The 227,331-nt window shown below is 68.7% G+C and carries 210 protein-coding genes and 1 tRNA gene (1 of these 211 only partly in view); 101 read left to right on the top strand and 110 right to left on the bottom strand.

Features of this window, described 5'->3' with window-relative positions; all coding sequences use genetic code 11:
- Both WFH44_RS01055 and WFH44_RS01050 read right to left on the bottom strand, forming a co-directional pair.
- On the bottom strand, nt 1–1,460 hold the 5' portion of the coding sequence (locus WFH44_RS01055) for a glycosyltransferase (RefSeq protein ID WP_442892859.1). 2,179 nt of this gene lie to the left of the window's left edge; 1,460 of the gene's 3,639 nt are visible here — the first part of the coding sequence; the start codon lies at nt 1,458–1,460; the stop codon falls past the left edge of the window.
- The gene (locus WFH44_RS01050) at nt 1,460–2,008 is read right to left on the bottom strand and encodes a WhiB family transcriptional regulator (protein WP_336711047.1); all 549 of its coding nucleotides are present in this window, start codon (nt 2,006–2,008) and stop codon (nt 1,460–1,462) included. The genes WFH44_RS01055 and WFH44_RS01050 overlap by 1 nt, the downstream gene beginning before the upstream one ends.
- A 303-nt stretch (nt 2,009–2,311) precedes the next feature.
- Here WFH44_RS01050 and WFH44_RS01045 point away from each other — a divergent pair, with 303 nt between their 5' ends.
- Entirely contained in the window at nt 2,312–3,013 is a 702-nt protein-coding gene (locus WFH44_RS01045; RefSeq protein ID WP_336711045.1) for a TIGR03089 family protein, read from the top strand.
- Between the two features lie 33 nt (nt 3,014–3,046).
- On the opposite strand, the gene WFH44_RS01040 is transcribed toward WFH44_RS01045, so the two are convergent.
- Nucleotides 3,047–3,631 carry a GtrA family protein gene (locus WFH44_RS01040; RefSeq protein ID WP_336711042.1) on the bottom strand — a complete coding sequence of 195 codons (585 nt, stop codon included), beginning with the start codon at nt 3,629–3,631 and terminating at the stop codon, nt 3,047–3,049.
- Nucleotides 3,632–3,792: 161 nt separating this feature from the next.
- On the opposite strand from WFH44_RS01040, the gene WFH44_RS01035 reads away from it, so the two are divergent.
- From WFH44_RS01035 to WFH44_RS01015, 5 genes are all read left to right on the top strand, one after another.
- Nucleotides 3,793–4,962 carry a 5-(carboxyamino)imidazole ribonucleotide synthase gene (locus WFH44_RS01035; protein WP_336711040.1) on the top strand — a complete coding sequence of 390 codons (1,170 nt, stop codon included), beginning with the start codon at nt 3,793–3,795 and terminating at the stop codon, nt 4,960–4,962.
- Nucleotides 4,962–5,474: a 5-(carboxyamino)imidazole ribonucleotide mutase gene (gene purE, locus WFH44_RS01030; protein WP_336711038.1), complete on the top strand. Its 513-nt coding sequence runs from the start codon at nt 4,962–4,964 to the stop codon at nt 5,472–5,474. The genes WFH44_RS01035 and purE overlap by 1 nt, the downstream gene beginning before the upstream one ends.
- Nucleotides 5,471–7,108, top strand: coding sequence for an LCP family protein (locus tag WFH44_RS01025; protein ID WP_442892845.1), 1,638 nt, complete (start codon nt 5,471–5,473; stop codon nt 7,106–7,108). The genes purE and WFH44_RS01025 overlap by 4 nt, the downstream gene beginning before the upstream one ends.
- Before the next feature lie 96 nt (nt 7,109–7,204).
- A complete protein-coding gene (gene manA / locus WFH44_RS01020; protein ID WP_336711036.1) occupies nt 7,205–8,485 on the top strand; it encodes a mannose-6-phosphate isomerase, class I in 1,281 nt (426 codons plus the stop codon).
- A complete protein-coding gene (locus WFH44_RS01015) occupies nt 8,482–9,534 on the top strand; it encodes a lipid II:glycine glycyltransferase FemX (RefSeq protein ID WP_336711034.1) in 1,053 nt (350 codons plus the stop codon). Before manA ends, WFH44_RS01015 begins: the two co-directional genes overlap by 4 nt.
- A gap of 576 nt (nt 9,535–10,110) precedes the next feature.
- On the opposite strand, the gene glpX is transcribed toward WFH44_RS01015, so the two are convergent.
- Nucleotides 10,111–11,148, bottom strand: coding sequence for a class II fructose-bisphosphatase (glpX, locus tag WFH44_RS01010; protein ID WP_264793810.1), 1,038 nt, complete (start codon nt 11,146–11,148; stop codon nt 10,111–10,113).
- A 154-nt stretch (nt 11,149–11,302) separates the two neighbouring features.
- Between glpX and WFH44_RS01005 the strand changes: the two genes are divergently transcribed.
- The 10 genes from WFH44_RS01005 to WFH44_RS00960 all read left to right on the top strand — a co-directional run bounded on the left by WFH44_RS01005 (nt 11,303) and on the right by WFH44_RS00960 (nt 26,426).
- On the top strand, nt 11,303–11,908 hold the full coding sequence (locus tag WFH44_RS01005) for a DUF4245 domain-containing protein (protein ID WP_336711032.1): 606 nt from the start codon (nt 11,303–11,305) through the stop codon (nt 11,906–11,908).
- A 10-nt stretch (nt 11,909–11,918) separates the two neighbouring features.
- Nucleotides 11,919–12,533 carry a carbonic anhydrase gene (locus WFH44_RS01000; RefSeq protein WP_336711031.1) on the top strand — a complete coding sequence of 205 codons (615 nt, stop codon included), beginning with the start codon at nt 11,919–11,921 and terminating at the stop codon, nt 12,531–12,533.
- Nucleotides 12,534–12,614: 81 nt separating this feature from the next.
- Nucleotides 12,615–14,048, top strand: a complete 1,434-nt coding sequence (locus WFH44_RS00995) for a class II fumarate hydratase (protein ID WP_336711030.1) — start codon at nt 12,615–12,617, stop codon at nt 14,046–14,048.
- A gap of 110 nt (nt 14,049–14,158) precedes the next feature.
- Nucleotides 14,159–14,818: a TetR/AcrR family transcriptional regulator gene (locus WFH44_RS00990; protein ID WP_336711028.1), complete on the top strand. Its 660-nt coding sequence runs from the start codon at nt 14,159–14,161 to the stop codon at nt 14,816–14,818.
- Nucleotides 14,815–16,488: an MDR family MFS transporter gene (locus WFH44_RS00985; protein WP_336711026.1), complete on the top strand. Its 1,674-nt coding sequence runs from the start codon at nt 14,815–14,817 to the stop codon at nt 16,486–16,488. The genes WFH44_RS00990 and WFH44_RS00985 overlap by 4 nt, the downstream gene beginning before the upstream one ends.
- 373 nt (nt 16,489–16,861) lie before the next feature.
- A complete protein-coding gene (locus WFH44_RS00980; RefSeq protein WP_336711024.1) occupies nt 16,862–18,871 on the top strand; it encodes an Hsp70 family protein in 2,010 nt (669 codons plus the stop codon).
- Nucleotides 18,872–18,876: 5 nt separating this feature from the next.
- Nucleotides 18,877–21,516 (top strand): LuxR C-terminal-related transcriptional regulator, encoded by a 2,640-nt coding sequence (locus tag WFH44_RS00975; protein ID WP_336711022.1) that lies wholly within the window; start codon nt 18,877–18,879, stop codon nt 21,514–21,516.
- A 167-nt stretch (nt 21,517–21,683) separates the two neighbouring features.
- Entirely contained in the window at nt 21,684–22,922 is a 1,239-nt protein-coding gene (locus WFH44_RS00970) for an IniB N-terminal domain-containing protein (protein WP_336711019.1), read from the top strand.
- 103 nt (nt 22,923–23,025) lie between these two features.
- Complete coding sequence (locus WFH44_RS00965; RefSeq protein WP_336711016.1) at nt 23,026–24,855, top strand: dynamin family protein; 1,830 nt, start codon at nt 23,026–23,028, stop codon at nt 24,853–24,855.
- Nucleotides 24,855–26,426: a dynamin family protein gene (locus WFH44_RS00960; protein WP_442892858.1), complete on the top strand. Its 1,572-nt coding sequence runs from the start codon at nt 24,855–24,857 to the stop codon at nt 26,424–26,426. Before WFH44_RS00965 ends, WFH44_RS00960 begins: the two co-directional genes overlap by 1 nt.
- A 33-nt stretch (nt 26,427–26,459) precedes the next feature.
- Here the strand turns inward: WFH44_RS00960 and WFH44_RS00955 are convergent, their stop codons facing one another.
- From WFH44_RS00955 to WFH44_RS00945, 3 genes are read right to left on the bottom strand one after another with little or no spacing between them, the layout of a single operon-like run.
- A complete protein-coding gene (locus WFH44_RS00955) occupies nt 26,460–27,071 on the bottom strand; it encodes a hypothetical protein (RefSeq protein ID WP_336711011.1) in 612 nt (203 codons plus the stop codon).
- A gap of 48 nt (nt 27,072–27,119) precedes the next feature.
- Nucleotides 27,120–27,590 carry an NUDIX hydrolase gene (locus WFH44_RS00950; protein ID WP_336711008.1) on the bottom strand — a complete coding sequence of 157 codons (471 nt, stop codon included), beginning with the start codon at nt 27,588–27,590 and terminating at the stop codon, nt 27,120–27,122.
- A 45-nt stretch (nt 27,591–27,635) separates the two neighbouring features.
- Nucleotides 27,636–28,148, bottom strand: a complete 513-nt coding sequence (locus WFH44_RS00945) for a prepilin peptidase (RefSeq protein ID WP_336711006.1) — start codon at nt 28,146–28,148, stop codon at nt 27,636–27,638.
- 58 nt (nt 28,149–28,206) lie between these two features.
- Here WFH44_RS00945 and WFH44_RS00940 point away from each other — a divergent pair, with 58 nt between their 5' ends.
- From WFH44_RS00940 to WFH44_RS00920, 5 genes are all read left to right on the top strand, one after another.
- Complete coding sequence (locus tag WFH44_RS00940; RefSeq protein WP_336711785.1) at nt 28,207–28,971, top strand: hypothetical protein; 765 nt, start codon at nt 28,207–28,209, stop codon at nt 28,969–28,971.
- Nucleotides 28,972–29,389: 418 nt separating this feature from the next.
- On the top strand, nt 29,390–30,331 hold the full coding sequence (locus WFH44_RS00935; protein ID WP_336711001.1) for an AfsR/SARP family transcriptional regulator: 942 nt from the start codon (nt 29,390–29,392) through the stop codon (nt 30,329–30,331).
- Between the two features lie 181 nt (nt 30,332–30,512).
- A complete protein-coding gene (locus WFH44_RS00930) occupies nt 30,513–31,178 on the top strand; it encodes a response regulator transcription factor (protein ID WP_336710999.1) in 666 nt (221 codons plus the stop codon).
- Entirely contained in the window at nt 31,171–32,613 is a 1,443-nt protein-coding gene (locus WFH44_RS00925) for a sensor histidine kinase (RefSeq protein ID WP_336710997.1), read from the top strand. The genes WFH44_RS00930 and WFH44_RS00925 overlap by 8 nt, the downstream gene beginning before the upstream one ends.
- Nucleotides 32,614–32,625: 12 nt before the next feature.
- Entirely contained in the window at nt 32,626–33,282 is a 657-nt protein-coding gene (locus tag WFH44_RS00920) for a GNAT family N-acetyltransferase (RefSeq protein WP_336710994.1), read from the top strand.
- On the opposite strand, the gene WFH44_RS00915 is transcribed toward WFH44_RS00920, so the two are convergent.
- Nucleotides 33,279–34,772 (bottom strand): PhoH family protein, encoded by a 1,494-nt coding sequence (locus WFH44_RS00915; protein ID WP_336710991.1) that lies wholly within the window; start codon nt 34,770–34,772, stop codon nt 33,279–33,281. The two genes, WFH44_RS00920 and WFH44_RS00915, sit on opposite strands and share 4 nt — an antisense overlap.
- Before the next feature lie 330 nt (nt 34,773–35,102).
- Nucleotides 35,103–35,864, bottom strand: a complete 762-nt coding sequence (locus WFH44_RS00910) for an isoprenyl transferase (protein WP_336710989.1) — start codon at nt 35,862–35,864, stop codon at nt 35,103–35,105.
- Between the two features lie 183 nt (nt 35,865–36,047).
- Between WFH44_RS00910 and trhA the strand changes: the two genes are divergently transcribed.
- On the top strand, nt 36,048–36,782 hold the full coding sequence (gene trhA, locus WFH44_RS00905) for a PAQR family membrane homeostasis protein TrhA (protein ID WP_336710988.1): 735 nt from the start codon (nt 36,048–36,050) through the stop codon (nt 36,780–36,782).
- A gap of 368 nt (nt 36,783–37,150) precedes the next feature.
- Nucleotides 37,151–39,280 carry an HNH endonuclease signature motif containing protein gene (locus WFH44_RS00900; RefSeq protein ID WP_336710985.1) on the top strand — a complete coding sequence of 710 codons (2,130 nt, stop codon included), beginning with the start codon at nt 37,151–37,153 and terminating at the stop codon, nt 39,278–39,280.
- Between the two features lie 144 nt (nt 39,281–39,424).
- Here WFH44_RS00900 and WFH44_RS00895 read toward each other — a convergent pair whose 3' ends face one another.
- From WFH44_RS00895 to mca, 3 genes are all read right to left on the bottom strand, one after another.
- Nucleotides 39,425–41,632, bottom strand: a complete 2,208-nt coding sequence (locus tag WFH44_RS00895) for a thioredoxin domain-containing protein (RefSeq protein WP_336710983.1) — start codon at nt 41,630–41,632, stop codon at nt 39,425–39,427.
- Between the two features lie 2 nt (nt 41,633–41,634).
- Nucleotides 41,635–42,060 (bottom strand): hypothetical protein, encoded by a 426-nt coding sequence (locus WFH44_RS00890; RefSeq protein WP_336710982.1) that lies wholly within the window; start codon nt 42,058–42,060, stop codon nt 41,635–41,637.
- A gap of 66 nt (nt 42,061–42,126) precedes the next feature.
- Nucleotides 42,127–43,020 (bottom strand): mycothiol conjugate amidase Mca, encoded by an 894-nt coding sequence (gene mca, locus WFH44_RS00885; RefSeq protein ID WP_336711783.1) that lies wholly within the window; start codon nt 43,018–43,020, stop codon nt 42,127–42,129.
- Nucleotides 43,021–43,110: 90 nt separating this feature from the next.
- Here mca and WFH44_RS00880 point away from each other — a divergent pair, with 90 nt between their 5' ends.
- Both WFH44_RS00880 and greA read left to right on the top strand, forming a co-directional pair.
- Nucleotides 43,111–43,563, top strand: coding sequence for a DUF4307 domain-containing protein (locus WFH44_RS00880; protein ID WP_336710981.1), 453 nt, complete (start codon nt 43,111–43,113; stop codon nt 43,561–43,563).
- Between the two features lie 344 nt (nt 43,564–43,907).
- Nucleotides 43,908–44,399 (top strand): transcription elongation factor GreA, encoded by a 492-nt coding sequence (greA, locus tag WFH44_RS00875; protein ID WP_336710978.1) that lies wholly within the window; start codon nt 43,908–43,910, stop codon nt 44,397–44,399.
- A 134-nt stretch (nt 44,400–44,533) separates the two neighbouring features.
- On the opposite strand, the gene WFH44_RS00870 is transcribed toward greA, so the two are convergent.
- Genes WFH44_RS00870 through WFH44_RS00855 form a run of 4 tightly spaced genes read right to left on the bottom strand, consistent with a single transcriptional unit; the run spans nt 44,534 to nt 48,617 of the window.
- Nucleotides 44,534–45,127, bottom strand: a complete 594-nt coding sequence (locus WFH44_RS00870) for a rhomboid family intramembrane serine protease (RefSeq protein ID WP_336710976.1) — start codon at nt 45,125–45,127, stop codon at nt 44,534–44,536.
- Nucleotides 45,128–45,153: 26 nt separating this feature from the next.
- Nucleotides 45,154–46,392 (bottom strand): threonine ammonia-lyase, encoded by a 1,239-nt coding sequence (ilvA, locus tag WFH44_RS00865; protein WP_336710973.1) that lies wholly within the window; start codon nt 46,390–46,392, stop codon nt 45,154–45,156.
- Nucleotides 46,389–47,663 carry an AI-2E family transporter gene (locus WFH44_RS00860; RefSeq protein ID WP_336710972.1) on the bottom strand — a complete coding sequence of 425 codons (1,275 nt, stop codon included), beginning with the start codon at nt 47,661–47,663 and terminating at the stop codon, nt 46,389–46,391. The genes ilvA and WFH44_RS00860 overlap by 4 nt, the downstream gene beginning before the upstream one ends.
- A gap of 21 nt (nt 47,664–47,684) precedes the next feature.
- A complete protein-coding gene (locus tag WFH44_RS00855; protein ID WP_336710968.1) occupies nt 47,685–48,617 on the bottom strand; it encodes an aldose 1-epimerase family protein in 933 nt (310 codons plus the stop codon).
- Nucleotides 48,618–48,654: 37 nt separating this feature from the next.
- Here WFH44_RS00855 and galT point away from each other — a divergent pair, with 37 nt between their 5' ends.
- Nucleotides 48,655–49,773: a galactose-1-phosphate uridylyltransferase gene (galT, locus tag WFH44_RS00850; RefSeq protein WP_336710966.1), complete on the top strand. Its 1,119-nt coding sequence runs from the start codon at nt 48,655–48,657 to the stop codon at nt 49,771–49,773.
- Nucleotides 49,770–50,957 carry a galactokinase gene (galK, locus tag WFH44_RS00845; protein ID WP_336710964.1) on the top strand — a complete coding sequence of 396 codons (1,188 nt, stop codon included), beginning with the start codon at nt 49,770–49,772 and terminating at the stop codon, nt 50,955–50,957. The genes galT and galK overlap by 4 nt, the downstream gene beginning before the upstream one ends.
- 114 nt (nt 50,958–51,071) lie before the next feature.
- On the opposite strand, the gene WFH44_RS00840 is transcribed toward galK, so the two are convergent.
- On the bottom strand, nt 51,072–51,914 hold the full coding sequence (locus WFH44_RS00840) for a Bax inhibitor-1/YccA family protein (protein ID WP_336710962.1): 843 nt from the start codon (nt 51,912–51,914) through the stop codon (nt 51,072–51,074).
- A 115-nt stretch (nt 51,915–52,029) separates the two neighbouring features.
- On the opposite strand from WFH44_RS00840, the gene WFH44_RS00835 reads away from it, so the two are divergent.
- The 5 genes from WFH44_RS00835 (at nt 52,030) to WFH44_RS00815 (ending at nt 56,737) form a co-directional block, all read left to right on the top strand.
- Nucleotides 52,030–52,389: a GroES family chaperonin gene (locus WFH44_RS00835; protein ID WP_336710961.1), complete on the top strand. Its 360-nt coding sequence runs from the start codon at nt 52,030–52,032 to the stop codon at nt 52,387–52,389.
- A 239-nt stretch (nt 52,390–52,628) separates the two neighbouring features.
- Complete coding sequence (locus WFH44_RS00830; RefSeq protein WP_336710958.1) at nt 52,629–53,948, top strand: branched-chain amino acid ABC transporter permease; 1,320 nt, start codon at nt 52,629–52,631, stop codon at nt 53,946–53,948.
- Between the two features lie 10 nt (nt 53,949–53,958).
- Nucleotides 53,959–54,939, top strand: a complete 981-nt coding sequence (locus tag WFH44_RS00825; protein ID WP_336710956.1) for a branched-chain amino acid ABC transporter permease — start codon at nt 53,959–53,961, stop codon at nt 54,937–54,939.
- Nucleotides 54,940–54,941: 2 nt separating this feature from the next.
- Nucleotides 54,942–55,991, top strand: coding sequence for an ABC transporter ATP-binding protein (locus WFH44_RS00820; RefSeq protein ID WP_336711781.1), 1,050 nt, complete (start codon nt 54,942–54,944; stop codon nt 55,989–55,991).
- The gene (locus WFH44_RS00815; RefSeq protein ID WP_336710954.1) at nt 55,988–56,737 is read left to right on the top strand and encodes an ABC transporter ATP-binding protein; all 750 of its coding nucleotides are present in this window, start codon (nt 55,988–55,990) and stop codon (nt 56,735–56,737) included. Before WFH44_RS00820 ends, WFH44_RS00815 begins: the two co-directional genes overlap by 4 nt.
- Before the next feature lie 173 nt (nt 56,738–56,910).
- On the opposite strand, the gene WFH44_RS00810 is transcribed toward WFH44_RS00815, so the two are convergent.
- The 20 genes from WFH44_RS00810 to WFH44_RS00715 form a co-directional block, all read right to left on the bottom strand.
- A complete protein-coding gene (locus tag WFH44_RS00810) occupies nt 56,911–58,284 on the bottom strand; it encodes an ABC transporter substrate-binding protein (RefSeq protein WP_336710952.1) in 1,374 nt (457 codons plus the stop codon).
- Between the two features lie 188 nt (nt 58,285–58,472).
- Nucleotides 58,473–58,548, bottom strand: a tRNA-Leu gene (locus WFH44_RS00805).
- A 73-nt stretch (nt 58,549–58,621) separates the two neighbouring features.
- Entirely contained in the window at nt 58,622–59,170 is a 549-nt protein-coding gene (locus WFH44_RS00800; RefSeq protein ID WP_336710950.1) for a GNAT family N-acetyltransferase, read from the bottom strand.
- A gap of 135 nt (nt 59,171–59,305) precedes the next feature.
- Nucleotides 59,306–60,757 carry an NAD(P)/FAD-dependent oxidoreductase gene (locus WFH44_RS00795; RefSeq protein ID WP_336710947.1) on the bottom strand — a complete coding sequence of 484 codons (1,452 nt, stop codon included), beginning with the start codon at nt 60,755–60,757 and terminating at the stop codon, nt 59,306–59,308.
- Between the two features lie 101 nt (nt 60,758–60,858).
- Nucleotides 60,859–62,181, bottom strand: a complete 1,323-nt coding sequence (locus WFH44_RS00790) for a S8 family serine peptidase (protein ID WP_336711779.1) — start codon at nt 62,179–62,181, stop codon at nt 60,859–60,861.
- 120 nt (nt 62,182–62,301) lie between these two features.
- Nucleotides 62,302–63,258: a Ppx/GppA phosphatase family protein gene (locus WFH44_RS00785; RefSeq protein WP_336710945.1), complete on the bottom strand. Its 957-nt coding sequence runs from the start codon at nt 63,256–63,258 to the stop codon at nt 62,302–62,304.
- Nucleotides 63,255–63,929, bottom strand: a complete 675-nt coding sequence (locus tag WFH44_RS00780) for a DUF501 domain-containing protein (RefSeq protein WP_336710943.1) — start codon at nt 63,927–63,929, stop codon at nt 63,255–63,257. The genes WFH44_RS00785 and WFH44_RS00780 overlap by 4 nt, the downstream gene beginning before the upstream one ends.
- 76 nt (nt 63,930–64,005) lie before the next feature.
- Nucleotides 64,006–64,752: an FtsB family cell division protein gene (locus tag WFH44_RS00775; protein ID WP_336710941.1), complete on the bottom strand. Its 747-nt coding sequence runs from the start codon at nt 64,750–64,752 to the stop codon at nt 64,006–64,008.
- Nucleotides 64,753–64,829: 77 nt separating this feature from the next.
- Nucleotides 64,830–66,110, bottom strand: coding sequence for a phosphopyruvate hydratase (eno, locus tag WFH44_RS00770; RefSeq protein WP_336710939.1), 1,281 nt, complete (start codon nt 66,108–66,110; stop codon nt 64,830–64,832).
- A 112-nt stretch (nt 66,111–66,222) separates the two neighbouring features.
- The gene (locus WFH44_RS00765) at nt 66,223–66,921 is read right to left on the bottom strand and encodes a MazG nucleotide pyrophosphohydrolase domain-containing protein (RefSeq protein ID WP_336710936.1); all 699 of its coding nucleotides are present in this window, start codon (nt 66,919–66,921) and stop codon (nt 66,223–66,225) included.
- An 8-nt stretch (nt 66,922–66,929) separates the two neighbouring features.
- Entirely contained in the window at nt 66,930–68,081 is a 1,152-nt protein-coding gene (locus WFH44_RS00760) for an adenosine deaminase (RefSeq protein ID WP_336710934.1), read from the bottom strand.
- A 53-nt stretch (nt 68,082–68,134) separates the two neighbouring features.
- Complete coding sequence (locus WFH44_RS00755) at nt 68,135–68,839, bottom strand: DedA family protein (RefSeq protein ID WP_336710932.1); 705 nt, start codon at nt 68,837–68,839, stop codon at nt 68,135–68,137.
- A 98-nt stretch (nt 68,840–68,937) separates the two neighbouring features.
- Nucleotides 68,938–70,224, bottom strand: a complete 1,287-nt coding sequence (locus WFH44_RS00750) for a thymidine phosphorylase (protein ID WP_336710931.1) — start codon at nt 70,222–70,224, stop codon at nt 68,938–68,940.
- Nucleotides 70,225–70,240: 16 nt separating this feature from the next.
- Complete coding sequence (locus WFH44_RS00745; protein WP_336710929.1) at nt 70,241–70,660, bottom strand: cytidine deaminase; 420 nt, start codon at nt 70,658–70,660, stop codon at nt 70,241–70,243.
- 13 nt (nt 70,661–70,673) lie between these two features.
- Nucleotides 70,674–71,963, bottom strand: coding sequence for an ABC transporter permease (locus WFH44_RS00740; protein WP_336710928.1), 1,290 nt, complete (start codon nt 71,961–71,963; stop codon nt 70,674–70,676).
- Nucleotides 71,960–73,318 (bottom strand): ABC transporter permease, encoded by a 1,359-nt coding sequence (locus tag WFH44_RS00735; RefSeq protein ID WP_336710927.1) that lies wholly within the window; start codon nt 73,316–73,318, stop codon nt 71,960–71,962. Before WFH44_RS00735 ends, WFH44_RS00740 begins: the two co-directional genes overlap by 4 nt.
- Nucleotides 73,315–74,871 (bottom strand): ABC transporter ATP-binding protein, encoded by a 1,557-nt coding sequence (locus tag WFH44_RS00730; RefSeq protein WP_336710925.1) that lies wholly within the window; start codon nt 74,869–74,871, stop codon nt 73,315–73,317. Before WFH44_RS00730 ends, WFH44_RS00735 begins: the two co-directional genes overlap by 4 nt.
- 157 nt (nt 74,872–75,028) lie before the next feature.
- Nucleotides 75,029–76,126 carry a BMP family lipoprotein gene (locus WFH44_RS00725; protein ID WP_336710923.1) on the bottom strand — a complete coding sequence of 366 codons (1,098 nt, stop codon included), beginning with the start codon at nt 76,124–76,126 and terminating at the stop codon, nt 75,029–75,031.
- A 171-nt stretch (nt 76,127–76,297) separates the two neighbouring features.
- Nucleotides 76,298–77,473 carry an amidohydrolase gene (locus WFH44_RS00720; RefSeq protein ID WP_336711777.1) on the bottom strand — a complete coding sequence of 392 codons (1,176 nt, stop codon included), beginning with the start codon at nt 77,471–77,473 and terminating at the stop codon, nt 76,298–76,300.
- 119 nt (nt 77,474–77,592) lie between these two features.
- Complete coding sequence (locus WFH44_RS00715; protein ID WP_336710921.1) at nt 77,593–78,738, bottom strand: mannose-1-phosphate guanylyltransferase; 1,146 nt, start codon at nt 78,736–78,738, stop codon at nt 77,593–77,595.
- A gap of 329 nt (nt 78,739–79,067) precedes the next feature.
- Between WFH44_RS00715 and sdhC the strand changes: the two genes are divergently transcribed.
- From sdhC to WFH44_RS00690, 5 genes are all read left to right on the top strand, one after another.
- Nucleotides 79,068–79,451 (top strand): succinate dehydrogenase, cytochrome b556 subunit, encoded by a 384-nt coding sequence (gene sdhC / locus WFH44_RS00710; protein WP_336710920.1) that lies wholly within the window; start codon nt 79,068–79,070, stop codon nt 79,449–79,451.
- 2 nt (nt 79,452–79,453) lie between these two features.
- Entirely contained in the window at nt 79,454–79,924 is a 471-nt protein-coding gene (locus WFH44_RS00705; protein ID WP_264793861.1) for a succinate dehydrogenase hydrophobic membrane anchor subunit, read from the top strand.
- 78 nt (nt 79,925–80,002) lie between these two features.
- Entirely contained in the window at nt 80,003–81,790 is a 1,788-nt protein-coding gene (gene sdhA, locus WFH44_RS00700; protein WP_336710919.1) for a succinate dehydrogenase flavoprotein subunit, read from the top strand.
- Complete coding sequence (locus tag WFH44_RS00695) at nt 81,790–82,578, top strand: succinate dehydrogenase iron-sulfur subunit (protein ID WP_336710918.1); 789 nt, start codon at nt 81,790–81,792, stop codon at nt 82,576–82,578. Before sdhA ends, WFH44_RS00695 begins: the two co-directional genes overlap by 1 nt.
- A 113-nt stretch (nt 82,579–82,691) precedes the next feature.
- Nucleotides 82,692–83,459 carry an alpha/beta hydrolase family protein gene (locus WFH44_RS00690; RefSeq protein WP_336710917.1) on the top strand — a complete coding sequence of 256 codons (768 nt, stop codon included), beginning with the start codon at nt 82,692–82,694 and terminating at the stop codon, nt 83,457–83,459.
- Between the two features lie 6 nt (nt 83,460–83,465).
- Here WFH44_RS00690 and WFH44_RS00685 read toward each other — a convergent pair whose 3' ends face one another.
- The 5 genes from WFH44_RS00685 to WFH44_RS00665 form a co-directional block, all read right to left on the bottom strand.
- Nucleotides 83,466–84,584, bottom strand: a complete 1,119-nt coding sequence (locus tag WFH44_RS00685) for a YihY/virulence factor BrkB family protein (RefSeq protein WP_336710916.1) — start codon at nt 84,582–84,584, stop codon at nt 83,466–83,468.
- The gene (locus tag WFH44_RS00680; protein ID WP_336710915.1) at nt 84,562–85,176 is read right to left on the bottom strand and encodes a 2'-5' RNA ligase family protein; all 615 of its coding nucleotides are present in this window, start codon (nt 85,174–85,176) and stop codon (nt 84,562–84,564) included. The genes WFH44_RS00685 and WFH44_RS00680 overlap by 23 nt, the downstream gene beginning before the upstream one ends.
- A 2-nt stretch (nt 85,177–85,178) precedes the next feature.
- Entirely contained in the window at nt 85,179–86,267 is a 1,089-nt protein-coding gene (trpS, locus tag WFH44_RS00675) for a tryptophan--tRNA ligase (RefSeq protein ID WP_336710913.1), read from the bottom strand.
- Nucleotides 86,268–86,274: 7 nt separating this feature from the next.
- Nucleotides 86,275–87,108: an exodeoxyribonuclease III gene (locus tag WFH44_RS00670; protein ID WP_336711775.1), complete on the bottom strand. Its 834-nt coding sequence runs from the start codon at nt 87,106–87,108 to the stop codon at nt 86,275–86,277.
- A gap of 74 nt (nt 87,109–87,182) precedes the next feature.
- On the bottom strand, nt 87,183–87,710 hold the full coding sequence (locus WFH44_RS00665) for a hypothetical protein (protein WP_336710911.1): 528 nt from the start codon (nt 87,708–87,710) through the stop codon (nt 87,183–87,185).
- A gap of 541 nt (nt 87,711–88,251) precedes the next feature.
- Here WFH44_RS00665 and WFH44_RS00660 point away from each other — a divergent pair.
- Entirely contained in the window at nt 88,252–88,851 is a 600-nt protein-coding gene (locus WFH44_RS00660) for a hypothetical protein (RefSeq protein WP_336710909.1), read from the top strand.
- A gap of 436 nt (nt 88,852–89,287) precedes the next feature.
- On the opposite strand, the gene WFH44_RS00655 is transcribed toward WFH44_RS00660, so the two are convergent.
- The 3 genes from WFH44_RS00655 to WFH44_RS00645 are packed head-to-tail and all read right to left on the bottom strand — an operon-like array spanning nt 89,288 to nt 91,984.
- The gene (locus WFH44_RS00655; protein WP_336710907.1) at nt 89,288–90,145 is read right to left on the bottom strand and encodes an ABC transporter permease; all 858 of its coding nucleotides are present in this window, start codon (nt 90,143–90,145) and stop codon (nt 89,288–89,290) included.
- Nucleotides 90,142–91,038 (bottom strand): ABC transporter permease, encoded by an 897-nt coding sequence (locus tag WFH44_RS00650; protein WP_336710905.1) that lies wholly within the window; start codon nt 91,036–91,038, stop codon nt 90,142–90,144. The genes WFH44_RS00655 and WFH44_RS00650 overlap by 4 nt, the downstream gene beginning before the upstream one ends.
- The gene (locus WFH44_RS00645; protein ID WP_336710904.1) at nt 91,031–91,984 is read right to left on the bottom strand and encodes an ABC transporter ATP-binding protein; all 954 of its coding nucleotides are present in this window, start codon (nt 91,982–91,984) and stop codon (nt 91,031–91,033) included. Before WFH44_RS00645 ends, WFH44_RS00650 begins: the two co-directional genes overlap by 8 nt.
- 139 nt (nt 91,985–92,123) lie before the next feature.
- Here WFH44_RS00645 and WFH44_RS00640 point away from each other — a divergent pair, with 139 nt between their 5' ends.
- Genes WFH44_RS00640 through WFH44_RS00600 form a run of 9 tightly spaced genes read left to right on the top strand, consistent with a single transcriptional unit; the run spans nt 92,124 to nt 101,574 of the window.
- Nucleotides 92,124–93,002: an FAD binding domain-containing protein gene (locus tag WFH44_RS00640; RefSeq protein ID WP_336710902.1), complete on the top strand. Its 879-nt coding sequence runs from the start codon at nt 92,124–92,126 to the stop codon at nt 93,000–93,002.
- A 3-nt stretch (nt 93,003–93,005) separates the two neighbouring features.
- Complete coding sequence (locus WFH44_RS00635) at nt 93,006–93,518, top strand: (2Fe-2S)-binding protein (protein ID WP_442892844.1); 513 nt, start codon at nt 93,006–93,008, stop codon at nt 93,516–93,518.
- On the top strand, nt 93,515–95,908 hold the full coding sequence (locus WFH44_RS00630) for an aerobic carbon-monoxide dehydrogenase large subunit (RefSeq protein WP_336710898.1): 2,394 nt from the start codon (nt 93,515–93,517) through the stop codon (nt 95,906–95,908). The genes WFH44_RS00635 and WFH44_RS00630 overlap by 4 nt, the downstream gene beginning before the upstream one ends.
- Nucleotide 95,909: 1 nt before the next feature.
- A complete protein-coding gene (locus WFH44_RS00625; RefSeq protein ID WP_336710896.1) occupies nt 95,910–96,821 on the top strand; it encodes an XdhC family protein in 912 nt (303 codons plus the stop codon).
- Nucleotides 96,805–97,410 (top strand): nucleotidyltransferase family protein, encoded by a 606-nt coding sequence (locus tag WFH44_RS00620; protein ID WP_336710894.1) that lies wholly within the window; start codon nt 96,805–96,807, stop codon nt 97,408–97,410. Before WFH44_RS00625 ends, WFH44_RS00620 begins: the two co-directional genes overlap by 17 nt.
- Entirely contained in the window at nt 97,407–98,330 is a 924-nt protein-coding gene (locus tag WFH44_RS00615) for an AAA family ATPase (RefSeq protein WP_336710892.1), read from the top strand. The genes WFH44_RS00620 and WFH44_RS00615 overlap by 4 nt, the downstream gene beginning before the upstream one ends.
- Nucleotides 98,323–99,567: a vWA domain-containing protein gene (locus WFH44_RS00610; protein ID WP_336710889.1), complete on the top strand. Its 1,245-nt coding sequence runs from the start codon at nt 98,323–98,325 to the stop codon at nt 99,565–99,567. The genes WFH44_RS00615 and WFH44_RS00610 overlap by 8 nt, the downstream gene beginning before the upstream one ends.
- Nucleotides 99,567–100,403, top strand: a complete 837-nt coding sequence (locus WFH44_RS00605; RefSeq protein ID WP_336710887.1) for an SRPBCC family protein — start codon at nt 99,567–99,569, stop codon at nt 100,401–100,403. Before WFH44_RS00610 ends, WFH44_RS00605 begins: the two co-directional genes overlap by 1 nt.
- Nucleotides 100,396–101,574 carry an XdhC/CoxI family protein gene (locus WFH44_RS00600; RefSeq protein WP_336710886.1) on the top strand — a complete coding sequence of 393 codons (1,179 nt, stop codon included), beginning with the start codon at nt 100,396–100,398 and terminating at the stop codon, nt 101,572–101,574. Before WFH44_RS00605 ends, WFH44_RS00600 begins: the two co-directional genes overlap by 8 nt.
- Here the strand turns inward: WFH44_RS00600 and WFH44_RS00595 are convergent.
- Nucleotides 101,571–102,506, bottom strand: coding sequence for a LysR family transcriptional regulator (locus WFH44_RS00595; RefSeq protein WP_336710885.1), 936 nt, complete (start codon nt 102,504–102,506; stop codon nt 101,571–101,573). The two genes, WFH44_RS00600 and WFH44_RS00595, sit on opposite strands and share 4 nt — an antisense overlap.
- 244 nt (nt 102,507–102,750) lie before the next feature.
- On the opposite strand from WFH44_RS00595, the gene WFH44_RS00590 reads away from it, so the two are divergent.
- Genes WFH44_RS00590 through WFH44_RS00580 form a run of 3 tightly spaced genes read left to right on the top strand, consistent with a single transcriptional unit; the run spans nt 102,751 to nt 105,598 of the window.
- On the top strand, nt 102,751–103,950 hold the full coding sequence (locus tag WFH44_RS00590) for a cytochrome P450 (RefSeq protein ID WP_336710883.1): 1,200 nt from the start codon (nt 102,751–102,753) through the stop codon (nt 103,948–103,950).
- A 29-nt stretch (nt 103,951–103,979) separates the two neighbouring features.
- Nucleotides 103,980–104,306 (top strand): 2Fe-2S iron-sulfur cluster-binding protein, encoded by a 327-nt coding sequence (locus WFH44_RS00585; protein ID WP_336710881.1) that lies wholly within the window; start codon nt 103,980–103,982, stop codon nt 104,304–104,306.
- A 35-nt stretch (nt 104,307–104,341) separates the two neighbouring features.
- Entirely contained in the window at nt 104,342–105,598 is a 1,257-nt protein-coding gene (locus WFH44_RS00580; RefSeq protein WP_336710880.1) for an NAD(P)/FAD-dependent oxidoreductase, read from the top strand.
- Here WFH44_RS00580 and WFH44_RS00575 read toward each other — a convergent pair.
- On the bottom strand, nt 105,568–106,512 hold the full coding sequence (locus WFH44_RS00575; RefSeq protein ID WP_336710879.1) for a LysR family transcriptional regulator: 945 nt from the start codon (nt 106,510–106,512) through the stop codon (nt 105,568–105,570). The two genes, WFH44_RS00580 and WFH44_RS00575, sit on opposite strands and share 31 nt — an antisense overlap.
- A gap of 127 nt (nt 106,513–106,639) precedes the next feature.
- Here WFH44_RS00575 and WFH44_RS00570 point away from each other — a divergent pair, with 127 nt between their 5' ends.
- Nucleotides 106,640–108,034, top strand: a complete 1,395-nt coding sequence (locus WFH44_RS00570) for an MFS transporter (RefSeq protein WP_336710877.1) — start codon at nt 106,640–106,642, stop codon at nt 108,032–108,034.
- Between the two features lie 111 nt (nt 108,035–108,145).
- Here the strand turns inward: WFH44_RS00570 and WFH44_RS00565 are convergent, their stop codons facing one another.
- The 7 genes from WFH44_RS00565 to WFH44_RS00535 all read right to left on the bottom strand — a co-directional run bounded on the left by WFH44_RS00565 (nt 108,146) and on the right by WFH44_RS00535 (nt 114,929).
- A complete protein-coding gene (locus WFH44_RS00565) occupies nt 108,146–110,245 on the bottom strand; it encodes an amylo-alpha-1,6-glucosidase (protein ID WP_336710875.1) in 2,100 nt (699 codons plus the stop codon).
- Entirely contained in the window at nt 110,245–110,640 is a 396-nt protein-coding gene (locus WFH44_RS00560) for an SCP2 sterol-binding domain-containing protein (RefSeq protein WP_336710874.1), read from the bottom strand. Before WFH44_RS00560 ends, WFH44_RS00565 begins: the two co-directional genes overlap by 1 nt.
- Before the next feature lie 214 nt (nt 110,641–110,854).
- Nucleotides 110,855–111,757, bottom strand: coding sequence for a bifunctional methylenetetrahydrofolate dehydrogenase/methenyltetrahydrofolate cyclohydrolase (locus WFH44_RS00555; protein WP_336710873.1), 903 nt, complete (start codon nt 111,755–111,757; stop codon nt 110,855–110,857).
- Nucleotides 111,757–113,040: a serine hydroxymethyltransferase gene (glyA, locus tag WFH44_RS00550; protein ID WP_336710871.1), complete on the bottom strand. Its 1,284-nt coding sequence runs from the start codon at nt 113,038–113,040 to the stop codon at nt 111,757–111,759. The genes WFH44_RS00555 and glyA overlap by 1 nt, the downstream gene beginning before the upstream one ends.
- A 214-nt stretch (nt 113,041–113,254) precedes the next feature.
- Nucleotides 113,255–114,232: an NAD(P)-dependent alcohol dehydrogenase gene (locus tag WFH44_RS00545; RefSeq protein ID WP_336710869.1), complete on the bottom strand. Its 978-nt coding sequence runs from the start codon at nt 114,230–114,232 to the stop codon at nt 113,255–113,257.
- An 11-nt stretch (nt 114,233–114,243) separates the two neighbouring features.
- Nucleotides 114,244–114,462, bottom strand: coding sequence for a helix-turn-helix transcriptional regulator (locus tag WFH44_RS00540; RefSeq protein ID WP_336710868.1), 219 nt, complete (start codon nt 114,460–114,462; stop codon nt 114,244–114,246).
- Nucleotides 114,456–114,929 carry a hypothetical protein gene (locus tag WFH44_RS00535; RefSeq protein WP_336710867.1) on the bottom strand — a complete coding sequence of 158 codons (474 nt, stop codon included), beginning with the start codon at nt 114,927–114,929 and terminating at the stop codon, nt 114,456–114,458. Before WFH44_RS00535 ends, WFH44_RS00540 begins: the two co-directional genes overlap by 7 nt.
- Before the next feature lie 116 nt (nt 114,930–115,045).
- Between WFH44_RS00535 and WFH44_RS00530 the strand changes: the two genes are divergently transcribed.
- From WFH44_RS00530 to WFH44_RS00515, 4 genes are all read left to right on the top strand, one after another.
- Nucleotides 115,046–116,197: an FAD-dependent oxidoreductase gene (locus tag WFH44_RS00530; RefSeq protein WP_336710864.1), complete on the top strand. Its 1,152-nt coding sequence runs from the start codon at nt 115,046–115,048 to the stop codon at nt 116,195–116,197.
- Entirely contained in the window at nt 116,194–117,060 is an 867-nt protein-coding gene (purU, locus tag WFH44_RS00525; RefSeq protein WP_336710863.1) for a formyltetrahydrofolate deformylase, read from the top strand. Before WFH44_RS00530 ends, purU begins: the two co-directional genes overlap by 4 nt.
- An 86-nt stretch (nt 117,061–117,146) precedes the next feature.
- The gene (locus WFH44_RS00520; protein WP_336710862.1) at nt 117,147–117,716 is read left to right on the top strand and encodes a class I SAM-dependent methyltransferase; all 570 of its coding nucleotides are present in this window, start codon (nt 117,147–117,149) and stop codon (nt 117,714–117,716) included.
- A 35-nt stretch (nt 117,717–117,751) separates the two neighbouring features.
- Nucleotides 117,752–118,270: a gamma carbonic anhydrase family protein gene (locus WFH44_RS00515; RefSeq protein WP_336710860.1), complete on the top strand. Its 519-nt coding sequence runs from the start codon at nt 117,752–117,754 to the stop codon at nt 118,268–118,270.
- Nucleotides 118,271–118,371: 101 nt separating this feature from the next.
- Here the strand turns inward: WFH44_RS00515 and WFH44_RS00510 are convergent, their stop codons facing one another.
- Nucleotides 118,372–118,971 carry a hypothetical protein gene (locus WFH44_RS00510; RefSeq protein ID WP_336710859.1) on the bottom strand — a complete coding sequence of 200 codons (600 nt, stop codon included), beginning with the start codon at nt 118,969–118,971 and terminating at the stop codon, nt 118,372–118,374.
- Nucleotides 118,972–119,097: 126 nt separating this feature from the next.
- On the opposite strand from WFH44_RS00510, the gene WFH44_RS00505 reads away from it, so the two are divergent.
- The 3 genes from WFH44_RS00505 to WFH44_RS00495 all read left to right on the top strand — a co-directional run bounded on the left by WFH44_RS00505 (nt 119,098) and on the right by WFH44_RS00495 (nt 122,521).
- Nucleotides 119,098–120,189 (top strand): Gfo/Idh/MocA family protein, encoded by a 1,092-nt coding sequence (locus tag WFH44_RS00505; protein ID WP_442892843.1) that lies wholly within the window; start codon nt 119,098–119,100, stop codon nt 120,187–120,189.
- Between the two features lie 188 nt (nt 120,190–120,377).
- Complete coding sequence (locus tag WFH44_RS00500) at nt 120,378–121,832, top strand: ABC transporter permease (protein ID WP_336710858.1); 1,455 nt, start codon at nt 120,378–120,380, stop codon at nt 121,830–121,832.
- Nucleotides 121,833–121,834: 2 nt separating this feature from the next.
- The gene (locus WFH44_RS00495; RefSeq protein WP_336710856.1) at nt 121,835–122,521 is read left to right on the top strand and encodes an ABC transporter ATP-binding protein; all 687 of its coding nucleotides are present in this window, start codon (nt 121,835–121,837) and stop codon (nt 122,519–122,521) included.
- 101 nt (nt 122,522–122,622) lie between these two features.
- On the opposite strand, the gene WFH44_RS00490 is transcribed toward WFH44_RS00495, so the two are convergent.
- Nucleotides 122,623–123,843 carry a hypothetical protein gene (locus WFH44_RS00490; RefSeq protein ID WP_336710855.1) on the bottom strand — a complete coding sequence of 407 codons (1,221 nt, stop codon included), beginning with the start codon at nt 123,841–123,843 and terminating at the stop codon, nt 122,623–122,625.
- A gap of 23 nt (nt 123,844–123,866) precedes the next feature.
- Nucleotides 123,867–125,006, bottom strand: coding sequence for a hypothetical protein (locus tag WFH44_RS00485; RefSeq protein WP_336710853.1), 1,140 nt, complete (start codon nt 125,004–125,006; stop codon nt 123,867–123,869).
- Nucleotides 125,007–125,225: 219 nt separating this feature from the next.
- Here WFH44_RS00485 and WFH44_RS00480 point away from each other — a divergent pair, with 219 nt between their 5' ends.
- Both WFH44_RS00480 and WFH44_RS00475 read left to right on the top strand, forming a co-directional pair.
- Entirely contained in the window at nt 125,226–125,681 is a 456-nt protein-coding gene (locus tag WFH44_RS00480) for an Hsp20/alpha crystallin family protein (protein ID WP_336710851.1), read from the top strand.
- Nucleotides 125,682–125,815: 134 nt separating this feature from the next.
- A complete protein-coding gene (locus tag WFH44_RS00475; RefSeq protein ID WP_336710850.1) occupies nt 125,816–127,297 on the top strand; it encodes a glutamate--cysteine ligase in 1,482 nt (493 codons plus the stop codon).
- A 73-nt stretch (nt 127,298–127,370) separates the two neighbouring features.
- Here the strand turns inward: WFH44_RS00475 and WFH44_RS00470 are convergent, their stop codons facing one another.
- From WFH44_RS00470 to WFH44_RS00455, 4 genes are all read right to left on the bottom strand, one after another.
- Entirely contained in the window at nt 127,371–128,363 is a 993-nt protein-coding gene (locus tag WFH44_RS00470) for a bile acid:sodium symporter family protein (RefSeq protein WP_336710849.1), read from the bottom strand.
- Nucleotides 128,364–128,505: 142 nt separating this feature from the next.
- Nucleotides 128,506–130,725, bottom strand: coding sequence for an NADP-dependent isocitrate dehydrogenase (locus WFH44_RS00465; protein ID WP_336710848.1), 2,220 nt, complete (start codon nt 130,723–130,725; stop codon nt 128,506–128,508).
- 79 nt (nt 130,726–130,804) lie between these two features.
- Nucleotides 130,805–132,472 carry a bifunctional phosphoribosylaminoimidazolecarboxamide formyltransferase/IMP cyclohydrolase gene (purH, locus tag WFH44_RS00460; RefSeq protein WP_336710846.1) on the bottom strand — a complete coding sequence of 556 codons (1,668 nt, stop codon included), beginning with the start codon at nt 132,470–132,472 and terminating at the stop codon, nt 130,805–130,807.
- Between the two features lie 107 nt (nt 132,473–132,579).
- Nucleotides 132,580–132,969 (bottom strand): hypothetical protein, encoded by a 390-nt coding sequence (locus WFH44_RS00455; protein WP_336710844.1) that lies wholly within the window; start codon nt 132,967–132,969, stop codon nt 132,580–132,582.
- 164 nt (nt 132,970–133,133) lie between these two features.
- On the opposite strand from WFH44_RS00455, the gene WFH44_RS00450 reads away from it, so the two are divergent.
- Nucleotides 133,134–134,486 carry an MFS transporter gene (locus tag WFH44_RS00450; RefSeq protein ID WP_336710843.1) on the top strand — a complete coding sequence of 451 codons (1,353 nt, stop codon included), beginning with the start codon at nt 133,134–133,136 and terminating at the stop codon, nt 134,484–134,486.
- Here WFH44_RS00450 and WFH44_RS00445 read toward each other — a convergent pair whose 3' ends face one another.
- The 3 genes from WFH44_RS00445 to purN all read right to left on the bottom strand — a co-directional run bounded on the left by WFH44_RS00445 (nt 134,487) and on the right by purN (nt 136,781).
- Complete coding sequence (locus WFH44_RS00445) at nt 134,487–135,419, bottom strand: PKD domain-containing protein (RefSeq protein ID WP_336710841.1); 933 nt, start codon at nt 135,417–135,419, stop codon at nt 134,487–134,489. It abuts the gene before it with no gap.
- Nucleotides 135,420–135,422: 3 nt separating this feature from the next.
- Nucleotides 135,423–136,076, bottom strand: a complete 654-nt coding sequence (locus WFH44_RS00440) for a DUF6318 family protein (protein ID WP_336710840.1) — start codon at nt 136,074–136,076, stop codon at nt 135,423–135,425.
- Nucleotides 136,077–136,211: 135 nt separating this feature from the next.
- Nucleotides 136,212–136,781: a phosphoribosylglycinamide formyltransferase gene (purN, locus tag WFH44_RS00435; RefSeq protein ID WP_336710838.1), complete on the bottom strand. Its 570-nt coding sequence runs from the start codon at nt 136,779–136,781 to the stop codon at nt 136,212–136,214.
- Between the two features lie 41 nt (nt 136,782–136,822).
- On the opposite strand from purN, the gene WFH44_RS00430 reads away from it, so the two are divergent.
- Nucleotides 136,823–137,239 (top strand): hypothetical protein, encoded by a 417-nt coding sequence (locus WFH44_RS00430; protein WP_336710836.1) that lies wholly within the window; start codon nt 136,823–136,825, stop codon nt 137,237–137,239.
- A 6-nt stretch (nt 137,240–137,245) separates the two neighbouring features.
- Here the strand turns inward: WFH44_RS00430 and WFH44_RS00425 are convergent, their stop codons facing one another.
- The 5 genes from WFH44_RS00425 to WFH44_RS00405 all read right to left on the bottom strand — a co-directional run bounded on the left by WFH44_RS00425 (nt 137,246) and on the right by WFH44_RS00405 (nt 142,588).
- Nucleotides 137,246–138,556, bottom strand: a complete 1,311-nt coding sequence (locus tag WFH44_RS00425) for a cell division protein PerM (protein WP_336710835.1) — start codon at nt 138,554–138,556, stop codon at nt 137,246–137,248.
- A 73-nt stretch (nt 138,557–138,629) separates the two neighbouring features.
- Nucleotides 138,630–139,808 carry a zinc-dependent alcohol dehydrogenase gene (locus WFH44_RS00420; RefSeq protein ID WP_336710834.1) on the bottom strand — a complete coding sequence of 393 codons (1,179 nt, stop codon included), beginning with the start codon at nt 139,806–139,808 and terminating at the stop codon, nt 138,630–138,632.
- Between the two features lie 138 nt (nt 139,809–139,946).
- Nucleotides 139,947–141,296 (bottom strand): FAD-binding oxidoreductase, encoded by a 1,350-nt coding sequence (locus tag WFH44_RS00415; RefSeq protein WP_336710833.1) that lies wholly within the window; start codon nt 141,294–141,296, stop codon nt 139,947–139,949.
- A 294-nt stretch (nt 141,297–141,590) separates the two neighbouring features.
- Entirely contained in the window at nt 141,591–141,722 is a 132-nt protein-coding gene (locus WFH44_RS00410) for a hypothetical protein (protein ID WP_336710832.1), read from the bottom strand.
- Between the two features lie 113 nt (nt 141,723–141,835).
- A complete protein-coding gene (locus WFH44_RS00405) occupies nt 141,836–142,588 on the bottom strand; it encodes a sulfite exporter TauE/SafE family protein (RefSeq protein ID WP_336710831.1) in 753 nt (250 codons plus the stop codon).
- A 173-nt stretch (nt 142,589–142,761) separates the two neighbouring features.
- Here WFH44_RS00405 and WFH44_RS00400 point away from each other — a divergent pair, with 173 nt between their 5' ends.
- Nucleotides 142,762–143,922 (top strand): glycosyltransferase family 4 protein, encoded by a 1,161-nt coding sequence (locus WFH44_RS00400; RefSeq protein WP_336710829.1) that lies wholly within the window; start codon nt 142,762–142,764, stop codon nt 143,920–143,922.
- Nucleotides 143,923–144,057: 135 nt separating this feature from the next.
- Here WFH44_RS00400 and WFH44_RS00395 read toward each other — a convergent pair whose 3' ends face one another.
- Together WFH44_RS00395 and hpaH are read right to left on the bottom strand one after the other, a co-directional pair.
- Nucleotides 144,058–144,876, bottom strand: coding sequence for an aldolase/citrate lyase family protein (locus tag WFH44_RS00395; protein WP_336710827.1), 819 nt, complete (start codon nt 144,874–144,876; stop codon nt 144,058–144,060).
- The gene (hpaH, locus tag WFH44_RS00390) at nt 144,861–145,646 is read right to left on the bottom strand and encodes a 2-oxo-hept-4-ene-1,7-dioate hydratase (RefSeq protein WP_336710826.1); all 786 of its coding nucleotides are present in this window, start codon (nt 145,644–145,646) and stop codon (nt 144,861–144,863) included. The genes WFH44_RS00395 and hpaH overlap by 16 nt, the downstream gene beginning before the upstream one ends.
- A gap of 325 nt (nt 145,647–145,971) precedes the next feature.
- Between hpaH and WFH44_RS00385 the strand changes: the two genes are divergently transcribed.
- From WFH44_RS00385 to WFH44_RS00360, 6 genes are read left to right on the top strand one after another with little or no spacing between them, the layout of a single operon-like run.
- Nucleotides 145,972–147,630: an ABC transporter substrate-binding protein gene (locus WFH44_RS00385; protein ID WP_336710824.1), complete on the top strand. Its 1,659-nt coding sequence runs from the start codon at nt 145,972–145,974 to the stop codon at nt 147,628–147,630.
- Nucleotides 147,615–148,559, top strand: a complete 945-nt coding sequence (locus WFH44_RS00380; RefSeq protein WP_336710822.1) for an ABC transporter permease — start codon at nt 147,615–147,617, stop codon at nt 148,557–148,559. The genes WFH44_RS00385 and WFH44_RS00380 overlap by 16 nt, the downstream gene beginning before the upstream one ends.
- Entirely contained in the window at nt 148,556–149,413 is an 858-nt protein-coding gene (locus tag WFH44_RS00375) for an ABC transporter permease (RefSeq protein WP_336710820.1), read from the top strand. The genes WFH44_RS00380 and WFH44_RS00375 overlap by 4 nt, the downstream gene beginning before the upstream one ends.
- A complete protein-coding gene (locus tag WFH44_RS00370; protein ID WP_336710818.1) occupies nt 149,410–151,155 on the top strand; it encodes an ABC transporter ATP-binding protein in 1,746 nt (581 codons plus the stop codon). Before WFH44_RS00375 ends, WFH44_RS00370 begins: the two co-directional genes overlap by 4 nt.
- 59 nt (nt 151,156–151,214) lie before the next feature.
- Nucleotides 151,215–152,843 carry a stealth family protein gene (locus tag WFH44_RS00365; RefSeq protein ID WP_336710816.1) on the top strand — a complete coding sequence of 543 codons (1,629 nt, stop codon included), beginning with the start codon at nt 151,215–151,217 and terminating at the stop codon, nt 152,841–152,843.
- Between the two features lie 50 nt (nt 152,844–152,893).
- Nucleotides 152,894–153,253 (top strand): hypothetical protein, encoded by a 360-nt coding sequence (locus WFH44_RS00360; RefSeq protein ID WP_336710814.1) that lies wholly within the window; start codon nt 152,894–152,896, stop codon nt 153,251–153,253.
- 39 nt (nt 153,254–153,292) lie between these two features.
- Here the strand turns inward: WFH44_RS00360 and WFH44_RS00355 are convergent, their stop codons facing one another.
- The gene (locus WFH44_RS00355; RefSeq protein ID WP_336711770.1) at nt 153,293–154,198 is read right to left on the bottom strand and encodes a phosphodiesterase; all 906 of its coding nucleotides are present in this window, start codon (nt 154,196–154,198) and stop codon (nt 153,293–153,295) included.
- A gap of 181 nt (nt 154,199–154,379) precedes the next feature.
- Here WFH44_RS00355 and WFH44_RS00350 point away from each other — a divergent pair, with 181 nt between their 5' ends.
- Together WFH44_RS00350 and WFH44_RS00345 are read left to right on the top strand one after the other, a co-directional pair.
- Nucleotides 154,380–154,805 (top strand): hypothetical protein, encoded by a 426-nt coding sequence (locus tag WFH44_RS00350; protein WP_336710813.1) that lies wholly within the window; start codon nt 154,380–154,382, stop codon nt 154,803–154,805.
- 79 nt (nt 154,806–154,884) lie between these two features.
- A complete protein-coding gene (locus WFH44_RS00345; protein WP_336710812.1) occupies nt 154,885–155,520 on the top strand; it encodes a GNAT family N-acetyltransferase in 636 nt (211 codons plus the stop codon).
- A gap of 51 nt (nt 155,521–155,571) precedes the next feature.
- On the opposite strand, the gene WFH44_RS00340 is transcribed toward WFH44_RS00345, so the two are convergent.
- A complete protein-coding gene (locus WFH44_RS00340) occupies nt 155,572–157,266 on the bottom strand; it encodes an ABC transporter ATP-binding protein (RefSeq protein WP_336710811.1) in 1,695 nt (564 codons plus the stop codon).
- An 11-nt stretch (nt 157,267–157,277) separates the two neighbouring features.
- Entirely contained in the window at nt 157,278–158,369 is a 1,092-nt protein-coding gene (locus tag WFH44_RS00335; RefSeq protein ID WP_336710810.1) for a DUF1611 domain-containing protein, read from the bottom strand.
- A gap of 200 nt (nt 158,370–158,569) precedes the next feature.
- Here WFH44_RS00335 and WFH44_RS00330 point away from each other — a divergent pair, with 200 nt between their 5' ends.
- Both WFH44_RS00330 and WFH44_RS00325 read left to right on the top strand, forming a co-directional pair.
- Nucleotides 158,570–159,118, top strand: coding sequence for a histidine phosphatase family protein (locus tag WFH44_RS00330; protein WP_336710808.1), 549 nt, complete (start codon nt 158,570–158,572; stop codon nt 159,116–159,118).
- Nucleotides 159,119–159,246: 128 nt separating this feature from the next.
- A complete protein-coding gene (locus WFH44_RS00325) occupies nt 159,247–159,597 on the top strand; it encodes a hypothetical protein (protein WP_336710806.1) in 351 nt (116 codons plus the stop codon).
- Between the two features lie 62 nt (nt 159,598–159,659).
- On the opposite strand, the gene WFH44_RS00320 is transcribed toward WFH44_RS00325, so the two are convergent.
- Nucleotides 159,660–160,112, bottom strand: coding sequence for a hypothetical protein (locus WFH44_RS00320; protein ID WP_336710804.1), 453 nt, complete (start codon nt 160,110–160,112; stop codon nt 159,660–159,662).
- 232 nt (nt 160,113–160,344) lie between these two features.
- Between WFH44_RS00320 and WFH44_RS00315 the strand changes: the two genes are divergently transcribed.
- Both WFH44_RS00315 and WFH44_RS00310 read left to right on the top strand, forming a co-directional pair.
- Nucleotides 160,345–160,842: a MarR family winged helix-turn-helix transcriptional regulator gene (locus WFH44_RS00315; protein WP_336710803.1), complete on the top strand. Its 498-nt coding sequence runs from the start codon at nt 160,345–160,347 to the stop codon at nt 160,840–160,842.
- Between the two features lie 15 nt (nt 160,843–160,857).
- The gene (locus WFH44_RS00310; protein ID WP_336710802.1) at nt 160,858–161,694 is read left to right on the top strand and encodes a hypothetical protein; all 837 of its coding nucleotides are present in this window, start codon (nt 160,858–160,860) and stop codon (nt 161,692–161,694) included.
- 111 nt (nt 161,695–161,805) lie between these two features.
- On the opposite strand, the gene WFH44_RS00305 is transcribed toward WFH44_RS00310, so the two are convergent.
- Both WFH44_RS00305 and WFH44_RS00300 read right to left on the bottom strand, forming a co-directional pair.
- Nucleotides 161,806–162,708, bottom strand: coding sequence for a macrolide 2'-phosphotransferase (locus tag WFH44_RS00305; RefSeq protein ID WP_336710800.1), 903 nt, complete (start codon nt 162,706–162,708; stop codon nt 161,806–161,808).
- Nucleotides 162,709–162,763: 55 nt separating this feature from the next.
- A complete protein-coding gene (locus tag WFH44_RS00300; RefSeq protein ID WP_336710799.1) occupies nt 162,764–164,155 on the bottom strand; it encodes a flavin monoamine oxidase family protein in 1,392 nt (463 codons plus the stop codon).
- Between the two features lie 161 nt (nt 164,156–164,316).
- Between WFH44_RS00300 and WFH44_RS00295 the strand changes: the two genes are divergently transcribed.
- Nucleotides 164,317–164,994: a TetR/AcrR family transcriptional regulator gene (locus WFH44_RS00295; protein WP_336710797.1), complete on the top strand. Its 678-nt coding sequence runs from the start codon at nt 164,317–164,319 to the stop codon at nt 164,992–164,994.
- 33 nt (nt 164,995–165,027) lie between these two features.
- On the opposite strand, the gene WFH44_RS00290 is transcribed toward WFH44_RS00295, so the two are convergent.
- Genes WFH44_RS00290 through WFH44_RS00275 form a run of 4 tightly spaced genes read right to left on the bottom strand, consistent with a single transcriptional unit; the run spans nt 165,028 to nt 169,208 of the window.
- On the bottom strand, nt 165,028–165,825 hold the full coding sequence (locus WFH44_RS00290) for an ABC transporter permease (protein ID WP_336710795.1): 798 nt from the start codon (nt 165,823–165,825) through the stop codon (nt 165,028–165,030).
- Nucleotides 165,826–165,844: 19 nt separating this feature from the next.
- Complete coding sequence (locus WFH44_RS00285; RefSeq protein WP_336710794.1) at nt 165,845–166,819, bottom strand: ABC transporter permease; 975 nt, start codon at nt 166,817–166,819, stop codon at nt 165,845–165,847.
- Nucleotides 166,816–167,994 carry an ABC transporter ATP-binding protein gene (locus WFH44_RS00280; RefSeq protein WP_336710792.1) on the bottom strand — a complete coding sequence of 393 codons (1,179 nt, stop codon included), beginning with the start codon at nt 167,992–167,994 and terminating at the stop codon, nt 166,816–166,818. Before WFH44_RS00280 ends, WFH44_RS00285 begins: the two co-directional genes overlap by 4 nt.
- Nucleotides 167,994–169,208: a polyamine ABC transporter substrate-binding protein gene (locus tag WFH44_RS00275; protein WP_336710790.1), complete on the bottom strand. Its 1,215-nt coding sequence runs from the start codon at nt 169,206–169,208 to the stop codon at nt 167,994–167,996. The genes WFH44_RS00280 and WFH44_RS00275 overlap by 1 nt, the downstream gene beginning before the upstream one ends.
- Nucleotides 169,209–169,429: 221 nt before the next feature.
- Here WFH44_RS00275 and WFH44_RS00270 point away from each other — a divergent pair, with 221 nt between their 5' ends.
- Entirely contained in the window at nt 169,430–169,915 is a 486-nt protein-coding gene (locus WFH44_RS00270) for an Lrp/AsnC family transcriptional regulator (protein ID WP_336710788.1), read from the top strand.
- Nucleotides 169,912–171,315 (top strand): aspartate aminotransferase family protein, encoded by a 1,404-nt coding sequence (locus tag WFH44_RS00265; protein WP_336710787.1) that lies wholly within the window; start codon nt 169,912–169,914, stop codon nt 171,313–171,315. The genes WFH44_RS00270 and WFH44_RS00265 overlap by 4 nt, the downstream gene beginning before the upstream one ends.
- A 118-nt stretch (nt 171,316–171,433) precedes the next feature.
- Here WFH44_RS00265 and qcrA read toward each other — a convergent pair whose 3' ends face one another.
- Entirely contained in the window at nt 171,434–172,495 is a 1,062-nt protein-coding gene (gene qcrA / locus WFH44_RS00260) for a cytochrome bc1 complex Rieske iron-sulfur subunit (RefSeq protein ID WP_336710785.1), read from the bottom strand.
- 293 nt (nt 172,496–172,788) lie between these two features.
- Between qcrA and WFH44_RS00255 the strand changes: the two genes are divergently transcribed.
- Entirely contained in the window at nt 172,789–173,430 is a 642-nt protein-coding gene (locus WFH44_RS00255) for a hypothetical protein (protein WP_336710783.1), read from the top strand.
- Entirely contained in the window at nt 173,427–175,859 is a 2,433-nt protein-coding gene (locus tag WFH44_RS00250) for a multicopper oxidase domain-containing protein (RefSeq protein WP_336710782.1), read from the top strand. Before WFH44_RS00255 ends, WFH44_RS00250 begins: the two co-directional genes overlap by 4 nt.
- An 84-nt stretch (nt 175,860–175,943) precedes the next feature.
- Here WFH44_RS00250 and WFH44_RS00245 read toward each other — a convergent pair whose 3' ends face one another.
- Nucleotides 175,944–177,473, bottom strand: coding sequence for an ATP-binding protein (locus tag WFH44_RS00245; protein WP_336710780.1), 1,530 nt, complete (start codon nt 177,471–177,473; stop codon nt 175,944–175,946).
- A gap of 35 nt (nt 177,474–177,508) precedes the next feature.
- Nucleotides 177,509–179,119, bottom strand: coding sequence for a PucR family transcriptional regulator (locus WFH44_RS00240; protein WP_336710779.1), 1,611 nt, complete (start codon nt 179,117–179,119; stop codon nt 177,509–177,511).
- Between the two features lie 131 nt (nt 179,120–179,250).
- Here WFH44_RS00240 and WFH44_RS00235 point away from each other — a divergent pair, with 131 nt between their 5' ends.
- Both WFH44_RS00235 and WFH44_RS00230 read left to right on the top strand, forming a co-directional pair.
- The gene (locus tag WFH44_RS00235; protein ID WP_336710777.1) at nt 179,251–180,741 is read left to right on the top strand and encodes a CoA-acylating methylmalonate-semialdehyde dehydrogenase; all 1,491 of its coding nucleotides are present in this window, start codon (nt 179,251–179,253) and stop codon (nt 180,739–180,741) included.
- Between the two features lie 55 nt (nt 180,742–180,796).
- Nucleotides 180,797–182,176: an aspartate aminotransferase family protein gene (locus tag WFH44_RS00230; protein ID WP_336710776.1), complete on the top strand. Its 1,380-nt coding sequence runs from the start codon at nt 180,797–180,799 to the stop codon at nt 182,174–182,176.
- Between the two features lie 65 nt (nt 182,177–182,241).
- Here WFH44_RS00230 and WFH44_RS00225 read toward each other — a convergent pair whose 3' ends face one another.
- Together WFH44_RS00225 and WFH44_RS00220 are read right to left on the bottom strand one after the other, a co-directional pair.
- The gene (locus WFH44_RS00225) at nt 182,242–182,916 is read right to left on the bottom strand and encodes a TetR/AcrR family transcriptional regulator C-terminal domain-containing protein (protein WP_336710775.1); all 675 of its coding nucleotides are present in this window, start codon (nt 182,914–182,916) and stop codon (nt 182,242–182,244) included.
- Nucleotides 182,917–182,944: 28 nt separating this feature from the next.
- Entirely contained in the window at nt 182,945–184,150 is a 1,206-nt protein-coding gene (locus WFH44_RS00220) for an MFS transporter (RefSeq protein WP_336710774.1), read from the bottom strand.
- A 198-nt stretch (nt 184,151–184,348) separates the two neighbouring features.
- Between WFH44_RS00220 and WFH44_RS00215 the strand changes: the two genes are divergently transcribed.
- From WFH44_RS00215 to WFH44_RS00205, 3 genes are read left to right on the top strand one after another with little or no spacing between them, the layout of a single operon-like run.
- Nucleotides 184,349–186,067: an amidohydrolase gene (locus WFH44_RS00215; protein WP_336710772.1), complete on the top strand. Its 1,719-nt coding sequence runs from the start codon at nt 184,349–184,351 to the stop codon at nt 186,065–186,067.
- Nucleotides 186,064–187,521: an NAD(P)/FAD-dependent oxidoreductase gene (locus WFH44_RS00210; protein WP_336710771.1), complete on the top strand. Its 1,458-nt coding sequence runs from the start codon at nt 186,064–186,066 to the stop codon at nt 187,519–187,521. Before WFH44_RS00215 ends, WFH44_RS00210 begins: the two co-directional genes overlap by 4 nt.
- A gap of 45 nt (nt 187,522–187,566) precedes the next feature.
- Entirely contained in the window at nt 187,567–189,045 is a 1,479-nt protein-coding gene (locus tag WFH44_RS00205; RefSeq protein WP_336710770.1) for a gamma-aminobutyraldehyde dehydrogenase, read from the top strand.
- Nucleotides 189,046–189,051: 6 nt separating this feature from the next.
- Here WFH44_RS00205 and WFH44_RS00200 read toward each other — a convergent pair whose 3' ends face one another.
- Nucleotides 189,052–190,113 carry a 2,3-butanediol dehydrogenase gene (locus WFH44_RS00200; RefSeq protein ID WP_336710768.1) on the bottom strand — a complete coding sequence of 354 codons (1,062 nt, stop codon included), beginning with the start codon at nt 190,111–190,113 and terminating at the stop codon, nt 189,052–189,054.
- A gap of 200 nt (nt 190,114–190,313) precedes the next feature.
- Here WFH44_RS00200 and WFH44_RS00195 point away from each other — a divergent pair, with 200 nt between their 5' ends.
- From WFH44_RS00195 to WFH44_RS00185, 3 genes are read left to right on the top strand one after another with little or no spacing between them, the layout of a single operon-like run.
- Nucleotides 190,314–191,312, top strand: a complete 999-nt coding sequence (locus WFH44_RS00195; protein ID WP_336710767.1) for a nitrilase-related carbon-nitrogen hydrolase — start codon at nt 190,314–190,316, stop codon at nt 191,310–191,312.
- A complete protein-coding gene (locus WFH44_RS00190) occupies nt 191,312–192,358 on the top strand; it encodes an agmatine deiminase family protein (protein WP_336710766.1) in 1,047 nt (348 codons plus the stop codon). Before WFH44_RS00195 ends, WFH44_RS00190 begins: the two co-directional genes overlap by 1 nt.
- Nucleotides 192,355–193,890 (top strand): APC family permease, encoded by a 1,536-nt coding sequence (locus WFH44_RS00185; RefSeq protein WP_336710764.1) that lies wholly within the window; start codon nt 192,355–192,357, stop codon nt 193,888–193,890. The genes WFH44_RS00190 and WFH44_RS00185 overlap by 4 nt, the downstream gene beginning before the upstream one ends.
- A gap of 108 nt (nt 193,891–193,998) precedes the next feature.
- Here WFH44_RS00185 and WFH44_RS00180 read toward each other — a convergent pair whose 3' ends face one another.
- The 5 genes from WFH44_RS00180 to WFH44_RS00160 all read right to left on the bottom strand — a co-directional run bounded on the left by WFH44_RS00180 (nt 193,999) and on the right by WFH44_RS00160 (nt 198,876).
- Nucleotides 193,999–195,417, bottom strand: coding sequence for a 2-hydroxycarboxylate transporter family protein (locus tag WFH44_RS00180; RefSeq protein WP_336710763.1), 1,419 nt, complete (start codon nt 195,415–195,417; stop codon nt 193,999–194,001).
- 71 nt (nt 195,418–195,488) lie between these two features.
- Complete coding sequence (locus WFH44_RS00175) at nt 195,489–196,367, bottom strand: hydroxymethylglutaryl-CoA lyase (RefSeq protein ID WP_336710761.1); 879 nt, start codon at nt 196,365–196,367, stop codon at nt 195,489–195,491.
- Entirely contained in the window at nt 196,364–197,599 is a 1,236-nt protein-coding gene (locus WFH44_RS00170; protein ID WP_336710759.1) for a CaiB/BaiF CoA transferase family protein, read from the bottom strand. The genes WFH44_RS00175 and WFH44_RS00170 overlap by 4 nt, the downstream gene beginning before the upstream one ends.
- 170 nt (nt 197,600–197,769) lie before the next feature.
- Nucleotides 197,770–198,429, bottom strand: coding sequence for an IclR family transcriptional regulator (locus tag WFH44_RS00165; RefSeq protein WP_336710758.1), 660 nt, complete (start codon nt 198,427–198,429; stop codon nt 197,770–197,772).
- Nucleotides 198,430–198,480: 51 nt separating this feature from the next.
- Complete coding sequence (locus tag WFH44_RS00160; RefSeq protein WP_336710757.1) at nt 198,481–198,876, bottom strand: TraR/DksA family transcriptional regulator; 396 nt, start codon at nt 198,874–198,876, stop codon at nt 198,481–198,483.
- A gap of 100 nt (nt 198,877–198,976) precedes the next feature.
- Between WFH44_RS00160 and WFH44_RS00155 the strand changes: the two genes are divergently transcribed.
- Nucleotides 198,977–200,533, top strand: coding sequence for an FAD-dependent monooxygenase (locus WFH44_RS00155; protein ID WP_336710755.1), 1,557 nt, complete (start codon nt 198,977–198,979; stop codon nt 200,531–200,533).
- Between the two features lie 6 nt (nt 200,534–200,539).
- Here WFH44_RS00155 and WFH44_RS00150 read toward each other — a convergent pair whose 3' ends face one another.
- From WFH44_RS00150 to WFH44_RS00115, 8 genes are all read right to left on the bottom strand, one after another.
- A complete protein-coding gene (locus WFH44_RS00150) occupies nt 200,540–201,040 on the bottom strand; it encodes a carboxymuconolactone decarboxylase family protein (RefSeq protein WP_336710753.1) in 501 nt (166 codons plus the stop codon).
- A complete protein-coding gene (locus WFH44_RS00145; protein ID WP_336710751.1) occupies nt 201,037–201,417 on the bottom strand; it encodes a GNAT family N-acetyltransferase in 381 nt (126 codons plus the stop codon). Before WFH44_RS00145 ends, WFH44_RS00150 begins: the two co-directional genes overlap by 4 nt.
- Nucleotides 201,418–201,442: 25 nt before the next feature.
- Entirely contained in the window at nt 201,443–202,447 is a 1,005-nt protein-coding gene (locus WFH44_RS00140; protein WP_336710749.1) for a pirin family protein, read from the bottom strand.
- A 196-nt stretch (nt 202,448–202,643) separates the two neighbouring features.
- On the bottom strand, nt 202,644–203,648 hold the full coding sequence (locus WFH44_RS00135; RefSeq protein WP_336710747.1) for a universal stress protein: 1,005 nt from the start codon (nt 203,646–203,648) through the stop codon (nt 202,644–202,646).
- A gap of 132 nt (nt 203,649–203,780) precedes the next feature.
- Nucleotides 203,781–206,114: a L,D-transpeptidase family protein gene (locus WFH44_RS00130; RefSeq protein WP_336710745.1), complete on the bottom strand. Its 2,334-nt coding sequence runs from the start codon at nt 206,112–206,114 to the stop codon at nt 203,781–203,783.
- A 331-nt stretch (nt 206,115–206,445) separates the two neighbouring features.
- Nucleotides 206,446–207,249, bottom strand: a complete 804-nt coding sequence (locus WFH44_RS00125; protein WP_336710743.1) for a CPBP family glutamic-type intramembrane protease — start codon at nt 207,247–207,249, stop codon at nt 206,446–206,448.
- A 127-nt stretch (nt 207,250–207,376) separates the two neighbouring features.
- A complete protein-coding gene (locus WFH44_RS00120) occupies nt 207,377–207,775 on the bottom strand; it encodes a hypothetical protein (RefSeq protein ID WP_336710740.1) in 399 nt (132 codons plus the stop codon).
- Between the two features lie 78 nt (nt 207,776–207,853).
- On the bottom strand, nt 207,854–208,630 hold the full coding sequence (locus WFH44_RS00115) for a hypothetical protein (RefSeq protein WP_336710738.1): 777 nt from the start codon (nt 208,628–208,630) through the stop codon (nt 207,854–207,856).
- A 161-nt stretch (nt 208,631–208,791) separates the two neighbouring features.
- On the opposite strand from WFH44_RS00115, the gene WFH44_RS00110 reads away from it, so the two are divergent.
- Nucleotides 208,792–209,469 (top strand): HAD family hydrolase, encoded by a 678-nt coding sequence (locus tag WFH44_RS00110; protein WP_336710736.1) that lies wholly within the window; start codon nt 208,792–208,794, stop codon nt 209,467–209,469.
- Here WFH44_RS00110 and WFH44_RS00105 read toward each other — a convergent pair.
- Nucleotides 209,466–210,176: a TetR/AcrR family transcriptional regulator gene (locus WFH44_RS00105; protein WP_336710734.1), complete on the bottom strand. Its 711-nt coding sequence runs from the start codon at nt 210,174–210,176 to the stop codon at nt 209,466–209,468. The two genes, WFH44_RS00110 and WFH44_RS00105, sit on opposite strands and share 4 nt — an antisense overlap.
- Nucleotides 210,177–210,313: 137 nt before the next feature.
- On the opposite strand from WFH44_RS00105, the gene WFH44_RS00100 reads away from it, so the two are divergent.
- Nucleotides 210,314–211,261 carry an NAD-dependent epimerase/dehydratase family protein gene (locus tag WFH44_RS00100; RefSeq protein WP_336710732.1) on the top strand — a complete coding sequence of 316 codons (948 nt, stop codon included), beginning with the start codon at nt 210,314–210,316 and terminating at the stop codon, nt 211,259–211,261.
- 665 nt (nt 211,262–211,926) lie between these two features.
- Nucleotides 211,927–213,573, top strand: coding sequence for a GAF domain-containing sensor histidine kinase (locus WFH44_RS00095; protein WP_336710730.1), 1,647 nt, complete (start codon nt 211,927–211,929; stop codon nt 213,571–213,573).
- Here WFH44_RS00095 and WFH44_RS00090 read toward each other — a convergent pair.
- A complete protein-coding gene (locus WFH44_RS00090) occupies nt 213,570–214,271 on the bottom strand; it encodes a response regulator transcription factor (protein ID WP_336710728.1) in 702 nt (233 codons plus the stop codon). The genes WFH44_RS00095 and WFH44_RS00090 overlap by 4 nt on opposite strands.
- A gap of 266 nt (nt 214,272–214,537) precedes the next feature.
- Here WFH44_RS00090 and WFH44_RS00085 point away from each other — a divergent pair, with 266 nt between their 5' ends.
- Complete coding sequence (locus tag WFH44_RS00085) at nt 214,538–214,822, top strand: DUF3040 domain-containing protein (RefSeq protein ID WP_336710726.1); 285 nt, start codon at nt 214,538–214,540, stop codon at nt 214,820–214,822.
- Between the two features lie 144 nt (nt 214,823–214,966).
- On the opposite strand, the gene WFH44_RS00080 is transcribed toward WFH44_RS00085, so the two are convergent.
- The 3 genes from WFH44_RS00080 to WFH44_RS00070 all read right to left on the bottom strand — a co-directional run bounded on the left by WFH44_RS00080 (nt 214,967) and on the right by WFH44_RS00070 (nt 216,261).
- A complete protein-coding gene (locus WFH44_RS00080; RefSeq protein WP_336711768.1) occupies nt 214,967–215,254 on the bottom strand; it encodes a DUF1540 domain-containing protein in 288 nt (95 codons plus the stop codon).
- Between the two features lie 183 nt (nt 215,255–215,437).
- A complete protein-coding gene (locus tag WFH44_RS00075; protein ID WP_336710724.1) occupies nt 215,438–215,875 on the bottom strand; it encodes an Hsp20/alpha crystallin family protein in 438 nt (145 codons plus the stop codon).
- A gap of 137 nt (nt 215,876–216,012) precedes the next feature.
- Nucleotides 216,013–216,261, bottom strand: coding sequence for a hypothetical protein (locus WFH44_RS00070; RefSeq protein WP_336710722.1), 249 nt, complete (start codon nt 216,259–216,261; stop codon nt 216,013–216,015).
- A gap of 195 nt (nt 216,262–216,456) precedes the next feature.
- On the opposite strand from WFH44_RS00070, the gene gluQRS reads away from it, so the two are divergent.
- The gene (gene gluQRS, locus WFH44_RS00065) at nt 216,457–217,374 is read left to right on the top strand and encodes a tRNA glutamyl-Q(34) synthetase GluQRS (RefSeq protein WP_336710720.1); all 918 of its coding nucleotides are present in this window, start codon (nt 216,457–216,459) and stop codon (nt 217,372–217,374) included.
- A 66-nt stretch (nt 217,375–217,440) separates the two neighbouring features.
- On the opposite strand, the gene WFH44_RS00060 is transcribed toward gluQRS, so the two are convergent.
- Nucleotides 217,441–218,649 (bottom strand): globin domain-containing protein, encoded by a 1,209-nt coding sequence (locus tag WFH44_RS00060; RefSeq protein WP_336710718.1) that lies wholly within the window; start codon nt 218,647–218,649, stop codon nt 217,441–217,443.
- A gap of 197 nt (nt 218,650–218,846) precedes the next feature.
- Here WFH44_RS00060 and WFH44_RS00055 point away from each other — a divergent pair, with 197 nt between their 5' ends.
- The 4 genes from WFH44_RS00055 to WFH44_RS00040 all read left to right on the top strand — a co-directional run bounded on the left by WFH44_RS00055 (nt 218,847) and on the right by WFH44_RS00040 (nt 220,674).
- On the top strand, nt 218,847–219,200 hold the full coding sequence (locus WFH44_RS00055; RefSeq protein ID WP_336710716.1) for an ArsR/SmtB family transcription factor: 354 nt from the start codon (nt 218,847–218,849) through the stop codon (nt 219,198–219,200).
- A gap of 2 nt (nt 219,201–219,202) precedes the next feature.
- Nucleotides 219,203–219,688 carry an SRPBCC family protein gene (locus WFH44_RS00050; RefSeq protein ID WP_336710715.1) on the top strand — a complete coding sequence of 162 codons (486 nt, stop codon included), beginning with the start codon at nt 219,203–219,205 and terminating at the stop codon, nt 219,686–219,688.
- A 69-nt stretch (nt 219,689–219,757) separates the two neighbouring features.
- Nucleotides 219,758–220,237: an SRPBCC family protein gene (locus WFH44_RS00045; RefSeq protein WP_336710713.1), complete on the top strand. Its 480-nt coding sequence runs from the start codon at nt 219,758–219,760 to the stop codon at nt 220,235–220,237.
- 20 nt (nt 220,238–220,257) lie between these two features.
- Entirely contained in the window at nt 220,258–220,674 is a 417-nt protein-coding gene (locus tag WFH44_RS00040) for a VOC family protein (RefSeq protein WP_336710711.1), read from the top strand.
- Nucleotides 220,675–220,755: 81 nt separating this feature from the next.
- Here WFH44_RS00040 and WFH44_RS00035 read toward each other — a convergent pair whose 3' ends face one another.
- The 4 genes from WFH44_RS00035 to WFH44_RS00020 all read right to left on the bottom strand — a co-directional run bounded on the left by WFH44_RS00035 (nt 220,756) and on the right by WFH44_RS00020 (nt 225,076).
- Entirely contained in the window at nt 220,756–221,550 is a 795-nt protein-coding gene (locus tag WFH44_RS00035) for an SRPBCC family protein (protein WP_336710709.1), read from the bottom strand.
- A 143-nt stretch (nt 221,551–221,693) separates the two neighbouring features.
- Nucleotides 221,694–223,301: a 4-hydroxyphenylacetate 3-hydroxylase family protein gene (locus tag WFH44_RS00030; RefSeq protein ID WP_336710707.1), complete on the bottom strand. Its 1,608-nt coding sequence runs from the start codon at nt 223,299–223,301 to the stop codon at nt 221,694–221,696.
- Between the two features lie 72 nt (nt 223,302–223,373).
- Entirely contained in the window at nt 223,374–223,985 is a 612-nt protein-coding gene (locus tag WFH44_RS00025) for a flavin reductase family protein (RefSeq protein ID WP_336710705.1), read from the bottom strand.
- Between the two features lie 128 nt (nt 223,986–224,113).
- Nucleotides 224,114–225,076: an AraC family transcriptional regulator gene (locus tag WFH44_RS00020; protein ID WP_336710703.1), complete on the bottom strand. Its 963-nt coding sequence runs from the start codon at nt 225,074–225,076 to the stop codon at nt 224,114–224,116.
- A 136-nt stretch (nt 225,077–225,212) separates the two neighbouring features.
- Here WFH44_RS00020 and WFH44_RS00015 point away from each other — a divergent pair, with 136 nt between their 5' ends.
- The 3 genes from WFH44_RS00015 to WFH44_RS00005 form a co-directional block, all read left to right on the top strand.
- Nucleotides 225,213–225,650: a pyridoxamine 5'-phosphate oxidase family protein gene (locus tag WFH44_RS00015; protein WP_336710701.1), complete on the top strand. Its 438-nt coding sequence runs from the start codon at nt 225,213–225,215 to the stop codon at nt 225,648–225,650.
- Between the two features lie 25 nt (nt 225,651–225,675).
- Nucleotides 225,676–226,203: a pyridoxamine 5'-phosphate oxidase family protein gene (locus tag WFH44_RS00010; protein WP_336710699.1), complete on the top strand. Its 528-nt coding sequence runs from the start codon at nt 225,676–225,678 to the stop codon at nt 226,201–226,203.
- Between the two features lie 219 nt (nt 226,204–226,422).
- The coding region (locus tag WFH44_RS00005; RefSeq protein WP_336710697.1) for a thiamine pyrophosphate-binding protein at nt 226,423–227,331 on the top strand (909 nt) is incomplete at its 3' end.

Below are 227,331 nucleotides of genomic sequence, written 5' to 3'. Positions count from 1 at the left end.
CCGGCCAGCGGCATCGCCAGCAGGACCAGCGCCAGGACGGCGGCCGAACCGTTGCCCAGCCCGAGCAGGGCAAGCAGCCACAGCACATAGCCGAACGGGTCGCCGTGGCCGGGAAGGCCCGACCCCAGGCTGATCCACCACGTCGAGGCGTTGTTCCAGATCTCGCCCAGGTCCGCGGAGACGGGCCGCAGGGCGCCGCCGGCAAGCGCGGGCGCGCCGAGGAAACCGAACATGCCAATGACGGACACCAGGGCCAGGACCAAGGCGGCAACGACGGCGCCGGTGCCCACCCAGGAGCGCAGCGGGGCGGCGAGGGCGGCGAAATCGTCCGAGCCACCGGTCGGCTCGTGGCTCCCGGCGGAGTCCGTGCCGGTGCCGTCCCCCACCACGTGCTCGGCGCTGAGGGATTCCATCAGCGAGCGGCGGTAGGCGAAGACGTCCTGCCGCCGGACCATCAGCGGGCGGACGATGTTGCGCGAGGTTGTGCGCGTGCGTGCGGCCTGCTTGCGGGACTGGAGGAAGTCCATCGGGCGGAACAGCGCCTGGACGGTCGCAATCAGCTGCCGCAGGCCGTGCCCGGGATCCTTGGCCACGGTGCTGGCGACGAAGCTGAAGAGCCCGCCCAGCAGGCTGCCGGCCCACAGGAAGGGCAGCTTCCACAGCGGAGCGTGCTTCAGGCGCAGATGGACCTGGGCGCGGCGGGCAGCCGTGGCGGATGAATGGTGGTTGGTGCGGGCCGCCGTGGCGTGCCGGACAATCGCCGTCGGCACGATCACTACCCGGTGTCCGGCGAGCCTGTTGCGCCAGCAGAGGTCCACGTCGTCGCCGATCCCGGGGAGTCCCGGGTCGAAGCCGTCCAGCTGGTCGAACACGTCGCGGCGGATGAGCATGCCTGCGGAATTCACGGCGAAGAAGTCGCTGCGGCCGTCGTACTGGCCCTGGTCCAGCTCGTCCAGGTCGATCATAGTGAGCCGCTCGGCGCCGCGGCTGATGGTCAAGCCGGCATCGATCAGCTTGCGCGGGTTGTCCCAGTCCACCTGCTTGCAGCCGGCGATGGTCACCGATGGCGCGGTTTCGACGGCGAGCAGGAGCTCTTCCAGGGCCTGGGGTTCAGGGGCGGAATCGTCGTGCAGCAGCCACAGCCACTCCTGCACCCTGCCGCCCGGGCCTGCCTCGCCGTCCGCCGTATCCGCCTGCTCAAAGGGATGCTTGCCCAGTTCGTCCACCGCAACGCGGACCGCGGCGCCAAAACCGTTCCGGTCCGGCGCCGTCGCAACCGGGCTGCCCTCCGGCAGGGTCGAGCGCAGCACGTAGCCGGACGCATCGGTCGAACCGGCGTCCACGCCTATATGAAAGTCGGCCCTGCGGGTCTGTGCGTCGAGGGCCTTGAGGGTGCGGGGCAGGTAGCCGGCGCCGTTATGGGCTACGACGACGGCCGTTACGCGAACTTGCTGGTGAATCAGACTGCTCTCTTCCGTAAGCGGCGGCGCTCGCGCTCCGAAAGCCCGCCCCAGATCCCGAACCGTTCGTCGTGTTCCAGTGCATACTCCAGGCACTGCGCCCGCACGGTGCAGGAACCGCATACCTTTTTGGCGTCCCGGGTGGAACCGCCCTTTTCGGGGAAGAAGGCCTCCGGGTCGGTCTGGGCGCACAGGGCGTCCGCCTGCCAGGCAAGCTCCCCGTCGTCCGCCGGATCCAGGCCGGGCAGGCCGATCCAGACGGCCTGCTCCTTGCGCTCCGGCGCCTCGCGCAGCCGGCGGCCCGGTTCCTGCAGCCCCTCGGCTTCCTCCGGGGCATCGCCCGCGCCGGCGTCCAGCGCCTCGTGCGCGGCCAGGAAGGCAGTCGCCGCATCGTCCAGGGACGGCCTGCTCGCCTCCCGGTAGCGGTCCGCGGCGGACGGGTCGGCCGGATCGACATACCAGTCAGCGGGCACGCCGCGGGAACCGTAGCTGACTGAAGCCTGCGCTTCCAAGTCTTCACGGTATTGAATTCGCTCTGCCTGCCCCATGAGCCCTCCCGGTTCTGATGTACCAGCCTGATGCCAAGATGCGCTTCTGCGCGTTCGCAGACGCCGCGGCCGTTGCTGTTCCACCCATAATTACATTGGTGTAATACGGCTAAGTCAAGCGAGGGCGGGAATCTTAGCCATATGCCATCGCAATTTGCGTGTACGCCACGCCCGGGCACGTGGGATGCTTTGTGGCATCGGGCCTCATCGGAGCCCCTGCGACCCTTTGACGATAGCTTTAACCGCAAACAGCTGCCACCGCCTGTGTCTTTCTGCACAGGCCGATATTCCACAGGAGAAACCGTGAGCCAAGCCCGCACCATCGACCAGCTGCTTGCCCTGCTGCGTCCGGACTCCTCCCCCGCACTCGTCTGGTACGGCCCGGACGGCGAACGCGTGGAGCTCTCCGGTCGCGTGCTGGACAACTGGGTGGCGAAGACGGCCAACCTGCTGGCCGAGGAACTGGATGCCGAACCGGGCGCGGTGGTCAGGCTGGCCATGGCACCGCACTGGCGGTCGGTCGTCTGGGCCCTGGCCGGCTGGCAGGTGGGCGCGACGGTGGATGTGGCCTCCGGAGGCAACGCCGGTGCGGAAGGTGCGGACGTCGTCGTCAGTTCCGATCCCGCAGCGCTGGGTGAGGGTCCCGCCTACCAGGTGGCCGTGGCCGAGGGCGCCCTGGCGCTCGGCTGGCCCGGCGAGCTGCCGGACGGGGTGCTGGACTACGCGGCCGAGGTGCGCTCGTATGCGGATGTGTACCTGGGCGTCGGGTCCGCGGATCAGCATGCCGCGGCGCTAAAGCACGACGGCGGGGAGGTCACCTTTGCGCAGTTGCTGCAGCTCGAACCCGCGGCGCGCAACATCCTGGTGCCGGCGACGGCGGACTGGGCGGACGTGCTCCGGACGGCGGTGGCAACCTGGCTCGGCGGCGGCACCATGGTGTTGGTGCACCCCGCGGCGCACAGCCCCCACATCGTGGAGAACGAGCGGATCAGCGAACAGCTGTAGCCTGCCGCCGGCGGTCCGTGTCTGCGGTGCCGTTCAGCGCTCCGGCGTGCTGCCGGCTTCGGGACGCTTCGGGGCCGGCTGCGCCCCGTGGCTGCTGTGCTGGCCGTGCGGGGCCTCTGCGGGCTCCTCCGCGTGGTCGAAGATTTCGTGGTCATGCGCGAATTCCGGCTCGGAGTCCAGCTCCGCATTGAAGACGAGGAAGCGGTAGGCGAAAAAGCGCACGACCGTGGCCAGCACGGTGCCGAAGACGCCGGCCGCCAGCAGCTCGGTCCGCCCGTCGATCTCCAGCAGGTATTTGGCGACCCAGACGCAGCCCGCCGAAATCAGCATGCCGATGACATTGATCACCACGAACATGACGAGTTCCCGCACCGGATTGGGCTGCCGCCGGTCCCGGAAGGTCCAGTAGCGGTTAGCCAGCCAGGAGAACAGGGTGGCCACGGAGGCAGAGACCAGCCGCGCCTTGACCTCGCTCTGGGACATCGGGCCATTGATCAGCCACCAGTACAGCCCGTTGTCGATAACGAAGGCGACGCCGCCTACCGTGCCGAATTTCGCGACTTCGCGCCAGAAGAGCGAGACGAGGCCCCGGACGCGTTCTGCCATCGTTCTGTGCATAAGCTGCGCTTCGATTCCTCTCATGGATGCGGGCGACACGGGCGGACGCCAACGGCCCATTGTAGGACCGCCGGCTGGATGATTCCTAAGTGCGGCCTGCGCCGAGCGGGTAGCGCTGCGCTTGCCAGCCGGTGCTCAGGCGGGTTCGGTACGCTTACTGAGTGACTTTCCCCGTAATCGGCGTGGTTGGCGGAGGCCAGCTCGCGCGCATGATGGCGCCCTGCGCAATTGCCCTTAACTTCGAACTCCGCGTCCTGGCCGAGGCCGAAGACGTCTCGGCGGTCGCCGCCGTCGCCAATGCCCCGGTCGGCGACTACAAGGACCTGGACACCCTGCGGCGCTTCGCGCAGGGCCTGGACGTGATGACGTTCGACCACGAACATGTCCCCACCGCCCATTTGCAGACCCTGATCGCCGAAGGCGTGAACGTTCAGCCCCATCCCGATGCCCTCATCCACGCCCAGGACAAGCTCGTGATGCGCTCCGTGGTGGAGAAGCTGGGACTGCCCAATCCCGCCTGGGCCGCGGTGTCCACCGTGGAAGAGCTGGTGGAATTCGGCGACAAGACCGGCTGGCCCGTGGTGCTGAAGACCCCGCGCGGCGGCTACGACGGCAAGGGGGTCCGCATCATCGACGGCCCCGAAGTCGCTGCCGAGGCCGCCGACTGGTTCACGGGCACTCCGCTGCTGGCCGAAGACAAGGTGGACTTCAGCCGTGAACTGTCGGCGCTGGTCGCCCGGACACCCTCCGGCGAAGCCAAGGCCTGGCCCGTGGTCCATACCATTCAGGTGGACGGCGTCTGCGACGAGGTCATCGCGCCCGCGCCCGAGCTTCCCGCGGAGGTGGCCGAGGCCGCCAGCCAGGCCGCGCTGCGGCTCGCGGAAGAACTCGGCGTCACCGGGGTCATGGCCGCCGAGCTCTTCGAAACCCCCGGCCAGGGCGCCGGCTTCGTCATCAATGAGCTGGCCATGCGCCCGCACAACACCGGCCACTGGACCATGGACGGCTGCGTGACCAGCCAGTTCGAGCAGCACCTGCGCGCCGTCCTCGACCTCCCCCTCGGAGGCACCGAACCGCTCGGGGACGTCGTCGTCATGAAGAATTATTTGGGCGGTGCGAATACCGATCTGTTCGGCGCATATCCGCAGGCCCTGGCCGCGGAACCGGACGTCAAGGTACACGGTTACGGCAAGTCCGTGCGTGCGGGACGGAAGATCGGACATGTTAACGTGGTGGGCCGAAAGGCATCGGACGTCGACGAGCTGCGCCGCAAGGCATCGCGCGTGGCTGCCATCATCCGCGACGGGGAAGACCCGCAGGAAGGTAACTAATGAGCGAAACCCCACTTGTCGGCGTCGTTATGGGCTCCGATTCGGATTGGCCGGTGATGCAGGCAGCTGCCGACGCACTGGCGGAATTCGGTGTCCCCTACGAAGCCGACGTGGTCTCCGCGCACCGCATGCCCGAGGACATGATCAGTTACGGCAAGCAGGCGCAGGACCGGGGGCTTCGCGCCATCATCGCCGGGGCCGGCGGGGCCGCACACCTGCCGGGCATGCTGGCGTCCGTCACGGCGCTGCCCGTGATCGGGGTGCCGGTTCCGCTGAAGACCCTGGACGGAATGGATTCCCTGTTGTCGATCGTGCAGATGCCGGCGGGCGTGCCCGTGGCCACGGTCTCGATCGGCGGCGCACGCAATGCCGGGCTGCTCGCGGTGCGCATGCTCGCCGCCGGCACGGACGATTTGGCCGCGCGGTTGCGTCCCCAGCTCGCGGAGTTCGCCACCCAGCTGCGGCAGAGCGCCTATGACAAGGGCGCGGCGCTGCGGTCCAAGTTGTCATGAGCATGGAGAACGACACCGGGCACCGCCACAACGCCTACGGATCCACCGACCCGGTCCGCTACCCGCAGAGCGCCGCGGCGCCGGTCCGGACCAAGCGGGCTTTCGTCCTGCTGCTGCTGACCGTTTTCATCCCCGGCAGCGCCCAGCTCGTCGCCGGCAGCCGCAGCCTCGGCCGCAAGGCGCTGGCGGTCACGCTCAGTGTCTGGGCGCTGCTCATCGCCGCAGGCATCATCGCCCTGGTCAACTGGCCCTTCCTCGTCACCCTCGTCACCCACCGGTGGACCTCGCTGGTCCTCGTCGGCGTGCTGGCCGTGCTGGCCGTGTTCTGGGCCCTACTGTTCCTGGACACGCTGCGCATCATCCGCCCGAAGCTGTTGGCGCCGGGGATGCGGCCGATCATCGCCGTCAGCCTCGTGGTGCTGATGGGACTGACCGCCGGCTCGCTGGGCTACTCGGCCTACCTGCTCAATGTCAGCCGCAACACGATCGGCAGCATCTTCGAGTCCCGGCCCGCGTTCGATCCGGTGGACGGGCGCTACAACTTCCTCCTGATGGGCGGGGACGCCGGCGCCGGCCGCACCGGGCTGCGTCCTGACAGCATCCAGGTCGTGAGTGTGGACGCCAAGACCGGCCAGACGGTCATGTTCGGCGTCCCCCGCAACCTGCAGAATGCCCCGTTCCCCGACGATTCGCCGCTGAAGCAGGTCTACCCCAACGGCTTCGACTGCGGCGACGAATGCATTATCAACGCCCTCTACGAGGATGTCGTCCAGAACCACGCCGACCTCTACCCCGGCGCCAAGGACCCCGGTGCCGAGGGCATGAAGGACGCGGTCAGCGGCGTACTCGGCATCGAAATCCAAGCGTATGCGCTGGTAGACATGGGCGGCTTCGAGCAGCTGGTGAACGCCATGGGCGGCATCACCATCGACGCCGGCAACTGGGTTCCGATCTCCAACCGGTCCATCCCGGGCACCAACCAGCACTATCCACCGAAGGGCTGGATCGCTCCCGGCGTCCAGAAACTCGACGGCTACCATGCCCTCTGGTACGGGCGGTCGCGTGAATTCGCCACCGACTATGACCGCGTCCAGCGCCAGCAGTGCGTGATGCAGGCGATGGTCAAGCAGCTCGATCCGGGCACCGTCCTGACCCGCTTCCAGCAGCTTGCGGCCGCGGGCGAGCAGGTCGTGGAGACCGATATCCCGGGCGAGCAGCTGGGCAGTTTCGTCTCACTGGCGATGAAGGCCAAGGGCGAGAAGATCGAGAGGCTGACCGTCGGCCCGCCGGACTTCGGCACCGCCGCCGACAACTTCGTCACCTACCCCGATTTCGACAAGGTCCACTCCCGCGTTCAGGAGATGTTCATCCAGAAGCAGGAGACTAAGAGCAAGGCCGCGTCCAAGCCCAAGGAATCGGGCAACGACGACGGCGGCAGCGGCTCCGCGGACCAGGGAACCTCGGGCAGCGGCTCCGGCGGGGATTCGGCCACGCAGGAAACGCCGGCGGAACAGGCCCCGGCCACTGCTGAGCCCGAGATCACCGAGGAGTACCTGCAGCAGCTGGCCGAGATCGGCGACACCGCCACGCTCGGGGCGCTGCTGGCGGACAACGGCAACTGCAAGGTGCCCTAGGCTTACCCCTAGGGAGGTCCGGTCCCCCGGGCTGCAGGACTTCACCAGCAGGCAGATCCGCTGCGGCGGCAGGATCCGACAGAAGAGGCATCAAGCATGTATCGGTTGACCAATGTGATGCGACCCTATGCATGGGGTTCGCTGACCGCCATCGCGGACCTGTTCGGCCGCAAGCCCTCGGGTGGCCCCGAAGCCGAACTCTGGATCGGTGCCCACCCCGATTCGCCGTCGACCGTCACCCTGCCGGACGGCGAGGAACAGCCGCTGACGGACTTCATCGACGACGCCCCGGGGCTCGCCCTCGGCGACGATGCGATGGGTCTCTTCGGGCCGAAGCTGCCGTTCCTCACGAAGGTGCTCGCCGCCGAGGAGGCCCTGTCCCTGCAGGTGCACCCCACGCTGGAGCAGGCCCGTGCCGGGTATGCCCGGGAGAATGAAGCCGGGATCCCGTTCACCGCCCCGGAACGCAGCTATCGCGATGACAACCACAAGCCGGAAATGATCTTCGCGCTGACGCCCTTCCAGGCGCTCTGCGGTTTCCGCGAACCGGCGCAGTCGGCCGCCCTCTTCCGCAGCCTCCTCGAGCACCTGGTGACGGCCGACGCCCAGACCGACCTGCTGGAGCGCGTCATCGCACTGCTCGAGGGGCCAGAGCCCTCCGCCGCCATCCGGGAAGCGTTCGTTGCCCTGCTCGACGGCGGCGCCGACGCCGCAGCCCTGGTCGACAGCACCGCCAACGTCCTGGACAAGCTGCCGGCGGGCGGCATCGGGCCGGAGCTCACTACGGTCCGCTGGCTGATCGAGCTGTACCCGAAGGACCCCGGGACCCTGATCTCGATGCTGCTCAACCTGGTGACGCTGGAACCGGGCGACGCGCTCTACCTCCCGGCCGGAAACGTCCACGCGTACCTCAACGGCCTGGGAATAGAGGTCATGGCCACCAGCGACAACGTGCTCCGCGGCGGCCTCACCCCCAAGCACATCAACATTCCGGAACTGCTCACGATCACGGACTTCCATCCGATCGAGCCACCCTACGTCCGGCCCCAGTTCACCGACGCCGGCCAGGAAGTCTACTGCCCGCCGTTCGCCGAGTTCCAGCTCCAGCGGATAGAACTGAACGACGGCGCCACCCCCGTGGCGCTGGCGCAGCACGGTCCCGCTGTGGTGCTGGCCGTCAGCGGCGGAGCTATGCTGGACTCGCCGGTGACGGACCTGACCCTGCGGCGCGGCGACTCCGCGTTCATCCCGGCTTCGGAGCAGCCCGTGCTGGTCCATCCCGTGATCGACGGCGGTTCTCCCGCCGTGCTCTTCGCTGTCACCTGCGCAGGCAACGCCGCTGAATTCGACGAACAAAGAACGGAAACCGACGAATGACTTCCTCCATCCTGCAGTCCGCCGCCTGGGCCACCTTCCAGCGCAGCCTCGGGAAGAAGGTATTCGAACAAGGTGGAGACGGCTGGTCCTTTCTAGCCGTCCAGGAGAAGACCCCGCTGGGCAGCTTCCTCTACACCCCCTACGGCCCCACCGCGGCCGACGTCCCCGCCCTCGGCAACGCACTCGAAGCCCTGGCCGGACTGGCCCGGGCCGAAGGCGCACACTACGTCCGGGTTGAGCCGGTCGGCGCGGACCTCGGCGCCGACGCGGCCGCCGTCCTGTCCGGCCTCGGCCTCGTGAAAGCCCCCGCCGACATCCAGCCCCACCTGACCTGGATGGTGGACCTGACCCAGGACGAAGACGCCATCCTTGCCGGGATGCGCAGCACGAGCCGCAACCTCTACCGGAACATCCACAAGAAGGGCGTGACCTTCGAGGTCTCCACCGACCCGGAAGACATCTCCATCCTGCTCGGATTCCTCCACGACGTCTCCGAGCGAGCCGACTTCAAGGCCCAGTCGGACGACTACCTCACCCACGCCGCCCGCACCCTCATCCCGGCCGGCGCAGCCAAGCTCTTCATCGCCAAGCTGGACGGCACCCCCATCGCCGCCGCCCTCTCGTACGACACGGACACCACCCGCGTCTACGCCCACGCCGCCGCGGACGACACCCACCGCAAGCTCAACGCCGGCATCCCGCTGGTCGTGAACATGATGATGGATGCCAAGCACGACGGCATGAGCCGGTTCGACATGTGGGGCGTCTCCCCCGAAGACGAACCCGACCACAAGTGGGCCGGCTTCTCCCGCTTCAAGCGTTCCTTCGGCGGCTTCGAAGTGGCCTACCCCGGCTCCTGGGACCTCCCGGTCAACAAGACCATGCACACCGCCTACGGCATCGCCCGCCGCCTGAGGGACGCCGCCGGCCCCGCGCTGCACAAAGCCCGCACGGCCGCCGGCCCCGTCCTGCAGAAAGCCCGCACCGCCGTCGGCCCCGTCCTGCAGAAGGCCCGCACCGCCGTCGGCAAGGCCCGCAGCAGCCGTTGACCGCCGGGCGGGGACGCCGCGGCTCGACAACCCACCCGGCCTCCCCGCCCACCCGGGGTCCCGGCCCGCCCCGGCCGTCCACCCACCCGGCAGCCCCGCCCGCCGGCCGTCCACCCACCCGGCAGCCCCGCCCGCCGACCGTGCACCCAGCGGCTCGGCCTACACACCGGCCCCTCCGCTAGGCGCTTGAGTGCTACTTCGGCCTCCATGCACGCCCAACTGTCCACGTTTAAAACGAACCGCTGGCATCGCCGCAGGTCAGCGCGTTACTTGAAGCGTAAACATGGACAGTTAGGCCTAAACGTGGACAGTTCAGCCCGGCACCCGGCCTCGCCCTGGCACCCCCACTCGAGCCTTCCACCCACCGACACGCCCCGCGACCGGAGCCCGGCACCCGCCACCCGGCACCCCCACCCGAGCGTTCCACCCACCGCCACGCCCCCGCGCCCGGCACCCGGCTCCCTGAGCCCGGGCGCAGCCCTGCACCCGCCGCATCGCCCCCGCTCCCCTGAACGCAAGGAACCCGCCCCGGCCGAAGCCGAAGCGGGTTCCTGGAAGCCCGAAGCGGAACCAGGCTCAGCGCTTGCGCGCGTAGGTCTCCCACTTGTCCGCACGGTGCTCGCCCTCGACGAAGCGGATGGTGCCGGACTTCGAACGCATAACGATGGACTGGGTCAGCACGCGGTTCGGCTTGTAGCGCACGCCGCGCAGCAGGTCGCCGTCGGTGATGCCGGTTGCCACGAAGTAGCAGTTGTCGCTGGTGACCAGGTCGTCCGTGGTCAGCACCCGGTCAAGGTCGTGGCCGGCGTCGATGGCCTTCTGCTTCTCCTCGTCGTTGGTCGGCCACAGGCGGCCCTGGATCACGCCGCCCAGGGACTTGATGGCGCACGCGGCGACGATGCCCTCCGGGGTGCCGCCGATGCCCATGAGCACGTCCACGCCGGTGCCTTCTCGGGCAGCGGCAATCGCGCCGGCCACGTCGCCGTCCATGATGAACTTGGTGCGCGCGCCCGCGTCCCGGATCTCCTGGACCATCGGCTTGTGCCGGTCGCGGTCGAGGATCATCACGACCACCTGGTTGATCTTCTTGCCCTTGGCCTTGGCGATCAGGTGCAGGTTCTGCTTGATCGGCAGGCGCAGGTCCACCAGGTCGGCGGCCTCCGGCCCGGTGACCAGCTTCTCCATGTAGAACACGGCGGACGGGTCGAACATGGTGCCGCGTTCGGAGACGGCCAGCACGGAGAGCGCGTTGTTGATGCCCAGCGCGGTCAGGCGGGTGCCGTCGATCGGGTCCACGGCCACGTCGCACTCGGCGCCGGAGCCGTCGCCGACCCGCTCGCCGTTGAAGAGCATCGGCGCTTCGTCCTTCTCGCCTTCGCCGATCACCACGACGCCGTTGAAGTGGACGGTGGAAAGGAAGGAGCGCATGGCGTCGACGGCGGCGCCGTCCGCGGCGTTCTTGTCGCCGTAGCCCACCCAGTGGCCGCCGGCGATCGCCGCGGCTTCGGTGACCCGCACCAGTTCCAGCGCGAGGTTGCGGTCCGGTTCATCATCGCGCACCGCCAGGGACGGCGAGAGCGTGGAGTACTGGGCGGCCTGAACAGCTTTGGACACGAGAACCTCATCTTCGAGCGGTTGGACACGGTTGTGCTTCACTTTCGATCATAGTCCGCCGCACCCGCCGCGACATTTGTGACTGTGCGCACGCAAGCGGCAACCGCGTACGACGGCGGTGCCCGGCCCGTGCGTGTTAAGGGACAATGGAGGGGTGAGTGAAGTGCGTCCCGAAGCGACCGACCAGCCGGCCCCGACCCCCGTCCTGACGGCCAAGCAGGCCAAACGCGCCAATGCGACCGTCACCGGCATGCTGATCGCGATCGGGTTGACGATCGCCGTCTTCCTCCCGGTCTTCTTCCTCAACCCGGGCAGTAAGTCGGAAGTCTACGAACGTAACATTGACGTCCCCGGCGTGGCCGCGCAGGCGGAAGGGGCCGCCGGGTACCTGCCGCTCTCGGTCGAACTGCCCGAGCCGTGGCGGGCCAACTATGCCCGCTGGAACTCCGGCAGCAGCAGCCGCGTGCCCGCGTGGGAGGTCGGCTACCTGACGCCGAAGGGCCAGCACATCGCCCTGGTCCAGACGGACAAGGCCAACCCCACGTGGACCGCACAGGCAACGGACAACGCCCCCGTCACCGGCGACCGCAAGGCCGGCGGCGAATCCTGGGAACTCCGCGACCGCGGCGAAGGCGAGAAGCATTTGGTCCTCGAGAAGGACGGCTACACGGTCATCCTCAGCGGTGCCGGGGAACTGGACGAGTTCGACACCGTGGCCGCCGCAGTCGTCAAGGAACTGGACGCCCCGGCCTCGCAGTAATGTAAGCAGGGTGACTACCAACCTCACCCCCTCAGAAGCCTGGAAGAAACTGCTCGAAGGCAACGCCCGCTTTGTGTCGGGCGAATCCGTCCATCCGAACCAGGATGCCGCCCGGCGCAGTTCGCTGGTCAATGAGCAGAATCCCTTCGCCATCATCTTCGGCTGCTCCGACTCCCGGCTGGCCGCGGAAATCATCTTCGACCTGGGCCTGGGCGACGCCTTCGTGGTCCGGACCGCCGGACACGTCCTGGACGAGGCCGTGGTCGGCTCGCTGGAATACGGCGTCGACGTCCTCGAGGTCCCGCTGATCGTCATCCTGGGCCATGACAGCTGCGGCGCCGTGACGGCCGCCAAGGAAACCGTGGACACCGGCGAGATGCCCCGCGGCGGCATCCGTGACCTGGTCGAGCGCATCACGCCGTCCGTGCTCTCGGCCCGGCGGGCCGGGAACGACAACCTCAACGACATGGTGATCGAGAACGTGCGGCAGTCCTCGGCGCGCCTGCTGGACAGCTCGCGGGCCATTTCGGAGGCCGTCGACGCGGGCCGGACGGCCGTCGTCGGCGTTGCTTACCGGCTTGCCGACGGGCGCGCGGACCTGGTCGCCGGGCACGGCGCCCTCTAGCCCCGCAGCCTGTGCCGAGCGCCGCCGCCGGGTGCGCAACACGATTCGGACCCGGCGCGGCGCAGGCATAAGCTTGGAGCCATGACTTCCACGACTGCCGACTCCGTTGAGTACCGCATTGAACACGACACCATGGGCGAGGTCCGCGTTCCGGTAGACGCCCTCTACCGCGCCCAGACCCAGCGCGCCGTCGAGAACTTCCCGATCTCCGGCAAGACGCTCGAGCGCGCGCACATCGAGGCGCTCGCCCGCATCAAGAAGGCCGCCGCGACCGCCAACGCTGAGCTGGGCGTGCTGGACGGCGAGCTGGCCAAGGCCATCGAGGAAGCCGCGGACAAGGTCGCCGGCGGCGAATTCGACGGGCACTTCCCCATCGACGTGTTCCAGACCGGCTCCGGCACCTCCTCGAACATGAACACCAACGAGGTTCTCGCCGAACTCGCCACGCGTGCGCTGAAGGATGCCGGCAGCGACAAGGTCGTCCACCCGAACGACCACGTGAACGCCTCGCAGTCCTCCAACGACGTCTTCCCGACCTCGGTCCACGTCGCCGCCACCTCCGCGCTGATCAACGACCTGATCCCGGCGCTGGACTACCTGGCTGCCTCGCTGGAGCGCAAGGCCGAAGAGTTCAAGGACGTCGTGAAGTCCGGCCGCACGCACCTGATGGACGCCACCCCGGTCACACTCGGCCAGGAGTTCGGCGGCTACGCGGCCCAGGTCCGCTACGGCATCGAGCGCATCAACGCCTCCCTGCCGCGCGTGGCCGAGGTCCCCCTCGGCGGCACCGCCGTCGGCACCGGCATCAACACCCCGGCCGGCTTCTCCGCCCGCGTGATCGAGCTGCTGGCCGCGGACACCGGCCTGCCGCTGACCGAGGCCCGCAACCACTTCGAGGCCCAGGCCAACCGCGACGGCCTGATCGAGGCCTCGGGCCAGCTGCGCAACATCGCCTACTCCTTCATGAAGATCAACAACGACCTGCGCTGGATGGGCTCCGGCCCCAACACCGGCCTGGGCGAGATCGCCATCCCCGACCTGCAGCCGGGTTCCTCGATCATGCCGGGCAAGGTCAACCCCGTCATCTGCGAAGCCGCGATCATGGTCGCCGCGCAGGTCGTCGGCAATGACACGACCATCGCCCTGTCCTCCACCAACGGCGCCTTCGAGCTCAACGTCGGCATCCCGGTCATGGCGGCGAACCTGCTCGAGTCCATCCGCCTGCTCGCCAACACCTCCCGCGTGATGGCGGACAAGATGATTGACGGGCTGACCGCCAACGTGGAGCGCGCCCGCTTCCTGGCCGAGGCCTCGCCGTCCATCGTTACCCCGCTGAACAAGTACATCGGCTACGAAAACGCCGCCAAGATCGCCAAGCACTCCGTCAAGGAAGGCCTCACCGTCCGCGAGTCCGTGGTGGCCCTCGGCTTCCTCGAGCGCGGCGAACTCACCGAGGAGCAGCTCGACACCGCGCTCGACGTGCTCTCGATGACCACTCCGCCGCAGGCCAAGTAGCCAGCCTCCGGCCTCCCGGCGCCCCCGGTCCCCTGCGGACCGGGGGCGCCGCTGTGTTTCCCGCCATATTGTTGTGCACTTTGAATTCATAAGTGCAAAAATTTACTCTTGTGAGTGAGAGTGCAAAGTACGACGGCGGAGGGCTGCGGGAGCGCAAGCGCGCGGCTACCCGCCTGGCCATCACCGATGCCGCCCGTGCCTTGACCGCGGCGCACGGGATCAGCGGCTTCACCGTGGAACAGCTCTGCGAAGAGATCGGCATCTCGCGCCGCACCTTCTTCAACTACTTTCCCGGCAAGGAAGACGCCATTCTGGGCGACCCGACCGACAGCATCCCGGAAGCCCTGGCCAAGGCCTTCGTCGAGGGCGGCCGGAAGTTCGCTCCGGTGCCGCAGTCCGGCGCCCTCACGCCGACCCTGCTCGACGACTTCACCGAACTGGCCGCCGCCATGACCGAGCGGCTGGCGATGAGCCGAAAGGAGCTCATGCGGCTGCAGCAGGCCATTTCCAGCGAACCCAAGCTGATGGCCAAGGCCACGCACGGCACGCGGCAGGCCCAGGACGCCTTCGCCCAACTGCTGGCGGCCCGCGAGCGGCTGCTTCCCGAGGACCGCCGCATCCGCCTGGCCGTCAGCCTCCTGTCCGCCGTCGCCGAGCGCGCCGGAGCCGAGTTCTTCGCCGAATGGAACACCCGCAGCTACCGCGACATCCTGACCGACACCGTCAACACCGCCCGGGCCCTCCTGGCCCCCGAACAAGGACTCCTGTGAAAACTACCGCAGCCACCGCGGCTACCGCTGCACGCACCGAACCGCTGCTGCTGACCCAGAAGCGGATCTGGATCATCTTCTCCGCGCTGATCGCCGGCATGACGCTCTCCAGCCTCGACCAGACCATCGTCTCCACCGCCATGCCCACCATCGTCGGGCAGCTCGGCGGGGTGGAGCACCAGACCTGGATCACCACGGCCTACCTGCTGGCCACCACCATCGTGATGCCGATCTACGGCAAGTTCGGCGACGTGCTGGGCCGCCGCAACCTGTTCCTGTTCGCCATCGCCATCTTCACCCTTGCCTCGGTCGGCTGTGCCTTCGCGCCGGACTTCTGGACCTTCGTCGTCTTCCGCGCCATGCAGGGTCTGGGCGGCGGCGGCCTGATGATCCTCTCGCAGGCCATCATCGCTGACATCGTGCCGGCCAACGAGCGCGGCAAGTACATGGGCCCGCTCGGCGGCATCTTCGGCCTCTCGGCGGTCGCCGGGCCGCTGCTCGGCGGCTACTTCGTAGACCACCTGACCTGGCAGTGGGCGTTCTACATCAACATCCCCATCGGCATCGCCGCGTTCCTCATCGCGTATTTCGCCCTCACCCTCCCCACCAAGAAGGCGCAGAAGCGGATCGATATGGCCGGCGTCGTACTGCTCTCCGCGGCCACGGCCTGCCTGATCTTCTTCACCGACTTCGGCGGCCGCAACGACTACGGCTGGGATGCGCCGCTGACCTGGCTGTTCGGCGCCGGCATGGTCCTGGCGGGCGTACTGTTCGTGCTCGCGGAGCGCCGGGCCGAGGATCCGATCATCCCGCTGAGCCTGTTCCGCAACCGCATCTTCGTCAACAGCACCGCCATCGGCTTCACGCTCGGCGTGGCGATGTTCGCGGCGATCGCGTTCGTGCCGACCTTCCTGCAGATGTCCTCGGGCACCTCGGCCGCGGTCTCCGGGCTGCTGATGCTGCCGATGATGGTGGGCATGATGGGCACCTCGATCTGGTCCGGCATCGCCATCACCAGGTCGGGTAAGTACAAGGCCTACCCCGTTGCCGGTTCCGCCGTGGTCATTGCGGCCATGCTCTGGATGACCACCTTGGCTGCGGCCACGCCGATCTGGGTGGTCTGTGCCCAGCTGTTCCTCTTCGGCGCCGGCCTTGGCCTGATCATGCAGGTCGTGGTCCTCGTGGTGCAGAACTCCGTTCCCGCGGACCAGATCGGCACCGCCACGAGCTCGAACAACTACTTCCGCGAAGTCGGCGCGGCTCTCGGCGTTGCCATCTTCGGCGCGATGTTCACCTCCCGGCTCACCACGTCCCTGACCGACGTCTTCTCCGGCTTCGGCGCCTCGGCCCAGGACGCCGCCAACGCCACGGCCACCCTCGAGCCGCACGCCATGAGCCAGCTGCCGGAGCAGCTCCGCGAGGGCATCGTCACCGCCTACGCCGAGTCGCTGGCGCCGGTCTTCTGGTACCTGGTGCCGTTCCTGGTCATCGCGCTCGTCCTGGCCCTCACGATGAAGCAGATTCCGCTCTCCGACGTGGCCGGCATGGTGGCCCGGGGCGAGGCCATCGGCGGCGAGGAAGCCGAGCGGCTGGAAGCGGAGCGCCTCGCAGCGGAGCACCGGCGTACCGACGGTGCTCAGTCCGAACGGGAGACGGCCCCGCGCCCCTAGGGCCGCCCGGAATGCGGGGTGCCGGCCGTTCGTAACGCCTGCCCTCGAGCCCGTAATCCCCACCCCTGTCTGGTGGGGATTACGGGCTTCCCGCAGCCTGCAGGCAGGGCGCCGGCCATGCCCGCCCTCCCCCGTGATTCCTCCAAAAACCAGGGATGCAGGCGTCCGGCCCCCACCGCCGTCGGGCCTTCCGCGCCACTCGTCCCAGCAGGTCCGAAAGCCCCTTCAACCCCCAAACGTGGGGGCCCCCTTTTTCCCTCATCGAGGGTAGTCCCGGTGCTACTGTAGGGGACATTCCGAGCAGCAACTCTGGACGGCCCGGCTCGCAGGTTTCGTCCTCGGGGGAGTTGGTGCGCTCGCCTTTGGGGGGACCATGGCGTACGTACTTGGCATTGATGTCGGCACGAGCTTTACGGCCGCGGCGGTAGCCCGGACCGGCTCGCAGGGACCGGCAGGGCCGCAACCGTTTCACCTGGGCCAGCGTGCCGCCACCATCCCGTCGGTGGTCTTCCTCGGCGGGGACGGCCAGGTGCTGGTCGGCGACGCCGCCGAGCGGCGCGGCGTCGATCAGCCCGACCGCGTGGTGCGCGAGTTCAAACGCCGGGTCGGCGATTCCGTGCCCATCGTCGTCGGCGACCGGTTTGCCGCCCCTGAAGAACTCCTCGCCACCATGGCCCGCTGGGTGGTGGACCGCGCCACGGAACGCGAGGGCTCCGCGCCGCTGGCCATCACCGTGTCCCACCCCGCATCCTGGGGCGGCTACAAGTCCGAGCTGCTGCGCCAGGCACTGGCCCAGGCCGGCCTCGCAGATGCCGCCTTGGTCAGCGAACCCGAGGCGGCGGCCCTGCATTACGCCTCGCAGGAGCGCGTCCCGGACGGCAGCCTGGTCGCCGTCTACGATCTCGGCGGAGGCACCTTCGACGCCGCCATCCTCCGCAAGGACAGCGGTACCAGCTTCAGCCCGCTCGGCAGGCCGAACGGCATCGACCAGCTTGGCGGCGCGGACTTCGACGAGGCCGTCTTCAACCACGTGGCCGCCGGCGCGGCCGAGGCCTTCGACGGACTGGACACCGCCGATCCCGCGGTCCTGCTGGCGCTCGCGCGGCTGCGCCGGGAATGCACCGAGGCCAAGGAAGCGCTGTCGTCCGACTCGGAGGCGACCATTCCGGTGCTGCTGCCCGGGGCGCAGACCCAGGTGCGTCTGGTGCGGCAGGAATTCGAAGCCATGATCGACGACGCCATCGGGCGGACCATCGGCACGCTCCGCCAAACGCTGGAGGCGGCCGGCATCGATCCCGTGCAGCTCAGCGCCGTCCTGCTGATCGGCGGCTCTTCGCGCATCCCGCTGGTGGCGCAGCAGCTCTCGGCCGAACTGGACCGTCCCATCGCCATCGACGCCGACCCGAAGGCGTCGATCAGCCTGGGTGCCGCGCTCGCGGCGGCCGCGGCCCTGCCCGTTCCGGCGCCGGCGGAACCGGTGGCAAAGGACGACGGCGGCAACGGGCCAGCCACTGACCTCACCGATGCGGCGGAGGGCCGGGCTGCGGTGTTGCTCGGTGCCGCCCCGATGCACCGGCCGGCCCGGGCCAAGCCCCGCCAGCACACCGCCGTGCGGGTCGGTGCCGTGGCCGCGGCGGTCGCCGGGCTGGCCGTGCTCAGCGCCACCGCCGCGCAGGCGCCGCTGGACCTGGGATCCCTGGCGTCCATCGCCGGTGCGGGCGCCGCCACCCCTGAGGGAACCGCCGGAACCGCAGGCACCGGCGGCGGGGGCGGCAACGAGGCAGGCGGCGGCACCGGAGCCGTGCCAGCATTCCCGCTCGGTCCTGATGGTATGGGCCTGGACGGCAACGCCGGCCCCGGCTCCTCCCCCAGCCCGTCCACCCTGGCCGGTGGCGGCGATGCTCCGCGGATCCCGACAGGCGGCACGGACCAGCAGCAGGCTCCCGCGTCCGCGCGCCGGAGTGCGCCCGCTGCCGAGGGGGTGTCCGGTCCTGCGGCACCGTCCTCCGGAACCCCTGCCGCCGTCCCTTCCTCGGCACCGCCGGGGACCCAGGCACCCGCACCGTCGACCCCGGTGACGCAGCCGGACCCGTCCGCCCCGGCACCGCAGCCTACGCAGCCGGCGGACCCTGCACCCGTCGGCCCGGGGCCGGCACCGGATCCCGTGCCCGTCGATCCCCCGCCCGCGCCGGATCCGGCCCCCGCCGAACCGCCGCCTGCCTCCGACCCGGCCCCCACCGAGGTGCCGCCCGTAGTCGATCCGACCCCCGCCGAACCGGCACCGGCGCCTGAGCCAACCGTCGCGCCCGAAACGGTGGCGCCGGCTTCGGAGCCCGCTACCGTGCCTCCTTCCGACCCGGCACCGCCGGCACCGGAAGGGTGAGCCGGTTGAATCCCGCGACATCATCGCGCAGTTCTTCCTGCCTGCCGCCGGCTGCCGCCTGGAGCGGCCTTCTCGGCGAGGCCGGGTCCACGCCCCCGGGCCGGCTGCTGGTGGGCATTGCCGGGGCCGGAGGCACGGGCAAGACCGCCCTGCTCGACGAGCTGGACAGCCGGCTTGCCGCGCGTGGCGTTCCGGTCGGTCGCATCCACGACGACCCGGGCTGCTGCACCCTGCCGACGCACGGAGCCCTCCTCGTCGACTCGGCCCAGGCGCTCGGCGACGGCGCACTGTCCAGGATCCGCGCCCTGGTCGCCGATCCGGAAGTAAGTCTCGTCGTCGCGTACCGTCCTCGGCGGATATCGAACGCCTTGGAGCTGCTGGTGCGCGAACTCGAACAGCATCACGCCCCTGTGGTGCTGGGACCGCTCACCGCCGTCGAGGTCGCCGAACGCACCGCCGGACTGCAGGACGTGCAGGAACCGGAAGCCTTGGCCCGAGGCATTGTCGAGGCTACCGGCGGGCTGCCCTGGCTGGTGCATCGCTATCTCGCCGCTGCCGCGGGCGGCTGGTCCGGTGTCGGTTCGGAGAACAACAACCATCCGCTCCCGCCCGGCCTGCTGGACCAGCTAGGTTACGAGCTCGACAGGCTGCATCCGCCGCTACGGCAGCTGCTGCTGGTTCTTGCCGTGGGCTTCGACTTGTCGGCCGCCGCCCCGCCGGTGGAGGAACTCGGCAATCCTGACCTGCTCCTGCTCGAGGCCAAGGATGCCGGTTTGCTGCTGCCCGATGGCCGGCTGGTCCCGCTGCTGCGCCGTGCCCTGCTGGATACGACGCCTTCCCATCAGCTGCACGGCCTGCAACGGGCCCTGGTCGACACCCTGACTGCCGGCGGACTCCCTCTTGGCCGCGCGGCCCGGCCGCTCGCGCACAACGGGCTCCGGGACCCCCGGGTCGCGGCCGCGCTGGAGCATGCGGCGGACCGTGCCCTTCCCACTCAGCCCCGCCTCGCCGCGGAGCTCTACGACGAAGCCCGCACCGCGGGAGCGGAGGGGCTCGAAACCGCGGCGCGCCGCGCCCAGGCGGCTTATGTCCTGGGCGACCTCGACGGCGCGGGGCGGATCCTTGACCGGCTGCTGGTGCAGGACGACGCACCGGACGTGCTCCGGGGTGCCGACGTCGCCGCCGCAATGTGGGCCCAGCGCGGCATGTTCCTGCGCGGGGCCGACGTCTACCGGTGGCTCGGTCCGGAGCGGGCCGGCGCCTCGGCACCGCTGGCGGTAGTCGCCATGGTCGCCACCGGGGACCGCCGCGGCGCGGAGGAGATGGCTGCCGCTCCGCCTGCGGGCGGTTCGCCTACGCTGAAGGCGGTGGCAGTCCGGTTGATGTCCCAAGGCACACTGGCGACCATCGGCGATGCGCCCGAGCAGGTCCTGCCGACGTTGATCCGGGCCTCCGACATGATGACCGCGTCCGGGTCGCTGGACCCGTTGCCCGAGCTGCCCGCGGCCCTCGCCGCGTTGGCCGCATTGCATGGCGGCGAACTCGAGATTACCGATTCCGTTCTCACGGCGGCCGTTGACGGCGGGCAAGGCGGAGCCGTCGGCCGCCGGCGGCTGCTGCTGCTTCGGGCGTGGACACGCATGCTGCAGGACCGCCCCGAGGCTGCCCGGGCCGCCATGGCCGAGGCCGCCGCGGTCGATCATCCGGTCGCGCCGCGCGACGAACTGCTGCTGCTCGCCCTCGACGTCGGACTCGCCCGACGGACGGACGACGTTCCGGCGCTGGTGCGGGCCTGGCGGCGTGCTCGGGAAGGCCTGCTGCACGTGGCTATCGACCTGTTCAGCCTGCTGCCGCTCGGCGAACTGATGGTGGCCGCGGCAAGGCTCCGCGAGACCGCCAGGCTGGAGCCGCATCTCGCCGAGGCCTGGTCGTTGCTGGACCGCTTGGGCGGCCCGCCGCTGTGGGCCGTTCCGCTGCACTGGCAGGCCGTGCAGGCCGGCATCCTCTCCGAGCGCCCCGCGGATCTGGCACCGCACGCCGCCGCCCTGGTCCGGGCCTCGCGCAGCAACCATCTGGCCGCCGTGCTCGCGGCCGCCGGCCGGGCCTGGGTGCAGGTCCTGTCGGGGCAGGTGGACGCGGACGCCGTCGAGGCCGCAGCCCGGGGACTGGCCACGGTCGGCTTGACCTGGGACGGATCGAGGCTCGCCGGCCACGCGGCCGGACGCGCGGAGGAGCGCCGCGATACCGCGCGGCTCCTCGCCTGCGCGCGCGACCTCCATCCGGGATCGGCCGAACACCTCGACCCGGCCGGTGCGCCGGCGCCGGCTGACCCGCCGACGGAGCGGCACCCGGCGGCCCTCGGCAGCGCTTCCGCGCCGCCTTCGCTGCTCCAGCCGGCAGATGCGGTGCAGGGCGCGCGGCTCAGCACCCGCGAGCGCGATGTGGCCCGGCATGTCCTGGCCGGGAAGACCTACCGGGAGATAGGCGAGGCGATGTTCATCTCTCCGCGGACCGCGGAGCACCACATCGCGCGGATCCGGCGCCGGTTGGGCGCCTCCTCACGGTCCGAACTGCTCGACCAGCTCCGGCTGGAGCTCGATGCCGAGGCCCCCTCATCCGGGGGTCCCCCACCCCCCGTGCCTTAGGGCCCCTCCCTCCCTAATGGGGGGCGGCCGCGTCCCCCCACTATCGGGGTTGCGCTAGGGGAACTATCACCGATGCCGGCTCCGGTCCCCCGGACCTATGTTGTAACCAGCCAAGCACGGCGCCTGGCGAACGACCTTCACACGCACATTCGAATGAGGAGTTTGCAATGACGACTTCGATCACGACCATGCTGGTTGATTTCCTCATGGACCTGTTCCGCGACCCGGACAAGGCCGCGGAGTTCCGCGACGATCCGGAGCGCGTGCTCCAGGCTGCCGGGCTTGAGGGGGTCTGCAGCCGCGATGTCGACGCGGTCCGCCCGGTCATCCTGGACTTCGCTCCGGTCTCCGTCGACTCGTCCTTCGACCGGGAGTACAACACCGGCCGCAACGAGTCCTCCATCGAGGACAACAACCCGTTCAACCCGGTCAGCGGCAGCAACGACAACGACGACAACAACGGCGGGGGCGGGGGCGGCGGCGGCTGGGACCGGGATGACGACGATGACGACCACGACTGGGACGACGACGATGACGACGACGGCTGGGATGACGACCACCATCACGCTGTCACGCAGCTGACCCACATCCTGAACCACTACTCCTACACCTCGGAAGTTGACGACCGCGACACGATCGTCGACCAGTCCGTGAACCAGAACATCTGGGCCGACGGCGACGTCCACCAGATCTTCGACAACGATTCCGTGGTGGCCTCCGGCGACAACTCCGTTGCCGCAGGCGACGACGCGAACGTGGCCAACGGCGACGACTCCATCGCTGCCGGCGGCGACGTCGACCAGGACAACTCGGAAGACAACTCCACCAACATCGATGTCGACGGCAACGCAGACATCGAAATCGACAGCGACGACACCCTGGTCGAGGATTCGTTCAACACGGACGTCGACATCGACGACTCGTACAACGAGGACAACAGCGAAGACAACGACGGCATCGACGGCAACGGCAACACCGTGGACATCGATGAGACCAACGTCGACGTGTCGCTCGAGGACTCCTTCAACGACAACTCCGACAACTCCGTCAACGACTCCTACAACGACGAAACCGAAGTCAACGTCGAGGATTCCTTCCAGGACAATTCGGACAACTCGGTCAACGACAATTCCGACAACTCGATCAACGACTCCTTCACCGCCGAGGATTCTTTCAACCACGAGCTCGAAGTCGACAACTCGGTCAACGACTCCCTGAACGCCGATCTCGAGGTCGAGGACAACTCGACCAACGTCGGCCTGATCAACGACTCGTTCCAGGACAACTCGACCGAAGTCGGCGACGTCGACATCGACGCCGAGTTCACCGAGATCGAGGACTCCGTCATCGTGGCGGACAACGAGGTCGACGTCGAAGAGACCACCGAGATCACCGTCGAAGACTGATCCCGAATCAGACTTCGACGGCGCACAGCCGGCCCGGCAGGAAGGGAGGGAGTTCCTGCCGGGCAGGCCTGTGCTTAAAGCTGGCACGCAGGAGGAGGCAGGCATGGCTGAGTTGGTCAAACTCGTGGAGCAGAGCATCGCGCTGGCGGCGGAGGCCGATCGGACGGATCTGCGCCGGAGGCTGGAACAGACCCGGCGGCGCGTACTCGACCCGACCGTCCGCGTCATCGTGGTCGGCGAGTTCAAGCAGGGCAAGAGCAAACTGATCAACGCGCTCGTCAACGCGCCCGTCTGTCCTGTCGATGACGACATCGCTACCTCCGTGCCCACCGTGGTCCGGCACGGAAGTCCGGCCTCCGCCAGGATCATGGTCCCCCGGGATAGCGGCGAGGACAGCACCGGCGAGCCGGAACTCGAGCGCCGCGAGGTACCGATCGAGGACCTGGCCCGCTACGTGTCCGAAAACGGCAATTCCGGCAACCGGCACCGGCTGGCAGCCGCGGAAGTCTTCCTCCCCCGCAAGCTACTCGCCGGCGGGCTCACCCTGGTGGACTCCCCCGGAGTCGGCGGCCTCAATTCGACCCATTCCTTCACCACGCTCACCGCGCTGCCGACGGCGGATGCCATGCTCCTGGTCTCCGACGCCTCGCAGGAGTACACCGAGCCGGAGATCCGCTTCCTGCGCCAGGCCATGCGGATCTGCCCGAACGTCGCCTGCGTGCTGACCAAGACGGACCTCTACCCGCAGTGGCGGCAGGTGGCCGCACTCGACCGCACCCATCTGGCGGAGGCCGCCCCCGGCGTCGGGCTTTTCCCCGTCTCCGCCGACCTGCGGCTGCACGCCGCCCGGCTCCAGGACACCGAACTCAACGCCGAGTCGGGATTCCCCGAGCTGATCTCCTACCTCCGCCAGGACGTGCTCGGGCGCGCCGAGCAGCTGCAGCGCCGCTCGGTGGCGCAGGACCTGCTCTCGGCCTCCGACCACCTGCGCCTGTCGCTGCAGTCCGAGCTCAGTGCCCTGCAGGACCCGGAGAGCACGCCCGCAATGATCGCCGGACTGGAGGCCGCCAGGCAGCGCGCCGACGACCTGCGCCGCCGGTCGTCGCGCTGGCAGGTGACGCTGAACGACGGCATCAGCGACCTCATCTCCGACATGGAACATGACCTGCGCGACCGGCTGCGGCGGATCCAGCGCGAAGCGGAGGAAGCCATCGACCTTTCGGATCCGGGCAAGATGTGGCCGCAGTTCGTCGAATGGCTCGAGCAGCGCAGCGCCGCCGCCGTCTCCGACACCTTCGTCTGGACCAGCGAACGCGGCCAGTGGCTGGCCGCCGAGGTCGCGGGGCACTTCGCCGAAGACGAGCCGCCCCTGCCCCTGCTCCGGGTCGAAGGCACCGAGGACGTTCTGGACCCGGTGGAGCTGGTGCCGGAGCTGGACCCCGGCCGGCTCGGGCCCGTGGAGAAGGTGCTGATTGGCCTGCGCGGCTCCTACGGCGGCGTGCTCATGTTCGGCCTGCTCACCGGGCTGATGGGCATGGCCCTGGTCAACCCGCTCTCCGTCGGCGCCGGCCTGCTGCTCGGCGGCAAGGCCTACCGGGAGGACAAGGAAAACCGGCTCAAGCGGCGCCAGGCCGACGCCAAGAACCTGGTCCGCCGCTACATCGACGACGTCATCTTCCAGGTCGGCAAGCAGCTCAAGGACCGCCTCCGCCTGATCCAGCGCGCCACCCGGGACCACTTCACCGAGATCGCCGAAGAGCACCACCGCTCCCTCGGCGATTCGGTCACAGCCGCACAGAAGGCGGCAACCACCTACGCGAAGGAGAGCGAGCAGCGCATCCGGGCGATCCAGCTCGAACTCAGAAAGGTCGAAGCACTGCATAAGCAGGCCCTGTCCCTTGCGCCGGAATCGGCGCTGGCGGGGCGGCCATGATGGTCCAGCCAACCGCCAGCGGCCCCTCCGGCATAGGTGCGGAGGTCGCCGCCCTGGTGCGGGACGCCGTCGTTATTTACGACGGCGACGCGCACGCGTCCGCTCTGCTCACCGGTTACGCGCAGCGGCTTCGGGAGCCGCTGCGCGTGGCCATCGCCGGCATGGTCAAGGCCGGGAAATCGACCCTGCTGAACGCCATCATCGGCGAAGAGATCGCGCCGACGGACACCGGCGAGTGCACCAGGATCATCACGTGGTACCGCTACGGCGATACGCCGGGGATCACCCTGTACCCGGCCGATCCGGCCGCCGGGAAGCCCCGCGCGCTGCCGGTGCGGCGCTCGGCCGGCCGGCTGCAGTTCGACCTCGGCGGGTTCCGGGCCGAGGACGTCGCCCGGCTGGTGGTGGACTGGCCGGCCCGCAGCCTGCGCGGGCTGACCCTCATCGACACCCCCGGCATCGCGTCCCTGTCCACGGACGTGTCCGCCCGGGCGAGCAGCTTCCTGCTGCCGGAGGATAAGCCCTCCGAGGCGGATGCCGCCGTGTACCTGATGCGCCACCTGCACGCCTCGGACCTGAACTTCCTGGAGGCCTTCCGGGACAGCGCCAGCGGCCAGTCCGGCACCGTCAACGCGCTGGCCGTGCTCTCGCGCGCGGATGAGGTCGGCGCCGGACGGATCGACTCGCTGCTGTCTGCCGCCAGCATCGCCGAACGCTACCGGCAGGACCCCGGGCTGCGGACGCTCGCCTTGGGCGTGGTGCCGATCGCCGGCCTGCTCGCCCAAAGCGCACGCACCCTGCGCCAGCGCGAGTTCGCCATGCTGCGGGACATCGCCCGGCTGGACCGCACCGCCCGCGAGCGGCTGCTGCTCTCGGCGGACCGCTTCGTGCGCGCCGGCGGCACCGGCGGCACCGGTGGCACCGACGGGGAACGCGCCGAGCTGCTGGACCGCTTCGGCCTGTTCGGCATCCGGCTGGCCGCCGCGCTGATCCGCGGCGGAGTCGCGGATCCGACGGAGCTGGCCCGCGAGCTGGCGCGGCGCAGCGGGCTGGACGACCTGCTGCAGCTGCTGGCCGGCCAGTTCACGGCGCGCGCAGAGCACCTCAAGGCCCGCACGGCGCTGATTGGCGTGGAGAAACTGCTGCGCGAGCGGCCGCGCCCGGGAATCGAGCCGTTGGAGGCAGCGCTGGAGAGGATCCAGTCGAACGCCCACGAGTTCCGCGAGCTGCGGCTGCTGGCGGACGCCCGCACCGCAGGCCTCGGCCTCGCTCCGGCAGACGCGCAGGAAGCCGAGCGGCTGATCGGCGGCCAGGGCGTGGGGCCCGCCCGACGGCTGGGACTGGATGAGGACGCCACCGGCGCCGAACTGCGTGAACGGGCGCTGGAAAGCCTGCACCGCTGGCGGGCGCTGGCCGCCAACCCGCTCACCGGCCGCTCCGCCGCCGGCGTGTGCCAGGTGGTGCAGCGCAGCTGCGAAGCGATGCTCGCCCAGCTGCAGCCGGCGCCGGCCGGGTCGCAGCAGGCAGCAACGGGAAGGCCCGGGCTCCCGGTGCCGGCGGGGTCCAATTAGGACCGGGCTCCAATGGGGCGGCCGCAGCGAGCGTCAGAGCAGCCTGCGGCGGGTCGGCTCGTGCGTGGCCCGGAACCAGCGCTCCGCCCCCGGCAGCAGGCTGATCAGCAGCCCGGCGGCGGCGAGCGCAAGCTGGGCCAGGAGCAGCACGCGAAGATAGAGTCCCTGCTCGGCGACGTCCACCAGGACGGCGTCGGCCAGCACCGTGGCGCCGCCGTGGAGCAGCAGGACTCCCAGCTGGATCCACCGGACGCCGCCGCGCCGGCGCATCAGCACGGCCAGGAGCACCATCTCCACCAGCACCACCAGTCCCATGACGGCCAGGCTGCCCCAGAGTACCGCGGACGCGACGGCGTGCAGCGTGTCCGCATCCGCCTGCTGCATCCCGTTGATCAGCTGGCGCAGCCGCTCCAGTTCCTCGTCCCTGGCGAAGTAGGCGATCGTCCCCATCAGCGCCGCCGTGAGGAAACTCAGTATCCATGCCGCCCGCGCCGCCTTAACGGTCCCTGGCGGCGGGATGCGCGCGTGGATCGGCGCCGGCGTCAGGTCCGACATCTGCGGCCGGCGCGGCATGGTGCGCTCCGGCGCCCGCTGTTCCCCCAGACGGCGTGAAGCGGAATCCCCCGGTTCCTGTCCTTCAGACATGGCTCGTAATGTATCCGCCGCGGGGGCGGCATGCAACCATTGCCCGGATCAGCGGACGAACTCCGGAACGCCCGTGGAGCGCAGCGCCGCCTGCAGCCGGTCCTGGTGGTACGGCGGCAGCGGCGGCAGGTCATCGAGCCGGAACCAGCCCACCTCGGAGGACTCGTCGTCGTTCACCTTCGCCTCGCCGGAGACGTAGCGGCAGCGGAAGTTCAGCGTCAGGAACTGCGCCCGGTCGCCGTTGACGAACTCCATCGGCCCGCCCGAATAGACCTCGGCCAGGTATTCAACCTCCGCCACCACCGAGGTCTCCTCGAAGATCTCGCGGGCCATGCCCACCGCCGGCTGCTCCCCCGGCTCGAGGATGCCGGTGATCAGCGTCCACACCCCGTTGTCGGCGCGCCGGCCGAGCAGCACCCGGTCCTCCCCGTCAAGCACCACGGCGGTGGTGCCGGGCAGCCAGAGCAGGTCGTGGCCGATTTTCTTGCGCAGCTCAAGGATGAAGTCAGGGGTGGGCATTTCTCCAGCCTACTGTCCGGCGCCTGCCGGCCAGCGCAGCCGGACTCACCCCGACGCCGGTAGCGTAAGCACCAGCAGCGCGCCTGCGATCATGAACGGGCCGAACGGAATGGTCGATTTCAGGCCGGCCCGGCGCATCGCCACCATCGCGATCCCGTACAGGCCGCCGAGCAGGAACGCCGCGAACGTCCCCCACAGCAACAGGACCCAATCCACGTAGCCCAGGTACAGCCCCAGCACGCCGGCCAGCTTGACGTCCCCGAAGCCCATCCCGGCCGGATACACGAACCGGACGGCAAAGTAGAAGAGCCACAGCAGCGCCCCGCCGGCCGCCAGCCCCCACAATCGGCCCGGCTCGCCACCGGCGAGCGCCGCCGTGCCCAGCAGCACGCCCGCCACCGGGTAGGCCGGAAAGACGATCCGGTTGGGCAGCCGGTGGGTGCGCAAGTCGATCCAGCTCAGCCTCGCCCCGATGACCAGCAGGTAGGCCCCGGCGCCCAGCAGCGCGATGAACGCGAGCGGGTACGCCGGCCACAGCCGCGCCAGTTCCAGGAGCATGGTCCCAACGTACTTCACCGCCGGCACACAGCCGGAGGCGAAGACCTACACTGTGGATATGGTCAGCCCGACGGACGCAGAACGCTTCCGCTGCCTGTGCCGTTCCTCGCCTTGGCGCTGGCAGAGCCTGCGCTTCGAATACCACGCATTGCCCGCCGGTTCCGAAGGCCAGGACGGTTCGGCTGCGGACGGTCTTCGCGCCTGGGCCCGCAGGCCGAATGCGCTGCGCGTCGAATCGCTCGACGGCCTTCTGCTCTACAGCACCAAGGACATCAACGACTCCAAGGACGATTTCTACGTCAGCGCCACCCGCCGCTCCTGGCTGCTGCCTCCGCAGCTGGTCCACCCGGTCTACACCGACGAGGGCTTCGTCCGCCGCCGTCCCGAGGCCGCCTACGGCGAACCCGTCTTCGGCAACGGCCGGTGGTCGTCCATGCTGGACCCGGTCGAGCTGGCCGGCCCGGCGCCCGTGTCCTTCGAGACGCCGTATGCCAACGTGGCGGAGCTGCTGAGCGTCGCCGAGGCAGAGCACGAAGGCCGCCGGGTGCTGGAAGCCGTCCTCTCCCCGAACCAGGGCTACCGCCCGTACGACGCCGGTCATCCGCTTCTCGCGCCCGGCAGGACTTTGGTGCGGCTCGACTGGGAGACCGCCGTCTGCGTCTACAGCCTCGCCATGGACGGGCCCGCCGCGGGCGCCGGCCACAGCCTGGCCATCCACGGCGTCGACGAGTACATGCTGGACGACCTCTTCGTTGAAGTGAGCATGAACCTCACCGACGTGCGCGCCCATATCCCCTGGCCGCTGCAGCCCGGGCCGCCCTGAGCCCGCGGGGTCCGGGCCGGTTGGCGGAAAAGCGTGAAAGCCGGAAAGCAGAAGGCGGAAGACCGATCGAAAGAGCCGCCCAAAGAAAAGCCCGGGCCCCGGCGTTTGGGGGCGATGCCGAGGCCCGGGTTCTTTCATCGGCTGGCGCCGTCTGACGCCACCTGCGCGGTTGCCGGACATCCGTCCTGCCCGGCGGCCGCTGCTGCAGGTTCAACAACCATCGCCCCGGCCTATTGGGAAAACCCTTGGGCGGTGAACCGATAAACGGAGATCCGCGCCACCCCCCAACATTAGGGGGCGGGTTGGGGCAAATTGGGGGTTGTTACTCGTATCACCAACCAGCACTATGGAACCAGCATTCGTTGGGGGTGCTTACTACGAGGGGGACGTCGTGGAGCAAATGTCAGCCGGGCATGCTATGCCCATTTCCGTCAAAATCATTGGCAACCTGCAGGTCCATCGGGGTGAATCGGTCTTGACCGCGGCCTCGCTGGGCGGCCCGAAGCCCAGGCAGATCTTCGAGATCCTGCTGCTGAACCTGGGCACACCGGTCTCCAAGGACCGGCTCATCGATCTTCTCTGGGGCGGCCGCGCACCCGGCGAAGCGTTGGCAACCTTGGAAAGCTATGTCAGCGTGCTGCGGCGCAACCTGCAGCCGGGCTGCGCGAAGACCGGGCCGCTGCGCACCGCGAACGGCGGCTACGTGCTGGAGCAGTCGCTGGTGGACCTGGACCTGCACCGGTTCAACGCGCTGATGCTCCGCGCCGAGCAGAGCACGCCCGCCGAGGCCTATCCGCTGCTGGTCGAGGCGCTGGCCCTGGCCACCGGACCGCTGCTCAGCGACGAGCTCGCACCGGAATGGGCCGAAGAGGCGCGGGAGAACCACGCCGCCGACGTCACGGCCCTGCAGGTCATGGCGGCGGAGGCGGCACGCGCCTCGGGCCAGGCCGATAAGGCGGTGCACTGGAGCCAGCAGGCCGTGGCCGCCGAGCCGCTGAACGAGCGGGCCTGGTCCGCCCTGGTCAGCGGCTACGAGGCGGCCGGCCGCTACTCCGAGGGGCTGCAGGCCTACGACAAGTGCCGCCGGCTGCTCGACCGCGACCTCGGCTGCACTCCGGGCCCGGGCCTCCGCGCCGCGCACGCCCGGCTGCTGCAGGCCACGGCGGCTTCCGACGGAGACCTGTCGGAAGTACTCGAGGCTCTGCTGTACCTCAATGACCAGATGCACAGCCGTCCGCTGCAGCCGGCCGCCCGGGCGGCGGTTCCGGTCAAGTCCCGCTCATTCCCGGCGGGCGCCGGGCACGAACGGGCCGGCAGGGTCATCAGCACCTTCCTGAACCGCGCCCTGGCCAACGCCTAAGCGCAAAGGTGCGCCGGCGCCGTCGTACTTGGCTTGAGGCAAACGGGACCGGCCGCGCCGTCACAAGGCGTCATCGACCCTTGTGGCGGCGCGGCCCGCCATCCGCGGCTATGTACATCGGTTCAGCCATGGCGCATACTGCATTATGACCGTGTCGGGGGGCTTGGGTTGGGGACTTGCTATGGCCGAAGAAGGAATGCGGGATACGTCCCGAGTCGTGGTCGTCGATGACCATACGACATTTGCGGAACTGCTGTCGGACGCTTTGGACCGGCAGGAGGATTTGGAGAATGCCGGCACCGCCAGCGGTGTCCGGGAAGGCATCGCCCTGTGCCGGGCGGAACAGCCGGACGTAGTGGTCATGGATTACCACCTGCCGGACGGCAACGGGCTGGATGCGGCCCGCGAGATCCTGGCGGACCGTCCGGACACCAGGATCATCATGCTCACCGGCAATGCCGCCGCGGACATCCTGGCGCAGGCGGCCGGGTCGGGGATCTGCGGCTTCCTGCCGAAGGACGGGTCGCTGACCACCCTGCTGGACACCCTGCGGCACGCCAGGAGCGGATCGATGGTGATCCATCCGTCGCTGCTCGCCATGATCGGCAAGCAGACGGTGCCGGAGCAGCCGGACGCGCCCGCGTTGACCACGCGGGAACGGCAGGTGCTGACGCTGATGGCCCAGGGGCATGATGTGCGGGCCAATGCCAAGCATCTGGGCATCACGGAAAACACCTGCCGCGGCTACGTGAAGTCCATCCTTGCGAAACTGGACGCGCACACGCAATTGGAAGCTGTCGCCGTCGCCGGCCGGCTGGGGCTGCTGGCCTCCGGCCACCATGAGTAGCACGCTCGAGGTCCGAACACCCGAGCAGCGCGATCCGGAACCGGGCAGCAGACCCGGCAACGGGACGCGCCGGCGTGCCCGGCGCAGGATGCCGGCCCGCTTCGCTCGTTTCGTCAGCCGGTCCGATCCTGCCGGGTTCGGCTCGGACCGCGCTGACCGTTCGGAACTGCATAAGGCCATGCGGCGCTTCGCGATCAGCACCTTCGCAACGCTGCTGATCGTGGTGGTGCCGGTGGTGTTCGGTGCCAGCGCGATCGCGCGCGACCAGGCGCTGGACCACGCGATCCAGCGCACGCAGGGAACCGCGGACTTCGCCGTCGGCCCCTTCGTCACCGAACATCTGGTGGAGCGCCATCCGGAAGACCTGGCCTGGATGGACCGCCTGCTCGCTCCGCGGTTCGAACGCAACGCGATCATGCGGATCAAGATCTGGTCCAGTGACGGCACCATCCTCTACTCGGACCAGCATTCGCTGATCGGCCAGAACTTCGGCCTGCCGGAAGGCTCCGACCAGCTGCTGGCCGGCGGCCCCGGCTTCGCCCATTTCGAGGAGCAGAGCGAGTCCGAGAACCAACTGGAGGCCGGTTCCGGCAAGCTCGTCGAGGTGTACGTCGGCACGAACAGCGCCGCCGGGGAGCCGATCATCTTCGAGATCTACTACACGGCGGACGAGGTTGAGGCGGACCAGCGGGGCATGATGCTGGGCATCCTCCCGCCGATCCTCGGCGCGCTGGCCGTGCTGCAGCTGGTCCAGCTGGTGCCCGCCCTGCGCATGGCCCAGCGCCTGCAGCGGGACAACGCCACCAAGAGGGCGCTGCTCCAGCAGGCCATCGACGCCTCCGAGGTGGAGCGCCAGCGGCTCGCCCGCGACCTGCACGACGAGGTGATCCAGGACCTCTCCGGACTGGCCTACTCGCTCGAATCCTATGAGCTGCAGGACCGCCCGCCCGGCCGGGAGTTCCTGGGCCGCACGCGCATGCTGGTGCAGGACAATATCAGCACCCTGCGCGGCATCACCACGGAGCTCTATCCGCCCGACCTGGCGGCCCTCGGCCTGGCCGGGGCCCTTGAACGGCTCGGCGACCCGGTGCGCGCCCGCAGCATGGCCTGGTCGCTGAGGCTGCACGGGGCGCCGGAGGCCGACGAGCAGCAGTCCGCGTTGCTGTACCGGGCGGCCCGGGAGGCCGTCACCAACGCCGTCAAGCACGCCGCGGGCGCGAGCCTGGTCAGCGTTTCGCTCACGCGTACCCCCTCCGGGCACCTTGAGCTTGCCGTGTACGACGACGGCGAGGGGTTCGCGCCGGAGGCCGCCGAACGGGCGGGGCACTTCGGCCTGCAGATCCTGCAGGACACGGTGCAGGCGGCCGGAGGGACGTTGTCGCTGCATTCGGCGCCCGGACAGGGAACGGAGGTCCTGGTCAGGCTTCCCGCGTGATACACAGGGGAGATGACGCGACTGACCGAGCTGTGGCCGCTCTTCGGCCTGACCCTGGGTGCCGGAGACCTGACGCTGCGTCCGGTCGCCGATGACGATCTCCCGCCGCTGGTCGACGCCGTCCTGAGCGGCATCCACGAACCCGGCGAGTCGCCGTTTGCGTTCCCGTGGACCGACGTTCCGCCCGAAGACCTGCCGCGCAACACCGCCATGCATGTCTGGCAGCTGCGCTCGAAAACCAGCCCGGGCAGCTGGTCGCTCCTGTTCGGCGTGTGGCGCGGCGGCGAATTCCTGGGCTGCCAGGAACTGCTCGCCTCGAGCTTCGCCGAGACCCGGACCGTCAGCACCGGCTCCTGGCTCAGGCGATCGGCACAGGGGCAAGGCTTCGGCACCCGGATGCGCGCCGCCGTCGTCGGTTATGCCTTCGACTACCTCGGCGCGGAGGTCGCGGAGAGCGAGGCAATGGACTTCAACAAGGCGTCGCTGGCCGTGTCCCGGTCGCTTGGCTACAGGCCCAACGGGATCTGGCGCCATTCCAGCGGCCGCAGCCAGGTCACCAACATGCAGCGCATGCGCCTGGTGCCGGAGGACTTCCGGAGGCCGGAATGGACACTCGAGGTTGCGGGCCACCCTGAGGCGGCCCGCTTCCTCGGCGTGCAGCCTGCCTAGATTTCCGCGCCCTCGAGCAGCTCGGTCACCAGCGCCGCGATCGGCGACCGCTCGGACCGCGTCAGGGTGATGTGGCCGAAGAGCGGATGGCCCTTGAGGGTTTCGACGACGGCGGCGATACCGTCGTGCCGTCCGACCCGGAGATTGTCCCGCTGCGCGACATCGTGGGTCAACACGATCTTCGAGTTCTGGCCGATCCGGCTCATGACTGTCAGCAGGACGTTCTTCTCCAGGGACTGCGCCTCGTCGACGATCACGAACGCGTCATGGAGCGAGCGGCCGCGGATGTGGGTGAGCGGAAGGACCTCGAGCATGCCGCGGTCCATCACTTCCTCGACCACCTCGGTGGACACCAGGGCGCCCAGGGTGTCGAAGACGGCCTGCGCCCAGGGGTTCATCTTCTCCGACTCGGAGCCCGGGAGGTAGCCCAGCTCCTGGCCGCCCACGGCGTACAGCGGCCGGAAGACCACCACCTTACGGTGCTCGCGGCGCTCCAGCACGGCTTCCAGGCCGGCGCAGAGGGCCAGCGCCGACTTGCCGGTGCCGGCGCGGCCGCCGAGGGAAACGATACCGACCTCCTGGTCCATCAGCAGGTCGATCGCGAGCCGCTGTTCCGCCGAGCGGCCGTGCAGCCCGAAGACGTCGCGGTCCCCCTTGACCAGGCGGACCTGCTTGTCGGCTCCGACGCGGCCCAGCGCGGAGCCGCGGTTGGACAGGAGGACCAGGCCGGTGTTGCTCGGCATTTCGGCCGCGGCCGGGATGAACACCGGCTCGTGGTTGTAGAGGGCGTTCACGTCGTCCTCGAAGACCTCCAGCTCCGCGACCCCGGTCCAGCCCGAGTCCTTCACCAGCTCATTGCGGTACTCGTCCGCCTGCAGCCCCATCGCGGAGGCCTTCACGCGCATCGGCAGGTCCTTGGAGACCACCGTGACGTTCTTGCCCTCGTCGGCGAGGTTCTTCGCCACCGCCAGGATCCGGCTGTCGTGGTCGCCGCCGCGGAAGCCCGCGGGCAGCACGTCCGGCGAAATGTGGTTCAGCTCCACCCGCAGCGATCCGCCCTCTTCCCCGAGAGGGATCGCGTGGTTCAGGCAGCCGTGTTCGACCCGCAGGTCATCCAGCAGGCGCAGCGCCTTCCGGGCGAAGTAGCCCAGTTCCGGATCGTGCCGCTTGCCCTCCAACTCGGTGATCACCACGACGGGCAGGATCACCTCGTGCTCGGCGAAACGTTTCAGGGCCAGCGGGTCGGACAGCAGCACCGACGTATCGAGCACGAAGGACTGGGCCGTCGGCCCCGCCGCTTCGCCGGACTGCCCCTCCGGGCCGGAGGCCGCCTCGCCGCTCGGGCTGCCCGGCCATTGCCCCGCTTCGGGGGACGGCGCTCCCGTTTCCGGGCCGGAAACAAGAAGACCGGCGGCAGCGGCGGAAACATCAGGTTCCTTCGCCGCGCGGCCGGTCTTGGCAGCTTGACTGGTCATTTCAAAGGTGGCCACATTAACTCCCGTCCGGAGCGCAGACGCTCCGAATCGTTCGGATTGGGGCGACGCGGTGAGGCCACCTGGCCGGTACCGGCCTCCCCCCACGCTTCTGCATGTGGCGACCTTCCGATCAATCGGCGGGGTTGCTGACTGATACCCCCAAATTACGCCCCTGTAATTCGGGTACACAATGCCCGCGGCGGGACAATTGGGTAAATTCCCTGTGAACGCGGCCGGGCCACGGAAACGGGCCACCCGCCGTCGTCAGGGCTGGACGCGGCGGCAGCTTCCACCCGCCGCAGGAGCCGGCCGGATACGCGGAATCCGGGAAACCGGACGCAGGCTTCAGGCGCCGAAGCGCCGCTGCCGGCTCGCGTAATCGCGCAGCGCCCGCAGGAAATCCAGCCGGCGGAAATCCGGCCACAGCGCCTCGCAGAAGTAGTACTCGCTGTACGCGCTCTGCCACATCAGGAAGCCGGAGAGCCGCTGCTCCCCCGAGGTGCGGATGACCAGGTCCGGGTCCGGCAGCCCCCTTGTGTAGAGGTAGCGGGAAATGTCGTCGACATCCAGGGTCTCAGCCACGGATTCGACGTCGCGGCCGGCCTTCCCGGCAGTCCGGAGCAGTTCCTTGACCGCGTCCACGATCTCCTGCCGGCCGCCGTAGCCGACGGCGACGTTCACGTGCACGCCCTGGACATCGGCCGTCTGCTCCGCCAGCGCGCGCAGCTTGCCGGACAAGTACGCCGGCAGCGTCTCGAGCGCACCCACCGGCCGCACCCGGACGTTCTTGCCCTCGCCCAGCCGGTCCAGCGTGTTGGCGATGATGCCCATCAGCTGGTCCAGCTCCTCGCTGGAGCGGTTCATGTTGTCGGTCGAGAGCATGTACAGCGTGACGACCTTGACGCCGAGCTCATCGCACCAGCCAAGGAACTCGAGGATCTTGTCGGCACCGGCCTGGTGGCCCTCGCGAGTGGGGCTTCCCGCCAGCTTTGCCCACCGGCGGTTGCCATCAACAACGACGCCGATGTGCCGGGGAATGCGGTCTGCGGCCAGGGAACGCTGCAGCCGGCGCTCGTACATGCGGTAGGCAACTGCGGGGAATCTCAAACCGCTCCCGCCTTTCCATTACCGCTTTCGAGGACTGCCGCCGGACAGCGGACACCGGGAAAGATTCTATCGCCTCGACCCCGACGGAACCGACGCGGCCCGTTCCGCGCCGCCCATGACCGCTATGTTCCGGCTGTTACCGGCCGGCAATCCGGTGCCCTTCGGCGGCGGTAGAATCGGCCCATGAACCCCAGCCGCCCAGTCCCTTCGACCCAACCGGCCGGGGGTCCGGATCGCATAGACGGCCCTGTTGAAACGGCCGTCGAGAGCCTTGCCGACGCCCTCAACATCAAGCCCAAATTCCGAGGCTGGCTGCATGCGGGAGCCACACCGCTGGCCCTCATCGCGGGAATTGTCCTCGTCACCCTCGCCCCCACGGCGGCGGGAAAGACGACCTCCGCCATCTACGCAGTCACGGGCCTGCTCCTCTTCGGCGTCAGCGCCGTCTACCACCGCGGGAACTGGCAGCCGAAAACCAAGCTGGTCCTCAAACGGCTCGACCACAGCAACATCATGCTGGTCATCGCCGGCACATATACCCCGTTGGCCTGGGCGCTGCTCGAGCCGTCCCAGGCAACACTCCTGCTGTGGCTCATCTGGTGCGGCGCCATCGCCGGCGTCGCCTTCCGCGTCATCTGGACGCACGCGCCGCGCTGGCTGTACGTGCCGATCTACTGCGCCCTCGGCCTCGCCGCGCTCTTCTATGTGCCGGACTTCTTCGCCGCCAACGCCGCCGCCGCCGTCCTCGTCATTGTGGGAGGCGTGTTCTACATCGCCGGCGCCGTCTTCTACGGCATCAAAAAGCCCAACTTCTCGGTCACCTGGTTCGGATTCCACGAGCTCTTCCATGCCTTCACCGTCGTAGCCTTCAGCTGCCACTTCGCCGCCATCATGCTCGCCGTCCTCGACCAGTCCTAATCATCCGAGGCCCGGAGGCACTCCCTGCCAGCCCTGTCCTAGCCCGTTCCCGAGGCTCGGCCAAACCGCACCCCTGCCCGATTCCCACCGGGCCCCAAGCCAGCTCCAGGGCCCCGGCTCTAGCCACCCCCAAGCCCCGTCCCTGAGCAGCGCCAAGCTATCTCCGCAAGCCGCGCTCCAGCCCGACCCTCAAAGCGCCGACGCTGGCCAGCGCCAAGCTGCTTCCCCATGCCGCGCTCCGGCCGACTCCAAGCCCCGACGCTGGCCAGCCCCAAACACCGTCCTGCACCACCCCAGACGCACGAATGTCAGCTTGGTGGTTATCCACACCCGTAGCCATCGAAGATGTCTTCGACTAGAATTATGTGATGGCGAACACATCAGCGGAACGTCCGAACGGAGAGTCTCCGGAGCCTCGCCACGGCTCCGGAGACTCCCGGCCCCGCCCGGACGGGTCCCCTGACGCCGCTGCGACAACGCCCGACCCGGGTGAACCTGCCGCCTCCTGCGACCGGCCCGATTCCGGCCCCGCGGTCGGTGTCTGCGGGGTGGGTCTGCGGCCGACGGACCCGTTCTCGTGCCGGCCGCCGTGGGAGGAGCATTCCTGGGAGGAGGGCGAGGCCGTGGATGCCGAGGGCATCCCCCTCGACGCCCCGGATACCCCGATCCCGCTCTACGTGCTGACCGGCCATGACGCACCGCCGGAGGAAGACCCGTGGGCCGCCGCCCGCGGCGCGTTCACGCCCCCGGCCTGGGAGCCGGTCCTGCCGGCCCGGTCCGGGCAGATCAGAGACCTGCTGCCCCTGCTGGGCTCCCGCGAGCCGTCCCGCCTGCTCTACGAGGAAGCCGCGCACGAACTCATCGCCGCCCGCCGCGCCTCTGCCTGGCTCGAGGCCCGCATCCTGCGCCTGCTCAACGCCCTGGTCCGCGAGGCCGTGAACGAACAGCCCCACGGCTGGCCCCCGCCACTCGGGCCGGGCACCCCGGACGAACACCTGGCCGAAGCCGCGGCCGTCGCCGAAGCCGCCGCCGCCCTGCAGATCCCGGAAAGGACCGCCGCGATCCGGATCAACTACGCCCGGACCATCGCCGGGGAATGCCCCGCCACCCTCGAAACCCTCGAACAAGGCCACCTGACCGGAGTACAGGCCGCGATCATCACCGACGAAACCACCTCGCTGCCGCCCCGGGCCCGGCCCGGATTCGAACACGAACTCCTCGACCTCGCCCCGGTATGCTCCACCGGCAGCCTGCGCCGCCGCGCAAGAACCCTCCGTGAAAAACGCCACCCCGAAACCATCACCGCCCGCCGCGCGAAAAAAGCAGCCGACCGCCACCTCGAGCTCAAGCCCGACTACGACGGCATGGCCTGGCTCTCCGCCTACCTGCCCGCGGAAACCGCCGTCGCCGCGTTCAACCACGTCCAGGCCATCGCGCTCTCCGTCCAAGGCCCCGAAGAGCTCCGCACCCTGACCCAACTGCGCGCCGACGCCCTCACCCACCTCCTGCTCAGCAGCACCCCCAAACCGCAGCCCCCGCCAGCGGTAGCACCCGCCCCCGGCACCGAGGGCCCGGGCGCTTCCGACGCCGGCGCCACGGCCGGCGCCGAGGGCCCGGGCGCTACCGAAGCTGCCATCGGTGCCGGAGGCCCTACCGAGGCTTTTCATCCGGCGGCGGGGCCCGGGGACCTGCGGGAACACCCTGCCCTGGACGGCGGGCTGCCTCCGGGCGCCGGGTACGGGATCGTGCCCACCGTCGCGCTGACCATCCCCGCCCTGACCCTGCTCGGCCTCGGCCAGGAACCGGCCCACCTCGACGGCTACGGGCCGATCCCGATCGAGGCCGCCGCCCGGCTGGCCGCGAACGCGCCCTCGTTCACCCGCGTCCTGACCGATCCGGTCACCGGCGCGGTCCTGGCCATGGACCGCAAACAGTACCGTCCCACCGCGGCGCAGCGCCGCTACCTGCGCCTGCTCTACGAGAAATGCACGTTCTACGGCTGCTCCCGTTCCAGCGAGCACTGCGAACTCGACCACACGATCGGCTGGGCCGAGGGCGGCTCCACCGATACCGACAACCTCGGCCCCGAATGCAAACGCCACCACCGGCTCAAAACCGAAACCGACTGGAACCTCCAACAACCAAACCCGGGCGAATTCGACTGGACCTCCCCGGCCGGAATCAGCTACCCGACCAGACCCGAACCCCTGGTCCACACCCCGCCCGAAGAACTCGCCAGCATCCTCGAACGCCACGAAATCCACACCATCAACACCAAACTCCGCGCCTACTACCAACGCAAGCACCAACAACCCCAACAAACCGGCCACACCCAACCAGCCGGACCCGCCGGACAGGGAAACCCAGCACAGGCGCGGCCCGCGGCCCTCCCGCCACCCACCGGCGCGCCCAACCCGCCAGACCAAACCAACGCGGGCACGCCGCGCGACGCGGGGCACCACCACAACTGCGGTCCCGACGAACCACCGCCCTTCTGACAAAGGCCTGGATGCCGACGCCTAAGTGCGCCCAGCGCACAGCCGATCTGCCCTCGGACATTCGTGTGCGGCGCACTTGCAGCCTCACGCGAACTGACCACTCAGCCCGTGGCGACAAACTCCCGCTTGCCTCGGTTGCGGTCGTTACCTGACTGAGGACAGCTCGGCGATCAGCCCATCCACGGTGGCGACAGGGCGCCGGCAGACCATCCCTCGGCACACATATGCCAAGGCACCGGAGTCCGGGGCGGGCTTGCCCCGAAGGAGGGGCACACGTTCGGCAGCCGTTCCAGGGGATTCCGCCCCGGCGCCGGTCGGTTCCTGTGCCTGGGCCTGTGAGGCCGCGCCGCCCTTCCGCACTGCGATGACCAGGCCGGGGCTGCCGGTGGCCTTCGCGGCGGCGACCAGCGCCGCCGCCAGCTCGGGCTCCCCGACGACCGCCAGTTCCACCGGTCCCGCCCGCATCGCTTCGGCGACGGCCAGCCCCCATCCCGCTACCCGGGGAACCTTCGGGGCAACGCGCTCAAGATACTGCAGCAGCCGCTCGGCCAACTGCCGGTGCCTGGTCGAGCCGCTGTAGCCGGCATAGGTCAGCAGCACCCCGGCCAGCAGGTTGGTGCCGCTCGGCGTTGCGGTTTCGAACGGATCGGCGGGATTGGCTGGTCCGCTGGCCGCGGCCAGCTGGCTCGGCTTGCTGGCGGTGTCGCCGAGGACGCCGTCGTTGAGGAAGGTCCGCTCGGCGTCCAGGACCAGTTGTTCGGCGCGCAAGTACCAGCGGTCATCACCGGTAGCGGCATACAGCGCGAAGAGTCCTTCGGCGAAGCCGGCGTAGTCCTCTAGGAGCCCCTGGACCGCCCCGGCCGAGCCGTCGTGGGAAACCCGCAGGAGCGTTCCGGCGTCGTCGAGGTGGACCTGCAGGACGTACTCCGCCGCCTTGACGGCAGCCGCCAGCAGGTCCTTGCGGCCAAGGAGCCCGGCGGTTTCCGCCAGCGCGGCGATGGCGAGGCCGTTCCAGCCCGCTACGACCTTCTCGTCCCGGGCCGGCTGCGGCCGCCGGTTGCGGACCGCGAGCAGCACCGGCCTGATCCCGTCCCACCGCCGCTGCTCCTCCGCGTCCAGCCGTCGTCCGGGATGCAGCGGCGAGCCGGTCCCAGTCACGGTCCCCGCGTCGCCGATTCCCATCACGTCCGCGACCCACTCGGCATCCTCGCCAACCGCATCCCGCAACTGTTCGACGCTCCACAGGTAGGTGCCGCCCTCCTGATGCCGGCCCTCGATCACGGTGTCGGCGTCGAGTGACGAGGCGAAGCCCCCGCCGGGCAGGCCGAGCCGGCCGATCATCCAGTCGGCCGTTCCGGCGGCGACCGCGCAGGCGAAGTCGCGATCGGCCCCTGGGCCTGTCTGGACGGCCCATTGTGCGTAGGCCCGAAGCAGCTGCACGTTGTCGTAGAGCATCTTCTCGAAGTGCGGCACGGACCACTGCCGGTCGACGGCGTAGCGCGCGAAGCCGCCCTCGAGCTGGTCATAGAGGGCCGAGGTCGCCATGGCCTCCAGCGTCCGCTCGGCCAGGCCGAGGGCGGGTTCCTGGGCGGATTCCCTGTCCTCGCGGTCCTCGCCGGGTGCCGGGCCCTCCGTCCCGCGCCGGACGGCGGCGGCGCGGCGGAGCAGGAACTGGATGATGGCCGACGGCGGGAACTTCGGCACATCTCCAAACCCGCCAAAGTCCGGGTCTTCTTCTCCGGCCAATACCTGGACGGCGTCATCGAGCATCGTGTGCGGAAGGCCAAGCGCGGTCGGCCTCTCGTCCGGGTCGAACGGCAGGAGGTTGCCCATCAGCTTGCGGTTGTTGTCCGCGGCGCCTTCGAGGACCTCGACGAGGGCGGCCGCGCTGGCCTCCACGCTGGGCCGGCGCTGACGCCAGGCGTCCTCGACGGCCTCCAGCAGCTGCCGGAACGATGGCATGCCCGGTGCCGGCCGGGGCGGGTAGTAGGGTCCGGCGTAGAAAGCGCGGCCGTCCGGCAGAGTGAAGACGCTCATGGGCCAGCCGCCCTGGCCGGTCATCGCCTGGGTCGCCGCCATGTAGACGGCGTCCACGTCCGGCCGCTCCTCGCGGTCGACCTTGATGCTCACGAAGTGTTCGTTGAGGTAGTCCGCAGTCGCCTGGTCCTCGAACGATTCGTGCGCCATGACGTGGCACCAGTGGCAGGCGGCATAGCCTACTGAAACGAAAACAGGCACGTCGCGCAGACGTGCCTGTTCGAAGGCCTGGTCGCCGAAAGGCCACCAGTCGACGGGATTTCCGGCATGCTGCCGCAGGTAGGCTGAGGCTTCGCTGCGCAGTCTGCCGGCCATGGTCAGCTCCCGGTGGGTCCGTCGTCGGTCGGACGGCGTCCGGACGTGCCGTCCGCCGGCGAACCCGGATCCCTGCGGCCCGTCACCTTGTCATTGAGCTCCCGGTCCAGGCGGCGCTGGCGCTCTTCCTCGGTTTCCCTGCGCTCCCCGCGGCCGGACGCGGCAGGTGCGCTTCCGCCGTCGGACGCGGAAGGCGCCCGCTCCCCCTCGGCTCCGGCTCGCTGCGCATCCTGCTCCATCTGCTCGCGGTACCGCACCCTGCGGATACGCCGGCTCATATCCCAGATCAGCAGGATCACCACGACGGCGAGTCCGAAGGTGATGAAGAAGCCCCACGGGCCGGGCGTGACCTGGTTCGGGTCCAGCCCCGGCTTCAGAGTCGGTTCCCCGCTGGGTCCGGCGGCGGCGAGCAGGTGCAGCAAATGCAAGATGGATCTCTTTCTGGCAAGGACCGGACCGCGGCGGCGGTCCGGAAGTTCAGGGGCTAGCTTCCTCTATCGTATGCCCGCAAAGAAGTCGGTTTCAGGCAGCGTCGTCTCCACCCTCGCGTCCACGAGGGTGTAGTCCTCCCACGGCCAGATCCTGCGCTGCATGTCCGGCGATACGGCGAAGAAGAACCCTTCGGGCTCGATCTGGGTCCGATGCGAGAGCAGGGCGCGGTCCCGGTGCTCGAAGTAGTCCCCGCAGTCGATCTGGGTCGTGGTCCGGTGCGTCGGCATCGGGGGCTGATGGCCCTCCGCGTCCGCCTCCTGCCAGGCGGCCAGGCGCGCGGCGTAGGGCGACTGCAGGCCGGCTTCCTCCAGGGCGAAGTGCAAGGCCCGGAAACGCTCCGGATTGAAGGCCCGGTCGTAGTAGAGCTTCAGCGGAATCCACGTCTCGCCGGCCTCCGGGTAACGCTCCGGGTCCGCGGCGGCGTGGTAGGCCTCGACCGCGACCTTGTGCGCCATGATGTGGTCCGGGTGCGGGTAGCCGCCGTTCTCGTCGTAGCTGATGATGACGTGCGGTTTGAAGGACCGGACCAGCCGCACCAGCGGGGCGGCCGCCCGCTCCAGCGGCAGGGTCGCGAAGCTGCCGAACGGCAGCGGCGGCAACGGATCGCCCTCCGGGAGGCCGGAATCGACGAAGCCCAGCCAGCGGTGGGCGACACCGAGTTCGCGGGCGGCCTTGGCCATCTCCCGCCGCCGGAGTCCGGGCAGGTCCCGCAGCGCGTGCGGCTCGGACGCGGCCTGCGCGTTAAGGATGTCCCCCCGTTCGCCGCCGGTGCAGGTGACGACCATGGTCTCGACGCCGGCGGCGGCGTAGCTGGCCATGGTGGCCGCCCCCTTGCTGGACTCGTCGTCCGGATGGGCATGCACCGTCAGGAGGCGCAGCCCATCCCGGCTACGCATTTCCGGGGCTCGTTCGGCAGCTTCTGCGGGGATGCTCAACTCAAACTCCTGATGATCGGACATAACGTGCAACACGGTAAGGTTGTAGGCGTGAGCACTACCGGCCCGACTCCCACGCACCCTACTTCTTCAGGGATAAGCGTAGCCAATCGGTACGGGGCCCCAAAGCAGCGGCTGAGCCGCGGAGCCAAGCGCGGCATCGCGATCGCCGTGCTGGCGGTGGCTGTCGTGCTGGCCGGCTACTTCGCCTTCGTGCAGAGCAAGCCCGCCGTCTCCGGCACCGACGTCGGCTTCAATGTTTCGGACCCGCACCACGCCATCGTTGATTTCCAGGTCACGAAGGACCCGGAAGCGACCGCCCAGTGCGCCGTCCAGGCCCTCAACGAAACCTACGCCGTGGTCGGGTGGAAGGTCGCGACCATCGGTCCCGCCGCGGAAGGTGAAGGGCACGACGGCGGACGCACCACCGTGCACCGGATTCAGCTAAGGACTGAATCGCCTTCCGTCACCGGCGGCGTCAACGCCTGCTGGATCGTCAAGTAGCTGTCCCCGCCGGGGAAGCGCCTGACCAGGCCGCGAACCGACGGCAACGGGGGCTGCGGCGCCGCCGGCAGGCATCCGGCAGGATGGCCGCGCGTGGCATGCAGAAGTGCACTGAGTGTTTCAGGATCGCCCGGGTTCTTGGGAAATGTCCTCCGGACTGACTACACTTATTCAATACATTCTGCCCCGCCCATCCGGTGGTCTCGCCGATTCAGTTATGAACGAGTCACCAGTGAGCGGGGTCTTTGCTTGATGTGGCGGCCCTCAGCGGCCCGTCGGGCGAGGGAGTACCCATGCTGAGGCAGCGGGAAGCCGCCGCTTCAGGCCATACTAAGGAGAAGTACGTGTCTACATCCAGCGCATCCGTGGCTTGGCTCACTCAGGAGTCTTACGACCGCCTGAAGGCTGAACTGGATTATCTGTCCGGCCCGGGCCGGACGGAGATCGTCGCCCGCATCGAGCAGGCCCGTTCCGAGGGGGACCTGAAGGAGAACGGCGGCTACCACGCCGCCAAGGAGGAACAGGGCAAGGCCGAGGCCCGCATCCGCCAGCTGACAGAGCTGCTGCGGAACGCCCACGTCGGTGCCGCTCCCGCGGATGACGGAGTCGTCGAACCGGGCATGGTCGTGGAGGCAAAGATCGCCGGGGACACCGAGACGTTCCTGCTCGGCAGCCGCGAGGTCGCCGGCGACGCCGCCATCGACGTCTACAGCGAGAAGTCCCCGCTGGGCGCGGCGATCAACGGCAAGAAGGCCGGCGAGACCGTCGCCTACACCGCGCCCAACGGCAAGGAAATCAAGGTGGAGATCATCTCCGCCAAGCCGTACGCAGGCTAAGCAGGCGCGCCGGACAATACGGGCGTGATCTACAGCGTTGCCCCCGGACCGCCGGGCGGCAGGCTGAGGGCGGGCCGGTTGCTCCTGGAGCACCCGGCCCGCCCTCTTGCTTCTCTCTGCTGGTGCCCGTTTTGCTACCGCAGCTGCCGGCTGCGGCCTCGGAGGCGGTCCTTGCGCATCAGGACGGCGGCCAGCACTCCCCCGGCAGCACCGAACAGGTGCGCCTGCCAGGAGACCCCTACTCCCGCCGTCGGCAATAGGCCCAGCAGCACCGAGCCGTAGAAGACGAAAATGACGACGGCGAGCAGGACCTGCCGCCAGCTGCGGTTATAGAACCCGCGGACCAAGAGGTAGGCGAGGAAGCCGAACACGATGCCGGAGGCCCCGACCGTCAGGCCCTGACCCGTCAGCCAGACCCCGATCCCGGATACCAGCCAGCTTGAGGCGAGGACCGCGGCGAAGCGCCGGGCGCTTTCGAGGAAGACCAGGAATCCCAGCACCACCAGGGGCAGCGTATTGCTGGCCAGATGGTTGACGTCGGCGTGCAGCAGCGGCGAAAAGATGATGCCGTCCAGGCCCTCGACCCGGCGCGGGATGTTGCCGAGCGAGTAATAGATCTGGCTCCCGGCCAGCAGGGTGAGCAGGAAGACCGCCCACAGCACTCCTGCCATGCCGAGCAGGGCGCCGAGCGCGCGCCGGGCCCGGGACGCCCGGCTGGCCTCGCTCACTGAATGCGCTCCACCTGAGGCACGGCCTAGTGCACGACGACGGGCTGGAAGCCCTCTGCACGAAGGCTGCCGAGCACGAGTTCGCAGTGCTCGTGGCCCTTCGTCTCGATGTCGATCGTGATCGCCACGTCGCCCATACTGATCGAGCCGCCGATCCGGGTGTGGTCCACGCGGGTGACGTTGGCGTCGGATTCGGCGATGATGCGCGAGATCTTGGCCAGGGAGCCGGGGCGGTCGTCGAGCATGATGCGCACGGAGAGGAACCGGCCGGAGGCGAAGAGGCCGCGCTGGATGACCTTGAGCATCAGCATCGGGTCGATGTTGCCGCCGGAGAGGATCACCGCGGTGGTGCCGGGGTTCTCGATGACGCCTTCCATCAGCGCCGCGACGCCGACGGCGCCGGCCGGCTCGACCACCAGCTTCGAACGCTCGAGCAGGAAGATCAGGGCCCGGGCCAGGGCGTCCTCGCTGACCGTGACCACGTCGTCGACCAGTTCCCGGATAATCGAGAACGGCAGCTGGCCCGGACGGCCCACGGCGATGCCGTCCGCCATGGTGGAGACCTTCTTCAGCGGGACCAGCGCGTCCGCGGCGAGGGAGGGCGGGTAGGCCGCCGCGTTTTCGGCCTGCACGCCGATGACCCGGATCTCCCGGCCAAGTTCCTTGGCGCGGGCCTTGACGGCGGTGGCGACGCCGGCCAGCAGCCCGCCTCCGCCCACGCCCATGACAATGGTGTCCACGTTGGGAATCTGGTCGAGGATTTCGAGGCCGATGGTGCCTTGGCCGGCAATGATGTCGGCATTATCGAACGGGTGGACGAAGACGGCACCGGACTGCTCGGCGAAGCGCTGGGCCTCGGCGAGGGCCTCGTCGACGTTGTGGCCGTGGAGCACGACCTCGGCGCCGTGGCCTCGGGTGGCGGCCAGCTTCGGGAGCGCGACGCCGAGCGGCATGTAGATCCGTGCCTTGATGCCCAGGCGCGCGGCCGCGACGGCGACGCCCTGGGCATGGTTGCCGGCCGAGGCCGCGACGACGCCGCGGGCCTTCTCTTCTTCGCTCAGCTTGGCCATGCGCACGTAGGCGCCGCGGACCTTGAACGATCCTGCGCGCTGGAGGTTCTCGCACTTGAAGTAGACGTCGGAGCCGGTCATCCGTCCCAAGGCCCGGGACTGCTCGATCGGGGTGGTCTCAATGACGCCGTCGAGCAGCTCGGCTGCGTCCATCACATCATCCACGGTGACCGGCAAAGTCTTCAGATCTATCATTTCGGCAGTTCGTTCCTGTCCTCATTGGCGGTGCCACTCTCGTCCCCGCCCGGGGCTTCCTTCTGGCGCTTGGTTCTGGCGGTCGTCCGTGCTGTCCGGGCTTCGGCCTGCAGGCTGGGATCGGGGGGCCGCAGCCGGCCGCCCAGCGCGTCGTCGTGCTCCCAGCCGCGCGCGGCAATGTATTTGACCACGGTATTCATGATGGCCATCACCGGGACGGCGAACAGGGCGCCGGGGATGCCGGCGACCATGGTGCCGCCGGCGACGGCCAGGACCACCGCGAGCGGGTGCAGCGAGACGGCCTTGCCCATGATCAGGGGCTGCAGCACGTGGCTTTCCAGCTGCTGGACGCCCAGCACGATGGCCAGCATGATGATGGCGTTGACCCATCCGTTGGCGACCAGCGCGAGCAGGACGGCGACGAAGCCGGTGACCAGGGCGCCGACGATCGGGATGAAAGAGCCCAGGAACACCAACACGGCGAGCGGCAGGGCCAGCGGCACGCCAATGATGGCCGCGCCGACCCCGATGCCGACGGCGTCGACGGCGGCGACGAACACCTGGATGCGGATGTACTGGACCAGCGACGTCCAGCCCTTGCGGCCTGCACCGTTGGTGGCCGAACGGGCGCGGCGGGGCATCAGGCCCACGAGGAACATCCAGATCCGCTCTCCGTCGAGCAGGAAGAAGATGAGCGAGAAGATCGCCAGCAGCAGGCCGGTCACTAGGTGCCCGGCCGTGGAGCCCACGGTGAGGGCGCTGGAGAGAATGGTGCTGCTGTTGTTCTGGAGCTGGACCAGCAGGTCGTTGATGTAGTCGTTCAGCTGTGCCGAGGTCAGGCGGAGCGGTCCGTCCATCAGCCACGTCTGGATCTGCCGCACGCCCTCGAGCACTTGGCCCCACAGCTCGCGGAAACCGAAGTAGAGCTGCCGGCCCACGAGCGATAGCGCCCCGCTGACCAGGCCCAGGAAGCCCAGGATCGTGATGCCGACGGCCAGGCCCCTCGGCACCTTGGCCTTGCGCAGGAACCGCACGACCGGCTGCAGCAGGCCAGCCATCAGCGCCGCGATCATCACGGGGATGAGCAGCAGGGACACGTAGCTGAGCAGCCAAATGAGCACCCCGACCACGACGATGACAAGGCCGATCCGCCACGCCCAGGACGCGGCGATCCGCAGCGCGTACGGAACATCGTCCCGCGTCGAGTCCGGCACGCGCGGCGCAGGACTGGCGGGGCCCTGCGGGGTGTTGTCAGGGATAGGCCGACTCATAGAGACAATAATTTCACATCCTCAGCCGGCTACGGCTGGATGAAGCCGGGCGCTGATGCCCCAGCTGCCGCCGAAGCGGCCGCCCTGCTCGAGCCAGACGAGCCCGTCGCCGGAATTCAGCGCGTTGGCCGGCGCCGTCATGGGCTCGAGAGCGACCGCCAGCGCGCGCCCGGGGAAGGTATCGGTTACGAAAACCTGCACATAGGGGAACGACTCATCCTGCCACAGCGTGACGGAGCGGCCGTCGGCCGAGGCCAGGGTCGTCTCGGCCCGCCCGTCCGCGGTGGCCAGGTCCGTGTAGGCGCGGTCCAGCTTCCGCAAGGGCCCGACGGCGGCACCGCCCCGCAGGTCCGTCTCCCCGGCCACCGGCGCGGAACCGGACGGAATGAGCGTCTCGTCCACCACCAGGAACGTGGCTCCCGGGACGGTCAAGGTCAGGCCAGCGATCTCCAGGTCCCCGAGCCGCAGGTAGGGATGGGCACCCAGCGCCACCGGGGCGGCGGCCGCCGAGTGGTTGATCAGCTCCTGCGTGACTGCGAGGTCCCCGGCCTCGTCGATCCGGTACCGGACGACGTGGGTCAGGCGGAACGGGTAGCCGTGCTGCGGGAAGATCTCGGCCGACAGCTCCACGGCGTCCTCGCTGCGGTCGACCAGCCGGTAGCCGGTGTTGCGCAGCAGGCCGTGGCTGGCGTGTCCGCGCGTCAGCTCGGTGATGTCCAGCTTCTGCATCTTGCCGTCCAGGGTCCACTTGCCGTTGGCCACCCGGTTCGGCCACGGCGCGAGCAGGACGCCGGAGGCGCCCGGCGGGATATCGCCATCGTCAAAGGACTCCGTGAGCTGCACGCCGTCCTTCACGAAAATGCGCAGGCAGCCGGCCAGCTCGGTGATCACCGCATACGAGTTGCCCCGCTCGATCCTGAACTGTTCGCCGGTGGCAAAGGTATGGTGGCTCATAGCTAAAACGTACCGGAGAATCCTCGCAGGAGCCGCGATGACCATCATGACCCCCACCAGGCTGTCGGATGGCCGGGAACTTCTGTACTTCGACGCCGGCGAGGAGGCCGCCGCGCGGCACCGGGATCCGGAACAGGTCCGCGACCGCCGGAGCCTGCCGGCCCGCAGCACGGACGCCGGCCAGGTACGCTTCGACGAGCTGATCGGAGAATGGGTCGCCGTCGCCGCGCACCGCCAGGACCGCACGCATCTTCCCAGTGAGGACGAGTGCCCGCTCTGCCCCTCGGACGGGGCCCGCCGGACCGAAATCCCCACCGGCTACGAGGTAGCGGTCTTCGAAAACCGGTTCCCGTCCTTCGGCCCGCAGCACGGCATCCTCCCGGCTGATCCCGGTCCCGACGTCGGCGAGGTATCGGAACCCGCCTACGGCCGCTGCGAGGTCATCGCCTTCACCGACTCCCATACGGGGTCCTTCTCCGGGCTTCCCTACGAGCGGGTGCGCACGGTGATCGATGCCTGGGCGCAGCGGACCGAGGCGCTGTCGGCCCTGCCCGGCGTGCAGCAGGTGTTCTGCTTCGAGAACCGCGGCGCGGAAATCGGCGTCACGCTGCACCACCCGCACGGCCAGATCTACGCCTACCCCTACGTCCCCCCGCGCACGGTCCGGATGGCCAAACAGGCCCGGCGGCACTTCCTCCGGTCCGGCGGCCTGGAGAGCCAGACCGCCGCCATCCTCGCCGCCGAGCGCGCCGACGGCTCGCGGATGGTACTCGAGGGGCAGCACTTCAGCGCCTATGTCCCGTTCGCCGCGCGCTGGCCGCTGGAGGTGCATCTGGTGCCGCATCGCCAGGTGGCGGACCTGGCCGGGCTCCACGGCGAGGAACGCGACGAGCTGGCAGAGCTGTATCCGGAGCTCCTGCGCCGGTTCGATGCGCTGTATGACTCCCCCACGCCCTACATCGCGGCCTGGCACCAGGCGCCGGTGGACGCCGAACTGCGCCCGGCCGGCCATCTGCACCTGCAGCTCTCCTCGCCGCGCCGTGCCGCCGACAAGCTCAAGTACCTGGCCGGCTCCGAGGCCGCCATGGGTGCCTTCATCAACGACACGGTGCCGGAAGAGACTGCTGCCCGGCTCCGCGGGGCGGCGACGGCGTGACGGGCTCGGCCGCCGCCACCGCGCATACAGGCGCGCTGGCGGCAGCCGCCCGGGCCGGTTTCACCACGCGCTACGGTTCGGCCCCGGGGGGGCTCTGGGCAGCCCCCGGCCGCGTCAACCTGATCGGCGAGCACACGGACTACAACCGGGGCCTGGCCCTTCCGCTGGCCATCGACCGCTCGACCGTTGCCGCCGCGGCGCTCCGCCGGGACGGGACCGTCCGGGTGTCCACGTCGCTGCCGGACAAGAACGACGGCGTGAGCCTGCCGGCCGCGGAGATCTCGCCCGGGGCGGTGTCCGGGTGGGCGGCCTACCCGCTGGGAGTCGTCTGGGCCTTCGCCGCCGCCGGCTTTCCGGTGCCGGGCCTGGACCTCCATCTGGAGACGGACGTTCCCCTCGGGGCCGGACTGTCCTCCTCGGCGGCCGTGGAGTGCGCGGTCGCGGCGGCCCTGGACGACCTGCTGGGCACCGGGCTCGGGAGCGCCGGACTGGCCCGGCTGTGCCACCGGGCGGAGAACGAGATGGCCGGGGCGCCGACCGGCCTCCTGGACCAGACGGCGTCGCTAGGCGGGCGCCGGGGCCATGCCCTGCTGGTGGATTTCCGCAGCGGCGCAACCCGTCCGGTCCCGCTTCGGCTGCAGGAGAGCGGGCTGGTCCTGCTCGTGATGGACACCAAGGTCACCCACGCCCATTCCGGCGGGGGCTATGCCGAGCGGCGCCGCGACTGCGAACGGGCCGCCGCCCTGCTGGGGGTCGGCTCCCTTCGGGAGCTATCCGGCGACGACCTGGCGGGCGCCGAGGCGCGGCTGGATGCGCCGGCCTTCCGCCTGGCCCGCCACGTCGTCACGGAGAACGAACGGGTGGAAAGGGTCGTGCAGCTGCTGGAGGCCTGCGGGCCGGGAAGCATCGGGCCGCTGCTCACCCACGGCCATGCCTCGCTGCGCGACGACTACGAGGTCTCCTGCCCGGAACTCGACCTCGCCGTGGACACCGCCCTCGGGCGCGGTGCCCTGGGGGCGCGCATGACCGGCGGCGGCTTCGGCGGCTCGGCCCTTGCCCTGGTCCCCCGGTCGTCCGCGGCCGCGGTGGCAAACGCCGTCGTAAATGCGTTCCAGGCTGCGGGCCACGCCCGGCCGGACATCTTCCCGGTTGCGCCAGCAGACGGTGCCGCCCGGCTCGCCTGAACCGGGCCGAAGCTGCGGCTCCCGCCAGGGAAGGGCCGTTAAACGGCCGTGGGACCCCGCCTCGGCGGAGTCCCACGTTGCTTGTTCCGGAGCTGTTGGTCCGGACGCCCGGTCTTAGTCCTCTGCGACGGCGCGCAGGATGGCCAGCAGGCGCAGGATCTCGACGTAGAGCCAGATCAGCGTAACGGTCAGGCCGAAGGCCGCGGTCCAGGAGTACTTGCGGTCAACGCCCTGGCGCACGCCTTCCTCGATCGAGGTGAAGTCCACGATCAGCGAGAAGGCAGCCAGGCCGATGGCCAGCAGGCCGATGACGACGCCCCAAGGGATGTTCGTGCCCGGGATATCGGCGCCGCGGATGCCCCACGGGTTGTCCATGACGCCGAACATCGTCAGGCCAAGGTTGACCAGCGAGAACACGGCGTAGCCGATGATGGCGATCATGAAGAACTTCATCGCCTTCGGCGTGGCCCGTACCTTGCCGCTCTTGAACAGCGCCAGGGTCACGGCGAACACGCACACGGTGCCAATGACGGCCTGCGTGGCGATGCCCGGGAACATTCCGTCCAGTACGGCGGACAAGCCGCCGACGAAGAGGCCCTCGGCCGCGGCATAGGCCAGGATCAGGCCCTTGGACGGCTCCCTCTTGAAGGCGTTGACCAGTCCCAAGACCAGGCCGACAAGCATGCCCGGGACCATCAGCGCGGGGATCATCCAGCCCACGGCCGCACCTGCGAGGACGAGGGCCAGGCAGGCCAGCGTCTTCATGATGACGTCGTCGTAGGTCATCCGCCCGGTCTGGGCCGGACCTGCCGACGGCTGGTTGTACAGGTCCTGCAGCTGCTGGCTTGACATCTGCGACTGGCCGCCGAGCATGCCGGTGCCGACGTTCGCGGAACTGTTCGGTTGGTTGCGGAATACGTTGGGATTACTGAATACGGGATTTCCACCCATGGCCATATTTGTCCTCCGATCAGGGGGTACGAGCTACTTCAACCCTACCAATGCAACGTTCGGCGCCTCCGGTTCTATCCCGCCGGATTCCCGCGGCCCGCGGGGAGCTTAGACTGTTGGCGTGAATCCTCGCCCCGACGCCGAACGGAACCAACGCATCGCGCCCGCCAACCTCCCGCTGCGGATGCTGCACGACCGCATCCTGGTGGCCCCGGACAAGGACAGCAGCGAGCGCCGCTCCTCGTCCGGAATCGTGATTCCGGCGACGGCCGCCATGGGCAAGCGCCTGGGCTGGGCCACCGTGGTGGCCGCGGGACCGAACGTGCGGCAGGTCGGCGTCGGCGACAAGGTGCTGTTCGACCCGGAGGACCGCGCCGAGGTGGAGGTCAACGCCGCCGATTACATCCTCCTGCGCGAACGGGACATCCACGCCGTCGCCGAACCCGAGGAAGCGGACAAGGGCACGGGTCTCTACCTCTAGCCGCGCGGCGAGCCCTGCCGCTGGCACCGCCCTTGCGCCCTCCACATGGGCAGTTGTTATGCGATCGCGACCTAAAGCAAGCATTTCGCAACATGCTGAACACAATCCCCGAGTAACATGAACGACACGTCAGTGACTTAGTTCACATGACGTGGTCAGCGTTGCCGGTTCGTGGGGGCCGGCAAGCCCCCACTGTGGAGGTTCATAACTTGAGAAGATTGCCGAAGCTTGCTCGGCCGATGGGACTGCTGTTCGCCTTACTCGCGGTTTTCGCAGCCCTGTTGTTATCGGCACCGGCCGGGCAGGCCCAGACCATGGCCGCACCGCTTTCCACCTCGACACCGGCACCATCGCCGGCCGAACCGACCGGCACCCCCGAGTCCTTCCCCAATACCATCAACGGCGTCTTGCGGAATGCCGGGCAGCCGGTGCCCGGGGTGACCATCCGGGCGACCGGCGAAGGCTTCAGCGGCGAGGCCGTCTCCTCCGCAACCGGTGGCTGGAGCATCGGCGTGCCGGTCCAGGGCACCTACGAGGTGGAGCTGGACGTCAGCACGCTGCCCGAGGGCGTCACGCTGGCCGAAGGGGCACAGAACCCTCGCCAGGTCACGTTCGCCAACACGTCCAATGCCGGGGCGATCTTCCCGCTCGGGGCAGGAATCGTGGTCCAAAGCCAGTCCTTCGGGGAGCTGCTCGCCGAACGCATGCTGGCGGGCCTGAGCTTCGGCCTGCTGCTGGCTCTGGCCTCGGTGGGCCTGTCGCTCATCTTCGGCACCACGGGGCTGACCAACTTCGCGCACGGTGAGATGGTGACGCTCGGGGCGGTGCTGATGTTCTTCTTCAGCGGACTCGGCATACCGGTCTGGCTGGCGGCCGTCCTGGCCGTTGTGGGCGGCGGCCTCTCCGGTTACTTCCAGGACGCCGGCCTGTGGAAGCCGCTGCGGCGGCGCGGGACCGGCATCATCCCGATGATGATCGTCAGCATCGGCCTGGCCCTCGCGGCCCGCTACACCATGCAGCTGTTCTTCGGCGGCAGCACCCAGCAGCTGCCGGGCGCCCGCAGCCCGCAGATCGAACTGGGGTCGGTGTCGATCTCGCAGAACACGCTGGTCTCGCTGGTCATCAGCACGGTCGTGGTCCTGTTGGTGGCCTTCCTGCTGCTGAAGACCCGGATCGGCAAGGCGACCCGCGCGGTGGCAGACAATCCGGCGCTGGCGTCCGCCTCCGGCATCGACGTGGACGGGGTGATCCGGATCGTCTGGACGGTCGGAGGCACCCTGGCCGGACTCGGCGGCATCCTCTGGGCTTACTACCGGCCGGGCGTGACCTTCAACATGGGCCAGCAGATCCTGCTCCTGATCTTCGCCGCGGTGGTCCTGGGCGGCCTGGGCACCGTCTTCGGCGCCCTGGTGGGTTCGATCATCGTCGGCATCTTCGTCGAAGTATCCACGATCTGGCTCGAAGCCGACCTCAAGTTCGTCGGCGCCCTGCTGATCATGATCATTGTCCTGCTGATTCGGCCCCAGGGCATCCTGGGCCGCAAAGAGCGCGTAGGTTAGGAGGCTCGGAATGGACTTTCTCAATATTCTCAGCGGTGCACTCGGCGAGATCGTCAGCCCGACGACGGCGGCCTATGCGCTGGCCGCCCTCGGCCTGGCGCTGCACTTCGGCTACACGGGCCTGCTCAACTTCGGCCAGGCCGGCTTCATGGCCATGGGCGCCTACGGCTTCGCCATATCCATCCTGACGTTCAACGCACCCTTCTGGGCCGCGGTCCTGGTCGCGCTGGCCTGCTCGGTTGCCTTCGCCTTCCTGCTGGGCATCCCGACCCTGCGGCTGCGCGCGGACTACCTCTCGATCGTGACGATCGCCGCCGCCGAGGTGGTGCGCTACATCGTGACGACCAACAGGCTGACCGACATCACCGGTTCCGCCGGCGGGCTGAATGGCTTCGCGGGCGGCTTCTACCTCCTCAATCCCTTCCCCGAGGGAACGTACAACCTCGGCTTCATTACCCTCAGTGCCCGGGACCTCTGGGTCCGCGTGGTTGCCTGGTCGGTCGTTGCCTTCTTCTGCTTGATCGTCTGGCTCCTCGTGCGCAGCCCCTGGGGCCGGGTGCTCAAGGGCATTCGCGAGGACGAGAATGCAGTCCGCTCACTCGGCAAGAACGTCTACGCCTACAAGATGCAGGCGCTGATCATCGGCGGCGGCCTTGGCTCACTGGCCGGAATCCTGTTCACGCTCCCCCGTAGTTCCGTCCAGCCGGCCAATTACGGAACCGAACTGACCTTCTTCCTGTGGACCTGCCTCCTGCTCGGCGGCGCGGCCACGGTGCTCGGTCCGGTTGTCGGCGCCATGCTGTTCTGGGTCGTGCTCTCGCTGACCCAGGGCCTGCTGTACGGCGCGATCGGCGCGGGCTACATTAATTTCATCTCCATCCCCCAGGCCGGCCAGCTGCGCTACATCATGGTCGGTATTGCGCTGATGCTGCTGATGATCTTCAGACCGCAAGGCATACTGGGCAACAAGAAGGAGCTGGTGTTCTCGTGAGCATGGCCAATCCAACGCCGGACGAGTCCGGAACGGCCGGCGTCCGGACCGACGCCGTGGACTACATGACCGACACGCGCCCCATCGCCTCCGAGCCGGCCGCCCCGGGCTGCCGGAAACGGGACCCGATCCTGGTGGCCAAAAACGTTACCCGCGCCTTCGGCGGGATCAACGCCGTCGACGTGGAGTACCTGGAGATCCCCCGGCACAAGATCACCGCCCTGATCGGCCCCAACGGCGCCGGCAAGACCACGTTCTTCAACCTGCTGACCGGCTTCGACCAGCCGAACTCGGGCGAGTGGACCTACGACGGCACATCACTGCACGGCGTCCCGTCCTACAAGGTGGCCCGCATGGGCATGGTCAGGACCTTCCAGCTCACCAAGGTCATGGGCAAGCTCACGGTCATCGAGAACATGCGCCTGGGCGCCACCCGGCAGGAGGGCGAGAAGCTCTCCAAAGCCCTGTTCAAGAACATCTGGGGCGGCCGCGAGCGGGACATCACGCGGCACGCAGACGGGCTGCTCCAGAAGTTCAAGCTGGACACCAAGCGCGAGGACTACGCGGCCTCGCTCTCCGGCGGCCAGCGCAAACTGCTGGAGATGGCCCGGGCCCTCATGGCCGATCCCCGGCTGGTGATGCTGGACGAGCCGATGGCGGGCGTGAACCCGGCGCTGACCCAGTCGCTGCTGGACCACGTGCGGAACCTGAAGTCCGAAGGCATGACCGTGCTCTTCGTCGAGCATGACATGCACATGGTCCGGAACATCGCCGACTGGGTCGTGGTCATGGCCGAGGGCCGGATCGTGGCCGAGGGCCCGCCGGCTGAGGTCATGAAGGACCAGGCCGTGATCGACGCCTACCTCGGCGCGCACCACGACGTGGACCTGGGGGCGGCCGAGGGCATCGAGGCGCTGGAACACCAGCTCTCCCAGGACGAAGAGTCCGTCGTCGGCACCGCAGACGAGGGCATCCTCGGCCACGGAATCACCGAACAGGACGGCCGCGATCCGGACGCGGACGAGAGCCGGGACAGGAAGGACGCACCATGAGCCAGCAGACTCCGGAGGGCGGCAAGGCCGTCGTCACGGTGACGGACCTCGTCGCAGGGTACCTGCCGGGCGTCAACATCCTCAACGGCTGCAGTATCGAGGCCCGCCCCGGGGAGCTGATCGGCATCATCGGACCCAACGGCGCGGGCAAGTCCACCCTGTTGAAGGCCATGTTCGGCCTGGTCAAGATCCACTCCGGCAAGGTCGTGGTCCGCGGCGAGGACATCACCGGGCTCAAGGCCAACAAGCTGGTCACCCAGGGCATTGGCTTCGTGCCCCAGACCAACAACGTCTTCGCCACCCTGACCATCGAGGAGAACATGCAGATGGGCATGTTCCAGCGGCCGAAGGACTTCAAGGAACGCTTCGACTTCGTCACGGGCCTCTTTCCCGAGCTGGGCAAGCGCCGCCTGCAACGCGCCGGTTCGCTCTCCGGCGGCGAACGCCAGATGGTGGCCATGGGACGCGCGCTGATGATGGATCCCGCCGTGCTGCTGCTGGACGAGCCCTCCGCGGGTCTCTCCCCCGTCAAGCAGGACGAGACGTTCCTGCGTGTGCACGAGATCAACCGGGCCGGCGTCTCGGTCATCATGGTCGAGCAGAACGCACGGCGCTGCCTGCAGATCTGCGACCGGGCCTACGTGCTGGACCAGGGCCGCGACGCGTACACCGGCACCGGGCGGGAGCTGCTGAAGGACCCCAAGGTCATCCAGCTCTACCTGGGCACCTTGGCCGAATCCGCGTAGCGGGCCGACTGCTACAACGTGCGACGGCGGCCTCCCCCGGGCGCGGGGAGGCCGCCTTTTCGCGCGCCGCCGTAGCGAGGTCCGGCCCGGACCCGTACGGGACACGAGGAAGCCCCCGCCGGTGCTGGACCGGCGGGGGCTTCCTGCTTCAGTGCGAGTGAGGTACCGAAGCTCTAGAGTTTGCCGAACTCCTCGCGGGCCGGCTGGGGTACGTTCTGGGCGTCGTAGTTGTAGATGCCGATGTAGGCCTCGGTCGGGTCGCCCTTGTCGCTGAACGTGATCGGTCCGGACAGCCCGTCGTAGTCGATGTCCTTGCCTTCACGAAGCAGGGTCACGCAGCTGGCGAAGTCCGTGCACTTCTCGCCGTCCTTCGAGATGCCCTCCAGTTCCTTGGCGATGTCCTTGCCATTGGTGCTGCCGGCCGCCTCGGCGGCCAGGGCGATCATCGTCGCAGCGTCATAGGATTCGCCCGCGTAGGCGTAGTCCTTCAGGTTGGGGTCCACCGTCTTGAGGTCCGCCCGGAAGTCCTCCTTGGCGAAGGTGCCCGGGATGGTTCCCTGCGCCCCTTCCATCGCGCCCGGATCCAGGTCCTTGCTCAGGTCCGCCGTGTTGCCGTCCACCAGGAACAGCTGCTTCGGGTCCACGCCCTTGGCAAGCAGCAGCGGGGCGATGCTCTTCACCTCATCGAACGTGATCACCGCGATCGCGTCCGGCTTTGCCGCAACCACTGCGTCCACCTGGGAGCTGAACTGCGAGTCGCCGGTGTTGAACATCTCTTCCGCCACGACCTGGCCGCCGGCACCCTCGAACGCCTGCTTGACGTTGGCCTGCAGGCCGGTGCCATACGGGTCGTTCAGGACGATCATGCCCAGGGTCTGCGCGCCGCAGGAGATCATGTAGCTGCCCAGCGTCCGGCCCTGCAGGACGTCAGACGGAGCCGTGCGGAAGTAGAGGTCGTTGTCCTTGTAGTCGGTGAAATCCGGCGACGTGTTGGCCGGCGAGAACTGGACCACGCCGGCGTTGGTGATCTGGTCGATCACGTTGAAGGAGACACTCGACGATGCCGCGCCGACGATTGCGCTGACATCCTGGCCCAGCAGGTCCGTGACGGACTGCGTGGCAATGTCCGTCGTGGTGTCGCCCGAGTCGCGGTGGACGACGTCCACGTCCTTGCCCAGGACGCCGCCGGCGGCGTTGATTTCCTTCACGGCCAGGTTGGTGGCGGCGATTTCGGGCGGACCCAGGTAGGACAGCGTGCCCGTGGTCGGCAGCAGCGTGCCGATCTTCAAGGGCTGGTCCGTGGAGCCCTTGCTCGCCGGAACGGCGGACGGATCACCCTTGGTGCGCTTGGCTCCCGCGCCGTTCTGCGTGGGTTCGGGACAGGTCAGGCCCGACGCGGCCGGAGCCGACGAGCCGCCGCCTTCCTGCTCGGGTGTGCCGGAACCGCCACAGGCTGATGCGAAGAGGGCTACCCCCAAGCCAAGCGCCGCCAGCTTGGCGCCACGCGCACCATTGCCGAACAGCACTGCATTACGTGTTGCAGTCATAAAGTCTTCTCCTCGATCACAAGGTTCGCGAACCCTTGATGCAACCACCATGGATTCGGTGATTATGAGAAGAAACTAGTGCAGAAAGCAACAAAAAATAAGGCTATTGGGTTACATCCTTGTAACGCTCCTCACAGCGCGCGACGCCGATCGGAAACAAACCATTCAGAGTTGCAGGGGCGGCCCAGTGGTACCCCAGGTGGGACTCGAACCCACACTGAAACGATTTTAAGTCGCTTGCCTCTGCCATTGGGCTACTGGGGCGTCCCCGTGTGAAGGGCTCCATCCAGCGTACTGGATCGGGGGCCGGAGCACGACGGCGGCGGTACAGCGCGGGTCAGAGCCTCGAGAAGGGCTCGGCGTAGCGGAAGAGGCCGGCGGGCACGTCGCGGCCCGCCAGCCGCAGCGCCATGAAGTGCCCGCCCCACTGCGGATCCGGCGCCTGGATGCGGAGCTCCGCAGCGGGACGGTAGCCGAAGCGCGGATAGTAGCCGGTGTGGCCGAGCAGTACGATCACGCAGTCGCCGCGGGCCTCGGCACGGTTCCTGGTCTCTTCCAGCAGTGCGGCGCCGATGCCCTGGCCCTGGAATTCAGGCAGCACCGAGATAGGTCCGAGGCCCAGGGCCGGCTGCCCGTCGATCCAGCCGCGCGTCGTGATGGAGTGCCCCGCGATCGCGGATCCGCCGCCCGGCTGCCGGGCCACGGCCACGATGGACAGGTCCGGCAGGTACTCGTCGCAGCCGAAGAGTTCGGAGAGCAAATGCACCTCGACGGACTCCCGGCCGTCGCCGCCGTCGAAGGCGCGCGCCGTCAGCCGGAGGACTTCGTCCCGGTCCTCCGGCCGTTCGCTGCGCAGCTCCACCGTCTTCCCAGCCCCAACCGTCATCGCACTTCCCTTCCATCGGGCAGGCCGTCCTGCCCTGCGGTTAACGCCCGACGGCGGGACCAAGGGTTCCGCTGTAAGCGCTACCCCTGCCCCGCCGTCGTTGTGGTCCACACCTTGGTTCGGACCGGACCGATGCTACCGGGAGTCGGCGGGCGCCTGGGCGCCGGCCTTGTCCTCTGCCTTCTGGCCTTCCCTCGCGTCCTCCACCTTGGCCGCCGGCTTCTTGGCGGGGGTGGCGGCGGTCCGGAACGCCCGGTACGGGGTCTCCAGGTCGCTGATCTCGGTGGTGTCGCGGCCGAGGACGGCGTTGAGGAACCAGTCGGCGATGACGCGGATCTTGCGCTCCCAGGTCGGCATGGCGAAGCCGTGGTAGCCGCGGTGCGCCAGCCAGGCCAGCGTGCCCTTGAGCTTGATGCCCATGACCTTGGCCACGCCCTTGTTGATGCCGAAGCCGGCCACGGCGCCGAGGTTCTCGTGCTTGTATTCGGTCACCTGGCCCACGCCCCAGCGCTCGGCGTAGATGTTCTTGGCCAGGTGCTTGGCCTGGCGGACGGCGTGCTGCGCGTTCGGGACGCAGAAGCCGCCGACGCCGCCGCCGGTGAGGTCCGGTACGGCCGCCACGTCGCCCGCGGTCCAGGCACCCTCGACCGGCTGGCCGTTGTCGTCGATGACGCGCAGTTCGGCGTTGGCCTTGACGCGGCCGCGCTCGTCCAGCGCGAAGCCGAAGCTGCGCACCACCGGGTTGGCCTGCACGCCGGCGGTCCACAGCAGGGTGTCCGCCTCGAAGGACTGGGCCGGGGTCTTGTCCGGCATGTTGATCAGGTCAAGCTTGCCGTCCACCGCGGAAGCCAGCGAGGTGTTCAGCAGGACCTCGATGCCGCGCGAGCGCATGTGCTCGACGACCCACTCGGCCTGGTGCTCGGTGACCTCGGGCATGATCCGGCCCATGGCCTCCACCAGCACGAAGCGCAGGTCGGAGCGCTTCAGGCGCGGGTTCTGCTCCGCGGCATGGCGGGCCATGTCCTCGATCTCGGTCATCGCCTCGATGCCGGCGAAGCCGCCGCCGACGCCGACGAAGGTCAGCGCGCGCTTCTTCTCCGGGCCGTCCGGCAGGATGGAGCCGGCTTCGATGCGCTCCAGCACGGTGTTGCGCAGTTCGAGCGCTTCCTCGATGGTCTTCAGGCCGATGCCCTGCTCGGCCAGGCCCGGGATCGGGAAGGTGCGGGTCACGGCGCCGGCGGCGATCACGACGTCGCGGTACGGCAGCTCGAACGTCACGCCGTCTTCGGAATCGATGGTCGCGGTCTTGTTGGCGTGGTCGATGGAGGTGACGCGGCCGGTGATGACCTCGGTCTGCTTCAGGTGCATGCGGTGCGAGACCACGGCATGGCGGGATTCGATGGAGCCGGCCGCCACCTCGGGCAGGAACGGCTGGTACGTCATGTACGGCAGCGGGTCCACCAGGGTCACGATCCCGCCGTGTTCCCGGACCTTCTTCTGGAGTTTGAGAGCCACGTAAAGGCCGACGTAGCCGCCGCCGACGACCAATACGCGGGGACGGTCTGAGAGCGCAGGAGTGTATGCCATGCCCCCAGTGTAGCCGCTATTGTGAAAATTTTCACGAACTCATGCAGCCGCATCCTTTAGCCCGCCTTAACATGCTTTTCCGGCCTTGCCGGAGCCGGACCTCAGCGGCCGGACGGGCCGGCGGGCCCTCCGGGCTTGCCCTCCGCGCGGCCCGCCTCCGGGCCGGCCTGTTTGCGTGCGCGGACGGTCTGCTGGACGCCTAGGATGACGATCACCAGCAGGAGCGCGCCGAACCCGATTACGAGGATGCCGGGCAACACGTCGCCCTCCAGCCTGGGCTCCTCGGCCGCGGGTGTGGTGGGCTCGGGTACGGCCGGCTCTTCCTTGACGTTCTTGTGCACCGGCGCCTGGCTGGGCGGAGCGACTTCGCCCCGGCGGTGGATGGTGATCCACTGCGCGATCGACCCCAGCGGATTGGCGCCCGCCTCGGGCACGTCCGCATTCAGGGCGGCGTCTGCGTCGAGGATGCCGAAGCCATAGATGGGATCGTGGCCGGGAACACCGGCGTCGGACGCCGTGGAAATGATCCGGTTGATGACCTGCCCGGCGCTCATCTGCGGATACTTGGACCGGATCAGCGCGGCGACGCCGGAGACCAGCGGCGTGGCGCCCGAGGTGCCGGACCAGTCCGCGTACCCGCCCCCGGGCATGCCGCCGACCAGGTCCTCCGCCGGGGCGGCGACGCCGATGACGATGCTCTGCGCGGATGCCTTCTGGCTGGCCTTGCCGTCGCGGTCGAGGCCGGCGACGGTCAGCACGCCGGGAATCGTTGCGGGGGCACCGGACTGCTCGGTCCCGCCGGCCCGGTTGCCTGCCGCGGCCACAATGACGACGTCGTTCTGTTCCGCATAGAGGAAAGCGTCGTCCCAGCTTTCGGGCCAGGAGGTCGTGGAGCTGGTCAGCGACATGTTGATGACCTTCGCGCCGCTGTCCACGGCCCAGCGCACGGCGGCCGGGATCTGTTCCTCGATGCCGACCCCTGCAGGGTTCGGCGAGCCAAGCCAGGTGGACACGGCGAGCAGCTCCGCCTCGGGCGCCACCCCAATGACCCCGTCCGAGCCGGCGCCGACGCCGTTCGCCGGCTTCCTGCCGTCCTGCTTTTCCTTCTCCGATGGATGGCCGCGTCCGGCCAGCAGGGTCGCGACCAGCGTGCCGTGCGCCGGCGTCTGGCCGATGCCGCTTTGGCCCTGCGGATCCCCCGCCCCGGAGACGTCCGTGCCGCCGGCCACCGCGCCCTTCAGGTCCGGATGGGTTGCGTCGACGCCGCTGTCGATCACGGCGACCTTAACGCCCTCGCCCTGCGAGGTCTTCCAGGCCTCCCGGATGCCGGAGGAATCCAGCCAGTATTCCTTCTCCCGGTACTGGTCCGCGACGGCGGCCGGGGCGAACACTGCCCCGCCGGCCAGGGCCAGCACGGAGACCATGGACAGCACGAGGGTGCGGACAGTGCGCCGCATGGTGGCCGGCCCGGGCCTGCGGTTCCGGCGCGCGGCGCGTGGCTGCTTGTCGTCCATCTTTCCCACTTTTCGGATTTCCCGGTGCGGCTAGTTGGCCTGGAAGCGCGGCCGGGCGGCGCTCAGGGCAATGCCATCAAGGATATCGTGTTCGCTGGCGGTCGCGCCGTCGACCCGGCCCGAGGTCAGTTCCCCGACCCGGTCGTTGATGGTGCGCCAGATGAGGGCGCCGGCGCCGATGACGTCGACGCGTCCCGGGTGCATGTAAGGCAGGGCAGCACGCTCGGCGCGGCTCATCTCCAGAAGCGACGTGCAGGCCTCCCTTGTCTTGGCGGCGTCCAGGGCGGTGCCGTGGATGGCGTCCGGCTGGTACTCGACCAAGCCCAGCGCATGCGCGGTCACCGTGGTGATGGATCCGGCGACGCCCACCAGCCGGTCGGCCTCCCCCAGCGGCACGTTGCGGAGCACCTCGTCGATGTAGGCGTTGATTTCCTTCTCGGCCGCCGCGATCTCCGCTGCAGTCGGCGGGTCGGAGGCGAGGTGGCGTTCGGTGAACCGGACACAGCCCATGTCGGTGCTCCGCGCCGCCAGCACGCCGTCCCCGTTGCCGAGGACGAACTCGGTGCTGCCGCCGCCGAGATCCACGACCAGGATCCGCTCCTCGGGATGCGCGGACAGGGCGCTGGCCGCACCGATGAAGGACAGCTCCGCCTCTTCCCCGCCGCTGACGACCTCCGGCTCGGCCCCGAGCCTTTCGCGGATGCCGTCGACGAAGACCTGCCGGTTGCCGGCGTCCCGCGTGGCCGACGTCGCCACGAAGCGCAGGCTCTCGGCGCCGTGCCCGCGCAGCTCCGCGGCGTACTCCTCGGCCGCGGCGAACGTGCGGGCCAGTGCCTCGTCCGCCAGGATCCCGGTTGCGTCCACGCCCTGGCCCAGCCGCACCACCTTCATGGTGCGCACCACGTCGGTGAGGCGTCCGCCGTCGTCAATGTCCGCAATCAGCAAGCGGATGGAATTGGTCCCGCAGTCGATGGCTCCGACCCTCATGACAGTCCTTCTTCCCCGGCGTCCTGCCCGGCTTCCCGGGCGGCACGGCGTTCGGCGCGCTTGGCTTCGAGTTCCTCGGGGCTGAGCCCCTGCGTCCTGGTGTGCCGGCTCAGGTCCCGGTCGGGGGCGGGCCCGGATTCGTCCCAGGCGCCGGCGCAGTAGCAGCGGTCCGTGGTCCACCATTCCGCGATGCCGTCGAGCGCCTCGTCGCCGAGCGGGTTCACGCCCCGGCCGGCGGCGAGCGAGTGCCCGACCAGCACGTGCAGGCACTTGACCCGGGAGGGCATCCCGCCGGCGGAGACGCCCGCGATTTCGGGCACCGCGCCGACGCCGGTGCGCTGCCCGATCTCGTCCCGGCTGCGCAGGTACGCGTCATGGGCGCGGCGATAGGCGGCCGCAAGCTGCTCGTCGCGCTCCAGCCGCTCCGTCATCTCGGTCATGACGCCCGCGGCCTCCAGCCGGGAGACCGCCGAGGTAATGACGGGGTGGGTCAGGTAGAACGTGGTCGGAAACGGGATGCCGTTGCCCAGCCGCGGTGCGGTGGTCGCGACCAGCGGGTTGCCGCAGATGCAGCGCGCCCCGATTTCCACGACGTCGCGGGCGGGACGGCCCAATTGCCGGCTGATGGTTTCAAGGTCCGCCGGAGTGGGCGTGCGCTGGGCGGTATCCATGGCGCGGTGGTCCTTCCAAATGGTTCTTGTCGAAGACTGGTCGCGCTTCGATAGGCGATGCGGCGGCGCGGGCCGGCTAGTCCTGCGCCGGTTTATCCGTGGCCGCGCGTTTGACCGAGTCCCACAGGGCGTCCACCCACGGCAGTTCGGCCGGAGCCGCCTCGGAGGCGTGCTCTTCGGAATCGGCGAGGCCTTCGGCGCCGGTCACCAGGTAGCGGGTTTCACCCGGCATTACATAGAATATGCGATCCCGCGCCTGCTGCTTGATGTAGGCGGGGTCGTCCCAGCGGGCCAGTTCCCGCTCCAGCTTGTCCTGGCGTTCCTGCTGGGCGCTGATGTCCCGCTGCAGCGCTGCGATCTCGGAGCGCTGCTCGATGAAGACGCGCACCGACGGTGCCAGCAGGACCGTGATGGTCACCAGCACGACGGCGAGTGCCAGCATGCGGCCGGAGAACGCCTTCGCGGGAACCGGTTCGGCGTGGTCGTCATGCCGTTCCAGGAACTTCGGCTCCCCGGACGCCGGCCGTTTCCCGCCCGGCTGCCGGATGGCCTCCGACAGTTCCTGCCGCTCGGCGGCCCGCGCCTCGGACGGCGTGGGCTTCGCCCTGGCTGCAGGAGTGCGCGCCGGCTTCCCCGCCGCCGGATGCCTCTCTGACGTGGGCTTTTCCGGAGCATGGTCCTTGCCGCCGTTGAAGTCGGCGCGGATCACTTTTCCTCCGGAAACGCCGTCACCCGACGCCCCGTGGTCCGGACCGTGTGGTCCGGACCCGTTGCCTCCGGCCGGACGAGCGGCCCGCGGCACTTTGGGACGTCGGGTGGACATGCAACTCCTTGGGACTTCCGTCTAGGTCAGCGCCGCTGAGGCGCCGTCCTTAAGACGATACCCAGTCCTGCGGCGGTTCAGGCTTTGAAACGCGGGAAAGCCGAAGCACCGGCGTAGCGTGCCGCGTCGTCGAGCTCTTCCTCGATGCGCAGCAGCTGGTTGTACTTGGCCACGCGCTCGGAGCGGGCCGGGGCACCGGTCTTGATCTGGCCGGCGTTCGTGGCGACGGCAATATCGGCGATGGTGGTGTCCTCGGTTTCGCCGGAGCGGTGCGAGGTGATGGTCGTGTAGCCGCTGCGCTGGGCCAGGGCCACGGCCTCCAGGGTCTCGGTCAGCGACCCGATCTGGTTGACCTTCACCAGCAGCGAGTTGGCGGTCTTGGAGTCGATGCCCTGCTGCAGGCGCTCCGGGTTGGTGACGAACAGGTCATCGCCGACCAGCTGGACCTTGTCGCCCAGGTCCGCGGTCAGCTTGGCCCAGCCCTCCCAGTCGGATTCGTCCAGCGGGTCCTCGATGGAGACCAGCGGGTAGTCGGCCACGAGCTGGGCGTAGTACTCGCTCATTTCCGCGGCGCTCAGGGACTTGCCCTCGAACTGGTAGCCGCCGTCCTTGTAGAACTCGGAGGAGGCGACATCGAGCGCCAGCGCGATGTCCTTGCCCGGGGTGTAGCCGGCGCGGGTGATGGCCTCGGAGATCAGGTCCAGCGCGGCGCGGTTGCTCGGCAGGTTCGGAGCGAAGCCGCCCTCGTCGCCCAGCCCGGTGGACAGGCCCTTCTCGTTCAGCACCGTCTTGAGGGTGTGGTAGACCTCGACACCCCAGCGCAGGCCCTCGGAGAAGGTGGCTGCACCGATCGGGGCGACCATGAATTCCTGGATGTCCACGTCGGAGTCGGCGTGCGAGCCGCCGTTCAGGATGTTCATCAGCGGCACCGGCAGCACGTGCGCGTTGGGTCCGCCCAGGTACTTGTACAGCGGCAGGTTCGAGGCCTCGGCTGCAGCGTTGGCGACGGCCAGCGAAACGCCCAGGATGGCGTTGGCGCCCAGGTTCGACTTGTTGGAGGTCCCGTCCAGGTCGATCATGGTCTGGTCGATCAGGCGCTGATCCGTGGCGTCGATGCCCAGCAGCGCCGGCTGGATGGTGTCGATGACGGCGTTGACGGCCTCGCTGACGCCCTTGCCCAGGTAGCGGTCCTTGACGCCGTCGCGGCGTTCCACCGCTTCGAATGCACCGGTGGAGGCACCGGAGGGCACTGCGGCGCGGCCCATGGAGCCGTCCGACAGCAGAACCTCGACCTCGACCGTGGGGTTACCGCGGGAATCGAGGATCTCGCGCGCATGGATGGCATCGATAAGCGCCATTGATTTGCTCCTGTTCGTTGGAACTCAAGAGGGAACGAGAAGTTGGATTCTCGTCATGACAGCCGTTAGCGGCAGCACTGTCGCTCTAAGCGTAGTCGAGAAGGCCGGTCCCTCACGGGCCCGTTACGTCGCGTTGAAACCGCCTCACCGCCGCACGCAGCGCCTGCTCTGCGTCCACGCCGTTCGCCATGGCGCGGCGTACGACGTCGAACAGCAGGTTGCCGAAGTCTTCTTCCGTTACGGGGGCGGGACTGCCGGGTCCCTCCGCCCCGGCCGTCCCGGCCGCCCCGGCCCGCGCCGCACGGTCCAGCGACTTCGCCGCGAGCGTCAGCGCCGGCAGGGAGCGCGGAATGCCGTCGAACGGCGTGCTGCGTCCGGGCTTCTCCAAGGCCTTCGCGGCGTCGTACCCGGCCACGATCTCCTCCACCGTGGCCGGGAACGAATCCTGCAGGGTCCCGTCGGGCCGGAACACGTGCCGGTTGCGGCGCACCAGCTTGTCGGTGAGGAACCGCGCGACCTCGTCGAAATCGAAGGTGCCGCGCTCCTGCTGGATCCGGGCGTGCAGCAGCACCTGGAAGAGGACGTCGGCAAGTTCGCCCTTGAGCTCCTCGGCGTCCTCCGCACGGGTGTGGCCCGTCTCGATCGCCTCGGCCAGCTCGTAGGATTCCTCGACCAGGTACTCGACCAGCGACTCGTGCGTCAAGGCCGCGGTCCACAGGCAGTGTTCGCGCAGCTGCGCCACGACCTCCACGAGCCTGGCCACCGCCGTCGATCCTCCACCTGGCGGCCCGCTTGTCGGCCCTGCGCCCATGGCCGGCGTCAGCCCTGGGCCGCGCGGAATCCCTCCGCGATGTACTCCATCAGCGCCTCGCGCTCCTCGAGCGGCAGGAATGCGGCTTCGGCGGCGTTGAGCGTCAGCTGGAGGAGGTCGTCGAGGTCGTAGTCGAACGTCTCCACGAGCAGCTCGTACTCGTCCGACAGGCTCACGCCGCTCATCAGCCGGTTGTCCGGATTGATCGTGACCTTGAAGCCGGTCTGGTACAGCAGATCGAACGGGTGGCTCTCGATACCCTCGCCGAACACCGAGATGGCGCCGGTCTGCAGGTTCGATGACGGGCTGCACTCGAGCGGGATGCCCCGGTCGCGGACCCATGCGGCCACGCGGCCGAGGGTCACCATGCCGACCTCGGCCTCGTCCTCGGGACCGTTGTCGCCGGAGAAGTCGATCTGGATGTCTTCGGCAATCCGGACGCCGTGGCCGAGGCGCAGCGCGCGGCCGCTGACCAGCGCGTCGACGATGCTGTCCAGCCCGGCGGCCTCGCCGGCGTGGACCGTGACCGGGAACTGGTTCTCGGCCAGGTAGGTGAAGGCGTCCTTGAAGCGGTAGGGCGGGAAGCCGTCCTCGGCCCCGGCGATATCGAAGCCCACGGCACCCTTGTCACGGTGCCGGACCGCCAGCTCGGCGATCTCCTGGCCGCGGTCCGCGTGGCGCATGGCGGTGATCAGCTGGCCTACCTGGATCGGCCGGCCGGTGGCTTCCACCGCGGCAACGCCCGCCTCCAGCCCGGCCTCGACGGCCTCCACAGCCTCGTCCAGCGTCAGCCCCTTGGCCAGGTGCTGCTCCGGCGCCCAGCGCACCTCGCCGTACACCACGCCGTCGTCCGCGAGGTCCTCCACGAACTCCTTGGCGACCCGGAACAGGCCCTCTTTGGTCTGCATGACGGCCACGGTGTGGTCGAACGTCTCCAGGTAACGCTCCAGCGACCCCGAATCAGCCGACTCGAGGAACCACTCGCCCAGCGCGACCGGGTCCGTCGACGGCAGCTGGTGCCCGGCCTCGGCGGCCAGTTCGATGATGGTGGCCGGCCGCAGCCCGCCATCCAGGTGGTCATGCAGCGAGACCTTGGGCAGGCTGCGGATGTCGATATCGACGTCGGGGGCTGGTTCGGCAGAGAAGTTAGGCTCAGTCACAGGCACCACCATACGCGACGGCTCCGGCCGGGTAACCCCCGTGCGGCAAGCGGCTACGCCGCGGAGGCATCCTCGCGGGCGTCCCCGCGCACCTCGCCCGCCTGGGCGCGCTCCGCCGCGGCGGCCTCGGCCGCCCGCCGGGCCTTGCGGGCACGACGGCGGTAGGCCAGTTTCAGTCCATGGTCCACCAGCACGCCAAGCAGCAGGGCGAGCACGATGGCGATGCCGGCGGCAATCAGGCTGTGGTCATGGAACCACTGGCCGGCCAGCGCGCCGATGGCGATCGAATAGGCGGACCAGGAGATGCCGGCAATCACGCTGAAGAAGACGAACTTGCGCTGGTTGAACCCGGTGGCGCCCGCCGTCATGTTCACGGCGACGCGGCCGACCGGGATGTAGCGGGCGCTGAGGATCAGCAGCGCGCCGCGGCGGTCCAGCTCCTTGCGGGCCCAGGCGAAGGCCGAGAGCACGCGCGGCCGCTGCATCCAGCGAAAGCCTCGCGTGCCGACCTTGCGGCCGATCAGGAAGGCGACGTTGTCGCCCGCGATGGCGCCCGCGGCGGCCACCAGCCCGACGAGCCAGAGGTTCGGGGCCCCGGAGGACACCGCCAGCGCCGCCAGGGCGACCACCACGGATTCGCTCGGGATCGGGGGAAAGAAGCCGTCGACAAAGCAGCAGACGAGGAGCACCGGATAGACCCACCACTGGGCGGCCGCATCGATAACGAAGACGTTGAGGGCGTCCATAAAAGCCTGCACGAGAAAGTCCTATCCGCTGGTCGGTAGTTCCAACGGTTTCACATCGGAATTAGTGCCGCCATGGGGTGTCGCCCTGATCCCGCCCTCAGGAAGTCCCCTCAGACGATCCGGTCGATGATCAGCCGCTGGGCCGGCCGGTCCCCCTCGGGAGCGATCAGGACGGCTTCCGCCAGGGCCTCGCGGGCGCGGTCGAACTTCTCCGGGGTGTCGGTCAGCAGGGTCATGAGCGGCTCGCCCGCGCGGACCACGGCGCCCGGCTTGGCGTGCAGGCGGACTCCTGCGCCCGCCTGGACCGGGTGCTCCTTGCGGGCCCGGCCGGCTCCGAGCCGCCAGGCGGCGACACCAACGGAGAGCGCGTCCAGTTCCAGCAGCACCCCGTCCGCCGGGGCATAAACGACGTCGGAGTGCTTCGCTTCGGGCAGCTTGGCCTTCGAGTCTCCGCCCTGCGCGGCGATCATTGCGTTCCAGACGTCCATGGCGCGCCCGTCCTTCAGCGCGGCGGCCGGATCCGCGTCTGCTACCCCGGCGGCCTGGAGCATCTCGTCGGCGAGCCGGACGGTCAGCTCGACGACGTCCTCGGGCCCGCCGCCGGCCAGCACTTCCACGGCTTCCTCGACCTCGATCGCGTTGCCGGCGGTCAGGCCGAGCGGGGTGGCCATGTTGGTCAGGAGGGCGACGGTGTTGACCCCGGCGTCCTGGCCCAGCGCGACCATGGTCTCGGCCAGCTCGCGCGCACTGTCCTCGTCCTTCATGAAGGCGCCGGAGCCGACCTTGACGTCCAGCACCAGCGCCCCGGTGCCCTCGGCGATCTTCTTGCTCATGATCGACGAGGCGATGAGCGGGATGGCCTCCACGGTGCCGGTGACGTCCCGCAGCGCGTAGAGCTTCTTGTCCGCAGGAGCGAGCCCGGCCCCGGCGGCGCAGATGACCGCCCCGACGTCCGCCAGCTGGGCCATCAGTTCATCGTTGGAAAGGTCCGCCCGCCAGCCGGGAATGGACTCCAGCTTGTCCAGCGTGCCCCCGGTGTGTCCGAGTCCGCGGCCGGAGAGCTGCGGGACGGCGACGCCGAAGACCGCGACCAGCGGAGCCAGCGGGAGGGTGATCTTGTCCCCCACTCCCCCCGTGGAGTGCTTGTCTGCCGTTGCCTTGCCGAGCGAGGAGAAGTCCATCCGTTCCCCGGAGGCGATCATCGCCGTCGTCCACCGCGAGATCTCCGCCCGGTCCATCCCGTTGAGCAGGATGGCCATGTTCAGCGCGGACATCTGCTCGTCCGCGATGACGCCCCGCGTGTAGGCGTCGATGGTCCAGTCGATCTGCTCCGCGGTGAGCGTGCCCTTGTCCCGCTTGGTCCGAATGATGTCGACGGCGTCGAAGTTCTCGGTCACTGGCTCTGGCTCCTTCTCAGGTGAGGTTCTCTGGTCCGAACGCGTCCGGCAGTACTTCGTCCATGGTGCGCACGCCGGAGACGGTCAGCAGCACCATGCCGGGGGCGCGGAATTCGTACAGCAACTGGCGGCAGCGTCCGCACGGCATCAGGACGTTCCCTTGACCGTCGACGCAGCTGAAGGCCGCCAACCGGCCGCCCCCGGTCATGTGCAGCTGGCTGACCAGCGAGCACTCCGCGCAGAGCGTGAGGCCGTAGGAGGCGTTTTCGATGTTGCAGCCGGAGACGATGCGGCCGTCCTCGGTCAGCGCGGCCGCCCCGACCGGGTACTTCGAGTAGGGCACGTAGGCCCTGGCCATCGCCTCCCGGGCCGCGTCCAGCAGCGCGTCCCAGTCGACGTCCGGCCCCGTGTTGCCACCTGGGGTGACGGTATCCATGGCGCTCCTTCTGTCAGCCCTTGATGTACGGAATGCCGCTGGCGGCAGGCGCCCGGGACTTGCCGACCAGCCCGGCGACGGCGAAGATCGTCACCAGGTACGGCAGCATGGCCAGGAACTGGTTGGGCACCGGCGTGCCGAGGAAGCTGAGCACGGACTGCAGGTTGGTGGCGAAGCCGAACAGCAGCGCGGCGAAAAAGGCGCCGAGGGGGTTCCAGCGGCCGAAGATCAGCGCGGCGAGGGCGATATAGCCCTGGCCAGCGGTCATATCGCGGCCGAAGCTGGAGACCAGGACGAGCGTGAAGAAGGAGCCGCCGAGGCCGGCAACGGCTCCGCCCAGCAGCACGTTGACGAACCGCGTGCGGTTCACCTTCACGCCCAGGGTGTCCGCCGCCTTCGGGTGTTCGCCCACAGCCCGCGTCCGCAGGCCCCACTTCGTGTGGTAGAGAGCGACGTAGATTACGGCCACCGAGAGGTACATCAGGTAGCCGACGATCGACTGCTCGAAGAGGATGGGGCCGATTACCGGGATGTCGGACAGGAACGGGATCGCGATGGGGCTCAGCCGCGGCGGCGAATTCCAGGTTTCGGCGTCCTCGCTCATCACGGTGGAGAAGAGGAATCCGGTCAGGCCGGAGACCAGCACGTTGAGCACCACGCCGACAATGACCTGGTTGACGATGTACTTGATGCTGAAGACGGCCAGAACGGCGGAGACCAGCATGCCCGCGAATACGGCGGCCAGCAGGCCAACGAACGCGCTGCCGGTCAGCGAGCCTGCCACCGCCGCCGCGAAGGCGCCGGATAGCAGCTGGCCCTCGATCGCGATGTTGACCACTCCGGAGCGCTCGCACAGCACGCCGGAGAGCGAACCGAAGATCAGGGGCACCGCGAGGGTGACGGAGCCCGCCAGCAGGCCGTAGAGGGCGAGGTTCGGCGTCTCGGCGCTGCCTACCACCCAGGTCAGGAAGCCCGCCACGAAGAAGACGGAGTAGACGGCCACCAGCCAGACGGGCACCGTGCGGCCGGCGCGCACCCGGACGAACGACCACGCGGCGGCGGCCAGCAGGACGAGCGCGCAGACCCAGCCGGTCACCGTGGCCGAGACGACGATGGGGGGCAGGACAATCGGATCGTTTTCGCCGGTGAGCCGGAACGTCACATCGTTCGAGGGGGCGCCGATGGCGAAGACCAGCAGTGCGGCCACGGCCAGCACGATCAGGATCACCGGCGTCTTCCAGTTGCGCACCTCGGTGACCGTGGTGCCGCCCGTTTCCGGGGCGGTCTGCGTAGCCGTGCTCATGCTGCACCTCCAGCGGTAGCGTGCTTGCGGGCCTTCGGGCCCTTGCGGACGGCGCCGGGCTCCGGCAGCCGGAACACCGAGCGGACCAGTGGCGGCGCGGCGATGAAGAGCACGATCAGCGACTGCACGACCAGCACGATGTCGATGCTGGTGCCGGTGTTGGTCTGCATGACCACGCCGCCGGCGCGGAACGCCCCGAACAGCAGGCCCGCCGCGAACGTTCCCCACGGGGTCGACCGGCCCAGCAGGGCCACGGTGATCGCGTCGAACCCGAAGCTGGCCGCGACGCCCGCGGTCAGCACGTGTTCGGTTCCGGCCACCTGTGCCACGCCGGCCAGGCCGGCAAGCGCACCCGCGATGACCATCACGATGACGTACCCCTTGGTGACGCTGATGCCGGCGGTACGGGCCGCCGTCGGGTTTGCCCCGACGGCCCGCAGCTCGAAACCGATCGTGGAGCGGTTGAGCAGCCACGAAACGAGGACGGTCAACGCGATGGCCACCACGAAGCCCCAGTGCAGCCGGAACCCGTCGCCGAACATCAACGGATACAGCGCCGTGTCGTCCAGCTGCGGACTGATTGGATTGGACGAACCCGGCCGCTGGAAGGCGGGGGTGGTCAGCAGGTAGAGGACCAGGTTGATGGCCACGTAGTTGAGCATGATGGTGAGGATGACCTCATGCGCGCCGGTCTTCGCCTTGAGCAGGCCGACGATGCCGGCCCAGAACGCGCCGCCGACGATGCCGGCGATGACCACGAGCAGCAGGTGCAGCCCGACCGGCAGGTGCCAGGTGAAGCCCACCCAGGCGGCAAGCGTCGCGCCGATGATCATCTGGCCCTGGGCGCCGATGTTGAAGAGGCCGGCCCGGAACGCCAGGGCGACGCCGAGACCCGCGCAGATGAGCGGGGTCGCCACGGTGAGCGTCTGGGTGAGCGGATAGATCATCGCGGCGAAGGTGTCCGCCTCCCAGTTGAAAACCGCTCCCTGGAAGAGTGCAATGTAGGCCTCCGAAGCCGCCGTCCAGCCGGCTGCCAGCATGTCGACCGGGCGGGCGAAGAAGTAGCCGGCGGCCTCGGCCACGCGCACGTCGGTAATAGCGATCAGGAGTCCGCCCAGGATGAGTGACATGACGACCGCCAGCACCGCCACCAGGGCGTTGCCGGTCACGATCTTCTGCATCAGGCTCTGCGAGTCGCGCAGCCCGGGCTGCAGCTCGCCGCTCTGCGCCGTGGCCGGGACCGCGGGCGGGGCCTGGTTGCCGTCGCCGAGCTCCGCTGCTGCCTCGAGCCGGACCTCGTCGTCGTGGGCCGTGCTACGGCTGAGCTGCCGTTCGGTCTTCTGCTCGTTGCTCATAGCTCCCCGCTTCCGCGTTCGGTTCCGAATTCCTGTTCCTGCCCGAGGGCTTCTTCCGCCGGCATACCGGCCATCATGAGGCCGACGACGTCGCGCGAGGTGTTCCCCGGGACAATACCCATCAGCCGGCCCCGGTAGAGCACGGCGATCCGGTCCGCCAGTTCAAGCACCTCATCCAGTTCCGTGGACACAATCATGACCGGGGTGCCGCCGTCGCGCTCCGCGACGATGCGCTTGTGCAGGAACTCGATGGATCCGACGTCGACACCGCGGGTTGGCTGGGAGGCGATGAACAGCTTCAGCGGGCGCGACAGCTCGCGGGCCATGACAACCTTCTGCTGGTTGCCGCCGGAAAGGGTGCCCGCCGCGGCCTGCGCAGACTGGGTGCGGACGTCGAACTCGGCGATCTTCTCGCGGGCGTTCTGCTGGATGACGGCCGGTTTCAGCCCGAGGCCCTTGGCGAAGGGCTCCTGGTCGTAGCGGTTGAGGATGAGGTTCTCGGCCACGGAGAACGTGCCGACGAGCCCTTCGACATTGCGGTCCTCGGGGACGAAACCGACGCCCGCGCGGACGATCTCCTTCACGCTGCGGCCGACAAGCTCGCGGCCTTCGAGCGTGATGGAGCCGCTGACGTGGTCCTGCAGGCCGAGGACGGCCTCGGTGAGCTCGGTCTGGCCGTTGCCCTGGACTCCGGCTAGGGCGAGGATCTCGCCGCGGCGGATTTCCAGGCTGATTCCGTCCACCACGCGCTGGCCGTTGGACGCGTGGACGGTCAGGCCGGTGATGCGGAAGGTCGCCTCGCCCGGCTGTGCGGGAGCCTTGTCCAGGGTCAGGCTGACCGCGCGGCCGACCATCAAGGACGCCAGCTCGGTGGTCGAGGCGTCCGGATCCGCGGTGCCGACGACCTTGCCGCGGCGGATGACCGTGATGACGTCCGAGACCTGTTTGACTTCGCGCAGCTTGTGCGAGATGAAGACGATCGACTTGCCGTCCGACTTCAGCTGGCGCATGATCGCGAGCAGCTCGTCCGTTTCCTTCGGGGTGAGGACCGCCGTCGGTTCGTCCAGGATCAGCACCTCGGCATCGCGTACCAGTGCCTTGATGATTTCGACGCGCTGCTGGACGCCGACGGGGAGGTCCTCGACGATCGCGTCCGGGTCCACGTCGAACCCGTACTGGTCGGAGATCGCCTTGATTTTCGCGCGGGTCTGGCTGAGGTTCAGCATGCCGGTGGCCTTGGTCGCCTCGTTGCCGAGTGCAACGTTCTCCGCAACGGTGAAGACCGGAACGAGCATGAAGTGCTGGTGGACCATGCCGATGCCGGCGGCCATCGCGTCCCCGGGACCGTTGAACGACACGGGCTGCCCGTCGACGAGGATGCGTCCCTCGCTCGGCTCGTAGAGTCCGTACAGGACGTTCATCAGCGTGGATTTCCCGGCGCCGTTCTCGCCGAGCAGGCTGTGGACCTGGCCCGGCTCGACCACCAGGTCGATGTGGTCATTGGCCACCAGAAAGCCAAACCGTTTGGTAATTCCCTGCAGTTCAAGTTTCACAACCGAACCAACCTGTTCCTGAGTTTGCTTCAACGTTCTTGCACGCGAACATGGTCAAGCTGCCCCCAGCCTAGACCGCTCGTGCGCCAAACAGCACGGACCGCCGCCTGCTGCCGGCAAATTGCCCGGCGCAGACGGCGGTGCCGTTACTGCATGGTTACTTGGGGCTGGCCTTGGACTCGACCTTGATGTCGCCGGAGATGATGCCGGCCTTGATCTCGTCCAGCTCCTTCTTGAGGTCGGCCGGAACCTTGGAGTCGTAGTCGTGGAACGGCGCCAGCGCGACGCCCCCGTTCTCGAGCGTGCCGACGTACGGCGAGCTGTCGAACTTGTTCTCGACGTCGGTGGAGATGACTTCCTCCACTGCCTGGCCCATCAGCTTCATGACGGAGGTCAGGATGTATTCCTCGGCCTTGCCGGCCGTTTCGTAGCCGTCCGAGTCCACCCAGACGACCTTGACCTGCTCTTCTTCCGGCTTGCCCTGGTTGGCCTCGATGACCGCGTCCAGCGTGCCCAGGCCCACGGGACCGGCCACCGGCATGATGACGTCCGCGCCTTCGTTGATGAAGTTCTGCGTGTCCGTCTTGCCCTTGCCCTGGTTGTCGAAGCCGCCGTTGAAGGTGCCGTTCTGCGACTCCTTGTTCCAGCCCAGCAGCTCGACGTCCTTGCCCTTTTTCTCGTTGTAGTAGGCCACGCCGTCGGCAAAACCGTCCATGAAGATCGTGACGGTGGGGATGTTCAGGCCGCCGTAGGTGGCAACCTTGCCGGTCTGGCTCATGCCGGCCGCCGCGTAGCCGGCCATGAAGGCAGCCTGCGCCGTGTCGTAGACGATCGGCTTCACGTTGTCGGTGAACTCGGGGTCCGAGTAGTCGACGATGGCGAAGTTCGTGTCCGGGTTGTCCTTGGCGGCTTCCTTGGTGACGTCGCCGAGCAGGAAGCCGACGGTCAGGACCATGTCGCAGCCGGACTGGACCATGCTGTCGACGTTCGGGCCGAAGTCCGTTTCGGCCTGCGATTCGGCTTCCTTGGTCTTGATGCCGAGGTCCGCCTCGGCCTTCTTGAGGCCCTCGTAGCTGGACTGGTTGAAGGACCGGTCATCGAAGCCGCCGGCATCGGAAACGATGCAGCCCGTGTAGTCGACGGCGGAAGGAGCAGCGCTGCTGCCGCCTTCCTCGGGCGGGGCGCCACAGCCGGAAAGGACGAGTGCGGCAGACGCGAGCACGGCGGCGGAGAGGCCGGTGCCACGCTTGGTCATGCGCAGTGAATTCTTCAATGTTCCTCCAGGAAAGATGCGATGCTCCGTGCCCGTGGTCCGCGGGCGGCGGCTACAGCCACCCTAGTGGCCGGGGCGCGCGAGTGTAACGAATCCATCCCGATGGCCCGACATTGTTGAAAAGTTGTTACTTTTCGGTAGCTGCCGGGATCGTCAGTATTCCTTGCCGTGGCAGGCGAGCACGGCGGCCGCGGCCATGACCCGCACCCCGACGCCGATGGCGTGCTCGTCCGGGGTGTAGTCCCCGCGGTGCAGGTCGAAGGTCTCTCCGCCCGGCGTCCTCGTGCCCAGCCGCATCATGGCCCCGGGGACCAGCTGCGTCATCCATGCGAAGTCCTCGCCGCCCATGGACTGCGGCGTCAGCGTCACCGCGCCGCCGCCGAGTTCGAGCCGTGCCGCGGCCTCGATCAGGCCCGTCTCGCGCTCGGTGTTGACCACGGGAGGGACGCCGCGGATGTGTTCCAGCTTGACCTCCACGCCGAACGGCGCGGCCACCTGCTGGACCACCTCGTCGAGCAGTTCGCCGGCGGCATGCCACGCGTCCCCGTCCAGGCAGCGCATGGTGCCGGCCATGAAGCCGTGGGCGGGGATGGCATTCGGGGCGGCGCCGGCGCGGATCTGGCCCCAAACCACGGAGACGGCGCTGCGCACGTCGATCCGCCGGCTGAGGACGCCGGGCACGTTGACGGCAATCTCCGCCAGCGCGAACACGAGGTCTTCGGTCAAGTGCGGCCTGGAAGTGTGGCCCCCGCGGCCGGTCAGTTCGATCCGGATGGTGTCGGACGCTGACGTGATGGCGCCGATCCGCGTGCCCACCTGGCCGACGTCGACGCGCGGGTCGCAGTGCAGTGCCAGGATGCGGGGAATCTCCTCGAGCACGCCCTGCTCGATCACGGCCAGGGCTCCGCCGGGCATCGTTTCTTCGGCCGGCTGGAAGATGACCCGGACGCGCCCGCCCAGCTGGCCTTCCTCGTGGAGCTTGCACAGCACCAGCGCCACGCCCAGCATGACGGTGGTGTGGATGTCGTGGCCGCACGCGTGGCTGATGCCCTGGTTCACCGAGGCATACTCCAGCCCGGTCTCTTCCATGATGGGCAGCGCGTCGATGTCCGCGCGCAGGCCGATCGCGATCGGCCCCTCGCCGATATCCACGTACAGCCCGGTGCCCTCCAGCGGCACCGGGTCCAGCCCGGCGGCGCGCAGGCGCTCCAGCAGCTTGGCCGTCGTCTTGAATTCCTTATGCGAGAGCTCCGGGTGCTGGTGCAGATCGCGCCGGAAGCGCCGCAAACTATCCACGAACGGTGCGGCCCACACGCCGATCCGAGGAATGCTGTCCGAGGTCTCCGTAATTGTCTGCACAGACAAAACTGTACCCAGTGCCGTCGGGCCGTGCCCTCTCCCTGCGCGGAAATCCCGCCCGGCGCGGCGGGCGGGCCGCGAAGAGACGGCTAGAGGACGTCGGTGTCGCCGCTGGCGCGGAGGTGTTCGACGGCCTTCTTGACCTGCTGGGCGTGTTCCTTGGTGGTGACCAGCAGCGCGTCCGGGGTGTCGACGATCACGACGTCGTCGATCCCGATCAGCGCGATCACGCGTTTGGTGTCGGAGACCACGACGCCGGTGGCCTTCTCCGCGTAGACCCTCGCCCCGTCGCCGAGCACGGTCAGGTTGTTCGTCTCCGACGCCGCGTTCAGCCGCCCGATCGCGGCGAAGTCCCCGACGTCGTCCCAGGAGAACACGCCCGGGACCATCGCCACGTCCCCGGCCGCCGCGGCCGGCTCCGCCACCGCGTAGTCGATCGCGGTCTTCGGCAGCCCCGGCCAGACCCGGCGCACCACCTCGCGCCGCTTCGGCGTGTCCCAGGCCGCGGCGATCTCCATCAGCCCCGCATACAGCAGCGGCTCGTTCGTCTCCAGGTGCTTCAGCAGCAGATCCACCGGCGCGACGAACATGCCCGCGTTCCAGTGGTACTCCCCGGACGCCACGTACGCCTCCGCGGCCTCCTGGTCGGGCTTCTCCACGAACTCCGCCACGCCCCGGGCTGTCGGCGCGCACTCGATGCCCAGGCTGCCCGAGGTCCGGATGTACCCGAACCCGGTCGACGGGTGCGTCGGCTTGATCCCGATCGTCACGATGTACCCCTCGGCCGCGGTATGCACCGCCGCCCGCACCGCGTCCTGGAACTGGTCCACCGGGTTGATCACCTGGTCCGCGGCGAACGAGCCCATGATGATCTTCGGATCCCGCCGGTACAGGATCGCAGCGGCCAGCCCGATCGCCGCCGCCGAATCCTTCGGCTCCGACTCCAGCACCAGGTTCGCCTTACCCAGCTCCGGCAGCTGCGCCATCACCGCCTTCCGGTGCAGCGCCCCGGTCACCACCATCGTCCGCCCGTCGCACAGCGGACGCAGCCGCTCGTACGTCGCCCGGATCAACGTGCTCCCCGAACCCGTCAAATCATGCAGGAACTTCGGCGCCGCAGCCCGCGACAAAGGCCACAACCGGGTCCCCACCCCACCGGCCGGGATCACCCCGTAAAACCGGTCCAGCACATCGTCTTCAGCCGGGTCCTGGCCCAGCGGCCTGTCAGTAGTCATCACTCCAAAGGTAAACCAGGCGCTGCCTCGGCGGGTCATTCCGTAGGCTGATTTCACTGAAGGCGGCAAATGCTCCCGCCGTACAGGAAACAAGCCGCCGCGGGGAAAATAGCGCACAATTAAGTTGCGTAAATCCTGCCGCCGCCCCGGCGCGTGCCGCACCATTCCGCGCCACCGCGGCGTCGGTGTTAAAAAGCTCACACCGCGAGTTCCCAAATTGAATAAGCTCTGAGCGAAGCCTAGATTAGATCTGACAAAGAGCACTCTCGCACTGGCGTAATTCTGCGTGGTCCACGCTGGCGCCGTTGCGATGCAGGGAGGTTAATTCAGTGTCGAAGACACCAGCAGGGACCCTCTACCGCGGCCGCGAAGGCATGTGGTCCTGGGTAGGACACCGCGTCACCGGCGTCGCAATATTTTTCTTTCTCTTGGTACACGTTCTGGACACCGCTCTGGTGCGCGTATCTCCTGAGGCATACAACGTCGTGATCGACACGTACAAGAATCCGATCATGGCACTCCTGGAAGCCGGCCTCGTTGCCGCGATCGTCTTCCACGCTTTCAACGGCCTCCGCGTGATCCTCGTGGACTTCTGGAAGAAGGGCCCGAAGTACCAGGCCAAGCTGCTCTGGGGCGTTATCGGACTGTGGGTCGTCGTCATGGTTCCGTTCCTCATCCGTCACCTCACGCTCGCGTTTACCGGGGGTCACTAATCATGGCAGCAACAACTGAAATCCAGGCGCCCCGCTCCGGGCGCATCGCTCCCGAGTACAACCGGCACGGCAGCAGCCGCGGCAACTTCGAGATGTTCGCGTGGCTGTTCATGCGCGTCTCCGGCCTCGTGCTCGTGGTGCTCGTCTTCGGGCACCTGTTCGTCAACCTTATGGTCGGCGAGGGCGTCCACGCCATCGACTTCGGCTTCGTCGCCGGCAAGTGGGCCGACCCGTTCTGGCAGGTCTGGGACCTGGCCATGCTCTGGCTCGCCATGCTCCACGGCACCAACGGCGTCCGCACCATCATCAACGACTACGCGGAAAAGGACGGCACCCGCTTCTGGCTCAAGGCCGTGCTCTACGCGGCGACCGCCGTCATCATCGTCCTTGGAACCCTGGTGATCTTCACCTTCGATCCGTGCCCGCCGAACGCCGCAGCCGACTTGCTGCCGTCCTTCTGCCCGGCACCGTAAGGGCATGACGGGCGCTGCCAACCGCAGCGCCCGCTTCCTTGAGAAGAACCTTTAGTTTCAACAGAAAGAGCATCCAGTATGCAGGTCCATAAGTACGACGTCGTCATCGTCGGTGCCGGTGGCGCCGGTATGCGCGCAGCCATCGAATCCGGCCAACGCGCGCGAACCGCAGTACTGACCAAGCTGTACCCCACCCGCTCCCACACCGGCGCAGCCCAGGGCGGCATGTGCGCCGCCCTGGCAAATGTCGAGGAAGACAACTGGGAGTGGCACACCTTCGACACCGTCAAGGGCGGTGACTACCTGGTAGACCAGGACGCAGCCGAGGTCATGGCCAAGGAAGCCATCGACGCCGTGCTGGACCTGGAGAAGATGGGCCTGCCGTTCAACCGCACCCCCGAAGGCAAGATCGACCAGCGCCGCTTCGGCGGGCACACCCGCGACCACGGCAAGTCCCCGGTCCGCCGGGCCTGCTACGCCGCGGACCGCACCGGCCACATGATCCTGCAGACCCTGTACCAAAACTGCGTTAAGCACAACGTCGAGTTCTACAACGAGTACTACGTACTCGACCTGCTGCTCGTGGAGGAAGACGCAACCCGCGCCGATGGCACGCCCTACAAGCAGAAGCGCGTTGCCGGCGTCGTTAGCTACGACCTGGCCAGCGGCGAGATCCACGTCTTCCAGGCCAAGTCGGTCGTCTTCGCCTCCGGCGGCGTGGGCAAGGTCTTCAAGACCACCTCGAACGCACACACCCTGACCGGCGACGGCATGGGCATTGCCTTCCGCCGCGGCCTGCCCCTGGAAGACATGGAGTTCTTCCAGTTCCACCCGACCGGCCTCGCCGGCCTGGGCATCCTGCTCTCCGAGGCCGCCCGCGGCGAAGGCGCGATCCTGCGCAACTCGGAAGGCGAGCGGTTCATGGAGCGCTACGCGCCGACCATCAAGGACCTCGCGCCGCGCGACATTGTGGCCCGCTCGATGGCCAACGAGGTCCGCGAAGGCCGCGGCTGCGGCCCGAACAAGGACTACGTCCTGCTCGACCTGACGCACCTGGAGCCGGCGCACATCGACGCCAAGCTGCCGGACATCACCGAATTCGCGCGCACCTACCTTGGCGTGGAGCCGTACACCGAGCCGGTGCCGGTGTTCCCGACCGCGCACTACGCCATGGGCGGCATCCCGACCAACATCAAGGCCGAGGTCCTGCAGGACAACGACACGGTTGTCCCGGGCCTCTACGCTGCCGGTGAGGTCGCCTGCGTGTCCGTCCACGGCTCCAACCGCCTGGGCACCAACTCGCTGCTGGACATCAACGTGTTCGGCAAGCGCGCCGGCATCGCCGCGGCGGAATACGCCAAGACCGCCGACTTCGTCGAGGTCCCGGAGAGCGCCGACCGGTTCACGATCGACCTGGTCGAGGGCGTCCGCGCGGCGAGCGGCACCGAGCGCGTGGCCCAGCTCCGCAAGGAACTGCAGGACACGATGGACGCCAACGTCCAGGTGTTCCGCACCGAGGAGACCCTGAACGAAACGCTGAACGTGATCGCCTCGCTGCGCGAGCGGTACAAGAACATCAGCGTCCAGGACAAGGGCCGGCGCTTCAACCTGGACCTGCTGGAGGCCGTCGAACTGGGCTTCCTGCTGGACATGGCCCAGGTCATGACCGTCGCTGCGCTGCACCGCCAGGAGTCCCGCGGCGGCCACTTCCGGGAGGACTTCCCGGACCGCGACGACGTGAACTTCATGAAGCACTCGATGGCGTACATGGACGAAACCGCCGAGACCGAGCATGTGGCCGGCATCCGCCTGGAGACCAAGCCTGTGGTCTTCACGCGCTACGAACCGATGGTGAGGAAGTACTGATGACCACCCCGACCGAAATTCCCGAAGGACCGTCGAAGGTCGAACTGGCTCCCGGCGTCGGTGGCGGCGGAGAAATCCCCAGCTTCGACATCACGCTCAAGGTCCGCCGCTACGACCCGGAGGTCTCCGAGGAGGCCCGCTGGGACGAGTTCAAGCTGACCATGTACGGCACGGACCGCGTGCTGGACGCCCTGCACAAGGTCAAGTGGGAACACGACGGCTCGGTGTCCTTCCGCCGCTCCTGCGCCCACGGCGTCTGCGGCTCGGATGCCATGCGCATCAACGGCCGCAACCGCCTCGCCTGCAAGACCCTGCTGAAGGACCTGGACACGGACAAGCCGATCCTCGTCGAGCCGATCAAGGGCCTGCCGGTGGAGAAGGACCTGATCGTGGACATGGAGCCGTTCTTCCAGTCCTACCGCGAGATCATGCCGTTCCTGATCAACTCGGGCCACGAGCCGACGCGCGAGCGCCTGCAGTCGGCCGAGGACCGTGAGCGCTTCGACGACACGACCAAGTGCATCCTGTGCGCCGCCTGCACCTCGTCCTGCCCGGTCTTCTGGACCGACGGCCAGTACTTCGGCCCGGCAGCAATCGTCAACGCGCACCGCTTCATCTTCGACTCGCGCGACGATGCGGGCGACATGCGCCTGGAGATCCTCAACGACAAGGAAGGCGTGTGGCGCTGCCGCACCACCTTCAACTGCACCGAGGCCTGCCCCCGCGGCATCCAGGTGACCAAGGCCATCGCCGAGGTCAAGCAGGCGGTCCTGAACCGCAAGATCTGATCCCCCGCGGGATCACGCGGCCCCTCGAAGGCCCGAACTTCGGTCTGAGGTGCCGGCTCGTCGAGCCGGCACCTCAGCCGCTTAAGCGCAGCCACCCGGTGAAAGGGCCCTCCATGCCGTCCATCGAAACCGTCAAGTTTCCGTCCGTCAGCGGTGCGACCCTGGCCGGGGTCGTGGACGTTCCCGACGGCGAGGTGCGGGCGTGGGCGGTCTTCGCCCACGGCTTCACGCTGGGCAAGAACAGCGCCGCCGCTTCGCGGATCTCGAAGGCGCTGGCCCGCCACGGGATCGGGGTCCTCCGCTACGACGCGGCAGGCCTGGGCAGCTCCACCGGGGACTGGTCGGAGACCACGTTCTCGACCAAGGTGGACGATATCAAGCAGGCCGCCGCCTTCATGGCCGAATCCGGGCGGCCCATCTCGCTCCTGATCGGCCATTCCCTGGGCGGAGCGGCGGTCCTCGGCGCCATCGGATCATTGGAAGAGGTAAAGGCGGTGGTGACCATTTCGGCGCCGTTTGAGCCGTCCCACGCGCTTCACCTCCTCGACGAGGCCATGGACGACGTCGAGCGCGAGGGCATCGGCGAGGTCACCTTGGGCGGGAAGCGCCTGCAGGTCCGGAAGCAGCTGGTGGACGACCTGCGCCGGGCGGACCTCAGCGCCTGCATCCACGGCATGCACCGGCCGCTGCTGGTCATGCACTCCCCCACCGACCAGACCGTGGGGATCGACAACGCGGGACAGATCTTCGAGACGGCCAAGCACCCGAAGTCCTTCATCTCGCTGGAGGGCAGCAACCACCTGCTGACAGACAAGGTCCAGACGGACCGTGCCGCCCTGCTGATCGCGGCCTGGGCCGACCAGTACCTGCCGGCCGGCTGAACCGGCTCAGGCACCGGCGTGGGTGGCCCGCCGGTGGCGCAGCCGCGGACCCTGCCGGCCGTGCAGGCGCCTGGACTGCTGCCGCGCCGACCTGGCACGCCTGCGCACGTCCTTGTTGCTGGCCGGCAAGCGGGCGTCTGCCATTCCCACCGCGCCCCAGGCCGCGGCGACCAAATAGAGCTGGCTGAGGAAGAAGAACCAGACGAACAGGCCAAGGACGACGGCGAACGGCGCCAGCAGGGGATTCTTGGCCACGCCGTCGAGCAGCGCCGACGCGAAGAACCGCAGGGCGGCGCTGCCTGCGGCCACGATCAGCGCGGCCTGCCACATGACGGCCGGCTTCATCCTCAGCCTCGACGCGAGCCGGAACAGCACCACCGCCACGGCCATGTCCAGCAGCAGCATGATGAGCACGCCGGAGGCCACGGCCAGCGGCTCCGCCCACGCGCCGACAAACCGCAGCCAATGGGCCACCGCTTCCAGCAGGCTGCCGGCGACGATGACCAGGATGGAGGTGAGCACCAGCGCCACGGTGAGCAGCAGCAGCACGCCCAGGTCCGTGAGCTTGATCAGGAAATAGTTCCCGGTCAGCCGTGGCACCCCGAAAACGCCCCGCATGCCGTCGCGCAGGCCGGCGATCCAGCCCAGCGAGGTCAGGAGCAGCGTAATGCTCGAGATCACCAGGGTGAGGCTGAAGGTCGCCCCGTGGGAGAAGAGCTGTTCAGGGGTGACGAACCCGCCGCCGCCGGTATCGATCAGGCCCGGAACGGAATAGTTGAGCACCGAGATAATGGCAGTCTGCAGCCGCGGCGTGTTGGAGGCGACCAGGCCGAACACGGCGAACCCGGCCACCAGCATGGCCGCCACCGAGAAGAACATGTTGTAGGCGCTGCCTGCTGCCATCAACGGCCCACGGCGCATGAGGTAGAGGTTCCAGACCCGCATCGGCAGGGTTGCGTTGAACCAGGCCGTCGCGTAGCTGCCCAGAACCAGCAGCTGCCTCAGGATCCCCGCTTCGCGCCGGGCCCGGTTGAACTCGCGCCGGCGCCTGGATACTTCGTTGCGCAGCTGGCCGCGCTTGAGCGGAAGCGGCTCCTGGGAGTCAGTCCCCGCCGCCTCCGGCACAGCCGGCATTCTCCGGCTCCGCGTCAAAGCTCAGCTCTTCCCGTAGGATCCACACGCCCGATTGGTCGTGCTCGTACAAGCCCATGCTACTGACCGTGAAAGTCGAGGCATAGTCGGCCAGCTTCTCTTCGGCGGCGTCCATCCCGGCCTGGCTGACATCGTGCGCCACGGTGAGGTGCGGGTGGAAACCGAACTCCAGATCCCGTTCCAGCGGGCCGGATTGCAGCTTGCCGTGCAAAGCTACGCAGTCCTCGAAACCTTCGGCGATGTTCAGGAAGACCACCGGGGATACCGGGCGGAAGCTGCCGGTACCGCGCAGTCCCACGGTGAACGGTGCCTGGGTCCTCGCGATGCGGCGCACGTGTTCGGTCGTCTCCTCCCAGTCTTCAACAGGCGTCGTGGTGACCAGGGTGATATGCGGCGGAATGACCGCCGCGAGCGGATCTCCGAACGACGCCCGCCAGCTTTCGAGCTCGCCGGCCAACGGCTCGGGGATGGAAATGACCACCCCGACGCAGCCGCTCCGGGCACCCGGTCGGGGATCGCCGTCGTTAGTGACGGTAGCTTTGGCCTGCAGGTGCTGCCCGCACATTGCTAGCGCCTGGCTCCCGCGGGGAGGAAACCGACCTTGTCGTAGACGTCCGCCAGCGTGGCAGACGCGATGGCGCGAGCCTTCTCGGCGCCGCGGGCCAGCAGCCGGTCCAGCTCGGCCGGATCGTCCAGCAGCTCCTGGGCCCGGGCCTGGATGGGCGCCAGCCGCTCCACCACGAGCTCGGCAAGGTCCACCTTAAGGTGCCCGTACATCTTGCCCTGGTAGTCCGCGACGATGGAGTCGATGCTCCTGCCGCTCAGCGTCGAATAGATGGTCAGCAGGTTGGAGATGCCCGGCTTGGCCTCCCGGTCGAAGCGGATCTCCGTGCCGTCATCCGTGACCGCCGACTTGATCTTCTTGGCCGCGGCCTTCGGGTTGTCCAAGATGTTGATCAGGCCCGCCGGGGAATCCGCCGACTTGGACATCTTGGCGTTCGGATTCTGCAGGTCGTAGATCTTGGCGCCCTCCGCCGGAATCACGGCCTCCGGCACGACGAACGTCTCGCCATAGCGGTGGTTGAAGCGCTGGGCCAGGTTGCGGGCCAGCTCCAGGTGCTGCCGCTGGTCCTCCCCCACCGGTACGCCGTAGGGACGGTAGAGCAGGATGTCGGCTGCCATCAGCACGGGGTAGGCGAACAGTCCGACGCTGGCGTTCTCCGAGCCCTGCTTGGCCGACTTGTCCTTGAACTGCGTCATCCGCGAGGCCTCGCCGAAGCCGGTGATGCAGTTGAGCACCCACGCCAGCTCCGCGTGCTCGGGCACATGGGACTGGACGAACAGGGTGGACTTTTCGATGTCGATGCCGCCGGCGATGTACTGAGCCACCGTGACCCGGGTGCGCCGGGCGAGGTCCGCGGGGTCGTACTGCACCGTGATGGCGTGCATGTCCGGGACGAAGTAGATCGCCTCGTATTCGTCCTGCATGCCGACCCAGTTGACGAGCGCGCCCAAGTAGTTGCCCAGGTGCAGGGAATCCGCCGAGGGCTGCATGCCGGACAGCAGCCGCCGCCGCGTCGCCTGCGCGAGGCCGGAGGCGGCCGCCGGGCTGCCGCTGGTTTCGGGCTTTCCGCTGGTTTCAGTTGTGCTGGTCATCTCGTCCTTAGAACTGGTAGTCCACGACCACGGGGGCGTGGTCCGAGAAGCGGGCGTCATAGCTGGCGGCGCGGTCCACGACCGCGTGGGCGGCCAGCTCCGCGAGTTCGGGGGTGGCCATCTGGTAGTCGATGCGCCAGCCCGCGTCATTGTCGAAGGCCTGTCCGCGCCAGGACCACCAGGTGTAGGGCCCGGCCACGTCGCCGGCGAAGACGCGCTGGACGTCCTTCCAGCCGAACTCGTCGCCGAAGAACCGGTCGAAGTAGGCGCGTTCCTCGGGCAGGAACCCCGACTTCTTGACGTTGCCCTTCCAGTTCTTGATGTCCAGCGCGGTGTGTCCGACGTTCAGGTCACCGACGACCAGCGCGTAGTCCTTGCCGTTCCTCAGGTCGGCGAGGCGGCCGGCCATGACATCGAGGAAGCGGTACTTGTCCAGCTGCTTCGGTGTGTCCGCCTCGCCGGAGTGCACGTAGGCGCTGACGACGGTGAGCAGCTTGGTGCCCCCGGCGTCCGGGACTTCGAAGTCCGCCTCGACCCAGCGGCCGGAGGTCAGGAAGTATTCGTCCCCGATGTGGTCGCGGGTGGCGACCGGGGCCATGCGGGAGGCGATGGCGACGCCGGCGCGGCCCTTGGCTTCGGCCTCGGCGTGGAGGATGTGCCACCCGTCCCCGAGCAAGCTGCGGACGATTGCGTCCGGAGCTCGCACTTCCTGGAGGCAGAGGATGTCAACGTCCCGGTCCGCCAGCCAGTCCCCCATGCCGCGCTTGTAGGCAGCGCGGATGCCGTTGACGTTGACCGTGGCCACCCTCAGCCGGTGCCCCGCGGGCGTGGCTGCTGCCACTGCCGAGCCGGTGGTTTCCTCAATGACGCTTACGGGTGCCAAACTCACTCGACTACCTTACCCAAGCCCGTAGCTCAGTTGATAACCGTGCCCGTGACGGGCCCCTCGCCGTCGTTGTTCTTGATCATGCCGCGCCCGTTGTGCGCGGTGATCTCGATCGTCTCGATCGCCCGGGCCACCATGCCCTCGTCCCTGCCCAGATGGTCGCGGATCACTTGGGCCTGCACCTGCACGATCTTGAAGCTGTGGTCCAGCTTCTCGTCGCGCACCGAGTTGGCCCGGGCCACGTGTTCCTCCACCAGCGTGGTTGTACCGGGCGAAGCGGCGGCCTGCTGCGCGGCGAAGCCGGCCTGCGCGGTCGCGAACTTCTCCTTGGCCTTCCTGGTGGCGCCGCGGACGCTGAAGACCACGAACGCGGCCAGCACCAGCCAGCCAAGGGCGATGATGGCCACGATCCAGCCGATCACATCGTTCTGGTTGGCCGCGAACACCACGGCGAAGAGGAACACCAGCACCATCACGGCGATGCCGATGTTTCCGGCCTTGAAGGGGACGGCCCGGCTGGCGGACGTATTCGGGGATGAGCTGCCCAAGGATTGCATGCGCCTATTCTCTCAAATCGGGGCCGCTGCCGCGGCCGGCTTCCACCGCAGGCGAACGGGCGCCGGCGGTTGCCCGCTCGCCTGCCGTCACGCCGCGGGAGTCCATCCCAGGTGCGGCGCGATGCGGGTGGTGATCCGTTCCAGCGTCCGACTGTGGAAAACTTCTGCAGCCAGCCCCTGAAGCAGGCCTAATAGTGGGATGAACCGCCGTGTCCCGCTGCCGGAGCCGCTCGGCTCAAGGCCCTTCCTGCTCTCCGAGTCGGATGGCTTGGGCGTACCGCGGCGCCGCACCGCCGCGAACGATGTGCGCACTCCAAGCCGGGCCATTCGTGTCCCGGTTGGAGTGGACCTGTCGCTGCTCCAACGATGCCGGCCCTATACGGATGTCACCGCAGGCTCCGTGATCAGCCATCTCACCGCAGCCCGAATCCATGGCTTCCCGATGCCTGTCGGCTTTGAATGTCCACCGCTTCTGGATGTGTCGCGTCCGCGTGGAGCAGCGGCTCCGCGGCGGAAGTATGTCCGGGGAAGGCGCCTTCGGATGGACGAGGGTGACATCGTCATGCTGGATGGCGTCGCGGTGACATCAAGGGCGCGGACCTGGTTGGACCTGGCCAGCATATTCGGCGTGGAGGATCTGGTGGTCATAGCCGACGACTTGGTCTCCGAGCACAACCGGAACTTCGGCCCGGCCCGGGAGGCGAAGGTGCCACTCGGCGAGTTGCGTGCCTACATCGCGTCGAAGTCGCGTGTCCCCGGGCTGGGAAGGTGCCGAAAGGCCCTGGCCTTGGTCCGTGTCGGCGTCGACTCGCCGCCGGAATCACGTCTGCGGATGATGCTGCAGCGGGCCGGCCTCCCGGAGTTCCACCCGAACTATCCCATCTGCGACGCATCCGGGTACCCGAGGATCTGGACGGATTTGGGCTGTCCCGAATTCCGGACCTGCGTGGAATACGAGGGCACGCATCATTTGTCCCCGGAGCAGCAGGCCTCCGACCATGACCGCGATTACACCACGTCATCATTGCTGTGGCATCAGGCGAAGATCAACAAAACGGACATGAAGCGCGGCGAAGCCCACGTGGTGGGCAAGGTCAGCCGAATGCTGAGGCGCGGCGGTTGGGAGCAGGACGCGGCGTAACCCTGTAGAAGGACGAGCTAGCGTGACCCTGCAGATAGGGCGTGACTCTGCAGAAAGACGAGCTAGCGTGACCCTGCAGATAGACGGGCTAACGTGACTTTGGGGGAGCCTAGGCGGCAGGCTCTCAGCGAGAACGAAGCCGCGGTGTTTCCCCCCGGGGCCGCCGATTTCGTGGGCCCATCGATGGTTTCGTGAGCAGATCAATACAGTGTTGAGGTCCCATACTGGGCTGATCTGCGCACGAGACGGGCCGACGCCTGTTGAACGGGGCTGATCTGCGCACGAGACGGGCCGCCGCCGTTGCTGGCCGGGCTGTGCCGGCCAAGAAGGCTGCCCCGGCCGCCTCGCCGGCAGGACGCTGTGCCGGCAGGACGCTGTGCCGGCCAAGAAGGCTGCCCGGCCGACGCACGCCGTCCATGAAATAGGAAGCAGCGTCCTACTTCAGGAACAGCGTGCGCAGGCGGCCTGTGGTCAGCACCAGCCCGAGTCCGATCATGACCACGTAGTAGAGAACGTGGATGCCGGTGGCCGCGGTGAACGCGCCGGCGCTGATCTGGCGCAGCAGCTCCACGCCATGCCACAGCGGCATCGCCTGGACCAGCCACTGGATCGGCTCCGGGTAGACGCTGAGCGGGTAGAACGTGGCGGAGAACAGGAACATCGGCAGCATGATGAAGTTGATCCAGTCCATCTGCTGGAACGTCTTCATGAAGCTGGTGATGCCCATCCCGAACGAGGCGAAGCCGAAGGCGATCAGCACGGAGGCCGGGATCATCAGCAGCGCCCACGGCGTGGTGAGCAGGCCCATCATGCCCATGACCGCGGTGAAGCCGGTGGCATAGAGTGCGCCGCGGAGCAGGGCCAGCGTGATTTCGCCCAGCGCTACGTCCAGCGGACCCAGCGAGGTGTTCAGCATGCCTTGGTAGAGCTTGGCGAAGTTGAGCTTGAAGAACACGTTCCAGGTCGAGTCGTACACCGCGCCGTTCATCGCGGACACCGCCAGCAGCGCCGGCGCGATGTAGGCGATGTAGCTGATTTCGGTGCCGCCCGGCCCCTCCACGGTTCCCACCAGCGAGCCGAGCCCGATTCCCATGGCAATCAGGTACAGCACCGGTTCGACGAAGCCGCTGGCCATGACCGCCCAGTTGCTCCCCCAGGTCGCCTTCAGCCCGCGTCCGACGACGGCACGGACGTTTCCGGAGTAGAGGGAACCGAGGGGGCGGCGCGCGGGGCTCGGCCGGAGCCTGCCGGCGGGCGGGAGCGCCTGCCCGGCCTCGTCATTGCGGAGGCTCAAGTGCCCAGCCTCCTGGTGTAGTTGCGCTTGGCCAGGACCCAGCCGGCGGCGGCCAGGACGGCGAGGTAGAGCACGTGCGCCGCGGTCAGCCAGGCCGGTTCGGCATAGCCGTAGCTGAGCACCCGGCCGAGCTCGGTGGAGTGCCACAGCGGCGAGATCCAGCCGATCCACTGCACGGCCCACGGCATCGACGCAAGCGGGAAGAAGGTGCCGGAGAACAGGAAGAGCGGCATGACCACGAAGCGCTGCACCATGGCGAACTGGCCCTTGTCCTCGACGATGCTGGAGGCGTACGCCATCAGCGGCAGCCCGAAGGCCATGCCGCCCAGGGCCGCGGAGAAGATCATCAGCCAGCCGGCGGGGTCGGGGACGGCGCCGAACAGCAGCAGGAACAAGTAGTAGAGCCCGGTCGTCAGGAGCAGCCGGAACAGCACGCCGAGGCTGTGCCCGTTGACCAGCTGCGCGCTGGAAAGCGGCGACGCGTTCGGGCCGTAGTAGGTCCGGCGCCACTTGAAGCCGGACATCACCGAGTAGGTGTTCTCCTCGGCGGCGACCATGATGCCGGCCGTCGCGAGCAGCGCGGGTGCCACGAACACCAGGTAGGGCAGGCTGTCACCGCTGCCGCCGCCGAGGGAGGCTCCGGTGTTCGCGTCGATCAGCGTCGCGAGCCCGACGCCCATGGCGAAGAGGTACACGAGCGGCGTCCCGACGGCGGTCATCACCACGGTCCAGCCGTAGCCGCGCATCGTGCGCAGCCAGTGCTCGGCGAAGTACAGGGAGCCGAACCGCCGCGCCCTGGCGGCGGACTCTTCCGGGGTCAGCGGCACCCGCAGGGAAAGCAGCGGCGCCGTCGCGTCGGCCTCCCGGAGCGTGGGCCGCTGCGGGTCAGTCAACGAGGCTCCTGCCGGTCAGCCGGAGGAATACGTCCTCCAGGCTCGAGCGGCGCACCAGCGAGGTCACCGGATGAAGCCCCCGGTAATGGACCTGCTCAAGGGCCGCTTCGCCGTCGTTCGCGTAAATCAGGACCCGGTCCGGCAGGGTCTCGAGCCGTTCGCCGATGCCCTCCAGCTGGCCCGCGACGGTGGAGTTGCGCTGCGACCCGAAGCGCAGCTCCAGCACCTCCCGCGTGGAGTACTCGTGGATCAGCGACGCCGGCGAACCTTCTGCCATGATCCGGCCCTTGTCGACGACGATCAGCCGGTCGCAGAGCTGCTCCGCCTCGTCCATGTAGTGCGTGGTAAGCACCAGCGTCACGCCCTGCTCCTTCAGCCGGAACAGCCGGTCCCAGAGGATGTGGCGGGCCTGCGGGTCCAGGCCGGTGGTCGGCTCGTCCAGCAGCAGGATCTTCGGCTCGTTGATCAGCGAGCGGGCGATGGTCAGCCGGCGCTTCATGCCGCCGGAGAGCGAGTCCACCCGTGCCTTCGCTTTGTCGGTCAGCTGCGCGAACTCCAGCAACTCGTCCGCCTTGGGCCGCAGGTAGCTGTAGGGCAGGCCGAAGTAGCGGCCGTAGACGATCAGGTTGTCGCGGACCCGGATCTCGTCATCCAGGTTGTCCTGCTGCGGCACCACGCCCAGATGGGCCCGCACCTCCGGCCCGTTCCGTTCCGGGTCCAGCCCCATGATGGACAGCTCGCCCGAGGTGCGCTGCGAGACGCCGCCGATCATCCGCATCGTGGTGGACTTGCCGGCGCCGTTGGGCCCGAGCAGGCCGAAGGACTCCCCCGCCGGCACGTCGAAGGAGATGCCGTCGACCGCGGCGAAATCCCCGTACCTTTTGGCGAGGTCGCGGGCCGAAATCACGGTCTTGGTCAGCTGTTTCGGGACTGTGGCATGGGACACGCCACCAGCCTAGAACAGCACCGCGATTGAGGAAAGCCAATCGATGTCCGATTTGCTTGACTTATCCACTTTCACCAACAACACTGGCCCTATTCGAGCCCCTCGAGGATGCGGGGCGCATGTTGGGGATGTGGTGCATATGCAAATTCCTGCTGCCTTCGATTATGTCCGTGCCAGCAGCATCGACGACGCCCTGGCGCTGCTGCAGCAGCACGGCCCGGAGTCCCGTGTGCTGGCCGGAGGGCACAGCCTGCTGCCCATGATGAAGCTCCGGCTGGCCCGGCCCGAGTGGCTGATCGATATCAATGAACTCACCGAGCTGGACTACATCCGGCAGGACGCGGACGTGCTGCGCATCGGCGCGATGACCAGGCATACCACGCTGCTCGAATCCTCCGACGTGGGCCGGCTCTTTCCGATCGTCCGCGACGCCGAGCAGGTGATCGCCGATCCCGTGGTCCGCAACCGCGGCACGATAGGCGGCTCGCTCTGCCAGGCGGATCCGGCCGAGGACCTTTCCACGGTGTGCAGGGTGCTGCGGGCCGAGGCCGTGATCCGGGGGCCGAACGGCGAGCGCGTGCTCCGAATGGACGAGTTCCACCGCGGCCCGTACGAGACGGCGCTCGAACAGACCGAGCTGCTGTGCGAAGTCAGGCTGGACGTCCGGCAGCGTTCCGGCAGCGCCTACGAGAAGGTCGAGCGCCGCGTCGGCGACTGGGCCGTGGCCGCCGCGGGGGCAGCGGTCGCACTGGCACCGGACGGAACGATCGATGACGCCGCCGTCGGGCTTACCGCCGTCGGGCTGGAGGGTACCGCGACGGAAGCGGAAACGCTGCTGCGGGGGAAACATCCCTCCGAGGAGCTGTTCGCCGAGGCGGGCCGGGCGGCCGCGGCGGCGTGCGACCCGGTGGCGGACCAGCGCGGACCGGTGGACTACAAGAGGCATCTGGCCGACGAGCTCACCCGGCGGGTCCTGCGCCGGGCGTGCCAGCGCGCCGGCGCGGAACGGGAAGGCTGAACGATGCAGGTCAGCATGAAAGTCAATGGCGAAGACGTCACGCGCGAGATCGAACCACGGGTCCTGCTGGTCCACTTTATCCGCGAGGAGCTCGGGCTCACCGGCACGCACTGGGGCTGCGACACCACCAACTGCGGCACCTGCGTGGTCCTGCTGGACGGGCAGCCGGTGAAATCCTGCACCGTCCTCGCCGCCTCGGCGGCCGGGCACGAAGTCCGGACGGTGGAAGGGCTGGCTTCGAACGGGTCGCTGGATCCGGTGCAGCAGGGCTTCATGGCCGAGCACGGGCTGCAGTGCGGGTTCTGCACGCCGGGCATGATGCTCACCGCCCGGGCCCTGCTGGACAGGAATCCGCACCCGGACGAGCTGCAGATCCGGCAGGCCATTTCCGGACAAATCTGCCGCTGCACGGGCTACGCCACGATCGTGCGCTCCGTGCAGTGGGCGGCGGAGCATCCGGCCGGCGCCGGGGACGCACCCGGCACCGGGACCGACGAGGAGGAGGTGCGGGCATGACCAGCACCCAGGACCATCCGGCCAACCCGGCTGCCGGGGATCCGGACCGGCCGGTCGGCTTCGGCCGGATCCAACGCAAGGAAGATCCCCGGTTCATCCGGGGCAAGGGCCGCTACATCGACGACATCGTGCTGCCGGGCATGCTGCACGGGGCCATCCTGCGCTCGCCCGTGGCGCACGCGCGGCTCGTCTCGATCGACACTACCGCCGCGGCGGCGCATCCCAAGGTCAAGGCCGTGGTCACCGGCAAGGACCTCGAGGGCCTCAAGCTGGCGTGGGCGCCGACGCTGTCGGCCGATGTGCAGGCAGTGCTGGCCACGGACAAGGTCCGCTTCCAGGGCCAGGAGGTGGCCTTCGTGGTCGCCGAGGACCGCTACGCCGCCCGGGACGCGCTGGAGCTGATCGAGGTGGAGTACGACATCCTGCCTCCGGTGGTCAACGCGCGGCGAGCGCTGGACGCGGACGCGCCGGTCATCCGGGACGACATCGAGGGCCGCGCCGACAACCGGATCTTCGACTGGGAGATGGGCGACGCCGGCGCCACCGACGCGGTGTTCGCGCGGGCCGACGTGACGGTTGCCCAGGAGATGGTCTATCCGCGCGTGCATCCGGCCCCGATGGAGACCTGCGGCGCCGTGGCGGACTTCGATCCGATCGACGGCGGCCTGACGCTGTACGAAACGACGCAGGCCCCGCACGCCCACCGGACGCTCTACGCCATGGTGGCCGGCATCCCCGAGCACAAGATCCGCGTGGTTTCGCCGGACATCGGCGGCGGTTTCGGGAACAAAGTGGGCATCTATCCGGGCTACATCCTGGCCGTCGTCGGTTCGATCCTCACCGGCAAGCCGGTCAAGTGGGTCGAGGACCGGTCGGAGAACCTGATGTCCACCTCCTTCGCCCGGGACTACCTGATGAAGGGCGAAATCGCCGCCACCCGGGACGGGAAGATCCTGGCCGTCCGCACCAGCGTGCTGGCCGACCACGGAGCGTTCAACGCCACCGCCCAGCCGACCAAGAACCCGGCCGGCTTCTTCAGCATCTTCACCGGCAGCTACGACCTTGAGGCCGCCTACTGCTCGGTCACCGGCGTGTACACCAACAAGGCCCCCGGCGGCGTCGCCTACGCCTGCTCGTTCCGCGTCACCGAAGCCGTCTACCTGGTGGAGCGGATGGTGGACGTGCTGGCCGCGAAGCTGCAGATGGACCCGGCCGAACTGCGGCTGAAGAACTTCATCCGGCCCGAGCAGTTCCCCTACAAGAACAAGACCGGCTGGGAATACGACTCGGGCAACTATGCGCCGGCGATGCGGCTGTCCATGCAGCTGGCGGGCTACGAGGACCTGCGGCGCGAGCAGGCGGAGAAGCGCGAACGCGGCGAACTGATGGGCATCGGCGTCTCCTTCTTCACCGAGACCGTCGGCGCCGGCCCGCGGAAGCATTTCGACATCGTCGGCCTGGGCATGGCGGACGGCGCCGAACTGCGGGTGCATCCGACCGGCAAGGCCGTGGTCCGGCTCTCGGTGCAGTCGCAGGGGCAGGGGCACGAAACCACGTTCGCGCAGATCGTCGCCGAGGAGCTCGGCATCCCGCCGGAGGATATCGACGTGGTGCACGGCGACACGGACCAGACCCCGTTCGGCCTGGGCACGTACGGCAGCCGGTCGACACCGGTCAGCGGAGGCGCCGTCGCCCTGGTCGCCCGCAAGGTGCGGGAGAAGGCCAAGTTCATCGCCGCGGCGATGCTGGAGACGCGGGCCGAGGACCTGGAATGGGAAAAGGGCCGCTGGTTCGTCAAGGGCGATCCGGGCGCCGGCAGGACCATCGCCGAGATCGCGCTGGCCGCCCACGGCACACTCGCGCTGCCCGAAGGCATCGACGGGAACCTGGACGCGGAGGTGACGTATGACCCGCCGAACCTGACGTTCCCGTTCGGCGCCTACATCTGCGTGGTGGACGTGGACCCGGGGACGGGACGGGTCAAGGTCCGCCGCTTCATCGCCGTCGACGACTGTGGCACTCGGATCAACCCGATGATCATCGAGGGCCAGGTCCACGGCGGGCTCACGGACGGCGTGGGGATGGCGCTGATGGAGATCATCGAATTCGACGACGACGGCAACTGCCTCGGCGGCTCCTTCATGGACTACCTGATTCCCACCGCGATGGAGGTGCCCGACTGGGAGACCGGCTTCACCGTGACCCCTTCGCCGCACCATCCCATCGGAGCGAAGGGCATCGGCGAATCCGCCACCGTGGGCTCGCCGCCGGCCATCGTCAATGCGGTGGTGGACGCGCTGGCTCCCTTCGGCGTCACGCATATGGACATGCCCTGCACACCGGCCCGCGTCTGGGAGGCCATGCAGGGCCGGGCAACCCCGCCGGTGTGACATGGCGCGGCAGAGCGAAGCGCTGTCGGCGCGGACCAGGGAACTGGAGGACCGGCGGGAACCGCACGTCCTGGCCACGGTGGTGCGCGCCCAGCATCCCAGCAGCGCGCACCCCGGGGACACCGCCGTGATCCTGGCGGACGGCAGCATCGAAGGCTTCGTCGGCGGCAACTGCGTGGAGGCCTCCGTCCGTGACAACGGCCTGCGCGTGCTCGCCGGCGGCGAACCGCTGCTGCTGCGCGTCCTGCCCGGCCCGCTTCCGGACGATCCCGGCGAGGGAGCCGTCAACGTGGCGAACCCCTGCCTGAGCGGCGGCGCCGTGGAGATCTTCCTGCAGCCCCGGCTGCCGGCTCCGCGGGTGCTGCTGGTCGGGACTTCCCCGACGGCCCAGGCGTTGCAGGCCATGGCAGAGGTGCTGGGCTTCGAAACCGAACTGGCGGAAGGGACCGCGCTGTCACCGACCGCAGCGGATGCCGCCGTGATCGTGGCCTCGCACGGCGCGGCCGAAGAGCCGGCGCTCGAAGCCGCGCTGCGGGCCGGCGTCCGGTATATCGCTCTGGTCGCGAGCGGCCGGCGCGGCTCCGACGTGCTGGCCTCGCTCGACGTCTCCGATGCCGACCGGGCGCGCGTGCACTGTCCCGCGGGGCTCGCCCTCGGCGCCCGGACGCCGGCGGAGACCGCCCTGTCCATCCTGGCGGAACTGGTTGCGGAACGCCGCCTGCGCAGCCCCGCACCCTCCCTGCAGCCGGCCGCCGCCCCGGCCACCGCCGTCGACCCCGTCTGCGGCATGAGCGTCGCGGCCGTCGACGCCAGCCTGCACGCGGAACACGCGGGCACCACGGTCTACTTCTGTTCGCCCGGCTGCCGCAAGGCGTTCCTGGCCGCACCGGAGCGCTATGCCAAAGCCTCCTGACCCGCGGACCGCAGGCCTGGTCCTGGCCGCCGGCGCCTCGCGGCGGCTCGGCCGGCCCAAGCAGCTGCTGCCCTATGCCGGCGGCACCGTGCTCGGCGCCGTCCTGCAGACCGTCCGCCGCTGCGGGTTCGACCAGCTCCTCCTGGCCCTGGGCAGTTCGGGGGAGGAAATCCGCCGGCAGGTGGACACCACGGGCTTCGAACTGGCCGACAACCCGGACTTCGGCTCGGGCTGCTCCTCGTCGATCGCCGCGGCCCTGCCGGCCCTGCACCCCGGCACGGAGCTGCTGGTGCTGCTGCTCGGGGACCAGCCCGCCGTACGGGCGGAAAGCGTGCGGCTCCTGCTGGCCGGACGCGGCGATGCCCCGCTGGCCGTCTGCCGCTACGAGGACGGCATCGGCCATCCCTTCGCCTTCGCCCGCGGCGTCTTCGGCGATCTGGCCGCCCTGCACGGCGACAAGGGCGTATGGAAAATGCTGGACCGGCGGGCGGACGAGGTCGCGAAGGTTCCGGTGCCGGGCCGGATCCCGCCGGATATCGATACCGAGGCGGACTACGAGCGGGCGCTGGCCAGGCTGCGGAGCGCATGATGGGCACCCCGGAGGAAGGCCCGCGGGAGGAGTTGCGGCAGCGTTTCCCGGACCCTGCCGCGCTGGCGGGCGCCCTGGACGACGTGGACTACCTGGCCGATGACGGCCTGGCCACCGCCCTCTTCCTCGCGCTGCGGCTGCCCCAGCCGATCCTGCTCGAAGGCGAGGCCGGCGTGGGCAAGACGGAGGCGGCCAAGGCGCTGGCCCGGGTGCTGGACACGCCGCTGTTCCGGCTGCAGTGCTACGAAGGGATCGACGCCGGCGAGGCCCTCTACGAGTGGAACCACCAGCGCCAGCTGCTGGGCATCAGGCTCGCCGAGATGCACGAGGACAGCCTCGACGAATCGGATCTGTTCTCCGGGCGGTACCTGTTGCGCCGGCCGCTGCTGCAGGCCATCGAGCATCCCGGTCCGCGGCCGGCCGTCCTGCTGCTGGATGAGATCGACCGGGCCGACGCCGAGTTCGAGGCGTTCACCTTCGAGCTGCTGGCCGAGGCCGCGGTCACCATACCGGAGCTCGGCACCATCCGCGCACTCCACCCGCCCATCGTGGTGCTGACCTCAAACCGGACCCGGGACCTGCACGATGCCCTGACCCGCCGCTGCATCTACCACTGGATCGACTACCCGCCGGCCGAGCGGATCGCCAGGATTGTCCGCCGCAAGGTGCCCGGCAGCGCCGCTCCGATCGCGCTGGAGGCGGCCGCTGCCATCACCCGGCTGCGCGCCCTGGACCTGGTCAAGCCGCCCGGCATCGCCGAAGCGATCGACTGGGCCTCCGCCCTGGACGTGCTGGGGACGGAGCATCTCGACGCCCGCGCCGTGGAACAGACCTGGGGCGCCGTCCTGAAGAACCGGGAGGACCTGGCCGCGGCGAAGGAACGCGGAGCGGCGTGGCTGGCCGGAGGCAGCCATGGCTGAGACCGCGCTCCGCCGCCTTGAGCCCGCCGAGCTGGCTTCGGCCCTCGTCGCCGCCCTGCACCGCGCCGGCGCCGGCGGTTCGCCCGAACGCGCCGTCTGGCTCGCCCAGGCGCTGCGCCTGGTGCCGCCGGCTACCCGCGCCAGCCTCTACTGGACCTGCCGCACCGTCCTGGTCTCGGGCAAGGATCAGCTTCCGCTCTTCGACGCCGTGTTCGCCGCGGTCTTCGGTGAGTACGACGACGATGCGGAGCTCATGGGAGCCAGGGGCGAGAAGAACGCGCCGGCGCCGGAACAGCGTCCAGGCAGCCGCCGGACCCCGGCCCGTGAAGGGGCGGCGCCAGCGGTTCAGCCCGGTCCCGCTGCCCCGCCTGCTCCGGCTCCCCCGGCGGCGGGCAGCGGCGGCGACGGACCGGACCGGGAGGCCATCCTGCTGACGGCCTCCGCCGAGGAGCGGCTGCACACCACGTCCTTCGCCGAACTGACCGAGGACGAGCAGGCGCAGCTGCGCCTGCTCATCGGCCGCCTCCGGCTCGCCGCACCGGTCCGGCAGGCCCGGCGGACCCGCCCGACGGCCCGCGCCGTGGGCCGGCTGGACCTGCGCCGCACGGCACGGGCCGCACGGCGTACCGGCTCCGATCCGGTCCGGCTGGTCTTCGCCCGCCGCCGGCAGCAGCCGCGCAGGCTGGTCATGCTCTGCGACGTGTCCGGTTCCATGGAGGCCTTCACCCGGGCCTACCTCACGGTGCTGCAGGCCGCGGTGGCTTCCGCGAAGGCCGAGGCCTTCGTGTTCGCCACCCGGCTGACCCGGCTCACCCGGCAGCTGGCCACGCATGGCCCGGACCAGGCCCTCGCGCGGGCAGCGGCCGGAGCCGAGGACTGGTCGGGCGGCACCCGGCTGGCGGACGGGCTCCGGAGCTTCATCGACGCGCACGGCCGGCGCGGAGCCGCGCGGGGCGCCGTCGTCGTTATTTTCTCCGATGGCTGGGCGCAGGATGACCCGGCGGACGTGGCGGCCCAGATGGCACGGCTGCGGAGGCTGGCGTTCCGGATCATCTGGGTCAATCCGCGCAGGGCCGCGCCCGGCTACCAGCCGCTGGCCGGGGGCATGGCCGCGGCGCTGCCGTTCTGCGATGCCTTTGTCAGCGGCCACAGCTACGACGCGCTCGCCGAACTGGCATCCGCCATCCGTTCTGGCGCCGCCGCCGGACCCGCTACCGCGACACGAAGGATACTGTGATGGATCTCGAGCGTACTTTCACCGTCAACGCACCGATCGCCACCGTGTGGGATGCCCTGATGGACATCGAACGCGTGGCCGGCTGCGTGCCCGGGGCGCAGGTGCTGCAGAAGCTCTCCGAGGACACCTACCAAGTGGGCATGAAGGTCAAGCTGGGACCGGTCAGCATGCAGTACAAGGGAACGCTCAACGTGGTGGAACGCGACGAGGCCGCCCGCCGCGCCGTCATGGAGGGCCAGGCGCAGGAGACGCACGGGCAGGGGACGGCCAAGGCCCGGGTTGACCTGCGGCTGGCGGAGGAGGGAAGTACGACGACGGGAACGGCCGCCGCGGCCATCACGCTCTCCGGGAAGGCCGCGGTGATGGGCCGCAGCGTGATCGGCAGCGTCGCCGACCAGCTGCTCGGCGTCTTCACGGGTAATCTGCAAAGCATGCTGAACTCTTCCAGCGGTCCCGCGGCGGACGGGTCGTCGCAGCAGCCGGCGCGGCCGGACGGGACCGCCGCACCTGCCGAGACCACGGCCGCACCCGCCGGGAACACCGTCCCGCCCGCTTCCGGCGGCTCTGCGGTCCCGGCGGCTTCCGCTGCCTCCGCCGGCGATCTACCGACGGCTGCCCCCGCGGAAACCACCGCCCCAACCGGAACCTTCCCCGGAACGAACGCCCCGCCGTCGTCCGCGGACTCCGGCCTGGACGCCCTGGCCGTGGCCAGGGGAATGCTCGCGGACCAGCTGGCGAACCCGGGCAAGGTCCTCGCCCTGCTCGCGGCGGCAGCAGTGCTCGGCTACCTCGCCGGCCGCTGCTCCCCCGGGCGCCGCGGGAGCCGCCATGCGTGATGTCCTCCAGGTGCTGCTGCGGGACTGGCGGGCCGGCGGAACCGCGGGCCTGGCCACGGTGGTGCGGACCTTCGACTCCGCGCCGCGGCCGGCCGGCGCCTCGATGCTGGTGGCCTCGGGCGGCGAGGCCGTGGGGTCGGTCTCCGGCGGCTGCGTGGAGGCGGCGGTCTACGAGCTGGCCACCGAGGTGGTGCAGCGGGGCCGGCCAGAGCTGGTGCGCTACGGCATCAGCGACGATGACGCGTTCGCGGTGGGGCTGACCTGCGGCGGCATCATCGACGTGTTCGTGGAACCGGTGTCCCGGCAGACCTTCGCGGACCTGGAGGACGTCGGGGCCGATGTCGAGGCGTCGCGGCCGGTCGCCGTCGCCACCGTGATCGAGCATCCGGACGAGGCATGGCTGGGCCGGCATCTGGTGGTCCGCCCGCACGGTTTCGACGGCGACCTGGGGTCCGAGCGGGCCAACCATGCGGTCAGCGACGACGCCCAGGGCCTCCTTGCCGCCGGCCGCAACACCACGCTGACGTATGGTCCGGACGGCGAGCGCCGCGGCGAGGGCATGCGGGTGTTCTTCTCCAGCTTCGCCCCGCGGCCGCGGATGCTGGTGTTCGGCGCCATCGATTTCGCCGCGGCGCTGGCCCGGATGGGCAGCTACCTTGGCTACCGCGTGACGGTCTGCGACGCCCGGCCCGTTTTCGCGACGCCGGCGCGTTTCCCGGAGGCCGACGAGGTCATCGTCGACTGGCCGCACCGCTACCTCGCCGGGCAGCTGGACGAGGAACTGGTCGACGCGCGGACGGTGGTGTGCGTGCTCACCCACGATCCGAAGTTCGACGTGCCGCTGCTGGAAGTCGCCCTGCGGGCCGGACCGCTGGCCTACATCGGGGCGATGGGGTCCCGGCGCACGCACGAGGACCGGCTGGCCCGGCTGCGCGAGGCCGGGCTCACCGACGAGGAGCTGGCCCCGCTGCGCAGCCCGGTCGGCCTGGACCTCGGCGCGCGCACGCCGGAGGAGACCGCGGTGTCCATCGCAGCCGAGATCATTGCAGAGCAGTGGGGCGGCAGCGGCCGGCCCTTGGGCAGCCTGGACGCCCGGATCCACCACGACGAGATCCACGAGCCGTCCTCCGGGGCGGGCAGCGGGCTAACGACGGCGGGAGGCGGACCCTAGCTTCCGCCTTCCGTCCCCGGCGGGGACTGCTGCGTGTTCGGCGCGGCGCTGGCGGCGAAGGCGACCATCGCCTCCGCGCGGTCGGTCAGCCTGATGGACTCGGGCCAGATCATCTTCACCGCCACGGGCCTGACCGCCGGGCTGATCGGCTTGGCGACCACGGTCCGGCCTTCGTAGGAGCGGTCCACCGCCGGCCGCTGCACCAGGACCGAGTAGCCCACTCCCCTGCCCACCAGCGAGCGCGTGAGTTCGAAGTCGCGGGTCCGGTAGCGGATGTCGGGCCGGACACCGGCCTTCTCGAAGAGCGACATCGTGTGGTGGCTGCTCGGCGGTGCATCCAGCAGGATCATCGGATCCTCGGCCAGCTCGGCCAGGGTAACGTCGGGCCGGTCCGCGAGGCGGTGCGAGGCCGGCAAGAGCACGTAGGCGGGAACTTCGTAGAGCAGGACCGAGCCGAGTCCCGGCCGCAGGTCCATGTCGTAGACGATGGCCAGGTCCATATCGCCGGCCAGCAGCCGCTCCTGGATCACGTCCTGGGCGCCTTCCACGAAGTCGAGGCCGACCTGGGGATGGTTGACGCTGAACCCCTCGATCAGCACGGGCAGGATCGTCGGCGCGACGGTCTGGTAGCAGCCGATGACCAGCGGCCCCGCCAGTTCGCGTCCGCCGCTCGCGGTGCTCAGCTCCAGCTCCTCGGCGGCCCGCAGCAGCTCGGCGGCCCTGGCGTTCAGGTAGCTGCCGGCCGGGGTCAGCGAGACGCCGTGGGCCTTACGCCTGACCGTCAGCTGCGTGCGGAAGATCCTCTCCAGCTCGGTCACCGCCGCGGCGACCGCCGTCTGCGAAACGTGCAGCTTCGCCGCCGCCGCCGAAATCGAGCCCGCGTCCGCCACCGCTGTGAAGTAGGCCAGCTGCCGCAGGGTGTAGCGCGCCATGTTCGCCCTCCCTCCATTCCAAATCATCCAACGCCGTCCCGGGCCGCCCACAACATCCGACCATTCATTCCCCTGTTTTTCCGAGGAGATATCCCGCTTCTTTGAACTTTACCTGCGGATATGGGTCGGGCCACACTCGTGTGAGAGACAAAGCACAGCACCGGCGTCGTACCCGTCGGCCGCAGGCAGAAAGTTGCCTGCGCGTACGCGACAGCCGCAGCACAGCAGAGCAAAGGAGCCGCACATGACCGCCGAAGCACTCGAGGCCTGGCCCGTTCCCACCGCGGACTGGGTGACCATCCCGGACCTGCACCGCAATCCCTTCCCGATCTTCCGCAAGATGCGCGACGAGGCCCCGGTGCACTGGGTTCCCGCAGTCAATCGCTACATGGTCACCAGCTACGAGGCCTGCCACATCATCGAGAACGACCAGGAGATTTTCTCGGCCAACGAGACGAACTCACTAATGAAGCGGGCCATGGGCCACTCGATGCTGCGCAAGGACGATCCGGAGCACGACGTGGATCGCAAGTCCTACGGCTCGGTGCTGCGGCCCAAGGCCATCAAGGAGCACTGGAACGCCATCTTCCAGGCCAACAGCGACAAGTACCTCGCCCGGTTCAAGGCCGCCGGCCCCGGCGCCGACCTGATCCGGGAGTACGCCGCGCCCTACGCCGCCGAAAACCTCCGCCTCATCATGGGCTTCCACAACGCCACCCAGGAGGACATGCAGCGCTGGTCGCAGACCATGATCAACGGCACCGGCAACTACGCGGACGATCCGGAGGTCTGGGCCGCCTCGGAGCAGTCCTACAACGAGGTCGACGACGCGATCGACGAGATCCTGCCCTACCTGCGCAAGAACCCGGACGCCAGCCTGCTCTCCGGCATGACCAGCATGCCGATCCCGCTGGAGGCCATCCGCGCCAACATGAAGATGACCATCGGCGGCGGCCTCAACGAGCCCCGTGACGTCCTCGGCGTCGCGGTCTGGGCGCTGCTCTCGAACCCTGAGCAGCTGGACCGCGTGCTGGCCGACACCTCGCTCTTCCCCGCCGTCTTCGAAGAGTCCGTCCGCTGGGTCGCGCCGATCGGCATGTACCCGCGCGAGACCACCCGCGACACCGTGCTCGAGGGCGTGCAGCTGCCCAAGGGCGCCCGCCTCGGCGTCGTGGTCGGCGCCGCCAACCGCGACCCGAAGGTATTCGAAGACCCGGACAGCTTCGACATCTTCCGCGCCAAAAAGCCGCACCTGGCCTTCGGCGGTGGCAACCACTACTGCGCGGGGGCGTGGGTGGCGAAGGCCTCGGTCGCCGGCATTGCCCTGCCGCAGCTCTTCGCCGAACTGCCCGGCCTGCGGCTGGATCCCGCACAGCCCGCGGTCGACGCCGGCTGGGTCTTCCGCGGCATGACCTCCCTCCCCGTGCTCTGGGACAACAAGTAGTCCCGCCCCCCTACCGAAAGGCCAACACCATGGCGAAAATCAGCTTCCACCACTCCGACGGCAACGTTGACGTCCTGGACGTGGACCCCGGCACCTCGATCATGCGCGCCGCCGTGACCAACGGCGTCGCCGGCATCATCGGCGAGTGCGGCGGCCAGGCCATGTGCGCCACCTGCCACGTCTACGTCCGCCCCGGATACCTCGACGGGCTGCCGGAGATCGGCGACGACGAAGAGGAAATGCTGGACTGCACCACCGAGGAACGCGACGGCGACCGGTCCCGCCTCGGCTGCCAGCTCAAGGCCGGCGAAGCCTTCGATAGCATCGAAGTCGACCTTCCCGCCAGCCAGATCTGATCCGCTGCAGACTTAATCCACGAAAGGCAGCACGCATGACCTCCGAGGAACGCATCGTCATCGTCGGCAACGGCCAGGCCGGCATCCAGCTCATCGACTCCCTCCGCAGGGAGGGCTTCGCCGGGCCGGTCACGGTGATCGGCGAGGAGGAGCACTTCCCGTACCAGCGGCCCCCGCTGTCCAAGGACTACATGTCCGCCGATAAGGCCGCGTCCCCGCTGCCGCTGCGGGCGGAGAAATTCTTCGCAGAGAACGACGTCGACTCCCGCCTGGGCGTGCAGGTCACCTCCATCGACCGGTCCGGCCATACCGTGTCCCTGTCGGACGGCAGCACCCTCGGCTACTCGAAGCTGGTGCTCGCCACCGGGGCGGCCAACCGCGAACTGACGGTGCCCGGCGCCGGGGCCGACGGGATCTACGGCCTGCGGACCCTCGCCGACGCCGAAGCAGTGCAGGCGCAGCTCGAGAAGGCGGGCACCGTCGTCGTTATCGGTGCAGGCTTCATCGGGCTGGAGTTCGCCGCGGCCGCGCGGAGGCGCGGCCTGGCGGTCACCGTGCTCGAGTACGCGGACCGGCCGATGGCCCGCGCGCTGTCGCCGGTGACGAGCGCCTGGTTCGCCGAGGCGCACCGCGGCCTCGGCGTGGACCTGCGCCTCGGTGAGGGCATCGCGTCCTTCGCCACGGACGACGGCGGCCGGGTCACCGCGGCGGTCAGCTCCACCGGCCGGACGTATCCGGCGGACCTGGTGCTCGTGGGCATCGGCGTCATCCCCCGCACGGAACTGGCCGAGGCCGCCGGCCTGCCCGTCGCCAACGGCATCCTCGTGGACAGCGCCATGCGGACCGAGGATCCGGACATCTTCGCGCTCGGCGACTGCGCCAACTACCCCAGCCACCACGCCGAAACCCGGACCCGGCTGGAGTCCGTGCAGAACGCCACCGACCAGGCGCGGCACACCGCCAAGTCCATCCTCGGCCGCCACGGCGATGCCGAGCACTACCGCGAGCTGCCGTGGTTCTGGTCCAACCAGGGCGACCTGCGGCTGCAGATCGCCGGCATCGTGCAGCCCGGGGACGAGACCGTGCTGCGCGGCGACCCGGCCGCCGGCAAGTTCTCCGTGTTCTGCTACCGCAAGGGCCGGCTCGCCGCCGTTGAGTCCGTGAACCAGCCGTCCGACCACATGGCCGCCCGGCGCCTGCTCGCCCAGGAACGGAGCCTGCCGCCGGAACAGGCCGCCGACCTTGCTTTCGATTTCAAGGCCTACTCCAAGGCAGCGGCCGCCGCGGCCTGAGAGCGCTGGGCCTCGCCGTGCAGGACCTCCACGGCGAAGCCCAGCACCGCCTCCGCCCGCGGACTGAGCCGCATCTCCTCCGGCCAGATCCCCACCACCGAGGTCCGCGAGGCCGGCGGACTGATAGGCCTCACCGCCACCGGCAGGCCCTCCAGCGACACGGCCGGTGAGTTCGGCCGCGACATCAGCAGCGCGTAGCCCAGGCCGCGCCCCACCATCGCCTGCACCAGCACCAGCTGCGGCATGTTCGTCAGGACCTTGGGCCGCAGCCCGCGCTCGGCAAAGACCTGGTAGGTATTCGCGGTGCTGGGGCTGGTGTCGTACATGATCAGCGGCTCGGCGGCGAGCTGAGCCAGGTCCACGCTCTCCTGCACGGCCAGCGGATGGCCGGGCGGGAGCACGGCTTCGAGTTCCGTCGCGTAGATGGTGCGCTGGCTGTAGCCGCCGGGCAGCAGCATGTCGTAGACGATGGCGAAATCCAGCAGCCCGGCATCCAGGGCGGGCAGCAGGTCGTCATGGGTGCCGATGGTGACGTCGATGCTGATCCCCGGGTAGGCCTCCGGCAGCCCCTGGAGAATGGCCGGAAGAACGTTGCTGGCAAAGCTGCCGAAGCAACCCAGCCGCACCGGCCCCTTCAGCTCGCCCGTGCGGCCGGCCAGGTCGTGGACCAGGCCGTCGGCCTCCTGCAGCAGCCGCCGTGCCCGCTGCGCAAAGAAGACGCCCGCCGGAGTCAGCTGCAGCCCGCGCGCCTTCCGCCGGACGCAGAGCTGCTCGCCCACCAGTTTCTCGAGCGCCGTAATCGCCTGCGAGAGCGCGGACTCCGAGATGCGCAGGCTCGCCGCGGCCGCGCTCAGGGTCGTGTGGTCCGGCAAGGCGGCGAAGAGTTCCAGCTGGCGGAGCGTGTAGTCCGGCATTGTTCAGTCCGATCAAAAAAGTAACGCGGTTTTATGAAGTTTACTGGAGGAAGATCACATGTGACACTGGCTACACCCGTGTAATACCTCAGGCCATGGCGACATGGCTTCCCGATAAGGAAACCTCATGAGCAATTCCGTCCGCGCGCACTCCGCTGCCGCCAATCAGCGGCGCGTGGCTTTTGCCACCATCGTCGGCACCACGGTGGAGTGGTACGACTTCTTCATCTATGCCACGGCCGCCGGCCTCGTCTTCGCCCAGCTGTTCTTCGAGCCCGCAGGCTCCCAGATCGGGCTGCTGCTCTCCTTCGCCTCGGTCGGCATCAGCTTCCTCTTCCGTCCGCTGGGCGCCTTCCTCGCCGGCCACTACGGCGACAAGATCGGCCGCCGCGCCATGCTCGTGCTGACGCTGCTGCTCATGGGCGGCGCCACGACCCTGATCGGCGTCCTGCCGACCTACGAGACCGCGGGCGTCATGGCACCCGTGCTGCTCCTGCTGCTCCGCATCGTCCAGGGCATCTCCGCCGGCGGCGAATGGGGCGGCGCGGTCCTGATGGCCGTCGAGCACGCCCCGAAGGACCGCCGCGGCCGGGCCGGGTCCTTCCCGCAGCTGGGTGTCCCGCTGGGCATGCTGCTCGCCTCCGGCATCACCGCCCTGATGACCGGCGTCATCTCCCCCGGCGACGCCTTCCTCGAGTGGGGCTGGCGCGCGCCGTTCCTGCTCAGCTTCGTGCTGATCATCGTCGGCTACATCGTCCGCCGCACGGTGGACGAGAGCCCGGTGTTCCAGGAGATCGCGGAGAAGAAGCAGCAGGCCAAGGTCCCCGTCGTCGAGCTCTTCAAGAAGCACTGGCTGCTGGTCATCCTGGCCGCGCTGGTCTTCGCGGGCAACAACGCGGCCGGCTACATGGCCACCGGCGGTTTCATCCCGAGCTACGCCACCAGCGACGCGGTCGGCCTGGAGCGCACCGATGTGCTGCTGGCCATCACCTTCGCGGCCGCCATGTGGTTCGTCTTCACCGCGCTGGCCGGCGTCCTGTCGGACAAGATCGGCCGCAAGAAGACCTACCTGATCGGCTTCTCCGCGCAGCTGCTGGCCGTCTTCCCGCTGTTCTGGCTGATCAACACGGGCTCGCTGGGCATGCTCTACCTGGCGCTCGGACTGTTCACCGTCGGCCTCGGCCTGGGCTACGGCCCGCAGGCCGCCTGGTACAGCGAGATCTTCCCGGCCTCGGTGCGCTTCTCCGGCGTGTCCATCTCCTACGCCCTCGGCGCGATCCTGGGCGGTGCATTCGCCCCGACCATCGCCGCCGCCCTGGTCCAGGCCACCGGCGGCAGCACCGCCGTCTCGGTCTACCTGTTCATCATGACGGCCGTGTCCATCGCCGCCGTGCTGATCCTGCGCGACCGCCCGGGCATCGACCTGAGCATCAACAACCAGGCCGAACAGGAAGTCGGAGCCACCATCTTCGATTCCCGCCGCGCCGCACCGTTCGAGGCGCCGGTCAAGGCCGACGCCTAGCGGCGCCGCCGAAGCGCCAGTCAGCAGATGGCTCCCGTCCGGTTCGCGAAGAACCGGACGGGAGCCATCTGCGTTGTCGAGGTTGAGTTCGACGACGGCGAGCGCGGCACTTCAGCGGTCAGCGTCCACCCCCAGTCCGGACAGCCGGGAAGTGTCGACGCGGCCGCGCCCAAAGGCGTCAATCCGTCCCCAGCGGCCCGCGATGTCCAGCAGCTCCAGCCGGCCGATTGTCATCGGGAGCGCCGGATCCACCACCAGATGGTCCCCCATCGGTTCGAGGCCGAGCATGGTGCGCAGGAACAGCAGCGGCGCGCCGGTGGACCATGCCTGCGGGCTGCAGGCGGTCGGGTACTGCACCGGATACTTCGTCATCGACCGCGGGTAGCCGCCGAAGGCTTCGGGCAGCCGCCCGTCAAAGTACCCGGAGGCTTCGAGGTTGCCTGCCGCAACCGCGGCAGCCTCGTCCTTGAAGCCGTAGCGGCGCAGTCCCCAGGCGATAAACGAGTTGTCGAAGGGCCAGATCGTCCCGTTGTGGTAGCCGATCGGGTTGTAGCGGCTCTCCCCCACCGCAAGCGTGCGAATGCCCCAGCCCGAGAAAAGCCGGTCGCTCATCAAGTGTCCGGCGACGGCCTTGGCCTTCGGCTCGTCGACGATGCCGCTCCACAGGAGGTGCCCGTTGTTGGAGGTGAGCGAGTCGACCTGGCGTCCGTCCGGATCGAGGGCGATCGCGTAGTACTCGCCGTCAGCCACCCAGAAGTCGCGGTTGAAACGCTGCTTCAGGTCCGCAGCTTGCTTTTCGAGCCGGCTCGCGAGCACGGGATCGTGCCACACTTCCCGCGCCAGGCGGGCGCCGCGCATCTTGGCGTCATACGCGTAGCCCTGCAGCTCGCAGGTGGCCCGCGGGAAGCCGGGCAGGGTGCCGTCCCGGAAGGAGATCGAGTCCCAGGAATCCTTCCAGCACTGGTTTTCAAGGCCGGTCTCGGCGTTGCGCCGCTCGTAGGAGATGTAGCCGTTGCCCTGGAGGTCGGCGTAGGCGTCGATCCAGTGCAGCGCGGCGCGGGCCTCGCCCTCGAGCTCGCGGACGAGGTCCGCGTCTCCGGTCCACCGCTCATATTCATCCAGCAGGACCACGAACAGCGGCGTGGCGTCGGCAGCCCCGAAGTAGGGAGAATGCGGACGCTCTTCGAACGCGGTCATCTCGCCGTAGCGCATCTCATGCAGGATCCGCCCGGGATCCTCGTCGCGGAAGTCATCGATGCGGGTACCCTGGCGCAGTCCGAGCTCGCGCAGCGTCGTCGCCGCCAGCCCCGCAGTAAAGGGCAGAGCCTGGAGGCTCGTGAAAATGCTGTCGCGCCCGAACATGGTCATGAACCACGGCAATCCCGCAGCCGGCAGGCTGTTGCCCCCGGCGGTCAGCGGGCTGAAGCGGAGCGCGGCCAGATCCACCAGGCTGCGGCGGTAGGTCCTCTGCAGCGTTTCCCAGTCACATTCGAGCCGCGGGGCCTCCTCGAGCCAGCGGGCGAGGTTCCGTGCCATGTCCGGAATCGGCCGCTTCACCTGGTCCTCGATCGTCCGGGCTACGCCGCCGATTTCCTGCCCGGGCTCCGCGATTTGCTGTCCCAGCATTTGGATCGCGACATCGAGTTCGGTCGTCCAGGCCGCGTGCGGGTCGATAGTGATCGTGAACGTCAGCCCGCCCTCGTCGAATGCGCAGGGCTGCGACGACGAGATCGCCGTCGACCGCACGTAGGTGCCGCGCCGGTACAGCAGGAGCAGCGAACCCTCGCCAGCCTGCCTCGTATAGGACCCCTGCTTCTGCAGCGTGTCCTTGACCTCGAACAGATCCGCGAAGTCGGAATCGGCGTCGATCCGCACCGTGAGGTCGACCGGCACGTCGTCGTGGTTCAAGAGCGATAGCACCTCGTGGAAGCCGTTGCCGACCGTACGCTGGCGGATCACCGACAGCGTCGCGTTCACATAGACGCTCCCGACCCCGGGGACGAGGAAGAACCGCGCCTCAAAGTACTGCAGGTCGTCGGTCGACAGCGACATGAGACGGTCGGCGTCGACGGTGAGCACCCACTTGGACAGGAACCGGGTGTCGAACGAGAACAGTCCCGTGGGGTCCGACGGCGAGGCCTCGATGTCGCCCCGCGCGTCGCTGACGACAAAAGTGTTGCCGTTGAGGATCTTCACCATATCGTCGCTCATCACGCACTCCTGGTGCCTGCAGTCGGGTCCCAGCCCCGGGGCGGGGCGGGGAAAATCCGTTGGATAGCCCACATCAACTCGAGATCGCCGTCGCAGGCCAGCGCACCGCGCAGGACCGCAGCCATGAAGTTCATGCGGCCGGCGATGAGTTCGTTGAAGACCGGACGGTCGCCGCGCACCGTGCAGTCGGCCTGGGACGCTCCGCTTTCCAGGGCGAGCTTGCCCTCGTCGATCACCAGGAGCCGGGAATCCACGCCAGGCCCGTCCGCAAGCTCGAACCGGACCCGCCCGGAGATCTTGCGCAGCAACGGCTCGTCGCCGCGCCGCCCGAGTTCGTCGAAGAATCCGGCCACGTGATCGTCGGCTGCTGCCGCCTGCGATGACGGAGTCGACATGCGATCATCTCCTTCCATCCGGGAGAGGCCGGCGGGATGGGCCGGCAGAGTGGATCACCCGCCCATACTGCATGCGCCCGCACACGGAAGCATCACCCGATGCGGATGAACCCAGCGGACTGGTGTTGTCGGCCGCAGACAGGCAAGGGGACGCACTCCCCTCCAGGAGTGCGTCCCCTTGCCTGTCTGCGGCCCGCTACGGCCTCCGGGCGGCTCAGCCGGCCTGGCGCTCGGCGGCTTCCACGACGTTGGCCAACAGCATGGCGCGGGTCATCGGCCCGACACCACCGGGGTTGGGCGAAATCCAGCTCGCCACTTCCCTGGCTTCGGGATCGACGTCGCCGGTGACCTTGGCCTTGCCGGATTCCTCGTCCTCCACGCGGCTCACACCGACGTCGAGCACGATGGCGCCGGGCTTGAGGTCCTCGCCCTTGATCATGTGCGGCATGCCGGCCGCAGCGATGACCACATCGGCCTGGCCAAGCTCGGCCGCCAGGTCCTCCGTGCCGGTGTGGGCCAGCGTGACCGTGGCATTGATCGAGCGGCGGGTCAGCAGCAGGCCGAGCGGGCGCCCGACGGTGACGCCGCGGCCCACGACCAGCACTTTCTTGCCCTTGAGGTCGATGTCATGGCGCAGCATCAGCTCCACGCAGCCGTGCGGGGTGCAGGGCAGCGGCGAATCGAGCGGCTCGCTGACGTTCAGAACGAGCCGGCCAAGGTTCGTCGGGTGCAGCCCGTCCGCGTCCTTGGACGGGTCGATCCGCTCCAGGATGGCATGGGTGTCGATGTGCTTGGGCAGCGGCAGCTGGACGATGTAGCCGGTGCAGGCCGGATCGTTGTTCAGCTCATCGAGCACTGCCTCCAGGTCTGCCTGGGAGATGTCTTCGGGCAGGTCCCTGCGGATGGACTCGATGCCGACCTCTGCGCAGTCCTTGTGCTTGCCGCCGACGTACCACTTACTGCCCGGGTCCTCGCCGACCAACACAGTGCCAAGCCCGGGCGTGATGCCCTTGGCCTTCAGCGCCGCCACGCGCTCGGCGAGCTCGGACTTGATCGTCGCGGCGGTCGCCTTGCCGTCCAGGATCCGGGCCGGCTGCGGGGTTGTGTACAGGTTCATCACCACTCCTCATGTCCCGGGTAAAGCGGGAACTCTTGCGTCAGTTTGGTTACGCGGTTGCGCAGTTCTTCGACATCGGCGCCGCCCTTCAGCGCGGCGGCGATGATGTCGGCCACCTCGGTGAACTCGGTCGCGCCGAAACCACGGGTCGCCAGCGCGGGCGTGCCGATCCGCAGGCCGGACGTGACCATCGGCGGCCGCGGGTCGAACGGCACCGCATTGCGGTTCACCGTGATCCCCACGGAATGCAGCAGGTCTTCTGCCTGCTTGCCGTCCAGCTGCGAGTTGCGCAGGTCCACCAGCACCAGGTGCACGTCCGTGCCGCCGGTCAGTACGGAGACGCCCGCCTCGGCAACGTCCGGCGCGGTCAGCCGGTCGGCCAGGATCCGGGCGCCTTCCAGCACCCGCTCCTGCCGCTGCTTGAACTCCTGGCTGCCGGCGATCTTGAAGGCCACGGCCTTGGCCGCGATGATGTGCATCAGCGGTCCGCCCTGCTGTCCCGGGAACACGTTGGAGTTGATCTTCTTGGCCATCTCCTGCTTGCCGAGGATCACGCCCGAGCGCGGGCCGGCGAGGGTCTTGTGCACTGTGGAGGTAACGACGTCGGAGTGCGGCACCGGGCTCGGGTGCAGGCCGGCGGCCACCAGGCCGGCGAAGTGCGCCATGTCGGTCCAGAAGTAGGCGCCAACCTCGTCCGCGATCGAGCGGAAGGCCTCGAAGTCCAGCTGGCGCGGGTAGGCGGACCAGCCGGCGATGATCACGTTGGGCCGCTCGGCCAGCGCCTGCTCGCGGACCTTGTCCATGTCCACGCGGAAGGTCTGCGGGTCCACCTCGTAGGCGGCAACGTGGTACAGCTTGCCTGAGAAATTGAGCTTCATGCCGTGCGTCAGGTGCCCGCCGTGGGCCAGGGACAGCCCCATGATCTTGTCGCCCGGGTTGATCATCGCGGCCAGCGCGGCGGCGTTGGCCTGCGCGCCGGCGTGCGGCTGCACGTTGGCGAATTCGGCGCCGAAGAGGGCCTTGACCCGCTCGATCGCCAGGTTCTCCGCCACGTCGACATGCTCGCAGCCGCCGTAGTAGCGGCGTCCCGGGTACCCTTCGGCGTACTTGTTGGTCAGCACCGATCCCTGGACCTCCAGCACCGAACGCGGCGCGAAGTTCTCCGAGGCGATCATTTCCAGCGTGTCGCGCTGGCGGCCGAGCTCGGCATCGAGGACGGCGGCAATTTCGGGGTCTACCTCGGCTAAGGGCAGATCAGTGACTGGCAGGGTGGAAGACGTCACGGTTTCTCCTGGGAATGGAAGCAGGTGTGCTACAGGTCAGGCTACCGGTTGTGCCTGCGCCGCCGCATGATCCGTGTCACGGGCGCGCAATCATGACCGGTTGGACATGACCCTCGGCCCAGGCGTGCGATCCGTGGTCTGCGCTGCCGGTGGGCGGGTGCCCGCCGGCCGCCGCTTCCTGATGGTGCCCCATCTAACGCCAGTCGCGGCGTTCTCATCCTACCGCGATGACCGCCTTGCCCTGCACGTGCCCGGCACGAAGCCGGCGGATGGCGGCCGGGGCCTCGCCCAGCGGATACACCCGGTCCACGGCGGGCGCCAGCTTGCCGGATTCGATCAGGTCTTTCAAGTCCGTCAGGTCCTGCCTGCCCTCTGACGACATGAGGATGCGCAGCTTGCGGCGGGAGAACGGCGAGAGCAGCAGCGCCCGCAGCTGCCGGTCGACCCCGCCGAAAATGCGTCCGCCACCTTCGCCACCGGCAATGACGAGCGTTCCTCCGGGCGCCAGCGCGCGGCCGAGCCGGCGCAGCGGGTTGTTGCCCGCGATGTCCAGGATGAGGTCGTACCGCCCCGTGCCGTCGGCGAAGTCCTCGCGCGAGTAATCGATGACGCGGCCTGCCCCGAGAGCGCGGACCAGCTCCGCCTTGGACCCGCTGCACACTGCCGTGACATCGGCGCCCCAGGCCTTGGCCAGCTGGACCGCGAAGGTGCCCACGCCCCCGCCGGCGCCGATGATGAGCACGCTCTGGCCCGGCCGCAGCCGCCCGGCGTCGCGGAGTCCGTGCAGGGCGGCGCAGCCGGACACAGGCACTGCGGCAGCCTCCGCGAAGCCGAGGTTCACGGGTTTGTGCTCGAGCCGGTCCTCGCCCGTGCTCGTGAACTCGGCGTAGGTCCCGGTCAGCGAGGTGCCGAAGACTTCGTCTCCGGGGCTGAACCGCGTGACGCTGCGGCCCACCTCGGCCACAATGCCCGCCACATCCCGGCCGCGGATCCGCAGCCTTGGACTCCGCAGCCCGAAGCCGAACAGCCGCAACAGGTAGGGCCGGCCGGCCATGAGGTGCCAGACCCCGGCGTCGACTCCGGCTGCACGAACCTGGACCAGGACGTCGTTGTCCCCCAGTTCCGGCCTGCCGACCTCTTCCACCCGCAGCACCTCGGACTCGCCGTAGGCATCTTGCACGATCGCTTTCATGGTGTCTCCCCCTAATGGACCGGATACTGGAATACATCGTCGAGCGGGACTCCAAAGACCCGCGCTATCTGGAAGGCCATCTCGAGCGACGGCGAATAGCGGCCCTGTTCGATGGCGATCACGGTCTGGCGGGTCACGCCGATCCGCTCCGCGAGCTCCGCCTGGGTCATCTCGCCGCTGGCGAACCGCAGCCGCCGGATTTCGTTCCTGACCTTCGTCGGCTTCACCACTCGGGCAGGCCCCTGCGGTAGGCGACCAGCTTGGCCACGGAGGCCAAGACTGCGGAGAGACCGAATGCTAGATAAACGGTGTTGGCGATCCAGAAGTGCGGCACTTGCGCCATCGCCATGACCAGGACGCCCACGCCGCCGATGACCAGGAAGGACTGGCCGACGTACTCGCCGAATCTGTAGATTTCCCGGTCCCGCTGATCCTTCCGCGGCGCGCCCTGCATCAGCAGCATTCCGCCGAGCATGTTCAGCACGATGCCTCCGATGATCGCCCCGCCGATGCTCCACAGCATGGCCGCGGCATAAGGCACCTCGGCCAACGGCATCGACGCCCCCTGCCCCAGAACCACCCAGAGGTAGATTCCATAGGACGCCAGCGTGACGATCAGCATGACCCACGCGCTTCGCTCTTCCGAACCCATGTCGTGCTCCCCCAGCTCGCCGTTGATGTAAAAAATAGCTGACATCAAGTAAAGAATCAATGACTCTTTTTGGGGGATCGCATCAACCGGAATATCGGACCGGACCGCGTCGTTGGACGAATTAGTTGACATTTCAACATCGAGCGAGGAAGGCGGACCGAATGGAATCGGCGACAACAGCAGCCGCAGCCTCCGCGGCAAAGACGCACGTGGAGCCACACGCGGAACCGCTCGACGTCGTCGTCGTTGGCGCCGGCCAGGCGGGCCTGAGCGCCGCCTACTACCTGCAGCAGCGCGGACTCCGGCCGGAACAGGACTTCGTGGTGCTCGACGCCAACGAAGGACCCGGCGGCGCCTGGCGCCACCGCTGGCCCTCCCTCACCTTCGATGCCGCGCACGGGCTCCACGACCTCCCCGGACTGCCGCTCGGAGTTCCGGACCCGCAGGAGCCGGCCTCCGCCGTCGTCAGCCGCTACTACGGAACTTACGAGCAGCAGTACGGCCTTCCGGTGCACCGGCCGGTCCGGGTGGCGCGGATCGAAGACGGGCCGGACGGACTACTCACGGTGACCGCCGCCTCCGGGGAGACCTGGCGGACCCGCACCGTGGTCAGCGGCACCGGCACCTGGGACCGCCCCTACTGGCCGTACTACCCGGGCCGCGGGAACTTCGCCGGCCGCCAGCTGCACACGCATGACTTCCGGTCGGCCGAGGAATTCCGCGGCCAGCGCGTGCTGGTGGTCGGGGGCGGCACCTCGGCGCTGCAGTTCCTGCTCCAGCTGGACGCCGCGGGGGCGGCAACGTTCTGGTCCACCCGCCGCGCACCTGACTTCACCACCACCCCGTTCGACGCCGGATGGGGCGTCGACGTGGAGCGCCGCGTCAATGAACGCACCCGCGCCGGGCTGCCGCCGCTGAGCGTCGTGGCCGCCACCGGGCTGCCGCTGAACGAGACATACCGTGCCGGCATCGACGCCGGCGTGCTGGTCTCCCGCGGCAAGCTGGACCGGATCACCGAGGACGCCGTGGTGTTCGCGGACGGTACGCGCGAACAGGTGGACGTGATCCTGTGGGCCACCGGCTTCCGCGCCTCGCTGGACCATTTGGCCCCGCTGCAGCTGCGCGAACCCGGCGGCGGCATCCTGATGGCCCCGGACGCCGTGTCCGTGGTGCGCGAACCCCGGCTGTTCCTGGTCGGTTACGGCTCGTCCGCGTCCACGGTGGGGGCGACCCGGGCCGGCCGTGCCGGTGCCGCTGCGGCATTGCGCAGGCTGAAGGCGGACGCCGGCCGCAGGGTAACCTTGTCTGCGTGACTGACGCCGCCACGGATACCCGGATTGCCTACAACCTGACCCTCTCCTGCGCCGACCAGCCCGGTATTGTCCATGCCGTGTCGGGAGCGCTCGTGCAGGCCGGCTGCAACATCGTGGATTCGCAGCAGTACGGCAGCCCCGCCTCCGGCCGGTTCTTCATGCGCGTCGCGGTAGCTTCGGACCGGACGCGGACGGAACTCGAAGGCCGGCTGGCCCCCGTCGCCGAGTCCTACGGCATGGACTGGAGCCTGGACCCCGAGGGCGCCAGGATGCGCACGCTCGTGATGGCGTCGAAGTCCGGCCACTGCCTCAACGACCTGCTGTTCCGCCAGCGCTCCGGCACGCTGCCCATCGAGATCCCGGCAATCGTCTCCAACCACACGGAGCTGGCGGGCCTGGCGGAGTTCTACGGCATCCCGTTCCACCACATCCCCGTGACGCCGGCGACCAAGGCCCGCGCGGAGCAGGACCTGCTGGACCTCGTCGCGGAGCACGACGTCGACCTGGTGGTCCTGGCGCGCTACATGCAGGTGCTCAGCAACGACCTCTGCCGCAAGCTCGAGGGCAAGGCCATCAACATCCACCACTCCTTCCTGCCGTCCTTCAAGGGCGCCCGGCCCTACCACCAGGCCCACGACCGCGGCGTGAAGCTGATCGGCGCCACCGCGCACTACGTGACGGCGGACCTGGACGAGGGACCGATCATCGAGCAGGAAGTCATCCGCGTGGACCACTCCCGGTCGGCCCGGCAGCTCGTCACCATGGGCGAAGCGGTCGAGGCGCGCACGCTTGCGCAGGCGGTGCAGTGGCATGCCGAGCACCGCGTGCTGCTGGACGGCCACCGCACCGTCATCTTCAACTGACGACGGCGGAGTCCGGACGCACGGGTTCCGGCACCTTTTCCGGGGCCGCCCTTCTGGTCCGCGCGGACTCCGCGTAGGGTCGGACCATGGGCAACCCGGGAAACGAGCCGGATCGGGATCCGTACCGCGATGCCAAGCGGGACGAGTTCATCCGGCAGCTGGCCAGCGAGCGCCGGCACCAAGTGCTCGAGATCGGCTGCGGCACCGGCGAAGACGGTCTGGCGTTCAAGGCCGCCGGCATCAACTACACGGGGGTCGACAGCTCCGAGGCCAACGTCCGGGCCGCCCGTGCCAGGCACCTGGAAGCATCGGTCGCGGTCCCGCATTCGCTGCCCTTCGCCGACCGGACTTTCGATGCCGCCTGGTGCATGGGCACGCTGACCCACGTCTCGAACACCGAGCTCTACGGAGTACTGGACGAGTCCCTGCGCGTGCTCAAACCCGGAGCGCCGCTCGCGGTGGGGCTCCGGTCCGGCGAGGACGAGGAACGGCTGGACCTGGTGGACGGCTACGCCACCCGCCTCTTCTCCAGCCTCCGCTCCGACGAAACGGTACTGAGCCTCTTCGAGCCGCACGGCAGCGTCAAGGATTTCACCACCTGGGAGTCTCCCGGCCAGCCCGGCCACTTCCAGTACTTCATCCTCGCGAAGTTCTGACCGGGCACCGCTTCGAAAGCCAGTAGGGTGGTGCCATGGCTCACATCATCACCATTGCCGGGCAGACCCCGGCCGCAGACCCGTCCGTTTTCCTCGCCCCCACCGCCGTCCTGAGCGGCGACGTGGAACTGGCCGCCGGTGCCAGCGCGTTCTACGGCGTATCCGTCCGCGGCGACTCTGCCCCGATCCGCGTTGGCGAGGGCACCAACCTGCAGGACAACGTCGTGCTGCACGCGGATGCGGGGTTCCCCTGCACCGTCGGCGCGGGAGTCAGCATCGGCCACTCTGCCGTGGTCCATGGCTGCACCGTCGGGGACAATTCCCTGATCGGCATGAGCGCCACCATCATGAACGGCGCCGTCGTGGGCGAGGGCTCCCTGGTGGCGGCCGGGGCCGTGGTGCTCGAGGGGACGCAGATTCCGCCGCGTTCGCTGGTGGCCGGAGTCCCGGCCAAAGTACGCCGGGAACTGAACGACGACGAATACCAGTCGGTCCTCGACAACGCTTCCCATTACGTAGAGCTGGCCAAGATCCACCGCGAAGCCACCTCCTGACCGCCCGGGCCCCCGCAGCCGATCGTCTGCGCCGCTAATCGGGCTGCCGGACGCGAGACGGCCTGCCGGACACAAAGCGGCGCCGCCCATAAACCTTCCGGTCAGTGCTCGCGCGGGCGCTGGTCGCCGGGGTCGCCGTCGCGCGCAACGTGCCGGCCCTCATCGCCGCGGTCGGCATCATAGCCGGGGCCCTGTTCACGGTCAGCGCCGCGGTCTGCATCGTAGCCGGGGCCCTGTGCACGGTCCGCCCCGCTACCAGTGTCACGATCGGTGCCGCGGTCGTAGCCGGCAGCGCCGGCGGTCCGGTCCCCGCGGTCCCGCTTGTCGGTATTGACGTCCGGGTCCAGTTCGTCGGCTTCGCGCAGCCTGCCCTGGGCCTGCTCGCGGATGCCCTTGGCGTCCTCGGCCCGAGCCTCGGCTTCCCTGCGCATCCGCTCCGCCTCCATGCGGGCGCGCTCGGCCTCGATATCAGCCTGCTCGGCGTCCACCTTGACACGCTGGGCCTGGGCTTCGCGCTCACGCGCCCCCAGCTCCGTCGCCTGTGCCGCCTGGCGCAGCTCCGCTGCCTTGCGGCGGTCAGCTTCCTGCCGCTCCAGGACCTTGGCCTTATTCCGCTTGTTCGCAAAATAGGCGATCAAGCCGATGATGACGAGCACCACCACGACCGCCACGACTATCCAGATGATTGTTGAAGCATCCATGGGTATTGCGCCTCTTCCTGCTGGACGGGAACCTCAGCGTACTTACTTTTGTATCACTGGTTGCTCCCCCGGGATAGGGCACACGCACAATGGACGATGCCGCGCTGAGCAGGAATGATGGTGCGCATGACTATGCCCCAGCGGATCATCACCCCGCCCTGCGCCGAACCGGGGGCGCCCAGTCCGCTGCAGGCCACCGGCCGACCGCTGCGCTGGGGCGTCGTCTCCACGGGCAGGATCGCCGGCAAGGTCAGCGGGGATCTGGCCCTGCTCGACGATGCAGTCCTGCAGGCTGTCAGCTCGCGGGTCGAGGCCAACGCCCGCGCCTTCGCCGACCGGCTCGGCTTCGCCGCCTCCTATTTCGACACCGCGGCCGGGAAGGGCTACGACCAGCTCTTCGCAGACCCTGACGTCGACGTCGTCTACGTCGCCACCCCGCACGGCCAGCACTACGAAATCGCCAAGCTCGCCCTGGAAGCCGGCAAGCACGTGCTGTGCGAGAAGTCCCTGACCATCAATGCCCGCGAGGCCCTGGAACTGGCCGAACTCGCCCGCGCCAGGAACCTCTTCCTGATGGAGGCCGTCTGGACCCGATTCCTGCCCATCATCCACCGCGCCTGGGACATCGCCCACTCCGGCGAGCTCGGCGACCTCCAGTGGCTGCAGGCTGACCTCGGCTTCCCCGCTCCCTACGACGCGGCCTCCCGGCTGTGGAACCCCGGGGCCGGCGGCGGAGCGTTGCTGGACCTGACCGTCTACCCCCTGACCTGGGCACTCGGCATCTTTGGCTTCCCGCGGACGGTCCTGGCCAACGGCCATCTCAACGACGACGGCGTGGACGCCCAGAACGCCCTGACGCTCACGTACGCATCGGGTGCCCAGGCCCAATTGACGTCGTCGTTGTTGGCCTCCTCCCCGCGGACGGCCACCGTCTGCGGAAGCACGGGGTGGCTGCGCTCCGGGGCACCCCTGCACCACCCCACCGAACTGACCATCCACCGGCACTCCGGCGGCCAGCGGACCGAACAGTTCGGCCGGATCGGCCAGAACTACGTGTACGAGCTCCGCGAGGTGACCCGCTGCATTCAAGAGGGCCTGACCGAGAGTCCCACGATGCCGCTGGACGACACCCTCAACACCATGCGGCTCTTCGACGGCGTCCGGGCACAGATCGGCGTCAGCTACGCCAACGACAGGGCCGTGCCGGTCCTCGACTAGCAGATCCGGTCCCCGGTGCATCGTCCAAAACCGAGCCGCACCGGTCGTCGTCCATCCCTCCCGCGGGTTCAGCACGCTCACAGGAATTCAAAAGGTTCACCTAGCCTGGTCATGGGCTTTTCATAGACGCACTTGCCATTCTTCTTCTGCTGGCACCCGGCAACAGGGGCGCCCCGAGTGGAGGAAAAATGAATATTGTGAGCCGAAGCGCGGGCAACGCGTTCCGGAACAAGGTCCGAAGCGGCGCCGTGATCGCCGTGTTGGCCGTGGCGATCGGTTTGGCGCTGTCCATGCTGGTCGCGAACCAGGCCGTCGCGACCAAGATCGCCGAGCTGAAAGCCAGCACGGGCAACGCGCTGACCGTCAACCCGGCCGGGGCTCGGGGCTTCCAAGGCGGCGGGGAACCGCTCACTGCGTCCGACGCCGCCACCGTGGCTTCGACCGCACACGTCAGCCAGGCCATCGCTTCGTTGTCCGTCCGGCTCTCCAATGAGGACGCCGACAGCACCGCCGCGGCCGCAGGTCCCGGCGGACGACAGCAGCAGGTTGCAGGCACGACGAGCCTGGAATCCGCCGTCGATGCCGGCACCTTGGGGAACCGCATGAATCAAGGCCAAGCCCCGAGCACGCCGACGGGCACCGACGTTCCCGAGTTCGTCCTGCCGGTGACCGCAACCGGCGTCAGCGCCGCGACCGACGCTGCCGGCGGCCAACTGGACCTCTCTGCCGGCGAAGGCCTGACCGACTTCTCCGCGGCATCGACCCAGGCCGTCCTCGGCGCCGACCTCGCCGAGAAGAACTCGCTCACTGTGGGCGACACGTTCACCGCCCTTGAACGCAAGTTCACGGTCACCGGCATCTTCGACGCGGGCACCGAGTTCGACAACAACACGCTCTACTTCCCGCTGGCCGCCGTCCAGGAGCTCAGCGGACAGGACGGCGAAGTCAGCATGGTGACCGCCCTCGTCGACAGCATCGACAACGTTGATGCGACGAAGGACGCGCTGGCGGCGGCCCTCGGCGAAGACCGGGCCGACGTTACATCCGGCGGGAGCAACCTGGATGCGGCGGTCGAATCGCTGGCCGGAGTCCAGAAGATCTCGCTGATCGGCTTCATCGCATCCCTGGTCACCGCCGGCGTCATCATTCTGCTCATCATGGTCCTGATCGTCCGGGAACGCCGGCGCGAAATCGGGGTGCTCAAGGCCATCGGCGCACCCAACCGGACCATCGGGGCCCAGTTCGTCCTCGAATCCCTCGTCCTTGTTGCCGTCGCCGCAGTCCTTGGCACCGGCGTGGCGGTCGCCGCCAGCGGGAGCATTGCCGGGACCCTCGTCTCTTCTTCAACATCCACGACGACGGCGGCAGCAGGACGGGGCGGTCCGGCGGCTCCCGGCGGGGCGCAGGGGGCTCCCCCCGGACAGCCGGACATCGCCGCCGCGGCCCCATCCGGAGACGGACCGATGGCCAGCGCTCCGTTTGCCCGTGGAGCCGATCTCGTAGGCCAGGTCACGGCCAACATCGGCACGGAGACCGTGGCCCTAGGGCTACTGGCCGTGTTTGCCATCGCGGCGCTCGGCGCCCTGGTGCCCGCGCTGCTTACCGCCAAAATCCGTCCCATCGAAGTCTTGCGGGGAGAATGAAAATGCTTGAAGTTCGCAATGTCGTCAAGGAATTCCGCGCCGGCGGCGACGTGATTACGCCGGTCCAAGGGGTATCGCTGCATCTCCTGCAGGGCACGTTCGCCGCCATCCTCGGCAAGAGCGGCAGCGGCAAGTCGACCCTGCTCTCGCTGCTCGGCGCATTGGACAAGGCCACCAGCGGCGACGTCCTCGTCGACAACATCAACATCAGCATCTTGGCCGAGCAGAAACTGACCGCCTACCGGCGGAACGACATCGGATTCGTGTTTCAGCAGTACAACCTCATTCCCAACCTGACGGCCAAGGAAAATGTCATGCTGCCGATGGAGTTCGCCAAGGTTCCCAAGGCCCTCCGCCTCGCCCGCGCCGCGGAGCTGCTGACCGCCGTCGAACTCCCCGAGGACGTCCACGACCGCAAGGCGAACCGGCTCTCGGGCGGAATGCAGCAGCGTGTGGCAATCGCCCGGGCCATGGCCAATGCACCCAAGCTGATCCTGGCCGACGAGCCGACGGGCAACCTTGACGAACAGACAGGCGACAGGATTGTGTCGCTGCTCAAGGACCTGGCCCGGCGCAGGAACACGACCGTCATCGTGGTCACCCACGACAACACCCTGGCCGCCCGGACCGACCGCCAGTTCCGGCTCGCCGGCGGCAAGCTGACGGAGATTACGGGGCGGCCCAGCTGAGCAGGCCGGCCGCGCGGCCTGCCGCCCCCGAAAGGCCGCGCGGCCCCGCCGTCCCCGGGAGCAGGCCCGGGCGCAGGGCCGCGCGGCCAGCTATCGCGCGGTCACAGGATCGGCAACCTTCGGGTCCGAACCCGGGACACGGATACCGCCGCCCCGGCCACGATCAACAGCAGCCCGGACCACAGGATGTTCCCGGCCCACCAACCCGTTTCCGCCAGCATGTTTCCACCTTGGGCGGCCCCGTCCGCTCCCGGACCAGCATCTGCGGCCACCAGCCAGCGGTCGGCCGAAGCAATGGCAACACCGGGCGCAGCGCCACGACTAACAGTCACAGTGCCTGGTGCAACGCCCGCGCCGGCGGATGCATCACCCGCGTCTTCGGCTACGGCGCTGATACCCATCGTCGCTTCGCGGTCAACGTCACTGTCTGCGCCCTCGGGGGCAGCGCCGCCTGCTTCGCCGGCAGTGCCCTCCCCGCCAGCCGGCGCTTCCCCGCCAGCGCCGGTTCCGCTGTCGCCTCCGGTCGGACCTGCACCGTCACCGGCTATATCCTCATCGGCCGCGGTCCCGCCGCATCCGGACGATGTAGCCGATCCACCGAGTGCCAGGGCTCCGTCAAGGCAAACGTCGGCCGTGAGACCTTTCCCGTCGCCAGATGAAGAGTCGCCGGCATCGAGGCCTACATCCGCCAGCACATCGGCAGCGGCGTGGGCAACGGGCTCTGCAGCCACAGCCTCGCCCGTGCCGCCCAGCGTCACGTCCGCATCCGCCAGCACATCGGCAGCGGCGTGGGCAACGGGCTCTGCAGCCACAGCCTCACCCGCGCCGCCCAGCGTCACGTCCGCATCCGCCGCCATATCGGCGGCTACGTCAGACACCGGCTCGGCGGCAACAGCCTCGCCCGTGCCGCCCAGCGTCACGTCCGCATCGGCGGTGACCTCCGCGCCCGTATACCTTTCCTGATTCGGCGCGGGCTGACTGTCGGTCAGGACCTCCACGTCGATCGGCACGTCGGCCGTCGCATCAAGGCCGAGGACCTCGGCGTCGAGTCCGACATCCGCGGTGGCATCGACCACGGCGTCTTCCGAGAGGACGTCGACGCCGACTGCAACGTCCGCCTCGGTGGACACTGCATCGTCCGTCACGAACAGAACTTCCGGTGATTCGGTTTCGGCAGCCGAAGCCGCGGCTGTTCCGAGGACCAGCAGTCCTCCGGATAAGGCGACGCCGCACAGCGTCGTCCGCATTATTGCTCGCATGATTGTTCTTCTCCTGATTGAGTCCTTGCCGGCTATCTCAGCCAGCGGGTCCGTTGGCCGCATGAGTGGCAGCGGCAGGGACGGAATCAATCGGGCGAAGAACCAGGACTTTGCGAAGGAGAGGATGGCAGGATCCAGCCATCAAGCGGCAGGATGTGCGCGCACAGCCGGGGATCCGGCCCGCTGCCGGGCTCAATATCGGCAGGCGCAGCCCCAGGCGATTGCCCCGCTCCGGTGAGGGCGCCGGAAGGGCCGACGGCGGCCAGGGCGGGCTGCGCCGGGTGGGCCGGGCCCCGGGACTCCGCGGGCGGCAGGGCTCTGGTGCTCGCGGCGGCATCATGCGTCGCACGTCCGCCCTGAAAGATGGAGGCGGCGGACCCCACGAGGCCGGGCCCGGCGTCGTTAGATGACGCGGGGACAGGCGCTTCAGGCGCCCCTTCCCCCGATGCCGGCGCGGCCGTGCCGCTGGAGTCAGTGGAATCCGTCGACCCCTCGGAAGGAGCTGCGTCGGCCGGCTCGACGTGCTGCCGTTCGGGGCCGTCCGTCGAAGGAGCGGAGACCGCTCCCCCGGTTACCTCTTCACGGGGTTCTTCGACCGGGGTGACTGAGCGGCCGACCTGCTCGACCACCGCGTCAACGGTGCGGCCGGCAGGCTCAAGGATGGGCCGGGCTGCTACAAGAACGGGATCCGCCACGTCGGAAACCGCTGGCGTGGCGGCCTCCGTTACGGGGCGGACTGCGTGGAACACGGATTGGGAGACCGCTTCAACCGGCTCGGCGACCGTCACGACGATGGGTTGAGCCACCTTGCCCACCGGCTCCAGGGCCGTGGCGGTGACGGGTTGAGCCACCTGGCCAACGGTCTCGAACACGCCTGCCGCGGCGGGCGGGGCAGGTTTCGTTGCTGTCTCCAGCAGAGGCTGGGCGTCCCCGGCTGCGGTCGCGGCCGTCTCCGCCACCGGCGACGCCGCACCGCCAACCCGGTCCGCGGCATGCGCGGCGGCCTCGGAGACGGGCGCTTCTGCCGCTTGAGTAACGGTCGAGATCGCTCTGCCGAGTCCGCCGGGTTCATCGTCGCCGGCCTGGGCCGCGGAGACGCCCAGCAGTGCGAGTCCAACGGTGGCGCCGGAGATCAGCAGGGCCCGGCGCAGGAGGCAGCGAGCCTGATCCAATGAGCCATAGCCCATGGAAACCACCCCCGCGGTCCTGCCGGATAAACGATCCATGTACAGGCTACGACCGACGCCGGAGACCGTCTACAGGAGGCGGTCGATTGGCCAGGGGCGGCACCCTTTCAGTCGTCCCCGTGTTCGCTCTGGGCAATCACCCGGGCTCTTGGCACTCTCGGCGCCGAGTGCTAACTTGAAACTGTAGTTGAGCGAGAGACGCTCAACTATCCTTATGGAAGAACCAGCAAGGACAACGGACTACAGGAGTTGATAGTGATGGCTGCTCGATTCGACCCGTTCCGCGAAATCGACCGCGTGGCCGGTGCCCTCTTCGAAAACCGCTCGGGCCTGCGCCTGATGCCGATGGATCTGTACCGCGACGGGGACCACTATGTCCTGAACGCGGACCTGCCCGGCATCGATCCGGGCTCGGTCGACATTGACGTCGACGGACAGCTGCTGACCATCCGCGCCGAGCGGACCCTGCGGGGCCCCGAAAGCGGCGTCAAGTGGCTGGCCAGGGAGCGCGAGGGCGGGTCCTTCCTCCGGCAGTTGAACCTCGGCCAGGGGATCGACATCGACGCGATCACCGCACACTACGAGAACGGCGTGCTCTCCGTGACTATCCCGGTCAGCGAACGCGCCAAGCCGCGCAAGATCGAGGTGGTCAGCGCGCCGGCCGACCGTGCGGTGGAAGCCGGCGGCGCGGAGCAGAAGCCGGCCGACGCCTGACCCGGCCACTCCGCGTATCGAACCACTAATGACGACGGGGCGCCCCTTCCGCACGGAAGGCGCGCCCCGTCGTCGTAAGCGCCCTGATGCCGCCTGTGCTGTACAAGGGCCGGACGCAGTGATTACCTTCAACCATGGGCGCAGAAGTCAAGACCAAGACCTTCACCCGCGAACAACGGACCCGCTACCGCGAGCGGCTGCTCGAAAACCTGGAAACCTTCGCCGACTACCTCTCCACAGGCGAGTTCGCGCACTCCGGCACGATCGGCCTGGAGCTGGAACTGAACCTGACCAACGCGGACTGCTCCCCCGCCCTGCGCAATTCCGACGTGCTCGAGGCGATCGCCGACCCGTCATTCCAGACCGAAATCGGCGCGTTCAACATCGAAATGAACCACCCGGCGCTCTCCGTGTCCGGCCGGGGGCTCAAGGACCTCGAAGACGGCCTGCGCCGGCGGCTGAACCGTGCCGAGGAACGGGCCGCGGCGGTCCGCGCGCAGATCCTGATGATCGGCATCCTGCCCACCCTGAAGCAGGACCTGGTGGAGGACATGTCCTGGCTCAGCCCGGGGAAACGGTATGCGGCCCTGAACACCTCCGTGCTGCAGGCCCGCGGCGAGGACGTGCTGATGGACCTGCGCGGCCTGGAGTCGGTGTCCTTCTACGCGAAGAACATCGCGCCGGAGGCGGCCTGCACCAGCGTTCAGCTGCATGTCCAGCTCGAGCCGGCGGAATTCGCCCCGGTCTGGAACGCGGCGCAGGTCATCGCCGGGCCGCAGGTCGCGCTGGCCGCGAATTCGCCGATCTTCATGGAGAAGCTGCTCTGGCACGAGACGCGGATCGAGGTGTTCAAGCAGGCCATCGACACCCGGCCGCCCGAAATGCGCAACCAGGGCGTGCGGCCGCGCGTGTGGTTCGGGGAACGGTGGATCACCTCGATCTTCGACCTGTTCGAGGAGAACGTGCGGTACTTCCCGTCGCTGCTCCCCGAGCTTTCCCGCGCCACCGGCCGCCAGGCCCGCGGCGGGGCGCCGCTGCTGCCGGAGCTGCGGCTGCACAACGGCACGGTGTACCGCTGGAACCGCCCCATCTACGACCCGGGCGGGGACCAGCCGCACCTGCGGCTCGAGAACCGGCTGCTGCCGGCCGGCCCGACCGTGCTGGACACCGTGGCCAACGCCGCGTTCTTCTTCGGGCTGGTGCGCCGGCTCAGGACAGCCGACCGGCCGCTGTGGTCCCGGCTCGCGTTCCAGAGCGCGGAGGCCAACTTCCTGGCCTGCGCCCGCCACGGGCTCGAGGCCACCGTGTACTGGCCGGGCCTCGGCGACCTGCCCGTCGTCGAGCTGATCATCCGCCACCTGCTGCCGCTCGCCGCGGAGGGCCTGGCCGACCTCGGCGTGGATGCCGACCTGATCGAGGAGTACCTCGGGGTGCTGCGGGACCGGGCGCAGTCGGAACAGAACGGCTCCAAGTGGCAGATCGAGACCCTGCGCCGGCTGGAGTCCGACGGCCTGGACCGCGCTGCGGCGCTGGCGCGGCTGACCAGCCTGTACGCCACCAACATGCACAGCAATCTGCCGGTCCATACCTGGCCCGTGGCGGCCGCCATCGGCTGATCGCACATTGACGACGGCGGCCGGTACCTTTCCGCGCGAAAGGCACCGGCCGCCGTCGGGCTAGGTCCGCGAACTACTTGCTGCTGCGCCGCCAGAAGGCTGCCACGAGCGCACCGGAGACGTTGTGCCAGACCGAGAACACGGCCCCGGGAAGCGCCGCCTCGGGTGCGAAGTAGGTCTTGGCAAGGCCGGCCGCGAGGCCGGAGTTCTGCATTCCGACCTCAATGGCCATCGTGCGGCGCGACGGCACCGGCAGGCGGAAGAGCTTGGCCGCGCCGTAGCCCAGCAGGTAGCCGCCGGCATTGTGCAGCACCACGGCCAGCAGGATCAGCAGGCCGGCACTGAAGATGGCCTCGGCGCTGCCGGCCACGACCGCGATGACGACGAAGGTGATGGCCAGGACGGAGACCCACGGCAGCGCGGGAATCACGCGGTCCACGAGGCCGGGGATGAGCATGCGGGCGGCAAGGCCAAGGACCACCGGAATCAGCACGATCTGCACGATGCTCAGGGCCATCGCGCCGGCGTCCACCGGCATGTATTGGCCGGCGAGCCAGAGCGTCAGGAGCGGAGTGAAGACCGGCGCCAGCAGGGTCGAGACACTCGTCATGGTCACGGACAGCGCCACGTTGCCTTTGGCCAGGTAGGTCACGACGTTGGAGGCCGTGCCGCCGGGTGCGCAGCCGACCAGGATGACGCCCGCCGCGAGGGCCGGCGGCAGCTGGAGCAGCAGCGAGACGCCGAGGCCGAGCAGGGGCATGATGACATACTGCGCCACGACGCCGAGCAGCACCGGCAGCGGCTGCCGGACCACGAGCGCGAAGTCCGGCAGGGTCAGGGTCAGGCCCATGCCGAACATGATCAGCATCAGGGCCGGGTTGATGAAGGCCGCCAGGCCGGTGAAGGGCGCGGGGAAGAACAGCGCCAGCGCGCCGCCGGCGAGGATCAGAAGCGGAAAGAGGGTCACCGCGACGCGGGCGCTGCGTTCTTCCGCGCTGTCGGTGGCTGCCGCGGCAGGATCGGCGGTCCGGACCGCCTGCGGGTGGGAGGAGTTGTCGGTTTGCATAGGGAATATCGTTTCAGCCGGGTGTGCTGCGGCGTGAATTCATGACCTCGAGAGCCATCCGCTGCCCCACGCGAACGACGGCGGCCGGTACCTTTCCGTGCGAAAGGTACCGGCCGCCGTCGTTATGGGCTGGCCCGGTCGGTTAGGACAGCGTGGCCAGGATTTCGTTCAGCTTGGCCGAGGGACGCATGACGGCCGAAGCCTTCTCGTCCTCAGGGCGGTAGTAGCCGCCGATTTCGGCCGGGGAACCCTGGGCGCCCAGCAGCTCGGAGTTGATCTGGTCCTCGCTGCCCGTCAGTGCCTCGGCAACCGGGGCGAAGGCGGAGGCCAGTTCGGCGTCCTGGTCCTGCTTGGCCAGTTCCTGGGCCCAGTACCGGGCCAGGTAGAAGTGGCTGCCGCGGTTGTCGATCTCGCCGACTTTGCGGCTCGGGGACTTGTTCTCCAGCAGGAAGGTGCCGGTGGCGCGGTCCAGCGTGTCCGCGAGGACCTGGGCACGCTTGTTGCCCGTGGTGTTGGCCAGGTGCTCGAAGCTGACGGCCAGGGCCAGGAACTCGCCGAGGGAATCCCAGCGCAGGTGGTTTTCCTTCAGCAGCTGCTGCACGTGCTTCGGGGCGGAGCCGCCGGCGCCGGTTTCGAAGAGGCCGCCGCCGTTGATCAGCGGGACGATCGAGAGCATCTTGGCGCTGGTGCCCAGCTCGAGGATCGGGAACAGGTCCGTCAGGTAGTCACGCAGCACGTTGCCGGAGACGGAGATCGTGTCCTCGCCCTTGCGGATGCGCTCCAGGGTGAAGGCGGTGGCCTTGACCGGGGACATGATCTCGATCTGCAGGCCCTCGGTGTCGTGCTCCTTGAGGTATTCCTTGACCTTGGCGATCAGGTTGGCGTCATGGGCACGCTCTTCGTCCAGCCAGAACACGGCCGGGGTCTGCGACGCACGGGCGCGGTTGACGGCGAGCTTGACCCAGTCGCGGACCGGCACGTCCTTAGTCTGGCAGGCGCGCCAGATATCGCCCGGGGCGACCTGGTGCTCGATCAGGACGGCGCCGGAGCCGTCGAGGATCTGGACCGTGCCGGCGGTCTGGATCTCGAAGGTCTTGTCATGGCTGCCGTATTCCTCGGCGGCCTGCGCCATGAGGCCGACGTTCGGCACGGTGCCCATGGTGGTCGGATCGAACGCACCGTTGGCGCGGCAGTCGTCGATGACGACCTGGTAGATGCCCGCGTAGGAGCTGTCCGGCAGGACCGCCAGGGTGTCGGCTTCCTGGCCGTCCGGACCCCACATGTGGCCGGAGGTGCGAATCATGGCCGGCATGGAGGCGTCCACGATCACGTCGGAAGGCACGTGCAGGTTGGTGATGCCCTTGTCCGAGTCCACCATGGCCAGCGCGGGGCCCTCCTCGAAGCCCTTCTTGATCGCGGCTTCGACGCCTTCGCGGACGTCGGCCGGGAGTTCGGAGAGGCCGTTGAGGATCGAGGCCAGGCCGTTGTTCGGGCTCAGGCCGGCGTCTTCCAGCTGCTCGCCGTACTGGGCGAACAGGTCGGGGAAGTAGGCGCGGACCACGTGGCCGAAGATGATCGGGTCCGAGACCTTCATCATGGTGGCCTTCAGGTGCGCCGAGAGCAGCACGCCCTCTTCCTTGGCGCGGACGACCTGGGCGGCCAGGAACTCATCGAGCGCGGCGGCGCGCATGACGGTGCCGTCGATGAGCTCCCCGGCCAGCACCGGGAAGGAGTCCTTCAGCACGGTGGTGGTGCCGTCCTCGGCGACCAGCTGGATCTTGATCTTGTCGTCGGCGGGGATGACCACGGATTTCTCGTTGGAGCGGAAGTCGTCGGATCCCATGTGGGCGACGTTGGTCTTCGAGTCCGCGGACCAGGCACCCATGCTGTGCGGGTTCTGGCGCGCGTAGTTCTTCACCGACAGCGGGGCGCGGCGGTCCGAGTTGCCCTCGCGCAGCACCGGGTTGACGGCGCTGCCCTTGATCTTGTCGTAGCGGGCGCGGATTTCCTTCTCGACGTCGGAGGACGGATCATCCGGGTAATCCGGCAGCGCGTAGCCCTTGCCCTGGAGCTCGGCGATGGCCGCCTTCAGCTGCGGGATGGAGGCGCTGATGTTGGGCAGCTTGATGATGTTGGCTTCCGGCTTCTTGGCCAGCTCGCCCAGCTCGGCCAGCGCGTCGCTGACCCGCTGCTCCTCGGTGAGGTGGTCGCCGAAGGCGGCAATGATGCGGCCCGACAGCGAAATGTCCCGGGTCTCCACCTCCACACCGGCCTTCGAAGCGAAGGCTTCAACGATCGGCAAGAACGAATAGGTCGCCAGCATGGGCGCTTCGTCGGTGTGGGTATAGATAATCTTGGCCATGAGTGAGGCGTCTCCCTGAAATGTGGGTTTCTATTGGGGTCTCGATATTCAACTTACCCGAGGTGCGGGCGTCGATCTGTCAGTGGAAGAAGTGGCGGGCTCCCGTGAAGTACATGGTGATGCCGGCCGCGTTCGCCGCCGCGACGACTTCCTCGTCCCGCACGGAACCGCCGGGCTGCACCACGGCGCGGACGCCGGCGTCGATCAGGATCTGCAGGCCGTCCGCGAACGGGAAGAAGGCGTCCGAGGCGGCCACCGCCCCGCGGGCCCGCTCCGGAGCGCCGGCGCCCTCGACGTTGGCCGCTCCGCCGGCCGCGTCGGCGCCGCCGTCGACTGCCACACCTAGGGTGTTGGCGCGCTCCACGGCCAGCTTGCACGAGTCCAGACGGTTGACCTGCCCCATGCCGATACCGACGGCGGCGCCGTCATTTGCCAGCAGGATCGCGTTGGACTTGGCCGCCCGCACGGACTTCCAGGCGAAAGCAAGGTCGGCCAGGGTCGCCTCGTCCGCGGCCGGGCCGGCCGCCAGTGTCCAGTTCTCCGGGCTGTCGCCGTCGGCCTCCAGGGTGTCCGAAACCTGGACCAGCACGCCGCCGGAGACCTGGCGGATCTCGGCCGGATCGCGCCGGTAGCCTTCGGGCAGGGTCAGCAGGCGGATGTTCTTCTTCCGGGACAGGATCTCCACGGCCTCCGGCTCGAAGTCCGGCGCGATGACGACCTCCGTGAAGATGTCCTTGACGGTGTTGGCCATGACGGCGCTGACCGTGCGGTTGGCGGCAATCACGCCGCCGAAGGCGGAAACCGGATCGCAGGCATGGGCCTTGGCGTGCGCGTCGGCGATCGGGTCCTCGGCGCCCGGCGTCGCCACCGCCACGCCGCAGGGGTTGGCATGCTTGATGATCGCCACCGCGGGATCGGCATGGTCGAAGGCAGCGCGCAGCGCGGCGTCGGCGTCGACGAAGTTGTTGTAGCTCATCGGCTTGCCGTGCAGCTGGTCGGCCTGGGCGATGCCCGGGGTCGCGCCGTGCTCGACGTAGAGCGCGGCCGCCTGGTGCGGGTTCTCGCCGTAGCGCAGCACCTCGGAACGCTCCAGCGCCATGCCCGCGTACGGCGGCCAGGCCTTACCTTCGTCGGTGCCGTCGCCGAACTGCGCCGCGGTCCAGCTGGCGACCGCGTTGTCGTACGCAGCAGTGTGCGCAAACGCGGAAGCCGCCAGCCGCCGTCGTGCGTTCAGGTCAAAGCCGCCCTCCGCAGCCGCGGTGACAACCTCGGCGTACCGCGAGGGATCAACGACGACGGCGACGCTCGGGTGGTTTTTGGCCGCAGCGCGGACCATCGACGGGCCGCCGATGTCAATCTGTTCAACGACCTCGTCCTCGCCGGCACCGGACTTCACGGTGTCCACGAACGGGTAGAGGTTCACGACCACGAGGTCGAAGGCCTCGACGCCGAGTTCCTTCAGCTGGGCCACGTGGTCATCGCGGCGGCGGTCCGCCAGGATGCCGGCATGGACGCGCGGGTGCAGCGTCTTCACCCGGCCGTCCAGGCACTCCTGGAACCCGGTCACCTCCGAAACCTCGGTGACGGGCACGCCTGCCTCGGCGATCCGCTTTGCGGTGGAACCGGTGGACACGATGCTCACGCCGGCCTTGTGCAGACCTTGAGCGAGTTCCTCCAGCCCTGTCTTGTCGTAGACCGAGATCAGGGCCCGGTGGATGGGAACACGGTCAAGCTGCTTTAGGCTCACGCAAACTCCAAAGGTTCTTCAGTAGGGGTTGCCTCCCAGTCTAGTTCACGCGCCCGGCCGCCCCGTGACTGTGAAGCCGGGCAGCCCGAGGGTCCGCGGACGCAGGGCTACTCCGCCGTGGCCGCGCTGGGGGCGGAAGCGGCGGTCGGAGCCGAAGCCGGAGAGACGGGGCTCGGGGCCGAAGCCGGCGAGACCGGCGAGACCGGCGTGGGTGCGGACACCGGGGACGGGGCCGATTGTGCCGATACCGGGCTCGGAGCTGACTGGGCGGTTGCTGCGGACACCGCCGTGTTGACCGGCTGGCCGGACAAGTCGACGCTGGCCGGGGACACCTTTGCCTCCGCCGGACTGGTCACACCCTTGACGGCCTCCCGGTCGATGGTGCTGCTGCCCAGGTCCTGCTGCTCCTCCGGCGCGCTTGCGGCAGCCGCTGCCCCCGCGCCGAGCGCCAGGACGGAGAGCGAACCGGTGGCGATCCAGAAACTACGCTTATGCATGATGTCGAGCCTTCCTCGGGTGTGCGATGTCCAACTGCACGAAAGTCTGCCCGGGGAAAGTGAGACAATGAGGAGAGCCAAATGAGAGCCCTCTCATCAAGCAAAAGGCCAAGCCACAGGCACATCGAGCCTGCCGTTCCGTTCCACCTCCCCCGGAAGGCACCATGACCGAAACCCAGCGGCTTCCCACCGGCGACCAGATCGTGCAGGAACTGCCGTGGCGATGGAAGGTCCAGGGCAAGATCTTCATCATCGGCGGCCTCGGCTTCATGTTCGACGCTTGGGACGTGACCCTCAACGGCGTGCTCATTCCGCTGCTTTCGGATCACTGGGGCCTTCAGCCCTCGCAGGCCGCGTGGATCGGCACGGCGAACCTGATCGGCATGGCCCTCGGCGCCTTCGTCTGGGGCTCCGTTGCCGACCTCATCGGCAGGAAAGTCGCCTTCACCGCCACGCTGCTGGTCTTCTCGATCTTCACCGTCTGCGGCGCGTTCGCCCCCGACATCGTCTGGTTCTGCATCTTCCGCTTCATCGCCGGCTTCGGCCTGGGCGGCTGTGTTCCCGTGGACTACGCCCTCGTCGGCGAATTCACCCCGCGCCGCCAACGCGGCCGAGTGCTGACCGCGATGGACGGCTGGTGGCCGGTCGGAGCGGCGCTCTGCGGCTTCGTCTCAGCCGCCATCATGGCGACCTTCGCCGACTGGCGCTACACCATGCTCATCATGGTCCTGCCCGCCCTGCTTGTCTTCTGGATCCGGCGCTCCGTTCCGGAATCGCCGCTGTACCTGATCAGCAAGGGCCGCGGCGAGGAAGCCCGCAGCATCATCGACGAACTCGTCCGCAAGACCGGCGGCACGGCAACCAACTGGCGGCTGCCGGACCCTGCCGCGGCGCCCAGGCTCTCCGTCGGCAACGTCGTCGACCAACTGCGCGCCGTCTGGCGCTTCGACTGGAAAATTACGACGGCGGCCTGGGCCTTGTTCTTCTCTATTCTCCTTGTCTACTACCTGGCACTGACCTGGATGCCCCGCATCCTGATCGAATCCGGCTTCGCGGAAGTCAGGGCCTTCATCACCACCGCTGGCATGGCCGCCGTAGGCCTGCTCGGCGTCATCGTCGCCGCCTACTTCGTCGAAAAGACCGGCCGCAAATGGATCCTCGCCATCACCGGTCCCCTGTCCGCGCTCACGCTGGTCGTCGTCGCCCTCAGCGTCGACGTGCCGGCCGCAGTCGTCACCTGGCTGCTGATCTACGGCTTCATAGTCCAGATCGCCATCCCTGTTCTCTACGCCTACGTCTCCGAGCTCTACCCCACCGAACTCCGAGGCTCCGGCTTCGGCTGGGCCTCCACGTTCTCCCGCGTCGGCGCCGGCTTCGGACCGCTCATCTTCGTCTCCGTCATGTGGCCCTACCTCGGCCTCGCAACGTCCTGTGCCATCGCCGCCGCCTTGGTGGTCATCTCCGTCCTCTGGATGGCCAAGTTCGCGCCCGAAACCAAGGGCGCCCAACTCCACTAATCAGCAGCCAGCCCCATTCGGATTCTCCAGGCAGTCATCCGCGTAGTTGTTGACGACCGACCGCCACACGCTGATGGTCTGAGCTGGAGAGACGAAGTCCGCTTCCCCCGGAACATCGACAGCTGGACCACCATTGACGCTGTAAGTCGCCCTATAAGTTACCGTCAACGCCACCGTGTAGTCACCTGTCTCCCGATACACATGGCTGGTGACCGTTGGATTTCCCCACTGATTGCGATTAATGGGCCCGCCTGGAGTCAGGTACGCCTTGCTCGTCGCGTCGCCATAATTCCACGTGTACTGGACCGGTCTGGCCTCAAGGTGGATATCCTGCCCGTGAAGCCTGAAGTCGCGGGATTGTCGACCTGCCACAGCATAAAGATTTGTGTGGGCGCCTTTGAGAGTGTGAGGACTGGGCTGACCGACCACATCACCTGCTGCAATATCCAGCTTTCGAAAAGCTGCCAAAATATCTTCGGCAATCCGGTCAAGTACGTCATTAGGATTTTCCGAATAAAGGCACGAGTAACCCTGCAGCTGACGCCATCGGAGTGGCTGAATATCGGTCGACGCCGCTTCCCAAATGATTACCTGGCCGTCTTCCGCGTCATCGCATTCCGGAAGACCTGCCAAACAACTGATATCTATATTGTCCCGACCATCGTCCAAACATGCGGGTTGATAACGATAGACCGTGGTGGGATCGGGCAGAGCTAGGGGGCTATCAGTCCACCTTCCACCTTCACCAGCCACCGGGTAGTAGGACTTCACACCCACCCCGGTGTTGCCCCACCCGGACTCATAGCCTGGCAAGTCCCCTTCAGCAGCGCTAGCGTCGGATCCAAGTGGCAACAACGATGAAACCAGAATTGCGGCACCAATCGGGACAGCCAACGTCCGGCGAAACTGCGAACGATAAGGAAAGCCAGTCACTTGCTAGATCTCCCCAGCTACTCCAATGTCGATGGTTTTCCAGTTGCCTTTCTCGTATTTTGCAACGAGGACGTCGACGAGAAAATCGGTACCGGGTGAAGTTCCTTCTAGCTTCCCTCCCGAGGTGTAGTATCTGATGCCTTCTGCAGCCAATTGAACGGATACGTGGAACTGGCCCGCCGAGTTTGAGACAAATTCTGTGCCTGTCCCGTCGATCTCGACGGTGCCGCCAACTTGCCACCGCCCATTTTCATGCCATTCCTCAATATTCTGAGTGATGTCTCCACATCTTTTACAGGATGTTTCCGTTATTTCCCGAATAGGCGAAACGTCCCCGGATTCGTATGCGTAGTTGAGGAGGTCGTACCAATACCGGGTAAACGCTTCGAGACCAGCCTTTGTCCTTTCCCGGGCTTCTTCGGGCATCTTGGGGAATGGCACGTTTTCGGCGGGCCCGTCGGCGGAGGCGGGTTTGTAGCTGGGCGATGCTGACGGCGTAGGAGTTGGAGTCTCGGCAGCGGCCGAGGTTGCAGGAGATGCCGTGGGGTCCGGTTGGCCTTCGGCGTCCCCGCCGCAGGCTGTGAGGGCGAGCGCTGCCGCGGCCAGCAGGGCGCTGGCGGCGAGGCGGGCACGCGGGCGTGCGTGGGTGAGGAACATGTGGCTCAGACCCCCGTTGGTCGGCTGATGAGGCGGTGTTGCCCGTCAGTGTAGTCAGACGTTTAAGCGGGCGTGAACCTTATCCACAGGCCTTTGGGGTTCCGAGGCCAAAATAATCCGGATGGCGCCGTCGCCTCAGCCGAGGCTGGTGCTGAGAGCGGCGAGCGTCTGGACGAGGAGCCTGCGCTCTTCGGTCTTGATGCGCTCGTGGAGGGTCTCCTCTGTATCGCCCTCAAGGACGGGCACCGCGGCTTGGGCCAGGATGGGTCCGGTGTCAACGCCCGAGTCGACGAGATGGACCGTGACGCCGGTGATCTTGACGCCATGAGCCAGGGCATCGCGGACGCCGTGTGCCCCGGGGAAGGAAGGGAGCAGGGCGGGATGGGTGTTGACCATGCACCCGTCGAAGGCGGACACGAATTCGGCGTCGAGGATCCGCATGAAGCCTGCGAGGAGGACCAGGTCGGGGGCGTAGTCCATGATCCGGGACTGCAGGGCGCGGTTCCATTCTGCGCGGCTGTCAAAAGCGCCGGGGGCAGCGGTGAAGGTCGCGATTCCGGCCTTCTCTGCCCGCTCGAGTCCGAGGCAGCCCGGCACGTCAGACCCGACGGCGAGGATCTCGGCGTCGAGCTCTCCGCCCTTGACTGCATCGATGACGGCTTGGAGATTGGTGCCGGAGCCGGAGACGAGTACCACTATGCGCATGCGGTCAACTTTATGCTCCGGGCTCGCCTAGGCTTAAACCCATGCAACAGCAGACGCGGCCGAGGCCGACCGATGAACAGCTCAAGACGTCCAGCCTCTATCTGCGGATTGTCCTGCTGCTCATGCTGGCCACCTTGCTGGCGTCCTCGCTCCCGCTGCCGTGGAAGGCGGCGGCCGCAGCCATCGCCCTGGCGACGGCAGTCGTCTCGATCGTGGGCCTCGTCAAGGTCGTCCGGGCGGGCCTGCCGGGAACGTTCAGGATCACCTTCGTGCTGGGCCTGATCGCCTCAGGCTTCTTCCTGCTCACCAGCCTGGCCCAGATCGTGTTCTGGCCGGTAACCGCCGATTTCGAGGCCTGCACGCGCGCGGCGGTCACGCAGTCGGCGCAGGAGGCCTGCACCAAGGACTATTCGGACCGGTTGATGCAGTACAACAACTTGTTCAAGCCGCAGGACTGACGCGGATTACTTCTCCTTCGCGGCGGCTTTCGCGCGGCGCGGTTCGCGTTCCAGCCACGGCCCCAGGGAATGGCCAATAACGGCGCCGAGGGCCACTTCTCCGGCGATCCATAGTCCGGCCCACAGCGGATGCGGGCCGAGGTCCACCAGCCGGCCGACGCCGAGCGAGCCGCGCGTGAGCCAAAGCAGGCCCGCGGCCGCGGCGCCGGCTACGAGGCCTATGAGCAGCCCGAGCACCACGGTGGACGCCGATGCGCTAAACCAGCGGGAGCGCATCTTGATGGACAGCCACTCGTCGAGGTGGTTCTCCCCCTCGCGCAGGAACCACCAGCCGGCCAGGACCCCGGCCAGCACGGGCAGGGCCAGCGCCACCAGGCCGTAGGTAAGCTCTCCGGTCGGCAGAGCGCCGAGCAGCGGGAACGCCGGCATCGGGCCCACGGTGGTGGCCATCGGCGTGACGGAACTGCCCGTTCCGACGGCAAAGCCGGCGCCGCTGGACCAGGCAAGGGTCCAGCCGACGAAATTCGGCAGGAGGCCTAGTTGGGCCACGGTCAGCACGGCACCGCCGACGATGCCGGGGCTCAGCTCCTGGTAGATTTCGAGAATCTCGGCCCAGTGCAAGGCAACGTCCGCGGCCAGCAAAGCCGCGGACAGGCAGACGGCCGCGGTGGTCGCGAGCAGCCCGGCGCGGATGGCGGCCCAGACATAGGACCCGGCCCAGCGCGAATGCTGGCTGGTCTTTGCCACCCACGCGGCCGCGTCCACGCCGATCAGCCGGCCCCAGGACTTCGCTTCGCGGTAGGCGCCGACGATCAGCCCGGCCCCTGCGGGAAGGAGCGGAATCAGGGCGCCGGCTGTGAGCGAGATGCGAACCTCATCGGTCTGCACCAGGTAGGCCGTGGCACCGCCGACGAACGCGTAGATGCCGAGCGCGCCGAGGAACGCCTGCCAGAGCTGGTCCGTGTAGGACGCGCGCGCCAGCCGCCTCCCTGCGCGCCAGCACAGGAAGAATGGCAGGAGCGAGAGCCCCAGCGGGATGAGCGAGAGCGTGCCGTGCTGGGTGTCGGCCGAGCTGGCGCCCATGAGGACCTCAAGCTGCAGCGGCACGCCGTGGATCAGGAGCCACGCCTGGCCGCCCAGCCGGGCCAGCGATTCGAAGCTGCGGTCCTCGAACCCGTCGGCGAACCAGACGCCGACCAGCGGCAGCAGCACCACGATCGCGGAGAGCAGCGCGCTTTGGAAGAGTTCGAAGGCCCCCTGGAGCCAAAGGGGCATGGGCAGCCCGTTCTGGCCGCCCGGTCGCCATGTCAGTTTCATTGCTTCCATGGTGCCAGTTCCGGGCGCCACCACCGCTCAGCGACGCGGGCCGGAGCGCATTCCGCCCCCGATGCTAAGGCTGGAGCACCACCTTGATGCAGCCGTCTTCCTTCTTCTGGAAGATCTCGTACATCTCCGGCGCGCGATCCAAGGGCACACGATGGGTGACCAGATCAGACAAGGCCAGCGGATCGGCGTCGTCCTCCACCAAGGGAAGCAGGTCGCTGATCCAACGCCGCACGTTGCACTGTCCCATGCGCAGCTGGATCTGCTTGTCGAACATCGTCAGCATCGGCATCGGGTCCGCTTCGCCGCCGTACACGCCGGACAGGGACACCGTGCCGCCGCGGCGCACGGCGTCGATGGCGGTGTGCAGCGCGGCCAGCCGGTCCACGCCCGCGTGGCTCATCGCCAGCTTCGCGACCGGGTGCGGCAGGATCCCCACGGCGGCCTGGGCCGCGGCGGCCACGGGCGAGCCGTGCGACTCCATGCCGACGGCGTCAATCACCGCGTCCGGACCGCGGCCCGAGGTCACCTCGCGCAGGTCGTCCCCGCAGTTCTTGTTCCAGTCCAGCGTGGCGATTCCGTGCCGTTCCGCCATCGCCCGGCGCTCCGGAATCCGCTCGACTGCGATCACCCGGTAGCCGAGGTGGCGGCCGATCCGGCTCGCCAGCTGCCCGACCGGCCCCAGCCCGAACACCGCCAGCGTGCCGCCGTCGGGCACATCCGCATAGGCGACCGCCTGCCATGCCGTGGGCAGGATGTCGGACAGGAACAGGTAGCGCTCGTCGGGGATCCCGGTATCGCCGACCTTGATCGGACCGTAGTTGGCGAAGGGCACGCGCAGATATTCCGCCTGCCCGCCGGGCACCGACCCGTAGAGCTCGGTGTAGCCGAACAGCGCGGCGCCCGATCCGCTCTCTCGGACCTGCGTGGTTTCGCACTGCGACTGCAGGCCGAGGTTGCACATGAAGCAGTCGCCACAGGCAATGTTGAACGGGACCACCACTTTGTCGCCGCGCTTGATGTTCGTGACGGCACTGCCCACCTCTTCCACGATCCCCATCGGCTCGTGCCCGAGGATGTCCCCGCGGTTCAGGTAGGGCCCCATGAGCTCATACAGGTGCAGGTCCGAGCCGCAGATCGCCGTCGAGGTGATCCGGATGATCGCGTCGGTCGGCTCCTGGATCGTGGGGTCGGGAACCTCATTGACGCTTAGCTGCCGCTTACCTTGCCACGTCAGTGCCTTCATGCCCAGGAGCTCCTGTCGCTGATCCGCGGGCCGCGCCGGGCCCTTGCTGGCGGGTTTCGTCCCACGCTACGCGTCCGGCCAGCGCCGGGCTAGGGGAACGTCCGACGCCGGCGCCTCCTCTCTTTGCGCAGGTCCGGATCACCGTGCGACAGGTTCCGCGGCCGCCGGCAGGATGTTCTGGTTGCCGCGGAAGACATTCTCCGGATCGTAGTTCCGCTTGGTCTGCGCCAGCCGGGCGTAGTTCTCTTCGCCGAAGGCCGCCCGGATCCGGTCCTGCCCCTCGTTACCGATGAAGTTCAGGTAGACCCCGCCCGAGGTGAAGGCGGCGATGTCGCGGCGGAAGCCCTTCGCCCAGCCGATGGCGTCCCCGGTTTTCGCCTGGTCCTGCCAGAGGGTGAAGGGGTGCGTGACCCAGGCGGCGTCCCTGCGGGCCATCGGGGTCAAGACGGAGTCCACATGCGCCACGGCCCGTCCCCACGGAACCAGCAGCAGCTGCGAGGACTCATGCGGAAGCCGCTTCCCGTAGTCGAGGAAGATGTCGACGGCGTCGTCGGGGAAATCGTCGTGGTAGTCGGCGCTCCAGTAGTTCAGCTGGCCGGGCTGGTCATCCAGCATGCACTGGAAGTCGGCGTACGGGCGGGGAGCCATAATGTCGACCGCCGGGGCGAGCTCCCGGAGGGGACGGACCGCCTGCTCGGCTTCCGCCGGGTCGCCGGCGTAGACGGCCACGACCCCCAGCACGGGCTTGCCCTGGAGGTCCGCCGGCACGAACTCTTCGGGCGGCGCCACCAGGCAGGCCAGCGCACCGCCGAGCCCCGCAGGCGCCGCGGGCAGGTAATCGCGGTAGGCCAGCGCGGCGTCCCTGGCGGCATCGATGGGCCAGAGCAGAAGGCCGCAGAGCAACTCCTGTCCCACATCATGCAGCCTGAACGTGAACGATGTGGCAACGCCGAAGTTTCCACCGCCGCCGTGCAGCGCCCAGAAAAGCTCCGGGTTCTCGTCGGCGCTTGCCGTCAGTTCCTCACCGCTTGCGGTCACCAGGTCCACCGAGACGAGGTTGTCGCAGGCCAGGCCCCAGGAACGTTCCAGCCAGCCGGACCCGCCGCCGAGGGTGAAACCGGAGACGCCCGTTGTCGAGACCCTGCCACCCGTGGTCGCAAGCCCGTGCCGCTGGCCTGCCCTGTCGAATTCGCCCCACGTGACTCCTCCGCCGACCGTAGCCGTGCGGGTTTCGGAGTCGAAGGAAATCTGCTTCATCGGCCGCACGTCGATGACCAGTCCGCCGTCGTTCATGGACGTCCCGGCTACCGAGTGCCCGCCGGAACGCACCGCAACCTCCAACCGGTTCTCGCGGGCGTACATCAGCGCCGACCGCACGTCCGCGGCGGAGGCGCACTGGGCGATGACAGCAGGTCTGCGGTCGATCATCGCGTTGAAGACTGTTCTGGCCTCGTCATAGTCGCTGTCGCCAGGCCGGACCCATTTCATGTCAGTGCTCCTTGGGATACTGCTGGGCCACCCCGCTTCATGGTACGCACGGCGGGCGGGGCCGGCCAGCACCAAAATTGAGCCTTGCACTGCCTCGACAGAGGCATAAGATCCGGCGGAAATTGGAAAGGGCGGCCGGTTTCCACAAAGAAAACCAGCCGCCCCTATCAGGCGGATAAACCTCTCCGGCAAATCGACGCGAACGACATTGTCCGCGGAAGGCAACGGAGATCCTCCGCCCGCTTTATAGCTCGGGCCGCAATTTCCAAGAACGGCAGCGGCCCGGCAGTCAAACTAACGCGCGTCCTTGCGGCGCTTCGGGAGGAACTCCTCGGTGGCCGCCTTGGCGCGCTTGTCGGCTCGCTTTTCCTTAACGGATTTTCCCTGTTTTTTATTATTTGCACCGCGTGGGGATTTATCTGACATTCCAGCTCCTTCAAGCAGAAACACAATCGGTAAATCCACACCATACCCGATAAAAAAATAAAAGCCAGCGGCTTAAAGAAAAGCCCACGTCGGAAGGTTTCCCGCTGCGGAGCCTATGCGTTCAGGTCCAGCACGCCCTTGACCATCGCCGCGGCGGCGCCGACAAACGCGATCACGATGACGCCGGTCCGGGCATGCTGGTCCTTGATATGCCGCATAAGCTTCTCCCCCGCCCAGATCCCGGCGACGATCATGCCGGCGAGCGCGGCCCACATCCACCACTGCAGCTGCGGAACATCGTTCGGATCAAGCCAGGTCCGCACGCCGACGGTGGCCAGGCAGAGCAGCAGGAAGTAGGGCTGCAGCGTGGCGGCGAATTCGCGCTGCGGCCAGCGCGCCAGGACCGCGTAGGCGCTGACCGTTGGGCCGCCTACCCCCGCCAGCGCATTGGTCAGTCCGGAGCCGAGCCCGGCGATCGCCTTCGGCGGGTTGCCGCTGACGGTGACGGAGGCCCGGTCCAGGAGGACGGACAGCGCCAGCGCGGCGATCACCACCGCCCCGACGGCGATGACCAACGGGGCGGCCGGCAGGTTGACCGCCAGCATCGATCCGCCCACCGTGCCGGCCAGGGCCGGAACGCTCAGCCAGCGGAACATGCTCCAGTCGATGTGGGACCACACGCGGGGAACAATCAGCCCGCAGGAGACGACGCTGCAGATGTTGATCATCATGATGCCGGTGTGGGCGCCCAGCAGCATGACCAGGACCGGTGAGAGCAGCAGCGCGAAGCCCACGCCGGCGATCCGCTGGGCCACGGAGCCCATGAAGATCGCCACGAGAATCACGCCGAGCAGTCCAATAGTCACCGGTCCACCTTAGACGCCATCCCCACACGCCATGCCCCGTGCCACGGTCGGCACAGCGTGCCGACCGTGCCCGCACCGGCGAGGCACCGCCGTCGTCAGGCTTTGGCTTGGTGTTCACCGCGCCGTCACGTCCCGCTCCCCCGCCGTCCTACCGCGGCGTCCACGCTGGCACTGTGAGGATAGCCATTGTTGCTGAATCGTTCCTGCCGCATATGAACGGCGTCACCCATTCGCTCCTCCAGGTGATCGCGCATCTGCGCCGCCGCGGGGACGAGGCCCTGATCATCGCGCCGGCCTCGTCGTGGCTGGACGACGAGGCGCCCGCCGAGGTCCAGGGCTACCCGGTCCACCGACTCCCGTCCATCCCGCTGCACGGCTACCCGAATGTCCGCGTGGCCGCCGGGACCGTCACCCGGATCCGGCGCATCCTCGCCGACTTCGCCCCGGACGTGGTGCATGTGGCCTCGCCGTTCGTGCTCGGCTGGCGTGCGGTGCAGGCGGCGCACCAGCTGGGCCTGCCGGCCGTCTCCATCTACCAGACCGAGGTGCCCGCGTACGCGGCCCGCTACGGGGCTCCCTGGCTCGAGCAGCTGCTGTGGCAGCACGTGCAAAACATCCACGAGCTGTCCACCATGACGCTGGCCCCGTCAAGCTTCGCGATGAACCAGCTGCATGCGCATTCGGTGCCGCGGGTGCATCTGTGGCGCCGGGGCGTGGACAGCATGCGCTTCAATCCGGAGAAGTACGACGCCGAGTGGCGGGCTTCCGTGGCGCCGAACGGTGAGCGGATCATCGGGTTTGTGGGCCGGCTCGCCGCCGAGAAGCAGGTCGAGGACCTGGCCGTGCTGTCCGGCATTCCGGGCACGCGGCTGGTCATCATTGGTTCGGGTCCGCTGAAGGACACGCTGCGGCAGAAGCTCCCCGGGGCCTACTTCGCAGGGTTCCAGGGCGGCGAGGACCTGGCGCGGATGGTGTCCAGCTTCGACCTGTTCGTCCATCCGGGCGAGTCCGAAACGTTCTGCCAGACGATCCAGGAGGCGCAGGCCGCCGGCGTCGCCGTGGTGGCCGTGGGCCGGGGCGGGCCGCTGGACCTGGTCAACCCCTCACGCACGGGCTGGCTCTACACGCCGGGCCGGCTCGATGAGCTGCGCGGCTACGTCATGGACCTGGTGGGCGATGACATCAAGCGCCGCGCCTTCGGCCGGGCCGCCCGGGACGCCGTCCGCGGCCGGACCTGGCCGGTGCTCTGCGAGCAGCTCGTGGGCTACTACACGAAGGCCATCGAGGTGAAGCGGCGCACGCTCAACCTGGAGGCCCGGACCTACCTCGGCTGAGCCGCCCCTCCCCCGCCGCTGCCCCTGCCCCCTGCAGTTGACTGCGCAGCAGGTGCCCCGTTTCGCGTGGAAAAGGGGCACCTGCTGCGCACTCGTTGGGGAAGGGGTGAGGGGCCTCGAGGGGAAGCGGGCTGCTCAGTAGCTGGCGGGGGTGCCGGCGGGGGCGTCCTGGGGTGCCTGGATGAACTTGGCCGCGAGGGCCTCGGTACCGCGGGCCAGCAGGGCGACGTCCGCGCCGACGTTGACGAAGTCGGCGCCGGCGTCGATGTACCGGCGGGCGGAGGCTTCGACGAAGGCGTTGACCCCCACGAACTTGCCGGCGGCCTTGACCTCGCGGATGCTCTGCAGCACGGCCTCGACCACGTCCGGGTGCTCCTGCTGCCCGAGGACGCCCATCGAGGCGGCCAGGTCGGAGGGGCCGATGAAGACGCCGTCGACACCGTCCACCGCGGCGATGGCCGCCGCGTTCTGCACGGCCTCCGCCGCTTCGATCTGGACGATCAGCGTCAGGGTGTCCCCCGCCCGGTTCAGGTAGTCCGGGATCCGGTTCCAGCGTGCGGAGCGGGCAAGGGCCGAGCCGACGCCGCGGATGCCGCGGGGCGGATAATGCATGGCGGCGACCGCGGCCTCGGCCTGCTCGGCGTTGTTGACCATGGGCACGATCAGCGTCTGGGCGCCGAGATCCAGGTACTGCTTGATCAGCACCGCGTCATTAAACGGCACCCGCACCACCGAAAGGCACGGGTAGCCTGCGACCGCGCGCAGCTGGGCCAGGATCGACTCCAGGCCCATGGGCCCGTGTTCGCCGTCGATCAGCAGGTAGTCCAGCCCGGACCCGGCGCAGATCTCCGCGACGCCCGCGTCCCCGGAGCAGACGAACATGCCGGCGACGGTGCGGTCGGTGGAACGGATGAGGTCCTTGAAGGACGGCGAGGCTTCTACTCGAAACGGCATGTGATGGTTCCCAGCTTTCCGTAGTCGGCGAAGACGGTGTCACCCTCGTAGACCCACATGGGCCGGGTGAAGGAACCGGCGAGGATGGTTTCGCCGGCCTTGAGATGGTCGCCGTGGGGCGCGATCTTGTTGGCCAGCCAGTAGACGCCGGCGGCCGGGTGGTTCAGCACGCCGGCGGCGACGCCGGTTTCCTCCACCGTCTGGTTCTTGTAGAGGATGGCGGAGATCCAGCGCAGGTCCACGTCCTGCGGCCGGACCGGGTTGCCGCCGATGACCATCGCGCCCATGGCCGCGTTGTCCGAGATGGTGTCGACGATGGTGCGTCCCTCCATCTCGATCCGGGAGTCGAGGATCTCCAGTGCCGGGACGACGTACTCGGTGGCGTTGAGCACGTCGAAGATCGTCGCGTTGGGGCCCTTGACGTCGCGGTTCAGCACGAAGGCCAGCTCCACTTCGATGCGCGGGTGCGTGTACTGGTCCCACTTCACCGTGCAGCCGTTTTCGAGGATCATGTCGTCGAAGATGATGCCGTAGTCGGGCTCGGAGATGCCGGTGGCGTACTGCATGGCCTTGGACGTCAGGCCGATCTTGCGCCCGGCCAGCTTCCGGCCGTTGGCCTCGCTGCGCTCCCGCCAGAGGTTCTGCACCGCGTAGGAATCCTCCACGGTCATCTCCGGGTAGCGCGCGGTCAGCCGCGGCACCGGCTGGCGGTTCCGGCCGGCCTCCACCAGTTCGTCGGAAATTTTTTCAATGGTCGTCTGATCAAGCACGCGACAGGCTCCAGTTCAAGAATCTTCGGCTGCGGGCAGCACGGCGGCGGTCCTGCCCGTGCTGTTGGACCGGCCCTGGCTGCTCCGCCGGCCGGTCCAGCACCATAGTACGGTTCCGCCGGGTCGAATGAGACTTCGGTTACAGCCGGCGCCGTTTGTCCTCCTCCACAGGCGGCAGGACCGCCGGGTTCGCCCACATCACAGGCGCCCGGCATACACCCGGGGCATCCGCTGGCCTAGCATTGATGGGTGCAGGTCCCGCCCAGCAGGGTCCTGCCGCGGTGTGCGCAGCCGCCACCCGCCGATAAGTTGAGGAAGTTGCCCAATGTCGTTTCCCTTCCGTACCCCCGCCCGGGGTGTGCCTGCCGCGGCAGGCGCCGTGGCCGCCGTCGTACTTCTGGCCGGATGCAGCGGGGGCGGCAGTTCCTCCGACGCCGGCGGGGAGCCGGTCAGCGGGGGCAATCTGGTCTATGCAACGGGGGACGCGGAGCCCACCTGCCTGGACCCGCACGTCGGCGGCAACTACCCGCAGGCGCTGATCTCGAGCCAGTACCTTGAGCCGCTGGTATCGAAGAATTCCGACGGCGAGATCATCCCGTGGCTGGCCAGCGGCTGGGAGCAGAGCGAGGACGGCCTGAGCTGGACGTTCACGCTCCGCGAGGGCGTGAAGTTCTCGGATGGCACGCCGCTGGACGCCGAGGCCGTGAAGGCGAACATCGAACATGTGCAGGACCCGGCGACGGCATCCTCGACCGGCTACCTGGCGCTGCGCAAGATCACGGGCGCCGAGGCGGTTGACGCGCAGACCCTGAAGGTGACGCTGAGCTCGCCGGACAGCGCACTGCTCGAGTCCTTCAGCATGCCGTGGGTGGCGATCCAGTCCCCGAAGGCGCTGGAGCGCAGCCAGGAGGAGAACTGCGCCGCGCCGGTGGGCACCGGCCCGTTCATTGTGGACAAGTGGGTCAAGCAGGAATCCGTCACGATGGTGCGCAACGAGGACTACTCGGCTCCGACGGCGGAGGGCTGGCATGCGGGCCCGGCCTACCTGGACTCCATCACCTGGCGGTTCATTCCGGAATCCGCCACCCGGTACGCGGCGCTTCAGGCCGGCGAGGTGCAGGTCATCGACAACGCGCAGCCGGACACCGTCAAGGCGGCCGAGGGCAGCGACGTCATCAAGCACCTGGATGCCCCGCGGCCGGGTGCTTCCAACCGCCTGGAGCTGAACAGCAGCAAGGCGCCGTTCAACGATCCGAAGGTCCGGGAGGCGTTTGTCCGTTCCGTGAACGTGAACGACGGCGTGTCCACCCTCTTCTTCGGCACCGCCAAGAGGTCCTACTCACCCCTGTCCAGCGTGGAACCGCTGGCCCACTCGGACCAGTCCCTGTTCGGGTACGACCTGGAGGAAGCCAACCGGCTCCTGGACGAGGCCGGCTGGACGGAGCGCGATTCGGCCGGCTACCGGGTCAAGGACGGCAAGCGGCTGACGCTGGAGTTCCCGGTCAGCACCAACCAGTCGATTCCTGCAGAACAGTCGCTGTTCGAGCAGTTCCAGGCCACGGCGAAGGAGGCCGGATTCGAGGTCAAGCTGAACCTGCTGGACCTCTCCAGCTGGTACGGCGCGCTGGCAGAGAACGACTACAACCTGGTCAGCGCCCCGTATACCAAGGTCGGGCCGGACGTCCTGCGGATCCTGTTCCACTCGGACAGCACCAAGCCCGCGCCCAGCGGCTACTTCGCCAACCTGTCCCAGGTGAAGTCCGATGAGCTGGACGAGCTGCTGACCAAGGCCAGCGAAACCTCGGAGCCGACGGAGCGCGAGAAGCTCTACGAAGAGGCGCAGAAGATCGTTCTCGAGGGCTATTACATCCTGCCGCTCTACGACCAGCAGAACCACTTCCTCTACCGCTCCGAGGTCTCCGGGGTGAAGGCGCTGCCCACCGTTTCCACGCCGACGTTCCACGATGCGTGGCTGACCAACTGAAGCCCGTCCGCTGGGTACTGGCCAAGGTCCTGGGCGCGGTCTTCGTGCTCTGGGCCGTGGCCACGCTCATCTTCTTCGGCATCCGGCTGATTCCCGGGGACCCGGCCGAAGCGATCCTGGGCGGACCGGGCTCGCAGGCCTCGCCCGAGGCCCTCGAGCAGGTCCGCCGGGACTACGGCCTGGACCAGCCGCTCCTCGTGCAGTACGCGGCGCAGCTGGGCCGGCTCATCCGGGGCGACTTGGGCGATTCCTACTCGCTCCGGATGCCGGTGGCGGACCTGATCGCCAACCAGCTGCCGGGCACGCTGCTGCTCTCGGCGCTGTCCCTGCTGGTGGCCTGGCTGCTGGCCCTCGGCCTCGCCGGCTGGTCGACGCTCAACGGCCGGGCCGCGGGCGTCGTCGCCTCCGGGCTCGAGATCGCCGCCGCGGCGGTTCCGCACTTCTGGCTGGCGAGCGTGCTGATCCTGCTGTTCAGCAACTCGCTCGGCTGGCTGCCTCCCGTGAACACCGGTTCCGCCGACGGGCTCATCCTGCCGGTGGTCACGCTGGCGCTGCCGCTGGCCGGCTTCCTCGGGCAGGTCATGCGCGAGTCGATGCTCGCCGCCATGTCCAGCCCGTTCGCGCTTTCGGCCCGGGCCCGCGGCGAGGGCGAGTCCGGGGTGCTCTTCCGCCACGCCCTGCGGCACGCCGCGCTGCCGGGCATCGCGCTCTCCGGCTGGGCCTTCGGGAACCTGCTCAGCGGCGCCGTCGTGGTGGAATCCATCTTCGCCCGGCCGGGGCTGGGCCGGACGCTGCTGAACGCGGTGACGCTGCGCGACATCCCGCTCGTGACCGGCGTCGCCCTGGTTTCCGCGCTGGCCTACGTCCTGGTCATGGCGGCCAGCGACGTCGCCGAACGGGCGGCAGATCCGAGGCTGCGGAGCGCATGAGCATCTTCTCCAGCAGGCGCACCCACCGGGATCCGGCGCTGTCTGCCCGCTTCCAGGGCCTGCGCGGCCTGGAAGCCGCCGCGGCCGCCGTCGCGCTCTTCCTGGTCTTCGCCGCCTGTTTCCCGACCCTGCTGGCGCCGTTCGACCCGCTGGCCATCAACCCGGCGGACGCGTTCCAGGCGCCCTCCGCCGCGCACTGGTTCGGCACCGACGAATCCGGCCGGGACATCTACTCCCGCGTGGTCCACGGTGCCCGGCCTTCGCTGCTGATCGGCACCGCCGCCACGGCCATTGGCCTGGGGCTGGCGCTCCTGCTCGGCACCGCAGCCGGGCTGGGCGGCCGCTGGCTGGATTTCGGCATCGGCAGGATCCTCGAGGTGCTGTTCGCACTGCCCGGGCTCCTGCTCGCGCTGGTCTTCATCGCGATCTCCGGCCCCGGCATCACCACCTCCGTCATCGCCGTCGGCCTGTCCACCGCCCCGGGCTACGCCCGCATCATCCGCGGCCAGATCGCGCAGGTACGTTCCTCGCCGATGGTGGAGGCCGCCGTCGTCCTGGGCCGCAGCCCGGCCCGCGTGCTGGGGCGGCATATCCTGCCCAACGCCCTCGCCCCCGTGTTCGTGCTCGGCACCCTCGGCCTGGGCCAGGCGGTGGTGTGGGCGTCGTCCCTGAGCTTCCTTGGCCTCGGGGCGCCGCCGCCGGCCGCCGAGTGGGGCGCGATGCTCGCCGCGGGCCGCACCTACCTGGGCACGGCGTGGTGGATGACGCTCTTCCCTGGCCTGGCCATCGTGCTGGCGGCCGCGTGCTCGACGGTACTCGGTCGTGCCCTGCAGCGGCGGGCGGTGTCGCGGTGAATTCGAAGGACGACGCCATCCTCCGGCTTGAGAACCTGAACGTCGCCTTCAACGGCGAACCGGCCGTACGCGGCGTCTCGCTGGAGATCCGCGCCGGTGAGTGCCTGGCGCTGGTGGGCGAATCCGGGTCCGGCAAGTCCGTCACCGCGAGGGCCCTCATCGGCCTGGCCGGAACCGGCGCGAAGGTCGGCGCGGACCGGCTCGAGCTGTCCGGCAGGGACCTGGCCGGGCTCAGCCAGCGCGCCTGGCGGCAGGTGCGCGGCAGCCGGATCGGCTTCATCCTGCAGGACGCCCTGGTCTCGCTCGACCCGCTGCGCACCATCGGCCGGGAGATCGATGACGCGCTCCGGCTCGGCTCGCGGGACAGCCGGCGGGACCGGGCCCGCCGGGTCCTGTCGCTGCTCGAGGACGTGGGCCTGGACAACCCGGCCCAGCGCGCCGGCCAGCGCTCGGGCGAGCTCTCCGGCGGCATGCGCCAGCGTGCCCTCATCGCCTCGGCCATCGCGCTGGATCCCGAGCTGATCATCGCCGACGAACCCACCACCGCGCTGGACGCCACGGTGCAGGCCCAGATCCTCGACCTCCTCGCCGGACTGCGGGAGCGCGGTTCCGCGATGCTGCTGATCAGCCACGACCTGGCTGTCGTGGAGTCGGTCGCGGACCGGGTCGCCGTGATGACGGAGGGCCGGATCGTGGAGTCCGGGCCCGCCGCCCAGGTGCTGGGTTCGCCAAGCCACGAATACACCCGCAAGCTGCTGCGTGCCGTGCCCGCCGACCATGCCCGCGGCGCCCGGCTCTCCGCGTCCCCCGCGCCGGCCGGCCAGACGGTTTCGCGCGTTTCCGGGCAGGCGGCAGCCGGAGCCGCCGCATCACCCGGCGGATCCGGCGCCTCGGCAGGACCGGCCGCCGCCGGCGGACGGCCCGCTCCCGTTCGGGTCCACGCCGGCCAGGCGCCCGCCGGCGCTCCGGTCCTGCAGGCCACCGGACTGACGAAATCCTTCCGCACGCCGGACAAGAAGCCGTTCACCGCCGTCGATAGCGTCTCCTTCGAACTGTCCGCCGGCGAGACGCTGGGCCTGGTCGGCGAATCGGGCTCGGGCAAGACCACGGCCGCCCGCCTGGTGCTTGGCCTGGCCGAGCCGGACGGCGGCGAGGTCCGGCTCTTCGGCGAGCCGTGGAGCGGACTCCCCGAACGGGAGCGCCGCAACCGGCGCTCCCAGATCGGCGCCGTCTACCAGGACCCGCTCAGCTCATTCGACCCGCGGCTGACGGTCGGCCAGCTGCTGGCCGATGCCTTGTCCGGCGGACGGAGCCTGAATCCCAAAGCGCACGCGGCGGACACCGCTCGGCTGCTGGACCAGGTCGGCCTGCCCGCCCGCTTCGCCGCCCGCGGCCCGCGGACCCTCTCCGGCGGGCAGCGCCAGCGCGTGGCCATCGCCCGGGCCTTGGCACCCAAGCCGAAAATCATCATCTGCGACGAGCCGGCGTCGGCGCTGGACGTGTCCGTGCAGGCGCAGATCCTGGACCTGCTGGACGACCTGCAGCGCGAGTTCGGGCTGAGCTACCTGTTCATCTCCCACGACCTCGGCGTCGTCCGGCACATGAGCGACCGGGTGGCGGTGATGCAGCGCGGCAGGATCGTGGAGCAGGGTCCGGCGGAGCAGCTCTTCTCCTCCCCGCAGCACGCGTATACCCGGCGCCTACTCGCCGCCGCCGTCCATCCTCCGCGCACCGGAAGCTGACGGGAGGGCCGCAGCGCCACTGGGCTTACTATGGAGGGAATCCACTACATTTCCCCGCCATGAAAGAGGATCCTTCCATCACGGACTCGCTTGCCCCAACTGACATTGCCGGCGCCTACTTCGGTGCGCCGGAGCCGGAGGAGACCCAGCGCGACGTCGTCGAGGTCACTTCACCTGCCGCCGTCGCTCGCCTCGAAGACCGCGACGACGTCGTCAAGGTCAAGCGGCGCTACGCCCTCGTCAACCGGGACCGCACGCCGCACGAGGCCATGGTCGAGGACCTGCTCTTCATCCGCGGCGTGCTCGACGACGCGGGCGTGCGCTATCTGCTGGTCCGCGGCAACGACGCGCGCCCGGTGATCGCCGTCAATTGGGAAGACCGCAAGGCGCTACAGTCCGCGCTGGCCGAGGCCTGCCGCAACGAGCCCTTCTACTCGATGACCGTCGACGCGAAGAAGAGGACCGCGCTGCTGGTCGGCGACGGCCGGCTCGCCGAGGGGAACACGGCCCGGATCTTCCGGCTCTACCGCCCCCGCATCGAGCCCAACGGCGGCCTCGTCTACGGGCAGTCCGCCGGCGTGCAGATCGAGCTCTGGCGCTGGGAGGGCGACAATGTGGTCCTGCCGATCGAGAATTCGCTGACCCGACGCTCGCTTCCGGGCGCCGAAGCCGTCCGGGGCACGGTCTTCCGCTACGGCCTGGAGTGGCCCACCATCGAGAACATGTTCGCGGACCACGCCACGGACATCGACTTCGAGATCGACATCGTCTTCTCCTGGGTGGACGGCAACGATCCGGCCTACCAGGCCGCCCGCCGGAAGCGCCAGGAAGGCGTCGTCCTCGGCGAAGGCGACGAGGCGGATGCCCGCTTCCGCCAGATCAACGAGCTCAAATTCGCGCTCCGCTCCGTGCACATGTTCGCCCCCTGGATCCGGCACATCTTCATCGCCACGGACTCGCCCGTTCCGGAATGGCTGGATGCGGAGCACCCCGCAATCACGATCGTGCGCAGCGAGGACCATTTCAAGGACCCGTCCGTGCTGCCCACGCACAATTCGCAGGCCGTGGAGGCACAACTCCAGCACATCGAGGGCCTGAGCGAGCACTTCCTCTACTCCAACGACGACATGTTCTTCGGCCGCCCGGCCGGCCCCGATGTCTTCTTCTCCCCCGGCGGCATCACCAAGTTCATCGAAGCCAGCACCCGGATCGGCCTCGGCGACAACCATCTGGACCGCTCCGGCTTCGAGAATGCCGCCCGGGTGAACCGGAAGCTGCTCTACGAACGCTTCGGCCGGATCACCACCCGCCATCTCGAGCACTGCGCAGCGCCCCTGCGCAAGAGCGTGCTGTTCGAAATGGAGGACGTCTTCGCGGAGCAGTTCACCGCCACCGCCGCCAGCCGTTTCCGTGCCAAGGACAACATCTCCGTCACGAACTCGCTGTACCACTACTACGCCCTGCTCACCGGCCGCGCCGTCACGCAGACCCAAGCCAAGGTGAAGTACGTCGACACCACCATGTACTCGGGCCTGAGGCAGTTGGCCCGGCTGCTCAAGAAGCGCAACCATGACTTCTTCTGCCTCAACGACGGCAGCTTCCCGGAGGTCCCGGCGGAGGAACGGCAGGATGTCGTGACGGACTTCCTGGAGAAGTACTTCCCGATCCCGGCGCCCTGGGAGAAGTGAACGGCCCTTCGCCACTTCCCGCCGGGTTCGCCGGCATCTAGGCTGGCAGCATGTCCAACGACTCCTCAGCGGCTGCCCCGGGCCAACGGCGCAGCATCCTGTCCATGCTCTCCGAAGACTTCAAGTCCTTTGCCTGGCGCCGCTCCTTCGGCGATCCCGTGCAGGTGGGCGACCAGCAGGTCATTCCCGTGGCCCTGGTGAAGGTCGGCTTCGGCGGCGGCGGAAGCGGGAACGACGGCGGCGGGGGCGGGGGCGGCGCGGTGCTTCCGGTCGGCATCCTGGCCGCGGACGAGAGCGGCCGCGCAACCTTCGTCCCGAACCCGATCGCCGTGCTCGCCGTCATGATTCCGCTGGTCTGGGCCAGCGGGCATGCGGTTGCCCGGATTATCTCCGCTGCGCGGAACCGCTGACCGGGCCGGGGCCGGAGCAGCTTGTAGCAGCCACCGCGACTAGACGCGGCTGAGCTCCCGGCTGCCCTCCGGGATCCGGATCCTTGCGGCTTCCAGCCGGCGCTGCGTCTCCTCCGCGTCCACGTACTGCCCCACGGTCGGGTGCTCCCCGACCGGCACGACGGAGTGCACGATCGTCTCGTCATAGACATGCACTAGGTTGAAGGCCTGCGCGCCGTCCCGGCCGCGGGTGCCGCCCACGGGCACGTTCAGGTCCTGGGTGTAGCAGGTGGCGGAGGCGACGGAGACGGGGACGCCGGCGAAGGTCGCCGTCGTCGAATAGTGCAGGTGGCCGGCCAGGATGGAGCGCACGTCGCTGCCGCGCACCACGTCCGCCAGCCGGCGCTGCTCCCGCAGCTCCACCAGCACGGACAGGTCCAGCACGCTGGGGACCGGCGGGTGGTGCAGGGCCAGGATGGTCCCGTCCGGCGCGGGGACGGCCAGCTCGTCTTCAAGCCACTGCAGCTGCTCGTCGCTGACCTCGCCGTGATGGAAGCCGGGGACGGTGGAGTCCAGCGTCAGGATACGCAGGCCGCCGACGTCGTAGCTCTTGTCCAGCGGCGCCATGTCCGCCGGCAGGTCCATCAGCCCGGTGCGCAGGTTCGCCCGGTCGTCATGGTTGCCCATCACCCAGATCACCTCGGCCCCGAGGCGCCGAGAGGACGGCTCGACGATGGCGCGCAGCTTCTCGTACGCCTCCGGCTCACCCTTGTCGGCAAGGTCGCCGGTGAAGACGATCGCTTCCGGCCGCGATCCAGACGCCTCGAGGCCGTCGAAGACCTCGCGCAGCCGTGCCTCGCTGTCGACGCTTCCATAGAGGGGATCCGAGCCGCCCACCAGATGGGTGTCGCTCATGTGCAGTATGAAATGGTTCGGCCTGGGATGCTCGGCCTGGATGTAATCCATCATTTGCCTTCTGCTGGTTGAACCGGGTTTAACGGTTCCTACTTCAATCCATACAAGCAGACGGGGCTCAAACTTCAAGTTAACAAGCCGTCGAACTACGGATTATTGCGCTCTGGCGGCTCGCGCTTCAGGGACGTAGGCTCTAAATCGTCGACCGTTTCCGGCGTACGAGAGGACCACCATGAAGCTCAGCCACATCCCCCTCCGCCTCGCCACCGGCGGATTCATCCTCAATTCCGGCCTGGGCAAGACGGACCTGGACAAGGAAAGCGCGGCCGGCATCCAGGCCATGGCCGCCAACATCTTCCCGCAGGTCAAGCAGATCGAACCGGAGCAGTTCGGCAAGTTCGTCAGCTACGGGGAGATCGCCGTCGGCGGCATGCTGCTGGCACCCTTCATCCCGAGCCGGCTGGCCGGCCTGGCCCTGGCCGTCTTCTCCGGATCGATGGTCGGCATGTATTTGAAGACTCCGGGCATGACGCAGGAGGGCAGCGTCCGGCCGACCGCCGAGGGCACCGCCCTGGCCAAGGACGTCTGGATGCTCGGCATCGCGCTGTCGCTGATCTTGGACCGGAAGAATCCGCGCAGTTCCCTTTCCGTCGGGTAATCCGCCGGGCAATCCGGACCAGGCAGCCGGGCAGATCCGCTTCGGCGAACGACGGCGGCGCGCGCCTAAGATGGTGCGCGTGAGTAACGTGACACCTCCCGCCGCGGAGGCACCGCCGTCGTCGACCATCCGCGCCGCCCGCCCGGGCGAGGGCGCCGCACTGGCCGAGTGCGCGGCGGCAACCTTTCCCATGGCCTGCCCGCCCGAGATGACGGCCGAGGACATCTGCGACTACGTGGCCGCCACCCTGGGCGCACAGCATTTCGAGCAGTATCTGGCCGACCCGCGCCGCAGCCTGCTGGTGGTCGAGGACGATGCGGAGGATCCGCCGCGCCTGGCGGGCTACAGCATGCTCATCCACACGCCGCCGGCGGATGAAGAAGTGCGGGCGGCGCTCACCATCCAGCCGGCGTCCATGCTGAGCAAGTTCTACGTCCGCGCCGGCGCCCACGGCAGCGGGCTGGCGCACCGGCTGATGGCCGCGACCCTCGACACCGCGCGGCACGCCGGCGCCCGCGCGGTGTGGCTCTCCGTCAACGAACACAATCTGCGCGCGCAGAAGTTCTACGCGAAGAACGGCTTCCGCACGGTCGGCGGCATGGACTTTCCCACCGCCCGGCTGGTCCTGCGCGACCACGTGCTGGAGCGCGGGCTCCCGGCAGAAGCCCAACCGGCGCGGGACGCGGGCACTCGTGAGACGCCCGGTCGGTTCTAGGCCCTCGGTGTCCTCCGTCCGGTACGGGATAGTCGCGGCATTGCCGGCGCGTCAGCTGCCCGCCGTGTCCGCCCCGCTCCAGCTGTAGGACGCCCAGACCAGGTCCAGCCCGGCGTGCGGGCAGTCGATGTTCCACTCGGTGTACTCCGCCGCCAAGGAACCGGGGTGGTCCGAGGCGAACAGGACCACACCCGGATAGTCCCGGATCAGGCCCGCCAGCACCGCCGTTCCCGCGTGGTCCAGGTCGGCGTCGATCCGGTTCAGGACCAGCAGCGGCGGGTCGCCGAGCGCCGCCCTGGCCAGCAGCAGCCGTGCCCGCTCCGACGTCGACAGGGGTTCCCCGCCGCGCTTCAGCTGGGTCTGCTCCCCGCGGGGCAGCCGGGTGATCCGCTCGGCAAGCCCCACCCGTTCCAGCGCCGAGGCCCCGGCCGCCGGGTCCAGATCGGGCATCCGGTAGCGGACGCTGCGCGCAATCGAACCGCGCTCGAGATACGTCCCTGCGGCCACATAGCCCAGCAGCACCCGCCGCGTCCGGCCGCCGCTGTCCAGCAGGGACTTCCCGGCGATCTCCGTGTAGGCAACCGGGTCGCTGCGCACGCCGATCAGCTTTTCCAGCACTCGCGTCTCCGCGGCCGGATCCGCCGAGACGATCCGCACCCGGTCCCCCGGGCCGGCCTGCAGGTCCGGCACCGCACAGTTGCGGCACTCGGAGAGGCCGGTGACCAGCACCGTGCCCGGCAGGTCCCCGCCATCCGCTGCCGCCGCCGGGCCGGGACCGGACGGGACCGCCCCGGTGCCGCGGCGCCGTCGTTCTTCCCTGGCTTCCGCCGCTACGGCCAGCGCCGGCCCGAGGATGCGCCGGGCGGCCTTGAAGTTCTGCCGGTACTCGACCACCCGGCCCAGGTCCGCCACGGGTGCGGCGATCATGCCCACGAGCGTCAGCCCCGCCGCGATGGTGGGCGTCGGCACCGCCTGCCATACCCCGACGGCGGCGACCGCGGCGCTGCCCAGGGCCGCACCGGCCGCCGCGGACCCTCGGATCCAGCCGGCGATCGCCGCGCGGTGGACGGCGGCATCGACGACCTTGCGGCCGGCCTTATCCACCTGCCTGACCTCGCGGACCTCGCCGCCGGCGGCCCGGATGGTGCCCGCGGCGATCACGGTGTCGGCCAGCCGTGCCGCCAGCCGCCCCCGCTGCTGCCGGAGCGCCCGGGCGCGGTGGAAGGCCGGACGGGCCAGCAGCGCCAGTCCGCCGGCGAGCACCATCAGGGGAACGACGACGGCGGCGGAGAGTGCGGGCGCGAGCAACCACAGCGCCACGGCCGTCCCAAGGATCATCGGGATGCCCACGGCCAGCGGCGCAATTCCCAGCGCGATCCAGTTCCGCACGCTGGACAGGTCGTTCGTGTTGCGGGCGATCGTCACGCCCGGCGACGGGCCCCGGTCCGTGGTCAGCGCCGATTCCACCAGCCCCTTGCGGATCTCATGGATATAGTCCTGGCCCAGCTTTTCGGCCAGCACGCGCTCCAGGGCACGCAGTGCGCCCACCCCCAGCGCGGCGGCGGCGAGTCCGGCGACCGCAGGCCCGGAGCCCACGCCGGCCGCTGCCGCGCCGTCCAGCAGCCGCGTCATGAGCAGCGCGCTCGCCCCGGCCAGCACGGCCATGGCCAGGCCGGTCCCGATGAGCAGGGCCATCAGCCCCCGGCGCCGGCCGGCGAGCAGCTTCGGCAGGGAGTTCTCCGCCATGGTCCGGCGGCCTACTTGCTCGCCGGCAGCAGGTTCACGGCCGTTGACGGATTGCACAGCTCGTAGGTATCGATGACCGGTGCGTCGATGACGCCGGACGCTTCCCGGGCGGCCAGCGGTGACGCCGTTAGCAGGCCCGAGACGGCGGCCAGGTCCACGCCGGCCCGGCGCAGCACCTCAACGCCGGCGGCGGCGCCGAGGGCATCGGCGGCCGCGAAGACCACGCGGTCCACGGCACCATGGAACACGGGATCGCGCAGCAGCCGCGCGGTCTCCCCCTGATAGACGCCATCGGCGATTTCCACCACGACGACGTCGGTCTCCGCCGTGGTCAGCGCGTCGATCATGCTGGTCAGCAGGCCGCGGACGGTCGGGTAGTCAAGCAGGTAGGTGGTCGGGAAGCCGAAGTCGGTGAAGTCCAGCACGCGGCGGGCCCCTGCATCGGTGAAGAGCCGCGGATCGTTGCCGGCGCCTGTGCCGGTCGCCTTGCCTGCGGACACGGTCAGCCCGGCCCTGCCCAGGCCGTTGACCAGGCAGCCCAGGGTGGTCGATTTGCCTGAGTTCATGGAGGTGCCCAGGACCGCGATGACCTGCGGCCGCCCGGGTAGTGCTGTCACGGAGCTGACCCGGTGCGGAGCGGCGTCCTGCAGGTTGACCACCGCGCCGTTCCTCGCCAGCAGCCCGAGCGGCTCGATGGAGGTTGCCTGGATGACATCGGCGTGCTGATCGAGGACCGTGGCGGCCAGTCCGCCGCCGGCCACCAGCGAGCACGGGGCAAGGTCAGCGGGAACGACGGCGCGGAACTGGTCCGGTGCGTAGCGGTTGCCGTAAGCGACCAGGATTTCGTCGCCCACGAACATGCTCTGCCGGCGGGAATCCGGGCTTTCCAGGCGCTTGTGGTGCCCGATGGCCGCCACCCGGGCCAGGACCACATCGCCGGCCGAGGGTGTGGCGTCCCACAGCTCATATCCGCTGGCGTCCCTGGACAGTGAGTCGGCCAGGAAGCGCGTGGTGTACGCCTTCTTAGCCCGGCGCAGCCGTTCCGGATCAACGTGCGCGTCCGCCATCGAGGGGAAGTGGCGGGGGTGGATTACGAGGCTCATCTGCTTGCTCCTTGGTGCGGGATCCGTTGACGTCCACTAGTGAACCGGGCCCTCATGAAACGAGAATGATTCCTGGATGAGAGCCCTCTCATGAACCGTTTACCCGGCATTCATCACGCCCTGGCGCCCCTTGAACCCCGTTTCCGATCCGCGAAACGTTAGGGCAGGATGGAGGGGGACCGAAATGAGGAGGCCTGAGAGTGCTGGCACTGGTGCGACATGGCGAAACGGATTGGAACTCCGCAGGACGCCTGCAGGGACGGACCGACATTCCGCTGAATGACCTGGGCCGGAGGCAGGCGAACGATGCCGGCGCCGCCCTCGCCGCGCAGGATTGGGACCTGCTCGTATCCTCCCCGCTGCGTCGCGCGGTCGAAACCGCAGAAATCATCGGCGGCCACGTGGGACTCGACCTCTCGCTCACCATTCCCGACCTGATCGAACGCGACTTCCGCGGAGCCGAGGGCTCCGTCCTGCTCGGCATGGAGCGCGAGGACATCGACAAGCTGCTGCTGGTTTCCGAATCCGAGGCCGAAGTCGCGGCGCGCAGCGTGGATGCGCTGCAACAGCTGGTCCGCGAAAATGCCGGCCGCCGCATCATCGTCGTCGCCCACGGCACGCTCATCCGGGTCACCATGGGCCTGCTTCGGGGCGAGCCGCACGCCCACGTGCTCAACTGCGAGACCATCGAACTGGAGCCCGACCTCCTGATGGGCTTCGAGCCCGAGCCCGAGGCCGCAATCCGCTAGCCCCGGCCAGGCGGGGGCATCGGATTACCTGTCGAAAGACCCAAGACACGGGGACCGATCGCGTCCTATGCTGAAGGTGACCTGCGTGCGGCAACGGAGCCGTGCACCGGAGAGCCGAAGGACACGGAATGCGGGATTTCCAGTACTCAGCCACCGCGAAAACGAACAGCAAGCACCCGTACGACTGGGGCAGGGCGATGGCCCTCGCCGTTGCCCGCCTCACGGCCCAGGCCGAAAGCGAAGGACTTGGACTGCGCCGTGATCTCTACGACGAGGACCTGACGCTGCGGATCAGTGAACTCACAGACGGCATGCAGATTACGTTGTCATGGACGCCCGGGACCGAAGAGGAGACGGTAGCGCCCGCGCATCGGGTCCGCGAGGCGGCCTCCGTGATTCACGAGGCAGTGCCCGGCGCATCCTCGCTAGGCGCGGCCTCGGTAGCCGAGCAAGCGTTCCGCGCCGCGCCGGCCTCCTAACCCGGCCCCGCCGCCCGGCAGGCCGGCCCGCGCCGTATCTCCGTCCGCTCCGAGTGCCCCAGTCAGTTGCCCTCGGACGACGAGTCCGCGGGCACTTCCATCCGGAAGCCGCACGCACAGCTCAGCAGCACCGTTTCCAACTGGACCTGCGGCAGGACCGGGCCCTCCATCGGCCCGTCATTGGATACCGGGTCGTAGATCGGGCGCAATCCGGCCTCGACCGGCCGCATCGGCTCGCCGCAATGGACGTACCCCGCGTCGTCGGCGACAAGCCGGCCCAGGCTGTCATCCAGCCCCGGCAGCGGCCTGCGGGTCAGGTGTCCAAAGAAGCTGTCGCATTCGGAACACGAGTAGCTGATGTTCCAGAGCGGGCGGCCGGAAGGATCGGCATCGGCGGCCGGCTGCAGGTCCTCGACAATCAGATACTCATCGGTGCCGCATTCGATGCACCATGGGTCGGCCACGCCGTCGTCCCCGTCCATTGCCCAGTACTGCGGAGCGCTTTCCGCGGTCATCTTTAGAACTCCTTCCAGTGAGCCGGAAGCATCACGGCTCCCCTGATGGCCCCAGTATAGCCAACCATAAGCATACTTAGTGCAGAATGTTCCTCCCTGTTTTCGGTGGCGCAGATGTCCGGCTCCAGACCGCGGCCACGCTCCATCGTGAGCTTGCCCACAAACACCATTTGGTTGGTCAAACCAAACAATTTGATTGGTCAAACCAAACTAAAACGGCTAGAATCGAGGCATGCAGGAAGTCTCCGCAGATCCCCCATCAGACGAATCCCCGACACCCGGGGACCTCGTCCGCGCCGGCGTAACGCAGCTCATGCGCTGGACCGCCAGGTCCCAGGGCCGCAAGGAACTCTTCGGCCCCGCGGCCGAGGATATGTCGGCGAACGACGTCGTCCTGCTCGATTTCATCCACAACTTCGGCCCGGTCAGGCTCTCGGAATTGGCCAGCCAACACGGCGTGGACAAGTCGACCATGACACCCCAGGTCAATAGGCTGGACAGCAAGGGCCTCATCGAACGGCACAACGACCCGGATGACGCCCGCGCCACCCTGGTCAGCACGTCGCCGGAGGGCCGCGAACTGCGGCGCCGGATCGGCGCCGCGGGAGCAGAACTCTTCGACGAACTGCTGGCCGGCTGGTCCAAGAAGGACCGGCAGGCACTGGCCACCCTCCTCGACCGCTTTGTCCGCGAACTCGTCGCCTCGCACCCGGGCGACTCCACAACCTAAGGAAAGGAGCACCAAGTGACTTCCCCGTCTCCCAACAAAACCCCGGAGCAGCGCCGGACAACACCCGCGAGCCGCCTGATGGATGGCTGGCGCCACGCCGCGGAGCGGATTAGGGAAACGGGCATCGGTGTTCCCCTTGCCGTCCTGGGCATCATCGCCCTGTTCTGGGTGGCACTCAGGCTCGCGAACTACGCCCAGCAGAACGCGATTTCCCCCGTCGAGGCCCTCGTGCGGATCTACGGAACCGGTGCCGCCGTGCTGCTGACCCTGGTCATCGCCGCCGCATCGGTCTGGACGATCATCGAACGGCTCGGCTACACGGACAAGTTCTTCGGCCCCGAGCCCGCGGGCGCCCGCCCGGAGGCCAATAGGCCGCAGCCGGTCTTCCTGGAAGCTTCCGGCACGGCGGCCGTGCCGGCGGTTCCTGCCGCACGTCCGCTTCCGCCCGCGCCGCTCCAGCGCCCCCAGGCGACGCGTCCCCAGCTGCCCGTCCCGGAGCGTGCCGTGGGTGCCGGTGGTACCCGGAACGACGGCGGCGTTCCCGCCGCAGCGGCGCCGGCCACCCCCATCGCACCCCGCCAGGCGAAGCGTGCTCCGGCCCGTCCGGAAGCCGCGGCTACCGCCCAAGCCCGCCCGAAGGCGTCCCCCGCGGCAGCTGCAGCCAAGCCCGCCACGGCATCGGCGACCGCCCAGGCCCGCCCCGCGGCGGCTTCTGTCCCTGTCCGCCCGGCGGCGCAGCCCGCTTCCGCCGAAAAGCCTGCTCCGTCCGGGAAACCGGCCAAGAACAATCCGCTCGCCAAGGGCAAGGGCACCAAGTCCAAGTCGGGCAAGCCGCGGGGACGAAACGCCTGAGACACTCTGCCGATCCGCCCCGCCGCGAGCAAGGGCCCTGCCTTCTCTGGAAGGCAGGGCCCTTGTTGTGATGCGCCGCCGATTCCTGCGGTTGCCTAGCGCCCGCCCGCGTCACTCCTCCGGGTCGAGCTGGGCGGCCGCCGCCGCCCAGTGATCCGGGTCGCCCGTCGCCAGCGCGTAGGCGCCGTAGCCGATCGGCGCGGCCGCCATGATCTCGGCACACTGCTCCGGCAGCCGCCGGGGAATGCGTCCGCCTTCGTCGATATAGGTCCGGACCGTCAGCTCGAAGGCCTCCGGCGTGGACATGCTGTGGTGGAACATGAAGTCGACCGCGGGGTCGCCCACCTTCGCCGTGGTCCAGTCCAGCACCGACCTGATTTCGGCGTCGTCGTCCAGCAGCAGATGGGCGGGGTAAAGCTCGCCGTGCGTGAAGACCGTGAAGTCGGGCCAGTAGCTCTCCTCGTCCAGCCAGGCGTTCCACCGCTCAAGCAGTCGCTCGGCGATGCTGAATTCCGCGCTGACCTTGGCCAGATTGGTGCGCCACTCCTCGCGGACCTCGGCCGGGGTAAGAGTCTGGATCCTGGCGGCCTGGGCCGCCTCGGCATCGATTCGGTGCAACTGCGCAATAAGCCGGCCCAGGGACCGGCAGTAGGACGTCGACTCCCGGTCGAAATGCCAGGCCGCTTCACCGTCCTCCAGGGTAAGTCCGGGATACCCGGGCAGCGCGGGGTACGCCACCAGGGTCCGGCTCCGGATGCGCCAGTCGGGGACTGAGACCGAGAGCCGGCCCTTGACCAGCTTCAGGATGCGGGCCTCGTCGGCGATCTTGACGGCGGCATCGGGCCGCCGCGGAATCCGCAGGACCCACGCCTTGCCGTCCTTCGCCGTCGCGAATGCCACCAGATAGTCAAGGCCGGCCTCGTTGAATTCCACGCTGGCGGGAATGATGTCGAGTCCGTGCTCCTGGGCGAGGTCGGCCACGTAGGCCGGGGTGTAGTCGGGGCCCTCTGTCATCTGCATCCTCCCTGAAGATGCTGCCACTGTACCGCCGCAGGCGGCAGTACGCCCGTCAGCGGCGCGCGACGGCGGCTGCCCGGTCGGCGGCGACGATGCGGTCGGCCGTCTGCCGGCCCATCCGGATCGCGCCGTCGACATGCTGGTACCCCTCGGCGGCCAGGTCGGAACTCGACCAGTAGATGGGGCCGACCGGCTTGAGCTGGTCCGGCCCGTAGCGGTGCAGGCCGCCCAGGTCGTAGCTGGCGGCGTAGGCGCCGCGCGTCCACTCCTCCGAGCCCCAGTCGGATTCGTAGTAGACCTCGGGGTCCAGCGCCTCCGGGCCGAGGTAGCCGGCGATCGATTCGAGGATGCGCTGCCGGCGTTCGCCCGCGCTCAGCTCGAACACCGCGTCCGCCTTCTCGTCCGAGACGAAACCCACCAGCGTGCCGCGGTCGTCGCCGTCGTTGGTGTTGTCGTAGACCTCCTGCACCAGGGCGCCGGGACCGAAGCAGGTGCCCGAGAGCCCGTCCTTCCGCCAGAACGGCGTGCCGTACACGGCGTGGACCTTGATGACCAGGCCGAGCGACTGGTGCTGGTGCATCTGGTGCTGCCGGCGCGGCAACGGGGGTTCGAAGGACACGCGTGAGTAGAGGTTGGGCGGCACCGCCATGATGGCGTAGCGCGCCTGCACGGTCGCACGGTCCGAGACGGCGGTGACTGAAGTGCCTTCGCCGTTTTCGCCGCCCCACCGAAGCGTCCGTACGGGACTGTTGAGTACGACGTCGTTGCCCAGCTTTTCGGCGAGGCGTTCGGACACCTGCTGCATGCCTCCCGCGACGCGGCGGTCGAGGATGAAGTTGTCGTCGACGAGGTTGCTGAAGGAACCCGCGGACGCCGCCATCAGCACGGCCTGCAGGGCGGAAAAGGAGTGGGCGGGCTTGGTGAGCATGCCCCCGGCGATGAAGAGCCCGATGTTGTTGCAGGCCTCCTCGTCGGAAGACTGCCGGCGGAGCCAGTGGTGGAAGGAGACGGTGTCCAGCTCGCGGGCCAGCGGGTGCGTCCAGGGTGCCACGGGGCCCGCCTCGGCCGCGAGCGTATCCAGCAGGGCGATCAGCCGTTCCATCTCGGACTGCGTCTGCGCGCTGACCGGGAACATCTCGCCGGTGTAGCGGGTGCGGGTGCCATCCTCGGCGAGATACACCGAGTCGCCCTCGCGGTAGCGCTGGAAGGTCTCCAGGCCCAGTTCATCCAGCGTCTCCAGCAGCGCCGTCTGGTCCGGGGAGACCCACTGGCCGCCGATTTCCAGCATGGCGCCGTCGATGGTTTCGGTCCAGGTACGGCCGCCCACCCGGTCCCGGGCCTCGAGGACGGCCACGGAGAGCCCCTCCTGCTGCAAACGGCGGGCTGCGCTGAGGCCGGATGGTCCGGCACCGATGACGACGACGTCGCGTTCCATGTTGGTCATGGTCTCCACTCCTGCGGGGTCTAATAAATGAATGCTGTTCATTTACATCCATGGTAGCGGCATCTGCGGTCCGTGTGAAGACAGAACGTAGGATGAAGTCCGGGGCCCGGAGCCGGCGCCCGGAGAATCCGTACGCGTAGCCAATGGAGGAAACCGCAGGTATGGCAGTCGAGGCAGCATCCGGGGCGCACCGCCCGGCGGGAAGGCCAACGCAGAAGGTCCTGTCCAAGGAGCGCATCACGGCGGCGGCGCTGAAGCTCATCGAGGCCGGCGGCTACGAACGGCTGACCATGTCCGCGCTGGCCAAGTCGCTCCAGGTGGCCCCGTCCGCCCTGTACAACCATGTGGCCTCCAAACAGGATGTGCTGGTGCTGGTGCAGGACGACATCATCACCAGCATCGACGTCTCCGCCTTCGGGACCGAGCCGTGGGCGGCCGCGATCCGCCGCTGGGCATGGTCGTACCGGGACGTCTTCACCCGGCACACGCCGCTGATCCCGGTGATCGCGGTGCTGCCGGTCACCGGCGCGGGGCAGACCCTGGGGATGTACGAGACATTGACCGCTGCCTTCCTGGACGACGGCTGGCCGGAGCCGCTGGTCGTGCCGGCCATCGTGGCGCTCGAGTCCTTCATCTTCGGTTCCGCCTTCGACGTCACGGCACCGGCGGACATCTTCGAGTCCGGCGAACTCGCCGAGGCGAACCCGAAGTTCACGTCCGCTGTCCGCAGCCAGGACCTCGGCGCGGGCGGATCGGCCGCGGATGCGGCCTTCCGGCTCGGGCTGGAGGGACTGATCGTCGGGCTGCAGTCGCAGCGCGACGCCTGGGCCGCGCGCTGACCCCACCATTCGGCCTGCAGGCGGCCCCTCCGGCTAGCGGGCCGCGAGCAGCTTGGCCCGGCGGTTGGCCAGGACCTGTCCGCCGATAACCACCAGCAGGGCGACGATGAACATTGCCGAGCCGATGACGTTGGCCTGCGCCGGAATGCCCCTGGTCGCCGCGACGTAGATGAACTTCGGGAATGTGTCGACGTTGCCGGAGTTGAAGTTCGTGATGATGAAGTCGTCGAAGCTCATGGCGAACGCCAGCAGCGCGGCGGCGACGATGCCGGGCAGCAGCAGCGGGAAGGTCACCCGCCAGAAGGCCTGCATCGGCGAGGCGTAGAGGTCGGCGGCGGCCTCCTCGAGCTTGGGATCCAGGCTGGCGACGCGTGCCTTGACGGTCACCACGACGAACGAGATGCAGAACATCGTGTGGGCGATGATGATCGTGCCCATGCCCAGGTCCGCGCCGAGATTCAGGAACTGCGCCAGCAGCGACGCGCCCAGCACCACTTCCGGGGTGGCCAGCGGCAGGAAGATCAGCATGTTCGCGGTGGCGTTGAACCTGAAGCGGTACCGCACCAGCCCGATGGCGATGGCGGTTCCGAGGATCGTCGCCAGCAGGGTCGCCGTGGCGCCGATCTGCAGGCTGTTGCCGAGCGCCTGGCAGACCGCCGGGGCGCCGCAGGGATTCTGCCAGTTCTCCAGCGTGAAGCCGCGCCACGACAGGTTGGTCCGTCCGGCGTCGTTGAAGGAAAACGCGAAGACGTACGCGATGGGAACCAGCAGGAACAGGAACGCGAGCCCGCCGATGACCGGGACCAGCCAGCGTCCGATGGTTTGCCGCATGCCGCCTGACCTCCTTATCTCACAGTAGTTCTTTGGTGCCGAAGCGCCGGACGTAGAGCACGACCAGCACGAGGATCGCCAGCATCAGCACGAAGGACAGCGCGGAGGCGCCGGGATAGTCCACCACGCGGAAGAACCGGGAGTCGATGACCTGGCCGATCATGGTGGTGTCCTGGTTATTGCCCAGCAGGGCGGCGTTGATGTAGTCGCCCGACGCCGGGATGAAGGTCAGCAGGGTTCCGGCCATCACCCCGGGCATGGACAGCGGCAGCGTGACCGTCCGGAACGTCTGGAACGGGCTGGCGTACAGGTCCGTGCCGGCCTCGATCAGCCGGGTGTCCAGCCGCTCCAGGTTCGCGTAGATCGGCAGCGTCATGAAGGGCAGGAAGTTGTAGGTCAGGCCGCAGACCACGGCGAAGGCCGTGGCGGTCAGCCGGCCGTCCTCGGGCAGCAGGGCCAGCGCGCGCAGCACGGCCACTACCGGCCCTTCGTCGGCCAGGATCTGCTTCCAGGCCTGGGTGCGCAGGATGAAGCTGGTGAAGAACGGCGCGATGATCAGCACCAGCAGGATCCCCTGCAGCAGCTTCCGCCCCCGCAGCCGGACCGCCACCAGGTAGGCCATCGGGTAGCCGATCAGCAGCGCCGCAATCGTGGCGACCAGCGCGAAGGCGAAGGAGCGCAGCAGCTCCTGCCAGTAGGCGCCGAGCACGTCGGCATAGTTGCTGAACTGCAGCGCCGGCACGAACTGGCCGACATCCGCACCCGGCGGCTTGGCGTAGAGCGAGGTGGCCAGCAGCGAGAAGACCGGCAGCACGAAGAACAGCAGCATGAACGCGAAGCCGGGCAGGATCAGCCAGTAGCCCATCCGGCTGCGGCGGCGGTCCGCTCCGATTTCGCCGGCGCTGCGCGGGTCCTTCCCGCCTGGCCGGGCGGCTTTGCCGGGCAGGTCCTGTGCATCCCGGATCTTGCCATGGTTGCGGGCCAGCAGGCTCATGGCGCCGCGGTTTCCGCGGCCTCGGCCGCGCCGGCGCTGGAGTCCTCGCGGCCGTCCAGCCCGAAGGCGTGGGCCGTGTCCCAGCAGAGCACCACGTCATCGCCGGGCCGCGCCAACTGCTGGCCGTGGTTCTGCGAGAACACGCCCAGCCGCCCGACGCCGGGAACGTCCACCAGGTAATCGGTGCTGACGCCGGTGAACGACGTGTCCGCGACCCGGCCGTGCAGCATGTTGTCCGGGTCCCCCACGGAATCCTGCGGCCACATCATCTTCAGCTTCTCCGGCCGGATGCCGACCAGCACGCGGCCGTGGTGCGTGGCGGCCCGTTCCTTGAGCACCGTGAGCCGGTTGCCCCGGGCATGGACGACGACGGCGTCCCCGCGGTCCTCGACCACCTCACCGGGGACGAGATTGGACTTTCCCAGGAAGTTCGCGACGAAGGCCGTGCGCGGAAGCTCGTAGAGTTCCCGCGGTGCACCCATCTGCTCCACCCGGCCGGCGTTCATCACGGCAACGGTGTCCGCCATCGTCATGGCCTCTTCCTGGTCGTGCGTGACGTGCACGAAGGTCAGGCCGACCTCCAGCTGGATGTTCTTCAGCTCCACCTGCATCTGCCGGCGGAGCTTCATATCCAGGGCACCGAGCGGCTCGTCCAGCAGGAGCACGGCCGGCCGGTTCACGATGGCGCGGGCCAGGGCGACGCGCTGCTGCTGCCCGCCCGAGAGCTGGCCGGGACGGCGGGCGGCCAGATGGCCGAGCTCCACCAGTTCCAGGGCGCTTTTGGCCTGGGCCTCGGCGCCACGGATCTTGCGGCGCTTGAGCCCGAACGCCACGTTGTCCAGCACGCTCATGTGCGGGAACAGCGCGTAGTTCTGGAACACGGTGTTGACCGGCCGCTCGTGCGCCCCGGTGCGGGTGATGTCCCGGCCGCCGATGCTGAGCGTGCCGGAGGTGGGCTGCTCCAGCCCCGCCACCATGCGCAGCGTCGTGGTCTTGCCGCAGCCGGAGGGCCCGAGCAGCGCGAAGAACGAGCCCGCAGGTATGGTCAGGTCCAGTTCGTCTACGGCGACGAAGTCGGCGAACCGCTTCGTCACCGAATCCAGCACGAGGTCGGCTCCCCCGCTGTCCCGGCCCGCCGCCGTCGTTGTTTCCTCCGCAAGGTGTTCCTGGACCATCAATTGCCGATCGCTTTCTGGAACCGGTCGCTGAAGTCGGTCTCCTCTTCCGCGGACAGGGTGCGCAGCACGTGCGCGTTGGCGAGGAAGTCGTCCGTGGGGAAGATCAGCGGGTTCTCCACCAGCTGAGGATCGATGGCCTCCATGGCCTCGCGGGCACCCTCGACGGGGCAGATGTAGTTCACGTACGCGGCCACGGTGGCGGCGTTCTTCGGGTCGTAGTAGTAGTCCATCAGCGCTTCGGCGTTGGCCTTGTGCGGCGAGCCGACCGGGACCATCAGGTTGTCCGACCAGAGCGTGCCGCCGGCGTCCGGCAGTGCGAACTCCCACTTGTCGCCCTCTTCGAAGTTCAGCTGCGTGATGTCGCCGGACCAGGCAATGACCGCGAGTGCGTCCCCGGAGATCAGGTCCTCCTTGTAGGAGTTGCCCTTGACCTGGCGGATCTGGCCGTCCGAGATCTGCTTGCTGAGGACGTCCAGCGCGCTGTCGAATTCGGCGGTGCCCCACTGGCCGGAGATGTCCACTCCGTTGTCCAGCATCAGCAGGCCCATGGTGTCGCGCATTTCGTCCAGCACCTCCACGCGGCCCTTGAGCTCCGGCTTCCAGAGGTCCGACACCGTACGCAGGCCGCCGGGGACGGCCTGCTTGTTCCACGCGATGCCGGCGAAACCGGACTGCCAGGTCAGCGAGTGCTTGCGGCCGGGATCGAAGTCCACGTTCCGGAGCGTCTCCAGAAGGTTCTTGGAATTGGGGATGTTGCCGAGGTCCAGCTCCTGTGTGTAGCCGAGGCGGATTAGCCGGGCGGCCATCCAATCCGTGAGCGTGATGATGTCCTGGCCGATGTCCTGGCCGGCCGCGAGCTGCGCCTGGACCTTGCCGAAGTAGGTGTCGTTGCCGTCGATGTCTTCGGAGTAGTTGGCCTCGATGCCGCTGGACGTGGAAAAGGCCTCCAGCGACGGGTACTTCTGCGCCTTGTCGTCGTAGTCCAGGTAGAGGGTCCAGTTGGCCCAGTTGACCACCTTGTCGGTATCCGACTGGTCCACGGCGGCAGTGGGGCTCCCGCCCTCGGCGGGCGTGCCGGTGCCGCCCGTTCCGCAGGCCGCCAGCAGGCCGCCCAACGTCAAGGCACCGGTGCCCATGAGCACGTTGCGGCGCGAGAGCTGGGCGGATACCAGGCGGCGCAGGCGGGGGTCGTCAGGTAGGCGCTGTGGCATGTGGGCTCCTGGTCAGAGGCGGATGCTGTTGTGCCGTCGATACTGGCAGACCCCCCGCGCCCAGACAAGGTTTTCAGTTGTAAATTTTTTGTTACCCAACTGATCTCATTGTCGAATTCACGGTTTACCACTGGTTCCGCAGCCGGGGGTCTTGCGCAAGCCGGCGCCAGCGACTTCAATAGCAGCATTCCCACGAAGCCTTCGAAGGAGGTGGAACTCCCTTGAGCACCCAGCATGGCGGCGGCGCCGCTCCCGGGGCGGTCGGCCCGATCGACGACGTCTCCAAGGCGATCATCGAGCAGTTGCAGGAAGACGGGCGGCGGTCCTACGCCAACATCGGCAAGGCCGTCGGGCTCTCCGAGGCTGCCGTGCGGCAGCGGGTCCAGAAGCTGACCGACAGCGGCGTGATGCAGATCGTCGCCGTGACGGACCCCCTGCAGCTCGGCTTCTCGCGCCAGGCGATGCTGGGAATCAAGGCCGACGACGATCTGGTGGCCGTTGCCGACAGGATCGCGGCTCTGAACCAGGTGGACTACTGCCTGGTCACCGCCGGTTCCTTCGACATCCTGGCCGAAGTGATCTGCGCGAACGACGACGACCTGCTGCGGCTCATCACCAAAATCCGCGGAATCGACGGCGTTCTCAGCACGGAAACGTTCATGTACCTCTCCCTGCGGAAGCAGGAATACAACTGGGGAACCCGATGACTCAAACCAGCACCGAACGCACCTACAGCACTCCGCGCGGCACCGACCGCCAGCAGGCGGCGCGCGACCATTTGTGGATGCACATGGCCCGCCACTCCAACCTGGCCGCCGGCGGCACCGTGCCCGTCATTACCCGCGGCGAGGGCCACCTGATCTACGACGACCAGGGCCGGGAGTATATCGACGGCCTTGCCGGGCTCTTCGTGGTCCAGGTGGGCCACGGGCGCGAGGAGCTTGCGCAGGCTGCGGCCCGACAGGCCCGCGAGCTGGCGTTCATGCCGCTCTGGTCCTACGCACACCCGGCCGCCATCGACCTGTCCGAGCGGCTGGCGCACCACGCCCCCGGCGACCTGAACCGCGTCTTCTTCACCACGGGCGGCGGCGAGGCAGTGGAGACGGCGTGGAAGCTGGCCAAACAGTACTTCAGGCTGCAGGGCAAGCCGAACAAGACCAAGGTCATCTCCCGCGCGGTGGCCTACCACGGCACCCCGCAGGGGGCGCTGTCCATCACCGGCATCCCGGACATGAAGACCCCGTTCGAACCGCTCGTGCCCGGCGCCTTCCGGGTCCCGAACACCAACCAGTACCGCGCACCTGCTGGGCTCGAGGACCCGGAGGCCTTCGGCCGCTGGGCCGCGGACCGGATCGGCGAGGCCATCGAGTTCGAGGGACCTGATACCGTCGCCGCCGTGTTCCTGGAGCCGGTGCAGAACTCCGGCGGCTGCTTCCCGCCGCCGCCCGGCTACTTCAAGCGCGTGCGCGAGATCTGCGACGAGTACGACGTCCTGCTGGTATCGGACGAGGTGATCTGCGCCTTCGGCCGGATCGGCTCCATGTTCGCCAGCGACGACTTCGGCTACGTCCCGGACATGATCACCTGCGCCAAGGGCATGACCAGCGGCTACTCCCCGATCGGCGCCATGATCGCTTCGGACCGGCTGTTCGAACCGTTCAAGAACGGGGACACGACGTTCTACCACGGCTACACCTTCGGCGGGCACCCGGTCTCCGCCGCCGTCGCCATGGAAAACCTGGACATCTTCGAGCGCGAGGGCCTCAACAACCACGTGAAGCAGAACGCGCCGCTGTTCCGCGCCACGCTGGAAAAGCTGCGGGACCTGCCGATCGTCGGAGACGTACGCGGCGAGGGTTACTTCTATGGCATCGAACTGGTCAAGGACAAGGCCACCAAGGAGACCTTCACGGACGAGGAATCGGAGCGGCTGCTCCGCGGCTACCTGTCCAACGCACTATTCGACGCCGGCCTCTACTGCCGTGCAGACGACCGCGGGGACCCCGTGGTCCAGCTCGCTCCCCCGCTCACCATCGGGCCCCGGGAGTTCGACCAGATCGAGCAGATCCTCCGCTCCGTCCTGACGGAAGGCCTGAACCACCTGTAGCGGTCCAACCCGTCCCCGGTCCATTCGGCAAGGGACCGGGGACGTCGGGTTGGTGGCGGCAGGAGGAGCCCGGACATGAGAAGAGCCGAACATGGAGGACCGATGGTCCTTCGAAGGTCTAGCGGCCGGATTCCTTTTCCACCAGGGCCCGCTCCCAGAAGCTCGGGCCGACGGGTTCGTGGAAGTCGCTCCGGGCGACCAGGTAACCCTCGCTGTTCACGGTGATCGGCAGCTGCGGCAGAGGTCGGGACGCCGGGCCGAAGATCACCTTGCATTGTTGCGTCACGTCGAAGGTGGACTGGTGGCAGGGGCAGAGCAGGTGGTGGGTCTGCTGCTCGTACAGCGCCACCGGGCAGCCGACGTGCGTGCAGATCTTGGAATAGGCAACGATGCCGTTGTAGGCCCAGTCCTCCCGGCCGGGACTGGGATGCAGGTCCTCCGGGTTCAGGCGCATGAGCAGGACCACGGACTTGGCCTTTTCGTCGAGCTTGCCTTCATGCAGTTCGTTCAGGCCTTCGGGAATGACATGGAAGGCCGAGCCGAAGGTCACGTCCGCGGCTTTGATGGGGGTGCCCTCGGGGTCGCGTGCGAGGCGCGTCCCTTCCTTCCACAGGGTATGTCCCAGGACGGCGGGGTCGAGGTTCTTGGACAGGTCCCGCAAGATGCCGATGGGCGGCAGGATGGCCAGCACCCCGGCACCGATGAGGGTGTAGCGGATCAGCCGGCGGCGCTTGATGCCCGACTCCGAGATGATCTCGCTGACCATCGTTTCCGCAATCTGGCGGTCCTCCTCGGTGCGGACTGCATGCCGTTCTTCGGCGATTTCGTGGTCGGGCATCAGGGTCTTCGCCCAGTGCACGACGCCGACCCCGATCCCAAGCATGGCGAATGCTGTACCCATACCGAGCAGGAAGTTCTGCAGGCGCAGCGTGGAAATCGTGGTGGATTCATCCAACGGGATGGCAAAATATCCGAAGAAGAAAAGCAGGGTACCGATGACGGAGATGACGAAGAGAATTGCAACCTGCCGCTCGGCACGATTGGCGGCCCGGGGATCCTTATCGGCAAGGCGCGGGCGATGGGGAGGCAATCCAGGATCCTGGAACTTCTCTACTTGGCCCTGGCCAGCCTTGGCAACGCTGTCGGAGGTGGTCGGGTCGCCGTGACTATGGTCGCCCATGATCTCTCTCATCCTTCGCAGAGATTCTGTATACGACTCTAAGAGTGCGCCTGTGTTATTTCAATGGTTTTCCCGGCGCCCCGGGCGAACGGCCTCGGCGTTCATCGCCGGCGCATTATATGAAGCAGTCGGTGAACAAGGCTTTTTCAAGATTTCTTCGCCAGCATGATCGGGACCAGCCAATCGGGGGAAAGGCAGTCCCAGCCATGTCACGGGTTCATGCAGCAGAGGCACATCACACAGCAACTGAACCGCAGGGAAATGCGGAAGGTTCCACCGCGCGCGGGGGGCCGGTGCTCACCCGGCGGCAGCTCGGGCTGCTGTTCGGTGGCGGCGCGGCCGTCATCATCGGCGGCGCCAGCTTCGGCGTCGTCGCCAAGAGCGTCCAGCATGGGCAGACCGAAGCGGACACCGCATTCGGCTCCCTGCGGCTGCTCCGCGCGGCCCGACTGGCCCGGCTCTCGGCGGACGGTTCGCCGTCGCCGCTGGTCGGACGGGTGGCATTGGCGCGCATGTCCGGCCAACCCGTGACGGCGGCCGGTGCGGGGATCGGTGTAGCCGTGCCCGCAGCGGCGGCAGGACACGGCGGGCACGGCGGCGCCATACCGGGGCTGCGCTGGCCGCAACCGGAGAACCACACCTGGGGCGACGTCGTGCTGCTGGACCTGGAAGTCCACAACGCCGGGCCGGGACCCGTGCCGTTCTCGCCCGGCCAGCTGCGGCTGCGGCCGTCCAGCAGCGACGCCAGCATCAGCCTGCAGGACGCCGGCCGGGATGCCGGACCGCTGGCGCCGGGCGTGCCCGAACGGCTGTGGGTCAGCTTCCTGGCACCGGAGTCGGCCGGGCGCTTCCTGGTCGAATTTACCGACCCGCTGCAAGACACCGCCGTGGAACTGCGCGTGCCCGAACTCGTCACCCTGATGGAGCACTCATGAAGACCTTGGACATCCATATCAACGACGGCTACCTGCCGATGGTCGACGGCTCGCTGGTCTACCACCGCGGCTACGGCGAACGGCGGACCTCCACCACGGACCCGAAACCGGCCCTGGCGCTGAGCCCGCACGTCTTCACCCGGAACGGGGAAGTGGTGAAAAGCCGGCACTATCCGCTGGACGCCGAAGTGCCGCCGCTGGGCCGGCCGGAACCGGCGTACAAGGACCCGTTCAATCCGGGCGAATACCTGGTCCACAAGGAGTTCTGGGCCAGCATCTACCCGGAACGCGGACTCATCGCCGAGACCGGCAGCACCATCCGGATCCGGGTCACGAACCACCTGGCCGAAGAGCATGCGCTGCAGTTCCTCGACGTGGGCGGTCCGGGGAACCACGAGGGCACCGGCAGCATCCCGCCGGGCGGGTCCAAACTGCTGGAGTTCGAGGCGCCGGCGCCGGGAACGTACGTCTACTGCGATCCGGGCGGCGACGACGACGACCCGATGGCCGATCCCGTCCAGCGCATCCTCGGGCTTTACGGCGCGCTGCTGGTCACTAACCCGGACCATGCCTGGCGGCTACAGCCGGACGGCCCGGAGTTCGAACGGCAGTGGCTCTGGATCCTGCACAACGTCGATCCGCAGTGGGCGCGCCTGGCCTCACGGGGCCAGGAGGTCGACCCGGACAAGACGCCGGCATTCCCGCGCTACTTCACCCTGAACGGGCGCTCCGGCTTCCAATCCCTGGCGGTAAGCACCGACAAGGCGCTGAACGAGGAACGCGAAGAGGACTCGCTGATGTCCGGTTCGGCCCGCTCGATCGACGTGCGCAACTTCAGCCAGCAGGGCACCGCGGACACCGTGCGGACCGGCCAGCTGATGCGCTTCGTCAACGCGGGCGTGGTGCACCACCAGCTGCACTTCCACGGCAACCACATCTGGACCGTGCGGCGCAACGGCACGTTCTTTCCGCGCGGCGGCGGCTTCATCGACGACGAGGGCCACATCGTGCTGCAGCAGTGGGAAGACGTGGTGGAGGTCCATCCCCTCGACCGCAAGGACTCCGTGCTTCCGGTCCGCCGGCCACCGGAGGCCACGGACCAGATCTGGGACGCCCGTGCCGGCGACTGGGACTATCCGATGCACTGCCACGCCGAACCGTCGCAGATCGCCCGCGGCGGCATGTATCCCGGCGGACTCGTGGGGCACTGGACCGTGGCCGAGCCGGCCAACGTCCCGGAGCCGCCCGGCCCCGTGACCCCGCCGCCCGGCCCCGACGGAGACCGGCCCCGGCCCCTCACCGCGAAACCAGGCACCGCCATCAGGCCACCCGGCCACAAGCTCTACCGCACCCAGGTCGACTTCAGCTCCGACCAGATCCATGAAGGCAGCCCGAAGACGGAGTTCCTGCTCAAGGCGGACCGCAAGGAAGAGTTCGATTTCTTCAACCGCAAGATGAAATTCGACGACGGCGCCGAGCACGAGATGTGGACGTTCGAGACGGAGAACTCCGGCCGGATCTTCCCCGCCCCGCTGATCCGGCTCACCGAGGGCCAACTGTTCCACGGTACGGTCAAGCCGAGCAAGAAGGTCCACACCATCCACTGGCACGGAATGGAACCCGACCCCCGCAACGACGGCGTCGGCCACACCTCCTTCGAGGTCTCCGGACACTACACCTACCAGTGGCGGCCGGAGAAGGGCCGGCCCGGCAATCCGAACTTCGGCGCCTCCGGCACGTACTTCTACCACTGCCATGTCAACACCACGCTGCACGTGCAGATGGGCATGTTCGGGCCGCTGATCATCGACCCGCACGTGCATCCGAAATACCCGGTCAGCAAAGGTGCCCGGCGCGCGTTCGTCGACGGTCCGGAGTACGACATCGCCACGGAAACCATCCTGGTCCCGTATTCCCTCGACCCCCGGTGGCACGAACTGAACCACGCCGCGGGGCTCTCCGGCGAAGACGTCGGGCTGGACAACTTCCGGCCGAAGCACTTCTACCTGCTCGGCGGCAACCTCGCCGCGCGGCCCAAGAAGGAAGGCCCGCTGCTGCTGTCCGCGATGAAGGCCAACGTCGAAGGCAACGGCCGCAAGCCCACCCTGCTGCGCCTGCTCAACGCCAACTACTACCCCGTCGACGTCCGCTTCTCCGACATGGCCGGCAACCCGGTGCGCATGGCCGAACTCATCTCCCATGACGGCAGGGCCCTCCGGGACACCTCCGACCCCACCGGCCCGTCCCTGCCCGTCGGCGAGACGGACAGCCCGCTGATCACGTCGCTGCTGAACTTCGGCGCCGCCGAACGCTACGACATGCTGCTCCGGCCCCCGAAGTCGGGCAAGTACAAGCTCACCGTGGAGCTCAAGCACTGGATCACCGAGGCGGTGCTGTTCAGACGGGAGATCATCGTCACCGCGAGCTAGCAGTGCTGCGGGCGGCGGTCCGGCGCCGCCCGCAGGTACCCGGATCCATCATGCTGCCCTCCGCCGGCCGTCTGTAGGCCGCTATTACCCCGGAAGCCCGGTTTCGCCTTCCGCCTGGTAGGTGGCAAAGCCCCTGGGCATCCCCGTACCGGGAGGCGTTGGTGCCAGGCCGGGGCCGGGATACGGCGGCGCGAATCCGCCGAAGCCGTCCTCGTCCAATCCTCCAGGTCCGTCCCCTTCCGGGCTGCTGCCGAGCAGGCTGCGGGCCAACAGGGCGTTGTCCGCCATCAGGTCGTCCACGGCGGTGCGCAGGTGGGCGTCCCCGGGTTCCGAGCCGTCCAAAGCGGCGGCCAGGGCCGTGCGCCGGACGAGTTCCTTGGTGAAGGAGGCGGTGGTTCCGGCGGTCCGCTCGGCGGCATCGGCGATGCCTTCGCGGCTTAGGGCCAGTTCGCGGCCGTACAGCCCGAGCAGTGCCGCGCGTTCGGCGGTTCCCGGCAGCGGGATCTCGACTGCCAGGTCCACGCGGCCGGGGCGCTGCGCGAGCGCCCGCTCCAGCATGTCGACGCGGTTGGTGGTGAGCAGGAAGGTCACGTCCGCGTCGTCGTCGAGTCCGTCCATGGCGTCCAGCACCTCGAACAGCAGCGGCTGCGGGCCGTGGCCGAAGCTCCGGTCCTCGGCGATCAGGTCGCAGTCCTCGAGGATCACCATCGACGGCTGGAGCGCCCGTGCCATGCGCGCAGCTTCGGAGATGAAGGCGAGGGACCCGCCGGAGAGGATGATCGCCGTCGTTCCCGCACTGCGGCTGAGCAGGTAGCGGACCGTATGGGTCTTGCCGGTGCCGGGCGGTCCATAGAGCAGGATTCCCCGCTTGAGGTGCTGGCCGAGCCGCCTGAGCGCGTCCCGGTGCTCGGCGATGCCGACGGCGTGCCGGGCGATCCGGTCCATCACGCCCTGGGGCAGGATGACGTCTGCGTCCGTCAGGTCCGGCCGTTCATGGAAGGTCACGCCGGCGCCACTGGAGCCGAAGTCATCCATCGCCAGGGAGACGACCTGTCCCTTGAGCACGCTGAAGGTCTGCATCCGCGAGCGCAGCTCCGCCAGGAGACCCGCGCCCGCCTCCGGCTCCGCCGACAGCACCTCCAGCTGCGCCGCCTCCCGGCCGTAGCGCGGGCTGGCCTCGCGCTGGAGCACGGCCACCGGCGAGCCGCCGCGCTTGAAGAGCCAGACACCGAGGGCGATGGTCTGCCGCTGTTCGCTGGGGCCCACGGCCGAGTTGGAGTAGTCCGGCTGCGCCAGCGGGAACTGAGCGTAGAGCTGCGCGTGCTGGAGCATGTCGCTCAACGCGGCGTGGTGCCGGTGGTCCCCGCCGCCGATCCCGACGAGCCGGTGCCCCGGGTCCTCCCCGGCGAGGCCTGCCAGCAGGATGTCTGCGTCCACGTACCGGTGCCTCGGAATCTCCTCTACGACCACCGGCAGCTCGTGTGCGGGCACGCCGAGGTGCGCGGTGAGGACGTCTATAAGCTGCTCGCCCTTCCGGAACCGGTGGGCACCGGACTGGGCCAGCTGCACCAGCTCGGCGAAATGGTCCATGAACTTGCCCAGTTCCTCGGTCATGGCACCGACCCTACCAGTGGGTAGGGACGGTTCCGCTAGAGCCCCTGCAGCCTGTGGACCAGCAGCGCCACGTGCAGCGATGTCCGGGATTCGGCGTCGTCAAGCCGCACCCCCAGCCGCTGTTCCAGCCGCGCCAGCCGGGCGTACAGCGTGGGCCGGCTCAGGTACCCGCTGCGGGCCAGTTCCGACTTGTTGCCGCCGCTCTCGAGGTACCGCTGCAGCAGGTCCAGGTCCCCGCCGTCGTTCCCGGACTCCAGCACCCCGGCCAGTTCGGCCTCCACGAAGGTCTGCACGCGCGGATCGTGCCGCAGCAGCGTGAGCAGGCCGCGCAGCCGGACGTCGGTCGAGCGGTAGAAGCGCTTGGCGCCGGCGGGCAGCGTGCTCGCGGTCTCGGCGACCTGGCCGGCTTCGTCGAGCCCGGCCGCCGCCTGCAGCAGCCGGGCGTGCGGGCGGCCCACTCCCGCGGTCCAGCGCAGGTCTTCGGCGGCGGCGGCGGACCGGTCGGCCAGCTCGCCGCAGATGCGTTCCAGCACGGAATCCTCCAGCTGCCGCGCGGGCAGGGCCAGCAGCACGGCAACCGAGCCGGTCTGCAGGCTGGCCGCCAGCGCCGCGTTCCGCGAGGAGGCCAGCACCCGGTTGACCAGTTCCAGCAGGGCGCGCTCCCGGCGCTGCAGGGCGATGGGCTCCTCGGCGGAGGCATGGTCCAGTCGCAGCACCACGGGCACGTAGAGCGGGGCCGGAGGCAGCCCGAGGGCCGCGGCACGGGTCAGTGCCTCCGCCTCGTCCAGCGAACGCCGCTGGCGCAGCTCGTGCAGCAGGCCGGCCTGCGCCTGATGGCCCAGTTCGCGCTGGTCCCGCTCCGCCATCCGGTTGATGGTCAGCGCCTGCCCGGCCCGCTCCAGCACCATCGCCGCCTCCGCCTCGTCGCCCAGCAGGCCCGGCACCACGAGCCGGCCCCAGCGCTGGCCGCGCAGCCCCACCGGCGTCTGCAGCCAGCCCTCGTCGCCCGTACGCGCGGTCTCCTCGCGGAAGTGCGCGGCCCGGGACCGGCGCTTCCAGTCCGCCAGCAGGTCCCCCGGTGCGGTGCCGGCGGGGTCGAAGGCAAGGACCAGATGGGCGACGTCCTCGAGCACGACGGCGGACTGGATCAGCTGCGCTGTGCGCGCGACGATCTCCTCCGGCGAGGCGCTTTCGAGGCTGAGCATGGTGAAGACCTCGTGCACCTCGCGGGCCTTCTCCACCCGTTCCAGCTGGGCGGCGACGATCAGCCGGTGCACCACCTCGGTCACTTCCACGAACCTGACGCGCTGAGTCACCAGCACCACGGGCAGCGCCGCATCGCGGGCGGCCTGCCGCAGGGCGGCTGCGGCCTCGGGACGGTCCGCGGTGATTTCGACGACGACGCCGGCGGCCCCCAGTGCGGCCAGCTCACCGAGGTAGCGGGCGGCTTCGGCGGCGGACGTGCCGAAGCCGAGGCCGGTGGTCAGGACCAGCTCTCCGCCTTCCAGCAGGCCCACGAGGCTCTTCAGTTCAGCGACGTGGACCCAGCGGACGGGGTCTTGCAGCCGGCCGGTCCCGGCCAGCACCTCCGGCCGGCCGGACGCCAGCGGTGGCAGGCGCAGGATGCGTTCGAGCGTGAGATGCATTGACACAGTGTAAGCGGAACGGCTGTTCTTTATACAGCCTGGCAATGGTGCTGGCGCCCCGGAAGGAGCACGATGGAGTCAGCGGCAGGCCACCGGCCGGCTTCACCAGCGAACCACCAGGAGTTTCCTTTATGCAGACCATCCAGCACTGGATCAACGGCGCCTATGCCTCCCCCGCCGACAGCCGCCACGCGGACGTCACCAACCCCGCCACCGGCAAAGTCTCCGGCCGCGTCGCGCTGGCGAGCGCCGCCGTCGTTAATGAGGCAGTGGCCGCAGCCGCGGATGCCTTCCCGGCCTGGCGCGACACCTCGCTCGCCCGGCGGGTCCAGATCCTGTTCAACTTCCGCGAGCTGCTCAACGCCCGCAAGGGCGAGCTCGCCGCCATCATCACCTCCGAGCACGGCAAGGTCCTCGACGACGCCCTCGGCGAGGTCAGCCGCGGCCAGGAAGTCGTGGAGTTCGCGTGCGGCATCCCGCACCTGCTCAAGGGCGGCTACACGGAGAACGCTTCGACGAAGGTGGACGTGCACTCGATCCGCCAGCCGGTCGGCCCGGTGGCGATCATCAGCCCGTTCAACTTCCCGGCCATGGTCCCGATGTGGTTCTTCCCGGTCGCCATCGCCACCGGCAACACCGTAGTGGTCAAGCCGAGCGAGAAGGACCCGACCGCCGTGAACTGGGTCGCCGAACTGTGGAAGGAAGCCGGCCTGCCGGACGGCGTCTTCAACGTGGTGCACGGCGACAAGGAGGCCGTCGACACTCTGCTGGAGCACCCGGAGATCAAGTCGGTCTCCTTCGTCGGCTCCACCCCGATCGCGAAATACGTCTACGAGAAGGGCACCGCCGCCGGCAAGCGCGTGCAGGCCCTGGGCGGCGCGAAGAACCACATGATCGTGCTGCCGGACGCGGACCTGGACCTGGCCGCCGACGCCGCCGTCAGCGCCGGCTACGGCTCCGCGGGCGAACGCTGCATGGCCATCTCGGCGCTGGTCGCCGTGGGCGGGATCGCCGACGAGCTGGTCGCCAAGATCGCCGAGCGCACCCGCACGCTGCGGATCGGCGACGGCCTGCGCGGCACCGACATGGGCCCGCTGGTCACCAAGGCGCACCGGGAGAAGGTGGCCGGGTACATCGAGGCCGGCGAGGCGTCGGGTGCCACCGTGGTGCTGGACGGCCGGCAGGTGAAGGCGGACGCGGAAGGCGACGGCTTCTTCCTCGGCCCGACCCTTTTCGACAACGTCACCCCGGATATGTCCGTCTACACCGACGAGATCTTCGGCCCGGTCCTCTCCGTGGTCCGCACCGAGACCTACGACGAGGCGCTGGCCCTGATCAACGCCAACCCGTACGGCAACGGCACGGCGATTTTCACCAACGACGGCGGTGCCGCCCGGCGCTTCGAGAACGAGGTCGAGGTGGGTATGGTGGGCATCAACGTGCCGATCCCGGTGCCGATGGCGTACTACTCGTTCGGCGGCTGGAAGAACTCGCTCTTCGGCGACAGCCATGCGCACGGCGCCGAGGGCGTGCACTTCTTCACCCGCGGCAAGGTCGTCACCACGCGCTGGCTGGACCCGAGCCACGGCGGGCTGAACCTCGGGTTCCCGCAGAACGCCTGAGGCAGCGCACCGAAGCCCGCCATTGAAGCCGTCGTTGTTCGAAAAGGAGACTTGAATGACCACCACCGCAGCGCACACCGGCACCGAGGTCAGCGAGGCCGAGCTCGAGGCCGGCCGGCGCGCCTACGAGCTGGACCGCAAGCACGTATTCCACTCCTGGTCCGCCCAGGAGCAGATCAAGCCCATGACCATCGTCCGCGCCGAGGGTTCCTACGTCTGGGACGGCGAGGGCAGCAAGCTGCTGGACTTCTCCTCACAGCTGGTCAACACCAACATCGGCCACCAGCACCCGAAGGTCGTCGCGGCGATCCAGGAGCAGGCCGGCAAGCTGTGCACCGTCGCCCCGCAGCACGTCAATGACGCGCGGTCCGAGGCGGCGCGGCTGATCGCCGAGCTGACGCCGGGCGAACTGGACAAGATCTTCTTCACCAACGGCGGCGCGGACGCGGTGGAGCACGCCATCCGGATGGCCCGGCTGCACACGGGCCGGTACAAGGTGCTCTCGGCCTACCGTTCCTACCACGGCGGCACCGCGCTGGCCGTCAACGTGACCGGGGACCCGCGGCGCATCGCCAACGACTACGGCAACGCCGGAACGGTGCATTTCCACGCACCGTTCCTGTACCGCTCGCAGTTCCACTCCGCCAGCGAGGCCGAGGAAACCCAGCGCGCGCTGGAGCATCTGGAAACGACCATCCAGCTCGAAGGCGCCGACCGCTTCGCGGCGATCATCCTGGAGTCCATCCCGGGCACCGCCGGCATCATGGTGCCGCCGCCGGGCTACATCCAGGGCGTGCGCGAGCTGGCGACCAAGTACGGGATCATGTTCATCGCGGACGAGGTCATGGCCGGGTTCGGCCGCTCGGGCAAGTGGTTCGCCATCAACCACTTCGACGTGGTGCCGGACCTGATGACCTTCGCCAAGGGCGTGAACTCGGGCTACGTCCCGCTCGGCGGCGTGGCCATGTCCCCCGAGATCTACGCGACGTTCGCGGACCGGGCCTACCCGGGCGGACTGACCTACTCGGGCCACCCGCTGGCCTGCGCGGCCGCCGTCGCAACGATCAATGCGATGCGCGACGAGCAGATGGTGGAGCACGCCGCGGACCTGGGCGAAACCGTCTTCGGGCCGGGGCTGGCCGAGCTGGCCGCCAAGCACCCCTCCATCGGCGAGGTCCGCGGCGTGGGCGCGTTCTGGGCGATCGAGCTGGTCAAGAACCGGCAGACCCGGGAGCCGCTCGCGGCGTACGGCGGTTCCAGCCCGGCGATGAATGAGCTGATCGGCGCCTGCAAGTCCCGCGGGCTCCTGCCGTTCGCCAACTTCAACCGCATCCACGTGGTCCCGCCGCTGAACATTTCGGCGGAGGACGCCCGGGCCGGCCTGGCCATCCTGGACGCCGCGCTCGAAACGGCGGACAAGCACGCCGAGGGCTGAGGCTGACGAACACCCGCACGTAGGCGGGGCCGGCAGAGTTGTTGCTGCCGGCCCCGCCGCTTGCTTTAACCCGGCAGCCGGGCCTCGATCCCGTCGAGCAGCAGGTCGAGGGCGAAGGCGAAGTTCTCCTCGTCGCTGATTCCCGGCATGGCGGCCGCGGAGGCCGCCGCGTTGGGGAACCGGTCGGCCGGCGCCTGCGCGTAGGCCTCGGCCCAGGCCCGGTTGTCCGCCTCGGACTTTTCGCCCAGGGACTTCAACGCGGCGCCGAAGCCGGTCCAGGCCAGCATGAAGTCGGCGCAGGCGCGGTAGATCCGGACTGCGTCGTCCCGGCCGAAGCCGGCCTGGCGGAGCGTGGACAGCATGGTTTCGATGAATTGCATCTCGGATTCCTGCCGGGTCACCCGAACCGCGGCCAGGGCGGCCACCTGCGGGTGGGCTAGGTAGGCGCGGCGTCCCCGGACAACCAGGTCCTTAATGGTGTCCCGCCACGAGGGCCCCGGCTCGAAGTCCCGCAGGGCATCCCCGATCAGCCGGTCGGCCAGCGCCAGCAGCAGCTCATCCTTGTCCTTGAAGTGCCGGTACAACGCGGTGGGGTCGGCGCCGAGCAGCTGTCCTATGCGGCGGAATGTCAGTGCCGAGCCGCCCGCTTCGTCGGCCAGCTGCAGGCAGGCGTCGACGATGACCTCGCGCGAGAGTCCCTTGGCGCGCTGCCGCGGGGCGCTCGTCCCGGTCCCTGCCATTGCCTCCACCCCCCTGTCAGCCGGTGCGTCACTCCACTGTAGCCGCGGCCGGCTCGTGGCCCGGGGCGGCTTCGGGCAGTTCCCCGCCGCGTTCGGAGACGCCGCTGCGGCGGGAGATGGCGAAGAGCAGGGCGCCGAACGCGAGGCTCGGGACGGCGATCACCAGCCCGAGGACCTGGGGGCCGGCCACGCCGACCAAGTTGCCGCCGATGACCGGCCCCAGTGCGACTCCGACAATGTAGACGCCCATGACCAGCGTTGCGACCCGGCCGGACAGGTCCATCCGGGCGGCCAGGCCGAAGACCAAAGCCAGCACGGCGCCGTACATCGTGCCGGCCAGCACGATTCCCGCGGACAGGATGGCCGCCGAGGTGGCGGTGAGGACGGCGTACTTGCACACTGAGCCGACCGTGATGATGAGGATGATGGCCAGGGACCGGCCCAGCAGTCTCAGCGCCAGCGGCGAGGCGAGCGCGCCGAGGAGTCCGCCGACCACGCTGAGCGAGATCACGAACGAGATGCTGTCCAGGGTCATCCCGGCACTGTCCATGCCGATCACGCCGGAGATCGCGTAGACGAGGTCTTCAGTCATGCTCCAGAGCCCGAAGACCAGGGCCAGGACAACGGCCTTGGCGCCGGCTCCCTTCCCGGCGGCCGGCCTGTGCGCGGCCTCGATGGGCAGGTTGGGCAGTCCGCTGGCGGCGGGCAGCCCAACCAGTCCCAACGCTGCCAGGATCGCCAGGATGTTCCGCAGGTCGCTGCCGAGCAGCGGAACGACGGCCAGCAGGGCAGCCGCGGCCAGCCGGTTGACGATCATCACCGTATTGACGGTCTTGTCCGGGTCGCGGGTGGCCGAGGAGGCCGCCGTCGCCGTTGCCACCACGATGCCGGCGCCGATGCCGCCCAGCACGACTCCCGCCACCACCGCGACAGCGGTCAGGGCTACTGCGCCGAGGCCGAATCCGGCCGCCATGGCCAGCAGGCCGATCCGGGCCATCTTCGGCCGGTCCCCCTTGGCCACCAGCTTATTGGTGGCGAATATGCCGGTGGCGGTGCCTAGGGACATGGCCGTCGCGAGGGCGGAAGCCGACGCCACCGACATACCGAGATCGGCAATGAGAGCGCCAATGAGGACGGGAACCAGGTTGGCGGCGAGCAGTGCCAGGACCCAGGTTCCAAGAAAGCCGATGACGACTTTGGGCGTGAGTGCGGCCAAGGGCGCGGAAGATGGCATCGAAGGTCCTCGTGTCGAAGGATCGGACATCATTGTCAACAATGTTGACTGAACCCTTCCATAGACGGCATCGCCCGACAACCCAAAATGAATGTGATTCAAATCACTACACGAATCGGAGTCAACGCTGTTGACACCCGGCGCGCGTTTGAGTTCGATAAGTGACACCATCCACATTCATCACGAAAGCAGGACACTGTGGGCGCAGACTGGATCTTCCACTCCGGCCGGATCTTTGACGGGCGGCAGCTCCATCCCACGGCCACGGCCGTGGCGGTGGCGGATGGGCGGATCGCCGCCGTCGGCAGCGACGCCGAGGTCCGCGCGGCGGCCGGCACGGCCGCCGAAACCGTGGACCTCGCCGGCCGGCTGCTCACGCCGGGCTTCACCGACGCCCACGTGCACGCTGTTTACGGCGGCGTGGAACGGCTCGGCTGCGACCTTTCCGAACTATCCGGGCTGGATGCGGTGCTGGATCGTGTCCGGACGTATGCGGCATCCACCGACCGGCCGTGGATCGCCGGCGGCGGCTGGCACAAGGCCGATTTTCCCGGCGGCTACCCCACCCGCGGCCTGCTCGATGCCATCGTGTCCGACCGGCCCGTCTACCTCATCAACGCGGACCACCACAGCGCCTGGGTCAACTCCCGGGCGCTGGAACTGGCCGGAGTGGATGCGGCCACGCCGGACCCCGAGGACGGCTGGGTCGAACGCGAGGCCGACGGCCGCCCCGCCGGCACGCTGCATGAGGGGGCGATGGACCTGGTCAACTGCTTCCTTCCGCCCGTCACAGCCGAGGACCTCGAGGCGGGGCTGCTCGAAGCCCAGCGCTACCTCCATTCGGTCGGCGTGACCGGCTGGCAGGAGGCGATCCTGGGCGACTATGCCGGCTACCCGGACGCCAGCAGCATCTACCGCAGCCTGGCCCGACGCGGCCTCCTGACCGGGCGGGCGTCCGGAGCGCTCTGGGTGCCGCGGAGCACCACGACGGAGAACGTCGCGGAGCTGGTCGCGGACTTCAACGAACGACGGCGGAGCAACAGCGAGGCGGGATTCAGCACTACCAGCGCCAAGATCATGGTCGACGGCGTGCCCGAGAACCGTACCGCCGCGATGCTCGATCCGTACCTGCGCCCCTGCCGCTGCGGAGACCCGGACGGCCCGGGCGGCCACGCCGTCCAGGCCAAGGAGGACGACACCCGCGGCCTGCTGTACCTGCCCGAGGAGGTGCTCAATAAGGTCTCCGCGGCGCTGGACGCCGCCGGCTTCGACCTGCACATGCATGTGATCGGCGACCGGGCCGTGCGCCGGGGCCTGGACGCCGTCGAACACCTGAGGGCCGGCAATCCGCGCACGCCGGGAGGCTTCCGCGGGCGGCACCACATGGCCCACCTGCAGATCGTCCATCCGCAGGATGTCGCCCGCTTTGCCGCCCTCGAGGTCACCGTCAACGCGCAGGCGCTCTGGGCCTGCAACGACGACCAGATGCTGCAGATGACGGTGCCGCTGATTGGTGACACCCGGGCGGGCTGGCAGTATCCGTTCCACTCACTGCTGGCCGGCGGTGCCCGGATGGCGATGGGTTCCGACTGGCCTGTCTCTACGCCGGATCCCTGGCAGGCCATCCACGTTGCAGTCAACCGCGCCCACCCGGCCCACCCCGACGCGCCGCCGCTCCTTCCCTCCGAGGCGGTCACGCTGCAGACCGCGCTCTCCGCCTACACCGCGGGTTCGGCCTGGCTGAACCGGCATGACGACGGCGGCGCGATCCTCCCGGGCCTGGCCGCCGATCTGGTGGTCCTGGATGTGGATCCGTTCCTCCTCGACCAGGCCGACCTCCACACCGTCGGCACGGCCCTGACGATGGCGAACGGCCAGGTCGTCCACGCCCGTACCCGTTCCGGGGCCGTCGCGTGAACGGGCCCGGCAGCCCGAGCCGGACGGTCTACGAGCTGGCCGAACGGCAGATCCCGGACAGCCGCATCGCCGCAGCCCTGGCAAACGCCCGGAGGGAATCCTTCTGGCTGGACGACCCGGCCCGGCCGGAGCCGTTGCCTGCGCTGGCGGGCGCAGCGCGAACGGACCTTGCCGTTGTGGGCGGCGGTTATTCCGGACTCTGGACCGCGCTGCTTGCCAAGGAACGGAACCCGGACCGCCGCGTGCTGCTGCTCGAAGGGCGGCGGATCGGCTGGGCCGCCTCCGGCCGCAATGGCGGGTTCTGCGAGGCGAGCCTCACCCATGGTGATGCCAACGGGGAGAAGCACCTGCCCGGGGAGGCCGCCCGGCTGCGCGGACTCGGCCGGGAGAACCTTGAGCAGATTGCTGCCGCGGTGGAGGAGTACGGCATCGACTGCGGCTTCGAATGGACCGGCACACTCACTGTGGCGACCGCCGACCACCAGGTCCAGTGGCTCCGCGACGAAGAGGGACAGGACCCGGATGTCCTCTTCCTGGACCAGGAGGCCGTCCGCAAGGAAGTCGGCTCACCGCTCTACCGCGCCGGCCTGTGGGACAAGAAGAGCACGGCGATGCTCAACCCGGCCCGGCTGGCCTGGGGGCTGCAGCGGGCCTGCCTGGCTGCCGGTGTCGAAATCTTCGAAAACAGCCCGGTGCGGGGCCTGCGGAAATCCGGGACCGCCGTCGAACTCCGCACCGACCGCGGAACGGTCGCGGCGGACCGGGTCGCGCTGGCCACCAACGTGTTTCCCTCGCTGCTCAAGCGAACGCGCCTGCACACGGTTCCGGTCTACGACTATGCCCTGATGACGGAGCCGCTGACCCCGGAGCAGCTGCGCGCGATCGGCTGGCACAACCGGCAGGGCCTGGCGGACCTGGACAACCGCTTCCACTACTACCGCCTGGCCACCGATCCCGCCGGCGGAACCCGCATCCTGTTCGGCGGCTACGACGCGGTCTACCACTACGGGCGCCGCCTGCGGCGGGACTACGAGCAGCGCGACGCCACGTTCACCCGCCTGGCCGCGCATTTCTTCGCCACCTTTCCGCAGCTCGGGGACGTGAAGTTCAGCCACCGGTGGGGCGGCGCCATCGACACATGCAGCCGCTTTTTCCCGTTCTTCGCAACGGCCTGCGGGGGCCGGGTCTCGTTCGCCGCCGGCTACACCGGGCTCGGCGTGGGCGCCACGCGCTTCGGAGCGAACGTCATGCTCGACCTGCTCGCCGGGACGCCGACCGAACGCACCCGGCTGGCGATGGTGCGGCGCCGGCCGCTCCCCTTCCCGCCGGAGCCCCTCGCGTGGCTGGGCATCAAGGCAACGACGGCGGCGCTCGTCCGTGCGGACCGGAACCAGGGCCGCCGCGGCCCGTGGCTCAAGGCGATGGATTCCATCGGCATGGGCTTCGACTCCTGAACCATTTCCGCTACCGGGAATTCCTTACTGAAAGGCAACTGCCCCATGCACCAGTTCATTGACGGCGGCTTCCGCGAAGGCCGCGGCGACGAGGCCAAGCGGATCAATCCGGCGACCGGCGAGACCGCTGAAACCATCCGCTATGCGTCCACCGAGGATGTTGACCAGGCCGTCGCCGCCGCCGCGCGGGCCTTTTCCGCCTGGTCCCGCCTGGCTCCGGGCGAGCGGTCGCAGGCGATCCACAAGCTTGCGGCCGAGCTGGAGCTCCGCGCAGGCGAACTCGCGGCCGTCGAGAGCGCGCAAACGGGGAAGTCAATCCGGCTCGCGCAGGAGTTCGACGTCCCCGGCACCGTGGACAACGCGTCCTTCTTCGCCGGCGCCGCCCGGCAGCTGCAGGGGCTGGCCGCCGGCGAATACGGGGCAGGCGGAACCTCAATGATCCGGCGCGAGCCAATCGGCGTGGTCGGCTCCATCGCGCCATGGAACTACCCGCTGCAAATGGCCGCCTGGAAGATCCTGCCCGCCATCGCCGCGGGCAACACGATTGTCCTGAAGCCCTCCGAGCTCACGCCGGGGACCTCGCTGCTCTTCGCCGAGGCCGCCAAGGCGGCAGGCATCCCCGACGGCGTCATCAACATCGTCACCGGCCCCGGGCGCGGGGTCGGCGAGCACCTGGTCACGCACCGGGACGTAGCCATGACCTCCTTCACCGGTTCCACCGCGGTAGGCCGGCGGATCATGGAGCTGGCTTCCCGGTCGGCCAAGCGTGTGCACCTGGAGCTGGGCGGCAAGGCGCCGTTCCTGGTCTTCGACGACGCCGATGTCGAAGCTGCCGCGCATGGCGCCGTCGCCGGGGCGATCATCAACGGCGGCCAGGACTGCACCGCAGCGACCCGCGCCTACATCCAGCGGCCGCTGTTCGAGGCGTTCACCGCGCGCGTCGCGGAGCTCATGGACCAGGTGGTCGTCGGCGACCCGACGGACGACGACACCGATCTGGGCGCACTCATCACGCACGCCCACCGGGACAAGGTGGCCGGCTTCGTGGAGCGGGCCCGCGGTCACGGTGCCCGGGTCCTTGCCGGCGGCGCCGCGCCCGCCGGCGAGCTGGCGGCGGGCGCGTACTACCGGCCGACGCTGATAGTGGACGCGGCGCAGGACTCCGAAATCGTGCAGGACGAAGTCTTCGGCCCGGTGCTTGCGGCCCTGCCGTTCAATACCGACGACGAGGGCCTGGCGCTGGCCAATGACACCCCGTACGGGCTCGCCGCCTCCGCCTGGACCCGGGACCTTGATCGTTCCCTGCGCGCGAGCGCCGAGATCCAGGCTGGCTGCGTCTGGATCAACGACCACATCCCGATCGTCTCCGAGCTGCCCCACGGGGGCTACAAGGCCTCAGGGTTCGGCAAGGACATGTCCGCCTACTCCTTCGAGGAATACACGAACATCAAGCACGTCATGCTGGGCCGGGACGGCAGCACCCACAAGGGCTGGCAGGACACCGTCTTCCGCCTCCGCCCCTGACCGGGGTCACTGGTTCGGATTCACCAGGATTTTCACGTGCTCCTCGTTGTTGTTGATGAGCTGCTCGAAACCGCCGGTGATGAGCTCGTCCAATGGAATCCTGGCGGTGATGAAGGGGGCCAGGTCGAGTTTGCCCTCCTGGACCAGCTTGATGGTGCTCGGGTGGTCGTTGGCGTACCCGATCGTGCCGCGCAGGTCGATCTCCTTGAGCACGAGCGAGGGCATGTCGACCTCCGGCTTGCGGCCCCAGATCGAGACGTTGACGATCACGCCGCCGGGCCGGACGGCGTCCAGCAGCATGTCCAGGACGGCCGGAACCGAGCTGCACTCGAAGCCGACGTCCGCTCCCTTGCCGCCGGTGAGCTGGCGGACCTTGTCGGCCACGTTGCCCTCGCGCGGATCGAACACCTCATCGGCCGCCCCGGTGTCGCGTGCCATCTTCTTCCGGGCCTCGCTGAGTTCCGAGATATAGACGGTCAGGCCCGAAGCTTTGAGGACGGCCGCGGTCAGCAGTCCGATGGGGCCGGCTCCGCCGACAATGGCGGTATCGCCGGCCTTCGCGCCGCTGCGCACAAAGGCATGGTGCCCGACCGAAAGCGGTTCGATCAGGGCCGCCTGGTCGAGGGGAATGTCGCCGATCGGGTGCACCCAGCGCCGTTCGACCACGATCTTCTGGGACAGGCCGCCGCCCCGCCCGCCAAGGCCGATGAAATTCATGTCCTTCGACAGCTGGTACGCCTCGCCGGGGCTGGTGTCGACGTCCTCCCGGATGATGTACGGCTCGACGACCACGTTCTGGCCGACCTCGAGGTCGGCCACGCCGTCCCCGACCGCACTGACAGTCCCGGAGAACTCGTGCCCCAGCGTGACGGGGGCCTCCTCGCCCGAGATGGGGTGCGGAGAGCCCTTCGGCGGAATGAAGATCGGCCCTTCCAGGTATTCGTGCAGGTCCGTCCCGCAAATGCCGCACCAGGCTACGTCGATGGCAACCGTTCCCGGTTTCAGCTCCTGTTCCGGGATGTCCTCGATCCGGATATCCTTCCGGGCGTAGTAGCGCGCAGCCTTCATGACGGTGCCTCCTTCGTGGCGTCCACTGAAGTCCTCAGCCTACTGACCTTCGGAAGCACTGTGAATGGGCCACCGGCTCCGCGACGACGCGGGGCGCGACCAAAAAAGAATGTGATTCATTTAACTATTGTGCCGGAGCCCACAGCCCTGTATAAATGAATCTTGTTCATTTGTGATCTGCATCCCATGGAGAACCTGCCATGCTAGAACTGACCCGGCTGGACCCGCCCGCCTCCCCCGCCCGCACCGAACCCAGCAGCCGCCCGGCGCTGCGCGTGGGCCTGGTCCAGCACCGCTGGTACGCCGACCCCGCCGAAACCGTGGCCGAACTCAACGAGGGCATCGCCCGCGCCGCCCGGCTGGGCGCCGCCGTCGTCTTCCTCCCGGAACTCACGCTGTCCCGCTACCCGGCGGACACGCTCCCGCAGGGCCGGGCGGCGGACCTGGCCGAGGACCTGCTGACCGGACCGACCTTCGCCTTCGCCGCCGAGGCGGCCCGCGCCAACAACGTCTGCGTGCACGCGTCCCTCTACCAGCGGGCCGACAGCCCGGAGGACGAGCTCGGCCTGAACACCGCAATCCTGGTCTCCCCCGCCGGAGAACTGGCCGCGAAGACCCACAAGCTCCACATTCCGGTCACCGCCGGCTACTACGAGGACAAGTACTTCCGCCAGGGCCCCGCGGACGCGGACGCCTACCAGGTCCATGCACCCGCAGAACTCGGTGGCGCCCGGCTCGGCCTGCCCACCTGCTGGGACGAATGGTTCCCCGAGGTCGCCCGGATGTACTCGCTCGGCGGCGCCGACCTGCTGGCCTACCCGACGGCCATCGGCTCCGAACCGGACCACCCGGACTTCGACACCCAGCCGCTGTGGCAGCAGGTGATCGTCGGCAACGGCATCGCCAACGGTCTCTTCATGGTCGCGCCGAACCGCTGGGGCAACGAGGGCACCAACACCTTCTACGGCTCGTCCTTCATCTCCGACCCGTACGGGCGCATCCTCGTGCAGGCCCCGCGGGACGAATCCGCCGTGCTGGTCGCGGACCTGGACCTCGACCAGCGCCGGGACTGGCTGACGCTCTTCCCGTTCCTGTCCACCCGCCGCCCGGACACCTACGCCCGGCTCGCCGACCCGGTCCGCCCCGGCGAGCCCTTCGGCGCCGGAACCCCGGCCGTTCCGGCTCAGGCGGGAGCCTGATGATGGGCTGGACGATGCCCGCCGAGACTGCGGGGCAGGATCGGATCTGGATGGCCTTCCCGCCCGGTGGCTACACGCTCGGCGAAACCGCCGAAGAGGCCCGTGCCGGGCGGTCCACCTGGGCCGCCGTCGCCAATGCCATCGCGCGGTTCCAGCCGGTCACCATGCTGGTGGAGCCGAAGGACGAGGAGACCGCGCGCGCCTACCTGTCCGCCGCCGTCGAACTGGAATTGGCCCCGCTGGATGACGCCTGGATGCGGGACATCGGCCCCACTTTCGTCCTCAACAACGACGACGGCGGGCGACTGGGTGCCGTGGACTGGGTCTTCAACGGATGGGGGCAGCAGGACTGGGCGCGCTGGGACAAGGACGCCGCGATCGGCGTCCGGATCGCCGGCCTCGCCGGCGCGGAGCGGATCGGTTCCTTCCTGGTCAACGAGGGCGGCGGCATCCAGGTGGACGGCGAAGGCACCGTGCTGGTGACCGAGACCGTCCAGCTGGACCCCTTCCGCAACCCAGGCCTCGGCAAGGCCGAGGTGGAGGCCGAGCTGGCCCGCACCCTCGGCGCCACCAAGGCGGTCTGGCTGCCGCGCGGCCTGACCCGCGACTCCGAACGCTACGGCACCCGCGGCCACGTGGACATCGTCGCGGCGATCCCCTCCCCCGGAACCGTGCTGGTCCACATGCAGGACAACCCCGAGCACCCCGACTACGAGGTCAGCCGGGAGATCGTCGCGTGCCTCGCCGGCACCACCGATGCCGCCGGGCGGGACTGGAACATCGTCGAAGTCCCGGCGCCGCAGACCTTGCGCGACGCCGAGGGCTTTGTGGACTATAGCTACATCAACCACCTGGTCATCAACGGCGCGGTCATTGCCTGCACCTTCGACGACCCGGCAGACGAGAAGGCCCTCGCCATCCTGGCCGGCGCATACCCCGGCCGCGAGGTCGTCGGCGTCGATGCCCGCGAACTGTTCGCCCGCGGCGGCGGCATCCACTGCATCACGCAGCAGCAGCCGCGCCCATCCCGAAAGGCCCGTCCATGAGCCAGGCAACCAGCATGACACCCTCCGCCCCGCCCGCCCGGCGCGGAAAGGGCCTCGCGGCCGGGCAGCTGGGCCTGCTCGCCGTCGTCGTCCTCGGCATTTCCACCATCGCGCCGGCGTACGTGCTCACCTCCACGCTGGGGCCGACGGTCCAGGCCATCGGGCCGTACCTGCCCGCCATCTTCATCGTCGGTTTCATCCCGATGTTCCTGGTCGCGCTGGGCTACCGCGAGCTGAACGCCGATTCGCCGGACAGCGGCACGACCTTCACCTGGGTGACCAAGGCGTTCGGGCCGTTTATCGGCTGGATGGGCGGCTGGGGACTGCTCGCTGCGAACATCATCGTCCTCTCCAACCTGGCCGGCGTCGCCGTCGACTTCTTCTACCTCTTCCTCGCCCAGCTGACCGGCAACGCGTCCCTGGCCGAGCTGGCGGCCAACAAGCCGGTCAATGTCCTGACCTGCCTGGCCTTCATGGCCCTGGCCGTCTGGGTCTCCTGCCGCGGCATGAAGACCACCAAACACGTCCAGTACATCCTGGTCGCGTTCCAGCTCGGCGTGCTGGCCTGGTTCACCTTCGGCGCCCTCAGCCGGATCGGCAGCGTTCCCGGGACCGAGCCGCTGGCCTTCAGCTGGGAGTGGTTCAACCCGTTCGGGATCGAGTCCTTCTCCGCCTTCGCCCTGGGCCTGTCGCTGTCCATCTTCGCCTTCTGGGGCTGGGATGTCTGCCTGACCGTGAACGAAGAGACCACCAACGGCCGCCGCACGTCCGGGGCGGCCGCGGCGATCACCGCCGTCGCCGTCCTGGCCATCTACCTGGCCGGGTCCGTCGCCACGCTGATGTTCGCCGGCACCGGGGAGACGGGTCTCGGCCTGAACAACCCGGACATCTCCGAGAACGTCTTCACCGCGATCGCCGGACCGGTCATGGGCCCGTTCGCCATCCTGCTCTCGCTGGCGGTGCTCTCCTCGTGTGCGTCGTCCCTGCAGTCCACCATGATTTCCCCGGCCCGCAGCCTGCTGGCGATGGGCTACTACAAGGCCCTGCCGGACGGTTTCGCCAAGGTCGGCGCCCGGAGCAAGTCCCCGGTCTTCTCCACGGTGGTCGCCGGCGCCATCTCCGCCGGGTTCTACGCCCTGATGCGCTTCCTCAGCGACAACGTCCTGAACGACACCATCATGGCGCTCGGCCTGATGATCTGCTTCTACTACGGCCTCACGGCGCTGGCCTGCGTCTGGTACTTCCGCCGCACCGCCTTCAGCAGCGCCCGAAACCTGTGGTTCCGCTTCGTCTTCCCGCTGCTGGGCGGGCTGGCCCTGGTGGTCGTGTTCCTGCAGACCGCGGTGGACAGCTGGGATCCCGCGTTCGGCAGCGGCTCCGAGCTCTTCGGCGTCGGCCTCGTCTTCGTGATCGGTGTCGGCATCATCGCCCTCGGGCTGCTGGTCATGCTCTGGATGTACCGGCGGCGTCCGGAGTTCTTCCGCGGCGGAACCCTGCGGAAGGAGAGCCCGACGCTCGAGATCCCGGAGTAGGCATTACCCGGCGCAGCAGCGCTACCAGTAAGTGACGACGTCGGTGCCCCGCCTTGGGAAGGCGGGGCACCGACGTCGTTCCCGGGATGTATCCCTGCTAGCTGCTGCTCAACCCGCCAGCAGCGGGACCAGCAGCGAGGTCAGGAAGAGCACCAGGGCTCCGCCCACCCGGTTGGTCAGGGCGGCGAAGGGCATCAGGTGCATGCGGTTGGCGGCGCTGAGCACCGAGACGTCGCCGCTGCCCCCGGTGTCCGCCATGCACAGGCCCGGGGTAATGGCCGCCTCGACGAAGTGGAATTTGACCAGCCAGCCCAGCAGGCCCGAGGTCAGCGTGGCGATAATGACGGTGGCCACGGTGAGGACGATGAAAATCGGGTTGCTGAGCGAGGCGAGCACTTCCTCGATGTTGATGAAGGTGATGCTCACGCCCACCAGCAGGGCCGGAACCATCGTGCTGGAGATCATGTCACCCCACTCGGAGCTGGCTTCCTCCAGCTCCTTCGGGAAGAGGCCGAAGATCTTGATGGCCGCCGCGGCGATGATCGTCCAGGCGTACGGGTGCAGGGCCGGGAGGTAGGCGCCGATCATTTGGCCCAGGACGAAGAGGCAGCCGGCGATGACCAGGCCCTTGCCCAGCGAGATGAAGGAGGACACGTCCTTGGCCGGGGGCATGGTCAGGTCCTCCGACTTGCCCTTCACGCGCAGCAGCTGGCCGTGGCCGTTGAAGCCGACGAACAGCTGGGTGCCGCGCTTGGTCAGCCCGTTGTAGATGCCGGCGATCAGGATGCAGACGACGTTCGCCATGACGACGGCGGAGATCAGGTCGCCCATGAAGGCTTCGGAGGTACCGCCGGTGCGGGCTGCGTACATCTCGGACATCGGCACCGCGCCGAGGCCCAGGCCGCCGGCCATGATCGGGGCGGCGATGAAGAGGATGCCCTCGAAGAACCCGAACCCGGTGACGGCCCCGAGCAGGCCGACCAGCCCGAAGGTGGCGACCAGGCAGCCGACCACCGGCACGGCGAACCGCGGGCCGGCCTTGAGCAGCAGCGCCCGCGGCATGCCCAGGATGCAGCCGGCAATGATGGTGACGACGAAGAAGTCGAGGAATCCGTGGCCGTCCACGAAGTTCTGCACCACCGTCACGGCGTTCTCCGGGACCAGGCCCAGGAACATCATCGTGGCGGGAACGAAGGTGCACAGGATGGTGGGCAGCCCGTAGTCCCGCACGACCGGGAAGAGGTTGCCGATCCAGATCAGCAGGCCGCCGAACATGATGGTCACGGCGAAGCCGGCAATCATCGTGTCGGGCAGGTTACCGGTCAGGGCCGCGATAAGGAGGAGGGCGAAGAGGGCGAAGTAGATCCCGCCGGGCATGCTGGTGATCCGGAAGCCCCGGCGGCCGGGGTAGTGCACGCCCGGCAGCTTGGCGGCCGGGGCCGCTCCCGCGCCGGCCGGGGCCTGCTGCGCGGTTTGGGCGGTCGCGTCATTGGCGGAGGGACCGCTCGTTTGGGTGGTATTGGACATCGTTGTCTCCCGTGGATTGGGAGCGGCAGGCCCGGGCCGGGCCCGCCGCGTCGAAGGAAGAGCCGCGGCAATCAGCCTGCGGCGGGTTGGATGGCGGGAACTGCCGGCGAAGCGGCGACGATGGAGCGGGCCAGGCTGACGGCTTCGGCCAGACGCTGCTCGTCGATCCCGGTCTCGTGTCCGCCGGCATGGAGATGGCGGACCAGTTCCTCGGTGGCGATGTTGCCGTGGGCGCCAGGGGCGAACGGGCAGCCCCCGAAGCCGCCCAGGGCGGCGTCGAAATTCGTGATCCCGACGTCGACGGCGGCGCTGACGGTAGCCAGCGCCTGGCTGTGGGCGTTGTGCAGGTGGAGATAGTAGGTCAGGTCCGGCTCCGCGCTGCGGACGTAGTCCAGGCTCGCCATCAGCCGCTCCGTGGGAGTGGTGCCGAGCGTGTCGGCCAGTCCGATGTTGCCGATGCCCATCGCCTTGAAGGCGCGCACCACGCGGAGCAGGTAGGCCGGGTCGATGTCGCCCTCGAAGGGGCAGGTGAACGCCGTGGAGATTCCGGCGACGAACCCGGCCTGCGGATGGCGTGCCACTTCCTCGCCGAGGCCGGCGAGCGCGTCCTCGATGCTCTGGCCCGCGTTGGCGCTGCTGTGCGCCTGGCTCGCCGAGGTCACGACCGAGATGTTCCGCACGCCGGCGTCGACGGCGCGCTGGATCCCGCGGCCATTGAGGGCCAGCGCGGTGTAGGTGACGCCCCCGGCGGCGGGCAGCCCGGCGAAGACCTCGGCTGCATCACCCATCTGCGGCACCTTCTTCGGATTGACGAAGGAGCCCGCCTCGATCCGGTCCACGCCCGCGGCGATCAGCGCCTCGGCGATGGCCAGCTTGTCCGCAGTGGAGACGACGACGTCCTCGTCCTGCAGTCCGTCGCGGAGGAAGACATCGGTGATCCGGACCTTCATGCGCGCACACCGCCCGCGGTGAAGTCTGCGATCTCTTCCGCGTCCAGGCCGGCCAGGTCGCGCAGCACCTCTTCGGTGTGCTCGCCCAGTTCCGGGCCGACCCATTTGACCTCGCCGTCGTGGCCGGGAATCTTCGGCACGACGCCGGGGAAGCGGACCTTTTCCGGCTTGTCCTCGATCACCACTTCGTGCGTCTGGATCATCCCGCGGGCCAGGTAGTGCTTGTCCTCGGCGATGCTGGGCGCGTCGTACACCGGTCCGGCCGGGACGCCGGCGGCGTCCAGCAGGTCCAGGACCTCGGTGAGCTTGTAGCTGCCGGTCCAGGCCGAGATGGCTCCATTGAGCTCTTCCTCCCGGGCGGCGCGCGCCTCTGTGGTCAGCAGGGACTCGTCCGCCGCCAGGTCGTCCCGGCCCATCGCCTTCATCAGCCGCACGAACACGGAGTTGGAGTTGCCGCCGATGACGACCTCCAGTCCGTCGGCGCAGATGTAGGAGCCGGTGGGCACGACCCCGGGCAGCTGGCCGCCGGTGCGCTGGCGGACCATCCCGTACGCGTCGTAGTCCGGCACCAGGGATTCGAGCAGGCTGAACACGCCCTCGTACAGCGCCACGTCCACGGTCTGCGGCCCCTCGTGCCTGATGCCCTTAGCCTTCTGCAGCATCAGCATCAGGGCGCCGATCACGCCGTAGAGCCCGGCCACCGTATCGCCCATGCTGGCCGCGGCTCGCCCGGCCGGGCGGTCCGGCTCACCGGTGATGTAGCGCAGTCCGGCGAAGGATTCGGCCGAGCTGCCGAAGCCGGCACGGTCCTTGTACGGACCGGTCTGGCCGTAGCCGGAGATCCGGACAATAACGACGTCGGGGTTCAGCTCCGTGAGCACGTCCGGTCCCAGCCCCCAGCGCTCCAGAGTTCCCGGACGGAAGTTCTCGATCACCACGTCGCACTGCGCCGCGATCTTCTTCACCGCCGCCTGGCCCGCCTCCGAGCGGAGGTCCAGCGTCACGGACTTCTTGTTGCGGCCCAGCGTCCGGAACAGCATCGAGGTCTGGCCGCGCGTCTTGCGCCAGTCGCGCAGCTCGTCCCCGCCGTTCGGACGTTCAATCTTGATGACCTCGGCACCGAAGTCGCCGAACAGCCGCGCGGCGAACGGAGCGGCGATGAAGTTACCCAGCTCGAGCACGCGGATGCCCTCCAGCGGAAGGCTGTTGGCCAGCCGTAGATTCTCAGTCACAGATCCTGCTTTCATCATCCGTGGCCGCAGATTCCCATTCCGTGGGAACTGCATGCCGTTTAGCGGGAAGATGCTAGCAAGTGACCTGCGGCACACACAAGCCCTGCGGAAAAGGATTTTGCCGCGGGGAAAGCGGACGCGCTTAGTCCAGCCCCCTTAGGCCTGCGCCTTTAGTCCTGCGAAGACCGGTCCAGCTCCAGCCCGATCCGTTCGGCGGCCGCGCGCACGTGACCGCCGAAGTCCCGGCCGGGCGACGCCTGCACGCGGGTCAGCGGCACGGCCAGGCAGACGGTCGCGATCAGGTCGCCGCGTGCCATGACCGGCGCGCTGACCGACCCCAGCCCCGGCGTGCGCCTGGCGACGGATTCAACCCAGCCCTCGCGCTCCAGTTCCTCCAGCGCGTCCGGCTGCCGTGCCAGCAGTCCGCCGCTGGACCCGGCCGGCAGGGCGAGGCGGGCTCCGACCGGCAGCGTCGCTTTGAGTTCCTGCTGGCTGTCCACGCTCAGGGCGCAGATCCGCTCGTCGCCCCGGCGCAGCCAGAGCTGGGCCGTCTCGCCGGTGGCGTCACGCAGCCCGGTGAGCACCGGCAGGGCCGCCGACTCCAGGGCGGTGCGCACAAACCTATGGCCCAGCTGGAAGTCGCCGCTCTCGGTCCTGCGCAGGAAGCCGTATTCCACCATGGAGAGTGCCAGCCGGTGCGCGGTCGACACGGAGAGGCCGGACCGGCGGGCCAGTTCGCTGGCCGAAGCGGCGGACCCCTCCACTGCATCGAGGATCGCAACAATGCGGGCGAGCATCCGGTTGCTGCCGGCTGATTCAGGCGAGGTCATTGCTTCAGCGTAATGGCTGAGCAGGACCCGGTATCTAAAGGTTGAGTGCCGTCAGTGCCGGCGGCCTCCGGCGTGCTCCATGCAGAACCGGGCTTCCGGCCGGGCTTCGAGCCGCTCGTCGGGAATCACCTTGCCGCATTTTTCGCAGCGGCCGTAGGTCCCGGCATCGAACCGCGCCTTGGCGGCGAGCAGTTCGCCCAGCGCCTCCTCGGTGCTTTCCAGCAGCGTGACCTCCCGTGCCCGCTCCAAGGTCAGGGTCGACCCCTCGGGGTCATGTTCGTCGTCGGCGGGGAAATCCTTGGCGGCGAGCGTCGCCTCCTGGATATCCAGCGTCAGGCGGTCGATCTGGGCCCGGGCCTCGGCGATTTTCTCGTCGAGCAGCTGCCCGAACTTCGCATCGGCAGGTGCGGCCGAAGCGGCTCCTGCGTTCTCCGAGGCTTTGTCCACGATGGAACTTCCTTCCACTGATTGATTCCAGCATCATAGTCCTGTTTGGACCGCATGCTACCGATTCACCGGAGTACTCTCGCAGGCAGGAGGGGGCACCATGGACAGGCGTCAGATCGAGACAGAGGTGCTGGTGGTCGGCGCCGGCCCCACCGGGCTGATGCTGGCCAACTGGCTGGCTAAGCTGGGTGTCGCAATGGTGCTGGCCGACGGGAAGTCCGGTCCCACCAGGGAGTCCCGCGCGCTCGGCCTGCAGTCGCGGAGCCTGGAAATCTACGACCAACTGGGCCTGGCGGAGGCGGTCGTTGCGGACAGCACGCGTGCCCGTCGGCTATACCTGGGCTACGAAGCCAGGATGTTCGGCATGCTGCCGATCGGCCGCTTCGCCCGCGGCCTGACGCCCTTCGAGGGCATCACCTTCTACGAGCAGAGCAAGAACGAGGCGCTGCTGGCCCGCAACCTGGCGTCGCTGGGCGCCGGCGTGCTCTGGAACCACAAGCTCACGGCGCTGGACGACGCCCCGGACGGCCGGGGCATCGTCGCCGTGCTGGCCGGCCCGGACGGCGAGGCAGAGGTTCGGGCCCGCTACTGCGTCGGGACCGACGGCGGCTCTTCCACGGTGCGCGGCCTGCGCGGAATTCCCTTTGAGGGCATCACCAACCCTGCAACCTTTTACGTGGCGGACGCGACCAAGGTGCGGGGCCTCGCCGCTGACGGTGTCAACGTCCGGCCCGGCACCGAGGACTTCCTGCTCGGCTTTCCCATGGGCGGGGACGCCCACATCCGGCTGATCGGCACGGTCCGGGACACCTCCCCTCCCCCGCCGGAGGGTCCTTCATCCAGCCTCCCCGCCGCACCGGGCACCCTCACCGAGGAAGAGGTGCGGGAGCGGCTGACCCGGGTGTACGGCGTGAGCTACGGGCCCTCGGACTGGTTCGCCACCTACCGCGTGCACCACCGGATCGCCGCCAGATTCAGGGACGCCGCGGTCTTCCTGGCCGGCGACGCCGCCCACGTGCACTCGCCGGTGGGGGCACAGGGCATGAACACCGGCCTGCAGGATGCTCACAACCTGGCCTTCAAGCTGGCTGACGTGCTGCAGGGCCGTGCGAGCGGCTCATACCTGGACCGCTACGAGGCCGAGCGGCGGCCCGTGGCGCGCCGGCTCGTGGCGACGACGGACCGGCTCTTCGGCTTCATTACCTCCGTCAATCCGCTGGCCCGGACGCTGCGGCGCGGCCTGATGCCCGTGCTGGCACCGGCGGCGGCATTCCTGGCCCCGCGGACCCGGCGGGCGTCCCGGCTGTTCGAGTACGTCTCGCAGATCCGGATCCACTATTGGATGTCGCCGGGCGCCAAGGAAGCGGCGCGCGGACGGCGCGGCACCGTCGTCGGGCGGAGGCTGCAGTTCACCGGGGACAACTTTGAGCCGCTGCGTTCGCTGCAGTGGCAAGTCCATGCCTACGGGGCCATGCCGGCCGTGGCCGCGCACCATGTCCGCTCCGCGCTGGGCCTCGAGGTGCACGTGCTGCCGCTGCACGGGAACCGGCGGCTGCAGCAGGGCCTGTTCTACCTGGTGCGGCCGGACGGGTTCGTCGCTGCCGAGTCCCGTCCGGCCACCGCCGTATCGACCTTCGCCGCGGCGCTCAGGCGCTGAACGGGCTCAGCCGTTGGGCGTCCAATCCGAGTCATCCGGGCGCACCGGGTGCTGGCTGACGATGGACAGGCGGTTGAAGGCGTTCATGGTCAGCACCACCCAGCTGATCGCCGAGGTCTGGTCCGCCGTCAGCCGCTGGCGGGCGAACACGTAGTCATGCTCGGCCAGCTCGTGCGGGGGCAGGTCGGTGATCGACTCGGCCAGGGTAAGCGCCGCACGCTCCTGATCCGAGAACAGCGCCGTGTCGCGCCACGCGGTCAGCACGGCGAGCCGCTGCTGGCTCTCGCCGGCGTCCAAAGCCATCTTGACGTGCATGTTCAGGCAGTAGGCGCAGCCGTTGATCTGGGAGACCCGCACGTTGATCAGCTCGACGAACTTCCGGTCGAAGCCGGCTTCCTCTGCGGCCTCCCTCGCCTTCAGGCCGAGGCCGTTCAGCGCCCGATAGGCCGCCGGGTGCTGCTTGTCGAGGAACACCCGGTCATGCTTGACCGCCGTCACCTGGCTCATTTGGCTCCCCCCGCGGCCTGCTCCGCCCGGTCGTGCGCCTCGATCTGCTGGTCCGACGGCAGGTCGGTGATGTCGGCGTATTCAGGATGCTTGCGGATGTAGGCGCGGATATAGGGGCAGAGCGGCACGATCCGCCGGCCCATCGAACGGACATCGTCCAAGGCGAACCGCGCGAGCTTCGAGGCCAGCCCCTGCCCGGAATAGGCGTCGTCCACTTCCGTGTGGACGAAGACCATCTGGTTCTGCTCGGAGCGGTAGCGGTACTTGGTGAAGCCAATGGTGTTGCCGCCGTCCTGCAGCTCATAGCGGCGGAGTTCGGCATCATGGACGACGGCGATCGGCCGGTTTTCGTCCTGGGCGGGGGTTTCGGTGGCCATGTCTTCCTTTCTGGCGCGGCGCCGGTCAGCGCCGCGGGCGAATACGAGCGTTGGGCAGGACGGGGGCGGGCAGGTAGTCCAGGGTGTTGTCGACGACCTTGCCGAACTGGTTGCTTTCGGCGCTGCCGTCCGTGCGCGGCTCGGCGCCGATCTCGGCCTGCCAGTTCTTCCGGTACTCGACGATCTCGTCGTGGTCCCGGCCGACGAAGTTCCACCACATCACGATGGATTCGCCGAGCGGCTCACCGCCCAGCAGCAGGAGCCGGACCCGCGCCCCCGGCTCGGCCGAGAGCTCGATGGTGCCGTGGCCCGGAGGCAGGTAGGCGAGCTGATCCGCCGTCGTTAGCGTCCCGTTGAAACGCACGCTGCCGCTGTCCACCAGGACCCCATGCTCGAAGGAGGTGTCCGCGTCGAACGCCACGGTGGCGCCGGCTTCGAGCAGCAGTTCGGCGCCGAGCAGCGGCGAATGCAGCGGCACGGGGGACGTGCTGCCAGCGAGCGAGCCCATGAAGACCCGCAGCTCGTACGCTTCCGTGATGACAGGCTCCGGCGCGTAGTGGTCGAAGCGGGGCTCGACGAAGCGGGCCTTCTCCGGCAGCGCGGTCCAGAGCTGGGCGCCGTGCAGGATATCCGTCCCGGGAGTGGAGATCTCGGAGTGGCAGATGCCGGACCCGGCGGTCATGAGGTTCAGCTCGCCGGGACGGACCATCGCGTGGTAGCCGGCGCTGTCGCGGTGCTCGATCTCGCCGGTGAAGAGCCAGCTGACCGTCTGGAGGCCGGTGTGCGGATGCGGCGGGACGTGCATGCCACCGGTCTCCGACACGCGGTCCGGGCCGTAGTGGTCGAGGAAGCACCAGGCACCGATCAGGGAGCGGTTGCGCTGCGGCAGCGTTCGACGCACGTTCATGGCGCGGGGGCCGCCGAGCGGAACGTCGCGCGGCTCCAGCAGTTCCACCGGCGACTGGGCCAGCCGGACCTTCCCCTCTTCCTCGCAGACCAGCTCCAGCGGGTCCCGTTCGAGATTGCTCATGGCTCCCTGCCTCCTCCTCGTCCTCGCGGCCCACGCGCTCCAGTCCGGCGCCCGGCTCCGTTTCGGCCCGCCCGCTCCGCCTCGAAGGGGAGCAGCGCGCCAGAGCGGAGCGTGGCGTACCGTCCGGGCCATTCCGTAGCCGCCATCAGTATCTTTGCATGCAAATGCATGAAACGCCATCCCGGCCGGCCAAGGGTCACGCAGGCTCTTTCGGAACCACCATCATCGGGCAGCTGCCGTGGTGCAGGACGGCCTGGCTGACCGAGCCCAGCAGCAGGCCCGGGAAGCCGCCGTGGCCGCGGGTGCCGAGCACCATCAGTTCCGCCGTCCGCGTGATGTGGACCAGGATCTCGGCCGGTTTGCCAATGTAGAAGTTCCAGCTGACGTCCAGCTCCGGGTAGCGCTCCCGGACTTCGGCGAGCACCGGGTCCAGCTCGCCGGCCACATCCTCACGGAAGCGGTCCGCATTCTCGCCGTGGTCAAGCCAAATGGAGTCCCGGTAGAACGGCGCACGCGTGGAGACCAGCCGCAGCGGGCGGCCGTGCGCCTGCGCCGCGGATGCTGCCGCCCAGACCGCCGGATTGTTGACGCCCAGGGCATCGATGCCCACCACCACCTGGCCCCCGTAGTTCCAGCTGGAGTCCTTGTCGTCCGGGTGCAGCCCCTTGTTGCCGCGCATGCCGGGCGGCGAGGAGACCAGCCACGGCAGGTAGCCGGTCTCCGGGCGGCGGGCCTTCACGCGGCCGTTGTCCGGGGTTCCGCCGTCGCGGCCGCCGCCGGCCGTCCAGTTCTGCGGCACCACCACCGTGGGACAGGCGGCGTGGGCCGCCAGGGCCGAGGAAACGCTCCCCAGCAGCCGGCCGGTGAATCCCCCGCGTCCGCGCTTGCCGACGACGGCGAGGCCGGCATCGTGCGAGAGGTCCACCAGGATTTCGCTCGGGTCGCCCGCCACCACGCGGCTCTCCGCCGGAACGTTGCCGGCCTTGGCCCGATCGAGCGCCTCCTGCAGCAGGGTGTGCCCGCCGTGCGCGGCCGCATCCGCGTAGCGTTCGCTGACCATGGGATCGTCTACCGGAGCCGGGGTGAAGGCGCTGACCAGCTGCACCGGCCAACCGCGGTTTTTCGCCTCCGCCAGGGCCCAGTCGAGGGCCTGCCTGCTGGTGGGCGAACCATCAAAACCTACGAGCACGACCTCTTCCATGTACCCACACTATGGGAGTGCCGCGCCGCTGAGTAGAGGCGGCATCCCGCCCGGCCCGGCTGCGGGGAAGACAGCAACGCGGGGCGTGAGCCGGCTCCCGGGGACCGGCTCGCGCCCCGCGTGCGGCGGCGGTCAGGACTTGAAGATGTCCGCCCGGACGCCCATGACGATCCGGTCCCCCGGCTTGGCCGTCTTCAGGTACCTGGTGACGTTGGACAGGTCCAGCGCGATGCAGCCGTAGGTCGGCACCGGGTTCGCATGCAGGAAAATCGCGAAGCCCGCTCCCTGCCTGATCGGCGAATCCGGCGGCCGGTTGTAGTTGATCACCGCGCCCTGCCGGTAGTCGCCGGTAGGAGCCCGCATGATGCTGTACATCTGCTCGTCCGGCCAGCGGTTGAAGGACGACTCGAAGTACTTGTTGTAGCCGCCGCCCGGAGTCCCGGACCACTGCGAACGCGAATTGAGCTTCCGGTAGGCCAAGCTGGTGCCTGGGTTGCCCTCCCCGAACGCCTCGGTCACGGAGAAGCTGCCCTGCGGGGACCACCGGTACATGGTGTGGCCCGAGGCGACGCCCGGCTTCTTGAACCCGCTCAGCCCGACCGTCGCCTTCGTGGTCTTCCACTCCTGCCGGTAGACTGAGCCGACACGCACGCAGTTGATGAAGCTGGCCTTGTAGGTGCCGTACTTCTCCGAGATCGCGAAGGAAATCCGGTCCTTCCAATAATGCGCGTACCGGGTCTTGTGCGCTCCCAGCGCCCAGCACTCGTTCTTCGGGTACATCACCGCGCCCACATTCGCCGCCACCAGCGAGCCGCCCTGGAAGACCTGGGTGGTCTTGCCGCTGCGGGCGGCACTGTCCTGGATCGGATAGCCCAGGGCACCGCCGGCACCGCCGCGCTGCTTCCAGCTATGCAGGATCTGGGCCGTCATGGTGTGCGCCCCGGCCGCCGGCGAGTACGAAATCTGCCCCTTCTGGAAGGTTTGTACGCAGCCGGAACCGCGCAGCCCGCAGGCCACGTCAGAGGTCGGATACCCCATCACCCCGAGCTCGTAGCGCGCGGCGGCGTATTTACGACCGACGGCGTGCTTCAGGTTCACGGCCCGCGCGCCGGTCTTCGCCGTCCAGTACAGGGCCACCCGGGCCGTGCTGGTCGAGGAGTACTTGTACGTCCGCACGCAGCCGGAGCCGGCCAGGTTGCAGTTATAGCCATTCACCGGGACGTAGCGCAACTGCTTGGCCCGTGCGTCCAGCGCCCGCTGGCCGTAGAACACGTGGGTCTTCTCCATCGACACTCCGGCAGAGCCGGCCACCAGCACGCCGCCCTGGTAGGGCTGGTGCAGCACGCCTGCGGTCGTCTTTGCCGGTTCCTTCGGGTAGCCGAGCGCCCCGTCCTGGCTGTTCCGCTTCTGCCAGGCGGCCAGGAACGGCTCGAGCACCGGGACGGCGCCCGTCGCCGGCGAGTAGGAGATTTGGCCGTGCTCGAAGCTTTGGCGGGCCCCCTTGCCCTTCAACCCCGTGGCCATGTCCGAGGTCGGGTAGCCTAGCTTGCCGCCCTCCCAGCCCGCGGCCCGGTAGGCCTTCCCCACGGCGTGCGTCAGCTCGACCGCATGGGCGCCGGTGTCCGCACTCCAGTAAACCGCGATGACCCGGCTGCTCGAGGCCGACGGCTTGTAGCTGCGCACGCAGCCTCCGCCTGGGAGCCCGCAGTTGAAGTCTTTGAGGGGCAGCAGCCCCAGTTCGCGGGCGCGGTCATCCACGGCCAGTTCGCCGCGCGTCGCGGAAATCCTGCCGTGCTGGAAGGTCTGCGAGGCGTTGCCCGCACCGTCGATCGCCAGGTCGGAGACGGGATAGCCGTACTCCCCGGCCTCGTACCGCGCCAGCTTGAAGACACCGCCGACGTAGTGCCGCAGGTCGACCGGGTGCGCCCCGGTAGCCGGGCTCCAGTAGATCGCGATCCGCTCGGTCCCCTCCGGTTCGGCGGTATAGGTGCGCACGCAGCCGTCGCCGGCCAGTTCGCACTTGAACTCGTTGTACGGCACCAGTTTCAGCTCTTCCGCCTTGGCCTCGATCGCCTCGCGGCCGTCGTTGGCGGCAGCCGCGGCCTGGCTGCGTTCCGGTTCGGGGGCGGGCGAAGGGGACGCGGACGACGGCGGGACAGCGCCTTCCGTGGGAGCGTCCGTCTGCGGCGCTTCGGGTGAGGGCTCTGCAGGGGCCGGCGTTCCCGGTTCCGTGGCCTGATCGATCCCCGGCCCGCTGGCAGGCACGGAGCCGGAGGCCGGGGCAGTTTCTCCTCCGGGAGCGGGCCCGGTGGCGGGCGGGGATGCCGCGCCGGCGCCACCGTCCGCCGGGGCGGACGGGGCCGGTTCGGAGGCAGCGTCCGTCGACGGCTGCGTGGTAGCGTCGGCCGTCGCTTGGCCGGACGCTGTTCCTCCGGCCTGCTGGGCGGTGGCGGCCTGGGCCGGCATCCCGGCAAACACCAGGGCCGATAGCGCGAGTGCCGTGGCGGCGGTCCGGGTTGTCCCGGCGAGCCACGAAGCGGTGAGACGTTTAATGATGAACCCCCAGAGGTGCGAGCCTTACAAAAGTACGAGCGGATAGGGAGTGCCGCCCCTCACAGCGGTGCTTCCCCCTGCACAGTATGGGACACAAACGCCGGAATCCGGCATGCGCCCCCGCAGAACAGCGCGCGGAAACCCAAAAACGTCCGCCCAGGTGCCGCCGTCGTCGGATGCATTAAGTCGTTCAGGACGGTACTGCGGAGGCCCGGTGGGCGTGCCCGGCAGCCTCGACGCATGGTCACCGGGGTCCGGGCTGAATTCGGGCCACGAGCAGCAGGTGGCAGCCGACCAGCACCAGCACGGCAGCGGCCGCCATGACGAGCAGCGGCACCACCGGCTGGCGGAAGACGTCCAGCGATCCGGAGGCCTCCAGGGTGGTGATCACGCCGTTGAGCGCCAGGAAGTTATGGAAGGCCACGGTGCCGTAGACGCTGCGGGAAACGAAGAAGAAGATGCTGGTCACGAGGCCGATGAGCGTGAGCAGCAGCGCCAGTTCCCAGGTGTTGAACGGCGGTGAGTGGGCGAAGTGGTAGAGCCCGAAGAACACGCTGGAGACCACGGTGGCGACCAGGACGGCCAGCCAGCGGTCCAAGTGCAGCAGCGACGCCTCCACCAGGCTGCCGAGCACGCACCAGCAGACCAGGATCTCGGCCATCGACACCACCAGGACCTGCGCGTAGACGTTCACCAGCACCATCGGCTCCAGCAGCCGGCCGCCCTGCGCGATGTAGAGCACAAAGCCGAGGACGGCGCCCGCCAGCACGGCAGCCAGGGAATAGCGCCAGCCGTTGAAGCCAGCCCGCCGGAGGTCCACCGTGCCGGCCTTCGCGAAGATCCACAGCACCAGGACCGACCCCAGGACGCCGATCACGAGGTTGGCGACGAGGGCGTACACGAGCCGGTCCGTGACCGCCTCCGGCCGCCGCAGCGTCAGGCGCAGGCCCTCGAGCAGGTATGTTGCCGCCATCCACACGGCGAACAGCATTACGGCGGCGACGACGGCCTGCCCGGCATAGGGAACCGCAGACGGGCGTTTCGACACACCGCGCATCAGCGGACACCCGCCCGCTCACATGCTGTTGGGTGGGACATGGCGGCTCTTCCTCTACCCCCGGCCCATGCTAGGTCAGCGCCTGGCTCCAGCCCATAGGGAGAAGGTCCCTGTTCCCTTAGAGGATCATGACGAGGAAACCCGCCAGCAGGGACACCACGCCGACCGAGGTCAGGATCTTGCCAAGCAACAGCGGCACTTCGCCGGGTTTGGACGGTTCCGCGGTGCGCCAGCGGGTCGGGTCGTGGGAGTCGTAGTAGACCAGCACGTCCGATCCTGACGCCGCTGGGAGGGTCTCGCCGGGGGCCAGCACCGCCTCGAGGAAGCCATGCTCATTGTCGAACCAGCGGACCCCGCTCCGCACGCCGTCGTCGAACGCCACACCCTCGGCGCTGCGCCACTTCACCCCGGCCACCCTGACCAGCCAGGCCACGAGCAATAGCACAAGACCCGGAGCCAGCGTCGCCCAGGTCACCAGCTCCGAGATCAGACCTATGGTCTCGAGAGCGTCGGACATGCACTGATCGTACGCTCAGCCGTCCCGTTCCGGATGGCGGCGCGGTTGCGGAAAGGTAAATTGTCTTTCCGCTGCGCCTCAGGCCCCCGGCCCCTGGTCGATCCGGTCGACCTGGGCCGCTACGAAGCGGATGTGCTTCCAGCCGCGCCGGGCGGCGGCCGACGTCTGGCTGTCGACGAGCGCGCGCTTGTTCTCCAGCACCGCCAGCAGCGTGGCGTCCACGATGTCCTGCCGCAGTTCCTTGAGCCAGCCGCTGCGGATGCCCGGCTGGACCGGCAGGCGCAGCCACTCGGTGACGACCCCGCCCAGGTACATGGCCAGCAGGATCGAAGCGATCCCGATGAAGACCAGGTACAACAGCGGCACCGCGAAGCTTACGGCCAGCACGGAGGGCACGATCAGCAGCACGATCAGGAACAGCCGGAGGAACATGGCCCGCGAGAGCATGCCAGCCTCCTGCCGGCGGGCGATGACCGGCGCGAGGCCGCGGGTGTAGTTGGAGCGGGCCTTGAGCAGCCACCGCTTGGGGTTGCCCAGCTTCGCATTGACGATCTGCTCGGCCTCCTGCAGCTCTGCGGGATGTGCCTCCCGCAGCCGCACCAGCAGCTCGTCGTCGCGGTCCGCCCATTTCCTGGTTAGGCGGTGGTCCGCTGCCGCCGCCAGATGATGCAGCCCCAGCTGCCCGGCTTCCCTGGCGACGGCCTCGGGATTGCCACGCTGGATGGCAGGCTGGAGCTGTTCACTGTCCTGGTGTTGGGTCCGCACGCCATAGCGCGGCGACCCGTCCTTGAGCTGGTACACGGCGATACTCGATCCGGTCAGGCACATGGCGGGGCAGGTCGTCGGGGTCCGCATGCGTCGACGGAGGCGGCCCCTGCTGCCGTGAATTTTTGCCTTACTAGGTTACTGCAGATCGGCGCGGATAGACATCGCCCGAGGGCCGCACTTCCAGCCCAAGTGCCCTGCATGTGGCTACACTCTGAGCATCACCGCAGACCAGGCAGGAGTTTGCTTCCATGACAACTTCGGGAAAGCCCGGCGTCCTTTTTGACGTCGACGGGACACTGACGGACACAACCTACCTGCACACGCTCGCCTGGTGGCATGCGTTCCGGCAGCAGGACGTGCTGGTACCGATGGCGTTCATCCACCGAGCCGTGGGGATGGGCGCCGACAAGCTGATGGACCATCTGCTCGGCGAGGACCGGGACCGCTCCCTGGACTCCGTGATGGAGGACGCGCATGCCGCGGTCTTCTCCACCTACTGGCCGTCGGTCCGCGCTTTCGACGGCGCCAAGGACCTGCTCCTGCGCTGCGCCGGCTCCGGGCTGACCGTGGTGCTCGCGTCCTCCGCGGTCCGCCGGGAGCTGGAAGTGCTCACAGCGGCACTGGACGCGGACGATGCCATCGCCGCGGCCACCAGCGCCTCCGACGCGGAGCAGAGCAAGCCGGCTCCCGACATCCTGGAGGCCGCCCTCGCCGCGGGCGGACTCCGAGCCGGCGACTGCCTGTACGTCGGCGATACCGTGTGGGACGTGAAGGCCGCCCAGCAGCTGGGCATGCCGACCATCGGGGTTACCTGCGGCGGCACCAGCGGCGCCGAGCTGCGGGAGGCCGGAGCCGCGGAAACATACCGGGACCCGAAGGAGCTCCTGGCGGCGTTCGACGCCAGCTTGCTCGGCCGGCTGGCCTAGGTCCGGCGCGCCGCTTCCCCCAGCCCGGCCAGCTCCACCAGCGTGTCCAGCTGCTGCTCGAACAGCTCCTCGGGACGGCTCAGGGTGCCGCCGTACTGCCCGAAAACCTCGAAGCTCACCGCACCGAAGAGCGTGGCCCAGACCTGCAGCCAACGGCTAACGACGGCGGCGGGCGCTTCCAGCGCGTACTCGCCGCGGATTGCCTCAAGGTCCTTTGCCAGCTGTTTCGGAAGCGGACCAACACCCGGGGCAGCAAGGGCCCCGGCCCGCCAGGCGGCTTCGGCAATCGCCACCAGGGCCAGCACGACGCGCGTCCCAGGCCCGGTAGTACGCTCCGACGGGGCTTCGTAGCCGGGCACCGGGCTGCCGTACAGCAGCGCGTAGCGTGCCGGTTCCCGCAGGGCCCAGCCGCGGACGACCCGCGCCAGCGCCCTGAGCCTTCCGGGAAAGTCCGCTTCCGGCAGTCCGCCCACCGCCTCGTCGACCGCGTCGCCCAGCGCGTCGTAGGCGTCGACGACCAGCAAGGTCAGCAGCTCGTCCCGGCTCTTGACGTACCGGTAGACCGCAGAGGAAACGACGCCCAGGTCACGGGCGACCGCGCGGAGCGAGAGGGCCGCCGCCCCCTGGGAGGCCAGATGCTCCCGGCCGATCCTGACGATGTCGCTGATGGTTTGTTCGCGGGCGCGTTCGCGCGGGGTGCCGGGCATGGCTCCACCTTGGCCACAACAGAGAGCGCTGTCAACTTTCAAGAGCACTGCTCTTGACATTCCCCGGACCGAAGGCGATCGTAGGTGGGAGAGCAGTGCTCTCTCACCTACGATCCTCCACGGAACAGGAAGACCCCATGCGGCAGCTACAGATCGTCACAGGAGCAGGACCGGTCGGCTGGACCATCGCTGAACAGCTGGCCGCGCAGGGCCACCAGGTCCGCGTGCTGACCCGTTCGGGCTCCGGCCCGGAACATCCACTGGTCGAGCGGCGAGCCGTCGACGTCTCGCAGGCCGATCTGCTCGAAGCCGAGTTCGATGGCGCAGCCGCCGTTTTCCACTGCACCCACGGCAGCGCCTACAGCGCGCGCGCCTGGGCGGCGGAATTGCCCGCTGCCGAGCAGGCGGTGCTTGGCGCGGCCGGCGCAGCGGGCGCCGTCGTCGTTTTCCCGGAAAGCCTCTACTCCTATGACCGCCCGCAACCGGGCATGGCGGAAAGCGGTTCGCGGGCCGCCGCCGGCGGCAAGCGCGGCATCCGCACGCAATTGCTCCAGGCCCGGGAGGCCTCTGGCACTCCGAGCGTCAGCGTGGCCGCCTCCGACTTCTTCGGTCCGCGGGTGCGCAACGCCCATGCCGGCGAGCGTATGGTCCCGGCCGTCCTCGCGGGGAGGACCGTCCGTGTCATGGGCCGGCCCGACGTGCCGCACTCGTTCACGTATGTCCCGGACCTGGCCGCGGCGATGATCTGCGCCGCGCAGCAGCCGAAGGTGTGGAACTCGGTACTGCATGCGCCGACCGGCCCGGCCGTGACACAGGAAGGCCTCGTCCGGGTCTTCGCCGATGCAGCCGGCGTCGCGGCGCCGAGGGTAGGTTCGCTGCCGGGCTGGTTGATCCGCACCCTGGGAACCGCGCTTCCCGACCTGCGCGAACTGGCAGAAACCCTCTATCAATTCGAGGAGCCGTTCGTGCTGGAATCACGCCACACACAGGCACTGCTCGGGCTCACGCCAACGCCGCTGGCCGACGCCGCCGCCGAGACGGTGAACTGGTGGCGGACGGAGCTCCGCCGGCCCGCCCCAGCATGATTGTCCGGCCTTTGGCATGCGGCGTATCCTGACAGCACGCGGGCCCCGAGGCCCGAACCATCCCCCAACCGGCCATCCCAGAGTCAAGGGGCCGCACATGACCATCCCCCAGCCGCCGCCCGAGCCCAGCCCGGACCCCACCTCGCCGCAGCCGCCGCCGGGCGGACCGGAGCCCGTTGAACCCGAGCCCTTCCCGAACCCGGGACCGGACCCGGTTGAACCCGGCCCCTTTCCGGACCCGGGGCCCGGACCCGGCACTCCCGGGCGGGAACCGCCGCCGCCCCCGCCCGGTCCTGGCCCCGGACCGCTGCCGGTACCCGAGCCCGGCCCCTTGGTGCCGCCGCGGCATCCCCGCCCCGGGCAGAACTGAGCCTCCGGCGCGGGCAGCCCGGGCACAGACCTTCGGAGCGGATCCTTTAAAATATCCGGCGCGTTAAAAAATATCGGGCACGCCCTCACCGGTCATTGTCCCCATTGACCCTTACCGGCTGGTCCTGCAGACCCCCCTCCTGCTGGACCGTCGGGCGCGCCCGAATTCCAGCATGCCGCGTATCGGAATCGCTCAATAGGGCTGAAGGTCCCGCCTCCGCTCTGCTAGCCTGCCAGTAGCGACGGCGGTCCTGGGTGCTATCGAACGTCTGTCGTTCAGCCACAGGAGGTGGAACATGGCGCCATGGAGGGTGCGGGACCCGAACGATCTGGCCCGCGCGGAACACCACATCCAGGAATTGATTTCGGCCATTGTCTCCATCGCGGAAAATCACAGCCTTGGGTCGATCCTGGAACAGGTGGTGCAGGCCGCATGCACCCTGGTGGATGCGCGGTACGGCGCATTGGGGGTGGTCTCCAGCGGCGGCCCGTTCCTGGAGAACTTCATTACGGTCGGCATGACCCAGGAGCAGATCGACCGGATCGGGCCCCTCCCCGTCGGGCACGGCGTGCTGGGCTTGTTGATCCGCGACCCGAAGCCGATCAGGATGCATGATCTGGGCAAGCACCCGGATTCCTATGGCTTCCCCCCGAACCATCCGCCGATGCAGTCGTTCCTGGGCGTGCCGATCCGCGTCTCCGGGAGAGTCATCGGCAACCTGTACCTGACCGAGAAACGCGGCGGCGGCGACTTCACCCATGAGGATGAGGAACTCGTGGTCGCCTTGGCCGCGGCCGCCGGCGTTGCGGTCAACAATGCGCGGCTGTTCACCGAATCGGAACGCCGCGAGCAGTGGCTCGAGGCCTCCATGGCCGTCGGTGCCGCCATCTCGTCGAGGATCCCCGAGACGGCCGACATCATCGCCCGCAATGCCCTGACCGTCCCGGACTGGGCCTGGGCCGCCGTCGGCTTCCCGTCGGAAGATGCCGGCAGGCTCCTCCTCGCCGCCGTCGGGGGCGAGGAGCTGGGAGGAACCCGGGCCGGGAACATCGACCTTCCATCGCCGATCCTCTCGACCCTTTGGGACCTCGAGGAGCCGACGGTCCTCAAAGACGGCACCGGCTTCCTCGGGGAGGAGCTTGGCGCGAAACTGGGGCCGCTGTTACTCACTCCGATCTGCCCGCAGGAAGGGCCAAAGGGCCTGCTGATCCTCGGCCGTATCCGCAACACGGGACCCGTTCCCGCCGTCGACCATAAGATGAGCACGGTGTACTGCACCCACGCCGCGCTGGCCTTGGACTCTGCGCGCGGCCAGCGCATGCGGGAGGATTTGGTGGTCTTCGAGGACCGTGACCGGATCGCCCGGGACCTGCATGACCTGGTCATCCAGCGGCTCTTTGCCGCGGGCCTGAACCTGCAGAGCCTGCGCCGCTACTCGGCCGCACAGCCCGTCCAGGACAGGATCAGTGCCCTTGCTGGCGACCTGGATGACACGATCCGGCAGCTGCGGGACACCATCTACTCGCTCAAGCCGCCCGGGGCGGGGGAACTGCTGAGCAGCAGGATCCTCCAAACCGTCCAGAACACCGTGGAATTCGTCCCGTTCTCGCCGCGGGTCCGGATGGAAGGGCGCGTCGACGGGCCGGTGCCCCCGGAAGTGGCCAGCCACCTGCTGGCCGTGCTGATAGAGGCCCTGAGCAACGCCATCCGGCATGCCAAGGCCAGCGCCATCGATGTGGCGGTTACTGTCCACGAAGAAGCCGGCGAACCGGCGTCGCTGGAGTTAGCGGTCCATGACAACGGACGCGGCATCAGGGGCGAATTCCACAGCAGCGGCCTCGCCAACATGGAGCAGCGGGCCGTCCTGCTGGGCGGCTCCCTCGAACTGGCCAGCGGACCCGGCCGGGGAACCCTCGTTCGGTGGCAGGTGCCCCTGCCCTAGTGCTCGTGCAAGCGCCCCGGATCGCCCCCGTCGGCTCCTTGCTTGGCCACATAGACCGCGGCCTGGGTCCGGCGCTCGAAACCGAGTTTGGCCAGGACGGAGGAGACGTAGTTCTTCACGGTCTTCTCCGCGAGGAACATTTCCTCGCTGATCTGCTTATTGGTCAGCCCCTGGCCGATCAGGCCAAGGATCCGCTGCTCCTGGGGGCTGAGGTCCTCCATGCGGGGGTCGACGGCCCCCGGCTTCGTCATGCCTTCGACCACGCGGGACTCGATGCCCGGATCGAACAGCGTCTCGCCGGCTGCGGCGCGCCGCAGGGCGGCCACCAGGTCGTTGCCGCTGATCTGCTTGAGGACGTACCCAACCGCGCCGGCGAGGACGGCGCTGCGCAGGGACCGCTCGTCGTCGTAACTGGTCAGGATCAGGCAGCGCAGCGACGGGTCAATGGAACGGACGTCCCGACAGACCTCGATCCCCGTGCCGTCCGGAAGACGGACATCGAGCACGGCCACATCCGGGTGCAGCGCGGGAATCATCTTGGTGGCTTCCCGTGCGGAACCGCTCTGGCCGACAATCTCGAAACCTTCGCCCTCCAGCAGGTCCTGCAGGCCCCTCCGAACCACCTCATGGTCGTCCAGGATGAAGATCCGCAGCCGTTTGGTGCCATTGCCTGCGGCCTGCTCCGATGCAAGCTTCACGAATTTATGCCTCTCCCTCCCCGCGGCGCCGCTTCCCGGCTCCCCCACTGACCCCTGCCGGGTGCTGGGCGCCATCCTTGACCATCTTGCCGTTCGACGTGACCCCAGACAAGGTATGAAGGTCCCGTTACCTTCCGCCGCCTGTCCGGACGCCCGCGCATAACGATCCGGACCGCTGCCAAGGAGCCGCGGAATTTCATGCACGGAGCGCACGCAGGAAGCGTACATTTAGAGGTACGGCGCAACGCTGCTCCTGGGAGGTCGACATGTCCCTGTCGGACGAAGAACAACAACGGCTGGCCAAGCTTGGGCGCCAGCTGGAAGAGGAAGATCCGCGCCTCGCCAAATCCCTCTCCGGGAACGGAATCAGGTTCTTTGGATTCACCATCGGGGCCGGTATCCTCGTGGCTCTGGCCGGCGCGCTGCTGCTCTTCGTGGGGATCGCCGGCAACTCGCTGCTGCTGGCGATGCTCGGCATCATCGCCTTCTGCGCCGGGCTGATGGTTTCCGGCGCTGATTGGTTCCGCGCCCACGTGCGTCACCGGCACTGACGCGAGGCACCACCGCTGCTCCTGCGCGCGAGTGCCGCCGGCCCGGCCGCAGCTGGCGGGCCGGGCCAGCGGGATGATCAGGTGAAGCCGCGCGGACTGTGTCCCCGGGGCCACGCGGACTGTGTGCTCGAGCCAGGCGGCGGGTCAGCGCCGGTGTTCGTACGTCAGGCAGTCCGCATTGTCCGCTCCGGGACCGACATGTACCTGCGGCGCCTGGCAGAGCAGATGGTCGTTGTGCGTGCATTCGGCCCGCTGGCACGCGCCGACCGTGGCCAGCACCTTGGGCAGGCCGCCATGCTTGCCGATGTCGACGAAGGTGGCGCACGCAGCGTGGTCTTCGCCGCCGCCAACCGTGATTGCCGGCGCCGCGCAGTTGTCATGGTCGTTGAAGGAGCATCGGGTCACGCTGCAGTCGGCAACGCTGGTGTTCACAGTCATGTTCACTGCCTCCGTGCTGTTGCGGGCGGGCCAGGCCCTTCCAGCCAGCATAGGCCCGCCCCGGCCGGCTAATGAGTGCCGTCTTTGTGACGTATAGGGCCGGTGCGGCCGGCCGGCCCGCCGGTCCGGACATACGCCTTCCCGGGTGCCGGGCCGGCCGTGCCGCCGGGCGGCCCGCTAGCCGCGGGTGATGTGGATCTTGCGGGCCGGTTCCTGCTCCGTTTCGGCCGGCAGCGGCGCACGGACTTCCAGCACGCCGTCGCGGTAGGTGGCCGAGATGTCGTCGTTCTTCACGCCCTTGGGCAGCGGGATGCTGCGCGAGAACGAGCCGTACCGGAATTCGGACCGGTAGCGGTCCTTGCCCTTCTCCTCGGTCCGCTCCTGCCGCTGCGCGCGGATGTGCAGGTGCTCCTCCGCGACGGAAATATCGACATCCTGCTCCGGATCGATGCCCGGAAGCTCAGCACGGACCACCAGGGTGTTCCCGTCCACCAGTTCCTCAACCCGGATGGAAGAGGATTCCAAGTCCCCTTCGAACATGCGGCGCAATGGCTCCATCATTTCGAAGGGCGAGCGCCGCAGGTCGAAAGAGGGCCGTTTGAACACTTCATTCATTTGTAGCTCCTCACGTCAGGACAGTGCGGTTCAGCCGCACAGGGTCAAGACTTCCAGCCCGCTGGAAGCCCCGCAAGGGCAAAAGCGCCTACCCGGACGGTCTCGCAAACGTTGCCCGATGACCGGCGCGGCCGCGCTCAGGCGTACCAGAACCAGCCGGGCGGTTCCCAGCCGTCCGGGACCGCGTGGGCGGAAAACTGGCCGCATTCGATGCAGGTATAGCTGGCCTCGGCCGGCTTGGCGGTGCCGGCCGCCAGCACTCGGGCCGGAACAAACTCCTCGTAGACCAGGAATTCATCGCTACCGCAGGCCTCACAAAACGGACGCTGTGGGGTTGCCAGGCGGATCGGTCCGGACTGCGACGGGCGGGTTTTCAGGAAGGGCATCTTCGCTCCAATGATGAGTCCAAATTCGCGCTAAGGATGGACCAGCCGCCCCACGCCTCGACCGGTCCTTGTCACGTCGTTTAAGCATGTAACGGATCAGTGACGGCGGGGAGGGCCTTAAGTCCCGGCACCCGCCTCAAGTGCTACCGCGCCGTCCGCCACAGGCACCGGAAGCCGCTTTGTAGACTGGTGACCGTGCCCCAGACTCCACGCGGCGCCGGCCGCTTCGCCCCCAGCCCTTCGGGCGACCTGCATGTGGGGAACCTGCGCACCGCCGTACTCGCCTGGCTGTTCGCCCGCAGCACCGGCCGCCGTTTCCTGCTCCGGATAGAAGACCTGGACCGTGCCCGCGCGGGAGCCGAAGCGACACAGCTGGCCGACCTCGCCGCCGTCGGTCTCGACTGGGACGACGGCGTGGCCCGCCAGAGGGACCGCAGGCCCCTTTACAGACGCGCCATCGTGCAGCTGGCAGAGGCCGGACTGGTGTACGAATGCTTCTGCACCCGCCGGGAAATCTCCGAAGCCCCGAGCGCTCCGCATGCGCCCGCGGGCGCCTACCCCGGAACGTGCCGCAACCTCACGGACGGCGAACGGGAACGACGGCGGCAGGAACGTCCCGCGGCGCTGCGGCTGAGGGCTTCGGTCACCGAATACACCGTGGCCGACGAGCTGCACGGAGACTTCACCGGGACCGTGGACGACTTCGTCCTGCTGCGAAACGACGGCGTCCCCGCCTACAACCTCGCCGTGGTCGTCGACGATGCCGACCAGGGCATCGACCAGGTCGTGCGCGGGGACGACCTGCTCAGTTCCGCCCCGCGCCAGGCCTACCTCGCCTCGCTGCTGGGCCTGCCGCGCCCGCACTACGCGCATGTCCCGCTGGCGCTGAATGACCACCACCGGCGGCTGGCCAAACGCGACGGCGCCGTCACCCTCGCAGCCCTGGCCCTGGCCGGGTTCGGCGCCGAGGACGTGCGGCACCTCATCCTGGCCTCGCTCGGCCTCCCGCGGGGAACGCTGGCGGACGCGCTGCCGTCCTTCGATCCGGCCCGGCTTCCGCGGGAAGCCTGGATCTTCGACCCGCCCTCCCTCCCGGATCGAGTGGGCGGCTGATGCCCCTTCCGGCCAAGAACGGGCATCGGCTGAACACCCGATCCGGAAGTGCGGGCCGGGGTGTTCCTATTCGAAGTCGGCCAGCCAGAGGTCCGGGCCGAACACTTCGTACTGGATGTCCTTCGCCGGGATGCCGCGGGCGATGAGGGCGGTGCGGACGGCCTTCATGAAGACCAGCGGGCCGCAGAGGTAGAACTCGGCGTCCGCCGGCAGTTCGGTGTCGGTGAGGTCCATGTAGCCGACATTGACGCCCTCGACTTCCTGCGTCCGGTGGCCCGGTTCTTCGTACCAGACCGCCATCGAGCCGTACTGGAGCTTCGCGAGGTCCTCGGTGACCTGGTTGCGTAGCGCGAACGTCTCCTCGGAGTGGTCGGCGTGGAACAGCACCGTGGTCCGGGTCGAGCCGTCCTTGACCAGGTGCGAGAGCATTCCGGCCATCGGCGTGATGCCGATGCCGGCGCTGGCCAGCACGATCGGCCGGTCCGAGTACTCGAGCACGACATCTCCGAAGGGCGCCGAGAGCACCAGCTCGTCGCCGACTTTGATGTCCCGGTGCAGCAGGGTCGAGACCTCGCCGTCGGGCTTGCCGGATTCGTGCACCCGCTTGACCGCGAACTGCCGGTGCTCGCCGTCGTCGGCCCGGGTCAGGCTGTACTGCCGAGGCTGGTGCACGCCGTCCGGCATCAGCTGCTTGAGCGTCACGTACTGTCCGGGCAGCGACGGCTTGACCGGCCGGTCGTCCGTCCGCTCCACCACGAACGTCACGACGTCGGCGGTCTCTTCGATCCGTTCCGCCACCCGCCAGGTCCGCCAGACCGTGTCCGGCTGCAGGTGGACCGCGTCGTAGAGCCCGCGTTCCTTGTTGATCAGCAGGTTGGCCATGAGCCAGTAGACCTCGTCCCAGGCGTTCGCCACGGGTTCGGTCACCGCCTCGCCCAGCACGTCGACGATGGCCCACATCAGGTTGTCGTGGACGATCTGGTACTGGTCCGGCCGCAGGCCGAGCGACACGTGCTTGTGCGCGATCCGCGACAGCAGGTGGTCCGGCAGGTCGTCCGGGTTCTCGATCAGCGTCGTGGCAAAGGCGGCGATCGATCCCGCGAGCGCCTGCTGCTGCCGGCCGTCCGCCTGGTTGCCGCGGTTGAACAGCCCGTCCAGCAGGTCCGGATGCTCGCCGAACATGTGCTGGTAGAAGCGCTGGGCGATCTCCTGGATGTTCTCCCCCACCACGGGGAGGGTCGCCTTGATGACGGGGGTGGAAGTATCGGACAACATGCTCAAGACTCCTTCGCTGGCCAGTGCCTGCCGTTCGTTCCAACAACCCCCAGCTTCCTCCCCTCCGCGGCGTAGCACCACCCGCAATCTGCCCCTCGCATCCGGGCGAAAATCCGCCGTCACGCCTCTTGACCAATGCGGTGCGCGGGAGTAGATTCGTTGTCAACCAAGTGGTTGATAAATGAGGAAGTTGACTAATGGATACGGACGACGGCATCCTCGACCTGGCCTTCATGGCCCTGGCCGACCCGGTCCGCCGCCGCATCATCGCCCGGCTCAGCCGGGGGCCCGCAACGGTCAACGAACTGGCGGAACCGTTTGAGATCACCAAGCAGGCGGTTTCCAAGCACATCCAGGTCCTCGAGCAGGCGCAGTTGGTAACCCGCACCCGCGAGGCACAGCGCCGGCCCGTCCACCTGAATCCCGCGCGGCTGGAGGCCCTGACGTCGTGGATCGACCAGTACCGGCTGGTCCGCGAGGCGCAGTTCAGGAGCCTCGATGCCGTCCTTCGCTCCCAGGCCGCCGCCGGCGGTCCGCGACCCAAGGAATGACCATGAGCAATGACCTGAAACTCGATCTCCCGTCACACCTGCCCTTCATCGACTACGAGCGCGATTTCGACTTTCCCGTGGCCGATGTCTTCCGCGCGCACAAGGATCCGGCCCTGCTCAAGCAGTGGCTCGGGCCGCGCGGCCTGCACATGGAGGTGGAGCACTACGACTTCCGGACCGGAGGCAGCTACCGCTACATCCACACGGATCCGCCCGGGACGCCGTACACCTTCGGCGGGATCTTCCACACGGTGCGCGAAAACGAGTTTGCCGTCCAGACCTTCGAGTTCGGCGGCTACCCGGACGTCGTGAGCATCGAATTCCTGACCTTCCAGGACCTCGGCGAAGGGCGCTGCCGCCTGGTCGGCCACTCCGTCTACCCCACCATCGAGGCGCGGGACGGCATGGCGCAGTCCGGCATGGAGGGCGGCATGAGCGAGGGGTATGAGCGCCTGGAGGAACTGCTCGCCGCGCAGCGGGTGTCTTGAATTGCAGCAGGCATCTTGAAATAAGGACGCCCACGCCCGGCCCGGCCGGACATTGGAGAGGAGCACACCATGAGCAACGCACTGACCGTCACGAATCCCGAGGGCCTGCCCTACACCGAATACGAGCGCGAGTTCGACGCCCCCGCCGCCGCCGTCTTCCGCGCGCACACCGACCCGGAGCTGTACCTGCAGTGGATCGGCCCGCACGGCCTGACCACCCGGATCGAGGAGCACGACTATCGGACGGGCGGATCCTTCCGCTTCGTCCAGCACGGGAACGACGGCGTCGAGTACGCCTTCCGCGGCACGGTCCACAACGTGCGGGAGGGCGAGTTCATCCTCAACACCTTCGAATACGAGGGGTGGCCGGACGTCGTCACCCTCGAATACACCAGGTTCGAGGACCTGCCGGGCGGCCGGTCGCGGCTCACCGGGCGCTCCGTCTTCCCCGACCTGGATTCCCGGCAACGCTACCTGGAGGAAGGGATGGAGCGTGGCATGACCGAAGGCTACGATCGACTCGACACCCTCCTAGCGCAGGCCAGCTGAACCGCCCGAAAGGAGCCTCCATGGACTGGACGCTCGAAGTTGTCATCGTCCCCGTGAGCGATATCGAACGGGCCATCAGTTTCTACCGGGACCAGCTGGGCTTCGCCCTGGACCACCACACGGTGCACGGGGAAATGGATTTCGCACAGCTCACTCCGCGCGGCTCGGGCTGTTCGATCGTCATCGGGAACCTGCCGGGGCAGAGCGACATGGCGCCAGGCTCGCTGCGCGGCCTGCAGCTGGTGGTTTCCGACGCCGAGGCGGCCCGCGAGGAGCTGCTGGGCCGCGGCGTCGACTGCGGCGAAATCTCCGTGATCGACCCGCGGGACGGGGGCACCTTCTTCGGCTTCAGCGACCCGGACGGCAACACCTGGGCCGTGCAGCAGATGAAGGTGCGGGCCGGGAAGCCGCTGATTCCGCACGAGGCGAGAATCTGAACAAGGCGGGACGCCGCAGGCCCGCGGTTACGTAACCGCGGGCCTGCAGCGTCTCTGCCAACCAGCCTGGGCCCGGCCGGCCTACTTGAGGTTGTCGCCCCGCTCGACGTGCCCGCGCGTGGCTTCGAGGTCCGGATCGTTGCCCTCGATGACCGTCCTCTCCGTTTCCACCACGACTGCGTCGGGCGGAGTCAGCACTTCGTCGGTGACGACAGTATCGGCCGGAGCCAGTACTTCCTCGGTGATGACCACGGTCTCGTCGTCGTCCTTCTTCGCCGCTGCTGCCGCTGCCGCCACGCCCGCGGCCGCCGCACCCGCCGCTGCCACGCCGGCGGCGGCGGCCTTGCCGGAGATGCCGGCCTTGCCCGAGTCGCCCAGCGAGGAGGCGGCGGCTTCCGTGCCGGGCGTTCCGACCGCCGCGCCTTCGTTGACGGAGCCGCGCCAGGCGCCGGTGGCGTACCGCTCCGACTCGATGAACTCCTTGAAGCGTTCGAGGTCGCCCTCGGCCTGCTTCTCGACGATATGCAGCTTGTCGCCGACCTTTTCGACCAGGCCCTCGGGCTCGTATTCGAGGGACAGGCTGATCGAGGTCTGGCCGCCGCCCACATCCTCGAATTCCACGGAGCCGGCATTGGTGGCGCCTTCCGTTGCGGCCCAGGCCACCTTGCGGTCCGGCACCTGTTCCAGGATCCTGGCCTCCCAGCGCCGCTTGACGCCGGCGATTTCCGCAACCCATTCCAGCCGATCGTCGCTCAGCTGGGTCACGCTCTTGACGCCGCCCATGAACTGCGGGAATTCCTCGAACTGCGTCCACTGGTTGTAGGCGGTGCTGACCGGAACATTGACGAGGATTCGCTTGTCGACCTTGGTGCTCATTGCTTCTCCTTCGACGGTGGGGGTCCTGACCAAAATGCGTCAATTAGTCAGGTTGCTTACGATACCGTCCATCACGTCGGCCCGACACCCGAAACAGCAGATCCGGCCGCGGGCGGTTTTGCCTCGTGCCGGCAACCGCGAGGTCAGTGTTTCTTGAGGAAGATGCTGACGTCGTCGTTGTTGATGAGGTCCGGGACGGTCCAGCCGTCGAGGTCGTACTCGCTCATGCACTGGTCCGCGAAGCCGGTCATCATGTCGGTGTGGCCCTGGGCCTGCGCGGCGAACAGGATCTCGGCTTTCACGTTCTCGTGGTTGCCCGCGTAGTTGCGCTCGTAGAGCTCATGCCGGCCGCCGAACTCGGTCCCGATCGCGTCCCAGAGCAGCTTCATGAGCTTGACCCGGTCCACGGCCTGGATACCGTGCGACCCGCGGATGTACTTGTCCAGATAGGGCCGGATCTCCGGGGTCTTGAAGTCCAGCGCGGAGGAGTTCAGGTAGATCAGGCCGGAGGCGACGTCCTGTTCGATGATCTCCTTGATCCGCGGATAACCGGTCGCCATGAACATGCGGTAGGCGAGCCCGTAGTCGAGCTTGGGCAGGATGGTGCCGTTGGGGCCCTGGTCCGGGTTTGCCGCCATGGCGTCGGCGAGGGCGTAGAACATGTTGCGCCAGCCGATGACCTCGCCGGCGCGCGACTGCACGCCGCGGAAGTCCTTGGTGCCGGCGATCTCCAGGGCCTTGAGCAGCAGGCCGGCGATGAAGTCCAGCTTCACGGCGAGCCGGATGACGCCCTGGAACGTGAACCGGTTGAGGAAGCCGGTCTGCGGGAGGAAGTTGTTGACCTTTTCCACGTCCCCGTAGGCGAACACGTTCTCCCACGGCACGAGCACCTTGTCGAACACGAACACCGAGTCGTTCTCGTCCAGCCTGCTTGAGAGCGGGTAGTCGAACGGGGTTCCCATCACCGCAGCCTGGTGGGAGTACGACGCACGGGAGATCAGCTTCACGCCCGGTGCGTCCATCGGGACCGTGCAGATCAGCGCGAATTCCTTCTTCTTGATCGGCAGCCCGTAGTGCGCGATGAAGTTGTACTGCGTGATGGCCGAGCCGGTCGCCACCACCTTCGCGCCGGAAACGACCAGGCCCGCGTCCGTCTCCTTCTCCACCTTCATGAACACATCGCCCACCTGGTCGGTCGGCAGGTGGCGGTCCACCGGCGGGTTGATGATCGCGTGGTTCCAGTACAGAACCTTCTCCTGCGACTCGTTGTACCAGCGGGTCGCGTTGTCCTGGTAGGGCTCGTAGAAGTCCGGCATCCCGCCCAAGGTTCCCAGGAACGCCGCCTTGTAATCGGGCGACCGGCCCATCCAGCCGTAGGACATCCGGGCCCAGGTCTCGATCGCTGTGCGGGAGGCCTTCAGGTCATCGACGCTGCGGGCGGCCTTGAAGAACGGATTCGTCAGCCCGCCTGACCCGGTATCCGTCGGAGCCAGCAGCTTGTCCGCGGTCTCCGGCTGGTGGAAGCCGTCGTAGAGCCGCGCGACCATGCGGATCGAGTTGCGGAAGGCTGGGTGCGTGGTGACGTCCTTGACCCGTTCGCCGTAGATCCAGACTTCCCGGTCGTCCTTGAGCGAGTTGATGTATTCGTCGCCGGTCTGCGGCTTGAGCGGGTTGGCCGGCGTGGTCCGGGCGCTCATGTCCAAGGTGTCGGAACCTGTGGCGGTTTCCTGCGTTTCGAGGGTTTCAGTCATGGTGGTGCTTCCTTCCGTACGGGGTGGAGGGGCCGGCTGCCGCCGGCTTCGGGGAGGGTCCCGGTCTGCCGGTCAGGCGTTGACCAGGATCTTGAAGGAATCGGCGCCGGAGAACCAGCCCGCGTCCAGCGAATCGCCGCAGTGGTGCCACGGGCTGGGTCCGGACAGCGGCCCGATTTCGCGGAACTTGCCGCCGAAGAACAGCAGCGGGTCCCGCTCGGTGGTCTCGAGCTTGTGGACCTCGCCGATCACGATGATGTGGTCGCCGCCGTCATAGATCCGCCAGGGCCGGCACTCCAGGGTGGCCTTGTTCGCCAGCAGCACCGGTACCTCGCCGTCGAGCGTCCACGCCGGCTCGTCCGGCAGGGCCCTGCCCGCGAAGTGCCAGGCGACGTCCAACTGCTCCTGCGAGAGGATGTTGACCGCGAACGGAGCGTCTTCCAGGTACTGGGCCGCCTTGGAACTGCGGGTCAGCGTGACCTGCGCCAGCGGCGGATCCAGCGAGACCGCGGTGAACGCGTTCACGGTGGCGCCGTGCGGTGTGCCGTCCGCGGACCGGCAGGTCACCACGGTGACACCGGTGGCGAACTGGCCGAAGGTGTTGCGCAGTTCCCGCGGATCGATCGTCGGCGTTCCGGCCGCCCGCCCGCGGGGATCGGGCGACGACTGGTTGGTGGTGGTCATGTCACTCTCCTTCATGCCGCCGGTTGTCCTTCCGGCAGTCATGAGTGTTCCAAGTCACATCGGCCTGCGGGTGGCCGGGACGCGGATGCGGCGGGAGAGTGAAAAAGCGCGTCCGGCAAGTGCAAAAACTACGACGGCGGGGTCCCGGCTGCCCTGCGCGCCTGCAGCGGGGTCATGCCGAACCGGGCCTTGAAGGCACGGCTGAAGTAGCTTTGGGACGCGAAACCGGTCCGGTCCGCTATGGCCCCGACCGGCGTCGTGCTCCTGCTCGGATCGGCCAGGATGCTGCTGGCGAGCTCCAGCCGCCGGGCGAGGATGTACTGGCTGGGCGGCTCGCCGTTTTCCGCGGCAAAGACGCGGGCGAGGTGGCGTTCGCTGACGCCCACCGCGGCGGCCACCACGGCCGGACTGAGGGCTGGATCGCCCAGGCGGTCCTCGATGCAGGCCTTCGCGGCAGCCAGGTACCCCTCGCCAGTGCCGCTGCGGCAGCCGGAGGCCAGCAGGCCCAGGAGCTCGAGCGCGCGGTGCTCGGCCGACTGCGGGTTGGCGGCCGGGTCCTGCAGTGTCCCGCTGACGAGCTTCGCCAGGGCGTGCATGTGCAGGTCCGCGGCGCCCTGCCGGTTGAAGTCGAACACCTTCGGCCGGACCAGGTCGCGGCCGCCGGAAAGTCCGCGGTATTCCTCGCGCGGGATGGTCAGCACCATTTCGCGCACACCGCTGCTGAAGCCGCGCATGAACGGCCGGTCCACGTCATACATCACGGCCTGGCCGGGGCGGAGCGCCTCGAGGCCGCCCTGATAGTAGAAGAAAGCCTCGCCCTCCAGCGCGAAGAACACGGCGACGACATCCATGGGGTTCTGCCGGATGTACTTTTCGTTGCGCTCGACGACCTGCGGACTGCCCTTGACGTGCGCGAACTGCAGCGACGGAAGATGCAGGTTCACCTCCGCCGCGCGCAGCGGAGCCTCGTCCATCGTGCGGATGTCCAGCGAGATGAGCGCCTTTGCATTGTGGTGTGCCCACAGCTCCATGCGGTTGGCGGCAGGGATGCCGGTGGTGCTGAACTTCAGGGACCTGGGCGTCATGCTCATGAACCCAGAAGTGTAGCGTGCATCACACGCACCACCCAGCTTCCCCTTCCACTGGGCGGGACCGGCAGGATCCTTTCGGCCCTCGCCGGAAGCACCGCCCTACCCAGCAGGCGGAGTTCCGTGGCAGAGTGGCGGCATGGACGACCTCCCGCGGATTCCGGATGCCGAGCACCCCGTGCAGGTCCTGACCGAGGCCGAATGCCGGGATCTGCTGGCGGGCGCGCAGCTGGGGCGGCTGGCCCTCAGCCACCGCAACGAGCCCGACATCTTCCCGGTCAACTTCTGGACCCATGGGAGTGCCTTCCTGGTGCACGGCCCCCAGGACGTGCGCGCCGCCGTCGGGCGCTCCGGCCGGCACGTCGTGCTGGAGGCGGACGGACGGGAGTCCGGCACCGTCTGGAGCGTGATGGCCAAGGGCACCGTGAGGGAGCTCGATCGGCCGGAGGAACTTGAGGCCGTCCGGCAGCGCCAGCTGCGGGCCTGGATCCTCGCCCCGGACAGCGCCTTCCTGGAACTCAGCCCCGACAAGATCACCGGCCGGCGCATCGCGGTCGGACCCGAAGAACGCTACTGACCGAGGACCCCAGCGAGGAGCCGGCATGTCCGAGCAGCATCCGACGAGCCCGCATCGCCGGCCGTTCATGGCCGGTGTCACGGAGCCGAAACTCCCTAACCCTGAACCGACCGCGGCGCCGCCGCCACTCCCCGGGCCGGAGAATCCCGTGCTGGAGCTGGACCAGGAGGAATGCTGGGACCTGCTGATCGGCACGATGCTGGGGCGGCTCGCGGTCAGCGTCAGGGACCGCCCGGAGCTGTATCCGGTCAACTTCCTGGCGCACGATCGGCGCCTCCTCATCCGCACGGCGCAGGGCACAAAGCTCGCGGCCGCCACGGTGAACAGCAGCGTGGCGCTCGAGGTGGACGGCCGGTCCCTGCATTCGCTCTGGTCGGTCGTCGTGAAGGGCACCGCCCGTATCCTGCAGACGCAGGCGGAACTGGCGACGGCGGAGGCCCTGCCGCTGCACCCTTGGACATCGACGGCGAAGACCACCTACGTGGAGATCGTGCCCACCGCAATCAGCGGGCTGCGGATCGCGCTGGCCGAGGGTTTCCGGCTGGAAAGGTAAGGCAGCGCGCGCAAGCCGCGGAAGTCCGCCGTCGTGATGGAATACCGGCGGGTAGTATGGCCCCGCTCACAATCATTACTGCACTGTGTCCTGTCCCGCGGCGTTCGTTCGGCTTATTGCTGTACCTTTTGCTCAACCGGGGCGAACGCTGATCATGCATCCGCACATTGACGCGTCCCAAAAAGTACTTTGGTTCAACGGGGAAAGAAGGACAGCAGAATGACGCAGACCGCAGCGGAGCAGGCCCAGGCCTTGCCGGCGTCCGGCACATTGATGAAGTCGGCCGGGCATGTCATTGTCGACACGCTCCTGGCGCACGGCGTCGAGCGGACCTACGTGGTTCCGGGCGAAAGCTTCCTGGACGTGCTGGACGGCCTGCACGAGTCCCCGATCGAGACGGTCGTCTGCCGGCACGAAGGCGGCGCCGCGTACATGGCCGAGGCCGACGGCAAGATGAACCAGCTTCCCGGCATCGCCATGGTCACCCGCGGCCCGGGGGCGGCCAACGCGCACGTCGGCCTGCACACCGCCTGGCAGGACTCGACCCCGATGGTGCTCTTCGTGGGCCTGATCCCGTTCGAGCACCGCGACCGCGAGGCCTTCCAGGAGTTCGACATCAAGGGCTGGTTCGACACCGGCGCCAAGCGCGTAATGGTCCTCGACCACCCCGAGCGCGCCTCCGAGATCGTCGCCGAGGCGATGTTCGCGGCCATGAGCGGCCGCCCCGGCCCCGTCGTCGTCGGCCTGCCCGAGGACGTCATCCGCGAACAGGTCGATGCGACCCTGCACCCGGCGATCCCCGTCGCCCCGGGCGGCATGAGCGTCACCGACTGGAAGGCGCTGAAGGCCGCGCTGGAAGAGTCCAAGAAGCCGCTCTTCGTCACCGGCGGCAACGACTGGACCCAGGAGGGCGCGACCCTGCTGACCCAGTGGCTCGAGGAGCACAACATCCCCGCCGCCGCCGAATGGCGCTGCGAGGGCAACATCCCGTTCAGTTCACCGTCCTACGTCGGTCCAATCGGCTACGGCCGGCCCAAGCCCACCTACGACCTGCTCGAAGAGACGGACCTGCTGGTCTTCGTCGGCACCGTCCCGGGCGACGTCATCACCGACGGCTTCCTGGTCCGG

This window comes from Arthrobacter sp. USHLN218, from assembly GCF_037144715.1.
GTDB lineage: Bacteria > Actinomycetota > Actinomycetes > Actinomycetales > Micrococcaceae > Crystallibacter.
This window is presented reverse-complemented; position numbering and strand designations above follow the sequence as displayed.

Coding starts and splice junctions, on each gene's coding strand:
- WFH44_RS00520 (WP_336710862.1), top strand. CDS start 117,147: ATGGGCAACCCGGGAAACGAGCCGGATCGGGATCCGTACCGCGATGCC.
- WFH44_RS00775 (WP_336710941.1), bottom strand. CDS start 64,752: ATGTCCACCCGACGTCCCAAAGTGCCGCGGGCCGCTCGTCCGGCCGGA.
- WFH44_RS00895 (WP_336710983.1), bottom strand. CDS start 41,632: ATGGCCGGCAGACTGCGCAGCGAAGCCTCAGCCTACCTGCGGCAGCAT.
- WFH44_RS00320 (WP_336710804.1), bottom strand. CDS start 160,112: ATGACCGCGGAAAGCGCTCCGCAGTACTGGGCAATGGACGGGGACGAC.
- WFH44_RS00375 (WP_336710820.1), top strand. CDS start 148,556: ATGAGCATCTTCTCCAGCAGGCGCACCCACCGGGATCCGGCGCTGTCT.
- WFH44_RS00480 (WP_336710851.1), top strand. CDS start 125,226: ATGGCTGCTCGATTCGACCCGTTCCGCGAAATCGACCGCGTGGCCGGT.
- WFH44_RS00225 (WP_336710775.1), bottom strand. CDS start 182,916: ATGGCAGGGACCGGGACGAGCGCCCCGCGGCAGCGCGCCAAGGGACTC.
- WFH44_RS00785 (WP_336710945.1), bottom strand. CDS start 63,258: ATGAGGGTCGGAGCCATCGACTGCGGGACCAATTCCATCCGCTTGCTG.
- purN (WP_336710838.1), bottom strand. CDS start 136,781: ATGCGCATAGTGGTACTCGTCTCCGGCTCCGGCACCAATCTCCAAGCC.
- WFH44_RS00395 (WP_336710827.1), bottom strand. CDS start 144,876: ATGCCGTTTCGAGTAGAAGCCTCGCCGTCCTTCAAGGACCTCATCCGT.
- WFH44_RS00795 (WP_336710947.1), bottom strand. CDS start 60,757: ATGGCATACACTCCTGCGCTCTCAGACCGTCCCCGCGTATTGGTCGTC.
- WFH44_RS00475 (WP_336710850.1), top strand. CDS start 125,816: ATGGGCGCAGAAGTCAAGACCAAGACCTTCACCCGCGAACAACGGACC.
- WFH44_RS00965 (WP_336711016.1), top strand. CDS start 23,026: ATGGCTGAGTTGGTCAAACTCGTGGAGCAGAGCATCGCGCTGGCGGCG.
- WFH44_RS00715 (WP_336710921.1), bottom strand. CDS start 78,738: ATGACTACTGACAGGCCGCTGGGCCAGGACCCGGCTGAAGACGATGTG.
- WFH44_RS00600 (WP_336710886.1), top strand. CDS start 100,396: ATGCGTGATGTCCTCCAGGTGCTGCTGCGGGACTGGCGGGCCGGCGGA.
- WFH44_RS00980 (WP_336711024.1), top strand. CDS start 16,862: ATGGCGTACGTACTTGGCATTGATGTCGGCACGAGCTTTACGGCCGCG.
- WFH44_RS00315 (WP_336710803.1), top strand. CDS start 160,345: ATGCAGGAAGTCTCCGCAGATCCCCCATCAGACGAATCCCCGACACCC.
- WFH44_RS00430 (WP_336710836.1), top strand. CDS start 136,823: ATGCAACAGCAGACGCGGCCGAGGCCGACCGATGAACAGCTCAAGACG.
- WFH44_RS00165 (WP_336710758.1), bottom strand. CDS start 198,429: ATGACCTCGCCTGAATCAGCCGGCAGCAACCGGATGCTCGCCCGCATT.
- WFH44_RS00425 (WP_336710835.1), bottom strand. CDS start 138,556: ATGAAACTGACATGGCGACCGGGCGGCCAGAACGGGCTGCCCATGCCC.
- WFH44_RS00705 (WP_264793861.1), top strand. CDS start 79,454: ATGGCAGCAACAACTGAAATCCAGGCGCCCCGCTCCGGGCGCATCGCT.
- WFH44_RS00495 (WP_336710856.1), top strand. CDS start 121,835: ATGCTTGAAGTTCGCAATGTCGTCAAGGAATTCCGCGCCGGCGGCGAC.
- WFH44_RS00465 (WP_336710848.1), bottom strand. CDS start 130,725: ATGGCCAAGATTATCTATACCCACACCGACGAAGCGCCCATGCTGGCG.
- WFH44_RS00085 (WP_336710726.1), top strand. CDS start 214,538: ATGTCCCTGTCGGACGAAGAACAACAACGGCTGGCCAAGCTTGGGCGC.
- WFH44_RS00055 (WP_336710716.1), top strand. CDS start 218,847: ATGGATACGGACGACGGCATCCTCGACCTGGCCTTCATGGCCCTGGCC.
- WFH44_RS00135 (WP_336710747.1), bottom strand. CDS start 203,648: ATGGAAGAGGTCGTGCTCGTAGGTTTTGATGGTTCGCCCACCAGCAGG.
- WFH44_RS00580 (WP_336710880.1), top strand. CDS start 104,342: ATGACCTCCGAGGAACGCATCGTCATCGTCGGCAACGGCCAGGCCGGC.
- WFH44_RS00415 (WP_336710833.1), bottom strand. CDS start 141,296: ATGAAATGGGTCCGGCCTGGCGACAGCGACTATGACGAGGCCAGAACA.
- WFH44_RS00555 (WP_336710873.1), bottom strand. CDS start 111,757: ATGAACCTGTACACAACCCCGCAGCCGGCCCGGATCCTGGACGGCAAG.
- WFH44_RS00500 (WP_336710858.1), top strand. CDS start 120,378: ATGAATATTGTGAGCCGAAGCGCGGGCAACGCGTTCCGGAACAAGGTC.
- WFH44_RS00440 (WP_336710840.1), bottom strand. CDS start 136,076: ATGTTCCTCACCCACGCACGCCCGCGTGCCCGCCTCGCCGCCAGCGCC.
- trpS (WP_336710913.1), bottom strand. CDS start 86,267: ATGACCAGCACAACTGAAACCAGCGGAAAGCCCGAAACCAGCGGCAGC.
- WFH44_RS00275 (WP_336710790.1), bottom strand. CDS start 169,208: ATGCCACAGCGCCTACCTGACGACCCCCGCCTGCGCCGCCTGGTATCC.
- WFH44_RS00020 (WP_336710703.1), bottom strand. CDS start 225,076: ATGAGCATGACGCCCAGGTCCCTGAAGTTCAGCACCACCGGCATCCCT.
- WFH44_RS00510 (WP_336710859.1), bottom strand. CDS start 118,971: ATGGATGCTTCAACAATCATCTGGATAGTCGTGGCGGTCGTGGTGGTG.
- WFH44_RS00490 (WP_336710855.1), bottom strand. CDS start 123,843: ATGCGGCCAACGGACCCGCTGGCTGAGATAGCCGGCAAGGACTCAATC.
- WFH44_RS00630 (WP_336710898.1), top strand. CDS start 93,515: ATGACCAGCACCCAGGACCATCCGGCCAACCCGGCTGCCGGGGATCCG.
- eno (WP_336710939.1), bottom strand. CDS start 66,110: ATGGCGCTTATCGATGCCATCCATGCGCGCGAGATCCTCGATTCCCGC.
- WFH44_RS00970 (WP_336711019.1), top strand. CDS start 21,684: ATGACGACTTCGATCACGACCATGCTGGTTGATTTCCTCATGGACCTG.
- manA (WP_336711036.1), top strand. CDS start 7,205: ATGTATCGGTTGACCAATGTGATGCGACCCTATGCATGGGGTTCGCTG.
- WFH44_RS00830 (WP_336710958.1), top strand. CDS start 52,629: ATGGGACTGCTGTTCGCCTTACTCGCGGTTTTCGCAGCCCTGTTGTTA.
- WFH44_RS00900 (WP_336710985.1), top strand. CDS start 37,151: ATGGCGAACACATCAGCGGAACGTCCGAACGGAGAGTCTCCGGAGCCT.
- WFH44_RS00130 (WP_336710745.1), bottom strand. CDS start 206,114: ATGCCGGCCCAGGCCGCCACCGCCCAGCAGGCCGGAGGAACAGCGTCC.
- WFH44_RS00105 (WP_336710734.1), bottom strand. CDS start 210,176: ATGCCCGGCACCCCGCGCGAACGCGCCCGCGAACAAACCATCAGCGAC.
- WFH44_RS00030 (WP_336710707.1), bottom strand. CDS start 223,301: ATGACTGAAACCCTCGAAACGCAGGAAACCGCCACAGGTTCCGACACC.
- WFH44_RS01025 (WP_442892845.1), top strand. CDS start 5,471: ATGAGCATGGAGAACGACACCGGGCACCGCCACAACGCCTACGGATCC.
- WFH44_RS00110 (WP_336710736.1), top strand. CDS start 208,792: ATGACAACTTCGGGAAAGCCCGGCGTCCTTTTTGACGTCGACGGGACA.
- WFH44_RS00680 (WP_336710915.1), bottom strand. CDS start 85,176: ATGTGCGGGCAGCACCTGCAGGCCAAAGCTACCGTCACTAACGACGGC.
- WFH44_RS00945 (WP_336711006.1), bottom strand. CDS start 28,148: ATGCTCCTGGAACTGGCGCGGCTGTGGCCGGCGTACCCGCTCGCGTTC.
- WFH44_RS00625 (WP_336710896.1), top strand. CDS start 95,910: ATGGCGCGGCAGAGCGAAGCGCTGTCGGCGCGGACCAGGGAACTGGAG.
- WFH44_RS00790 (WP_336711779.1), bottom strand. CDS start 62,181: ATGGTCTCCGTGCTGGCCCTGGCCGGCGGGGCAGTGTTCGCCCCGGCC.
- WFH44_RS00235 (WP_336710777.1), top strand. CDS start 179,251: ATGCAGACCATCCAGCACTGGATCAACGGCGCCTATGCCTCCCCCGCC.
- WFH44_RS00635 (WP_442892844.1), top strand. CDS start 93,006: ATGCAGGTCAGCATGAAAGTCAATGGCGAAGACGTCACGCGCGAGATC.
- WFH44_RS00360 (WP_336710814.1), top strand. CDS start 152,894: ATGTCCAACGACTCCTCAGCGGCTGCCCCGGGCCAACGGCGCAGCATC.
- WFH44_RS00245 (WP_336710780.1), bottom strand. CDS start 177,473: ATGACCGAGGAACTGGGCAAGTTCATGGACCATTTCGCCGAGCTGGTG.
- WFH44_RS00575 (WP_336710879.1), bottom strand. CDS start 106,512: ATGCCGGACTACACGCTCCGCCAGCTGGAACTCTTCGCCGCCTTGCCG.
- trhA (WP_336710988.1), top strand. CDS start 36,048: ATGAACCCCAGCCGCCCAGTCCCTTCGACCCAACCGGCCGGGGGTCCG.
- WFH44_RS00385 (WP_336710824.1), top strand. CDS start 145,972: ATGTCGTTTCCCTTCCGTACCCCCGCCCGGGGTGTGCCTGCCGCGGCA.
- WFH44_RS00810 (WP_336710952.1), bottom strand. CDS start 58,284: ATGACTGCAACACGTAATGCAGTGCTGTTCGGCAATGGTGCGCGTGGC.
- WFH44_RS00295 (WP_336710797.1), top strand. CDS start 164,317: ATGGCAGTCGAGGCAGCATCCGGGGCGCACCGCCCGGCGGGAAGGCCA.
- WFH44_RS00335 (WP_336710810.1), bottom strand. CDS start 158,369: ATGAGCCTCGTAATCCACCCCCGCCACTTCCCCTCGATGGCGGACGCG.
- WFH44_RS00040 (WP_336710711.1), top strand. CDS start 220,258: ATGGACTGGACGCTCGAAGTTGTCATCGTCCCCGTGAGCGATATCGAA.
- WFH44_RS00265 (WP_336710787.1), top strand. CDS start 169,912: ATGACTCAAACCAGCACCGAACGCACCTACAGCACTCCGCGCGGCACC.
- WFH44_RS00855 (WP_336710968.1), bottom strand. CDS start 48,617: ATGAGCCACCATACCTTTGCCACCGGCGAACAGTTCAGGATCGAGCGG.
- qcrA (WP_336710785.1), bottom strand. CDS start 172,495: ATGGGCGACCATAGTCACGGCGACCCGACCACCTCCGACAGCGTTGCC.
- WFH44_RS00060 (WP_336710718.1), bottom strand. CDS start 218,649: ATGTTGTCCGATACTTCCACCCCCGTCATCAAGGCGACCCTCCCCGTG.
- WFH44_RS00100 (WP_336710732.1), top strand. CDS start 210,314: ATGCGGCAGCTACAGATCGTCACAGGAGCAGGACCGGTCGGCTGGACC.
- WFH44_RS00305 (WP_336710800.1), bottom strand. CDS start 162,708: ATGACAGAGGGCCCCGACTACACCCCGGCCTACGTGGCCGACCTCGCC.
- WFH44_RS00230 (WP_336710776.1), top strand. CDS start 180,797: ATGACCACCACCGCAGCGCACACCGGCACCGAGGTCAGCGAGGCCGAG.
- WFH44_RS00045 (WP_336710713.1), top strand. CDS start 219,758: ATGAGCAACGCACTGACCGTCACGAATCCCGAGGGCCTGCCCTACACC.
- WFH44_RS00075 (WP_336710724.1), bottom strand. CDS start 215,875: ATGAATGAAGTGTTCAAACGGCCCTCTTTCGACCTGCGGCGCTCGCCC.
- WFH44_RS00410 (WP_336710832.1), bottom strand. CDS start 141,722: ATGTCAGATAAATCCCCACGCGGTGCAAATAATAAAAAACAGGGAAAA.
- WFH44_RS00925 (WP_336710997.1), top strand. CDS start 31,171: ATGAGTAGCACGCTCGAGGTCCGAACACCCGAGCAGCGCGATCCGGAA.
- WFH44_RS00665 (WP_336710911.1), bottom strand. CDS start 87,710: ATGCAATCCTTGGGCAGCTCATCCCCGAATACGTCCGCCAGCCGGGCC.
- WFH44_RS00840 (WP_336710962.1), bottom strand. CDS start 51,914: ATGGCCATGGGTGGAAATCCCGTATTCAGTAATCCCAACGTATTCCGC.
- WFH44_RS00340 (WP_336710811.1), bottom strand. CDS start 157,266: ATGGCGGAGAACTCCCTGCCGAAGCTGCTCGCCGGCCGGCGCCGGGGG.
- WFH44_RS00420 (WP_336710834.1), bottom strand. CDS start 139,808: ATGAAGGCACTGACGTGGCAAGGTAAGCGGCAGCTAAGCGTCAATGAG.
- WFH44_RS00930 (WP_336710999.1), top strand. CDS start 30,513: ATGGCCGAAGAAGGAATGCGGGATACGTCCCGAGTCGTGGTCGTCGAT.
- WFH44_RS00590 (WP_336710883.1), top strand. CDS start 102,751: ATGACCGCCGAAGCACTCGAGGCCTGGCCCGTTCCCACCGCGGACTGG.
- WFH44_RS00365 (WP_336710816.1), top strand. CDS start 151,215: ATGAAAGAGGATCCTTCCATCACGGACTCGCTTGCCCCAACTGACATT.
- WFH44_RS00175 (WP_336710761.1), bottom strand. CDS start 196,367: ATGAAGGTCCGGATCACCGATGTCTTCCTCCGCGACGGACTGCAGGAC.
- WFH44_RS00690 (WP_336710917.1), top strand. CDS start 82,692: ATGCCGTCCATCGAAACCGTCAAGTTTCCGTCCGTCAGCGGTGCGACC.
- WFH44_RS00190 (WP_336710766.1), top strand. CDS start 191,312: ATGATGGGCTGGACGATGCCCGCCGAGACTGCGGGGCAGGATCGGATC.
- WFH44_RS00620 (WP_336710894.1), top strand. CDS start 96,805: ATGCCAAAGCCTCCTGACCCGCGGACCGCAGGCCTGGTCCTGGCCGCC.
- WFH44_RS00455 (WP_336710844.1), bottom strand. CDS start 132,969: ATGCATAAGCGTAGTTTCTGGATCGCCACCGGTTCGCTCTCCGTCCTG.
- WFH44_RS00050 (WP_336710715.1), top strand. CDS start 219,203: ATGAGCAATGACCTGAAACTCGATCTCCCGTCACACCTGCCCTTCATC.
- WFH44_RS00180 (WP_336710763.1), bottom strand. CDS start 195,417: ATGTCCAATACCACCCAAACGAGCGGTCCCTCCGCCAATGACGCGACC.
- WFH44_RS00740 (WP_336710928.1), bottom strand. CDS start 71,963: ATGAGCACGGCTACGCAGACCGCCCCGGAAACGGGCGGCACCACGGTC.
- WFH44_RS00095 (WP_336710730.1), top strand. CDS start 211,927: ATGGCGCCATGGAGGGTGCGGGACCCGAACGATCTGGCCCGCGCGGAA.
- WFH44_RS00240 (WP_336710779.1), bottom strand. CDS start 179,119: ATGCATCTCACGCTCGAACGCATCCTGCGCCTGCCACCGCTGGCGTCC.
- WFH44_RS01050 (WP_336711047.1), bottom strand. CDS start 2,008: ATGGGGCAGGCAGAGCGAATTCAATACCGTGAAGACTTGGAAGCGCAG.
- WFH44_RS01015 (WP_336711034.1), top strand. CDS start 8,482: ATGACTTCCTCCATCCTGCAGTCCGCCGCCTGGGCCACCTTCCAGCGC.
- WFH44_RS00515 (WP_336710860.1), top strand. CDS start 117,752: ATGGCTCACATCATCACCATTGCCGGGCAGACCCCGGCCGCAGACCCG.
- WFH44_RS00070 (WP_336710722.1), bottom strand. CDS start 216,261: ATGCCCTTCCTGAAAACCCGCCCGTCGCAGTCCGGACCGATCCGCCTG.
- WFH44_RS00605 (WP_336710887.1), top strand. CDS start 99,567: ATGGATCTCGAGCGTACTTTCACCGTCAACGCACCGATCGCCACCGTG.
- WFH44_RS00780 (WP_336710943.1), bottom strand. CDS start 63,929: ATGGATACCGCCCAGCGCACGCCCACTCCGGCGGACCTTGAAACCATC.
- WFH44_RS00825 (WP_336710956.1), top strand. CDS start 53,959: ATGGACTTTCTCAATATTCTCAGCGGTGCACTCGGCGAGATCGTCAGC.
- WFH44_RS00220 (WP_336710774.1), bottom strand. CDS start 184,150: ATGCCATCTTCCGCGCCCTTGGCCGCACTCACGCCCAAAGTCGTCATC.
- WFH44_RS00185 (WP_336710764.1), top strand. CDS start 192,355: ATGAGCCAGGCAACCAGCATGACACCCTCCGCCCCGCCCGCCCGGCGC.
- WFH44_RS00570 (WP_336710877.1), top strand. CDS start 106,640: ATGAGCAATTCCGTCCGCGCGCACTCCGCTGCCGCCAATCAGCGGCGC.
- WFH44_RS00300 (WP_336710799.1), bottom strand. CDS start 164,155: ATGACCAACATGGAACGCGACGTCGTCGTCATCGGTGCCGGACCATCC.
- WFH44_RS01040 (WP_336711042.1), bottom strand. CDS start 3,631: ATGCACAGAACGATGGCAGAACGCGTCCGGGGCCTCGTCTCGCTCTTC.
- WFH44_RS00195 (WP_336710767.1), top strand. CDS start 190,314: ATGCTAGAACTGACCCGGCTGGACCCGCCCGCCTCCCCCGCCCGCACC.
- WFH44_RS00660 (WP_336710909.1), top strand. CDS start 88,252: ATGGACGAGGGTGACATCGTCATGCTGGATGGCGTCGCGGTGACATCA.
- WFH44_RS00325 (WP_336710806.1), top strand. CDS start 159,247: ATGCGGGATTTCCAGTACTCAGCCACCGCGAAAACGAACAGCAAGCAC.
- WFH44_RS00485 (WP_336710853.1), bottom strand. CDS start 125,006: ATGGATCGTTTATCCGGCAGGACCGCGGGGGTGGTTTCCATGGGCTAT.
- WFH44_RS00505 (WP_442892843.1), top strand. CDS start 119,098: ATGACTATGCCCCAGCGGATCATCACCCCGCCCTGCGCCGAACCGGGG.
- WFH44_RS00010 (WP_336710699.1), top strand. CDS start 225,676: ATGTCCGAGCAGCATCCGACGAGCCCGCATCGCCGGCCGTTCATGGCC.
- WFH44_RS00205 (WP_336710770.1), top strand. CDS start 187,567: ATGCACCAGTTCATTGACGGCGGCTTCCGCGAAGGCCGCGGCGACGAG.
- WFH44_RS00735 (WP_336710927.1), bottom strand. CDS start 73,318: ATGAGCAACGAGCAGAAGACCGAACGGCAGCTCAGCCGTAGCACGGCC.
- WFH44_RS00820 (WP_336711781.1), top strand. CDS start 54,942: ATGGCCAATCCAACGCCGGACGAGTCCGGAACGGCCGGCGTCCGGACC.
- WFH44_RS00765 (WP_336710936.1), bottom strand. CDS start 66,921: ATGGGCGCAGGGCCGACAAGCGGGCCGCCAGGTGGAGGATCGACGGCG.
- WFH44_RS00800 (WP_336710950.1), bottom strand. CDS start 59,170: ATGACGGTTGGGGCTGGGAAGACGGTGGAGCTGCGCAGCGAACGGCCG.
- ilvA (WP_336710973.1), bottom strand. CDS start 46,392: ATGATAGATCTGAAGACTTTGCCGGTCACCGTGGATGATGTGATGGAC.
- WFH44_RS00200 (WP_336710768.1), bottom strand. CDS start 190,113: ATGAAGGCTGCGCGCTACTACGCCCGGAAGGATATCCGGATCGAGGAC.
- WFH44_RS00955 (WP_336711011.1), bottom strand. CDS start 27,071: ATGTCTGAAGGACAGGAACCGGGGGATTCCGCTTCACGCCGTCTGGGG.
- WFH44_RS00290 (WP_336710795.1), bottom strand. CDS start 165,825: ATGCGGCAAACCATCGGACGCTGGCTGGTCCCGGTCATCGGCGGGCTC.
- WFH44_RS00150 (WP_336710753.1), bottom strand. CDS start 201,040: ATGAGCCAGGTGACGGCGGTCAAGCATGACCGGGTGTTCCTCGACAAG.
- WFH44_RS00120 (WP_336710740.1), bottom strand. CDS start 207,775: ATGTCCGACGCTCTCGAGACCATAGGTCTGATCTCGGAGCTGGTGACC.
- mca (WP_336711783.1), bottom strand. CDS start 43,020: ATGCGTAGCCGGGATGGGCTGCGCCTCCTGACGGTGCATGCCCATCCG.
- WFH44_RS00815 (WP_336710954.1), top strand. CDS start 55,988: ATGAGCCAGCAGACTCCGGAGGGCGGCAAGGCCGTCGTCACGGTGACG.
- WFH44_RS00595 (WP_336710885.1), bottom strand. CDS start 102,506: ATGGCGCGCTACACCCTGCGGCAGCTGGCCTACTTCACAGCGGTGGCG.
- WFH44_RS00745 (WP_336710929.1), bottom strand. CDS start 70,660: ATGGATACCGTCACCCCAGGTGGCAACACGGGGCCGGACGTCGACTGG.
- WFH44_RS00285 (WP_336710794.1), bottom strand. CDS start 166,819: ATGAGCCTGCTGGCCCGCAACCATGGCAAGATCCGGGATGCACAGGAC.
- WFH44_RS00935 (WP_336711001.1), top strand. CDS start 29,390: ATGCCCATTTCCGTCAAAATCATTGGCAACCTGCAGGTCCATCGGGGT.
- galT (WP_336710966.1), top strand. CDS start 48,655: ATGACCATCATGACCCCCACCAGGCTGTCGGATGGCCGGGAACTTCTG.
- purE (WP_336711038.1), top strand. CDS start 4,962: ATGAGCGAAACCCCACTTGTCGGCGTCGTTATGGGCTCCGATTCGGAT.
- WFH44_RS00115 (WP_336710738.1), bottom strand. CDS start 208,630: ATGCGGACCCCGACGACCTGCCCCGCCATGTGCCTGACCGGATCGAGT.
- WFH44_RS00940 (WP_336711785.1), top strand. CDS start 28,207: ATGGTCAGCCCGACGGACGCAGAACGCTTCCGCTGCCTGTGCCGTTCC.
- WFH44_RS00950 (WP_336711008.1), bottom strand. CDS start 27,590: ATGCCCACCCCTGACTTCATCCTTGAGCTGCGCAAGAAAATCGGCCAC.
- WFH44_RS00545 (WP_336710869.1), bottom strand. CDS start 114,232: ATGAAAGCGATCGTGCAAGATGCCTACGGCGAGTCCGAGGTGCTGCGG.
- WFH44_RS00350 (WP_336710813.1), top strand. CDS start 154,380: ATGAAGCTCAGCCACATCCCCCTCCGCCTCGCCACCGGCGGATTCATC.
- WFH44_RS00450 (WP_336710843.1), top strand. CDS start 133,134: ATGACCGAAACCCAGCGGCTTCCCACCGGCGACCAGATCGTGCAGGAA.
- WFH44_RS00250 (WP_336710782.1), top strand. CDS start 173,427: ATGAAGACCTTGGACATCCATATCAACGACGGCTACCTGCCGATGGTC.
- WFH44_RS00585 (WP_336710881.1), top strand. CDS start 103,980: ATGGCGAAAATCAGCTTCCACCACTCCGACGGCAACGTTGACGTCCTG.
- WFH44_RS00355 (WP_336711770.1), bottom strand. CDS start 154,198: ATGGATTACATCCAGGCCGAGCATCCCAGGCCGAACCATTTCATACTG.
- WFH44_RS00145 (WP_336710751.1), bottom strand. CDS start 201,417: ATGGCCACCGAAACCCCCGCCCAGGACGAAAACCGGCCGATCGCCGTC.
- sdhA (WP_336710919.1), top strand. CDS start 80,003: ATGCAGGTCCATAAGTACGACGTCGTCATCGTCGGTGCCGGTGGCGCC.
- WFH44_RS00610 (WP_336710889.1), top strand. CDS start 98,323: ATGGCTGAGACCGCGCTCCGCCGCCTTGAGCCCGCCGAGCTGGCTTCG.
- WFH44_RS00470 (WP_336710849.1), bottom strand. CDS start 128,363: ATGCAAACCGACAACTCCTCCCACCCGCAGGCGGTCCGGACCGCCGAT.
- WFH44_RS00560 (WP_336710874.1), bottom strand. CDS start 110,640: ATGTCGACTCCGTCATCGCAGGCGGCAGCAGCCGACGATCACGTGGCC.
- WFH44_RS00155 (WP_336710755.1), top strand. CDS start 198,977: ATGGACAGGCGTCAGATCGAGACAGAGGTGCTGGTGGTCGGCGCCGGC.
- WFH44_RS00995 (WP_336711030.1), top strand. CDS start 12,615: ATGACTTCCACGACTGCCGACTCCGTTGAGTACCGCATTGAACACGAC.
- WFH44_RS00280 (WP_336710792.1), bottom strand. CDS start 167,994: ATGGTCCAGGAACACCTTGCGGAGGAAACAACGACGGCGGCGGGCCGG.
- WFH44_RS00140 (WP_336710749.1), bottom strand. CDS start 202,447: ATGAGCAATCTCGAACGGGACCCGCTGGAGCTGGTCTGCGAGGAAGAG.
- WFH44_RS00860 (WP_336710972.1), bottom strand. CDS start 47,663: ATGAGTCGGCCTATCCCTGACAACACCCCGCAGGGCCCCGCCAGTCCT.
- WFH44_RS00530 (WP_336710864.1), top strand. CDS start 115,046: ATGGAATCGGCGACAACAGCAGCCGCAGCCTCCGCGGCAAAGACGCAC.
- WFH44_RS00725 (WP_336710923.1), bottom strand. CDS start 76,126: ATGACCAAGCGTGGCACCGGCCTCTCCGCCGCCGTGCTCGCGTCTGCC.
- WFH44_RS00035 (WP_336710709.1), bottom strand. CDS start 221,550: ATGAGCACCAAGGTCGACAAGCGAATCCTCGTCAATGTTCCGGTCAGC.
- WFH44_RS00640 (WP_336710902.1), top strand. CDS start 92,124: ATGCAAATTCCTGCTGCCTTCGATTATGTCCGTGCCAGCAGCATCGAC.
- WFH44_RS00025 (WP_336710705.1), bottom strand. CDS start 223,985: ATGACCACCACCAACCAGTCGTCGCCCGATCCCCGCGGGCGGGCGGCC.
- WFH44_RS00695 (WP_336710918.1), top strand. CDS start 81,790: ATGACCACCCCGACCGAAATTCCCGAAGGACCGTCGAAGGTCGAACTG.
- WFH44_RS00015 (WP_336710701.1), top strand. CDS start 225,213: ATGGACGACCTCCCGCGGATTCCGGATGCCGAGCACCCCGTGCAGGTC.
- WFH44_RS00565 (WP_336710875.1), bottom strand. CDS start 110,245: ATGAGCGACGATATGGTGAAGATCCTCAACGGCAACACTTTTGTCGTC.
- WFH44_RS00920 (WP_336710994.1), top strand. CDS start 32,626: ATGACGCGACTGACCGAGCTGTGGCCGCTCTTCGGCCTGACCCTGGGT.
- WFH44_RS00535 (WP_336710867.1), bottom strand. CDS start 114,929: ATGTCAGCTATTTTTTACATCAACGGCGAGCTGGGGGAGCACGACATG.
- WFH44_RS00615 (WP_336710892.1), top strand. CDS start 97,407: ATGATGGGCACCCCGGAGGAAGGCCCGCGGGAGGAGTTGCGGCAGCGT.
- WFH44_RS00960 (WP_442892858.1), top strand. CDS start 24,855: ATGGTCCAGCCAACCGCCAGCGGCCCCTCCGGCATAGGTGCGGAGGTC.